This is a genomic window from Pseudorhodobacter sp. (assembly GCF_034675685.1).
Taxonomy (GTDB): domain Bacteria; phylum Pseudomonadota; class Alphaproteobacteria; order Rhodobacterales; family Rhodobacteraceae; genus Pseudorhodobacter.
In genome coordinates this window covers 1-230,686 of the sequence record NZ_JAUCDA010000018.1, presented here as the reverse complement: position 1 = coordinate 230,686, position 230,686 = coordinate 1, and the positions used below count along the sequence as shown (strand labels likewise).

Annotated in this window: 195 protein-coding genes, 5 tRNA genes, 8 pseudogenes and 6 CRISPR repeat arrays (1 of these 214 cut by a window edge); of the genes and pseudogenes, 130 read left to right on the top strand and 78 right to left on the bottom strand. The window is 58.9% G+C overall.

Features of this window, described 5'->3' with window-relative positions:
- From VDP61_RS16570 to VDP61_RS16550, 5 genes and pseudogenes are all read left to right on the top strand, one after another.
- Positions 1-600: the 3' portion of a riboflavin synthase gene (locus VDP61_RS16570; RefSeq protein WP_323007964.1), read on the top strand. The gene continues 3 nt to the left of window position 1, outside the view; 600 of the gene's 603 nt are visible here — the last part of the coding sequence; its start codon lies off the left edge, out of view; it ends in the stop codon at positions 598-600.
- 105 nt (positions 601-705) lie between these two features.
- Positions 706-1,805: pseudogene (ribB, locus tag VDP61_RS16565) on the top strand (3,4-dihydroxy-2-butanone-4-phosphate synthase).
- 3 nt (positions 1,806-1,808) lie between these two features.
- Positions 1,809-2,330, top strand: a complete 522-nt coding sequence (locus VDP61_RS16560) for a 6,7-dimethyl-8-ribityllumazine synthase (protein ID WP_323007963.1) — start codon at positions 1,809-1,811, stop codon at positions 2,328-2,330.
- Complete coding sequence (gene nusB / locus VDP61_RS16555) at positions 2,327-2,803, top strand: transcription antitermination factor NusB (RefSeq protein ID WP_323007962.1); 477 nt, start codon at positions 2,327-2,329, stop codon at positions 2,801-2,803. Before VDP61_RS16560 ends, nusB begins: the two co-directional genes overlap by 4 nt.
- A gap of 189 nt (positions 2,804-2,992) precedes the next feature.
- Positions 2,993-3,295, top strand: coding sequence for a hypothetical protein (locus VDP61_RS16550; protein WP_323007961.1), 303 nt, complete (start codon positions 2,993-2,995; stop codon positions 3,293-3,295).
- A 283-nt stretch (positions 3,296-3,578) separates the two neighbouring features.
- Here VDP61_RS16550 and VDP61_RS16545 read toward each other — a convergent pair whose 3' ends face one another.
- Together VDP61_RS16545 and tldD are read right to left on the bottom strand one after the other, a co-directional pair.
- A complete protein-coding gene (locus VDP61_RS16545; protein WP_323007960.1) occupies positions 3,579-3,998 on the bottom strand; it encodes a hypothetical protein in 420 nt (139 codons plus the stop codon).
- Complete coding sequence (tldD, locus tag VDP61_RS16540) at positions 3,995-5,416, bottom strand: metalloprotease TldD (RefSeq protein WP_323007959.1); 1,422 nt, start codon at positions 5,414-5,416, stop codon at positions 3,995-3,997. The genes VDP61_RS16545 and tldD overlap by 4 nt, the downstream gene beginning before the upstream one ends.
- A 171-nt stretch (positions 5,417-5,587) precedes the next feature.
- On the opposite strand from tldD, the gene coxB reads away from it, so the two are divergent.
- From coxB to VDP61_RS16490, 10 genes are all read left to right on the top strand, one after another.
- Positions 5,588-6,466 (top strand): cytochrome c oxidase subunit II, encoded by an 879-nt coding sequence (gene coxB / locus VDP61_RS16535; protein ID WP_323007958.1) that lies wholly within the window; start codon positions 5,588-5,590, stop codon positions 6,464-6,466.
- Positions 6,467-6,550: 84 nt separating this feature from the next.
- Complete coding sequence (gene cyoE / locus VDP61_RS16530; protein WP_323007957.1) at positions 6,551-7,495, top strand: heme o synthase; 945 nt, start codon at positions 6,551-6,553, stop codon at positions 7,493-7,495.
- Between the two features lies 1 nt (position 7,496).
- The gene (locus tag VDP61_RS16525; protein ID WP_323007956.1) at positions 7,497-7,724 is read left to right on the top strand and encodes a hypothetical protein; all 228 of its coding nucleotides are present in this window, start codon (positions 7,497-7,499) and stop codon (positions 7,722-7,724) included.
- Positions 7,721-8,305, top strand: a complete 585-nt coding sequence (locus VDP61_RS16520) for a cytochrome c oxidase assembly protein (RefSeq protein WP_323007955.1) — start codon at positions 7,721-7,723, stop codon at positions 8,303-8,305. Before VDP61_RS16525 ends, VDP61_RS16520 begins: the two co-directional genes overlap by 4 nt.
- Before the next feature lie 52 nt (positions 8,306-8,357).
- The gene (locus tag VDP61_RS16515) at positions 8,358-9,158 is read left to right on the top strand and encodes a cytochrome c oxidase subunit 3 (RefSeq protein WP_323007954.1); all 801 of its coding nucleotides are present in this window, start codon (positions 8,358-8,360) and stop codon (positions 9,156-9,158) included.
- A gap of 91 nt (positions 9,159-9,249) precedes the next feature.
- A complete protein-coding gene (locus VDP61_RS16510) occupies positions 9,250-9,921 on the top strand; it encodes an SURF1 family protein (RefSeq protein WP_323007953.1) in 672 nt (223 codons plus the stop codon).
- 12 nt (positions 9,922-9,933) lie between these two features.
- Positions 9,934-11,319: a threonine synthase gene (gene thrC, locus VDP61_RS16505; RefSeq protein ID WP_323007952.1), complete on the top strand. Its 1,386-nt coding sequence runs from the start codon at positions 9,934-9,936 to the stop codon at positions 11,317-11,319.
- On the top strand, positions 11,316-12,575 hold the full coding sequence (locus tag VDP61_RS16500) for a pitrilysin family protein (protein WP_323007951.1): 1,260 nt from the start codon (positions 11,316-11,318) through the stop codon (positions 12,573-12,575). The genes thrC and VDP61_RS16500 overlap by 4 nt, the downstream gene beginning before the upstream one ends.
- Positions 12,575-13,159 (top strand): GNAT family protein, encoded by a 585-nt coding sequence (locus VDP61_RS16495; RefSeq protein WP_323007950.1) that lies wholly within the window; start codon positions 12,575-12,577, stop codon positions 13,157-13,159. Before VDP61_RS16500 ends, VDP61_RS16495 begins: the two co-directional genes overlap by 1 nt.
- Before the next feature lie 74 nt (positions 13,160-13,233).
- The gene (locus VDP61_RS16490) at positions 13,234-14,667 is read left to right on the top strand and encodes an FAD-binding oxidoreductase (RefSeq protein WP_323007949.1); all 1,434 of its coding nucleotides are present in this window, start codon (positions 13,234-13,236) and stop codon (positions 14,665-14,667) included.
- Between the two features lie 126 nt (positions 14,668-14,793).
- Here VDP61_RS16490 and choV read toward each other — a convergent pair whose 3' ends face one another.
- Genes choV through choX form a run of 3 tightly spaced genes read right to left on the bottom strand, consistent with a single transcriptional unit; the run spans position 14,794 to position 17,666 of the window.
- A complete protein-coding gene (choV, locus tag VDP61_RS16485) occupies positions 14,794-15,831 on the bottom strand; it encodes a choline ABC transporter ATP-binding protein (protein ID WP_323007948.1) in 1,038 nt (345 codons plus the stop codon).
- Positions 15,828-16,682 carry a choline ABC transporter permease subunit gene (gene choW / locus VDP61_RS16480; protein ID WP_323007947.1) on the bottom strand — a complete coding sequence of 285 codons (855 nt, stop codon included), beginning with the start codon at positions 16,680-16,682 and terminating at the stop codon, positions 15,828-15,830. The genes choV and choW overlap by 4 nt, the downstream gene beginning before the upstream one ends.
- A 51-nt stretch (positions 16,683-16,733) precedes the next feature.
- Entirely contained in the window at positions 16,734-17,666 is a 933-nt protein-coding gene (gene choX / locus VDP61_RS16475) for a choline ABC transporter substrate-binding protein (RefSeq protein WP_323007946.1), read from the bottom strand.
- A gap of 93 nt (positions 17,667-17,759) precedes the next feature.
- Between choX and betI the strand changes: the two genes are divergently transcribed.
- The 5 genes from betI (at position 17,760) to VDP61_RS16450 (ending at position 22,710) form a co-directional block, all read left to right on the top strand.
- Positions 17,760-18,356, top strand: coding sequence for a choline-responsive transcriptional repressor BetI (betI, locus tag VDP61_RS16470; RefSeq protein ID WP_323007945.1), 597 nt, complete (start codon positions 17,760-17,762; stop codon positions 18,354-18,356).
- Positions 18,353-19,795, top strand: a complete 1,443-nt coding sequence (betB, locus tag VDP61_RS16465) for a betaine-aldehyde dehydrogenase (protein ID WP_323007944.1) — start codon at positions 18,353-18,355, stop codon at positions 19,793-19,795. Before betI ends, betB begins: the two co-directional genes overlap by 4 nt.
- A 107-nt stretch (positions 19,796-19,902) precedes the next feature.
- Entirely contained in the window at positions 19,903-21,549 is a 1,647-nt protein-coding gene (gene betA, locus VDP61_RS16460) for a choline dehydrogenase (RefSeq protein WP_323007991.1), read from the top strand.
- Positions 21,550-21,720: 171 nt separating this feature from the next.
- Positions 21,721-22,374, top strand: coding sequence for a thermonuclease family protein (locus tag VDP61_RS16455; protein WP_323007943.1), 654 nt, complete (start codon positions 21,721-21,723; stop codon positions 22,372-22,374).
- Positions 22,375-22,470: 96 nt separating this feature from the next.
- A complete protein-coding gene (locus VDP61_RS16450; RefSeq protein WP_323007942.1) occupies positions 22,471-22,710 on the top strand; it encodes a YdcH family protein in 240 nt (79 codons plus the stop codon).
- Here the strand turns inward: VDP61_RS16450 and VDP61_RS16445 are convergent.
- The 4 genes from VDP61_RS16445 to VDP61_RS16430 all read right to left on the bottom strand — a co-directional run bounded on the left by VDP61_RS16445 (position 22,686) and on the right by VDP61_RS16430 (position 26,204).
- The gene (locus VDP61_RS16445) at positions 22,686-24,116 is read right to left on the bottom strand and encodes a helix-turn-helix domain-containing protein (RefSeq protein WP_323007941.1); all 1,431 of its coding nucleotides are present in this window, start codon (positions 24,114-24,116) and stop codon (positions 22,686-22,688) included. The genes VDP61_RS16450 and VDP61_RS16445 overlap by 25 nt on opposite strands.
- 52 nt (positions 24,117-24,168) lie before the next feature.
- Complete coding sequence (locus VDP61_RS16440; RefSeq protein ID WP_323007940.1) at positions 24,169-25,386, bottom strand: multidrug effflux MFS transporter; 1,218 nt, start codon at positions 25,384-25,386, stop codon at positions 24,169-24,171.
- A 241-nt stretch (positions 25,387-25,627) separates the two neighbouring features.
- Positions 25,628-25,703, bottom strand: a tRNA-Thr gene (locus VDP61_RS16435).
- A gap of 18 nt (positions 25,704-25,721) precedes the next feature.
- Positions 25,722-26,204 carry a hypothetical protein gene (locus VDP61_RS16430; RefSeq protein WP_323007939.1) on the bottom strand — a complete coding sequence of 161 codons (483 nt, stop codon included), beginning with the start codon at positions 26,202-26,204 and terminating at the stop codon, positions 25,722-25,724.
- A gap of 112 nt (positions 26,205-26,316) precedes the next feature.
- Here VDP61_RS16430 and VDP61_RS16425 point away from each other — a divergent pair, with 112 nt between their 5' ends.
- Positions 26,317-27,051: a pseudouridine synthase gene (locus tag VDP61_RS16425; RefSeq protein ID WP_323007938.1), complete on the top strand. Its 735-nt coding sequence runs from the start codon at positions 26,317-26,319 to the stop codon at positions 27,049-27,051.
- A 252-nt stretch (positions 27,052-27,303) separates the two neighbouring features.
- Here the strand turns inward: VDP61_RS16425 and VDP61_RS16420 are convergent, their stop codons facing one another.
- Together VDP61_RS16420 and VDP61_RS16415 are read right to left on the bottom strand one after the other, a co-directional pair.
- On the bottom strand, positions 27,304-28,011 hold the full coding sequence (locus tag VDP61_RS16420) for a DedA family protein (RefSeq protein WP_323007937.1): 708 nt from the start codon (positions 28,009-28,011) through the stop codon (positions 27,304-27,306).
- Between the two features lie 439 nt (positions 28,012-28,450).
- On the bottom strand, positions 28,451-29,056 hold the full coding sequence (locus VDP61_RS16415; protein ID WP_323007936.1) for a 5-formyltetrahydrofolate cyclo-ligase: 606 nt from the start codon (positions 29,054-29,056) through the stop codon (positions 28,451-28,453).
- 272 nt (positions 29,057-29,328) lie between these two features.
- Here VDP61_RS16415 and nrdR point away from each other — a divergent pair, with 272 nt between their 5' ends.
- From nrdR to VDP61_RS16395, 4 genes are all read left to right on the top strand, one after another.
- Complete coding sequence (nrdR, locus tag VDP61_RS16410; protein ID WP_323007935.1) at positions 29,329-29,796, top strand: transcriptional regulator NrdR; 468 nt, start codon at positions 29,329-29,331, stop codon at positions 29,794-29,796.
- On the top strand, positions 29,793-30,875 hold the full coding sequence (gene ribD, locus VDP61_RS16405) for a bifunctional diaminohydroxyphosphoribosylaminopyrimidine deaminase/5-amino-6-(5-phosphoribosylamino)uracil reductase RibD (protein WP_323007934.1): 1,083 nt from the start codon (positions 29,793-29,795) through the stop codon (positions 30,873-30,875). Before nrdR ends, ribD begins: the two co-directional genes overlap by 4 nt.
- Positions 30,876-30,985: 110 nt before the next feature.
- Positions 30,986-32,320, top strand: a complete 1,335-nt coding sequence (locus VDP61_RS16400) for an 8-oxoguanine deaminase (RefSeq protein ID WP_323007933.1) — start codon at positions 30,986-30,988, stop codon at positions 32,318-32,320.
- A gap of 73 nt (positions 32,321-32,393) precedes the next feature.
- Entirely contained in the window at positions 32,394-32,714 is a 321-nt protein-coding gene (locus VDP61_RS16395; RefSeq protein ID WP_323007932.1) for a ribonuclease E inhibitor RraB, read from the top strand.
- Between the two features lie 55 nt (positions 32,715-32,769).
- Here VDP61_RS16395 and VDP61_RS16390 read toward each other — a convergent pair whose 3' ends face one another.
- The gene (locus VDP61_RS16390) at positions 32,770-33,315 is read right to left on the bottom strand and encodes a 5-formyltetrahydrofolate cyclo-ligase (protein ID WP_323007931.1); all 546 of its coding nucleotides are present in this window, start codon (positions 33,313-33,315) and stop codon (positions 32,770-32,772) included.
- Positions 33,300-34,649 (bottom strand): magnesium transporter, encoded by a 1,350-nt coding sequence (gene mgtE / locus VDP61_RS16385; RefSeq protein ID WP_415234632.1) that lies wholly within the window; start codon positions 34,647-34,649, stop codon positions 33,300-33,302. The genes VDP61_RS16390 and mgtE overlap by 16 nt, the downstream gene beginning before the upstream one ends.
- A gap of 153 nt (positions 34,650-34,802) precedes the next feature.
- On the opposite strand from mgtE, the gene guaD reads away from it, so the two are divergent.
- The 8 genes from guaD (at position 34,803) to VDP61_RS16350 (ending at position 44,111) form a co-directional block, all read left to right on the top strand.
- Positions 34,803-36,083, top strand: coding sequence for a guanine deaminase (guaD, locus tag VDP61_RS16380; RefSeq protein WP_323007929.1), 1,281 nt, complete (start codon positions 34,803-34,805; stop codon positions 36,081-36,083).
- Positions 36,084-36,477: 394 nt separating this feature from the next.
- Entirely contained in the window at positions 36,478-37,854 is a 1,377-nt protein-coding gene (locus VDP61_RS16375; protein WP_323007928.1) for an NAD(P)H-dependent flavin oxidoreductase, read from the top strand.
- A 511-nt stretch (positions 37,855-38,365) separates the two neighbouring features.
- Entirely contained in the window at positions 38,366-39,598 is a 1,233-nt protein-coding gene (locus tag VDP61_RS16370; RefSeq protein ID WP_323007927.1) for a metal-dependent hydrolase family protein, read from the top strand.
- 389 nt (positions 39,599-39,987) lie between these two features.
- Complete coding sequence (locus VDP61_RS16365) at positions 39,988-40,635, top strand: GntR family transcriptional regulator (protein ID WP_323007926.1); 648 nt, start codon at positions 39,988-39,990, stop codon at positions 40,633-40,635.
- Positions 40,636-40,699: 64 nt separating this feature from the next.
- On the top strand, positions 40,700-41,698 hold the full coding sequence (locus VDP61_RS16360) for a TRAP transporter substrate-binding protein (protein WP_323007925.1): 999 nt from the start codon (positions 40,700-40,702) through the stop codon (positions 41,696-41,698).
- Between the two features lie 65 nt (positions 41,699-41,763).
- On the top strand, positions 41,764-42,435 hold the full coding sequence (locus tag VDP61_RS17905) for a TRAP transporter small permease subunit (RefSeq protein WP_416236549.1): 672 nt from the start codon (positions 41,764-41,766) through the stop codon (positions 42,433-42,435).
- Positions 42,341-43,615, top strand: a complete 1,275-nt coding sequence (locus VDP61_RS16355; RefSeq protein ID WP_416236554.1) for a TRAP transporter large permease — start codon at positions 42,341-42,343, stop codon at positions 43,613-43,615. Before VDP61_RS17905 ends, VDP61_RS16355 begins: the two co-directional genes overlap by 95 nt.
- A gap of 4 nt (positions 43,616-43,619) precedes the next feature.
- On the top strand, positions 43,620-44,111 hold the full coding sequence (locus tag VDP61_RS16350; protein WP_323007923.1) for a GAF domain-containing protein: 492 nt from the start codon (positions 43,620-43,622) through the stop codon (positions 44,109-44,111).
- Between the two features lie 7 nt (positions 44,112-44,118).
- Here VDP61_RS16350 and VDP61_RS16345 read toward each other — a convergent pair whose 3' ends face one another.
- The gene (locus VDP61_RS16345) at positions 44,119-44,775 is read right to left on the bottom strand and encodes a GntR family transcriptional regulator (protein WP_323007922.1); all 657 of its coding nucleotides are present in this window, start codon (positions 44,773-44,775) and stop codon (positions 44,119-44,121) included.
- Between the two features lie 195 nt (positions 44,776-44,970).
- On the opposite strand from VDP61_RS16345, the gene VDP61_RS16340 reads away from it, so the two are divergent.
- The 8 genes from VDP61_RS16340 (at position 44,971) to proC (ending at position 53,950) form a co-directional block, all read left to right on the top strand.
- Complete coding sequence (locus tag VDP61_RS16340; RefSeq protein ID WP_323007921.1) at positions 44,971-46,572, top strand: ABC transporter substrate-binding protein; 1,602 nt, start codon at positions 44,971-44,973, stop codon at positions 46,570-46,572.
- 75 nt (positions 46,573-46,647) lie between these two features.
- On the top strand, positions 46,648-47,661 hold the full coding sequence (locus VDP61_RS16335; RefSeq protein ID WP_323007920.1) for a GTP-binding protein: 1,014 nt from the start codon (positions 46,648-46,650) through the stop codon (positions 47,659-47,661).
- A 120-nt stretch (positions 47,662-47,781) separates the two neighbouring features.
- Positions 47,782-48,756, top strand: a complete 975-nt coding sequence (locus VDP61_RS16330; RefSeq protein ID WP_323007919.1) for an ABC transporter permease — start codon at positions 47,782-47,784, stop codon at positions 48,754-48,756.
- Position 48,757: 1 nt separating this feature from the next.
- On the top strand, positions 48,758-49,678 hold the full coding sequence (locus VDP61_RS16325; protein WP_323007918.1) for an ABC transporter permease: 921 nt from the start codon (positions 48,758-48,760) through the stop codon (positions 49,676-49,678).
- Between the two features lie 3 nt (positions 49,679-49,681).
- A complete protein-coding gene (locus tag VDP61_RS16320) occupies positions 49,682-50,689 on the top strand; it encodes an ABC transporter ATP-binding protein (protein ID WP_323007917.1) in 1,008 nt (335 codons plus the stop codon).
- Positions 50,686-51,708 (top strand): oligopeptide/dipeptide ABC transporter ATP-binding protein, encoded by a 1,023-nt coding sequence (locus VDP61_RS16315; protein WP_323007916.1) that lies wholly within the window; start codon positions 50,686-50,688, stop codon positions 51,706-51,708. Before VDP61_RS16320 ends, VDP61_RS16315 begins: the two co-directional genes overlap by 4 nt.
- A gap of 56 nt (positions 51,709-51,764) precedes the next feature.
- Positions 51,765-53,126, top strand: coding sequence for an FAD-binding oxidoreductase (locus tag VDP61_RS16310; protein ID WP_323007915.1), 1,362 nt, complete (start codon positions 51,765-51,767; stop codon positions 53,124-53,126).
- Positions 53,126-53,950 (top strand): pyrroline-5-carboxylate reductase, encoded by an 825-nt coding sequence (gene proC, locus VDP61_RS16305; protein ID WP_323007914.1) that lies wholly within the window; start codon positions 53,126-53,128, stop codon positions 53,948-53,950. The genes VDP61_RS16310 and proC overlap by 1 nt, the downstream gene beginning before the upstream one ends.
- A gap of 30 nt (positions 53,951-53,980) precedes the next feature.
- Here proC and VDP61_RS16300 read toward each other — a convergent pair whose 3' ends face one another.
- The 3 genes from VDP61_RS16300 to fabA form a co-directional block, all read right to left on the bottom strand.
- A complete protein-coding gene (locus VDP61_RS16300; protein ID WP_323007913.1) occupies positions 53,981-54,772 on the bottom strand; it encodes an enoyl-ACP reductase FabI in 792 nt (263 codons plus the stop codon).
- A gap of 16 nt (positions 54,773-54,788) precedes the next feature.
- Positions 54,789-56,015 (bottom strand): beta-ketoacyl-ACP synthase I, encoded by a 1,227-nt coding sequence (fabB, locus tag VDP61_RS16295; protein WP_323007912.1) that lies wholly within the window; start codon positions 56,013-56,015, stop codon positions 54,789-54,791.
- Between the two features lie 65 nt (positions 56,016-56,080).
- Positions 56,081-56,590, bottom strand: a complete 510-nt coding sequence (gene fabA / locus VDP61_RS16290) for a bifunctional 3-hydroxydecanoyl-ACP dehydratase/trans-2-decenoyl-ACP isomerase (protein WP_323007911.1) — start codon at positions 56,588-56,590, stop codon at positions 56,081-56,083.
- Positions 56,591-56,791: 201 nt separating this feature from the next.
- Here fabA and irrA point away from each other — a divergent pair, with 201 nt between their 5' ends.
- The 3 genes from irrA to VDP61_RS16275 are packed head-to-tail and all read left to right on the top strand — an operon-like array spanning position 56,792 to position 57,891.
- Positions 56,792-57,214 carry an iron response transcriptional regulator IrrA gene (gene irrA, locus VDP61_RS16285; RefSeq protein ID WP_323007910.1) on the top strand — a complete coding sequence of 141 codons (423 nt, stop codon included), beginning with the start codon at positions 56,792-56,794 and terminating at the stop codon, positions 57,212-57,214.
- A gap of 9 nt (positions 57,215-57,223) precedes the next feature.
- Positions 57,224-57,649 (top strand): hypothetical protein, encoded by a 426-nt coding sequence (locus tag VDP61_RS16280; protein WP_323007909.1) that lies wholly within the window; start codon positions 57,224-57,226, stop codon positions 57,647-57,649.
- A complete protein-coding gene (locus tag VDP61_RS16275; RefSeq protein ID WP_323007908.1) occupies positions 57,646-57,891 on the top strand; it encodes a DUF2161 family putative PD-(D/E)XK-type phosphodiesterase in 246 nt (81 codons plus the stop codon). The genes VDP61_RS16280 and VDP61_RS16275 overlap by 4 nt, the downstream gene beginning before the upstream one ends.
- A gap of 134 nt (positions 57,892-58,025) precedes the next feature.
- Here VDP61_RS16275 and VDP61_RS16270 read toward each other — a convergent pair whose 3' ends face one another.
- A complete protein-coding gene (locus VDP61_RS16270; RefSeq protein ID WP_323007907.1) occupies positions 58,026-58,925 on the bottom strand; it encodes a hydrogen peroxide-inducible genes activator in 900 nt (299 codons plus the stop codon).
- Positions 58,926-59,080: 155 nt separating this feature from the next.
- On the opposite strand from VDP61_RS16270, the gene katG reads away from it, so the two are divergent.
- Positions 59,081-61,252, top strand: coding sequence for a catalase/peroxidase HPI (gene katG / locus VDP61_RS16265; RefSeq protein ID WP_323007906.1), 2,172 nt, complete (start codon positions 59,081-59,083; stop codon positions 61,250-61,252).
- A gap of 82 nt (positions 61,253-61,334) precedes the next feature.
- Here katG and VDP61_RS16260 read toward each other — a convergent pair whose 3' ends face one another.
- The 4 genes from VDP61_RS16260 to VDP61_RS16245 form a co-directional block, all read right to left on the bottom strand.
- A complete protein-coding gene (locus tag VDP61_RS16260) occupies positions 61,335-61,763 on the bottom strand; it encodes a TIGR01244 family sulfur transferase (RefSeq protein WP_323007905.1) in 429 nt (142 codons plus the stop codon).
- A gap of 9 nt (positions 61,764-61,772) precedes the next feature.
- A complete protein-coding gene (locus tag VDP61_RS16255) occupies positions 61,773-62,210 on the bottom strand; it encodes a DUF6691 family protein (protein WP_323007904.1) in 438 nt (145 codons plus the stop codon).
- Positions 62,210-62,635, bottom strand: a complete 426-nt coding sequence (locus tag VDP61_RS16250; RefSeq protein WP_323007990.1) for a YeeE/YedE family protein — start codon at positions 62,633-62,635, stop codon at positions 62,210-62,212. The genes VDP61_RS16255 and VDP61_RS16250 overlap by 1 nt, the downstream gene beginning before the upstream one ends.
- Before the next feature lie 137 nt (positions 62,636-62,772).
- On the bottom strand, positions 62,773-63,636 hold the full coding sequence (locus VDP61_RS16245; RefSeq protein ID WP_323007903.1) for an MBL fold metallo-hydrolase: 864 nt from the start codon (positions 63,634-63,636) through the stop codon (positions 62,773-62,775).
- 154 nt (positions 63,637-63,790) lie between these two features.
- Between VDP61_RS16245 and VDP61_RS16240 the strand changes: the two genes are divergently transcribed.
- From VDP61_RS16240 to VDP61_RS16230, 3 genes are all read left to right on the top strand, one after another.
- Complete coding sequence (locus VDP61_RS16240; protein WP_323007902.1) at positions 63,791-64,033, top strand: hypothetical protein; 243 nt, start codon at positions 63,791-63,793, stop codon at positions 64,031-64,033.
- Between the two features lie 88 nt (positions 64,034-64,121).
- Entirely contained in the window at positions 64,122-64,319 is a 198-nt protein-coding gene (locus VDP61_RS16235; RefSeq protein ID WP_323007901.1) for a hypothetical protein, read from the top strand.
- Positions 64,320-64,445: 126 nt separating this feature from the next.
- Positions 64,446-66,290: an enoyl-CoA hydratase-related protein gene (locus VDP61_RS16230; RefSeq protein ID WP_323007900.1), complete on the top strand. Its 1,845-nt coding sequence runs from the start codon at positions 64,446-64,448 to the stop codon at positions 66,288-66,290.
- Between the two features lie 8 nt (positions 66,291-66,298).
- Here VDP61_RS16230 and VDP61_RS16225 read toward each other — a convergent pair whose 3' ends face one another.
- Entirely contained in the window at positions 66,299-66,514 is a 216-nt protein-coding gene (locus VDP61_RS16225) for a hypothetical protein (protein ID WP_323007899.1), read from the bottom strand.
- Between the two features lie 221 nt (positions 66,515-66,735).
- Between VDP61_RS16225 and VDP61_RS16220 the strand changes: the two genes are divergently transcribed.
- Entirely contained in the window at positions 66,736-66,990 is a 255-nt protein-coding gene (locus VDP61_RS16220) for a DUF2312 domain-containing protein (RefSeq protein WP_323007898.1), read from the top strand.
- Positions 66,991-67,091: 101 nt separating this feature from the next.
- Here the strand turns inward: VDP61_RS16220 and VDP61_RS16215 are convergent, their stop codons facing one another.
- Positions 67,092-67,964, bottom strand: coding sequence for a hypothetical protein (locus VDP61_RS16215; RefSeq protein ID WP_323007897.1), 873 nt, complete (start codon positions 67,962-67,964; stop codon positions 67,092-67,094).
- Between the two features lie 109 nt (positions 67,965-68,073).
- Between VDP61_RS16215 and VDP61_RS16210 the strand changes: the two genes are divergently transcribed.
- Complete coding sequence (locus VDP61_RS16210; RefSeq protein ID WP_416236553.1) at positions 68,074-69,753, top strand: ABC transporter permease; 1,680 nt, start codon at positions 68,074-68,076, stop codon at positions 69,751-69,753.
- A 322-nt stretch (positions 69,754-70,075) separates the two neighbouring features.
- Here VDP61_RS16210 and VDP61_RS16205 read toward each other — a convergent pair whose 3' ends face one another.
- Complete coding sequence (locus VDP61_RS16205) at positions 70,076-70,483, bottom strand: GNAT family N-acetyltransferase (RefSeq protein WP_323007989.1); 408 nt, start codon at positions 70,481-70,483, stop codon at positions 70,076-70,078.
- A 273-nt stretch (positions 70,484-70,756) separates the two neighbouring features.
- Here VDP61_RS16205 and VDP61_RS16200 point away from each other — a divergent pair, with 273 nt between their 5' ends.
- Both VDP61_RS16200 and VDP61_RS16195 read left to right on the top strand, forming a co-directional pair.
- Entirely contained in the window at positions 70,757-70,894 is a 138-nt protein-coding gene (locus VDP61_RS16200; protein WP_323007895.1) for a hypothetical protein, read from the top strand.
- Between the two features lie 109 nt (positions 70,895-71,003).
- On the top strand, positions 71,004-71,369 hold the full coding sequence (locus tag VDP61_RS16195; RefSeq protein ID WP_323007894.1) for a hypothetical protein: 366 nt from the start codon (positions 71,004-71,006) through the stop codon (positions 71,367-71,369).
- A 145-nt stretch (positions 71,370-71,514) separates the two neighbouring features.
- On the opposite strand, the gene VDP61_RS16190 is transcribed toward VDP61_RS16195, so the two are convergent.
- The 6 genes from VDP61_RS16190 to VDP61_RS16165 all read right to left on the bottom strand — a co-directional run bounded on the left by VDP61_RS16190 (position 71,515) and on the right by VDP61_RS16165 (position 77,151).
- Positions 71,515-71,589 (bottom strand) — tRNA-Glu (locus tag VDP61_RS16190).
- Between the two features lie 77 nt (positions 71,590-71,666).
- Complete coding sequence (recJ, locus tag VDP61_RS16185) at positions 71,667-73,412, bottom strand: single-stranded-DNA-specific exonuclease RecJ (protein ID WP_323007893.1); 1,746 nt, start codon at positions 73,410-73,412, stop codon at positions 71,667-71,669.
- Between the two features lie 243 nt (positions 73,413-73,655).
- On the bottom strand, positions 73,656-74,621 hold the full coding sequence (gene glpX, locus VDP61_RS16180; RefSeq protein WP_323007892.1) for a class II fructose-bisphosphatase: 966 nt from the start codon (positions 74,619-74,621) through the stop codon (positions 73,656-73,658).
- A gap of 98 nt (positions 74,622-74,719) precedes the next feature.
- Complete coding sequence (locus VDP61_RS16175; RefSeq protein WP_323007891.1) at positions 74,720-75,439, bottom strand: ceramidase domain-containing protein; 720 nt, start codon at positions 75,437-75,439, stop codon at positions 74,720-74,722.
- Positions 75,440-76,726, bottom strand: coding sequence for a homoserine dehydrogenase (locus VDP61_RS16170; protein ID WP_323007890.1), 1,287 nt, complete (start codon positions 76,724-76,726; stop codon positions 75,440-75,442). It abuts the gene before it with no gap.
- A 107-nt stretch (positions 76,727-76,833) separates the two neighbouring features.
- Positions 76,834-77,151 carry a hypothetical protein gene (locus VDP61_RS16165; protein WP_323007889.1) on the bottom strand — a complete coding sequence of 106 codons (318 nt, stop codon included), beginning with the start codon at positions 77,149-77,151 and terminating at the stop codon, positions 76,834-76,836.
- Between the two features lie 229 nt (positions 77,152-77,380).
- Between VDP61_RS16165 and VDP61_RS16160 the strand changes: the two genes are divergently transcribed.
- The 3 genes from VDP61_RS16160 (at position 77,381) to VDP61_RS16150 (ending at position 79,232) form a co-directional block, all read left to right on the top strand.
- On the top strand, positions 77,381-77,977 hold the full coding sequence (locus tag VDP61_RS16160) for a TetR/AcrR family transcriptional regulator (RefSeq protein ID WP_323007988.1): 597 nt from the start codon (positions 77,381-77,383) through the stop codon (positions 77,975-77,977).
- A 312-nt stretch (positions 77,978-78,289) separates the two neighbouring features.
- Positions 78,290-78,700: a DUF2177 family protein gene (locus VDP61_RS16155; RefSeq protein ID WP_323007888.1), complete on the top strand. Its 411-nt coding sequence runs from the start codon at positions 78,290-78,292 to the stop codon at positions 78,698-78,700.
- 208 nt (positions 78,701-78,908) lie between these two features.
- The gene (locus tag VDP61_RS16150) at positions 78,909-79,232 is read left to right on the top strand and encodes an arsenate reductase family protein (RefSeq protein WP_323007887.1); all 324 of its coding nucleotides are present in this window, start codon (positions 78,909-78,911) and stop codon (positions 79,230-79,232) included.
- 47 nt (positions 79,233-79,279) lie between these two features.
- Here VDP61_RS16150 and VDP61_RS16145 read toward each other — a convergent pair whose 3' ends face one another.
- Positions 79,280-79,486: a cold-shock protein gene (locus VDP61_RS16145; RefSeq protein WP_323007886.1), complete on the bottom strand. Its 207-nt coding sequence runs from the start codon at positions 79,484-79,486 to the stop codon at positions 79,280-79,282.
- Between the two features lie 406 nt (positions 79,487-79,892).
- The gene (thrS, locus tag VDP61_RS16140; RefSeq protein WP_323007885.1) at positions 79,893-81,851 is read right to left on the bottom strand and encodes a threonine--tRNA ligase; all 1,959 of its coding nucleotides are present in this window, start codon (positions 81,849-81,851) and stop codon (positions 79,893-79,895) included.
- Positions 81,852-82,065: 214 nt separating this feature from the next.
- Here thrS and VDP61_RS16135 point away from each other — a divergent pair, with 214 nt between their 5' ends.
- A complete protein-coding gene (locus tag VDP61_RS16135) occupies positions 82,066-82,836 on the top strand; it encodes an alpha/beta hydrolase (protein ID WP_323007884.1) in 771 nt (256 codons plus the stop codon).
- A gap of 294 nt (positions 82,837-83,130) precedes the next feature.
- On the opposite strand, the gene phaZ is transcribed toward VDP61_RS16135, so the two are convergent.
- Positions 83,131-84,414 carry a polyhydroxyalkanoate depolymerase gene (gene phaZ / locus VDP61_RS16130; RefSeq protein ID WP_323007883.1) on the bottom strand — a complete coding sequence of 428 codons (1,284 nt, stop codon included), beginning with the start codon at positions 84,412-84,414 and terminating at the stop codon, positions 83,131-83,133.
- A gap of 106 nt (positions 84,415-84,520) precedes the next feature.
- Here phaZ and phaC point away from each other — a divergent pair, with 106 nt between their 5' ends.
- The 3 genes from phaC (at position 84,521) to phaR (ending at position 87,669) form a co-directional block, all read left to right on the top strand.
- Positions 84,521-86,338: a class I poly(R)-hydroxyalkanoic acid synthase gene (phaC, locus tag VDP61_RS16125; protein WP_323007882.1), complete on the top strand. Its 1,818-nt coding sequence runs from the start codon at positions 84,521-84,523 to the stop codon at positions 86,336-86,338.
- A 152-nt stretch (positions 86,339-86,490) separates the two neighbouring features.
- Positions 86,491-86,940 carry a Phasin gene (locus VDP61_RS16120; protein ID WP_323007881.1) on the top strand — a complete coding sequence of 150 codons (450 nt, stop codon included), beginning with the start codon at positions 86,491-86,493 and terminating at the stop codon, positions 86,938-86,940.
- A 168-nt stretch (positions 86,941-87,108) separates the two neighbouring features.
- Positions 87,109-87,669, top strand: coding sequence for a polyhydroxyalkanoate synthesis repressor PhaR (phaR, locus tag VDP61_RS16115; protein ID WP_323007880.1), 561 nt, complete (start codon positions 87,109-87,111; stop codon positions 87,667-87,669).
- Between the two features lie 52 nt (positions 87,670-87,721).
- Here phaR and VDP61_RS16110 read toward each other — a convergent pair whose 3' ends face one another.
- From VDP61_RS16110 to VDP61_RS16100, 3 genes are read right to left on the bottom strand one after another with little or no spacing between them, the layout of a single operon-like run.
- Positions 87,722-89,005 carry an FAD-binding oxidoreductase gene (locus VDP61_RS16110; RefSeq protein WP_323007879.1) on the bottom strand — a complete coding sequence of 428 codons (1,284 nt, stop codon included), beginning with the start codon at positions 89,003-89,005 and terminating at the stop codon, positions 87,722-87,724.
- A complete protein-coding gene (locus tag VDP61_RS16105; RefSeq protein ID WP_323007878.1) occupies positions 89,002-90,357 on the bottom strand; it encodes a glutamine synthetase family protein in 1,356 nt (451 codons plus the stop codon). The genes VDP61_RS16110 and VDP61_RS16105 overlap by 4 nt, the downstream gene beginning before the upstream one ends.
- Positions 90,358-90,381: 24 nt before the next feature.
- Positions 90,382-91,062 (bottom strand): type 1 glutamine amidotransferase, encoded by a 681-nt coding sequence (locus VDP61_RS16100; RefSeq protein ID WP_323007877.1) that lies wholly within the window; start codon positions 91,060-91,062, stop codon positions 90,382-90,384.
- Between the two features lie 146 nt (positions 91,063-91,208).
- On the opposite strand from VDP61_RS16100, the gene VDP61_RS16095 reads away from it, so the two are divergent.
- Positions 91,209-91,526 (top strand): DUF3775 domain-containing protein, encoded by a 318-nt coding sequence (locus VDP61_RS16095; RefSeq protein ID WP_323007876.1) that lies wholly within the window; start codon positions 91,209-91,211, stop codon positions 91,524-91,526.
- A 543-nt stretch (positions 91,527-92,069) separates the two neighbouring features.
- On the opposite strand, the gene VDP61_RS16090 is transcribed toward VDP61_RS16095, so the two are convergent.
- Positions 92,070-92,144 (bottom strand) — tRNA-Gly (locus VDP61_RS16090).
- Positions 92,145-92,386: 242 nt separating this feature from the next.
- On the opposite strand from VDP61_RS16090, the gene VDP61_RS16085 reads away from it, so the two are divergent.
- A complete protein-coding gene (locus VDP61_RS16085; protein ID WP_415233433.1) occupies positions 92,387-92,917 on the top strand; it encodes a PhnA domain-containing protein in 531 nt (176 codons plus the stop codon).
- Positions 92,918-93,078: 161 nt separating this feature from the next.
- Positions 93,079-93,315: an EF-hand domain-containing protein gene (locus tag VDP61_RS16080; RefSeq protein WP_323007874.1), complete on the top strand. Its 237-nt coding sequence runs from the start codon at positions 93,079-93,081 to the stop codon at positions 93,313-93,315.
- Between the two features lie 121 nt (positions 93,316-93,436).
- Here the strand turns inward: VDP61_RS16080 and VDP61_RS16075 are convergent.
- The 3 genes and pseudogenes from VDP61_RS16075 to VDP61_RS16065 form a co-directional block, all read right to left on the bottom strand.
- Positions 93,437-96,899 (bottom strand): annotated as a pseudogene (locus VDP61_RS16075) (pyruvate carboxylase).
- A 138-nt stretch (positions 96,900-97,037) separates the two neighbouring features.
- A complete protein-coding gene (locus tag VDP61_RS16070; protein WP_323007873.1) occupies positions 97,038-98,570 on the bottom strand; it encodes an MDR family MFS transporter in 1,533 nt (510 codons plus the stop codon).
- A gap of 168 nt (positions 98,571-98,738) precedes the next feature.
- The gene (locus VDP61_RS16065) at positions 98,739-99,176 is read right to left on the bottom strand and encodes a CHRD domain-containing protein (protein WP_323007872.1); all 438 of its coding nucleotides are present in this window, start codon (positions 99,174-99,176) and stop codon (positions 98,739-98,741) included.
- Positions 99,177-99,355: 179 nt separating this feature from the next.
- On the opposite strand from VDP61_RS16065, the gene VDP61_RS16060 reads away from it, so the two are divergent.
- A complete protein-coding gene (locus VDP61_RS16060; RefSeq protein ID WP_323007871.1) occupies positions 99,356-101,761 on the top strand; it encodes an ATP-dependent helicase in 2,406 nt (801 codons plus the stop codon).
- 47 nt (positions 101,762-101,808) lie between these two features.
- Here the strand turns inward: VDP61_RS16060 and VDP61_RS16055 are convergent, their stop codons facing one another.
- A complete protein-coding gene (locus VDP61_RS16055; RefSeq protein ID WP_323007870.1) occupies positions 101,809-102,957 on the bottom strand; it encodes a benzoate/H(+) symporter BenE family transporter in 1,149 nt (382 codons plus the stop codon).
- A gap of 635 nt (positions 102,958-103,592) precedes the next feature.
- Positions 103,593-103,811, bottom strand: a complete 219-nt coding sequence (locus VDP61_RS16050; RefSeq protein ID WP_416236548.1) for a DUF1127 domain-containing protein — start codon at positions 103,809-103,811, stop codon at positions 103,593-103,595.
- Between the two features lie 257 nt (positions 103,812-104,068).
- Between VDP61_RS16050 and VDP61_RS16045 the strand changes: the two genes are divergently transcribed.
- From VDP61_RS16045 to mraY, 8 genes and pseudogenes are all read left to right on the top strand, one after another.
- The gene (locus tag VDP61_RS16045; protein WP_323007869.1) at positions 104,069-105,142 is read left to right on the top strand and encodes an Mrp/NBP35 family ATP-binding protein; all 1,074 of its coding nucleotides are present in this window, start codon (positions 104,069-104,071) and stop codon (positions 105,140-105,142) included.
- A 769-nt stretch (positions 105,143-105,911) separates the two neighbouring features.
- Positions 105,912-106,421 carry a division/cell wall cluster transcriptional repressor MraZ gene (locus VDP61_RS16040; protein ID WP_323007868.1) on the top strand — a complete coding sequence of 170 codons (510 nt, stop codon included), beginning with the start codon at positions 105,912-105,914 and terminating at the stop codon, positions 106,419-106,421.
- Between the two features lie 24 nt (positions 106,422-106,445).
- On the top strand, positions 106,446-107,480 hold the full coding sequence (gene rsmH, locus VDP61_RS16035) for a 16S rRNA (cytosine(1402)-N(4))-methyltransferase RsmH (protein WP_323007986.1): 1,035 nt from the start codon (positions 106,446-106,448) through the stop codon (positions 107,478-107,480).
- Positions 107,480-107,887 carry a cell division protein FtsL gene (gene ftsL / locus VDP61_RS16030; protein WP_323007867.1) on the top strand — a complete coding sequence of 136 codons (408 nt, stop codon included), beginning with the start codon at positions 107,480-107,482 and terminating at the stop codon, positions 107,885-107,887. The genes rsmH and ftsL overlap by 1 nt, the downstream gene beginning before the upstream one ends.
- Entirely contained in the window at positions 107,884-109,671 is a 1,788-nt protein-coding gene (locus VDP61_RS16025; RefSeq protein WP_323007866.1) for a penicillin-binding protein 2, read from the top strand. The genes ftsL and VDP61_RS16025 overlap by 4 nt, the downstream gene beginning before the upstream one ends.
- A 19-nt stretch (positions 109,672-109,690) precedes the next feature.
- A pseudogene (locus VDP61_RS16020) lies at positions 109,691-111,176 on the top strand (UDP-N-acetylmuramoyl-L-alanyl-D-glutamate--2,6-diaminopimelate ligase).
- A gap of 130 nt (positions 111,177-111,306) precedes the next feature.
- Positions 111,307-112,761, top strand: coding sequence for a UDP-N-acetylmuramoyl-tripeptide--D-alanyl-D-alanine ligase (locus VDP61_RS16015; protein WP_323007865.1), 1,455 nt, complete (start codon positions 111,307-111,309; stop codon positions 112,759-112,761).
- On the top strand, positions 112,762-113,844 hold the full coding sequence (mraY, locus tag VDP61_RS16010; RefSeq protein WP_323007864.1) for a phospho-N-acetylmuramoyl-pentapeptide-transferase: 1,083 nt from the start codon (positions 112,762-112,764) through the stop codon (positions 113,842-113,844).
- Between the two features lie 86 nt (positions 113,845-113,930).
- Here the strand turns inward: mraY and VDP61_RS16005 are convergent, their stop codons facing one another.
- The gene (locus VDP61_RS16005) at positions 113,931-115,235 is read right to left on the bottom strand and encodes a DUF4365 domain-containing protein (RefSeq protein WP_323007863.1); all 1,305 of its coding nucleotides are present in this window, start codon (positions 115,233-115,235) and stop codon (positions 113,931-113,933) included.
- Between the two features lie 324 nt (positions 115,236-115,559).
- On the opposite strand from VDP61_RS16005, the pseudogene murD reads away from it, so the two are divergent.
- The 13 genes and pseudogenes from murD to recN all read left to right on the top strand — a co-directional run bounded on the left by murD (position 115,560) and on the right by recN (position 131,286).
- A pseudogene (gene murD / locus VDP61_RS16000) lies at positions 115,560-116,964 on the top strand (UDP-N-acetylmuramoyl-L-alanine--D-glutamate ligase).
- A gap of 300 nt (positions 116,965-117,264) precedes the next feature.
- Entirely contained in the window at positions 117,265-118,431 is a 1,167-nt protein-coding gene (locus VDP61_RS15995; RefSeq protein WP_323007862.1) for a putative peptidoglycan glycosyltransferase FtsW, read from the top strand.
- Positions 118,428-119,525 (top strand): UDP-N-acetylglucosamine--N-acetylmuramyl-(pentapeptide) pyrophosphoryl-undecaprenol N-acetylglucosamine transferase, encoded by a 1,098-nt coding sequence (locus VDP61_RS15990; RefSeq protein ID WP_323007985.1) that lies wholly within the window; start codon positions 118,428-118,430, stop codon positions 119,523-119,525. Before VDP61_RS15995 ends, VDP61_RS15990 begins: the two co-directional genes overlap by 4 nt.
- Positions 119,522-120,949, top strand: coding sequence for a UDP-N-acetylmuramate--L-alanine ligase (murC, locus tag VDP61_RS15985; RefSeq protein WP_323007861.1), 1,428 nt, complete (start codon positions 119,522-119,524; stop codon positions 120,947-120,949). Before VDP61_RS15990 ends, murC begins: the two co-directional genes overlap by 4 nt.
- The gene (locus VDP61_RS15980; protein WP_323007860.1) at positions 120,946-121,203 is read left to right on the top strand and encodes a DUF2484 family protein; all 258 of its coding nucleotides are present in this window, start codon (positions 120,946-120,948) and stop codon (positions 121,201-121,203) included. The genes murC and VDP61_RS15980 overlap by 4 nt, the downstream gene beginning before the upstream one ends.
- Positions 121,204-121,521: 318 nt before the next feature.
- Complete coding sequence (gene murB, locus VDP61_RS15975) at positions 121,522-122,457, top strand: UDP-N-acetylmuramate dehydrogenase (RefSeq protein WP_323007984.1); 936 nt, start codon at positions 121,522-121,524, stop codon at positions 122,455-122,457.
- A gap of 32 nt (positions 122,458-122,489) precedes the next feature.
- Positions 122,490-123,413, top strand: coding sequence for a D-alanine--D-alanine ligase (locus VDP61_RS15970; RefSeq protein WP_323007859.1), 924 nt, complete (start codon positions 122,490-122,492; stop codon positions 123,411-123,413).
- Positions 123,401-124,309, top strand: coding sequence for a cell division protein FtsQ/DivIB (locus VDP61_RS15965; protein ID WP_323007858.1), 909 nt, complete (start codon positions 123,401-123,403; stop codon positions 124,307-124,309). Before VDP61_RS15970 ends, VDP61_RS15965 begins: the two co-directional genes overlap by 13 nt.
- Positions 124,306-125,640, top strand: a complete 1,335-nt coding sequence (gene ftsA, locus VDP61_RS15960) for a cell division protein FtsA (protein WP_323007857.1) — start codon at positions 124,306-124,308, stop codon at positions 125,638-125,640. The genes VDP61_RS15965 and ftsA overlap by 4 nt, the downstream gene beginning before the upstream one ends.
- Before the next feature lie 180 nt (positions 125,641-125,820).
- Entirely contained in the window at positions 125,821-127,461 is a 1,641-nt protein-coding gene (ftsZ, locus tag VDP61_RS15955; protein WP_323007856.1) for a cell division protein FtsZ, read from the top strand.
- Positions 127,462-127,731: 270 nt separating this feature from the next.
- Positions 127,732-128,652 (top strand): UDP-3-O-acyl-N-acetylglucosamine deacetylase, encoded by a 921-nt coding sequence (gene lpxC / locus VDP61_RS15950; protein WP_323007855.1) that lies wholly within the window; start codon positions 127,732-127,734, stop codon positions 128,650-128,652.
- 111 nt (positions 128,653-128,763) lie between these two features.
- On the top strand, positions 128,764-129,606 hold the full coding sequence (locus VDP61_RS15945; protein ID WP_323007854.1) for an outer membrane protein assembly factor BamD: 843 nt from the start codon (positions 128,764-128,766) through the stop codon (positions 129,604-129,606).
- A gap of 36 nt (positions 129,607-129,642) precedes the next feature.
- On the top strand, positions 129,643-131,286 hold the full coding sequence (gene recN / locus VDP61_RS15940) for a DNA repair protein RecN (RefSeq protein WP_323007853.1): 1,644 nt from the start codon (positions 129,643-129,645) through the stop codon (positions 131,284-131,286).
- A 280-nt stretch (positions 131,287-131,566) separates the two neighbouring features.
- Here the strand turns inward: recN and tuf are convergent, their stop codons facing one another.
- Entirely contained in the window at positions 131,567-132,742 is a 1,176-nt protein-coding gene (gene tuf / locus VDP61_RS15935) for an elongation factor Tu (RefSeq protein WP_323007263.1), read from the bottom strand.
- An 88-nt stretch (positions 132,743-132,830) separates the two neighbouring features.
- Complete coding sequence (locus tag VDP61_RS15930) at positions 132,831-133,400, bottom strand: hypothetical protein (RefSeq protein WP_323007852.1); 570 nt, start codon at positions 133,398-133,400, stop codon at positions 132,831-132,833.
- A 127-nt stretch (positions 133,401-133,527) separates the two neighbouring features.
- Here VDP61_RS15930 and VDP61_RS15925 point away from each other — a divergent pair, with 127 nt between their 5' ends.
- A complete protein-coding gene (locus VDP61_RS15925) occupies positions 133,528-134,919 on the top strand; it encodes a cytochrome P450 (protein WP_323007851.1) in 1,392 nt (463 codons plus the stop codon).
- Between the two features lie 101 nt (positions 134,920-135,020).
- On the opposite strand, the gene VDP61_RS15920 is transcribed toward VDP61_RS15925, so the two are convergent.
- Entirely contained in the window at positions 135,021-137,438 is a 2,418-nt protein-coding gene (locus VDP61_RS15920; protein ID WP_323007850.1) for an FAD-dependent oxidoreductase, read from the bottom strand.
- A 125-nt stretch (positions 137,439-137,563) separates the two neighbouring features.
- Here VDP61_RS15920 and VDP61_RS15915 point away from each other — a divergent pair, with 125 nt between their 5' ends.
- The gene (locus VDP61_RS15915) at positions 137,564-138,319 is read left to right on the top strand and encodes a DeoR/GlpR family DNA-binding transcription regulator (RefSeq protein WP_323007849.1); all 756 of its coding nucleotides are present in this window, start codon (positions 137,564-137,566) and stop codon (positions 138,317-138,319) included.
- A 322-nt stretch (positions 138,320-138,641) separates the two neighbouring features.
- On the opposite strand, the gene VDP61_RS15910 is transcribed toward VDP61_RS15915, so the two are convergent.
- Positions 138,642-138,717: transfer RNA gene (locus VDP61_RS15910), tRNA-Trp, on the bottom strand.
- 438 nt (positions 138,718-139,155) lie between these two features.
- Here VDP61_RS15910 and VDP61_RS15905 point away from each other — a divergent pair.
- The 5 genes from VDP61_RS15905 to VDP61_RS15885 all read left to right on the top strand — a co-directional run bounded on the left by VDP61_RS15905 (position 139,156) and on the right by VDP61_RS15885 (position 144,986).
- On the top strand, positions 139,156-139,992 hold the full coding sequence (locus VDP61_RS15905) for a flagellar motor protein MotB (RefSeq protein ID WP_323007848.1): 837 nt from the start codon (positions 139,156-139,158) through the stop codon (positions 139,990-139,992).
- Positions 139,993-140,107: 115 nt separating this feature from the next.
- Positions 140,108-141,415 carry a flagellar hook-basal body complex protein gene (locus VDP61_RS15900; protein WP_323007847.1) on the top strand — a complete coding sequence of 436 codons (1,308 nt, stop codon included), beginning with the start codon at positions 140,108-140,110 and terminating at the stop codon, positions 141,413-141,415.
- Positions 141,416-141,427: 12 nt separating this feature from the next.
- On the top strand, positions 141,428-142,882 hold the full coding sequence (gene flgK / locus VDP61_RS15895; RefSeq protein WP_323007846.1) for a flagellar hook-associated protein FlgK: 1,455 nt from the start codon (positions 141,428-141,430) through the stop codon (positions 142,880-142,882).
- A 2-nt stretch (positions 142,883-142,884) separates the two neighbouring features.
- On the top strand, positions 142,885-143,895 hold the full coding sequence (locus VDP61_RS15890) for a flagellin (RefSeq protein WP_323007845.1): 1,011 nt from the start codon (positions 142,885-142,887) through the stop codon (positions 143,893-143,895).
- The gene (locus VDP61_RS15885; protein WP_323007844.1) at positions 143,892-144,986 is read left to right on the top strand and encodes a flagellar basal body P-ring protein FlgI; all 1,095 of its coding nucleotides are present in this window, start codon (positions 143,892-143,894) and stop codon (positions 144,984-144,986) included. Before VDP61_RS15890 ends, VDP61_RS15885 begins: the two co-directional genes overlap by 4 nt.
- 608 nt (positions 144,987-145,594) lie before the next feature.
- Here the strand turns inward: VDP61_RS15885 and VDP61_RS15880 are convergent.
- Complete coding sequence (locus tag VDP61_RS15880) at positions 145,595-146,731, bottom strand: MFS transporter (RefSeq protein WP_323007843.1); 1,137 nt, start codon at positions 146,729-146,731, stop codon at positions 145,595-145,597.
- 122 nt (positions 146,732-146,853) lie between these two features.
- Entirely contained in the window at positions 146,854-147,741 is an 888-nt protein-coding gene (locus VDP61_RS15875) for a LysR family transcriptional regulator ArgP (RefSeq protein ID WP_323007842.1), read from the bottom strand.
- 99 nt (positions 147,742-147,840) lie between these two features.
- Between VDP61_RS15875 and VDP61_RS15870 the strand changes: the two genes are divergently transcribed.
- Genes VDP61_RS15870 through VDP61_RS15860 form a run of 3 tightly spaced genes read left to right on the top strand, consistent with a single transcriptional unit; the run spans position 147,841 to position 149,602 of the window.
- Complete coding sequence (locus VDP61_RS15870) at positions 147,841-148,050, top strand: hypothetical protein (RefSeq protein ID WP_323007841.1); 210 nt, start codon at positions 147,841-147,843, stop codon at positions 148,048-148,050.
- Positions 148,043-148,645, top strand: coding sequence for a LysE/ArgO family amino acid transporter (locus VDP61_RS15865; protein ID WP_323007840.1), 603 nt, complete (start codon positions 148,043-148,045; stop codon positions 148,643-148,645). Before VDP61_RS15870 ends, VDP61_RS15865 begins: the two co-directional genes overlap by 8 nt.
- A gap of 45 nt (positions 148,646-148,690) precedes the next feature.
- A complete protein-coding gene (locus tag VDP61_RS15860; protein WP_323007839.1) occupies positions 148,691-149,602 on the top strand; it encodes a DMT family transporter in 912 nt (303 codons plus the stop codon).
- Between the two features lie 66 nt (positions 149,603-149,668).
- Here the strand turns inward: VDP61_RS15860 and VDP61_RS15855 are convergent, their stop codons facing one another.
- Together VDP61_RS15855 and VDP61_RS15850 are read right to left on the bottom strand one after the other, a co-directional pair.
- The gene (locus tag VDP61_RS15855; protein ID WP_323007838.1) at positions 149,669-150,451 is read right to left on the bottom strand and encodes a manno-octulosonate cytidylyltransferase; all 783 of its coding nucleotides are present in this window, start codon (positions 150,449-150,451) and stop codon (positions 149,669-149,671) included.
- A 9-nt stretch (positions 150,452-150,460) separates the two neighbouring features.
- Positions 150,461-151,423, bottom strand: coding sequence for a KpsF/GutQ family sugar-phosphate isomerase (locus VDP61_RS15850; protein ID WP_323007837.1), 963 nt, complete (start codon positions 151,421-151,423; stop codon positions 150,461-150,463).
- A 241-nt stretch (positions 151,424-151,664) separates the two neighbouring features.
- Here VDP61_RS15850 and galE point away from each other — a divergent pair, with 241 nt between their 5' ends.
- Positions 151,665-152,651 carry a UDP-glucose 4-epimerase GalE gene (gene galE, locus VDP61_RS15845; protein ID WP_323007836.1) on the top strand — a complete coding sequence of 329 codons (987 nt, stop codon included), beginning with the start codon at positions 151,665-151,667 and terminating at the stop codon, positions 152,649-152,651.
- 167 nt (positions 152,652-152,818) lie between these two features.
- Here galE and VDP61_RS15840 read toward each other — a convergent pair.
- Positions 152,819-153,350: pseudogene (locus VDP61_RS15840) on the bottom strand (transposase); the annotation flags it as partial.
- Positions 153,351-153,426: 76 nt separating this feature from the next.
- Between VDP61_RS15840 and VDP61_RS15835 the strand changes: the two are divergent.
- A complete protein-coding gene (locus tag VDP61_RS15835) occupies positions 153,427-153,819 on the top strand; it encodes a helix-turn-helix domain-containing protein (RefSeq protein ID WP_323007835.1) in 393 nt (130 codons plus the stop codon).
- A 107-nt stretch (positions 153,820-153,926) separates the two neighbouring features.
- Positions 153,927-154,963, top strand: a pseudogene (gene istA, locus VDP61_RS15830) (IS21 family transposase); the annotation flags it as partial.
- An 18-nt stretch (positions 154,964-154,981) separates the two neighbouring features.
- A CRISPR array of direct repeats spans positions 154,982-156,015; the repeat unit is 32 nt; unit sequence GTTTCGATCCACGCCCCCGCGAAGGGGGCGAC.
- Positions 156,016-156,186: 171 nt separating this feature from the next.
- Positions 156,187-158,076: a CRISPR direct-repeat array (repeat unit 32 nt; unit sequence GTTTCGATCCACGCCCCCGCGAAGGGGGCGAC).
- 16 nt (positions 158,077-158,092) lie between these two features.
- Here the strand turns inward: istA and VDP61_RS15825 are convergent.
- The 16 genes and pseudogenes from VDP61_RS15825 to VDP61_RS15750 all read right to left on the bottom strand — a co-directional run bounded on the left by VDP61_RS15825 (position 158,093) and on the right by VDP61_RS15750 (position 177,456).
- A pseudogene (locus VDP61_RS15825) lies at positions 158,093-158,805 on the bottom strand (IS5 family transposase).
- A 149-nt stretch (positions 158,806-158,954) separates the two neighbouring features.
- Positions 158,955-160,177: direct repeats of the CRISPR family, unit length 32 nt; unit sequence GTTTCGATCCACGCCCCCGCGAAGGGGGCGAC.
- Positions 160,178-160,258: 81 nt separating this feature from the next.
- Positions 160,259-160,558: a CRISPR direct-repeat array (repeat unit 32 nt; unit sequence GTTTCGATCCACGCCCCCGCGAAGGGGGCGAC).
- Positions 160,559-160,661: 103 nt separating this feature from the next.
- Positions 160,662-162,476: direct repeats of the CRISPR family, unit length 32 nt; unit sequence GTTTCGATCCACGCCCCCGCGAAGGGGGCGAC.
- A gap of 102 nt (positions 162,477-162,578) precedes the next feature.
- A CRISPR array of direct repeats spans positions 162,579-163,019; the repeat unit is 32 nt; unit sequence GTTTCGATCCACGCCCCCGCGAAGGGGGCGAC.
- 199 nt (positions 163,020-163,218) lie between these two features.
- Positions 163,219-163,509 (bottom strand): CRISPR-associated endonuclease Cas2, encoded by a 291-nt coding sequence (gene cas2, locus VDP61_RS15820; RefSeq protein WP_323007834.1) that lies wholly within the window; start codon positions 163,507-163,509, stop codon positions 163,219-163,221.
- A gap of 1 nt (position 163,510) precedes the next feature.
- On the bottom strand, positions 163,511-164,545 hold the full coding sequence (gene cas1c, locus VDP61_RS15815) for a type I-C CRISPR-associated endonuclease Cas1c (protein WP_323007833.1): 1,035 nt from the start codon (positions 164,543-164,545) through the stop codon (positions 163,511-163,513).
- Positions 164,542-165,168 carry a CRISPR-associated protein Cas4 gene (gene cas4, locus VDP61_RS15810; RefSeq protein ID WP_323007832.1) on the bottom strand — a complete coding sequence of 209 codons (627 nt, stop codon included), beginning with the start codon at positions 165,166-165,168 and terminating at the stop codon, positions 164,542-164,544. The genes cas1c and cas4 overlap by 4 nt, the downstream gene beginning before the upstream one ends.
- Complete coding sequence (cas7c, locus tag VDP61_RS15805; RefSeq protein ID WP_323007831.1) at positions 165,168-166,118, bottom strand: type I-C CRISPR-associated protein Cas7/Csd2; 951 nt, start codon at positions 166,116-166,118, stop codon at positions 165,168-165,170. Before cas7c ends, cas4 begins: the two co-directional genes overlap by 1 nt.
- Positions 166,115-167,005, bottom strand: coding sequence for a type I-C CRISPR-associated protein Cas8c/Csd1 (gene cas8c / locus VDP61_RS15800; protein WP_323007830.1), 891 nt, complete (start codon positions 167,003-167,005; stop codon positions 166,115-166,117). The genes cas7c and cas8c (VDP61_RS15800) overlap by 4 nt, the downstream gene beginning before the upstream one ends.
- On the bottom strand, positions 166,989-167,852 hold the full coding sequence (cas8c, locus tag VDP61_RS15795; protein ID WP_323007829.1) for a type I-C CRISPR-associated protein Cas8c/Csd1: 864 nt from the start codon (positions 167,850-167,852) through the stop codon (positions 166,989-166,991). Before cas8c (VDP61_RS15795) ends, cas8c (VDP61_RS15800) begins: the two co-directional genes overlap by 17 nt.
- Entirely contained in the window at positions 167,849-168,517 is a 669-nt protein-coding gene (gene cas5c, locus VDP61_RS15790; RefSeq protein WP_323007828.1) for a type I-C CRISPR-associated protein Cas5c, read from the bottom strand. The genes cas8c (VDP61_RS15795) and cas5c overlap by 4 nt, the downstream gene beginning before the upstream one ends.
- 65 nt (positions 168,518-168,582) lie before the next feature.
- Complete coding sequence (locus tag VDP61_RS15785; protein WP_323007827.1) at positions 168,583-170,808, bottom strand: CRISPR-associated endonuclease Cas3''; 2,226 nt, start codon at positions 170,806-170,808, stop codon at positions 168,583-168,585.
- Between the two features lie 284 nt (positions 170,809-171,092).
- Positions 171,093-171,584, bottom strand: coding sequence for a hypothetical protein (locus tag VDP61_RS15780; RefSeq protein WP_323007826.1), 492 nt, complete (start codon positions 171,582-171,584; stop codon positions 171,093-171,095).
- 332 nt (positions 171,585-171,916) lie between these two features.
- Positions 171,917-172,939 carry a site-specific integrase gene (locus VDP61_RS15775; protein WP_323007825.1) on the bottom strand — a complete coding sequence of 341 codons (1,023 nt, stop codon included), beginning with the start codon at positions 172,937-172,939 and terminating at the stop codon, positions 171,917-171,919.
- A 109-nt stretch (positions 172,940-173,048) separates the two neighbouring features.
- On the bottom strand, positions 173,049-173,474 hold the full coding sequence (locus tag VDP61_RS15770; protein ID WP_323007824.1) for a hypothetical protein: 426 nt from the start codon (positions 173,472-173,474) through the stop codon (positions 173,049-173,051).
- Positions 173,475-173,785: 311 nt separating this feature from the next.
- A pseudogene (locus VDP61_RS15765) lies at positions 173,786-174,498 on the bottom strand (IS5 family transposase).
- A 1,014-nt stretch (positions 174,499-175,512) separates the two neighbouring features.
- Positions 175,513-176,619 carry a tyrosine-type recombinase/integrase gene (locus VDP61_RS15760; protein ID WP_323007823.1) on the bottom strand — a complete coding sequence of 369 codons (1,107 nt, stop codon included), beginning with the start codon at positions 176,617-176,619 and terminating at the stop codon, positions 175,513-175,515.
- A 234-nt stretch (positions 176,620-176,853) separates the two neighbouring features.
- A tRNA-Ser gene (locus VDP61_RS15755) sits at positions 176,854-176,943 on the bottom strand.
- 63 nt (positions 176,944-177,006) lie between these two features.
- On the bottom strand, positions 177,007-177,456 hold the full coding sequence (locus tag VDP61_RS15750) for a YtoQ family protein (protein WP_323007822.1): 450 nt from the start codon (positions 177,454-177,456) through the stop codon (positions 177,007-177,009).
- Positions 177,457-177,877: 421 nt separating this feature from the next.
- On the opposite strand from VDP61_RS15750, the gene VDP61_RS15745 reads away from it, so the two are divergent.
- From VDP61_RS15745 to VDP61_RS15680, 14 genes are all read left to right on the top strand, one after another.
- Positions 177,878-178,921, top strand: a complete 1,044-nt coding sequence (locus tag VDP61_RS15745; protein WP_323007821.1) for a TRAP transporter substrate-binding protein — start codon at positions 177,878-177,880, stop codon at positions 178,919-178,921.
- A gap of 78 nt (positions 178,922-178,999) precedes the next feature.
- Positions 179,000-179,581, top strand: coding sequence for a TRAP transporter small permease (locus tag VDP61_RS15740; protein ID WP_323007820.1), 582 nt, complete (start codon positions 179,000-179,002; stop codon positions 179,579-179,581).
- The gene (locus tag VDP61_RS15735; protein ID WP_323007819.1) at positions 179,578-181,074 is read left to right on the top strand and encodes a TRAP transporter large permease; all 1,497 of its coding nucleotides are present in this window, start codon (positions 179,578-179,580) and stop codon (positions 181,072-181,074) included. The genes VDP61_RS15740 and VDP61_RS15735 overlap by 4 nt, the downstream gene beginning before the upstream one ends.
- Positions 181,075-181,252: 178 nt before the next feature.
- Positions 181,253-182,632, top strand: a complete 1,380-nt coding sequence (locus VDP61_RS15730) for an aspartate aminotransferase family protein (protein WP_323007818.1) — start codon at positions 181,253-181,255, stop codon at positions 182,630-182,632.
- A gap of 189 nt (positions 182,633-182,821) precedes the next feature.
- Positions 182,822-183,667 (top strand): LysM peptidoglycan-binding domain-containing protein, encoded by an 846-nt coding sequence (locus tag VDP61_RS15725; protein WP_323007817.1) that lies wholly within the window; start codon positions 182,822-182,824, stop codon positions 183,665-183,667.
- A gap of 97 nt (positions 183,668-183,764) precedes the next feature.
- Positions 183,765-185,237, top strand: a complete 1,473-nt coding sequence (locus VDP61_RS15720; protein ID WP_323007816.1) for a PLP-dependent aminotransferase family protein — start codon at positions 183,765-183,767, stop codon at positions 185,235-185,237.
- Between the two features lie 88 nt (positions 185,238-185,325).
- Positions 185,326-187,104, top strand: a complete 1,779-nt coding sequence (xsc, locus tag VDP61_RS15715; RefSeq protein ID WP_323007815.1) for a sulfoacetaldehyde acetyltransferase — start codon at positions 185,326-185,328, stop codon at positions 187,102-187,104.
- Entirely contained in the window at positions 187,101-187,877 is a 777-nt protein-coding gene (locus tag VDP61_RS15710; protein ID WP_323007814.1) for a sulfite exporter TauE/SafE family protein, read from the top strand. The genes xsc and VDP61_RS15710 overlap by 4 nt, the downstream gene beginning before the upstream one ends.
- Positions 187,859-188,992: an acetate/propionate family kinase gene (locus VDP61_RS15705; RefSeq protein ID WP_323007813.1), complete on the top strand. Its 1,134-nt coding sequence runs from the start codon at positions 187,859-187,861 to the stop codon at positions 188,990-188,992. Before VDP61_RS15710 ends, VDP61_RS15705 begins: the two co-directional genes overlap by 19 nt.
- A gap of 1 nt (position 188,993) precedes the next feature.
- The gene (locus VDP61_RS15700; protein WP_323007812.1) at positions 188,994-191,750 is read left to right on the top strand and encodes a molybdopterin oxidoreductase family protein; all 2,757 of its coding nucleotides are present in this window, start codon (positions 188,994-188,996) and stop codon (positions 191,748-191,750) included.
- Positions 191,747-192,484, top strand: coding sequence for a 4Fe-4S dicluster domain-containing protein (locus VDP61_RS15695; protein WP_323007811.1), 738 nt, complete (start codon positions 191,747-191,749; stop codon positions 192,482-192,484). The genes VDP61_RS15700 and VDP61_RS15695 overlap by 4 nt, the downstream gene beginning before the upstream one ends.
- Before the next feature lie 17 nt (positions 192,485-192,501).
- Positions 192,502-193,371: a dimethyl sulfoxide reductase anchor subunit family protein gene (locus VDP61_RS15690; protein ID WP_323007810.1), complete on the top strand. Its 870-nt coding sequence runs from the start codon at positions 192,502-192,504 to the stop codon at positions 193,369-193,371.
- A gap of 244 nt (positions 193,372-193,615) precedes the next feature.
- Positions 193,616-193,825 carry a CTP synthetase gene (locus VDP61_RS15685; RefSeq protein WP_323007809.1) on the top strand — a complete coding sequence of 70 codons (210 nt, stop codon included), beginning with the start codon at positions 193,616-193,618 and terminating at the stop codon, positions 193,823-193,825.
- A 60-nt stretch (positions 193,826-193,885) separates the two neighbouring features.
- Positions 193,886-194,335 (top strand): cytochrome b, encoded by a 450-nt coding sequence (locus VDP61_RS15680; protein WP_323007808.1) that lies wholly within the window; start codon positions 193,886-193,888, stop codon positions 194,333-194,335.
- Between the two features lie 83 nt (positions 194,336-194,418).
- Here VDP61_RS15680 and VDP61_RS15675 read toward each other — a convergent pair whose 3' ends face one another.
- A complete protein-coding gene (locus VDP61_RS15675; RefSeq protein ID WP_323007807.1) occupies positions 194,419-195,189 on the bottom strand; it encodes an alpha/beta fold hydrolase in 771 nt (256 codons plus the stop codon).
- A 96-nt stretch (positions 195,190-195,285) separates the two neighbouring features.
- On the opposite strand from VDP61_RS15675, the gene VDP61_RS15670 reads away from it, so the two are divergent.
- The gene (locus VDP61_RS15670; protein ID WP_323007806.1) at positions 195,286-195,657 is read left to right on the top strand and encodes a hypothetical protein; all 372 of its coding nucleotides are present in this window, start codon (positions 195,286-195,288) and stop codon (positions 195,655-195,657) included.
- 108 nt (positions 195,658-195,765) lie between these two features.
- Here the strand turns inward: VDP61_RS15670 and glyA are convergent, their stop codons facing one another.
- Positions 195,766-197,073, bottom strand: a complete 1,308-nt coding sequence (gene glyA, locus VDP61_RS15665) for a serine hydroxymethyltransferase (protein WP_323007805.1) — start codon at positions 197,071-197,073, stop codon at positions 195,766-195,768.
- Positions 197,074-197,304: 231 nt separating this feature from the next.
- Here glyA and VDP61_RS15660 point away from each other — a divergent pair, with 231 nt between their 5' ends.
- A complete protein-coding gene (locus VDP61_RS15660; RefSeq protein WP_323007983.1) occupies positions 197,305-198,069 on the top strand; it encodes an NAD kinase in 765 nt (254 codons plus the stop codon).
- Positions 198,070-198,226: 157 nt separating this feature from the next.
- Here VDP61_RS15660 and VDP61_RS15655 read toward each other — a convergent pair whose 3' ends face one another.
- The 4 genes from VDP61_RS15655 to VDP61_RS15640 form a co-directional block, all read right to left on the bottom strand.
- Positions 198,227-199,678: a sigma-54 dependent transcriptional regulator gene (locus tag VDP61_RS15655; protein ID WP_323007804.1), complete on the bottom strand. Its 1,452-nt coding sequence runs from the start codon at positions 199,676-199,678 to the stop codon at positions 198,227-198,229.
- Complete coding sequence (locus tag VDP61_RS15650; RefSeq protein WP_323007803.1) at positions 199,675-201,168, bottom strand: hybrid sensor histidine kinase/response regulator; 1,494 nt, start codon at positions 201,166-201,168, stop codon at positions 199,675-199,677. The genes VDP61_RS15655 and VDP61_RS15650 overlap by 4 nt, the downstream gene beginning before the upstream one ends.
- Before the next feature lie 164 nt (positions 201,169-201,332).
- Positions 201,333-203,228: a propionyl-CoA synthetase gene (locus VDP61_RS15645; RefSeq protein ID WP_323007802.1), complete on the bottom strand. Its 1,896-nt coding sequence runs from the start codon at positions 203,226-203,228 to the stop codon at positions 201,333-201,335.
- Between the two features lie 274 nt (positions 203,229-203,502).
- Complete coding sequence (locus VDP61_RS15640) at positions 203,503-205,782, bottom strand: NADP-dependent malic enzyme (protein WP_323007801.1); 2,280 nt, start codon at positions 205,780-205,782, stop codon at positions 203,503-203,505.
- Between the two features lie 173 nt (positions 205,783-205,955).
- Here VDP61_RS15640 and VDP61_RS15635 point away from each other — a divergent pair, with 173 nt between their 5' ends.
- The 9 genes from VDP61_RS15635 to VDP61_RS15595 all read left to right on the top strand — a co-directional run bounded on the left by VDP61_RS15635 (position 205,956) and on the right by VDP61_RS15595 (position 216,538).
- Complete coding sequence (locus VDP61_RS15635; RefSeq protein ID WP_323007800.1) at positions 205,956-207,032, top strand: cupin domain-containing protein; 1,077 nt, start codon at positions 205,956-205,958, stop codon at positions 207,030-207,032.
- Positions 207,033-207,162: 130 nt separating this feature from the next.
- Positions 207,163-207,564 (top strand): cytidine deaminase, encoded by a 402-nt coding sequence (locus VDP61_RS15630; RefSeq protein WP_323007799.1) that lies wholly within the window; start codon positions 207,163-207,165, stop codon positions 207,562-207,564.
- Positions 207,554-208,873 (top strand): thymidine phosphorylase, encoded by a 1,320-nt coding sequence (locus VDP61_RS15625; RefSeq protein WP_323007798.1) that lies wholly within the window; start codon positions 207,554-207,556, stop codon positions 208,871-208,873. The genes VDP61_RS15630 and VDP61_RS15625 overlap by 11 nt, the downstream gene beginning before the upstream one ends.
- Positions 208,870-210,105: a phosphopentomutase gene (locus VDP61_RS15620; RefSeq protein WP_323007797.1), complete on the top strand. Its 1,236-nt coding sequence runs from the start codon at positions 208,870-208,872 to the stop codon at positions 210,103-210,105. Before VDP61_RS15625 ends, VDP61_RS15620 begins: the two co-directional genes overlap by 4 nt.
- Complete coding sequence (locus VDP61_RS15615; protein ID WP_323007796.1) at positions 210,102-211,103, top strand: adenosine deaminase; 1,002 nt, start codon at positions 210,102-210,104, stop codon at positions 211,101-211,103. The genes VDP61_RS15620 and VDP61_RS15615 overlap by 4 nt, the downstream gene beginning before the upstream one ends.
- Positions 211,096-211,728 carry a uracil phosphoribosyltransferase gene (gene upp, locus VDP61_RS15610; RefSeq protein WP_323007795.1) on the top strand — a complete coding sequence of 211 codons (633 nt, stop codon included), beginning with the start codon at positions 211,096-211,098 and terminating at the stop codon, positions 211,726-211,728. Before VDP61_RS15615 ends, upp begins: the two co-directional genes overlap by 8 nt.
- A 522-nt stretch (positions 211,729-212,250) precedes the next feature.
- On the top strand, positions 212,251-213,069 hold the full coding sequence (locus VDP61_RS15605) for an SPOR domain-containing protein (protein WP_323007794.1): 819 nt from the start codon (positions 212,251-212,253) through the stop codon (positions 213,067-213,069).
- Between the two features lie 513 nt (positions 213,070-213,582).
- On the top strand, positions 213,583-215,382 hold the full coding sequence (gene lepA, locus VDP61_RS15600; RefSeq protein ID WP_323007793.1) for a translation elongation factor 4: 1,800 nt from the start codon (positions 213,583-213,585) through the stop codon (positions 215,380-215,382).
- Between the two features lie 418 nt (positions 215,383-215,800).
- The gene (locus tag VDP61_RS15595; RefSeq protein WP_323007792.1) at positions 215,801-216,538 is read left to right on the top strand and encodes an SDR family NAD(P)-dependent oxidoreductase; all 738 of its coding nucleotides are present in this window, start codon (positions 215,801-215,803) and stop codon (positions 216,536-216,538) included.
- 4 nt (positions 216,539-216,542) lie between these two features.
- Here the strand turns inward: VDP61_RS15595 and VDP61_RS15590 are convergent, their stop codons facing one another.
- Positions 216,543-217,598 (bottom strand): saccharopine dehydrogenase, encoded by a 1,056-nt coding sequence (locus tag VDP61_RS15590; RefSeq protein WP_323007791.1) that lies wholly within the window; start codon positions 217,596-217,598, stop codon positions 216,543-216,545.
- 9 nt (positions 217,599-217,607) lie between these two features.
- A complete protein-coding gene (locus tag VDP61_RS15585; protein WP_323007790.1) occupies positions 217,608-217,853 on the bottom strand; it encodes a WGR domain-containing protein in 246 nt (81 codons plus the stop codon).
- Between the two features lie 86 nt (positions 217,854-217,939).
- Between VDP61_RS15585 and VDP61_RS15580 the strand changes: the two genes are divergently transcribed.
- From VDP61_RS15580 to VDP61_RS15570, 3 genes are read left to right on the top strand one after another with little or no spacing between them, the layout of a single operon-like run.
- Positions 217,940-218,911 carry a hypothetical protein gene (locus VDP61_RS15580; protein WP_323007789.1) on the top strand — a complete coding sequence of 324 codons (972 nt, stop codon included), beginning with the start codon at positions 217,940-217,942 and terminating at the stop codon, positions 218,909-218,911.
- A 47-nt stretch (positions 218,912-218,958) separates the two neighbouring features.
- Positions 218,959-221,613: a hypothetical protein gene (locus tag VDP61_RS15575; RefSeq protein WP_323007788.1), complete on the top strand. Its 2,655-nt coding sequence runs from the start codon at positions 218,959-218,961 to the stop codon at positions 221,611-221,613.
- Positions 221,607-222,431, top strand: coding sequence for a glycosyltransferase family 2 protein (locus VDP61_RS15570; RefSeq protein ID WP_323007787.1), 825 nt, complete (start codon positions 221,607-221,609; stop codon positions 222,429-222,431). The genes VDP61_RS15575 and VDP61_RS15570 overlap by 7 nt, the downstream gene beginning before the upstream one ends.
- 161 nt (positions 222,432-222,592) lie before the next feature.
- Here the strand turns inward: VDP61_RS15570 and VDP61_RS15565 are convergent, their stop codons facing one another.
- The gene (locus VDP61_RS15565; protein WP_323007786.1) at positions 222,593-223,867 is read right to left on the bottom strand and encodes a glycosyltransferase; all 1,275 of its coding nucleotides are present in this window, start codon (positions 223,865-223,867) and stop codon (positions 222,593-222,595) included.
- A 274-nt stretch (positions 223,868-224,141) separates the two neighbouring features.
- Here VDP61_RS15565 and VDP61_RS15560 point away from each other — a divergent pair, with 274 nt between their 5' ends.
- The 5 genes from VDP61_RS15560 to phnY form a co-directional block, all read left to right on the top strand.
- The gene (locus VDP61_RS15560; RefSeq protein WP_323007785.1) at positions 224,142-224,423 is read left to right on the top strand and encodes a hypothetical protein; all 282 of its coding nucleotides are present in this window, start codon (positions 224,142-224,144) and stop codon (positions 224,421-224,423) included.
- A 465-nt stretch (positions 224,424-224,888) separates the two neighbouring features.
- Entirely contained in the window at positions 224,889-225,605 is a 717-nt protein-coding gene (locus VDP61_RS15555) for a sugar transferase (protein WP_323007784.1), read from the top strand.
- Positions 225,606-226,656: 1,051 nt separating this feature from the next.
- Positions 226,657-227,955, top strand: a complete 1,299-nt coding sequence (locus VDP61_RS15550; protein WP_323007783.1) for a 2-aminoethylphosphonate--pyruvate transaminase — start codon at positions 226,657-226,659, stop codon at positions 227,953-227,955.
- A 24-nt stretch (positions 227,956-227,979) separates the two neighbouring features.
- Positions 227,980-229,224, top strand: a complete 1,245-nt coding sequence (gene phnA / locus VDP61_RS15545; RefSeq protein ID WP_323007782.1) for a phosphonoacetate hydrolase — start codon at positions 227,980-227,982, stop codon at positions 229,222-229,224.
- Positions 229,221-230,686 (top strand): phosphonoacetaldehyde dehydrogenase (gene phnY / locus VDP61_RS15540; RefSeq protein WP_323007781.1); only part of this gene is annotated, 1,466 nt, incomplete at its 3' end. The genes phnA and phnY, both read left to right, overlap by 4 nt.

Genomic DNA, 230,686 nt, shown 5'->3' with positions numbered 1-230,686 from the left:
TTTACGGGCATTATCACAGATATCGGCACGGTGTTGGAGCTGGAGCAAAAGGGCGATCTGCGGGCGCGGATCGGCACCAACTATGATGTCGCGGGCATTGATCTCGGGGCCTCTATCGCCTGTGATGGGGTTTGTTTGACGGTGATCGCGCTGGGCAGCACCCCGCAAAACTGGTTTGACGTACAGATCAGCGCTGAATCCGTCAGCAAAACCAACATTGGCGGCTGGGCCACAGGCAAAGCGCTGAACCTTGAACGCGCGCTGAGGGTCGGGGATGAGTTGGGCGGGCATATCGTGTCTGGCCATGTGGATGGTGTGGCCGAAGTGGTGGCGATCCGCCGTGAGGGCGACAGTACCCGCGTCACCTTTCGCGCGCCACATGCTTTGGCGGGGTTCATTGCGCCAAAGGGGTCGGTTGCGCTGAACGGCACCTCACTGACGGTGAATGAAGTGGAGGGCGCAGAGTTTGGCATCAACTTCATTCCCCATACCCAGGCCGCGACCACATGGGGCAAAGTGGGGCTGGGCGACCGGGTGAACCTGGAAATTGATACGATGGCCCGCTATGTGGCCCGGCTACGCGATTGGGCCCGTGCCTAGATCAGCGGCCCTTGTCGTTTCAGGGAATCCGAGATTGGCGCTTCTGGCTCTGGCATTCAGGGCCAAGGCGCGATAAGGGCAGGGTAATGAGATGCGAGGCTTCTGATGACCGATACTGAATATTCCAAAGACATTTCCTCGATTGAGGAAATCATTGCTGATGCCCGGAATGGCCGCATGTTCATTCTGGTGGACCATGAGGATCGTGAGAACGAGGGCGATCTGGTGATTCCGGCGCAAAAATGCACGGCCCAACATGTGAATTTCATGGCGACCCATGGGCGCGGCCTGATCTGCCTTACGCTGACCGAACAGCGGATCGACGCGCTGGGCCTGACCTTGATGAGCCCGAAAAACTCCAGCCGGCATGAAACCGCCTTTACCACTTCGATCGAGGCGCGTGATGGGGTGTCTACCGGCATTTCGGCGGCCGACCGGGCCCTGACCGTGGCTGTCGCGATTGATGCGACCAAGGGACCGCAAGATATTGCAACGCCGGGGCATGTGTTTCCGCTGCGGGCGCGAAATGGCGGTGTTTTGGTGCGGGCCGGGCATACCGAGGCGGCGGTGGATGTATCGCGGCTGGCCGGTCTCGACCCGTCGGGCGTGATCTGTGAGATCATGAACGATGATGGCACCATGGCCCGGCTGCCCGATCTGATTGCCTTTTCCAAAAAGCATGGCCTGAAAATCGGAACGATTTCAGATTTGATCGCCTATCGCCGCCGCAATGACAATCTGGTACGCGCCAGCGCCGAGACCACGGTGACGTCGGAATTTGGCGGCGATTGGGTGATGCAGATTTACACCGATGATACCGAAGGCGCCGAGCATGTGGTGCTGATCAAGGGTGATATTTCAACGCCTGATCCGGTTTTGGTGCGGATGCACACAATGGACCCGCTGCTTGATGTCATAGGCCTTGGGCCTGCGGGGCGCACGGGCGAATTTGCCGATGCCATGCGCCTGATTGCCGCCGAGGGGCGGGGCGTTCTGGTGCTGTTGCGCGATTTGCACATGAAGATGGTGTCGCAAGCCGAGGCCAGCCCGCAAACCTTGCGGCAATATGGTTGGGGGCGCAGATATTGTCCAGCGTTGGGGTCAAAGATCTGATCTTGTTGACCAATTCGCCGCAGCCCAGGGTTGTCGGGCTTGATGCATATGGCTTGGCCATCATCGGCACCCGTGCCATTCCGAAAGGCTAGGCCATGGCGTCCTTTGAAACCCATTACACCTTGCCGCTGCCGGTTTTTGACAAGCCGGTGAAGCTGTTGCTCGTGGTCGCGCCCTATTACCGGGCGATTGCCGATCAATTGATCACAGGCGCCTCTGATACCGCCAAGGCTTGCGGTGCCACGTTTGAGGTAATCGAGGTGCCAGGCGCGCTTGAGGTGCCGACCGCGATTGCAATGGCCGAACGCCAGAGCGATTTTGATGGCTATGTGGCGCTTGGTTGCATCATCCGCGGCGAGACGACCCATTACGATACCGTTTGCAACGACAGCAGTCGTGCCTTGTCTTTGCTGGGGCTGCAAGGGGCCTGCATCGGCAACGGTATTTTGACGGTGGAAAATATGGAGCAGGCGCAGGTGCGCGCCGATCCTGACGACCAGAACAAAGGTGGCGGTGCCGCCGCTGCCGCCCTTCACCTGATTGCCTTGTCGCGTCGCTGGTCCAGCGCCCGCAAAGGCATCGGTTTTCGTCCGCCCGAGGATAGCTTTCGCGCATGATCAAGCCTGACCCCAAAAAAGAGCTGAAAAAGCAAATGAAATCCGCGGCCCGGCTCTATGCGGTGCAGGCGCTTTTTCAGATGGAAGCATCGGGCCAGACGGTCGAGGGCATTCAGCAAGAATTTGAGAACCACCGTTTTGGCGCCGTTTATGACGGTGATGAAATGGCCGAAGGCGATGCGACGCATTTCCGGGCGTTGCTGAACCATGCCGTGAACCGTCAGGCCCGGATTGACCAGATGACCGACCGGGCCTTGGTGGCGAAATGGCCGATAGACCGGATTGACCCGGTTTTGCGCGCCTTGTTCCGCGCGGCAGGGGCCGAGCTGGTTGAAATGGCAACGCCGCCCAAGGTGGTCATCAATGAATTCGTCGATGTCGCCAAAGCCTTTTTTCCCGACGGAAAAGAGCCTAAATTTGTCAATGCCGTGCTTGACTATATGGCGCGCGAGGCCAAGCCAGAGGCGTTTTAGCATTGGTTGCACAAGGCGGCTTTCAAAGGCCCAAAACCGTGGGTGCGTGATGTTGCGCACAGGCGGCGCGGGGGCCTTGGCTGAATGTGCGTCTCGGATGCGGCAGTGCGGGCCAGGCAGCGGCAAAAAGGCGTTTCATGACTCAGGGGTTCTGTGATAGGATCAGGCCAGCAGCATCTGGGGGCCACCATGCCAAAACTGATCCGTCTTTACATCATAAATGTCGCTATCGGCTTTGCGCTGGCGCTTGGCTTTGTTTCGGCGATCGTCTGGCTTGATGTCGCTGGGTTAAAGCATTTGGTGTTGGATACCGAAAAGGGCTGGCTTGCCTTTGTCATGATGGTTGTTTTCAATGGCATCGTTTTTGCCGGGGTTCAATTTGCCTATGCGGTGATGCGCCTTGCCGCGCCGGATGACGGGCCGAAAGGGGGCAAAAAACAACGGGTGACCGGTGAACTGGCCCCGATTTCGGTTGGTGCAAAACGTCGGTAAAAGGTGGCGGGAACCGCAGCAGCCGTGCCTGCGTAGATTTCCCGAGAGCCTGAGTGTTCAGGTGGTCGCCAGATACCAAGACCAGGATCTTGACAGAGCCAGCTCCCTCGGAGATGCTTATGGGCCACTGGAAATGTGCTGATCACAAACCGAGCAGAAACCCGCCTTCCCGAAAGATAGGGCTGCGGCGGGTAAAAAGCAAGGGGCAGGATGGCTGCGGCAGCGTTTCGGGGTGCATAGCGCGTTTTGCGCAGTGGCTGAATGGGGGTGTGGGTAACACAGGCTAGGCGTGACGGCCAAGCGGCAAGGTCCAACCCAGTGCGGCCCGTAATCCCAACAGCGCAAACAGCCCAAACGGCATCGCCGCGCTGGTGCCGATCAGGCTGCCGGCAACAGCGCCCACCACCAGGCCAACAAGCGCCGCACTGGCCCAGCCAAACCAGCCGTCCCGCAGCAAGAACCAGATCAAAGGGCTGGCCAAAAGCCAGCCAACCCATGAAAATACCGGGGAAAAGACCAGCAGATAGACCAAGCCGTAAAGGTATAGCTGCGCCTCGTTTGGCACGATGCCTTTGGTTGCCATAAGCGCCGCCGCCAGCATCCAGCCCAGCACGCAAGGCGCGCCCCACAGCGCAGCCATGCTGCCAAACAAGGCCGCTTTTGGCACGGGACGCTGTGGGGCTGACTGGAAAAGCGAAATCACGCGGCCGATCCACCTACGGTCAGGCCGCCGATCATCAGGGTGGGCTGGCCAACGCCGACAGGCACCCATTGGCCCGCCTTGCCGCAATTGCCGATACCGGGGTCCATCGCCAGATCATTACCGATGGCGCGGATCTGTTTCAGCGCCGTTGCGCCGTCACCAATCAGGGTGGCCCCCTTTACCGGCGCGCCGATCTTGCCGTTTTGCACACGATACGCCTCGGTGCAGGAAAACACGAATTTGCCATTGGTGATATCAACCTGCCCGCCGCCAAAGCCCACGGCATAGATGCCGTCGCGCAGTGAGGCGACGATTTCACCGGGGTCGGTGGTGCCGCCCAGCATATAGGTATTGGTCATCCGCGGCATCGGAATATGCGCGTGGCTTTCCCGCCGCCCATTGCCGGTGGGGGAAACGCCCATCAGCCGGGCATTTTGGCGGTCTTGCATATAGCCGACCAGCCTGCCGTCCTCGATCAGGATATTGCGGGCCGATGGCGTGCCTTCGTCGTCAAAAGACAGTGAGCCGCGACGGTCGGGCATGGTGCCATCATCCAGCACAGTGACGCCTTTGGCAGCGATTTGCTGGCCCATCAGCCCCGAAAAGGCCGATGTTTTCTTGCGGTTGAAGTCGCCTTCCAGCCCGTGACCGATTGCCTCATGCAGCAAAATACCGGGCCAACCAGCGCCAAGCACCACATCCATCACGCCAGCGGGGGCGGGAACGGCATCAAGATTTACCAGGGCGATTCGCAGCGCCTCAATGGCAAGGCCCTGCCAATGCGCGGGGTCGATCAACCGGGCAAGCCCATAGCGGCCACCGCCGCCCATACCCCCTGATTCGCGCCGCCCGTTCTGTTCGACGATGACCGAGATGTTCAGCCGCGCCATCGGCCGGATATCAGACAGGCGCAGACCTTCGGGGCGAAGAATTTCAACCTCTTGCAACCCGGCGGCTAGGGTGGCCGAAACCTGGATGATGCGCGGATCAAGCGCGCGGGTGAAGGCGTCGATTTCGCGCAAAACGTCAATTTTCCCAGCAAAACTGGCATCTGCCATCGGGTCGGCATCGGTATACAGCTTCTGGTTGGTGCCTTTGGGGGCATCGGCCATGGTGCCACCGCCATGCCCCACGGCAAGCCGGGCGGTATCCATCGCACGTTTCAGCGCAGCTTCAGATATCTCGGTCGAATGGGCGTAACCTGCCACCTCACCGCGAACCGCGCGCAGGCCAAAGCCCTCAGAGGCGTCATAGCTTGCGGTTTTCACCCGGCCATCATCCAGAACTATCGCCTCAGAGCGTTTTCGTTCCAGAAAAAGCTCGCCATCATCGGCGCCATGGGTGGCTTTTCGCAGCAAATCAAGGGCGCGTGCCGCGTCGAGATGCGAGTCAAACGGGCGGAAAGAGGCATCTGTCATCTGAAAGTCCTTGATTTAGATCAATCGGCGTCGCTATGATGCAATGGTTTCTCTTGTCGTTACGGGTTTAATATGGTTTCACCAAGGATAGAAACAACGGGATTCTGCCCAAGCCTCGGGTAAACCTAAAATGCAGGCTGAAAAGAGCCGCGTAACGAACGGGATATGCATATGCGCTTTATGACAGGTCTTTCCGGCATTGCCGCGAGTTTTGGAACGCTGTGGGGGGCCGGAATGGCCTTTGCACAAGACGGTGGTTTGATGGGCAGGCCCGTGAACGGGGCGACCGGCTTTCAGGTGGCCGCAACCGAAGTCGCGCGGGATGTGCACAGCCTGGATTTCTTTTTGCTGGTGATCATCACGGTTATCACGCTGTTGGTGACGTGTTTGCTGGCCTTTGTCTTGTTCCGTTTTCACGAGAAGCGCAACAAAGTGCCTGCGACCTTTACCCATAACAGCCCGCTGGAAGTGGCGTGGACGATTGTTCCGATTGTGGTTCTGGTGTTCATTGGCGCCTTTTCCTTGCCCGTTTTGTTCAAACAAGAAGAGATTCCTGCAGCCGATATTACGGTGAAAGTGACCGGAAACCAGTGGTATTGGAGCTATGAATACCCGGATGAGGGCATTGAGTTCGACAGCTTCCTGATCGGTGACGGCAAGGTGATGAGCCCAGAGGTAGAGGCTGAGTTGGTTGACGCCGGCTACACCAAGGAAGATTTCCTGCTCGCGACCGATACCGCGATGGTGGTTCCGGTGAACAAGACGATCGTGGTGCAACTGACCGGGGCAGATGTGATTTATGCCTGGATGGTGCCGGCGTTCGGCGTGCAGGCATCGGCCGTGCCGGGACGGCTGAGCAATCTGTGGTTCAAGGCCGAGCATGAAGGCACCTATTTTGGCCAATGCACCACGCTGTGTGGCAAGGACCACGCCTATATGCCGATCACGGTCAAGGTGGTGTCTGAGGCGGCCTATGCCGAGTGGCTGGCAAGCGAGAAGACCGCAGAGCTTTCGGGCGCTGCGGCTGTAAAAGTGGCTGCGGCCAACTGACAGATCGGGCGGGGGCCGACACCGGCCCCTGTTTTTCTCAAAGGCGGCACTTCCAAAGGCCGAGACTTCTGAAGGACCAAGGCGATGCAGGACGCGCGAACAATCGAACAGACGGGCGAACATACTGCAGAAGCAGGGTTCGGCGATTATGTCGCGCTGCTGAAGCCGCGTGTGATGTCTTTGGTGGTGTTCACCGCCTTGGTCGGCGTTCTGGTGGCACCGGGGCCGGTGCATCCGTTCATCGCCATGACCTCGATTCTGTTTATCGCGCTGGGGGCAGGGGCCTCGGGGGCGCTGAACATGTGGTGGGATGCCGATATTGATGTGATCATGAAGCGCACGGCCAAGCGGCCCATTCCCGCAGGCCGCGTGCAACCCGGTGAGGCACTGGGGTTTGGGCTGGCGCTGTCGGGGATCGCGGTTGTGATGCTGGCCCTGACGGCGAATATACTGGCGGCGGGGCTGTTGGCCTTTACGATTTTTTTCTATGCGGTGGTCTATTCGATGTGGCTTAAACGCTCGACCCCGCAGAATATCGTGATCGGTGGGGCTGCGGGGGCGTTTCCGCCCATGATCGGCTGGGTGGCGGTCACTGGCAGTGTTTCGCTGGAGGCGGTGCTGATGTTCATGTTGATTTTCATGTGGACACCGCCGCATTTCTGGGCGCTGGCGCTGTTCATGAATGAGGATTACAGCAAGGCCGGCGTGCCGATGCTGACCGTGACGCATGGCAAACCGGCCACGCGCAACCATATTCTGGTCTATACCATCGCGCTGGTGCCCTTTGCGCTTGCGGCTGGCTTCACTTCGATTGGCGGGCCGGTGTATCTGGTTGTTTCCGCCGTGCTGAACGCGGGCTTCTTGTGGGGCGCGTGGAAGATCTGGCAGCGCGATGAGGCGCAGGCCGAGGCGGATAAATATGCTGTTGAAAAGCAGGTTTTCAAATTCTCGCTGCTCTACCTGTTCTTGCATTTCGGTGCATTTCTTGCGGAAGCGGCGCTAAAGCCTTATGGGCTGGGAGGCTGGTAAGATGTCATTCGATGTTGAACATGAGTTGCACAAGCGCCGTTTTGGCCGCAATCTGGGCTTGGGGCTTGTGCTGCTGGCCTTTGTCGCGCTGGTTTTCGGGCTGACGGTGGTCAAGGTGACAGGGCTGGGGCAGTTGCAGGGGTTCGACCATGTGGTCCGGCCTGAATTGATCCCGGTAGAGGTGCCGCCAACCCAGACGGCCCCGGCTGAAACGGTGGCAAAGCCATGACACCGATTCAGAAAACCGCTGCCCAGCTTAGCCTTGTCGCCGTTGTCATGGTGTCTTTGTCCTTTGCTGCGGTGCCGTTTTATGACTGGTTTTGCCGCGTCACCGGCTTTGCGGGGACGACTTCGGTGGCTGAGCAAGGGTCGGATACCATTCTTGAACGCACCATGAAAATCCGGTTTGACGCGTCATTGGAACGCGGCATGCCGTGGGATTTCAAGCCGATGCAGCGCACGATGGATGTGCGGATCGGCGAAACGGGGTTGGCGTTTTATGAGGCCTATAACCCCGCAGATCACCCAGTCGCAGGGCAGGCAAGCTATAACGTGACGCCGGATACGGCGGGCGGCTATTTCACCAAGATCGCCTGTTTCTGTTTTACCATGCAGGTGCTGCAACCCGGTGAGCGCGTGCAAATGCCGGTGACGTTCTTTGTTGACCCGGAAATCGTAAAGGACCGTGAGGGCAAATTTGTCCGCGAAATCACGCTGTCCTATACTTTCCACGAGGCTGATCTGCCGCCCGAATTCAAAGCTGAGGAGCAGGCTTCGCTTGCCCCGGCCACCCCAGAGACCGTAAACTGAGAAAAATGGCCTGCACAAATCGCAGCGTAGCTAAACCGAGGGAATGACGAAAATGGCCCAAGCCAAGAACCACGACTACCATATCCTTCCGCCGTCCATCTGGCCATTCATGGGCGCGCTGGGTGGCTTTATCATGTTTTTCGGGGCGGTGCTCTGGATGCACGGGTCTGGCCCCTGGCTGGGGCTGATCGGCCTTGCAATGGTGCTTTATGTCATGTTCGCCTGGTGGTCGGATGTGGTCGCGGAAAGCCAGGTTGGCGACCATACGCCAGTGGTGCAAATCGGTTTGCGCTACGGCGTCATCATGTTCATCATGTCCGAAGTGATGTTCTTTGCGGCATGGTTCTGGTCGTTTTTCAAACATGCAATGTACCCGATGGGCCCGCTGTCGCCTGCCGTTGATGGCGTGTGGCCGCCCGCCGGGATTGAAACATTCGATCCTTGGCACCTGCCCTTGATCAACACGCTGATCTTGCTGTGTTCGGGTGCAGCGGCAACCTGGGCGCATCACGCATTGGTGCATGAGAACAACCGTAAAGACCTGAAAAATGGTCTGATCCTGGCGGTTGTTCTGGGCGCGTTCTTTACCGTGCTTCAGGCCTATGAATATAGTCACGCGGCCTTTGGCTTTGCCGGCAATATCTACGGTGCCAACTTCTTTATGGCGACCGGATTTCATGGGTTCCATGTGCTGATCGGGACGGTCTTTTTGCTGGTCTGTCTTGGCCGCGCTTACAAAGGCCATTTCACCCCCGAGCAGCATGTTGGATTTGAAGCCGCTGCGTGGTACTGGCATTTTGTGGATGTCGTGTGGCTGTTCTTGTTTGCCTCGATCTATGTCTGGGGCCAATAAACCCCGCTGATGGGGCGCTGCCCATGACGGAATAAGGGCGCGGGCCGCAAGGGCCGCGCCTTTGGTTTTCAGCCGGATGGAATGGAATTTGATGATACGGCGAATTATTGGCCCGGTGGTGTTCGGCGCCTTTGGGATTGCGGTTCTGGTCTCGCTCGGGGTGTGGCAGTTGCAGCGCATGGCGTGGAAGGAAACCGTTCTGGCGCAGATTGATGCGCGGATCGGGGCCGCCCCCGTGGCCTTGCCCGCAGCGCCCGACCCGGTGGCCGATCGGTTTTTGCCGGTAGTGGTCGCGGGGCAATTGACCGGCGACGAGCTGGACGTTTTGGTCAGCCGCAAAGAGGTCGGTCCAGGCTTTCGCGTGATTTCGGCGTTTGAAACCGATACGGGCCGCCGGGTGTTGGTGGATCGCGGCTTTTTGCGCGATGAAGCCAGGGGGCTGCCGCGCGAGGCGGTGGGGCTGGAAGTGACCGGCAATCTGGTTTGGCCGCAAGAGGTGGATGGGTTTACGCCGGCGCCGGATGCCGCAAAAGGCATCTGGTTTGCGCGTGATCTGCCCGCAATGGCCGAGGCGTTGAAGACCGAAGCTGTGTTGATTGTAGCGCGCTCGATGACCGGTGACGGAATAGACCCGATGCCGGTGGACAGTTCGGCGATTCCGAATGATCATTTGAACTATGCAATCACGTGGTTTTTGCTTGCACTCGTCTGGGCGGGGATGACAGGCCTGTTGCTGTGGCGTATGAGGCGCAAGGTAGAATAAGGGGGGCGTTTGATGCGCTATATCTCAACTCGGGGTCAGGCCCCATCCTTGAGCTTTTCGGAAGCGATGATGACGGGCCTTGCGCGCGATGGCGGTCTTTATGTGCCACAAAACGTGCCGGTTCTCAGTTCGGATGAAATTGCCGCCTTGGCGGGCTTGCCCTATGAGGAGGTGGCCTTTCGGGTGATGTGGCCGTTTTTGGGCGATACATTCACCAAAGAAGAGTTTCAGGGCCTGATTGCCAAGGCCTATGCCGGGTTTGGCCATGCGGCGCGCGCGCCCTTGGTGCAACTGGGGCCGAACCACTTTTTGCTGGAACTGTTTCACGGCCCGACATTGGCGTTCAAGGATTTCGCGATGCAGGTGATCGCGCAGATGATGCAGGCGGTTTTGGCAAAATCGGGCGAACGGATCACGATTGTCGGCGCAACCAGCGGCGATACCGGATCGGCCGCGATGGAGGCCTTTCGCGGGCTGTCGAATGTGGATGTATTCATCCTGTATCCACATGGCCGGGTGTCAGAGGTGCAGCGCCGCCAGATGACCACCGTTGCCGAATCGAATGTTCATGCCATCGCGATGGACGGCGATTTCGACGAGGCTCAGGGACGCCTGAAAGATATGTTCAACGATCTGGATTTCCGCGATGAGGTGCGGCTGGCGGGCGTGAACAGCATCAACTGGGCACGAGTGTTGGCGCAGGTTGTGTATTATTTTTCCGCGGCGGTCAGCCTGGGTGCGCCGCATCGGGCGGTCAGCTTTACGGTGCCGACCGGCAATTTCGGCGATGTCTTTGCGGGCTATATCGCGCGGGCGATGGGTTTGCCCATTGAAAAGCTGGTGATTGCGACCAACCAGAATGATATTCTGGACCGGGCGATGAAAACAGGCGCGTATAAGACCGACGGGGTAAAGCCCTCAATCAGCCCGTCGATGGATATTCAGGTATCATCGAATTTCGAGCGGGTGCTGTTTGATGCCTATGGGCGTGACGGGGCGGCGGTTTCGGCCTTGATGGGAGAGTTGAAGGCGGGCGGCTTTACAATAAGCCAAGGCGCGCTGGAGATGCTGCGCGAGACATTTGCCTCGGGGCGTTGCGATGAAGACCAGACCCGCGCCACAATCAAGGCGGCTTTTGCCGGGACGGGAGAGGTGCTTTGCCCCCATTCTGCGGTTGGCGTCTGGGTTGCCACCGATCATCTTGGGGCAACGCCGATGATCACGCTGGCAACCGCGCATCCGGCAAAATTTCCCGATGCGGTAGCGGCGGCGATGGGGGTACGGCCCAATCTTCCGCCGCGCATGGCTGACTTGTTTGACCGACCGGAACGTGTAACCCGGATGCCCAATGACCTTGCCGCGCTGCAAGCCCATATCCGTGAAAGGATTGCCAATTGACCAGCCGCCTGACGACGCTGCCCAACGGGTTTCGCATTGTGACCGAGGCGATGCCCGGCCTGAAATCGGCCTCGGTGGGAATTTGGATCACTGCGGGCGGGCGGCATGAGCGGGCCGAGCAAAACGGCATCGCCCACTTTCTGGAGCATATGGCCTTCAAAGGCACCGAAAAGCGCAGCAGCTTGCGGATTGCCGAAGAGATTGAGGATGTTGGCGGCTATATCAACGCCTATACCAGCCGCGAGATGACGGCCTATTACGCGCGTGTGCTGGAAGATGATGTGGCGCTGGCGCTGGATGTGATTGGCGATATCGTGTTGAATCCGGTATTCGACCCCAAAGAGATAGAGACCGAGCGCCATGTGATCTTGCAAGAGATCGGGCAGGCGCTGGACACGCCGGATGATATTATATTCGATTGGCTGCAAGAGGCTTGCTACCCAGACCAGCCCTTTGGCCGCACCATTCTTGGCCCTGCCGAGCGGGTCAGCGCGTTTTCCCGCGACGACCTGACGGGTTTTGTGGCCGAGCATTACAGCCCGAACCGGATGATCCTTTCGGCGGCCGGGGCTGTGGACCATGACGCGATTGTGGCGCAAGCCGAGGCGCTGTTCGGGGGCCGAAAATCTGTTGGCAGCGGGCTTATTCAGCCAGCGCAGTTCAAAGGGACTGAACGGCGCGAGGGGAAAGCGCTGGAGCAGGTGCATTTTGCGCTGGCCTTTGATGCGCCGGGGTATCGCGCGCCCGATGTCTATACCGCGCAGATTTACGCGATGGCCATGGGCGGCGGCATGTCAAGCCGGTTGTTCCAGAAGATCCGCGAAGAGCGCGGCCTGTGCTATACGATTTTTGCGCAATCGGCCGCCTATGAGGATGCCGGGCAGATCACGATCTATGCAGGCACCTCTGAGGAAGAGATCGGCGATCTGACGGCGATCACGCTGGACGAGTTGAAGCGCGCCAGCGACGATATGAGCGAGGCCGAAGTGGCGCGCGCCCGAGTGCAATTGAAGGCCGGAATGTTGATGGGGCTGGAAAGCCCATCAAGCCGTGCCGAACGGCTGGCACGCCTGTTGGCGATCTGGGGCCGCGTGCCAACGCCCGAGGAAGCCGTTGCCAAAATTGACGCGGTTACAACAGCAGATGTGCGGCGCTATGCCGGCGACATGATCGGGGCCGATGTGGCGCTGGCGCTTTACGGTCCGGTTGGTGATGCACCGGGGCTGGCCAGCATCAGGCAAGGGCTTGCCGCCTGATGCTGGGCTTTCGGCGCAAGTTTCGCGTTGAGACAGAGCGGATGACGCTTCGCCTGCCGATACATGGCGATTGGGGGGCCTGGTCGGGGTTGCGGGCCGATAGCGCCGCGTTTCTAACCCCGTGGGAACCGGCCTGGGCCGATGACCATCTGTCGCGGCGGGCCTTTACCAATCGGGTCTATTGGGCGGCGCGGGCGCAATCGCAAGGCACCGCCTTGCCGCTGCTGATGGTGCGGCGTGATGATGCGCAGCTGCTGGGCGCGATCACGTTGGACAATATTCGCCGGGGGCCGTCGCAGGCAGGGACGATGGGCTATTGGATCGGCCAACCCTTTGCACGGAATGGCTATATGCGTGAGGCCATTCTGGCGCTGGTGCACCATGCCTTTACTCAGTTGGATCTAAGCCGGGTAGAGGCGGCCTGTCTGCCGGAAAACGCCGCCTCACGCGGGGTTCTGGAAAAGACCGGGTTCAAATATGAAAGTGTGGCGCAAAGCTATCTGCAAATTGCGGGGCGTTGGCGCAACCATGTGCTTTATGCCCAGTTGCGCAGTGATCGGCGGGGCCGCACGACGGTTGGCTGACGGGGCCGCAGTGATCAGTTTGGCGTTTTCTTTTCTTCTGTGCCACGCTTGGAAAATTGCTTTAAGGACATCTTATGCTGAACCCTGCTACCCCTGCGTTTTTGCAAGCCCTTGCCACAGCATTGCCGGCCGGCACGATAGCCCCGATCGAGCCGCGCTATCTGTCAGACCCGCGTGGACGGCTTGGCGGTCAGGCGGCGGCCGTTGCGCGCCCCAGATGCGTTGATGAGGTGGCCAGCATCGTTTCGGCCTGCAATGCGGCAAAAATCGGGGTCATTCCCTTTGGTGGCGGCACCGGGCTGGTGCTGGGGCAGGTGATGGCCGAGGGGCCGCTGCCCCTGGTTTTGTCGCTGGAACGGATGCGGGCAGTGCGCGCGGTATATCCGGCGGAAAATGTGATGGTGGTTGAGGCGGGCGCGACCCTGGTCGAGGTGCAGGCGGCGGCCGAGGCAGTGGGGCGGTTGTTTCCGCTGTCGTTGGCCAGTCAGGGTACGGCGCGGATTGGTGGCAATCTTGCGACCAATGCCGGGGGCGTGAATGTGCTGCGCTATGGCAACACCCGCGATCTGTGCCTGGGGCTGGAGGTGGTTTTGCCAAGTGGGGCGATCTGGCACGGGTTGAAACGCTTGCGCAAAGACAACACCGGCTACGACCTGCGCAACCTGCTGATCGGCGCAGAGGGAACCTTGGGCGTCATTACCGCCGCCAGCCTGAAACTGGCCCCGATGCCAGCGGCGATGGGAACCGCCATGATGGTGGTGCCAAGCCCTGCGGCGGCGCTTGATTTGTTGGCGCTGGCGCAGATGCGGTTGGGGGGGCTGGTTTCGGCCTTTGAACTGATCGCCAGAATGGGGCTGGAGTTTTTGGCCGAAACCATGCCCGAGCAGCGCCAGCCCTTTGCACACGCCCCGGCTTGGATGGTATTGATTGACGTTGGGGTGCCCGATGGCCTGGACCCAGCCGAGGCGTTGGCCGCGCTGTTCGAGGCGGGGGCCGAGGCCGGTTTGGTGCTGGATGGGGTGATAGCGCAATCGCAGGCGCAACGGGCGGATTTTTGGGCAGTGCGTGAAAATATCCCCGAGGGCAACCGGCGTATCGGCGCGATTTCCAGCCATGACATCTCATTGCCACTGGGCGAGATCGCCGGGTTTATCGACGCCGCCGGTGCCGCCCTTGCAAAGCTGGGGGATTGGCGAATCAATTGCTTTGGGCATCTGGGCGATGGCAACCTGCATTACAACGTCTTTCCCATAGCCGGCGAGTCCCGCACACAGCACGAAAATCGCCGTCTGGCGATCAAGACCCTGATACATGATATGGTTCATGCCTGCGGGGGATCGGTCAGCGCGGAACATGGGATCGGGCGGCTAAAGGTGGATGATCTGGAGACTTATGGCGATCCGGTGAAACTGGCCGCAATGCGGGCCATCAAGGCGGCGCTGGACCCGAATGGCATCATGAACCCCGGCGTGATCTTGCGGCCGCAACAGGGCGGGCTTGCCCCCTGACGCGTTTCGCCTTGAAGCCTTCCTCATATATCGCTGCCTGAAATCATAGATTTCAACGTGTTATGCGACAGGCCTTGTTTCAAGTCAAAGGCGGAAGGCTTTTGGGGGCAAGTGCCGTAGCAGCCTTTACCCCCGCGGGTCCACAAGCCGCCCCATGACATGTGCCGCCGTCAGCGTGCCAATCCGCGCCCCGCTTTCGGTCACCGCGATTTCCTTGGCACCGTCGCGCATCGCCTCCATGATTTCAATGACGGGGGTTTCCGCGTCGAGTTCCGTCGTGGCGGTGCTGGCCCCCACTTGCATCACATCGCGCGCAGTCAGTACCGTAAGCGGGTTCATATGGGCGACAAAATCGGCAACATATTGGCTGGCCGGGTTGGCAATGATTTCGCGGGCGGTGCCGCATTGAACGATGCGCCCACCGTCCATCAAGGCGATTCGATTGCCAATCTTGAAGGCCTCATCCAGATCATGGCTGACGAAAACGATGGTCCGGCGCAGACGGGACTGCAGTTCCAGCAGCTCATCTTGCAGATGCGCGCGGATCAGCGGGTCCAGCGCGGAAAAGGGCTCATCCATCAATAAAATCGGCGCATCTGTGACAAAGGCGCGGGCAAGGCCGACCCGTTGCTGCATGCCGCCCGACAATTCGCCGACCTTGCGATCGGCCCATTGTGACAGGTTCACAAGCGCCAGTTGTGCCTCAACGGCGGCACGGCGTTGGGCCGCATTTTGCCCGGCAATTTCAAGGCCAAGCCCGACATTTTCCCGTACCGTGCGCCATGGCAGCAAGCCAAACTGCTGGAATACCATCGCGATAGTGGTCAGTCGAAGGCGGCGCAAAGTGGCCGCATCGGCATGGGTGACCGAGGTCATCTTGTCGCCATCCTTGACCCGCACCTCACCGCGCACCACCGGGTTCAAGCCGTTGACGCCGCGCAAAAGCGTGGATTTGCCCGAGCCGGACAGGCCCATGAGCACAAGAATCTCGCCCTCTGCCACGTTGAGGGTGCAGTCGTGAACGCCAAGAATCTGGCCAGTTGCAAGCTGGATTTCGGGGCGTGACCGGCCCGAATCCATCAGGGGCAGGGCGGTTTCGGGCCGGTCACCAAAGACGATAGAGACATTGTCGAACTCGACTGCATTTTTTGGGGTCCGGGTCATTTCTTGCGTACCTCCAACATCACGCGCAATACGGTGGCCAACGCCACGATGACAAGCCCGGCTTCAAAGCCGAGGTCGGGTTTCATGCGGTTGAGCCCGTTCAACACCGGTTGGCCAAGACCGCCCGCGCCGACCAGCGTGGCGATAACAACCATCGAAAGTGACAGCATGATGGTTTGGTTCAGGCCCACCATGATTTGCGGAAAGGCCGAGGGAAGCTCGACCTTGAGCAGCTTTTGCATCGGTGTGGCACCAAAGGCGGTTGCCGCCTCGGTCAGCGCTGTGGGCGTCGAGGCGATGCCAAGATGGGTAAGACGGATCGAGGCGGGTAGCGCAAAGATGACCGTGGCGATCAGCCCCGGCACCGCGCCCAGCCCGAAAAAGATAACGGCTGGAATAAGATAGACAAAAGTCGGCAGCGTTTGCATCAGGTCAAGGACGGGTTCCAGCAGCCCGTAGACCCATTTCTTGCGGGCGGCCAGGATGCCCATTGGCACGCCCACACCCATGCAGACGATGCAAGACACCAAGATAAGGGACAGGGTTTCAATCGTGCGGTCCCAATAGCCCTGGTTGAGGATGAACAGCATGCCAAGCGCGACGATCACGCATTTTTTGAGGCTGCGTTGCAGGGCATAGGTAAGGGCGACAAACACCAGCGTCATGCCGATCGGGCCAATGGTTTCTATTGACCATGTGACGCCGTCAATCACCCCATCAAGCATATCCGAGATAAAGTCGAACAGCCCAGAGGCGTTTTGTTTCAGCCAGTTGACGGCGCTTTGCGCCCAATCACCGACCGGGATTTTGGCAGTTGTAAGCGCGTCGATCAGGGGGGAGAGCAGGGCCATAGTGATCCTTTGGGTGGTTCAGGCCCCGGATTGCGCCGGGGCCTGCTTGGGTTACTTGGCGAGGGCTGCGGTGACGGCGGCCAGCGCGTCGCCGCCGTCCTTTGTCGTGACACCGTCCAGCCAAGCCGTCAGCGTTTCGGGATGGGCCGCAAGCCAGGCCTTGGCAGCGGCTTCCGGGCTTTGGCCATCATCAAGGATCGCCCCCATGATCTCATTCTCCAGCTTCAGGGAAAATTCAAGGTTTTGCAGCAGCTTGCCGGTGTTGGGGCATTCGGCCACATAGCCTGCGCGGGTGTTGGTGGCAACGGTTGCACCACCGAGGTCGGCGCCAAAGAAGTCATCACCGCCCGGAAGGTAGGTCATCTTGATATTGGCGTTCATCGGATGGGGTTCCCAGCCAAGGAAGACGATGGCCTCATTGCGTTCCTCGGAACGGGTCGCCTGTGCCAGCATGCCTTGCTCAGAACTTTCGACCACCTCAAATCCTTTAAGCCCAAAGGCGTCGCTGTCGACCATATCCATGATCAGGCGGTTGCCGTCATTGCCCGGCTCGATGCCGTAGATTTTGCCATCCAGCGCCTCTTTGGCCTGCGCGATCGAGGCGAAATCGGTGATGCCGGCGGCCACACCCGCAGCATTGGTGGCAAGCGTGTATTTCGCGCCGGTCAGGTTGGTGCGCACGGTATCTACAGTTTTCGCCTCGCGGTAGGGGGCGATATCAGCCTCCATCGTTGGCATCCAATTGCCAAGAAACACGTCGATATTGCCCTCGGCCATCGAGGCATAGGTGACAGGCACCGACAGGATTTTGGTTTCGGTTTCATAGCCCAAGGCTTGCAGAACCAGCGATGCGGTCGCGGTGGTCGCGGTTATATCGGTCCAGCCGACATCGGAAAAGGTGATTTTGTCGCAATTCGCAGCGGCAGGGCCAGCAAGGATAAGGGCGGCGGCGCTGGCCAGAAGGTTGCGTTTGATCGTGGACATAGGAGATCCCCTTGTTGATTGCGTTTTTTGTTGATTGACGAGTCAATAAACTTCACGATAGCCGGGATGGCAAGTAATTAATGGAATCCCGCTATGCCAAAGCTTGGAATGGAACCTATCCGAAAGACCGCCTTGGTCAAAGCCACGATTGTCGAGATCGGGCGCGCGGGGTCTTTGGATGTGACCGTTGGCCAGATTGCCAAGCGCGCAGGCATGTCTACCGCGCTGGCGCATCACTATTTCGGCGGAAAAGAGGCGATCTTTTTGGCGGCGATGCGCCATATCCTGTCGCTTTATGGTGCGGAAGTGCGCGGGGCTCTGGCCACTGCTGTCACGCCTGAAGAAAGGCTGGAGGCGATTTTGCTGGCCTCATTCAGCCCCGCGAACTTTCGGCGCGAAGTGGTAAGCGCCTGGCTGAATTTCTATGTATTGGCGCAGACGGTTCCGGGGGCGCGGCGATTGCTTTCGGTATATCAAAACCGCCTGCAATCCAATCTTGTCAATGCGTTGCGCCCTCTCGTCGATGGGCGGGCAGAAGCGCTTGCACAAACTTTGGGCGCGCTGATTGATGGGGTTTATTTGCGTGAGGCACTGAATGAGCGGCCTTCGGACGGAAAAGCTTCGGTTCGGGCGATACTGGCCTATCTGGCGGCGGAATTGAACTTGGAAAAGAAAGGGAATTGCCAATGATTGCACAACCCAAAGCAAGCCATTTTGTCAATGGCGACTGGATGGAAGACAGTGCTGGCGCGCTGATCGAAGTGATCAACCCGGCCACTGGGGACGTGATTGCGCGGTTGCATGAAGCGACGCCTGCGGTGCTGGATGCGGCCCTGGCCTCGGCTCAGGCGGCGCAAAGCGACTGGGCCGCGCGCAAGCCGGTAGAGCGCGGGCGGATTTTACGGCGCGCGGCAGATATGATTCGCGATCAGGGCGAGAGCCTCGCGCGGCTGGAGACATTGGATACAGGCAAACCTTTGCAAGAAACGCTGGTGGCAGATTGGCCCTCTGGTGCGGATGCGCTGGAGTATTTCGGCGGCCTTGTCCCGACGGTAACTGGCGAAACAATTCCCCTGGGCGGCGATTTCGCCTATACGCTGCGCGAACCGCTGGGGGTTTGCGTGGGCATTGGCGCGTGGAATTACCCGAGCCAGATTGCGTGCTGGAAATCGGCGCCTGCCTTGGCGATGGGGAATGCGATGGTGTTCAAACCCTCGGAAATCACCCCGCTGGGCGCGTTGCAACTGGCCGAAATTTTCATCGAGGCGGGGCTGCCGGCAGGCTTGTTCAATGTGGTGCAGGGGCGCGGTGCGGTTGGCGCCAGGCTGGTGACCGACCCCCGCGTGGCCAAGGTTTCGCTGACCGGGTCGGTGCCGACCGGGCGCAAGGTTTATGCCGCCGCCGCCGATGGCGTTCGCCATGTGACCATGGAATTGGGCGGTAAATCCCCGCTTATCATCTTTGAAGATGCGGATATGGAAAGCGCGGTTGGCGCTGCGATGATGGCGAATTTCTATTCCGCGGGGCAGATTTGCTCGAACGGAACGCGGGTGTTTGTGCAAAAGGGCATCAAGGCCGCGTTTCTGGAACGGTTGGCGGCGCGGACGCAAAAGATCGTATTGGGCGACCCCATGAAGATGGAAACGCAGATGGGGCCGCTTGTCTCGGCCGCGCAGGTTGACAAGGTGATGGGCTATGTCAACGGTGCTGTGGCGCAGGGGGCGCGCCTGATTTGCGGGGGCGCACAGACGGGGATGTTTGTAGAGCCGACGGTGTTTGCCGATGTAACCGATACCATGCTACTGGCCCAGGAAGAAGTGTTCGGCCCGGTCATGGCGGTGCTTGATTTCGACACTGAAGAAGAGGTTGTAAGCCGGTCTAACTCAACAGATTTCGGCCTTGCAGCGGGCGTGTTCACGGCCGATCTGAGCCGGGCGCATCGTGTGATAGCCGCGTTGCAGGCAGGGACTTGTTGGATCAATACCTATAATCTGACGCCGGTCGAAATGCCGTTTGGTGGTGTCAAGATGTCTGGCGTCGGGCGCGAGAATGGCAAGGCCGCGTTGGATTATTACAGCCAGATCAAGAGCGTTTATGTCGGTATGGGGCCGGTTGACGCGCCGTATTGACAGCAAAACCGGCTGATCTGCCAGTGTTTTGGCATGCCACCCACCCGCGCCGCACCGCCAAAACACTGGCAGCGGCCGCGCAAGAGACACAAGAGTTTAGGACGGATATGCAAGCGGATTATGTAATTGTGGGCGCAGGCTCGGCAGGCTGTGCAATGGCCTATCGTTTGGGTGCTGCCGGGGCTTCGGTAATCGTGATTGAATTTGGTGGCACGGATGCAGGGCCATTCATTCAGATGCCGGCTGCGCTGTCTTATCCGATGAACATGGGAATGTATGATTGGGGTATGGCGACCGAGCCAGAGCCACATCTGGGCGGTCGGTCGCTGGTGACGCCCCGTGGCAAGGTGATTGGCGGGTCCAGCAGCATCAACGGCATGGTCTATGTGCGCGGCCATGCACGGGATTTTGATCATTGGGCCGAAATGGGCGCAGAGGGCTGGAGTTATGCCGATGTGCTGCCGTATTTTCGGCGAATGGAGCATTGGCATGGCGGCAGCTCTGAATATCGCGGCACGGATGGGCCGCTGCATATTACACGAGGGCCGCGCGATAACCCATTGTTTGACGCCTTTATTTCCGCCGGCGAGCAGGCCGGCTACCCGGTCACGCCAGACTATAATGGCGCCGCGCAAGAAGGCTTTGGCCCGATGGAGGCCACGATCTTCAAGGGGCAGCGCTGGTCGGCGGCCAATGCCTATCTGAAACCTGCGATGAAAGCCGGAAATGTGCAAGTTGTGCGCGGGCTGGCCCGCAAGGTGGTGATTGAAAACGGACGCGCCGTTGGCGTAGAGATCGCGCGGCAAGGCGCGGTTGAGATCATCTCGGCAGGAAAAGAAGTGATTCTGGCGGCCAGCAGCCTGAACTCGCCCAAGTTGTTGATGCTGTCAGGCATCGGGCCCGCCGCGCATCTGAAAGACCATGGAATTGATGTGGTAGCGGATAGGCCGGGGGTTGGCAGCAATCTGCAAGACCATCTGGAAGTCTATATGCAGTTTGCAAGCAAGCTGCCGATCACGCTTTATAAACATTGGAACCTGTGGGGAAAGGCGCTGATCGGGGCGCAATGGCTGTTCACACGCAAGGGTTTGGGCGCGTCGAACCAGTTTGAGGCCTGCGGCTTCATTCGCAGCAAGGAAGGCGTGGAATACCCTGATATTCAATACCATTTTCTGCCGATAGCTGTGCGCTATGACGGTCAGGCAAGCGCCGAAGGGCATGGGTTTCAGGTTCATACCGGGCCGATGCGCAGCCCGTCGCGGGGCACGGTGCGCCTGCGGTCAGCCGATCCTGCGGCCCAGCCTGTGATCAAGTTCAACTATATGTCGGAGCCGCAGGACTGGGAGGATTTTCGTGCCTGCATTCGGCTGACCCGCGAAGTTTTCGCGCAAGAGGCGATGGCCCCTTTTGTGAAACATGAAATTCAGCCGGGGGCGGGCGTGCAGACGGATGCAGAGATTGATGATTTTATCCGTGAACATGCCGAAAGCGCCTATCATCCTTGCGGAACGGCCAGGATGGGGCGGCGCGATGACCCGATGGCGGTGGTTGATTCGGCGTGTCGAGTGATCGGGGTGGAGGCGTTGCGGCTGGCCGATAGTTCAATTTTTCCGCGGATTACCAATGGGAATTTGAACGGGCCTTCAATTATGGTTGGTGAAAAGGCAGCGGATCACATTCTTGGGCGTGTCCCGTTGGCGCGGATGAACCTGGCTCCGGTTGTGAATGAGGATTGGCAAAAAACGCAGCGCTGACTGTATGCGGGCGTTTCTGATGTTCCCGGAACAGCCGCGATATTGCTGCGCTTGTGGCAATGGCGGCAAACGTGTCTTGGGGGCGGCCGGCCATCAAGAAAGTTAACGAAGGTTAACCAATAGTTAACAAAGCGCTTGCCTTGCGCAAAGATTCTACCCCATATCTGGGGTATGTTAATCATTCGTTCTCTCTTTGTGCTTATTCTTGCTTTTACAGCCCCCGCTGGGGCTGTAACCCTTTCGGGTCAGGCGCGGGTGGTGGATGGCGATAGCCTTGTAATCGCGGGCGAGCGTATTCGCCTGTTTGGCATCGACGCGCCAGAGATGAAGCAGCGCTGTGATCCATCGGGGCGCAACTGGGCCTGCGGGGTTTGGGCCGCCGAGGTGATGGCTGGAATTGTCGGCAGTGGGGTGCTGCGATGCGAGGCGTTGGATCTTGACCGCTATGGCCGTACGGTGGCGCGCTGTACGGTTTCGGGGCGCGATGTGGCAGCGGAAATGGTGCGTGCGGGGGCTGCAACCGCCTATCTGCACTATTCGCACGACTATGCCGGGCAAGAGGCGGTGGCCAAGGCCGAGGCGCGCGGCTTGTGGTCTGGGGAGATGACCGCACCCGGCGAATATCGCAAGCTGGCCAAGCCCGCGGTGGCGCTGCCTTCGGGCTGCGTGATCAAGGGCAATATATCCGCCAAAGGCAGCAAGATTTACCACCTGCCGGGGCAACGGGATTATGAGGCGACACGGATTTCCACTGCCAAGGGTGAGGCGTTTTTCTGCTCGGAAGCTGACGCACGGGCGGCGGGATTTCGCGCTGCAAAACGCTGAAGCGCTGATTTTGTCAGTTCGGGTTGATCCCTGTCAAAGAAGGGCGGCGGGGCATCGGCTAGCGTCGGTATAACGCAGTCACAAAAGGAACATTCCATGTCGCACACCCCCCATGAACTGGCTGAAGAATTCCCAACGCATGTAGAAAAAATGCACACACTCAAGCTGGAAGATGCGCATTTCGCCAAGCTTTTCGACGAATACCACGAGGTAAACCGCGCCGTACACCTTGCCGAAACCGATCTGAAGCCGACCGATGATGCGCATGAAACCGAATTGCGCAAACAGCGCGCACGCCTGAAGGATAAGATTTACGCGATATTGACGGACGCCTGACCGGAAGGACTGTCGGGGCCGATGCCGTAGGGCACGACCCCGCGTTTATCCGGATCTACAGTTAGCTGTTTTTCCAAGGGGGGGACCGATCGCTGGTGGCAATCGGGGCGTTCACATATGCGGCAGGATATGCCGATGGGTTCAAACCGTCCGCGCAGGTCCAAGCCATCAGCATAGATCAGCTTGTCGGCATGGCCGACCTCACATCCAAGGCCTATGGCGTAGCGCCGCACAGGGGCACCAAAGCCGCCGCCAGATTTTGACACGTCGCGCGCTAGGCAGACATAGCGCACGCCATCGGGGGTTTCGGCCAATTGGCGCAAGAATCTTCCTGGCATCTCAAAGGCTTGATGCACGTTCCACAGGGGGCAGGCCCCGCCAAAGCGCGCGAACTGAAAGCGGGTTGCGGAATGGCGTTTTGTCACGGTTCCGGCCTGATCAACCCGAACAAAAAAGAACGGCACGCCTTTGGCACCGGGGCGTTGCAGGGTTGAAAGCCGGTGCGCGACCTGCTCGATTGAACTGTCAAACAGATCGGAAAGGCGCTCCAGGTCATGCCTCTCACGATCTGCGGCGGCCAGAAACGCGGTATAGGGCATTAGCGCGGCACCGGCGAAATAATTGGCCAGCCCGATTTTGGCGATGCCGCGCGCCTGCGGGCTGTGGAATTGTGCAAGGTCAAGCGTTGCCTCCAGCAGATCATTCTGCGTCAAAAGCGCTACTTGATGCAGCAATTGAAAGCGGCGCGTTGGCCCTGTGATGCGGCTGGACAGGGCCAGTTGCTTTGTTTTGGGATCAAAGCGGCGTATCTCGGCGGTGTTCGAAAGTGTTAAGCCAATGCCAAGGCTTTCCACGGTCGCCAAAGCCACGGTTTCGATAGCAATATCAGGGCCTTTTCTGGTGGCATAGCGTTCTGCCGCGTGGTCAATCGCGTCGATGTAATTGTCGCAATAGTGAAAGAAATCCCGCACCTCCTCCCACGGGGATGGCGCGAGAGAGGCCTCGCTTCGGCCCAATGCCTCATCCAGAGAGGCGAGACGTTCGTGGCTTTGACGATACGCGCGGTGCAGATCCAGAAAGGCGCGGGCCAGGGCCGGGGCATTAGAGGCGGCCAGCCGCAGATCGGCAAGCGGAGGCGGCGCGGTAAAGACCGGATCGGCCAGTGCCTCACGCATGTCGGTGACGATGCGTTCGCTGTCGCCGGTGGTCAGCTCTGTCACATCCAGCCCGAATTCCTGCGCCAAGCCCAGCACGACCCCTGCGGAAATGGGGCGGTGATTGTTTTCCATCTGGTTCAGATAGGGCAGCGAGACATCAAGTTTTTGTGCAAAGGCTTTCTGGGTCAGCCGTAGCCGATTTCGCAGCTCGCGCAGCTTGGCCCCGGCATATAGTTTCTGTGCGGCCATGACGCGTCCTTTGCTTTGCAAAACTGAAAGGTGGCTTTGCAAAGCGCTGACGTCAAGCGCCCTTTACCTGTTTTTCTCGGTACAAGACCCAGAAAATGCAGCCGATAGATGCGGCAGAGGTAAGCAGCATGAGCAAGATCAGCGGCATTGGCCCGGTTGTCGGCCCCAGTAAAAAACCCGCAAGCGCTGACAAGGCCGCACCCACCCCAATAAGAAATGCGCCGCCAAGACCGGCAGCCGAGCCTGCAAGGCTAGGGCGCACCGATAGCATACCCGCATTGGCACTGGGCGATAGCAACCCGTTGCCCAGGCCCACAAAGATCATCAGGCCGAAAAATGCGCTTGGCCCAGCAAGATCGAGCAGCGCCAGAAAGGTCAGTACCAGCATGCCCCCGGTCGCGCTAAGTGCGCCTGCCATGATCATTCGATTCACGCCAATGCGCACGGCATAGCGCCCCGAGATGAAGTTGCCGGCCATATAGCCCAAAGCGGGCGCACCAAAATAAAGCCCCAGGGTGGCGGCGTCCATCTTGTAAACCACGGTGGCAATATAGGGCGCGCCGCCGAGATAGGCAAAAAAGGCACCCGAGGCAAAGCCTGCTGCCAGACAATAGCCCCAAAAGCGTTGCGAGGTGAGCAGGGCAGGATATTGCCGCACCTGCGCCATGAAACTGCTGGCGCGGGTGGTCGCTGTTTCGCCCATATCGAACCAGATCACCACGAAAAGGGCCGCACCCGACAGCAACATCATCAGGAATGAGGCCTGCCAGCCAAACGCCTCATCAAGCATGCCGCCAACCACGGGCGCTATCATCGGGACCAGCGCCATACCCATGGACACATAGCCGATCATCGAGGCGGCCTGATCTTGTGGCACCATATCGCGCACAGAGGCGCGTGACAGCACAAAGCCGGTGGCAATCACGGCCTGCACCAGACGGCAGGCCAGAAAAACGCCGAAATTAGGGGCCAGAAGCGAGCCCGCACAGGCCAGCGTAAAGATTGCCGTCGCGGCCAGCATGACAGGGCGGCGCCCGAAACGGTCAGACACCGGGCCAACAAAAAGCTGTAGAAATGCTGTGGCCGCAAGGTAAAGCGACAATGAAAGCTGCATCACCGCATAATCAACATCAAAATACGTCGCCATCGACGGCAAGGACGGCAAGAATACATTCAACGACATCGCGGCGATGCCAGCGATCAAGACGAGTGTGGTAAGATGTGGGGCGGTTGTCCGATCAAAATAGCGGACGATAGGTCTCATGCTCATGTTTTGGACCTACGCGGTTTGGCAAGAGCTGTCCATCGGGCAATAATCAAAATGATAAAATAATGGTAGGTGTGGAAGGATCTGATCGGCAGGGCGGACTCGGCGGCTTGTCGCAACACAGGCGTTGACACGCGATGCAGATGTTTCGGCGGCGCGGGATGACATACCGCTATGACAGACCAAAGTGGGCGCAAACCCCAGAGGCTGACGCCGCACAATTATTTGCTTTTATTGTGAAAACTGGTGCCCCCACACGGACTCGAACCGCGGACCCTCTGATTACAAATCAGATGCTCTACCAGCTGAGCTATAGGGGCAACGCGGTCTGAATAGAGTCAAATTCGCCAAGTGTAAAGAGATAAAAACACCTCATCGCGACGTTGTTTTGCGGATTTTTTTCGCGACAGGCAGCCAAAGCGGCTTGAGGCAGGGCATAGCCAGCCTGCTTTGCTTTTCCGCCATACTGACACGGGCAGGCGGGCTGGTTTTTGAGCTTTGCGCGAAAGCCGGCGACGCTTGATCATGCGGGGTTTGAAGCAGGCGAATCCCTTCGCGGCTGAGGCGCTCTTGTCGCTGCAAGCCGTGATTACAGGGGGGGGGCAGCGCCGATCGGTTGAGCTGTTCAGATGTAACCGCAAACCTGTCTGGGCAGGCCGGAGCAAAAGCTGAAAAAGAATCTGCATGTGATTGATGCATTTGATGGGTTGGCGAAAATTGACGAAACGCGTATTCACAAACGTCTTGGCAATATGCAGCGCGCCAAGCCGCGTGATAATTTCAGACCACTTCCGCGCGTGGGATGAGCCTGCGGCAAGCACATTTGAAGGCTTCCCTCGGCCTGCATCCTTGGTAGAAAAACGATAACCAAGGGCCGTGGAATGTCAGTCTACATTTTCCGGCATCCGACCCCGAGTTTAGGAACCAAAAGCCATGGCCAAAAGCCCAACCTCTCGCGTCGACAAGCTCCTGTCCTCTATGGGCTATGGTTCGCGCAACGAAATCGCGCGAATGGCCAAGGCTGGCGGGATCACGCTGGACGGCGCCGCGATTATGGATGTCGCCAAGCGCATTCCTGTCACGCCCGATTTGCCGGCCCGCCTGAAGGTCAATGGCGAGGTGCTGGACCCCCTCGTGGGCCTGGTCATCCTTTTGAACAAGCCTTTGGGCATGACTTGTTCGCACAAGGAAGCGGGTGCGCTGGTCTATGACATCCTGCCCGATCGCTGGCGATGGCGTGATCCGGCAATCTCGACCATAGGCCGCCTCGACAAGCAGACATCCGGCCTTTTGTTGTTGACCGATGATGGCGGCCTGCTGCACCGGGTTATCAGCCCCAAGCGCCACGTCAAAAAGACCTATCGTGCCAAGCTGGCCCGCCCGCTTGATGGCACCGAAGGCGACCTGTTCGCTTCGGGCCTTTTGATGCTGGAGGGCGAAGACAAGCCGCTGGCGCCTGCCGAACTGGAAGTGGTAACGCAAACCGAGGCCCTGCTGAGCGTCACCGAGGGCCGATACCACCAGGTGCGGCGGATGTTCGCGGCCACCGGCAACCACGTCGAGGAACTGCACCGTGAACGGCTGGGCGGCCTTTTACTGCCTGATGGCTTGCGTTCGGGGCAGTGGAAAGTGCTGAGTGAAAATGAGATTGCCTTGATCCTTCAGTAAAGCGTTTCGCCTTGAACCTTGCCCACATACCCGCGCGCCCCGCTTTAGGTGTGGCGCCCAAGGTTCCGTAAATCGCCTTGTTTTTGGCCTGACGGCCTTTTGCATCGCGGGTTTTGGCGCGCAAAGCATCAAGGAAAACAATCGGATATAGTGGCGCCAAGGCGTGGTTTTGGCAACCCGACCCCGCCTTCCAAAACAGCAACGGTGACATGGCGAGGCAAATCGGCGGACATCTTCAGCCCATGGACAGCTTCAAGGTGGGTGCGGATATCCTGGGCCGTTCAGCGCCGCCAAACCAGCAGTTTTCTGGAAATCGTCATTGTCATCCTGCGCTTTCGTGGGTGGAACAGGGGCCAATTTAATTGGACACAGAAGATCGGACACTCTCGGTTCCAGCGCCCGCCGCCGCCATTTGCGCAGTGCAAAACCTGTGAGGATAAGCACAATCACGACCGGAACCCCAATCTCGACATATTCTGGTATATCGAAACCCTTGAACAACCGGCTGATGATATGGCCGGTCTGTTGGCCAACATGCACCAAGATGAATGACCATATAAACGCAGCGATACCTGTCAGCACCGTATACCGCAGCGTGGTGATGGGGGTTGCCGTGGCAAGGGCGACCGGGCCTGCGGTGCGGACACCGGGCATGAAGCGGATCGCCAGGGCAAGCAGCATCGGATAGGCCACGAACATATTGAAGAAACGCCATTTTCGCGCAGCCTCTACCCCGCGTATGGTGCGCGGATGGCTGCGAAACCGGCGGGCGAGGTGATAGATCAGCAGGTCCGAAATCCAGCCCCCCGCCATGCCCGCCAGAACCACTGGCCAAAACGGCAACAGGCCACGCTGCACCAGAACCCCGGCTGTAACGACGGCGGCGTCGCCTTCTATTGCTGCAGTGCCAAAGACCGCCAGCAGACCAAATTGAGAGATGAGAGCGGTCGGATCGAGCATATGGTTTTACCTTTGCGCAGATTGCCAGATATGCTCTTGGGGGGCGGCTGCAAGATGCTATTTGAGGGAAGAAGCGAAATTCTGCCGACGATCATGAAGCTTTGTTGCAATGGCAAGGTTGCAAGCCGTTGTGATTTCACGCCAGCGCTGGCGGATCGGGGGCGGTATGTGATGCGCTGCAAAGGGGGTGATGCGGTTTGCCCGCCGCATTCCGGGCTGCTTTCACGGGGTGTGCCGCTGACCTGTGGGCCTGCACTGCGCGACCTGATGCGGCCCGGCCTCATGCGCAGGCCCAAAGTAACGGCCCAATACAGCGTTTCAATGCTGGTTTGTAAACGGGCGTCATTTTTGGCCAAGCGACCCTTGGGCGTTAGCCAAAACCTGATGGATTGGCCTGTGTCCCAAGCTGTTGTCAGTGCCGTGTGGGTCTTTGGCTGCATTAGCCAAGGATCACCTTGTCCATTGCGATATCATGGGGCAGGGGAAAGATCGTGGGGATGGCCTGCATTGTGAAACCGACGCCGATCACCCTGGAGGCATGGCCACCGGCGCGGAGTGCGGCAAGTGTGCGGTCATAAAACCCGCCGCCATACCCAAGCCGAAACTGCCCCGGATCTACGCCGACAACCGGCGAGATGACGAGGTCAGGGATCAGCAGTGCCGCATCCGCATCCGGGATCGGAATGTTCCACACGCCCCGCGTCAAGGGGGCGTCGGGCAGCCATTCACGAAACACCAAAGGAGCGGCCTTTTCCACGACAACCGGCAGCGCAATGCGCGCGCCTTGCCCGCGCCGAAGCCCGGCCCAGGCACGCAAATCCGGCTCTCCCTTGAATGGCCAATAAATTCCGATGATTGTGCCGGGTTCTGCATCCAGCCCCTGGATGATGACCGCCTCGGCAGCGGCCCGCGCTGCCACCGGCATTGCTTGGCGCGCCGCAATCAGGCGGGCGCGCTCGGCCTTGCGCCAGCGCATCACATCACGCCGGGTCTCGGCATCTTCGGCCATCTGGCAGGGCGACGAGGCATAAGGGGCAGGGTCCATCTTCACAGCCTTTCGTTTTTTTTTTACTGTGGGTTTTCCTTGGGGATAAGGCCGCGCTGCAAACGACGGGATTCACGCCAAATTCGTCAGCGCACTGGCGCGTGCCACATTCGGGCATGAGTCCCACAGGCCACACCTGTCTTGCTATATCTGGCAGTCTCCAAAATATTCTACCCAAGACTTGGCAGGCTACCTATAGTCCTATGAATAAGCAGGGGGGCGAACCCCCGCATCTGAGGCAGTAAAAACAAGAAACGAGGGGGGATCAGCCCATGCGCTGCCCATTCTGCGGGAATATAGATACACAGGTCAAAGACAGCCGCCCGGCTGAAGATCACGTCTCCATTCGGCGCAGGCGGTTTTGCCCGGCCTGTGGCGGGCGTTTCACCACCTATGAGCGGGTGCAGTTGCGCGACCTGGTGGTCATCAAAACCAATGGCAAACGCGAAGATTTTGACCGGAGCAAGCTGGAACGCTCTATCCGGATGGCGATGCAAAAGCGGCCGATTGATCCCGAGCGGATTGACCAGATGATCAGCGGCATCGTGCGGCGGCTGGAAAGCCTGGGTGAGACGGACATCAATTCCAAGGTGATCGGTGAGATCGTCATGGAAAGCCTCGCGCGGATCGACACGGTTGCCTATGTGCGCTTTGCCAGTGTTTACAAGAATTTTCAGGCTGCGGATGATTTTGATAAATTCGTATCGGAATTGCGGCCCGGCGGCACAGCCGAGGAATGAACGACGACCACGCCCATATGCGCCACGCGCTGCAGCTTGCAGCGCGTGGCCTTGGCTGTGTCTGGCCCAACCCTGCCGTGGGCTGCGTGATTGTCAACACTGGCCGGATTGTCGGGCGCGGCTGGACGCAGCCGGGCGGGCGGCCGCATGCCGAGCGTATGGCACTGGATCAGGCAGGCAGGCTGGCGCAAGGTGCTACGGCCTATGTCACGCTGGAACCTTGCGCGCATCACGGCGCAACCCCGCCTTGCGCAGAAGGCTTGATTGATGCCGGAATTGCGCGGGTTGTCACTGCGTTGACCGACCCGGACCCGCGTGTGGCTGGCAAAGGCCACGCGATGCTGCGGGCGGCAGGCATCACCGTGACCGAAGGGCTTTGCACCGATGCGGCGCGCAGCCTGAACCATGGGTTTTTGAAACGCGTGACCCATGGCTTGCCGATGGTGACACTGAAACTTGCAACCACCGTGGATGGTCGTATCGCGACCCGCACAGGTGAAAGCCGGTGGATTACCGGGGCAGGGGCGCGGCGTGCGGTTCACCTGATGCGCATGACGCATGATGCGGTGATGGTCGGCTCTGGCACCGCCTTGGCCGATGATCCGGATTTGTCGGTGCGCGATATGGGGGCGGTGCCGCAACCGCTGCGCATCGTGGTTGATAGCGCGTTGCGGTTCTCGCCCAAAGGCCGCTTGGGGCAAACGGCGCGCAGGCATCCGGTTTTGCTGCTGCACGGGCCTTCGGCCGATACCTCGGGCTGGGTTGCCGCCGGTGCAGAGTGCCTTGAGGTGCCGGTTCTTGGCGCACAGCTTGATCTGCGAGCGGCCTTGCAAGCCTTGGCTGTGCGGGGCCTGACGCGGATTTTTTGCGAGGGTGGGGCGGGTCTGGCCGCGGCCCTTGTCGGTGCGGGGCTGGTGGATGATCTGATAACCTTTACCGCAGGTGCCATGATCGGCGAAGAGGGGCGGGCTGCGATGGGGCCGCTGGGCCTGAACGTGCTGGCGGATGCGCCGCGCCTGCGCTTGGTGTCGCAAGCGGCGGTGGGCGGCGATGTGCAAACCCACTGGCGGTTTGACTAGGCGCAATTCCGGGCTAAAATGACCGGGCAAGCGCGAGTCCTTTGCCCCCCTTCTGTCGCGCAGGTGCTTTCCGATCCACCGAAGGGGGTGGTGCAGATAGGGAAAGCCAAATGTCTGAGATATTGATCAAGAATGCCGATGTCATTGTCACTATGGATGGGGCGCGGCGCGAACTTGTCGGGGCTGACCTGCTGCTGCGCGGTGGGGTGATCGCGGCCATCGGGGCCGGCCTTGCGACCACTGGCGAGGTTATCAATGCAGCAGGTTGCGTGGTGACGCCGGGCTTGGTGAATACCCATCATCATCTGTACCAAACCCTGACCCGCGCGGTGCCGGGGGGGCAGGATGCGCTGCTGTTTGGGTGGTTGAAAACGCTGTACCCAATCTGGGCGCGCTTTGGCCCCGAAGAGATTTTCACCTCGGCACAGGTCGGTCTGGCCGAGCTGGCATTAAGCGGATGCAGCCTGACCTCGGATCATTTGTATATGTTTCCCAACGGTGCGCGGCTGGATGATACGATCGCCGCAGCGCAAGAGGTGGGGCTGCGCTTTCACCCCACGCGCGGCGCGATGAGCATTGGGGAAAGCGATGGCGGCTTGCCCCCCGATGCATTGGTAGAGCGGGAAGCCGCTATTCTGGAAGATTGTATCCGGGTGGTTGACCGGTTCCATGATGCCGCCGAGGGCGCGATGCTGCGGGTCGGAATCGCCCCATGTTCACCGTTTTCCGTCAGCCGCGATCTGATGCGCGAGGCGGCAGTGCTGGCGCGTGACAAGGGGGTGATGCTGCACGCCCATCTGGCCGAAAATGACGAAGATGTCGCCTATTCACTGGCAAAATTCGGCTGCCGCCCCGGCCAATATGCCGAAGACCTGGGCTGGGTTGGCCCGGATGTCTGGCATGCCCATTGTGTGAAACTGGACGGGCAAGAGATTGATCTGTTTGCACGAACCAAAACAGGTGTTGCGCATTGCCCCTGCTCGAACTGCCGCCTTGGGTCTGGCATTGCCCCCGTTCGGGCGATGCGGGATGCAGGCGTGACCGTAGGGCTGGGGGTTGACGGATCGGCCAGCAATGACGCGGGCAATCTGGTGGCCGAGGCCCGGCAAGCCATGCTGTTGCAGCGGGTCAGTCGGGGGGCCGATGCGATGAGCGCCCGCGAGGCGCTGGAAATTGCGACCCTTGGCGGTGCGCAGGTTTTGGGGCGCAGCGATTGCGGATCATTGGAGCCGGGCAAACGGGCCGACCTTGCGATTTGGGATATTTCGGGGATTGAGGCCGCAGGCTCTTGGGACCCGGTGGCGTTTTTGCTGGCGGGGCCGATGCGGGTGCGCGACTTGCTTGTGCAAGGGCGCCATGTGGTGCGCGGCGGCGCGATGGTTACGATTGATCTGGTTGCTGTGGTGGCGCGGCAAAACCAACTGGCGCGCGCGCTCCGGCAATAGGGACAGGAATAGGGCTTGCACAGCGCCCGCGCTTTGGGCAGGAACAAATCACCCAAAAGGGCAGGAGCAGATGATGACCCATGATTACAAGGCGCAGCAAGCCGAGACCTTTGAAACCTTTGTCGAGATTGGCAAAATAGAGGATTTGCCGAAACGGGCTGTGGTGAATTTCCTGTTTTTGGCCGAGGAGGTCGAGGCCCCCTTTGCCGCGGCGGAAAAGGCGCTGAAAGCTGCCGGGTTTGTGACACGTCAGGATGACGACGGCGAGACCCTGGAGGCGCGGACGGCCGAGATGGAAATTTCGGCGGCTGCGATTTGGGCAGAGGAAAAACGTGCGACCGAGATCGCGCTGAAGTTCGGGTTTGACCCGGACGGGTGGGAACTGGTGGAGTAAACGACCGGGCAGCACGCCCTTTGTCTTCACCGCGGAAAACCGGTCAAAAGGCCCGTTACAGGCGAAAGGCGCCCCGTTCGGTGACAATCACATCAAGCCGCTGATCGGTTGCCTCGATCGGCACCTCAGGCATTTCCTGTGCCGAGAATGCAAACCCCACCGCCAGAACCGGCCCGCGTGCGCGCAGCCCCTCTAGTGTTCGGTCGTAAAATCCGCCGCCATAGCCAAGCCGATAGCCGCGCCCATCGAACCCCACCAAAGGCACGATCAGCACCTCGGGTTCCACCCAGCCGCCTTCTGCAGGGATCAGCGCGCCAAATTCGCCCGGCACCATGACGCACCCCGGCGACCATTCCCGAAACCGCAGCGCCTGCCCTTGCCCCACAATCACCGGCACGCAGACCACGCCTTGATGGGCGGCCATCGCGGGCAATGGGTCAATCTCGGTTCGCATCGGCATATAGCCCGCCAGAACCTTGCCGCCGTGGGGGGCCAAAAAATCCGCCAAAATCTCGGCGGCCTGGCCCTGACCTGCTGCAAACGCACGCTTGCGCGCTGCAAATCCGGTGGCCCGCGCGGCTTTTTTTACAGCAATATCCATGAGGCCAATCCCAAAAATGCAAAGAAACCAACCACATCTGTTACTGTGGTTACAAATGGCCCCGAGGCCAGTGCCGGGTCGATGCCAAAGCGTTGCAAGCCCATCGGAATCAAAATCCCCCCGGCCGCTGCGGCGACCAGCGTCAGGACCATGGCCACGCCAATCACCAGCGCCAGCATCGGCAAGCCAAACCACCAGCCCGCGATCAGTGCCATCAACAGCCCGAAAACCATCCCGTTCAGCGCCCCCACCGCCGCCTCACGCCGGATCACGCGAAACGCATTTTGCGCCGTCAGGTCGCGGGTTGCAAGGGCACGCACCGCAACCGTCATCGTCTGCGTCCCGGCATTGCCGCCCATTGACGCAACGATCGGCATCAGCACCGCCAGCGCCACCATCTGACCAATGGTATCGGCAAAGGCCGAAATGACGGAAGAGGCCAAAATCGCCGTCAGCAGGTTCACAAACAACCAGACCGCCCGGCCTTTTGCCGCCTCCCAGACGGTATCAGACAGGCTGGCCTCATCGCCAACACCGGCCATGCGCAACATGTCCTCCTCATGCTCTTCGTCCAGCACGTTCATCGCGTCGTCAATTGTGATCACGCCGACCAGCCGGTCGTTTTCATCCACCACCGGGCAAGAAATCAGGTGATATTGGTTGAAGATATAGGCAACATCGGCCTCTGGCTCTGTCGCCTCGATGGTGCGAAAGCTGTCTTCCTCTATCTCCCTCAGCAACACATCCCGGCGCGATGAAAGCACCCGCCCCAGCGTCACATAGCCCTTTGGCTTCATCCGCGGATCCACAAGGATCACATGATAGAACTGGTCCGGCAGGCTCTCATTTGATCGCATGTAATCAATGGCCTGTCCAACATTCCAATGCTCTGGTGCGATGACAACCTCGCGCTGCATCAAGCGCCCGGCAGAATATTCCGGGTAGGACATCGCCCGCTCCACCGCCACCCGGTCAACGGCCGCAAGGGCGCCCAGAATACGGTCGTGATCTTCTTCCTCAAGGTCTTCGAGAATGTCGACGACATCATCGGTATCCAGCTCGCGCACAGCCTCGGCCAGTACCTGAGGCGACATCTGGTCGATAACCTCTTCGCGGATAGCTTCGTCAAGTTCCGACAGAATTTCACCGTCGATGCCATTGGGCCACAGCCGCAACAGGTCGCGCCGGTCGCTTGGGCCGATCTGTTCCAACAGGTCGGCGATGTCGGCGGCGTGCAGCGGGTCAAGCAATTCATCCAGCCGCGCGGCGTCTTGCGCCTCTACCGCGTCTTGAATGGCTTCAACCCGGCGGGCGTCCAACACATCTTCTTCCATATCGTCGATGTTGTCGGACATAGCACCCCCAAGGTTTTGATTACCGCGACCCTACGATAAGGTGCTTCAAAGAAACAGAGGTGACAGGTAAATTTACGCGAGAACCAAAACCGCATAAGGTTGGATGAACGCAAAAAATGACAGGCGCAAACAATGGCTGAACTGATCCTTGGGCAAGTCCTTTCTTATCATGGCGACCCGTTTGTTGAAGGGCCAGAGGTGGTGCGGCTGGAACGCAATGGCGGCATTGTCATGCTGGGCGGCCAGATCGTGGCGACAGGCACTGGCGATGCGATGCGCAAGGCCTATCCGGCGGCAACCGTGACCGATTACGGCAACCATTTGATTTCGCCGGGGTTTATCGACCCGCATGTGCATTATCCGCAAACCGCGATTATCGCAAGCTGGGGCAAGCGGCTGATTGATTGGCTGAATACCTACACCTTTCCCGAGGAAATGCGCTTTGCCGACCCCGAGTATGCCGCCGAGATCGCCGCGCGGTATTTTGACCTGACGCTGGCCAATGGCACCACGACGGTTTGTTCCTATGCCACGATTCACCCCGAAAGCGTCGATGCATTTTTCACGCAGGCCCAAAAGCGGGGCCTGCGCGCCTTTGCCGGCAAGACCTGCATGGACCGCAATGCGCCACCGGGCCTGCAAGATACCGCGAAAACCGCCTATGATGACAGCAAACGCCTGCTGGAGAAATGGCATGGGGTGGACCGGCTATCCTATGTCATCACGCCCCGATTTTCGCCAACCTCTACGCCTGAACAGCTTTCGGCCCTTGGCGCGCTTTGGGCCGAGAATCAAAGCTGTCTGATGCAAACCCACCTGTCAGAGCAAACGGATGAAATCGCCTGGGCCAAGGCCTTGTTCCCCAATGCGCGCGATTACCTTGATACCTATGAGGCGCACGGCCTGTTGGGCATGGGCGGGCTTTACGGCCACGCGATCCATCTGGAGCCGCGCGAAGTGGACCGGCTGGTCGAGGTGGGCGCCAGTTTGGTGCATTGCCCAACGTCAAACTCTTTTATCGGGTCGGGGTTGTTCGACATGCAAACCATGGTGGCGCGGGGGCTGCGGGTGGGGCTGGCCACGGATACCGGCGGCGGGTCTTCCTTTTCGATGCTGCGCACAATGGCGGCCGCCTATGAGGTGGCGCAGCTGCGCGGCGTCAGCCTGCATCCGGCGCAGCTGTGGTGGCTGGCCACGCAGGGGTCGGCGCGCGCGCTGCGGTCCGAGCATAAAATTGGCAATATCGCCAATGGGATGGACGCCGACCTTGTGGTGGTTGATCTGGCCTCGACCCTGGCGATCGAACAAGCGACACGGCGCGCCGACTTTATTTGGCAATCGGTTTTCCCGACGATCATGATGGGCGATGATCGCGCGATCAAAGCCGTTTACATTGGCGGCAACCTGGCCTGAGGCGGTCTGAAACGGCCTGGCGGCGAAACACCGGCTTGGCCAAAGCAGCCCCGATGATCAGCATCATTTGCAGCTTTGGGCGGGGGCAAGCCGACAGCATGACGTAGCGGCCGGTATCAACGATCCGCTTGGCGCAAGCGCCGTCCGGAGTTGACAAAATCCGATGCCTACCCCATAGAGTGCCGCCGCGCTAATTCCAGGTGGTTTCAGTTTCAACAATGAAACTGTGGCGTTGTTTGCCAAACCATCTCGGGGCCGAGATTGGTTGGCGAGCCTTTGAAATTGCCGCTGGTCCACTTAGGAGGACGGAAAGATTCTGAAAACACTTATAAATCCTGTCTTTATAGATGGGGCGTGGATCTTGCCGTTTATCCAGGGTGGTAAGGGCGTGGGGGTGACCAATGGCAAAAACGCGGGTGCCTGGGCTGCCGAAAACGCCGCAGGCACTTTTTCCGGCACCGGGGCGGCCATCGGCTATGGCAAAGATGGCCGAGAGGTTACTTACCCGCATGTTGGGCGCTTGCGGCAGGACCGGCATGAGGAACTTGTCGCATGGTCGATCGAGGGTGGCATCTTGCAAGCCACAATTGCCCATGAAGCCGCTGGCGGCAAGGGCCGTATCCGGGTGAACTTTCTCAAGATGGCCGGCGGAACCATGCGGACCATGCGCGGCCTGCTGGAAGGAACACGCGTGCCCGGTGGCGGCAACATGATCCATGCCGTGACAATGGGGGCTGGCTTGCCAGCCGAGGAAGACGCCGAAATCTGCGCCAATGAAGGGGTGTATCTGGACCCGATCATCTCCAGCGTTATGGCTTTGCAAGTGTTGCTGAAACGCACTTTCAAGAAATGGCAGGGCAGATACGCTGACCTGATCGGGGCTGTGGTGTATGAAGATCCGTGGTTGGCCGGTGGGCATAATGGCATCACCAGCAGAGAAGACCCCGAAACCCCAAAAGACCCGTATGAGCGCGTCAAGGAACTGCGCCGTTTCATGAACGCAAACGGCATGCAGGATGTTGCCATTATCATGGCTGGTGGCGTGTGGCATCTGCGCGATTGGGCGCATTGGCTGAACAACCCCGATATCGGCCCGGTCGCATTCCAGTTTGGCACCAGAGATTTGCTGACGCAGGAATCCCCGATTTCAGAGGAATGGAAACACCTGCTGCTGACGCTCAAGCAGGGTGATGTCGTGCTGAACAAATTCAGTCCGACTGGTTTTCATTCCTCGGCCTACAGGAATGGCATGATTGACGGCTTGTATGGGGGGATAGAAAGGCAAGTGGCCTTTGCGACGAAACGCAATGAGGCGATGACCGAATGTCTGGCGGGCCCCGGCGTTCCGGCCAACGGGTATTACGTTTCGCCTGAAGATTGCAAGAAGGTTGCTGGCTGGACAGCCGCAGGGTTTGGCATCCCTTTGCGTACACCTGATGACACCTTGATTTTCGTCAGCCGGGAGCGCGCATTGGAAATCCGCGAGCACAGGAATGAATGTGTGGGCTGCCTTGCGTCTTGCGCCCTCAGCTCTTGGTGTCAGGACCCGGAAAAGAAATATGTGACAGGCAAGCGGCCAGACCCCCGCGCCTATTGTATTCGCAAAGGGCTGGTCGGGGCAATTCAGGGGGATGATCTGGACAAGCAGCTTATTTTCACCGGCCATAATGCCTATATGGCCGCCGAGGACCCCTTGTATCGGGACGAAAACGGGGCTGTCTTCATTCCGACGGTAAAGCAGCTTGTCGAATGTCTGTTGACTGGGGATTGATCGCTGCATTTTGATTGCCGTCCGGGTTGTGTGGCACTGCAATCCGGTTGCGCTGCGATGCATGCCTGACGGCGCAGGCCATGGCACAGATGCACGCCAGTCTGGCCGCCATCCTTGGGGCCGTGCCCTGACAGCGGATGAAACCGCGCAGTTTGAAAAAGCGTCAGTCCTGTACAGGCTGCGCTTGACGTCAGCGTGATCACGCAACAGCATTGACCGGGTGGGCCGTTGCCTTGCCTGGCCAGCATCATCTTTGGATACTCACCGTCAGGGCCCCCCTTATGGTCGTCTGTGGCGCCATGCGTGCCGGGGGGCCGTCAGGTTGGCCCTTGGTGCATACACCCCATTTTGCGATACGGCGACTATTTTTTGTTGTATATCGAATACGAAGGTGTAAAAGCGTATACTATATGCGGCGCCAATTCTTCTGATCTGCCTCAAAGCCGCCTGTCTGGCATGAGGTGATATCGAAATGTAATTCTGCGCAGTTGTTAGGAGAGGGAGCTTTACGATGACTATGATGACGTTTCACGGCGGGAAATTACTTGATCCCCGGCAGCCAGACCTGCTTGATGGTGTTGAGGTTTTGATCGAGGACGGTCTCGTGAAAGAGGTCTCTGACGCGCCGATCAAAAGCGATGCATCCCATCGTATCGACCTGGGCGGGCGCACGCTGTGTCCGGGGTTGATTGACGCGCATGTCCATATGTTCATGAATGAAATGAACCTCGGGCTGGCCCGCACCGTTCCTATCACCTACGCCTCGGCCAAGGCTGCCTTTGTTTTGAAGGGCATGTTGAACCGTGGTTTTACCACGGTGCGTGATATGGGGGGCGGCGATTTTGGCATGCGCAATGCATCCGAGGCAGGCTATATCGACACCCCGCGCCTTTTCGTCTCAAACCGCTTTATCACCCAGACTGGCGGTCACGGTGATTTTCGCGAAGCCAGCGTGACGACCGAAGATTATGCCTGCTGTTCAGCCTCGGAATTGTTCACCATCGTTGCCGATGGCCTGCCAGAGGTGTTGAAAGCCGTGCGCAACGAGCTTCGCAAGGGGTCTGATCAGATCAAGGTCATGCTTAGCGGCGGGGTTGCATCGCCCAATGACCCGCTGGACAGCCTGCAATATCGAATGGATGAGCTGGAAGCGGTTGTCGAGGAAGCGCAGCGCTGGGGGGTTTACGTTGCGGGCCACGCCTATTCGGATGAGGCGATCCGGCGCGGGCTTGCTGCCGGTATCCGTACCATCGAACACGGCAACTTCATTCAGCCGGAAACGGCAAAATACATGGCCGGGCTTGATGCCTATCTGGTGCCGACGCTGATCACCTATGAAATCACCAAGCGGCTTGGCGCGGCGTCCGGCAAATCGGCGGATAGCCGCGCCAAGAATGATCGGGTTCACGCGGCGGGGCTTGAGTCGCTGGAAATCAGTCGCAATGCTGGGGTGCCCATTGGCTACGGCACCGATCTGTCGATGCATACGCAGCAATGGCAATGCGACGGGCTTGCCCTTCAGGCCGAGGTGCTGACGCCGCAGGGCGCGATTGAGGCCGCCACCATCGTAAACGCCCGGATTTTGCGCCAGGAAGGCAAGCTGGGCGAATTGGTGCCGGGGGCCCATGCCGATTTGCTGGTTGTGGATGGCAACCCCTACAAGGATCTGTCGGTCTTTGCCGATGGCGGCCCGCATTTGGCCGCGATCATGAAAGGAGGCGTGTTTTACAAAAACACCCTCTGATCTGCGGCACTTCACAGCCTTTCGGCTTTGACCTGACGCAAGGGTCATCACATGACGCGATGAACTCTTTTATTTAAGACAGCGATATGTCGTTCGGGTTTAGGGCGAAGCACCCTGGGCATAAGCAGACGCAGCGTCGTTTTGGCCTGCGTCTGTCGGTTTTGCGCCGATCGCGCGAACATAAAGCGTTTTCCGTTCTTGTTCAAACCACCTTGGCACACGTCAGCCCCAGAGCGGGCCTTGTTTGCCATGCGGTTCGGGGCTGGCTGATGCTTTAGCGCAAACCGGAAACGCGATGAACTGCGGTAATCACTCGATCAATAAAGTATACCTATTGACAGAAACGTATACGAAATATAGCTTAAGTCTAGAAGATTGGTAAGAATGGTATGACACGCAAACCCGCAGAACCCATCTATGATATATTGCGCGAGAAAATCATCTCGGGTGATTTTGTACCCGGCGCACCGCTGCGCCAGGATGAGATCGCCCGAAACCATGGGACCAGCAAGATCCCGGTGCGCGAGGCGCTTTTGAAGCTTGAGGTCGATGGGTTCGTTACGTTTCGCAAAAACCGGGGCGCGATTGTACGAGAGTTGAGCACAGCCGAAATCTTGCACCTGACGGATATTCGTGTGGCATTGGAGTGTCGCGCGATTGAATTGGCGATGCCAAATATGATCGAGGCCGATTTTGAAACCGCAGAACATATCCTGGAAGATTATGCGCGACAGAAGCAAACGGCAAGCTGGAGCGCCCTGAACATCCAGTTTCACCGCACGCTGTATGAGCCGTCAGGAAATGCTGTCCTGTTGCAATTGATCGCAGATATTCAGCAGCGTATCGGGCCGAATTTGCGCCAGTTCGTGACAGAAATAAGCGGGTTGGAGCGCCCACATTCTGAACACAGGCTTATTCTGGCTGCCTGCCGCGAGGGGGATATTCCGGCGGCGGTCGCGCTGCTGCGCGATCACATTCTGACCACCAAGAAAGAAATTGCAGCACGGCTACGGCGACACGAGGAGAGTGTTTCCTGATCTGGGCCCGCGCGCGAACCCGACTTGAAATCAATGACCTACATCAGACAAGGGAGAAGACCACATGACATTCACCGCTGGAAAACTGACCAAACAGGCTTCGGCCATCGCGTTAAGCGTATTTGCGTTGATCGGGCCTGCCTTTGCAGATGCCTGGGATATGAGCAATGAGTTCCCGCCCAACTCGCTTCATGGGCAGGTCGCGGATTTCTTTGCGGGCAAAGTGGCCGAGAACACCGGCGGCGACATTGCGATTACCGTTCATCATGGGGGCGCGCTTGGCTATAAAACCCTCGATCACTTTGATGCGGTTGGCGATGGGGCGATTCAGCTTGCCACCTCGCCGCTGTCGGCCTGGCTTGGGATCGACCCGATCTTCCAGCTTTCGGCGCTGCCTTTTCTTGCGCCGACAACCGAGGATGCGCGCAGGCTTTATGACCTGGCCAAGCCTGAATATGCCAAGGTCTTGGAGGACAACGGGCAGCTATTCTTGTTTGCAACCCCATGGCCGCCTTCGGGCTTTTGGGGCAAAAAGGGATTTGAAAGCGCCGCTGACCTTGAAGGCGTGAAGATCCGGACGTTTGACGTGACCGCAACCGAATTGCTGAAAGGTGTGGGCGCGTTTCCGATCAAGCTTGCCTGGTCGGATGTTCCGGCGCAGTTGTCGACCAACGCAATTGATGCGGTCCTGACCTCGGCAAACGGTGGGGTTGGGGTTCAGCTTTGGGAACTTCAGTCGCATTTCACCCAGATCAACTATTCATCCGGCCTGCAAGCGGTGCATATGAACCGCGATATCTGGGACGGGCTGACCCAAGAACGGCAAGCCGAAATCCTTGCGGCCGCCGCCGAGGCAGAAACGCTTGGCTGGCAGCTTGCAGCCGACAGCATCGCCAAGGATTTTGCCACGATGCGCGAGCACAAGATGACGGTGATCGAAAGCGTTCCTGCTGAATTCACGAAATTCCTCGATGATGCGGCAAGCCCGATCGTTGCGGAATGGTCTGCTAAGATCGGTGATCGTGCGGCCACGGTGCTGACAGCATACCGCGCAGGCAAGTAACCATACCAGCAAGAGAGCGGCCCCGGCCGCTCTCTTTTCGCTGAACCTTTGGAGGAGGGGGAAAAATGTCCCGGTTTTATTTGGCGGTATACCGCATATCGCAAGCGTCTGCCGTAATCGCGGCCGCTGCACTTGTTTTGATGGTTGGCTTTATCGCATTCGAAATCGTTCTGCGGTACTTTTTTTCGACATCCACCTTCGTTCAGGATGAATTTCTAGGCTATGGCCTGGCTTTGTGCATCATCTGGTCGCTTGGCTATACGCTTGAAAACGGCAGTATGATCGAGGTCAACCTGCTCAGCACGCGGCTTAGCGCAACGCATCAGCGCTGGCTGAAGGCGATTGGCACTTTTGCGACAATGGCCGTTATTCTTGGCCTTACATATATGTTCTGGATCCGTGCGGCGCGTGCCTGGGATCGCGGGTCTGTCTCGGCTACCTCGGCCGAGGTGCCGATGTGGATCCCTGAAATCCCTGATTTTGGTCGGCCTGTTGCTCTTTGCGTTGCAGCTTTTGGCGCATGCCTTGCGGCATGTCACGGGCCACGCCTCTCCCGCCCCTGCGGCACAATACGATCACCACGATCAATAAGGCATCAGTCACATGGAAGCACTTTTCGCAGCGATTACCGTTTTTGGCATCTTGCTTGTTTTTCTGGCTGCCGGGCTATGGGTTTTTGCCAGCATCGCGTTGGTTTCGGTCACATCACTTTGGTTTTTGGGGGGGATGGACCTTAACCGGATTGGTACAATTGCGGGCGCAATTGTGAACCGCTACTCCTCGGCCTGGGAATTGTCGGCCATCCCGATGTTTATCTGGATGGGCGAGATTATCTTTCGAACCGATATTTCGATGCGGCTGTTTCGCGGCTTGTCGCCCTTTGTCAGCATGATTCCGGGGCGGTTGCTGCATACCAACGTCATGGGCTGCACGATGTTTGCCGCGGTGTCCGGCTCCTCTACCGCCACCACGGCAACGGTTGGCAAGATTACAACGCGTGAATTGTTTGATCGTGGCTATGACAAGTCTTTGGCAATCGGTTCGCTGGCGGGGGCGGGCAGCCTTGGGTTGATGATTCCACCTTCGCTTGTGATGATCGTCTATGGCATTCTGGCCGAGGAATCTGTCGCGCGGTTGTTCGCTGCCGGGGTTTTTCCCGGCCTGATGATCAGCGGGCTTTTCACTGGCTATATCGTTGTGCGCTCATGGCTTAATCCGTCGCTGGTGCCGGTCGAGAACCACAAATACCGCCCGATGGATTTTCTGCGCGCCTTTGTCGATCTGTTTCCATTGCTGCTTTTGATGGTCGTGGTTCTGGGCTCGATTTATTCGGGAATTGCCACCCCGTCCGAGGCCGCCGCCGTTGGGGTCTGCATGAGTCTCGTGATCGTTTTGGTGACCGGGCAATTCTCCTTCACGATGATCTCGCAATCGTTGATGGGGGCTTTGCGCACCTCAACCATGATCTGTGCTTTGCTGATTGCGGCTGCCTTGCTGTCTACCGCGATGGGATTCCTGCATATTCCGGCAGATGTCGCCGCCGGGATTGCCGCGATGAATCTGTCGCCCTGGGGGTTGCTGCTGATCTTGTCGATCTTTTACCTTGGGCTTGGCTTCTTGCTGGACGGCAACTCCATCGTGGTGATGAGCTTGCCTATCGCGCTGCCCTTGATCGTTCAGGCGGGCTTTGATCCGATCTGGTTTGGCGTCTACCTTGTGCTGATGATCGAAATGGCGGCGGTCACACCGCCTATCGGGTTCAACCTGTTCGTGCTGCAAGGGGCGACGGGCTATCCAATCAGCAAGGTTGCACGGGCTGCCTTTCCGTTCTTTGTGCTGATGGTGGTTGGTGTGGTCTTGCTGGCGATCTTCCCGCAGATTGCCCTGTGGTTTCCCAACCTGATCTATGGGGTGTGAATTGATGGCAAAACCTATCGGAACCTCCGACTATGAACCGCTGGTCGCTGCTTGTGCAGGGGCGACCAGCCCCGGCCCGATCTATGATGCTGTTGGCGCGTTCTGTGCGGCCCATTTTGGCTATAAGCTGCTGACGATCCTGCGCTACCTTCCTGCCTCAAAAGAGATTGAGCGCGTCTATAGCACCAATCTGGATATCTACCCCCGAGGTGGGCGCAAACCAATGGGCGATACCCCTTGGGGCGATGTCGTTCTGAAGGCGGGCAAGTCGTGGTTGGGAAACGGCGAGGCGGATATGCGCTGGGCCTATCCGGATGCCGCCCTGTCGCTAAGCATGGGGCGTGAAGCCAGCTTCTGCACCCCGGTACGCTTTGCGGGGGCCACGATCGGCCTGCTGAATATCAGCGCCGAACGTGATCGTTACAGCTTTGATGATGCCCCCCATTTAAGGCTTGCCAGCGTCTTCCTCGTATCGGCGCTTTTGATGGAGCCGTAAGGCCCCGTCACCCTTCGTCCCGCCGCCGCAACCGTGCCGCTGTTTCCTTTTTTGAGGTTTCAATATGCGATTTCAGCAGGTCAACGCCCAGTTGCGTGTCTGTTGCCTTGCAGGCTTCCAGAATGGCGAGATGCTCTTGGGCGGGGCGGTCAAGGCCGCTGGTCTCGGTCATCAGCAGGCGCAGATAGGGGCCCATGCGCTGATGCAGGTCGTTGATCATCGCCAGAAGTTGCGGGTTTCCGCAGGGTTCATACAGCACTTTGTGGAACCGACGGTTCATCTTGCTCCAATGTTCAATCGATTCCAGACTGGCATATTCCCGTAAAACCTGCTCCGCCTCGTCCAGATCTGACTGGATCATATTTGGAATAGCCAGTTCAAGCGCTTTGCATTCCAGCGCGACCCGGATGTCCATCAGGTGCAAAAGCTCTGCCGCGCTCAGCTCTCGGACGACCGCGCCGCGATTCTTTCTGAAAAGGACAAAGCCGTCCACCTCAAGCCGCAGAAGCGCTTCGCGTACCGGAATTTTACTGACGCCGTGGGTGCGGGCAATCTCATCCTGGCGAAGGGGTTCTCCGGGCCTGAATTTGCCCGACATTATCGCCTCACGAAGGCTGTCATAGATCGGTTGAGCGGTTGTTTTTGCACCATCATTTTTGGTCATGGATACTTGCCAGTCCTATTCGTGCAGCCTTTTGCATCTGTATACAGTGGGTTCAGAAGATATACGAAATAGCAATCACCAAGAAGGTGCTTTGCCGATGAGTTGCAAAATTTTACCATCCTTTGCTTGATCGGAACCAGCGTTCGTGCTACGAAAATTTGTAATATGATACGAAAAACAGGGATGGTATACGAAATGAAGCATGGAAACGTTCGCTCACTAAAGCTGTCCGGCGCGGTGCTGGTTGCGGCAACGACCCTTGGGGCCATGTTGCCCACTTGGGCCTTGGCGCAAGAGGCGCATCTGGATATCGCGCTTGGCGGCGCAATCTTGTCGATGGACCCGCATTATTCGATTGTCACGTCCAACCAGATGGTTTCAGACAACTTCTTTGATGGGCTTACCGATCGCGACGCCAGTTTCCGGGCCGTTCCGGCGCTTGCGGTGTCTTGGGAAGCAACCGGCGAGGTGGAGTGGCTGTTCAAGCTGCGCGAAGGTGTGACATACAGCGATGGCACCGCCTTTGTTGCCAAGGATGTTGTGGCCTCTATTGATCGGGCGACGAATTTGCCCAACAGCCCTTCGTCGTTCAAAACCTACACCAATTCGATTGCCTCGGTTGAGGCCGTTGACGACTTGACTGTCAAAATCACCACCAGCCGACCCAATCCGCTTTTGCCCGTTGAACTGGCCAATGTGATGATCGTGCCCCATAGATTGCAGACCGCCGAAACCGGGGCCTTCAACTCTGGCGAGGCCATGGTCGGCACCGGCCCCTATGTGTTGGGCAGCTATACGCCGGGGGGCGATGTCACCATGTCGCGCAACGCGGGCTATTGGGGGGACGCGCCGGAATGGGACAGTGTAAAGCTGAGCGTGGTCAGCAATGACGCCAGCCGGACCGCTGGCCTGCTGTCGGGGGATTATGACCTGATCGACCAGGTTGCCGTGTCGGATCTGGAACGGTTGCAGGGGGCAAAGGGCCTGAAGGTGACGATGATCCCCAGCAATCGGGTGATTTTCATGATGCTTGATCATTTCAGCGAAACCAATCCCTACATCACAGGCCCGAACGGTGAGGTGTTGGATACCAACCCGCTGAAGGATCTGCGTGTGCGTCAGGCTTTGTCGATGGCGATCAACCGTGAAGGTATCACAGATCGTATCTTGCGGGGGCAGGGCACGCCTGCCGGGCAGTTCTTGCCTGCCAGTTATCCCGGTACATCCGACACGCTGCCCGTTCCGGCCTATGATCCCGATGCCGCCAAGGCGCTGTTGGCCGAAGCCGGGTATCCCGACGGCTTTCGGATGACGATCATTGGCCCAAATGACCGCTACACCAATGATTCCGAAGTGCTTCAGGCCATGGCGCAGATGTTTTCGCGGATTGGGGTTGTAACACAGGCTGACCCGTCGCCATGGGCCACCTTCCGGCCCAAAGTCACCAATTCGGATTTTGCGATGGCATTGTTCGGCTGGGCCTCGAACACCGGAGAAGCGGGGATGAGCATGCACGCGCTGATCGGCACCAAGGATGATGCCCTTGGCCGCGGCGGCCCGAATGGCGGCCGCTATTCAAACCCCAAGGTTGATGCGCTTATTCAGGCTGCCATTGTCACCATCAACAATGACCAGCGCGCCGCAGCCTTGGCCGAAGTGACTGAAATCGCGATGAAAGATGTCGCTATCCTGCCGCTGTACTATACGGCGATCACTTGGGCGATGCGCGATGATCTTGTGTTCGAAGGCAAAGCCGACGAATTTACAACGGCTCAGGCAACCGTCCGGGCCAAGTAAAGCCGCTATGGCACGGGTACCGCTTTTGGCACCCGTGCCGTATAAATGATGCCACTGCAACCAAAGGCCCCTTGAATGTTTGGAAATGACCGGATCCCGATTGTCCTTTTGACAGGCCATCTTGGCAGCGGCAAAACCACCTTGCTGAACGATTACCTTTCTGCCGCTGACGTTGAACCGGCCTTGGTCATCATCAATGAATTTGGCGAGGTTGGCCTTGATCATCAGCTTGTGCGCCAAACCAGCGAAAACATTATCTTGCTGGAAAACGGCTGTATCTGCTGCACCGTCCGGGGTGATCTTGTCGACACGTTGAAGGAATTGCACGATGATCTGCGCAGTGGCAAGCTGGCACCGTTCAAGCGGGTTGTGATCGAAACCACGGGCCTCGCTGATCCGGTGCCGGTGGTGCATGGCATGATGAATGATTTTCAGATCATGCTGGCCTATGAGCTGACATCCATCGTGGCGCTGGTGGATGCGGTCAACGGCTGTTCGGTTCTGGAACGCTATCCCGAGGCAAGCCGGCAGGTGGCGCTTGCGGATCGGGTTTGTATCACCAAAGGTGATCTTGCCGATGCGGGGGCCATTGACCGGGTGCAGCGTGCGGTTGCCCGGATCAACCCATCGGTAGACATGACCCGGCGCGAGCTTGGCCTGATGGATCGCAGCCTGTTCGAGCGGCGTTTTCACAGCACCACGGGGGTTTCGGATATCGAACATTGGCTGGGCCGCGCCGCCGGGTCTGCTGCATCCTTGCACGGGGCAGGGGGTGCGATACGGTCAACGGCGATCATTCGGGATAGGCCTGTCACATGGGATACGGTTTCGCATTGGGTTGATCGGCTTGTCGCGCGCTATGGCCCGAATCTGCTACGCGTCAAAGGGATTTTGAACATCGACGGCGCAGATCGCCCTTCGGTCCTTCACGGCATTCAGCATCTCTTTCACCCGCCCGAGGAGCTGCCCTGCTGGCCGTCAAGCGACCACCGGACCCGCATCGTGTGCATCGTGGACGGAATCGCGCCCGAAGAAATTCAAGCGCTGTTTGCCGAGGCCGAGGCGATGCCCAGCCCGATGGGCGTTTAGGCTGCATAAAAAAACGAACACCCGCTTTGGAGTCGTGAGAATTTTGTTGCAATGAATCGTATACGATAATAGATATTAGTATACCTAAAACGAAAACGGCATAAGAGGCGGAGCAAGCAGATGACCATGTGGTTCATAAAGCGACTGATTCAGGCCGGGTTTGTCATTCTTGCGATGACGGTTATTGTCTTTATCGGCGTCAGCGTTATCGGGGATCCGATGGAAATGCTGGTTGCCCCCGATGCCACCGCAAAAGAGCGGCTGGAAGTCACCATTGCCCTTGGCCTTGATCGGCCCTTGTGGGTGCAGTATTTCTCATTCCTCAAGGCGCTGACCGAGGGCGATTTTGGCCGCAGTTTCATTTACGGCGAACCCGCATTGAAGGTGATCCTGACCCGGCTGCCCGCGACCTTGGAACTGGCCTTTTGCGCCATTGGTATTTCGGTTCTGGTTGGGGTTCCGCTGGGGCTATATGCGGGGCTTTACCCCAATGCGCCATCGTCAAAGACCATCATGGCGGGGTCTATCCTGGGCTTTTCCTTGCCGACATTCTGGGTGGGGTTGATGCTGATCGTCGTGTTTTCGGTGGAACTGGGGTGGTTGCCTTCCAGCGGTCGCGGCGAAACGCGCAGCCTGTTCGGGTTGCAATGGTCGTTTCTGACGCTTGACGGATTAAGCCATCTGCTTTTGCCTGCGGTCAACCTTGCCCTGTTCAAAGTGTCGCTTATCTTGCGATTGGTTCGCGCCGGGGTGCGCGAGGTGTTGCCCGAAGATTACGTCAAATTCGCCCGCGCCAAAGGGCTTTCCGAAAGCCGCGTCATCTTTGTTCATGTGCTTAAAAACATAATGATCCCGGTCGTCACCATCATCGGGTTGGAGTTCGGGTCCGTCATCGCCTTTTCCGTTGTCACCGAAACCATCTTTTCATGGCCGGGCATGGGCAAGCTGATCATTGACAGCATCAACTTGCTCGACCGGCCTGTGATCGTTGCCTATCTGATGATCATCGTCTTGCTTTTCGTCGTCATCAACCTTGTCGTTGACGTGCTTTACACCCTTTTGGATCCGCGCGTTCGGATCAGGACCGGAGCCTGAGATGACCAGCATTGATCCCATACGCCTGAACAAGCCCAAAAAATCCGAGGTCGAAACGCCGATTCAGCGGATCATGCGCGAATATACGGCCTCTGGCATTGCGATTGTTGCTTTGGCGGCTTTGGTGGCGCTGATCTTGATTGCCGTTTTTGCACCGGCCCTGTCACCGCAAAACCCCTATGACCTGTCGCAGCTTGATTTCATGGATGGCCGCTTGCCACCCGGTTCCACGGCTGCTGACGGCAGCGTTTATCTGCTGGGCACCGACACCCAAGGCCGCGACATGCTGTCGGCGATCATGTACGGGCTGCGCATCTCGCTTGGGGTTGGCATTATCTCGGCGGTTTGTGCGGCGGTGTTTGGCACTTCGCTTGGCCTGATTGCCGCCTATGCCGGTGGTCGGCTAGAGGCGGTTATCATGCGGCTTGTCGATCTTCAGCTTTCCTTTCCGGCGATTCTTGTCGCGATGATGATCCTGGCAGTTCTGGGCAAGGGCATCGGGAATGTCATTCTGGCGCTGGTGATCGTTGAATGGGCAACCTATGCCCGCGCGGCCCGTGGGGCGGCGCTGGTGGAAAGTGAAAAAGAATATATGGAGGCGGCGCGCTGCCTCAATATCCCGCGCTACCGGATTTTGTTCGGCCATCTTTTGCCCAATTGCACCGCCCCGCTGATCGTGATTGCCACAGTGCAAATCGCGCGCGCCATTTCGTTGGAGGCTACCTTGTCCTTTCTGGGGCTGGGCGTCCCGGTGACAGAGCCGAGCCTGGGGATGCTGATTGCCAACGGTTATCAGTTCATCTTGTCGGGCGAACATTGGATCAGTTTCTTTCCCGGCCTTGCTCTTTTGGGAACGATTGTCGCCATCAATCTGGTCGGTGACCAACTGCGCGATGCGCTGAACCCACGGAAAGGTGCGTAGGCCATGAGTGTTCTTTCAGTCCGTGGTCTGCGTACCGAATACCCGACCCATGCCGGCGTTGTCACCGCGGTGCGTGATGTGTCCTTTGACATCGCCAAGGGCGAAGTTCTGGGGCTGGTGGGCGAGTTGGGGTCGGGCAAATCCGTGACCGGCTTTTCGATCATGGGCCTGCTGCAAAACCCCGGCCGCATCGCCCAGGGGGAAATCTTGTTTCAGGGTGAAGACCTGACCAAACGCAGCGAGCGCGAGATGCGCCACCTGCGCGGCAACAAGATTGCAATGATCTTTCAAGACCCGATGATGACGCTGAACCCGGTGCTGCGGATCGACACCCAGATCATCGAGACGATTCAGGCCCATACCCCGATGCCGCATAAAGCTGCCTGGGAAATGGCCCGCGCGGCCTTGGGCGAGGTGGGCATCCCCCAGCCCGAATCCCGGCTTTCGGCCTATCCGCACCAGTTTTCAGGCGGTATGCGCCAGCGCGTAGCCATCGCCATCGCCCTGTTGCACAAGCCCGAATTGCTGATCGCGGATGAGCCGACAACCGCTTTGGATGTGACAATTCAGGCCCAGATTCTGGCGATTGTGCAGCGTCTGGTCGCGCAAACCGGAACGGCGCTGATCTGGATCACGCATGATCTGTCGATCGTCTCGCAGCTCGCGGACCGTATCGCGGTGATGTATGCGGGCCGGTTCGTGGAGCTGGGATCGGCCGCGCATATCATCTCGCAGCCGCGCCACCCCTATACCGGCGGGCTGATCGGTTCTATCCCCAGTGCGAATAAGCGGGGTCAGCCGCTGGCGCAAATTCCCGGCACAACGCCGTCTTTGTTGAACCTGCCACCGGGATGCCCGTTCAGCGCACGTTGCCAATTTGCCGATGCGCTTTGCGCCACAGAGCCGGGGCTTGATCACGCCCCCGCCACGCCAGCGCATGGCTTTCGCTGTTGGCATCCCTTGCCCACAAAAGCCATAGCGCCGACCGCTGCCGCAAAGGGAACGCCATGATCGAAATACAAACAAGCGCGCCCGCGCCCCGCCTGGAGCTGCGCCATGTTTCGCGCCATTTTACCAAGCCGACCGATCTTCTGGGGCGGTTGGCCGTGCGTGCGGGTTTGGCCCAGCCAGAGCCCGTGCTGCGGGCTGTGGATGATGTCAGCCTGAGCATTGCGAAAGGCGAGGTGCTTGGGCTGGTGGGCGAGTCGGGTTGCGGCAAATCCACCTTGGGCCGTGTGATCGCGGGCCTGCTGACCCCAACTGCGGGTAAGGTGCTGTCAAATGGGCGGCTGGTGGCGGATATGTCCACGGCCGAGCGCGCGGCGGTTCGGCTTAAAACGCAGATGATTTTTCAAAACCCCTATGCCTCGCTGAACCCAAGGCACCCGGTTTCAAGAATTGTGGGGGAATCGCCGCGATTGAACGGTTTGGTCAATGGTGCCAAGGAAACCCGTGCCTATGTTGACAAACAATTGGCGCGCGCCGGGCTGGACCCGGAACTTTCGGGCCGCTATCCACATCAGCTTTCGGGCGGGCAACGCCAACGGATCGGCATTGCGCGCGCGCTTGCGGTTCAGCCCGACTTTCTGGTTTGCGACGAATCCGTTGCGGCATTGGATGTTTCCATTCAGGCGCAGATTATCAATCTTTTCATGGAATTGCGCGAACAATCCGATCTGACCTATCTTTTCATCAGCCATGATCTGGGCGTGGTCGAACATATCTCGGACCGGGTTGCGATCATGTATCTGGGGCGGATCGTTGAACAGGCCCCGGTTGACGCGATTTTTGGCAAGCCCAACCACCCCTATACCCAAGCCTTGCTAAAGGAAGTGCCGCGCATTTCCACCCAAAAGAAGGTCTTTCAACCATTGGAGGGCGAGTTGCCAAGCCCGCTTAACCCGCCAAAGGGCTGCCACTTCAACCCGCGCTGCCCGCTGGCGTTTGATCGCTGCCGGGTGGAGCGGCCACAGCTGAAACAAATCGCGGCGGGCCATCTTTCGGCCTGTCATTTGAACGAAACCCCCTAAGGGTTCCAGACCAGCCAAGTCTGCCACCCCTCTCAAAAGCCACAGGAGCATTACGGATGCCTGCGCCCAAAACACTGATCATCGGAACCGGAATCGTCGGGATTGCCACCGCCTATTACCTTGCACGGGCTGAAAAGAACGCCCGCATCACGCTTGTCGATCGTGACCAACCGATGAGCTATACCTCGGCCCAATCCGGCGAAAACTATCGCAACTGGTGGAGCGAACCGACGATGGTCAACTTTACCAACCGCAGCATCGCCCTGATGGAGGAGATCGCGCGCGCAAGCGGCAACCAGATCAACATGAACCGGCGCGGCTATGCGCTTGCGACGCGCCGAACCGATATTGATGATCTGGTGGAACAGGTTCGCAAAGGGTTTGGCGATGCCTCGGAACGCCTGCTTCGGTTTCATGACAAACCGCAGGCCGATGATTACCACAGCTTCAAAAGCCCGGATTGGGAAGGCGTGCCGGACGGGTTGGACATTGTGACCAATACCGACCTGATCCGCAGCCGCTTTCCCAGCTATGATCCGGAAATCCGGTCGATCTTGCATGTGCGCCGCGGTGGCGACATCAGCGGCCAGCAGCTTGGCATGTATATGCTGGAGCAAATGCGGGAAATCGGGGTGCGCCGCGTGGTGGGCGAGGTGAAGGACATCGCACATAACGCAGGCTTTGCGGTAACCATTGCCGGGGCCGATGGCACGCATACAGAAACCTATGACCGGGTTGTGAACGCGGCTGGCCCCTTTGCTGACAAGATCGCGCAGATGCTGGGTGTCGATCTGCCCGTCTACAATACGTTCCAGCAAAAGATTGCGTTTGAGGATCGTCTGGGCGTCATTCCGCGCGATGTTCCCTTTTCGATTGATCTGGATGGCCAATCCATTGATTGGACCGAGGAAGAGCGCACGCTGCTGAAGGGCGACCCGGAAATGGCCTGGCTGGCGGGTGACATGCCGGGGGCCATTCACTGCCGCCCTGACGGGGGCGATGGCGGGAAATGGGTCAAGCTTGGCTGGGCCTATAATGAAAAACCCGGCACCGCCACCTGGGAACAGCCAACCGATCCGAACTATCCCGAAATCGTCTTGCGCGGCGCGGCGCGGCTTCAGCCCGGTTTGAAGGCCTATTATGGTCAACTGCCGCGTAACATGCACCACTATGGCGGCTGGTATACGATGACCAAGGAAAACTGGCCCCTGATCGGGCGCATGGGGCCCGAGGGGGCCTTCATGAACTGTGCGCTGTCGGGCTATGGCACGATGGCGGCCTGTGCGGCCGGTGAGCTGTGCGCTGCCTGGATGACGGATGGGCCGCTGCCAGACTATGCGCATGGTTTTTCGGTGGACAGATATGGCGACGCTGAACTGATGGCGGCGCTCGCCACTGTGGACAGGGGCATCCTGTAGTGACCAAACTCTTGCTTGTTGGCGCCGGCAGAATGGGGGCAGCCTTGTTGAAAGGCTGGCTCCATGCGCTGGACGAGTCATTTTCCTTTGTCGTTCTGGACCCGAATGTCGCCAAGCTGCAGGCAGATCTTGCCGGCGAAAGCCGTTGCACATTCTGCGCCAGCGCCAGGGATTTGCCGGGTGGCGCAGCGGTTGATGGTGTGGTGTTGGCCACCAAGCCCCAAATGCTGTGCGACGCGCTTTTGCAGATCGCGCCCCAGATTGGCCCGCAGACCATCGTCATCTCTATTGCGGCGGGGGTTGAAACGGCACGCATCGCCCTGGCCGCACAGCCCGCGACAGCTATTGTACGCGCGATGCCCAATATCGGCGCGATGGTTGGCTGTTCTGTTACGGCCGCCTATGCTGCCGCGCCAACCAGCCTGCCACAGCAGGCCCTTGTGGAACATCTCTTTGCGGCGATCGGCATCTTTTCCTGGGTCGACGCCGAAGCAGATCTGCATGCGGTAACCGCTTTGTCCGGCTCGGGCCCGGCCTATTACTTTGCGCTGTGCGAGGCGATGACAGCCGCCGCAATTGACCTTGGGCTGAACACGATGGCCGCCCGGAAACTTGCTGCGGGCACGCTGGCAGCCGCCGGGCTGCTGATTGCCAAAACGCCAGACCCAGCCGCCCTGAGACAAATGGTGACCAGCCCCAACGGAACAACCGCCGCAGGGCTTGCGGCGCTGGGTGCTGATGATGGCCTGATGCGGCTATCTGCGCAGGCCCTTGCTGCGGCGGCGAAACGGTCTTGTGAATTGGCGCGGGTGTCTGACGGCTGAGCGGCGCAGGTGGGGCCAAGGGGGCATGCTTTAGCTGATATGTTCGGCCCGAGGCATGCCCATGACGTGATAACCGCCATCAACCCGCACAATCTCGCCGGTTGTATGCATGCCATAATCCGAGGCAAGATACACGGCGGTGCCGCCCACCGACTCGAGGCTGGCATTGGTCAACAGGGGGGCATTCGTTTCGGCATGGCGATAGGTGGTGCGCGCCCCGCCAATGGCTGCCCCGGCAAGGGTTTTCATCGGGCCGGGCGAAATGGCATTCACCCGGATTTTCTGGCTGCCAAGATCGGCAGCAAGGTAACGCACCGCCGATTCCAGCGCCGCTTTTGCGACCCCCATGACATTGTAATTGGGCGTCACCCGGTTTGACCCGCCATAGGTCATTGTCATCAGGCAGCCACCATCGGGCATCAGTTCGGCCGCGCGGCGCGACACGTCGATAAAGGAAAAGCAGCTGATATCCAAGGTGTTCTTGAAATTCTCGCGGCTGGTGTTGCTGATCCGGCCTGTCAGCTCGTTCTTGTCCGAAAACGCGATGGCGTGGATCAGAAAGTCGATACTGCCCCATTCATCGCGCAGCCGGCCAAAGGCTGCATCAAGAGAGGCATCATCTGTCACGTCCACATCAACCATCATGGTTGAGCCGATCGACGCGGCCAAAGGCGCCAAGCGTTTGCCAAAGGCGTCACCTTGATAGGTGAAGGCAAGTTCTGCGCCTTCGGCTGCCAGGGCGCGGGCGCACCCCCAGGCGATGGAGCGTTCATTCGCGACACCCATCACAAGGCCCCGCTTGCCCTTCATCAGATCGGCCATCGGTTGGTTCTCCAGATTATTTCGCGTATTTGCTCATCAGCAATGTGGCATTGGTGCCACCGAAGCCAAAAGAGTTGGACAAGATGCTGTCATGGTCCATCTCACGGTATTCGGTTGCAATCTCTTCGGGTTTCAATTCGGGGTCAAGCTGGGTGACGTTGGCCGAGGCGGTGATGAACCCCCCCTGCATCATCAGCAAGGAATAGATTGCCTCATGCACACCGGTCGCGCCAAGGCTGTGCCCGGTCAGCGATTTGGTCGAGGAAATCGGCGGTACAGACCCTTCACCGAACACGCGGCGGATGGCCTTTACCTCGGTTACATCGCCCGCCGGGGTCGAGGTGCCGTGGGCGTTGATATAGGTAACGCGGCGGCCTTGGGGCAGGGTAGACATCGCCAGTTTCATCGACCGCTCACCGCCCTCACCCGATGGGGCAACCATATCGGCCCCGTCCGATGTGGCGCCATAGCCGGTAACCTCGGCATAGATTTTGGCGCCGCGTGCAAGGGCATGTTCCAATTCCTCCAGCACCACCACACCGCCGCCACCCGCAATGACAAAACCGTCACGTGTGGCGTCAAAGGCGCGGGCAGCCAGTTCGGGCGTGTCGTTATATTTGCTGCTCATCGCGCCCATCGCGTCAAACAGGCACGACAGCGTCCAGTCCAACTCTTCGCCGCCGCCTGCGAAAACAATATCTTGCTTGCCCATCTGGATCAATTCGGTGCCATTGCCGATGCAATGCGCCGAGGTAGAGCAGGCCGAGGTGATCGAATAATTCACGCCTTTGATCTTGAACGGCGTCGCCAGACAGGCCGAGTTGGTCGAGGACATGCAGCGCGTCACCATGAACGGCCCCATCCGCTTGGGCGCACCTTTTTCAATCACGATATTATGTGCCTGGAAAAAGTTGGACGTCGACGGCCCGCCTGATCCCATGATCAGGCCAGAGCGTTCGTTCGACACGTCTGATGCTTGCAGCCCGGAATCCGCTATCGCCTGTTCCATCGCGATGAAGTTATAGGCGGCACCCGGCCCCATGAACCGCAGGTCGCGCTTGTCGATGTGATCTTCCAGCGTAATTTGCGGCATGCCGTGGACCTGGCTGCGAAAGCCGTGTTCGGCATAGTCCGGCGCGGCAACGATCCCGGATTTTCCGGCGCGCAGGCTGGCTTCTACCTCGGCGGCGTTGTTGCCGATAGAGGAAACGATACCGATACCAGTTATGACGACGCGGCGCATGGGCGCACTCCTTATTCCTATTCGTTAAGGGTCAGCTTTCAGCCAAAATCGGCTTTCAGCCAAAGTCAGCTTTCAGACAGGGCGACCTTCATATCCTTGACCAGATAAATAACTTCGCCATCCGCTTCAACCCGTCCATCGGCCACACCCATTGTCAGGCGGCGGGTCTGAATGGCCTTGGTGAAATCAACGTAATAACGCAGCAGCTTGCGATCGGGCCGGACCATGCCGGTCAGCTTTACCTCGCCCACGCCCAGCGCATAGCCACGCCCCTGCCAGCCACGCCAGCCAAGGTTGAAGCCGGTCAACTGCCACAAGCCATCAAGGCCAAGGCAGCCGGGCATGATCGGGTTGCCGGGAAAGTGGCAGTCAAAGAACCAAAGATCGGGGGTGATATCAAACTCGGCCACGATATGGCCTTTGCCGTGCAGGCCACCATCGCCTGACACTTCGGTAATCCGGTCCATCATCAGCATCGGCGGGGCGGGCAGTTGCGCGTTGCCGGGGCCGAACAGCTCGCCGCGCGCGCATTGCAGCAGGCCTTCTTTATCGAAACTGGTTGGATACTGCGCCATAAGGCAATGCCCCTTCTTTCACTGCGTGTTGTTTACCCATTAACACCCGGCTTTACGCACTGGCAAGTGCGGCTGTGGCCCCTGTGGGGGCAGGGCGTGCATTTGCATCCTGCGTTTGGGCTGCGATTGGGCTGCAATCGGGTTGAAAATCATCAGCACCTGGCCTTATATTGGGGCCTGTGGAAACAAGGCGGGTTTTGAATGCTTGATCAGGCTGTGCAACGTGGGACCGATTGGCTTGCCCAGGGCGGGTTGCGCCCGACCCGGCAGCGCGTGGCGCTGGCAAGTTTGTTGATCGGTGACGGGATTGATCGCCATGTCACCGCCGAAAGCCTGTTTGCCGCATCCTCTGAGACGGGCGAGGGCGTGAGCCTGGCCACGGTTTACAACACCCTGCGCGCATTTTGCGAGGCCGGCTTGATGCAAGAGGTGGTCGTCGATGGCTCTAAAAGCTATTTCGACACCCGGATGGATGATCACCCGCATTTCTATTGGGAAGATACGGCAGAATTAACCGATGCCCGCGCCGATCAACTGGAAATCGTGCGCTTGCCCGACCTGCCACCGGGAACCGAAATCTCGAAAGTGGATGTGGTGATCCGCCTGCGGCGCAGCAAGGCGTAGCCCGGGCCGATGCGCGAGGCTGATCTTTACGCCCCCCTCAAGGCCTATCTTGAAGGTCAGGGGTATGAGGTGAAAGCCGAAATCGGGGATTGCGATATCATGGCGCGGCGTGGTGACGAGCCACCGGTGATCGTGGAAATGAAGCTGACCTTCTCGCTGCAATTGGTGATGCAGGGGGTGGTGCGGCAAGGGGTGTTTGACCATGTCTATCTGGCGGTTCCCGCCAGCAAGGGATGGAAACAACGCTACCGTGATATTATTGCATTATGTCGCCGCCTGTCGCTGGGCCTGCTGGTCGTCGGGCCAAATGGCATCGAGGCGCATCTTGACCCGGCACCCTATGCGCCGCGCCTGAAAGCCAAACCTGCCGCCCGGTTGCTGCGCGAATTCGATCGCCGGGTGGGGACCCGAATACGGGGGGCATTTCCGGCATGAAAATGACTGCCTACCGCCAGGACGCGCTGCGCTGTGCGCTGCATTTGCAGGCGGGTCCGTGCAAGGCTGCCGTGGTGGCCAAGGCCGTGGGGGTGTCGCGGGCGGCGGTGCAGATGCGGGATGACCATTACGGTTGGTTTGAACGTGTGGCGCGTGGTATTTATCAGCTTACGCCCAAAGGGCAGGCGGCTTTGCTTGAACATGCCGAGATGGCGCAGGTTTTGACAAAGGCGCAGACCTGACAAGACAGCGCGGATCAATGCGCCACGCCTAAATCCTTGCGCGCCCCTAAGTCATTGTACAGCAAACATAAAAGACGCGCGTAAAATGCTTTTCAATGCGGGTGCGGCAATCGCATCCGGTGGGGTGCCAGTGCCTAACCGCCAATATCTTGCCGCGCTGCGCGGATGATGCTGCCGATATGGGTCAGCTGATCTGACAGCGGGTTGGTCTTGCGCCAGATCATGCCGATAGCGCGGGTGGGGCGGGGATGGCTGAGGCGCGCGATAGCGACGGCGGCAGAACGGGTTTCAATCGCGACTGCCATTTCAGGGATCAGGGTTACGCCGATGCCGGCCCCAACCATTTGCACCAGCGTTGACAGCGCGCTCCCCTCCATCACATCGCGGGGAAGCGCGCCGGAAATCTTGCAAAAAGACAGGGCCTGATCGCGGAAACAATGGCCTTCCTCTAGCAGCAGCAGGCGCATTTCACGCAGGGACGCGGGGTTGGGTACGGGCTTTTTTGCATCCGCACGCGGCCGAACCAAGACAAATTCCTCGGTGAACAGGGCCTCGTCATGCAAGGACGGGTCTGCGCTTGGCAGCGCCATTATCGCGGTGTCCAGCTTGCCATCTTTCAGGTCTTGCAGCAGCTTTTGGGTGACCGCCTCACGGGGGCGCAGGTCCAGGGCCGGGTAATGTGTGTTCAGGGTCTTGATGATACTGGGCAAAAGATAAGGGGCAATGGTGGGGATGATGCCGATGCGCAGCCTGCCTAAAAGCGGGCTATAGGCCGCGCGGGCCAGATCGCCCAATTCATCCACTGCGCGCAGGATTTCGCGCACGCGGCTGGCAAACACCTCGCCCAGGCTGGTAAGCCAAATCTGACGCGAACCGCGTTCGACCAACGGCGCGCCAAGGATAGTCTCCAGTTCCTTGATCTGAAGGGATAGCGCGGGTTGTGAGATGGCCGAAGCCGCCGCCGCGCGCCCGAAATGGCCATTCTGGGCCAGGGCCTCAAAATATCGCAGATGTTTCAGCGTGACAGTGTTCATAAGCCATGCATATCGCAGAGATTAGAAAATGCAAATTTTAATTATGAATGCGTCGTGATAGGGTGTCAGCGATCGGGGGAATAAAGGCTGACGGCGGCCTTTGCTGGCACAGCCCACCCCGCGCAGATTTGACGTAATAACGCGAGGAAATGACAATGGACGGCAATGATACCCCAACGGGCGGCAAATGCCCTGTAATGCATGGCTCCAAGACATCGGCAGCAAGCCCGCATTCCGAATGGTGGCCGAATGCATTGAACCTGGATATTTTGCATCAGCATGACAGCAAGACCAACCCGATGGGGGCGGATTTTGACTATCGCGAGGAAGTGAAAAAGCTGGACGTGGCTGCGCTGAAGGCCGATTTGGCAGCCCTTATGACCGACAGCCAGGATTGGTCGCCTGCCGATTGGGGGCATTACGGCGGCTTGATGATCCGCATGTCGTGGCACGCGGCCGGGACCTATCGGGCGGCCGATGGGCGCGGGGGGGGCAACACCGGCAACCAGCGCTTTGCGCCGCTGAACTCTTGGCCGGACAACGTGGGGCTTGACAAGGCGCGCCGCTTGCTGTGGCCGATCAAGAAGAAATACGGCAACGCGCTCAGCTGGGCGGATTTGATGATCCTTGCCGGAACGGTAGCCTATGAGACGATGGGGCTGAAGACGTTTGGCTTTGCCTTTGGTCGGGAAGATATCTGGGGCCCCGAGAAGGACGTTTACTGGGGGGCCGAAAAGGAATGGCTGGCGGCAAGTGATGGCCGCTACAGCGACCTTGCGGATGCCGCGACCATGGAAAACCCGCTTGCCGCTGTGCAGATGGGGCTGATCTATGTGAACCCCGAGGGCGTGAACGGGGTGCCTGACCCGCTGCGCACGGCCGCACATGTGCGCGAAACCTTTGCCCGTATGGCGATGAATGATGAGGAAACCGTGGCGCTGACGGCGGGCGGGCATACGGTGGGCAAGTGCCACGGCATGGGCGATGCGGCCTTGATTGGCGGCGCGCCGGAAGCAGCGGATTTGCACGATCAAGGCATGGGGTGGCGCAATAATACAACGGTAAACAATGGCTTGGGGCGTTACACCATGTCCAGCGGGCTGGAGGGTGCCTGGACAACGCATCCGACCAAATGGGACAATGGATTTTTCAAGATGTTGTTGGGCCATGAGTGGCAGTTGACCAAAAGCCCGGCGGGCGCCTCGCAATGGGAGCCGGTCAGCATCGCGCATGAGGATATGCCGGTGGATGTCGAAGACCCGAGCATCCGCCACAAGCCGATGATGACCGATGCCGATATGGCGCTGAAGATGGACCCGATCTATCGTGAAATCTCAGAGCGTTTCGCCGCCGATCAGGACTATTTTTCCGAGACCTTTGCGCGGGCCTGGTTCAAGTTGACCCACCGCGATATGGGGCCAAAGACGCGCTATATCGGGCCAGACGTGCCGACCGAGGACCTGATCTGGCAAGATCCGATCCCGGCTGGCCGGACCGATTATGACGTGGCTGTGGTAAAGGCCAAAATCGCCGAGGCGGGCCTGTCGGTGTCGGATATGGTGGCCACCGCCTGGGATTCCGCCCGCACCTATCGCCGGTCGGACATGCGCGGCGGGGCCAATGGCGCGCGTATTCGTCTTGCGCCGCAAAAGGATTGGGCGGGGAATGAACCTGCCCGTTTGGCGGCTGTTCTGTCCAAACTGGAACCGATTGCGGCTGCAACCGGGGCGAGCATTGCCGATGTGATCGTGCTTGCGGGCAATATGGGGGTCGAGGCGGCCGCCAAGGCCGCGGGGCATGAGCTGACTTTGCCCTTTACCAAGGGCCGGGGGGATGCCACTGACGCCATGACCGATGCCGCCAGCTTTGACGCGCTGGAACCGCTGCATGATGCCTATCGCAACTGGCTGAAACAGGATTTCTCGGTCAGCGCCGAGGAGCTGATGCTGGATCGTACCCAGCTTATGGGCCTGACCGCGCATGAGATGACGGTTCTGCTGGGCGGTATGCGGGTGATTGGCACCAACCATGGCGGCAGCCGGCACGGGGTGTTTACCGACCATGTGGGCGCATTGACGACTGACTTTTTCGTCAATCTGACCGATATGGGCAATGCGTGGCAGCCTGCGGGCGATGGGTTGTATGAGATTCAGGACCGAAAGTCTGGCGCGGTAAAATGGACAGCCACGCGGGTTGATCTGGTGTTCGGCTCCAACTCGGTTCTGCGTGCCTATGCGGAAGTTTACGCGCAAGACGATAATGCGGCGAAGTTTGTCAAGGATTTCGCAGCGGCCTGGACCAAGGTGATGACGGCCGATCTGGCCTGATCCTGCGCGCCCCTGTGCGCAGGGGCCATGAAATGCAAAATGCCGGGCCTGTGTGCCCGGCATTTTACGTTTGGGCAAGGTATCAGCCGGTCTTGGCCAGAGCGTTCAACTGATTGCGCAACGCTTCCAGTTGATAGCCATGACGGGCGGGAATATTGATCAGATCATCGGTCGCAATCTGCCCCGCATGCGCCAGGGCCCAAACCATCGAGCAGCGGTTGCCCGAGGCGCAATAGGCCAGAACCGGGCCGCCCGCTGCCTGAATCGCGGCGGCCTGTTCGGTGACATTTTCCATCGTCAGCATGCCGCCGATCACCGGGTTGGCAAAGAACGCAAGCCCGGCGGCCTCGGCTGCGCTGCGCATTGTGCTGCTGTGCAGGTTTGGCGGAATCTCTGCATCAGGGCGATTGTTGATCACGGCAACAAAGCCTGCGGCCTTGATCGCGGGTAAATCTGACGTTTCGATCTGGGGCGAGACAGCATAGGTTGGGGTCAGGGGGCGAATATCCATTATGGTTCCTTAAGCATGAGCGGAGTGGTGTTCGATTTTGCTGCGGATCGGCGGGGCAACATACATACCTGCGGCCATGGCAACAAGAAAAAGCGCGCCGCCCCAGCCGCCAAACGTCACCGAGGCAATGGCCGGGCCGGGGCAAAGCCCTGCCAGCCCCCAGCCCATGCCGAATAAAACCGAGCCAATGACGATATTGGCATCAATCGTTGCGGTGGGCGCGGGCGGAATCGCGCTTCCCAGCAGGGACTTGCGGTGCCGGGCGGCGATGCGCCAAGCTATTGCCATCGGCACAATTGCCCCGCCCAGCACGAAGGCCAGTGTTGGGTCCCAGGTGCCGAACACATCAAGCCAGCCCTGCACCTTTACCGTGTCGACCATACCAGACACCAGCAAACCCGCGCCAAACAAAGCGCCAGACAGAAAAGCAAATATGTTGCGCTGCATCAGATGATCCCCAGAACATGACGAAACAGGACCATCATCAACCCACCGCCAAGCAGGTAAAACACGGTCGCAACGATGCCGCGCAAGGACAGCCGTGAGATGCCGCAGACCCCATGACCAGAGGTGCAGCCATAGGCCAGACGTGTGCCGATGCCGACCAGAAGGCCCGCAACAATGATCACAACCAGATTGCTGCTGATGTGGGTATCCACCCCGCCCAGCACGGCCGCCAAAACGGCGGGTATGATGACCAGACCCGCGATAAACGCAATTCTTTCCGGGGCTGCGGCCTTGGCTGTACCATCGACAAGGCTGCCCAGAATACCCGAGGCCCCCATGACGCGGCCATTGATCAGCAGGTACATGGCCGCAGCCGTGCCAATCATCAGGCCACCAACAAGGCCCCAGATCCATTCGATTTCGATCATATCACTCTTATCCCATTGGTGCCGCGCACAGCTTTGTCAGGCAATTACCCTGTTCACGCCGGGTGCGAAATGCAAAGCAGCCCATTTGCGCCAGTGCCGCAGGGGCGGCGACAGAGCTATCTTTGGGCCAGCCATCAGATGCCGTTTACCGGAACCTTGAGGTAGCTTATGCCATTCTCCTCGGGTTCGGGCATTTTTCCGGCACGCATGTTGACTTGCAGCGATGGGATGATCAGGCGTGGCATCGCCAGCGTGGCATCGCGGGCATCGCGCATCGCCATGAAATCCGCTTTCGATTTGCCTGCGCCGATATGGATGTTCAGCGACTTTTGCGCGCCGACCGTGGTTTCCCAGGCATAGTCCTCGCGGCCTGGCGCCTTGTAATCATGGCCGACGAAAATCCGTGTCGCTTCGGGCAAGGCCAGAATTTTCTGCACGGAATCGAACAGGGTGGCGGAGGACCCGCCAGGAAAGTCACATCGTGCTGTGCCAAAATCGGGCATGAACAATGTATCGCCAACAAAGGCTGCATCATCAATGACATAGGTCAGGCAGGCGGGCGTGTGGCCGGGCGTGTGCAGCACGTCGCAGCGCATCTGGCCAATCTTGAAACTGTCGCCTTCCTCAAACAACCTGTCGAACTGCGAGCCGTCGCGCTGAAAGCGGGTGCCCTCATTGAACACTTTGCCAAAGGTGTCTTGCACAACCGTAATCCGCTGCCCGATCCCGATTTTGCCGCCAAGCCGTTCCTGAATATAGGGGGCGGCGGAAAGGTGGTCTGCATGGACATGGGTTTCCAGAATCCATTGCAGATCAAGGTCTTCTTTGCGCAAGAACTCAATCACGGCATCTGCCGACCGGGTATCGGTGCGCCCCGAGGCATAATCAAAGTCCAACACGGAATCGATGACGGCACAGGCCTTCCCCTCCGGCTCGCGGACGACATAGGTCAGGGTATTGGTGGCTTCGTCGAAAAAGGCATGGACAAGCGGTTTCATGCGGGCCTCTGATTTTGTGTTCACTCGCTTTGATATACGCAGTGTATCATGCATTTCAAGAATTGAATATATTCAGGATGTCGGTTTTGACTTGGGTCAAGGCCGTCGCTTGCCGGTTGATGATAGCTTGGCCATGCGCAGAGGAGGACCCAGGATGGCCGCGCCAGAGAGCAGAAAAATTCAGCTTGAGCCGCGGCTGGGACAGATTGAAACCGCGCGCGACAGCCGCCCGTTCAATGCTTGGAAAGGCCTTGCGATCAAGCGGAAAACCGATGAGGGGCTGGCAGGTCTTGGCCTTTCAGGACAACCGGAAATTCGGATGAACAAAGCGCCGCTGTCGTTTCAAGGAAGGGTAAGTTCGGGGCTTGTCCTGAATGTGCAAGACCATCAGCCCTAGGCGGGGTGATGCTGTTCCCTAGACACCGTTTTGCAGGGTTTGCGCCCTATAGGCCCAAAGACTGCAAAGAAACCCGAGGAAAAAAAAGATGACTGACAAATCCGGAACCGACGCCGAAAACCGAAATAAGGCGGTCACCGCATTCACCGATGTGACGCCTCTTTCGGGGCTTTTCCACGAAATGCAGGCGCTTATGGCGATCATGCCCGGGGCGGGCCGGTCCACGGATGCGCCGCTTTCGACCGAGGAAGAAACCGAAGCGATGTTCGACAATATGCCCGTTTGAATCGGCCGTAGTGGCGTTTGCGGTATTTTGACAGCATTTCCCGGCTCTTGGGATTGCAAAACAGGGCAATGGTCTTGTTAATAGGCTTAGCATCGGGCGTTGGGCCTGTTTCGTCTGGGCGGGCATATGCAAAGCAACACGGGTTCTTTTGTCACTTTGGAAATGCGTGGGCCGGTTTTGGTGTTGTGGATCGACAACCCGCCGGTAAATGCGCTGGGTTTCGGGTTGCGCGCGGCTCTTGCCCAGGGGCTTGAGGCTGCCAAAACCGATCCCAAGGTGCGTGCCGTGGTGCTGCTGGCACGCGGTCGTACCTTTCCTGCCGGCGCGGATATCTCTGAATTTGGCAAGCCACCCCAAGACCCGCTGCTGCCCGATCTGTGCAACATGATTGAAGCCAGCGCCAAGCCCGTGGTGGCAGGCCTGCACGGTACGGCCTTGGGCGGCGGGCTTGAACTTGCGCTGGCGGCGCATGGGCGGGTTGCGCTTGCCGATACGCGCCTGGGCTTGCCCGAGGTTGGCTTGGGAATTCTGCCCGGTGCGGGGGGGACACAGCGCCTGCCGCGTCTGATCGGGGCACAGGAATCGTTGCGCCTGATGATCAGCGGCAAGCCGATTGCCGCGCCCGAGGCGCTGGCCCTGGGCATATTGGACAAGGTGGTAGAACATGGGGTGGCGGAAGCCGCGATAGCCATGGCCCTGCATATGGCCCCCATCGCGCCGATCCCCACGCGCGATCGGCGCGATGGATTTCGGGCCCCAAAAGCCTATTTTGCTGCGATTTCCGACGCCCGCCGCGTGCAGGCAAATGCCCCGATCCCCGGTCCGGGCCGGATTATTGATTGCGTCGAGGCCGCCCAGCTTTTGCCCTTTGAACAAGGGCTTGCCTTTGAACGCGCGGCCTTTGCCGACCTTGTTGCCACGCCCGAGGCCGAAGCGTTGCGGCATGTGTTCTTTGCCGAACGGCGTGCGGGCCGCATGGTCGGGGCCAAGGCCAGGCCGCTTGCCGTTGCGCAGGTCACGGTGTTGGGGGCGGCTGCGGACGGGGTGCAATTGGTGCGCGGGCTTTTGGCGGCGGGCTATGATGTGACCCTGGTTGACAGCCAGACGGCCGCCTTGACGCAAGGGTTAGAGGCGATTGCAACCGCCCTTGCGGCAGAACGGACGGCCAAAAAGCTGTCTCCGGCTGAGCATGATGCGCGCTGGGCCCGGCTGATGCCAGCGCTTGCCGGGGTGGATGGGGGCGACGGAGAGGCGGCGGATATGCTGTTTCTGACGGGTGCCTATCGCTTGCCGGGCGCTGCGGTGCCGGTGGTTTCGGCCAAGGTCGGCGCGCCGATTGTGACGCTGGGGCGGGTTGGCGAGGGCGGTCAGCGCGGGCTGGGCCTGACGCTGCTGCCTGCCACGCAAAATGGCCGGCTGTCCGAGATTTTGATTTCCGAACAGACCGCAGCCGAAGCCATTGCCACCGTGTTGGCCGTGTTGAAACGGCTGGGCTACCAGGTGGTTCAGGGGCAGGGCACCGGGATCAGCCCCGGCTTGGCACTTGCGCTGCATGCAAGCCTTGAAGCGCTGGAGGCCAAGCATGGGCCCGAGCCGGTGCTTGACCTGTTGGGCCGCTGGGGGGTGCTGCGCGACAATGATCGTGCTGCCCCCAAACTGCTGGGGCGGGTCAATCTTTGGGCGGGGCTTGCGGCCCCTGTAATGGGGGCTTTGGCCAATGCGGGGCTGCGGATGATCGGCGATGAAAAGGCGCTGCGCCCGTCTGATATTGATCTGGCGATGATCATTGGCCAAGGGTTTCCGCGCTGGGGGGGCGGGCCGATGCTCTGGGCTGCGCGGCGCGGCCTGCTGGTTTTGCGTGATGATCTGAACCGTTGGGCCGATGACGCGCCCGATATCTGGAGCCCGGCACCGCTGCTGGATGACCTGATCCGTCAAGGGATTTCACTGGCCGATCTGAATGAAGCGTAACAAGGCGCTTAGCTGAGGAAGATTCCGAACACCACAAGCATCAGGCCAAGCGCCGAAATGCCAAGTGCGCCCATGTTGTAAATAACGACCTTTTGCAAAGAGGCGCGGATTTCATCATCGGGCAGGCCCGAATTGCGGGCGCGCAATGCCAGAACAACGCACCAGCCCAGCCCAAAGACGCCGACCAGCGACACGGCTGCACCGAACCAAATCATAGTCTCCATGTTGCCCCTTTCGTGACCACCCCTTGTGGTATGAATTTTGCCTATCGGACCAAAGCCGGGCTGACAAGGGCCGCGATCAGGTTGGCTGCGGGTTTTTCGCGGCCGTCCCGCGCCCTCGGGGTAAAGCGTTTTGTCGGCTTTGCTGCCGTTCGTGCAAAGCTGTACTTGAACCGCCCCCCATGGCCGCGCTAGGGAAAGGCTTTCCCATGTATGAGGCAATCATGAGCGATCCACTCGACCAATACTCCGTCACCGCAGATGAGCTGCGCTCTTTCATAGAGCGTTTTGAGCAGTTGGACGCCGAAAAGAAAGACCTTGCAGAGCAGCAAAAAGAGCTGATGGCCGAGGCCAAGGGCCGGGGCTATGATACCAAGGTTCTGCGCAAGGTCGTGGCCCTGCGCAAGCGCACGCCCGATGATGTTGCCGAAGAAGAAGCAATTCTGGAACTGTATAAAACCGCGCTGGGCATGCAGTAAACCTTGCCGGGCACGGCTGAAGCCAGGGCGGTTTACACGATCTCAGGCGCGGGTTGCGTGGTTGCGTTTGGTCTGGATCACCAGATCAAACGCAACATGCGTCAGGGTGCGAGGAATGTTACCCCGTCCATCGCCATGATCCGAGACACATCCTGGTCATAAGAGTCGCTCATGCGGGCGATCAAATCTTGCGACCAGCCTTCCATTTCAATCTCGCACTCGATCTGTTCGGGCAGCGCAAACTTATCCAGAAACGCCGAAACGACGCGCCTGCGCTGGGCGACGTTCTGCGGTGGATGGGTTTGCATGTAAGAGGTCATGCGTTGCATACCATCCGCCGACATGATTGAGGCGATCAGATCATCTGTATCCGTCAATTCGAGGCCGTCGCTATGGCCCGATACGGCCTGCAAGACCTCGGGCCAAAGCAAAGGGGTATCTTCGTCACACCAGACGGTGACCGGCACATCCGGGTTGGCTTCGCGCAGTGACGCGATCAGGCTGGACCAGCGCAGACTGTCCACATCAACCCCATCCATGAAGTCTTCATAACTGCGGCCACTTTGCTTTTTGTACACCGCCGGAACAAAGGTTGCAGGGTTGCGGATGGCCAGATGAAACTCGGCCTCTACCCCCGGAAAAAGCTGACAAAACGCAAACATGCGCTCGGCCCCCGAGGCATAGGGCCCGCGCCGCAATGCCCCTTGGGCATAGCCAAGAAAATTGTCCCACGACAGGATAAGCCGCGAAGCATCGCTTTCTGTCATGATCTGATCCAGCACAAGTGCCTGTGTGTCTTCTGGCGCGGCCTGCCCTTTCAACGTCATTGCCGTATCGCGCAGAATCGTCCGATACTTTGCAGGCCCCGGAACGATAATGCCCTCAGCGGCCAAAGCGCCCCGATTTTTCAGCAGGCAACGCAGCAGTCGCTCTTCGTCCGTACAATGGGCACCAAGGTGATAAACTATCCGCATCAAGGCCTTCCGGTTGATCTTTGCCAAAGACGCCAACAAGGGGGCGCCACAATGTCGCGACTATACGAGCTTTTCTGGACAGTTAAACCGCTTTCCTGTAACGCTGCCGATTATGACCAAGCAAAACACTCAACATCCATTTTTGACCGCGGGCGGGGCGCTGTGGCGCCGCCTGCCTGATACCTGGTCAGTCGGGGCGGCGCTGATAGCGTTTGTCGTGGTTGCCCCTGTGATGTCAGTGGTCTGGCTGGCCTTTCATCCGGTTGAAAACATCTGGCCGCATCTTATCTCGACCGTCCTTCCGCGCTATCTGGGCAATACGTTGTTCTTGATGGGCAGCGTGGGCCTGATGACGGCGATGGTCGGAACCGGGGCGGCGTGGCTGGTGGCGATGTACCGCTTTCCGGGCAGTCGCTGGCTTGATTACGCCTTGCTGTTTCCTTTGGCGATTCCGGGCTATGTCGGGGCCTATGCACTGGTTGATTTCTTTGATTATTCCGGCGTGGTGCAAACGGCGCTACGGGCCGGGTTTGGTTGGGAAACCGCGCGGGATTACTGGTTTCCGGCGGTGCGAACCCGGACGATGGCGGCTGTCGTGTTGTCGGCGGCGCTGTACCCTTATGTGTATCTGCTGGCGCGGGCCGCTTTCCGTGAACAATCCAATTGCACCTATGAGGTGGCGCGCGCGCTTGGCACTGGCCCGCTGGGCCTGTTTTGGCGGGTTGGCCTGCCGCTTGCCCGCCCCGCGATAGCAATGGGGGTGGCGCTGGCGCTGATGGAAACCGTTGCCGATTTTGGCACGGTGGATCATTTCGGTGTGCAAACACTGACCACCGGGATTTTCTCGGTCTGGCTCAGTGGCGGCAATGCGGGGGGGGCGGCGCAAATATCGCTGGTCATTCTGATGCTGGTTGTCGCTTTGCTTGGCCTCGAACGCCTGAGCCGCCGCAACGCCCGGTTTTACCGGATGTCCCGCGCCACCCGCCCTTTGGAGCCGCAGCGGCTAACCGGTGCAGGGGCCTGGATAGCGACGCTTGTATGCCTTGTTCCGTTTGGGATGGGCTTTGTGTTGCCCGTGTCGGTGATGCTGTCACATGCGCTGAAAAAGCCCGAGGCCTGGGTCTCCAAGGGGCTGCTGCAAGCGCTTGGCAATACAATTGTGGTCGGTGGTATCGCGGCCGTGCTGACAGTCGCCGGCGCGTTGTTTTTGGTCTATGGTGTGCGTATGGTGCGCCGGGGTCTGCCGCGTTTGGTGCTGCCGATTACGTCGGTGGGCTATGCTGCGCCGGGTACGGTTTTGGCTGTGGGGCTGCTTATTCCGCTTGCGGCGATGGATCATCGGTTGGCCGACGCCATGTTGGCCCTGACCGGGTTTGATCCGGGGTTGCTGCTTACCGGCACTGCCGCCGCGCTGGTTCTTGCCTATTTCGTGCGCTTCTTCGGCATCGCGCAGGGGGCTGTTGACTCGGCTTTTGGCCGGGTGTCGCCGTCGCTGCCATTGGCTGCGCGGTCGCTTGGGCGCGGGGCAGGCGGCACGCTGACGGATGTTTACTTGCCGTTGATGCGCGGGTCTGTGGCCACTGCGTTGCTTGTCGTCTTTGTCGATTGCGTCAAGGAATTGCCCGCAACGCTTTTGCTGCGCCCGTTCAATTACAACACCCTTGCTACCCGGGTTTATGAACAAGCCAGCCTTGAGCGTTTGGGCGACGCAGCGCCTGCTGCGCTTTTGGTCATGGCGGTTGGCCTTGTCGCTGTCTGGGTAATGGCCCACACGAATCGCGCTCACTAGCCAAACCGCTTCGGGTCTGTGGGGTGAAAGGGCTTATGCGCCGCGAAAGCCTGTTTGATTTGGGAAAAAGACAATCGGCGCGGTGCCCCCGGTTCGATTGCCCCCTGATTCGATAGTGCCAAGCTGTGAAAAACCGCTTTTCACAGCCAGTTGCCCCGCTTACCCTTGATCACCCGGTTCCGCTGGCTGGCAGGTGTTTTCTTGGAAACGCCGAGATACATTCGCTTGTCGGCCCGCTCACTAAAGCCGGGCTGGCCAAATTGGTAACTATCTGTGCCGCAGCAAAACGATCTTTCCCCATGGCGTCTGCGCCTTCAGGGCCCTAAAGGGCCTTTGTCATGAAGATACTATTGGGATCTGGCGCATAGCCCTCGAAGGGGGGGCATTCTTCAAAGCCAGCCTTGGCGTAGAGCGCCCGCGCGGCCAAAAAGGTAGGTTGTACGCCTGTCTCAAGGCTCAATCGGCGAAACCCCATGGCGCGCGCCTCATCTATCAAATGCGTCAGCATGCGTTTGGAAAGCCCGCGGCCTCGGACCTCGGTCAGTACATGCATGGATTTGATTTCGGCATGGCCCGCATCAATCTGTTTGAACGCGCCCATACCCACGGCAACGCCCACATCCCGCATAACAAAAAAAGAGATCCCCGGCGCCGCCAATTGCCCGGCATCCATCATGTGAATGCTTTCAGGCGGTGTGTCGGCATGCATATCGGCGGTATGGCGCTGCATCAGCAAGGATAAATCTGTGCCCAAGGGGCTTTCTGTGGCGATTGTTATCAAGTTGTAAATCCTTATCAAACGGCTGCTTTGGCTGCGGCTCTGTGATGTTTTGCCAATGAACGGGGGTGCGGCCCGCGGGGCGCAAATCACACCCGATATGTTGTTTTCAGGCCCAGGGGGGCGGTGCTTGAGGGTGGAAACGATCAGAGAACCTGTGCCAATTTTTTTGAATTCATGCCGCAGTATGCAAGGCAGGGTCAAGCGTTTTCAGGGCGGGGGAGCATGGCAAGGCTGGCCCATGCTGGCGCACTGCCGTTGGCCGACGGGCAGACCTTGCGCCAAGCGGCTGTTGCAGAGGGTTTTGACCCGGACGCCGACCGCTTGCTTGTGGGCATCCCTGCCGAAGCGTTCGCCGAATAAGTTCCCGAAGTGAAGATCGGAACAACTGCCGTCCCTTCGGAGGCGGTTTTTTTATTGTTATTTCCCGCACTTCGTCCGACAGTCAGGAAAAATGCTATTGGAGGCATACTTGGACAACTACGTGGTTTTCTTTGCACCTTACATTGTCGTCGGCTTCGGCGTGATGTTTATTCCGTTCATGTCCTATCGTTGGCCAAGTTGGCTGATACAATTTGTTGAGTTCTGCGGGCAAATGGCAATGGGAAGCTGGGTTGGTGGAACGGCGTTTGTGCTTCTTTTTTCGCTTGGCGTAACCGTTCCCATTGCTGCGGTGCTATCTTGGCCTGCCATGTTCTTCGCCGGACGTTTCTTTATGGGCGTAAGTGACCGATGGGACAAAGGGGTTCAGGACATCAAACGTCGCGCTTGGGACGAACATCGCAAAAAGGAAGGCGAAGTTCGAAAGGCGAGGGAAAAAGCTGAAGAGCAAAAATAACACAGATCACAAAATCGTGAATGTTTAGGCCTGTAGCAGCGCCAGAAGGGCTGTTTTGCGGCGTCATTTTTAGTGGGTAGATTGTGGGTAGAGATTTTCAGATCTATAGATTGTCTAGGAAAATCAATACTTTAAGTGGGTACAGTGGCAGTCCGTAGGGGAATCGAACCCCTCTTCCCAGGTTGAAAACCTGGTGTCCTAACCGATAGACGAACGGACCGCGCTTTCTGTGAGGCGGTGTTTAGTCAGAGCCGCGCTAACTCGCAAGGGGTAAAATTCATCTTTTGCCGAAAAAGTTCATGCCCGTGCCGCATCTTCCAAACGCAGTTGTACCTTGCTGCGCCCGCCAAAACTGTTGATCTCCAGTCGCCCGGCCAAATGAAACCGCTGCGCACCAGGATTTTCGAGCATTGGCCCCATTGCCCCGTCAAAAGCCCCAAAGGCGATGCCGTCAATTTTCACGCCCATGCCATCGCCAAAACTGATTCGTAAATGGTTTTCGCCCACGCGCCGACCGCTAACCTGCTGATCGGCAAAGGCAAAGCGTGGTGCGGGCGACCCTGCGCCAAATGGCCCGGCCGCTTCGATCTGTTCGATGAAACCGGGTGTCGCCGCCGAGGGCATCAGCAACCCTTCCAGTCGCAGATCGGCAGGTCCGGCAAGGCCCGCACCCTGACGTGCCAGCAGCTCGGCCAAACGTGCCATTGCGACCGGAATTTGGTCTTCGGCTACGGTTAGCCCCGCAGCCATTTTATGCCCCCCACCGCGCAGCAGCAGCCCTTCGGCGGCAACCCGGTGAATCGCAGCACCCAGATCAATACCGGCGACCGAACGGCCCGACCCTTTGCCAATGCCACCTTCCACCCCGATCACCACAGCAGGCCGCCCGGTCGCTTCTTTCAGCCTGGCCGCCACGATGCCCACGACGCCAGGGTGCCAGCCAGCCCCTGCGGCCCAAACCAGCGGCCCGTCCATACCCCGCGCCTCTATCTGCGCAAAGGCTGCCGCCCGTACGGCCGCTTCAATATCGCGCCGCTCGGTGTTCAGCATGTCCAGACGCTCGGCCATCGCGGCCGCCTCGGCTGGGTTATCCGAGGCCAGCAAGCGGGCGCCCAGATCGGCCGCGCCAATCCGCCCACCGGCATTTACCCGCGGCCCCAGCAAAAAACCCAGCGCATAGGTGTTGGGGGCCTGATCCATGCGCGCCACATCGGCCAGCGCGCGCAGCCCGACCCGGTCACGCCGCGCCATCACCGTCAGCCCTTGCCGTACCAAGGCCCGGTTGACCCCGACCAGCGGGGCCACATCGGCCACCGTCGCCAGCGCCACAAGGTCCAGCATCGCCATCAGGTCTGGCCCGGTCACGCCGTCGCTGCGCAGTTGCCGGTTTGCCTCGACCAGCATCAAAAACACCACTGACGCCGCACAAAGATGCGCCAGATCGCCGCTTTCATCCTGTCGGTTCGGATTGACAACCGCCAAAGCGGGGGGAAGATTTTCGCCGCCAAGGTGATGGTCCAGCACCACAACATCCGCGCCCACTGCGGCGGCAATCGGCTCATGGCTCAGCGTGCCGCAATCGACGCAGATGATCAGATCATGCGCGCGTGCCAGCGCTTGCATCGCGGGCACGTTCGGCCCATAGCCTTCATCAATCCGGTCGGGAATATAGAGCGTGGCCATATGCCCCATCGCCCGCAGCCATACGATCAACAGCGCCGCCGACGCCCCGCCATCAACATCGTAATCGGCAAAAATCGCAATCCGTTGCCGTGCTTTCAGTGCCGCCAAAAACCGCTTTGTCGCCTTGTCCATATCCTTCAACACCAAAGGGTCCGGCAGTAAATCGCGCAGGGCAGGGGCCATATAGCGCGCGACATCCTCGGGCTGCACACCGCGCCGTACCAGCGTCACACAGAGCGCTTGCGGCAAATGCGTGACCTGCGCCATCGCCTCGGCCAAACGATGTTCTTCAACATCCGGCCCAACCCATCGCCGCCCGGTGACTGAAACCTCCACCCCCAAAAACGCGCGCTCGCCCATGCCAACCCCCAGGTTATTGCCAAAACCTCGGGCCAATTCGTGCAGGCCTGCGGTTTCATCTTGGTCTATAGTGTTTTGCCTTTGATTTGAACCAAGGCCTATCACATAACGCGTTGAAATCTTTGATTTCAGGCAGTGATATGTGTGGACGGCTTCAAGGCAAAACGCTTTTAATACCCAAAAACCCACGCCATCAACAGGCGCAGGTTTTCAGGACATCTTCAACTGCGTAATCAGCCGCGCTTACTTTACCGGGCTGCGATAGCTCATCCGCCGCACCGAGCCGGTCTTTGACCGCATCAGCAGGGTTTCGGTGGTGACCCATCCCGGTTCAGACTTTATGCCGGCCAGAATCGAACCCGAGGTCACACCCGTTGCGGCAAAAATCACATCGGCCGTCACCATCTCGTCGCGGGTATAGATGCGGTTCAGATCGGTAATCCCGGCCTTGGCGGCCCGGCCCCGCTCATCATCATTGCGAAACAGCAGACGGCCATAAATCTGCCCGCCCATGCATTTCAGGGCCGAGGCGGCAAGCACGCCTTCGGGCGCGCCACCCGATCCCATATACATGTCAATCCCGGTAATCTCGGCTTCGGCACAATGGATAACCCCGGCCACATCGCCATCGGTGATAAGCCGGATTGCTGCCCCGGTGCCGCGAATTTCTGCGATAATCTCCTCATGGCGCGGACGTTCCAGCACGCAAACGGTGATGTCGGCGGTGGTGCAGCCCTTGGCCTTTGCCAGCGCGTGCACCCGTTCTGAAGGTGACATATCCAGCGTCACGGTATCGACCGGATAGCCCGGCCCAATCGCCAGCTTGTCCATATAGACATCGGGCGCGTGCAATAGCGTGCCGCGCGGGGCCATTGCGATTACGGTCAGCGCGTTGGGCATATCCTTGGCTGTCAGGGTCGTGCCTTCCAAAGGGTCCAGCGCAATATCCACCGCCGGCCCGGCGCCGGTGCCAACCTCTTCGCCGATAAACAGCATCGGGGCTTCATCGCGCTCGCCTTCACCGATCACCACGACACCGGCGATATCAAGCAGGTTCAGCTGGTCGCGCATCGCGTTTACCGCCGCTTGGTCAGCGGCCTTTTCATCGCCACGCCCGATCAGCTTGGCCGATGCCAAGGCTGCTGCCTCGGACACGCGGGCCAGGCCCAGCGACAACATGCGATCTTGAAAATCCTTTGCGTCGGACATGCGAAAACCCCTCTCAAATAGTATTAAACTTTGCCGTCTCGTAGCGCGTTCCATGGGGGCAGGACAAGCGTGTTAGCGCCAGACATCACCCAAGCGGCCTATTTTTCCCTGTGTGGATGCACAGAACGGCCCCGGCCTATGGGCGCGGGGGCCCGCAGCAACATCTGCAACAGCAGCGCGATCATAGCCCCATTAAGCAAGTGCCAAACAAAATGGCTTCCAACCGGGAAGATTGGACAGACCGCCATATCCACCGTGCGAAACACCAGCGACAGGCTAAATACCGCTGTTGCAGCCCAGATCCACGGCCACATCGGGTGCTTGCGCCGCCAGCTCAGCACTGAAAACACCAACAGCGCAATCCATGCTGGCGCATATTGCGCGGACCCGTTCAAAAACTCCGGCTCGTTCAGCGTGCCGGGCGCAGGCGCCACCCCTTCGCCGCTTGCCAATGTTATCACCACAACCACCGCCGCCACGCCAAGCGCAATTGCACCAATCCGGCCCGGCCTTACCCCACCGACCCGTGCCATTGCGATAAACACGAACATGGCCACAAATGACCAGATCGGAATCGTATCGGCATATTCCGACCAAGTCTTCGCAAAGGTATGGAAGGTGAACGACCCCACCCCGATCAGCCCCGCCATTCCGATCAACAGCCAAATAGCGCCGTCTGCGCCGCGCTTGCGCGCCTCAATCGCCGCCCAAAGTGCCGCGATGATAAAGGACAGGTTGCTGAGCGCATTGAACGGCTCGGCCCAAAACCCAAGGCCAACCCGCTCACAATAAATATCAACCGAAGCGAGCCAATCCACTCAGACCTCTTCGATGCGCAATGCCACTGGTGCGCCCAGCACAACAGCCGTCGCCGCCAGACGCGCCAAGGCATCATTCACATCGTCGCGCGTTGCCTTGTGGGTCACAATCAGCACCCTGGCCTGCGCGTCCGAATGGCCATATTGCCGCATCCGGTCAATCGAAACCCCGGCCTCGCCCAGGGCGGCGGCGACCTTGGCAAGTGCCCCCGGCTTATCAATCAGCGTCATGCGCACATACCAGGCCGAGGCCGCTGCAACCGCCGCAGCCACAGGTACAGCCAGGTCAGCCGCCGCAATGCCAAACACCGGCACCCGAACGCCGCGCGCAATATCCATGACATCACCCATCACCGCACTTGCCGTTGGTCCCATACCGGCCCCGGCCCCGCGCAAGACAATCTGGCCAACAGAATCGCCTTCGAGAACGACCATATTGGTTCCGCCTGAAAGCTGGCCCAGCGGGCTGCCCATTGGCACCAGGCACGGTGTCATCCGTTGCTCCAAGCCCCGGCCCGTCATGCGGGCAACCCCCAACAGCTTGATCCGATAATCCATATCGGCGGCATGGCGAATATCGTCGATCGAGATCGCGCCGATCCCTTCCAGTTCCACCGCATCAAAAGAAACCTGGCAACCAAAGGCAATCGCTGCCAGCAAGGCCAGCTTGTGCCCGGCATCAATCCCGCCCACGTCCAGATTCGGGTCGGCCTCCAGATAGCCAAGCTGCCGCGCCTCCTCAAAAACCTGCGCATAGGGCAGGCCCGCATCCTCCATCCGGGTCAGGATATAGTTGCAGGTGCCGTTCATCACGCCCATCACGCGGTTCATGCGATTGGCGGCCAGACCTTCGGTCAGCGCCTTGATCACCGGAATACCGCCCGCGACTGCCGCCTCGAACCGGATCACCCGGCCCGCCGCTTCTGCCGACAAGGCCAGCGCATGGCCGTGATGCGCCAGCAGCGCCTTGTTGGCGGTCACCACATCCTTGCCCGCGGCAATCGCCGCCTCGGTTGCCGCTTTTGCGGGCCCGTCATGCCCCCCCATCACTTCGATAAACACATCGACATCGTCGCGCTGCGCCAGGGCCACCGGGTCGGCCTCCCACGCATAGCCCGACAGATCTGCAGCGCGGTTCCTGGTTTGGTCGCGGGCCGAGACAGCGGTAATCACGATCTCGCGGCCTGCGCGGGCGGCAAGCATCGCTGCGTGTTTTTGCACAATCTGCACAACACCGATTCCCACGGTGCCAAGACCGGCCAGACCTAAACGCAAAGGGGCTGCCATAAACTCTCCATCAAAAAGGCGCGCATAACTGCCGGAACAGTTAGCCTGTCACGCCAGCGCATGCAACGCGGCACAGGTACAATTCCGCTTCAAAGGCGAAAGGCCTGTCAGTTGATTTTTGCAGGATGCGCCGCGATTGCTGCCGCCAGCCGGGCCCGCGTGACCGGGCTGTGCACCGGGCCTTGCATCGCGCGTGCGCGTGCGCGTAAGCCAGCCGCCCGTGCCGCCAGCGCTTTTGTCGCCGCCTCACCCGCGCGGCCCTGACCGGCCTGTGCAATCAGCCCTTCAATCGGCACAAGTTGCGGCGTGGTTGAGGTGACACCTGTCGTTTGCGCAAACCGCGCCTGCGCGGCATCCACCTCTGGAAAACTGGCGCAGGCCCCGAGCATGGCCAGCAAAGCAAGAGCAGGTAGAGCAGGGTTCATCGCAAGCTTTCACGAAACTGGGGGCTGCCCAACCTTACCCCCCGGTTGCAGCCCCGGCAAGCACCTGCGAAGCCCAAGCCTTATTTTGGCAAACATTCCCAAAGCGCTGCCCATTTGATTTGCTTTGGCGACTTGGCCCCAGAGGTTTTGGGGGCGTGGCGCCGACTTGACCCTGACAAGACGCAAGCCAGCGCTTGAATTGAACACCCATTCAGATAAATACACGGGCATGGCACGCAAGATTGGCTCTCATTCCGAAATTACCGGCCCACGCATCCGTGGCGCGGCGCTGCGGCTGTTTGCGCGCCATGGGTATGCTGCCGTCTCAATGCGTAAAATCGCGGCCGAGGTGGGCGTGCAAGCCGGTGCGCTTTACCTCTATACCACTGATAAACAAGCGCTTCTGTTTGATTTGATGCAAGATCACATGACCGATCTGCTGGCGGCGTTGCACGCGCTGCCGCCACAACCCGACCCCGCCTCAAAGCTGGAGCAGTTCGCGCGATTCCACATCGGCTATCACGTTGAACGCCCAGAGGCGGTTTTTATCGCCTATATGGAATTGCGCAATCTGACGCCTGAGAACTTTGCCACGATCGAATCCCTGCGCCGAAAATATGAGGATCGCTTGCAGGCCATTCTTATCGAAGGTGTCGCTTGCGGTGTTTTTACCTCGCCCGACACCAAAATGGCCACATTGGCGCTGATTTCCATGCTGACCGGGGTCACGAGTTGGTACCGCGAAGGTGGCCGCCTTGCCCGCGCCGATGTGCAAACGCTCTACGCCGACATGGCGCTTCGCGCGGTTGCCAAAATGCAAGGCTGATCAATCGCGCGGCTCGCCGATTCTTGCGGTTTGGTGGCCTGTTGCAGCGTTTCGGCAAAAAAATGAAGTGCCACGACCCTGCCACATTACGCGCTTTCGGGGCAGTGGTGATCAACGATGTATCACGCGCTTCGCCTTGAACCCGCCTCACATATCGCTGTCTGAAATTAAGTATTTCAACGCGTTATCTGATAAGCCACGTTTCAAGTTAAAGGCGTAAGGCTATAGATGCACGGCGCGACTGAAAACAGCGCGGGCAAGTCTGGCCTTTTGCTTTCGGCGATCTAGGTTCAGCCAACAAAGGAGATAGCCATGACTTTGATTGCCGTTTTTCTATTCTTTGCCGCCACCTCTATCGTGTTTCTTGTTGCTGACGCGCTGATGTTGGGCCTTGTCCTTGGCCCGATCTTTCGCAACCATCTTGGAGAGACATTGCTTGATGGCCTGCGCCTTGGGCCTGCAATCGCGTTTTACCTGCTTTACATGGCGGGCCTTACATATTTCGCAGGCCTTCCCGCCCTGCGTGACGGCGCAGCCCTGTCTGCGCTTTACAACGGGGCGGCACTGGGGCTGATTGCCTACGGCACCTATGAGCTGACATCATGGGCCGTGATGCGCGATTGGCACCCGCAAATGGTGTTCATGGATCTGACATGGGGGGCTGTGGTCAGCGGAATTTCCGCCTATATCGGCGCCCGCGCAGCCCTGGCGCTGGCGGGATAAAAGGGCAGGTATCAAGCTGAAACAGTCGAAAGATACATGCTCGCCTTGGAAATAAGGCAGGCACCCGAAAAGGCAGCGTGCAATTGCGCAGTATAAAAGCTGACATGCCCTGACTTTTCGTTAACAAAAATGGCGAAACCTGATAGTCAAACGATCAAACAAACACGCCGAGTCGACCGACAGGCACGCCCAGCCACAGGAAATTATCATGATTCTTTACGGCATCTCTACCTGCGATACCTGCAAGAAAGCCCTCAAGGCGCTGAATGCGGCAGGCCATACGCCCCAATTCCGTGACATTCGCGCCGACCCGCTGACGGAAAGTGAAGTTCTTGAATTTGTTACCGAATTTGGCGGCACGATCATAAATCAAAAGTCGACCACATGGCGCGGCGCTTCGGATTGGCTGAAAGCCTCTGAGCCAGAAGAGCAGTTGAAGCAGCAGCCCACGTTGATGAAACGTCCGGTCATCCGTAGTGATCAAGGCCTGACTTTGGGCTGGGATGAGGCAGTTCAGGCAAAATATCTATAGCTGGCAATCGGCCCGCAAAGGCGGGCCGCTGCACTTTTGTTGAAATATCAAAGCAACCGCAGATCTCCGGCTGATTCTTTGCCATCCCGGCCCGATTGCAATTCAAAACCGATCTTTTGATTGTCGCTCAAACCCGTCAGCCCGGCGCGTTCGACGGCTGAAATATGGACGAAAACGTCCTTGCCGCCATTATCTGGCGCGATGAAACCATAGCCTTTGGTGCTGTTGAACCATTTTACGGTGCCGGTAGGCATGCCGTTTCTCCTCCATCAATCCACCCCCCGGCGACATGCCGTGAGAGCGTGCCGTCAGGTCTTCCATTGCGATCGGCTGCCGTGGGGTCAGGATCAGGTTAGAAACTCTGCGTCACAATTAAAATCATGCCGCATCGTGTGAAAAAATCAAGAACCTTGTAAGGGTGCGGCAAAGCGTTGCCTCAATCGCCGGCCTGAAAAAGCACAGCGCTGCCTTTCACGCCAACCCAGCCGCACAAATATCCACATCCCAAAGCGTTTCGCCTTGCCCTGTCACGATGGCAACAAGGGCATAGCCGCCGCGTGTTCCATGCTGGCGTTAGGCTGTGTAACATAAATGCGAGGGTAGGGCAGGGGCGCCTGAAATGGAAAAAGCGCCGATCTCTCGGCGCTTTTTCCATTCGTGTCAGGGCTTTGTTGGCCGCAAATCCGGCGGTGTCGCTTCATCCGCCAAAATCTGCGTGATTGCCGCAAAGGTTTGCATTTCAGTCTTGGTTTCACCCAGGCGGCGGACGGAAACGGTTCTGTCTTCCACCTCGCGCATGCCAACGGCCAAGATGACAGGAACTTTTCCGACCGAATGCTCTCTTACCTTGTAGTTGATCTTTTCATTGCGCAGATCAACCTCGGCCCGCACGCCGACCGCTGTCAAAGCTGCCGCAACCTCTCTGGCGTAGTCATCGGCGTCTGAGACAATCGCCGCAACAACCACCTGACGGGGCGCGATCCAGAACGGCAGTTTGCCAGCATGTTCTTCAATCAAAATCCCTATGAACCGCTCAAATGACCCAAGACAGGCGCGGTGCAGCATGATGGGGCGGTGTTTGGCGCCGTCTTGCCCGATGTAACTGGCATCCAGCCGTTCGGGCAGATTCGGGTCTACCTGCAACGTGCCGCATTGCCAGTCGCGGCCAATGGCATCGGTCAGTACAAACTCCAGCTTTGGTCCGTAAAACGCCCCTTCACCGGGGTTCATCTCATATTCATAGCCAGCGGCTTGGCAGGCATTGGCAAGTGCTGCTTCGGCCAAATCCCAGCTTTCATCGGTCCCGATCCGTTTTTCAGGACGGTCCGAAAACTTGATCCGCCATTTGTGAAAGCCAAGCTCGGCATAGATGCCGGACAGAAATTCGATGAACTTCCTGGTTTCCGCTTCGATCTGGTCGACAGTGCAGAAGATATGCGCGTCATCCTGGGTAAAGCCGCGCACCCGCATGATACCATGCAACGCCCCCGATGGCTCATATCGGTTGCAAGACCCAAATTCCGCCATCCGCAACGGCAGATCGCGGTAGGATTTCAGGCCAACATTGAATACTTGCACATGGCAGGGGCAGTTCATTGGTTTCAGCGCGTTCACCGTCTTTTCGCGGGCGTGGTCTTCATCCACCTCCACGATAAACATATGTTCTTGATAGCTTTCCCAATGGCCGCTCGCGTCCCACAGCTTGCGGCTTACCACTTGCGGCGTGTTCACCTCGACATACCCATCGGCGCGCTGACGGCGGCGCATGTAGTCTTGCAGCGTGGTGTAGATCATCCAGCCATTCGGATGCCAGAAAATCTGCCCCGGCGCTTCTTCCTGCATATGATACAGGTTCATTTCGCGCCCCAGCTTGCGGTGGTCACGCTTGGCGGCTTCTTCCAGCATGGTCAGATGCGCGCGCAGGTCTTCGCGGTTCTTGAAGGCCACGCCGTAAATCCGCTGTAACATCTGCCGCGAGCTGTCGCCGCGCCAATAGGCCCCGGCAAGCGACATCAGCTTGAAACTATCCGCCGGAAGCTGCCCTGTGTGCTGCAGATGCGGGCCACGGCAGAGATCTTGCCAATCGCCGTGCCAATACATCCGCAGCGGTTCATCGCCGGGGATGCCTTCTATCAGCTCGACCTTGTATGGCTCATTCTTTTGTTCGTAATGTGCAATCGCGCGGGGACGATCCCAGACTTCGGTACGAATTGGGTCGCGCAAGTTGATGATTTGCTTCATCTTCGCTTCAATCGCACCAAGGTCCTCAGGCGTGAAAGGTTCGATTCTGTCAAAGTCGTAATACCAGCCGTCCTTGATCACGGGCCCGATCGTGACCTTTACATCTGGCCAAAGCTCCTGCACGGCCCGCGCCATCACATGCGCAAAATCATGACGGATCAATTCCAGCGCCGGGGTCTCATCAGCCAGCGTGTTCAGGGCAATGCTGGCATCGGCCATGATCGGCCATTGCAAGTCAAAATGTGCGCCGTCCACGGTGGCACTGATTGCCTTTTTAGCAAGGCTTACGGCGATCGAGGCCGCAACTTCGGCGGGGGTGATACCTGCCTCATACTGTCGGATATTGCCATCGGGAAAGGTCAGAGAAATTTGGGCCATCTGGGCCACCTCCTCGGTTTGGCGCCCACGATGCGCCCGGTTGCGGGTTATAGCGCGGTTGATATGCGAGCTTGTGGCCAAAATGTCAACTGATCCCGAATTTCCCCAACAGCGAATTTTCGTCGAAAATTCAGATTTTTCGACGAAAAATCGTGGGCGGCTTGGCCTGCGGGCAGGGCTGGTCTACAATTTGGAAAAGAGTATCGAGGACCGTATGCCAAACCCTATGTTTCTGACCACAGCCCAAAACCGCCACATCGCCTATCACCAAATTCCACCATCCAGGGATGGGCAGGGGCCGGGTGTGGTGTTTTTGGGTGGATTCAAATCGGATATGGAGGGCACCAAGGCGCTGTATCTGGAGGATTGGGCCAGGGCGCAGGGCCGCGCCTTCCTGCGGTTCGACTATTCCGGTCACGGCCAATCTTCGGGCAGATTCCTTGATGGCGCGATAGGCGATTGGTTCGAAGATGCTTTGGCCGTGATTACCGTGCTGACGACAGGGCCGCAAATCCTCGTCGGCTCTTCCATGGGGGGGTGGATTTCCTTGCTGGTTGCCCGCACGATACCCGACCGCATTGCGGGCCTTGTCGGTATTGCTGCAGCGCCGGATTTCACCGAAGACAGTATGTGGGCCAGCTTTACCGACGCGCAAAAGGCAGAGCTGACTGCGGGGCAGGTTGCTTTGTCATCCGAATATGCCACAGAGCCTTATGTGATCACCAAACGTCTGATTGAGGAGGCGCGCGCGCGGCTTGTTCTGCGCGCGCCGCTTGCGCTGCCATTCCCCGTCCGGCTGTTGCAGGGCACCGCGGATACGGATGTCCCGCCCGCCGTGGCGCTTCGTCTGATGGAGCATGCGCAAAGCCCTGATCTTCATCTTACCTTGGTCAAAGGTGCGGATCACCGCTTTTCGACGCCCGCTTGCCTTGAGTTGATCACCACCGCCCTTTTGGATATTCTTGCAAAGGCCCCCGGCGCGTAATTCGGCAAATGTCTTGGGTGGCTTTTGTTTGGGCTGCCCGTGATCAACAGCCACGCTTTTGCGCCCAAAGAGCGCGTTACCCTAGGCGCAGGCTTTGTCCGTCAGCCTTGGGTGGCGGCCTGGGGGGCGATTTTGCTGCTGAACAAAGGCACCTCGGGGCAAAAAAAAACGACGCGGTGGACGTCTTTGTTCAACAGCCTACAAAATAGTTTTGTGACGCTCCGGCCCCAAAACGCAAAAGGCCCCCGACAGATCAGCCGAGGGCCCAAAGACAACACTGGTTCGCTGTGTTAGTTACGAGGCCGCCTGTGCCGCAGAAGGTTTCTCGGCCTTGACGGGCACAGCATCACCTGAATTGGCGTCGATAAAGGCCAATACCAAGGGACGAATGTTCAGGCGCCAGCTTTTACCCGCAAAAATCCCGTAATGGCCGGCACCCGGTTCAACATGGCTGGTTTTCTTGCTGTCGGGCAGGCCGGTACACAGGTTCAGCGCCGCAATGCACTGGCCTGGTGCCGAAATATCGTCATTCGCACCTTCAACTGTCATTACCGCAACCTTTGTGATCGCGCTGATATCCACCAGCTTGCCGGCAACGCTGAATTCATTCTTGGCGATTTCACGGTTCTTGAACACCCGCTCAACCGTGGACAGGTAGAATTCGGCGGTCATATCCATCACGGCCAGGTATTCATCATAAAAGCGGTTATGCGCGTCAAAGTCGGATGCCTCATCCCGCGCCACCCGCATGATTTGTTCCTGAAAGGCCTTTTTATGGCGTTCCGAGTTCATCGAAATGAAGCTCTGCAACTGCAAAAGGCCCGGATAAACCTTTCTTCCTGCGCCTTTATACTTGAACCCGACCCGTTGAATGGCAGTCTGTTCCAACTGCCCCATTGTCACGCGGCGGCCAAAATCCGTCACCTCGGTTGCGGCCGCGTCGGGGTCTACCGGCCCCCCGATCAGGGTCAGGCTGCGCGGCTGCGCGTCGGGGTCTTCGGCGGCCAGATAGGCGGTTGCGGCCAAGGCCAAAGGCACCGGCTGGCAGACGGCGATCACATGCGTATCGGGGCCCAGCTCGCGCATGAAATCAACCAGATAGAGCGTGTAATCCTCAACATCGAATTTGCCCGCCGATACCGGAATATCCCGCGCATTATGCCAATCGGTGATGTAAACCTCACAGTCGATCAGCAAGCTTTTCAAGGTAGAGCGCAGCAAGGTCGCATAATGGCCCGACATCGGCGCAACCAACAAGACCTTGCGCTTCATCGGCGCCCGGCGGCGCACCGAAAAATGCAACAAATCGCCAAAGGGCCGTTCAACAACCTTTTCAATATCTACCAGATGGTCTTGGCCGCCGGTTCCTACGATTGTGCGCACGGCCCAATCGGGCTTGTCCACCATCCGGGCGAATGTGCGTTCGGTCACCTCACCCCAAGCGGCGGTCATTTGGAACATGGGGTTCATGGAAAGCGCGAACATGGGGTAAGAGGCCATAGCTTTCGCTGTGGCGCCGATCCACTCATTCGTGTTGCGCGCACTTTCCATTAGGTCGTAGGTCATCATATACTTCATGTCAGCTCCAAGGCCTCAAGGGTTGCGGCGCTCCGTTCGCGGCCTTTTTTTTATGGCGCACGATCATTATGCTGCGATGCAGCGAATATAGGGGGAAAAGATTAAAATGGCAACAACTCAGAATGATGCAGACGAGCGTATGGCACGGCTGAATGCAAATCTGCAAAAGGTTGAAGATCTGTCCAAGCGTTTGACCGCAGCATTGGCTGGCCGTAAAAATGCCGACCCCGCGCTTACCGGGCCGGGCCAGGATGTCTATATGAAGGCCGCCACCGCCTACGTTGCCGAAATGATGCAAAATCCCTCCAAGATCATCGAGACTCAGGTCAGTTATTGGGGCAAGACCCTGAAGCATTACGTTGACGCCCAGCAAGCCTTGCTGAAAGGCGACATCAAAGCCCCGGTTGATTCAACCCCAAAAGATCGTCGTTTTTCAAACCCGATGTGGGAAGATCATCCCTTTTTCAATTACCTCAAGCAACAGTATTTGCTGAATTCTGAAATGATTTCCAACAGTGTGGATGGTTTGGAACACATGGCGCCCGGCGACAAGAAGCGAGTGGAGTATTTCACCCGCCAAATCGTTGACATGCTGTCGCCGACGAATTTCCTTGGCACCAACCCCGATGCGCTGGAAAAGGCGATGGCCACCGATGGCGAAAGCCTTGTTGCCGGGCTTGAAAACCTGGTGCGGGATATTGAAAGCAATCAGGGTGATCTGCTGGTTACCTTGGCCGATAAGCAGGCGTTCACGGTCGGTGAAAACATTGCCACCAGCCCCGGTGCCGTGGTCTATCGCAACAAGATGATGGAGTTGATCCAATACAGCCCCACCACTGAAAAAGTGCATGAAACGCCGCTGGTGATCTTTCCGCCTTGGATCAACAAGTTCTATATTCTGGATCTCAAGCCGCAAAACAGCCTGATCAAATGGATTGTCGATCAGGGCTTTACGCTGTTCATCGTGTCATGGGTCAACCCCGATGCCAGCTACGCCGATGTTGGTCTGGATGACTATATCCGCGATGGCTATCTGCGCGCGATGGCCGAGGCGCGGCGCATCTGTGGCACCAAACAGATCAATGCTGTGGGCTATTGCATCGCCGGCACCACGCTGTCGCTGACCCTTGGGCATATGGCCAAAACCGGGGATAAAACCATCAAATCGGCGACTTTCTTCACCACGCTTACCGATTTTTCGGATCAAGGCGAGGTGGGCGTATTCCTTACCGATGATTTTGTGGATGGGATTGAACGGCAGGTGCAAGCCGATGGCATCCTTGATAAAACCTTCATGTCGCGTACGTTTTCGTTCCTGCGTTCGAATGACCTGATTTATTCCCCCGCCATCAAAAGCTATATGATGGGCGAGGCCCCCCCCGCTTTTGATTTGTTGTTCTGGAATGGCGATGGCACCAATCTTCCGGCCAAGATGTCGATGGAGTATTTGCGGGGCCTTTGCCAGGAAGATGGCCTTGCGCGTGGGGTCTTTCCGGTCTTTGGCGATCCGGTCAGCCTGTCCGACATCAAAATCCCGATCTGCGCCATAGCCTGCGAAACCGACCACATCGCCGCGTGGAAAAGCAGCTATGCGGGCATCAAGCAATTCGGGTCATCGGACAAAACCTTTATCATGGCGCAATCGGGCCATATTGCGGGCGTCGTCAACCCGCCCAGCAAGAAAAAATACGGCCATTACACCAACCCCGCCCCGATGACGACACCTGAGGACTTTATGGAAGGGGCCACTTTTACCCAGGAAAGCTGGTGGCCGCGCTGGGGAGAATGGCTGGCGGCGCAATCGGGCAAGAAAATCCCGGCGCGTGCGCCGGGCGGGCCTGATAACCCGGTCCTTTGCCCGGCCCCCGGCACCTATGTCAGCGCCCTGCCGCTGAAATCGCCCGAAGCCGAGCAACAGGGCTGACCTAGGGTCAACCCATGCATTCCTTGCAGTGCAGCATTGCAAACCTGCGATGCTGCACTGCAGAAAAAAGACTTGCAATGCCGCGCTGCAGCATCTATATCTCTCTCATCAAGGAAACGCGGAGCTGCTTCCGCCGATTTGGAGAATAGAAAATGACAAAGACCCCAGACATGACAAAAATGTTTCAAGACATGATGGCTTCCTTCCCGGTTGACAATTCCGCGTTCCAGAACGCCTTCAAAAATCAGGCTGCTATGGCCGAGAAAATGTCGAAAGTGGCTCTGGAAGCTGCTGAAAAGTCCAACGAGATTTCCTCGAAATGGGCAAAAGACACGATCGCAAAAGTTTCCGGCGTCACCACCGCCAAGGCTGATCCGGCAGATTACTCCAAAGCGGCAAGCGATTTTGCATCGGCTGCTTCTGAAATGGCTGCTGAAAACCTGGCTGCTTTCGCCGAAATCGCGAAAAAAGTGCAGATGGAAACTGTCGAATTGATGATGGCTGCTGGCAAAGACCTGACCGAAGAAACTTCGGCTGCTGTCAAAAAAGCAACCGCTGACGTACAGACCGCTGCGAAAAAAGCAAGCTCGGCTGCAAAGTAAGCCAAACGGCTTTGGGCGCGTCGCGGCACCCTCCCTGTTGTTGACACGCCAAGAGCGGGCTTCATTCAAGCCCGCTCTTTCCTTTTTTGCTGCACTGCCGTATAGTTTTCCGCAGTGCAACATTTCTGCGCATCATGGCAGCACAAGAAAACCGACAGGGGGGGCAAAATGGCCGAAACCGACAAGCCACTGCTGATTAAACGCTACGCCAGCCGCCGCCTCTATAATACCGAAACCTCGGATTATGTGACGCTGGAGGATATCTCGGGTTTTATTCGGGCTGGCCGTGAGGTGCAGATCATTGATCTGAAATCCGGGGATGACCTGACGCGCCAATATCTTTTGCAAATCGTTGCCGAGAACGAAAGCAAAGGCCAAAGCGTTCTGCCAACGAATGTGCTGAATGATCTGGTGCGCAGCTACACCACCGGCGTCAGCTCGGTCGTGCCGCAGTTTTTGGCCGCATCTTTTGATATGTTGCGCGACAGCCAGTCCAAGATGGTGGAAAATCTGACCAAAGTGCCCAGCCCTTTGGCTGGTGTTCCGGGGTTTGACGCCATGCGCAAACAGCAAGACGCATTTTTGAAAACCATTATGGGTGGCGTTCCGGGGTGGAGCGGTGCAGGCGCTGCAGCTGATGATGCCGGTGAAGCAACGCCCGAATCAGACGAGCTGCGAGAGATCAAGGCGCAATTGGCTGAACTGCAAAAGAAGCTGTCCAAGCTCTGACCACTCTCGGTTTCAGGGCTTGGTGCGGCGCCTTCAAAGGCCGTGACTGCCCCTAAAACCCTAATCTGTCGCGCATCCCATACCAAGTCATCGCTGCTGCCAGTAGCGGCCAGCGCAAAGCCGGGCCGCCTGGGAATCGTGGTTGCGGCAACGCGGCCAGAACGTCAAACCCGCCTGCCTGCCCTTGTACCGCCTGCGCCATCAGCTTGCCCGCCAGAGTTGCCATCGCCACGCCATGCCCTGAATAGCCCGAGGCGGAAAAGACGCGGGCGTGGCTGCGTACAAAGCAGGGCATCCGGTTCATCGTGATCGCGAGGGTGCCCCCCCAAGCATAGTCAATTTTGACATCTTCAAGCTGTGGATAGACCTGAAGCATGGGTTTGCGCACGGTTTTGAGGATGTCGGGAAATTTGTAGCCATAGCTTTCGCCGCCGCCAAACAAAAGCCGCTTGTCATCCGACAACCGCCAGTAATTCACCACAAATTTGCTATCCGCCACCGCGACGTTTTCGGCCAGAAGCCCCGCAGCGCGATCCCCCAAAGGCTCGGTTGCCAAGATGAAATTGTTGATTGGCATGACCCGTGCCGCGACTTTGCGGTCCAACCCGCTTAGATACCCATTCCCGGCCAATATCACATGATTGCAACTGACCCGCCCGGCGCTGGTCAGTACCTCACTGCGCAGGTTGTGCTGAATGTGATGGACCTCTGACCGCTCATAAATCCGTGCCCCCGCAGCCACCGCTGCCGATGCCAGACCGATCGCAAAATTCAACGGGTGTAAATGCCCCGCACCCCGATCCAGATCGCCGCCTTTGAATGCGCCCGAGCCAATCAGCCCCTCGGGAAGCGGCTCAATCTGGGTATAGCCATAGTCCTGCGCCAGTTTGTCAGCGTAGCGCCGGGCATGGCCAACCTCGGCATCCGTATAGCAGGCATGGGCCACGCCGGGATGGAACGGCAAACCCATTTCGGCGGCCAAATCGCGGACCAGCGCCTTGGCTTCCTCTGACATATTCCACAGCTTATGCGCCGTTTCGCGCCCGGCCAGCTTTTCCAGCGCGTCTTGCTCCAACCGCTGACCAGATCCAACCTGCCCACCATTGCGCCCCGATGCGCCAAAGCCAACGCGATGCGCCTCAACCACCACCACATCCAAGCCTGCCCGTGCAAGATGCAGCGCTGCCGACAAGCCGGTAAACCCCGCGCCGACGATACACACATCTGCGCTGGTTTGCCCCTTCAACGGTGCAAAACCCGCAAGTGGTGTCGCCGTCGCGGCGTAGTAAGAGGCGGGATATTGCCCCGCCTTATCATTCACATGCAAAAGGTTCATACGTTAAGCAACAGATGCTCCCGTTCCCACGGGCTGATAACCTGTTGAAACTCTTTATACTCATTCCGTTTTACCGAATCGTAAATATTACAGAATTCTGGCGTCAGCACCTCGCGCAGCGCTGCATCTTCTTCCAATAAATCCAACGCATCACCCAAAGTATAGGGTAGGTCGGTTTCAATATTATAGGCGTCGCCGGTACATTCATCACGCGGCATCTTGCCCTCGATCAGCCCCAGATAGCCACAGGCAAGGCTGGCGGCCAAGCCCAGATAGGGGTTGCAATCCATCCCCGCCAAACGGTTTTCCACCCGCCGTGCCGCTGGCCCGGAAATCGGCACCCGAAGCCCGGTGGTGCGGTTATCGCGCCCCCATTCAAGGTTGATCGGTGCGGCAAAATCCGGCACATAACGGCGGTAGCTGTTCACATAGGGCGCAAGTAGCGCCACCGCCCCCGGCAAATGGTTCTGCATGCCCGCGATAAAGTGAAAGAACTCGGGCGTTTCACTGCCATCTTTGGCCGAAAAGATATTTTCACCCGTTACAATATCCACGACCGAATGGTGAATATGCATCGCCGATCCCGGCTCTCCCTCTATCGGTTTGGCCATGAAGGTCGCAAAGCAATCATGCCGCAGCGCAGCTTCGCGAATCAGCCGCTTGAAGAAGAAAATCTCATCGGCCAGCCGCACCGGGTCGCCATGTGCCAGGTTGATCTCTACCTGGCCGGCCCCGCCTTCTTGCAAAATGCCATCAATTTCCATGCCCTGCGCCTCGGCGAAGTCATAGATATCGTCGATCACCTTACCATATTCATCAACGGCGCTCATGGAATAGGCTTGCTTGCCCGCGGCCCTGCGCCCCGAGCGCCCCATCGGCGGCAGCACCGGCATATTGGGGTCAAGGTTGCGCGCGGTCAGAAAAAATTCCATTTCCGGGGCCACCACCGGCGCCCAGCCGCGCGCATTGTAAAGCTGGACAACGCGGCGCAACACATTGCGCGGTGCCGTTGCAATCGGGTTGCCCTGCTGGTCTTGCGCATCATGGATCACCTGAACCGTCACATCGGCCGTCCAGGGGGCGGCCGTGGTGGTCGAGTAATCCGGCACCAAAACCATATCGGGTTCGGTAAACAGCCCCGAAGGGTTATCGGCCCATTCGCCGGTGATCGTTTGCAAAAAGATCGAGTTTGGCAGGTAATAATTCGCCTGCGTTGCGAATTTTGAGGCCGGCATCGCCTTGCCTCGGGCCACACCGGCAATATCGGCGATAATACACTCCACCTCATCCAGGCGCCGCCCGGCAATATAGTCACGGGCAGCATCGGGTAGCTTGTCGGTCCAGTTTGTCATCGGAAAGCTCCGGTCCTTGAAAGTTCAGCCCCTTGGCTGTTTGAAAAACGCTGCAATTTGGTCAGCAACCGATTTATCATCCAAAGGCGTGCCCAATCGCGCGCTGCTGGCTTGCAAAACCGGGTCCGGCACAATGCCGGGGCCACGCACCCGCATAAGGCCGTCCATATAGTCGTTGCGAATCTCAGGATGGGCCTGCACTGTGAAAATCTGGTCGCCATAGATCAGCGCGGCATTTTCACAAAAGGCATTGGTGCCAACCACTTTTGCGCTTTCGGGCACCTTAACCACCTGATCTTGATGCCAGGCATTTAACCGCACAGGCTTGCCCTGGAAATCATAGTCGGTCGCCCCAACTGCCCAGCCTTCAGGGTATTTCTCAACTCGGCCGCCCAAGGCCTGCGCGATGATCTGATGGCCAAAGCAAATGCCGACCATAGGCACCTTTTCGGCATAGGACGCGCGGATGAAATCTTCCAACGGTTTGATGAACGGATGATCTTCATAGGCCCCATGTTTGGAACCGGTGATCAGCCAGCCGTCAGCCTCATCTACCGCTGTGGGAAATTCCATATCAACCACGCGCCATGTTGCGAAGTCAAAGCCATAGCCAGCCAGAAGCTGTTCAAACATCTCAGGATAGTCACCATAGGTCCCGACAAGATCGTCGTGAACATGGCCAGTTTGCAGAATGCCGATCAGCATGACGTCCCTTTTTCGTTGATGTCTGAACCCTACCCTTACCAACGGGGGGGCGGCAAGAGGGTAAAACTGCTTGGCAACCCGACGCAGGCCCCTTGCTCTGGCCTGCATCCTGCGCCACGATACGGCAATGACGAAAAGGAAATCCCATGATCGAAATCAGCGCCAGCAAAGTTGTCCAAGTCATCTTTCAGGCCCGAGAAGGCCATGTGGCCGCAGCCGAGCTTTCGGCCTTCATCGAGAATCTCAATGAAGATGAGCAGGCCCATCTGACAGCGATCGCCTGGGTCGGGCGCGGCAGTTTTGAGCCAGAAGAATACGCCGAGGCGCTGATGACCGCGCGCACCGAAAAGACCACGCCTACCTATGATTACCTGATGGGCATGCCGCATCTGGCTGAAAACCTCGAGGCCGGGCTTGATGCCTTGGGCGTTGATGTCGATGCCGAGGAGGAAGACCTGCTGTAACCCGCGCGTTCCCGGCACGCCTTCTTGCCCGGAATGGCTGTTGGGCGTTGTACCCTTATATCGCAGGCAGCCTTATGCAGTATAGCGCCGCCATGGCGCTGGTAGAACCCTGCAGGGTTTTGGCCGGTGGCGTGATTTGAAAAGCGGCTTGGTATGGCGGGCGTCAAGGCCTGCCGGACGCCTGTGCTGAATTGCTTTCACCAGCAGACAGCAGCATCCGTGGAGCCGGACCCGGGCGGTATGCAGCATGCCGGGGCGGGTTGAGAAAGCCGTCCGCCTTAAGGTGACGCGTTCTGACCGGCGGTCGGGCGCAAGGGGTTCACCTTCTGCCAATGGGTTCGGGGCATACCGCTGGAACTGATACGCAGGATAGTCGGGCCTTTACCCAATTCGCGGGTGACAGAGAAAAACCACCTGCATCTGCCTGCTGAATCGCTGCGCTTGATCTCGATGTTTTGGCGGGAGAAGCGAAATGAAAATGGCAACAACAAAAAAGCCGCCCGAAGGCGGCCTCTTGTAAGTCTTTGGCAAGACCAACCAAATTGGAGCGGGCGATGAGATTCGAACTCACGACCCTAACCTTGGCAAGGTTATGCTCTACCCCTGAGCTACGCCCGCACTCCGTTTCGGTAGGCACGATCTATAAAGAGCGGGCGTCGGCTGCAAGAGGGAAAATGCGTCCTTTGCAAATTATTCGTGATTTTTGTCAGAATAGTCTGATCGCCTCTCTGCGCGCGGTCGTTCAGGCGGGCGGAGGCCCGACAAAATCCGTTATTTGGCGGGGGCAGACGGGCATTGCCATTGCTGCGGCTGCTGCCTATGCCGGGATCAGGCAAATAACATGGCCGGCCAGAAAAAGGATGGACCGAGTGACGCTTGATGATCTTTTGACCCGCAGTGGCGGGGTCTGCGAATTTTGCGGCGCTGATGAGCGTCTGGGCGGGGTGGAGGTGGCACCACTGGGGCCGATTGTGTTGTGTGCGGTGTGTCGGGGGGATCGCCCTGATAATGCCGGACATTGGCGCTGCCTTGAGGGGGCTGCGTGGTCACAAGAGCCGGCGGTGCAATATGCGGTCTGGCGGCGCTTGCAGTCGCTGGATGAGGCATGGGCGACCGAGACGCGCGATGCCATGATGTTGCTGCCCGAGGTGCAGGCCGTTGTTGATATGCCAGCCGCGGTTGAGCATCGCGACAGCAACGGGGTGCGCCTTGCGCAGGGCGATACGGTGGTGCTGATCAAAGATCTTCCGGTGAAAGGTGCGGGCTTTACCGCCAAGCGCGGCACCGCTGTGCGCAGCATTACACTGGTCGCGGATAACGCCGCGCATATTGAAGGCCGGGTCGATGGCCAGCGCATCGTGATCTTGACCGAGTTCGTGAAAAAGAAATAGCCGCCGGGATTGGAACGACGGGATCGCAAAGCTGCGCGTGTGGAAATGATTTCCGTCAGGCCATCGCCTATAAGGAACTCGAAACGCGGCAACACTATGTTACACTGGGCGGGTTGCCCCCCGTGTCGTTTCCCCACAAACCCGGTTGATGGAGATCACCTATGAAAGTGTTCGCTCTGGCCCTTGGTGCATTTCTGGCTGTGATGATGGCACCGATAAGCGCGCAGGTCCTGATCGCCGATACCGATGGGGACGGTGTGTATTCCATGCAAGAATTGCGTGCCGCGTTCCCGGCGCTGACGGAAAGAGACTTTATTGCTGCTGACAGCAATGCTGATGGCGCGGTTGACATCGAAGAACTGGCCGCTGCGGTGGAAGCTGGCTACATCCGCGCATAACGGCAACAGGGGGTGCGGGCCGCCCCCAAACCAGTTTGCGTTTGGTCCGCGACGCCAGGCAAGGTGCCAACCATGGCATCAGGCCGGGCGTCAGGCAAAACGCAAAACGGTTTGGGGCAGCTTACTCCAATTCCACCAGCAGATCCTTGGCGTCGATTTGTGTGCCGGGGGTGACGTGGACAGCTTTGACCACAGCGGCGCGGTCGGCGTGCAGGCCGGTTTCCATTTTCATGGCTTCAATCGTCAGTAACAGATCACCCGCATTCACTTTTTGCCCCACGGTCACACCCACGCTTGCAATCGAGCCGGGCATCGGTGCGCCAACGTGGTTGGCATCGCCATCGACAGCCTTGGGCTTGGCAGCGGATTTGGCCTTGATCGCCCGGTTTGGCACGCGGATCACACGAGGCTGGCCGTTCAATTCAAAGAACACTTTCACATTGCCATCGTCGCTGGTCTCGCTGACGGTTTGCAGGCGGATTTCAAGGGTTTTACCCGATCCCATTTCGGCCGAGATTTCTTCACCTTCCTCCATTCCATAGAAGAAAGTGCGGGTGGGCAAGATGCGCACCGGGCCATAAAGGCGGTGGCGTGCCCGATATTCCATAAAGACTTTGGGATACATCAAGTAGCCGTTAAGATCTTCATCATCCACGGCTTCGTCATCCGGTTCTTCGGCACCTTTGGCCAGATCGGCGGCAAGTTTGATCCGGGTGGCTTCCAGATCCACTGGGGGCAGGGTTGCGCCGGGCCGATCGGTGCTTGGGGCCTCACCCTTCAGCACCTTTTGCTGAATGGCTTTGGGCCAGCCGCCATGCGGTTGCCCAAGATTGCCGCGCAACATATCGACCACGGAATTGGGAAAAACCACCTCGACGGCAGGGTCTTCGACCTGCGCCCGGTTCAGCCCCTGGGCGACCATCATCAAGGCCATGTCGCCCACGACCTTGGAGGAGGGGGTGACCTTGACGATATCTCCGAACATCTGGTTCACATCCGCATAGGTCTGCGCAACTTCGTGCCAGCGTTCTTCCAGCCCCAACGAGCGCGCCTGCGCTTTCAGGTTGGTGAACTGGCCGCCGGGCATTTCGTGCAGATAAACCTCAGAGGCAGGCGCTTGCAGGCCGGATTTAAACGCGGCGTAATGCGCCCGCACGCCTTCCCAATAGTTTGAAATTTCGCGTATCGCGCCGATATCAAGGCCGGTGTCGCGGTCGGTATGGGCCAGCGCCTCAACAATCGTACCCAATGTCGCCTGAGAGGTATTTCCTGAAAGGGCATCCATCGCGCAATCCACCGCGTCCACGCCCGCCTCGGCTGCCGCCAGAATGGTGGCGCAGGCAATACCGGCGGTGTCATGGGTGTGGAAATGGATCGGCAAGCCGACCTCTTCTTTCAGGGCCTTGACCAGAACGCGGGCAGCGGCGGGCTTCAAAAGCCCCGCCATATCCTTGAGTTCCCAGCACATGCGCGCCAGCGGCCTTCAGGTCGTGGCCCATGGCGACATAGTATTTCAGGTCGTATTTGGCCCGATCCGGGTTCAGCAAATCGCCGGTATAGCAGATCGTGCCTTCACAGACCTTGTTTGCCGCTACCACGGCATCCATCGCCACGCGCATGTTTTCGACCCAGTTCAGGCTGTCAAACACCCGGAACACATCGACGCCCGTTTCCGCCGCCTGATGTACAAAAGCCTGCACCACATTGTCGGGGTAGTTGGTATAGCCGACCCCGTTTGAGGCGCGCAGCAGCATTTGCGTCATGACATTCGGCAGGGCTGCGCGAATATCGCGAAGGCGCTGCCACGGGCATTCTTGCAAAAAGCGATAGGCCACATCGAATGTCGCCCCGCCCCAGCATTCCACGCTGAACAACCCGCCAAGATTTGCCGCATAGGCCGGCGTCACGCGGATCATGTCAACCGACCGCATCCGCGTCGCCAAAAGTGACTGGTGGCCATCGCGCATGGTGGTGTCTGTGATCAGCAGTCTGGTTTGCGCCTGCATCCAGTCGGCCACCGCTTGCGGGCCTTTTTGTTCCAGCAGGTTGCGCGTCCCCATTTGTGGATCGGCCCGCAGGGCAGGGGGCTTGGGCTGGCGGATGCCCGAGGCAGGCAGGGGGCGGCCCGCGGTTTCAGGATGCCCGTTGACGGTAATATCCGCGATATAGGTCAGGATTTTTGTCGCCCGGTCGCGGCGTTTCTTGAAGTCCATCAGTTCGGGCGTGGTGTCGATAAACTTGGTGGTATAGGTATTGTTCAAGAATGTCGGATGTTTCAGCAGGTTTTCGACAAAGGCGATATTGGTTGACACCCCGCGGATGCGAAATTCGCGCAGCGCCCGATCCATGCGCGCGATCGCCTTTTCCGGGGTTTGTGCCCAGGCCGTGACCTTGACCAGCAGACTGTCATAATAGCGTGTGATTACGCCGCCCGCATAGGCGGTGCCGCCATCCAGCCGGATACCCATACCCGTGGCGCTGCGATATGCCGTCAGACGGCCATAATCGGGGATGAAGTTGTTTTGCGGGTCTTCGGTCGTCACCCGGCATTGCAGCGCGTGGCCCGAAAGCGTGACATCGGCCTGGCTGGCGGCCCCCGTTGCCTCGGCCAGCGTCTTGCCCTCGGCAATCCGGATTTGCGCCTGTACGATGTCGATGCCGGTGACCTCCTCGGTCACCGTATGTTCCACCTGTACGCGCGGGTTTACCTCGATGAAATAGAATTTGTCGTCGTTCATATCCATCAGAAATTCGACCGTGCCCGCGCATTCATAGCCGACATGGGCGCAAATCTTGCGGCCCAATTCGCAAACCTCGGCACGTTGGGCATCGGTCAGGTAGGGCGCTGGCGCGCGTTCCACCACCTTTTGGTTGCGCCGCTGGACCGAGCAATCCCGCTCATACAAATGGTAAATCGCACCGTGTTTATCGCCGAGTATCTGCACCTCGACGTGACGCGCACGGGTAATCATCTTTTCCAGAAAACCCTCGCCATTGCCAAAGGCGGCCTCGGCTTCGCGCCGCCCTTCATGCACCTTGTCGGCCAGCTCGCTTTCGGCCAGAATCGGTCGCATCCCCCGGCCCCCACCGCCCCATGACGCCTTAAGCATCAGCGGATAGCCGACCTCGGCCGCCTGCCGCTTGATCAGCGCCATGTCATTGCCCAGCACCTCTGTCGCGGGAATAACCGGAACCCCGGCCTCCATGGCGACGCGCCGGGCCGATGCCTTGTCGCCCAGGGCCCGCATGGTTTCGGCCTTGGGGCCGATAAAGGTGATGCCTGCCGCATCGCAGGCCTCGACAAAATCCGGGTTTTCCGACAGCAATCCATAACCGGGATGAATGGCATCCGCGCCCGACATCTTGGCCACGCGAATAATTTCGGGGATGCTTAAATACGCCCCCACCGGCGACAGCCCTTCGCCGATCCGATAGGCCTCATCGGCCTTGAACCGGTGCAGGCCCAGCTTGTCTTCCTCGGCGTAAACCGCAACCGTCTTTTTGCCCATCTCATTGGCGGCACGCATGACGCGGATGGCAATCTCGCCCCGGTTCGCTATCAGGATTTTGTGGAATTCGGCCATGTCGGTCCCCTCCAAGGAATGCAATTGCGCGCACTTTATGCACGCTGCATTGCGGCGCAATACATTCTTCGCATTTTCTTGAAACATTTGTGCAAGAATCAGGGGGCTGGCCCGTGTCGGGCACCGCCGCCCGCCAGGCTATTCGCCTTTCGAAACCACCCGATTGTGCAGCGGCACCTCACGCAGCAACAGGGAAAAGCCCAGCCCGATCAGCGCCAACACTGCCGTTACCCAAAAAATCGGGTGAATCGCTGTGACAATTGACGTTGCAACCAGATCTTGCAGCGCAGGGGGCAGCGTTTCCACGATCTGGGGGCCTATCTCTCCGCCCAGTTCTGCGGCCTTGTCGCCCAGAACATCGGCCATCCGGCCTGCAAACATTGCACCAAAAACCGCCACCGCCAGCGACCCGCCGATTTGGCGGAACATTACCCCCGCAGCCGTCGCCGTACCAAGCTGCGCGCGGGGCACTGCGTTTTGCACTGCCGTTGTCACAACGGGAAAGATACAGCCCAACCCCATGCCCAGCACGGCAAGCGACAGGCCAAACGTCACAACGCCTGTTTCACGATCAATCCGCGTCAGCAGCAAAGTTCCGGCCAGGATGAACCCCATCCCGATCGTCGGCAAAATCCGGTAACGCCCGGTGCGCCCCATGAATTGCCCCGCACTGGTTGAGGCGATCAGAATCCCCGCCGTCATCGGCACCAGCATCAGCCCCGACATGGTGGGCGTGATCCCTTTTGCGATCTGCAAATAAAGCGGCAGAAAGGTGATTGCGCCAAACAGCACCGCACCGGTGATAAAGCCTAGAATACTGGTGAACACAAAAACGTTTTGCGTAAACAATGACATCGGCAAAATCGGCTCTGCCGCGCGGCGCTCGATCACGACAAAGGAAACCGTGCTGGCCATGCAAAGCGCAATCAACCCCAGCGCCGTGGGTGAACCCCAGGCGATTGACTGGCCGCCAAGGCTGGTTACCAGCGTCAGGCTGCCAAGGGCCAGTGTCAAGGCAATAGCGCCTGCCCAGTCAATCTGATGGCTGGTGCGCTTGCCGGTCGCCGAAAACCCGGCGGCAAAGCCGGCAACAGCCAGCGCGCCCAAAGGCAGATTGATAAAGAATATCCAATGCCAACTGAACGCATCGACAAACCAGCCGCCCAGCAGCGGCCCCATCACAGACGACAAGGAAAAGACGCCGGCAAACACCCCCTGAATCTTGCCACGGTCGCGGGGCGGGATCACATCGCCGATCACCGACAGCGCCAGCACAAACAACCCGCCACCGCCAAGCCCCTGCAAGGCCCGCGCGCCGATCAGAAATTCCATGGATTGCGCCAGGCCACATAAGGTCGAGCCAAGCAAGAATAGCCCGACCGATACAAACACCATCCTGCGCCGGCCGTATAAATCGCCCAGCTTGCCATAAAGCGGTGCTGCGATGGTTGACGCCAGAATATAGGCAGTGACCACCCAGGACAGATGCGCAAGCCCGCCCAAATCGGCTACAATCGTCGGCAAAGCGGTTGATACGATAGTTTGATCCAGCGAGGCCAGCAACAACAGCACCGCCACCGACCCGATCACCAGCCGGGTGGATTGTGCGGGCGGTGCCGTTGGTCCTGCGCCCCCGGTTTGCTGTGGGTTTGAAACGGGCGGTGTTGCCATCGTGATCTTCCTTTATCCTGGCTTGTTGCCCTGACCGACACGCCGCACCCCAAGGATCGGGCGTCTACGGCCAAGACAAACAAAGGCGGCCCCCGCAGGTGCCGCCGCTGTCTTTGGTTCCGCATACGCCAAATGTGCAGCGGTATGGGACACATTATCGTGTTGTGCCTATTGAGTAGCCGCGACCTGACCGCGAATCTCGCCGGCCGGGTTGGCTTCTGTGTGCAGGTTGATGTACCATTTTCCGGCCTTGACCTCTTCGATCTGGGCGGGCGTAATTGTTGCAAACCCAACGATAGGAGAGCCCAAACCGCCGTCACCATTCAGATCGACGACCGGGCTGGCATCCATCCCGACATCTGCGGGGCCGTGAAAATGGGCCCCCACAACATCCCCGGACAGGCCTGTGAAGGTGATGTTGAAGTTGAGACGTCCGGTTTCAGTATCCAGCGTTCCTTCCGCGTTGCCGCCGGCAAGCTCGACTTTTGTCTTGCTGTCTACCTCTTGCGCCTGATCCAGTGCCGCGATCCAATTGATCGTTTCAGCCGAGGCTACCCCCGACATTGCCAGGATCAGAGCCGAAGAAAGTGCCAATTTACCAAGCATATCATAGTTCCTTTGTTTCATGCGCGCAGAAGATACCTGCGCTGGGTCATGCAAAAGAAACCCCCGCCAGCAAGGATCGGTTCCAAGGCAAGGCGCATAAAAAAACACGGGCAAAAGACGGGCGGAACATTAGAAGAACAGCCCTTTTCCTGCGGCTGGAAAGCGGTTAGGATACCGGGATGAACGGTTATGATGAAAATGATGCCTTTGAGGCAGCCGCAGCCCCGCAAGGCGCACCCCAGGTCGAGGCTCAGGCTCAGGCGCCTGTACCTTTGTCGCAACGTGCCATGGCCGCGCGGCCCGCGCCCTATCTGGATGACCTGAACCCCGCACAGCGCGCGGCCGTAGAGGCGATGGATGGCCCGGTCTTGATGCTTGCGGGTGCAGGTACGGGCAAGACCAAGGCCCTGACGACCCGCATTGTGCATCTGCTCAACACCGGCCGCGCCCGCCCGAATGAGGTTCTGGCCGTAACATTCACCAATAAGGCCGCGCGGGAAATGAAGCTGCGGGTGGGGCACCTGATGGGTGGCACGGATGCCGGGCTGGCGTGGATGGGCACATTCCATTCGATTTCCGTGAAAATCCTGCGCCGTCATGCGGAACTGGTCGGCCTCAAGTCCAACTTCACAATTCTGGATACTGACGATCAACTCCGCCTGCTGAAACAATTGATCACAGCCAGCCATATTGACGAAAAGCGCTGGCCCGCGCGGATGTTGGCCGGAATTATCAACTCGTGGAAAAACCGTGCCTGGACGCCAGGAAAAGTGCCTGCCGCAGAGGCTGCTGCCTATAACAACCGTGGGATAGAGCTGTATCAGCAGTATCAAGACCGTTTGCGCAGCCTGAACGCCACTGATTTCGGCGATCTTCTGCTCCACACGGTCACGCTGTTTCAGGCCTACCCGGATATTTTGCAGCAATATCAACGCTGGTTCAAATATATCCTTGTAGATGAGTATCAAGATACCAATGTCGCCCAATACCTCTGGCTGCGGCTGTTGGCGCAATCGCATAAGAATATTTGCTGCGTGGGCGATGATGACCAGTCTATCTATGGCTGGCGCGGGGCCGAGGTTGGCAATATCTTGCGGTTTGAAAAGGATTTTCCCGGCGCGCATGTCGTCCGGCTGGAACAAAACTACCGCTCCACTCCGCATATCCTGGCTGCTGCCTCGGGCGTGATCGCGGGCAATGCGGGGCGGCTTGGCAAAACCTTGTGGACCGAGCAGGAAGACGGCGAGAAGGTTCGTCTGATCGGCCATTGGGATGGCGAGGAAGAGGCGCGCTGGATTGGCGATGAGCTTGAAACCCTGCAACGCGGCACCCGCGCAATGGCCCCCCATAGCCTTGACGATATGGCGATTCTGGTCCGGGCCAGCCATCAGATGCGGGCGTTTGAGGACCAATTCCTGACCATCGGCCTGCCCTACCGCGTCATCGGCGGCCCGCGTTTCTATGAACGGCAAGAGATTCGCGATGCGATGGCCTATTTCCGTCTTGCCGTGTCGCCGGATGATGATCTGGCCTTTGAACGCGTGGTGAATACCCCAAAGCGTGGGCTTGGCGACAAGGCGCAGCAAAACATCCAGCGCGTGGCCCGCGCTGGTGGCCTGTCTTTGCTGGATGGGGCGCGTGCATTGCTGGCCGAAGGCGGCATTGGCGGCAAAGGTGCCGGGCAGTTGCGCGTCTTTACCGAAGGGATGGCACGCTGGCATCTGGCGACGCTTGCGCCAAACTATAACCATGTCGAACTGGCCGAGGTGATACTGGAAGAAAGCGGCTACACCGCCATGTGGCAAAACGACAAGACGCCAGAGGCACCGGGGCGGCTGGAAAACCTGAAAGAACTGGTCAAGGCGCTGGATAATTTCGAGAATCTGCAAGGCTTTCTTGAACATGTCAGCCTGATCATGGAGAACGAGACCGAGGAACAGGGCGCCAAGGTCAGCATCATGACGCTGCACGCCGCCAAGGGGCTTGAATTTCCCGTCGTCTTCTTGCCGGGCTGGGAAGATGGCCTGTTTCCCAGTCAGCGCAGCATGGACGAATCCGGCACCAAAGGGTTGGAGGAAGAGCGCCGCCTGGCCTATGTTGGCATTACCCGGGCCGAGGAATTATGCACCATCTCTTTTGCCGCAAACCGTCGCGTGTATGGGCAATGGCAAAGCCAACTGCCCAGCCGCTTTATTGACGAGCTGCCCGCCGCCCATGTCGCTATCCTTACCCCCCCCGGCCTTTATGGGGGCGGATTTGGCGCAGCAGCCCCAGCCCCTAGACTGGAGGAGCGCGTTGCCAGTGCCGATGTCTATAACTCTCCGGGATGGCGACGGATGCAGGAACGGTCGGCGCAACGCCCGACAGCGCAACCGCGTGCGGCAAAAACCAGCATAATCGACATGGCTGCGGTGTCTTCGTTCACAAAAGGCGATCGGGTGTTTCATCAGAAATTCGGCTATGGCCGGATTGACGGCATCGAGGGCGACAAGCTGGACGTTGCCTTTGAGAAAGCCGGGTCAAAAAAGGTGGTTGCGGGATTTGTCGTGTTGGTCGATGACGCGCATGACGACGTGCCGTTCTAAAGCGGTTTGCCCTTGATCTGGTGGTTTTGTGCAGTCCGCAGGCGTTTTCAGGGTGTTTTCTTCAACCTCTCAAGGCCGAAAACCACCAGACCCGCCAAAAGCCCCCAAAACGCCGCCCCTATGCCAAAGAAAGACACGGATGAGGCGGTGGTGACAAGGGTGACCAACCCGGCAAAGCGCTGTTCGGTATGGGCAAAGGCCCCCGTGGCCGCGCCCATCAACGGCCCGAGCAGCGCCAATCCGACCAAAGCGGCGATCAGCGCCGGGGGCAGGGCGGCAATGATCGGAATTATCAATGGGCTGAAACACCCCAGAATCAGCCAAACCCCGGCATAGGCGATGCCTACCTTCCAGCGCTGTGCCTTGTCAGGGTGGGTGTCATCGCCCAGGCAAATCGCCGCCGTAATCGCGGCCATGCTGATCGTATGCGCCCCGGCAAACGCCGACAGCAAAGAGGCGCCGCCCGTGGCCAGCAGCGCAGGCCGCACCGCTGGCGTATATCCCGCCGCGCGCAGCACCGTAAAACCCGGCAGGTTTTGCGACGCCATCGTCACCAGATAAAGCGGCACGCCAAGCCCCAGTAGAATCGACGCCTGAAACTCTGGCAAGATAAAGGTCAGTTGCGGCAGGCTGAGCGTCAGCGCGGGCAGGGCCGCCTCGCCCATCAAAAATGCCAATCCAATGCCCATAGCCAGGGCAGCCAGCACGGCAAAGGCCGGATTTCTTAACCGCACCAGTGTGAACACCGCAACCATTGGCAATACCAGCAGCGGCAGGGTTTTTAGGGCCTGTGTCAGCGGCAGGCAAAACGGCAACAACACCCCTGCAAGCATCCCAGCCGCAATTCCGTCAGGAATACGCTGTACCAACCGCCCCAACGGCCCCCAGGCCCCCGTCAGCACAATCAAACCGGCTGCCAGCAAAAATGCCCCCACGGCTTCGGGCATTGTAACACCTTCACTGGCTGCAAGCAGCGCAAGCCCCGGCGTTGACCATGCCAGCACCATCGGCACTTTTGTATAAATGCTTAGAAAACCGCTGGTCAGCCCCTTGGCCAAGCAGATTGCAAGCACCCAGGAGGCGCTTTGCGCCGGCGTGGCGCCAAGTGCTGCCGCGGCCGCCAACAGCAGCGCAATCGTGCTTCCATACCCCACCAACGAGGCCACAATCGCTGAGGAAATCAAAGACACCCGCATATTTCCGCCCCTGTCCAATCGCGCGGACTATCTCTGCCAAGGGGCAGCGCTTCAAGCGAAAAGCGGGAGGAAAGAAGGAAAGAGGACGCGGCGGCACTCAGGGAGGAGGAGCGCCGCCGGTCAGGTAACCCGGCCCAGGGAGGAGGAGAGAGCCGGGCGTCTGAGATGGGGTGATCACAAAGACCAGCACCCGAAACTTTGTCCAGCGACCCCCGGGAGGAGGTAGGGGCCGCTGCGACTGCCACCCGGCCCAGGGAGGAGGAGAGAGCCGGGCGTCTGAGATGGGGTGATCACAAAGACCAGCACCCGAAACTTTTGCGGTGACCCCCGGGAGGAGGTAGGGGCCACCGCGACTGCCACCCGGCCCAGGGAGGAGGAGAGAGCCGGGCGTCTGAGATGGGGTGATCACAAAGACCAGCACCCGAAACTTTTTGCGGTGACCCCCGGGAGGAGGTAGGGGCCACCGCGTATCCCGCCCGGCTCAGGGAGGAGGAGAGAGCCGTTTGGTATGTCTGGAAGCTGCAGGTTTTGCACAGCAGCTTCCGTATAAGAGACGGCGACACCAGAAGAGGGAAAAACTGTGTCGCCGTTGTCGCATCCGGCCCAGGGAGGAGAGAGCCGCTGCAATTGAAATGTTAGTTGCCGTAGGCCGCTTCAAGGGCAATGCGGGTAATCATCGAGCGAGACAGGCCAAGATCCGCCAATTCACGGGTCGACAGCGCGCGCAATTCCGATACGGTCTGGTTGTAAACGCGACGGCGACGCATCGCCTCACCTGCCGATTTGAACATACCGGCAACACGGCCCATCAAGCCAAGCCCCGCAGAGGAACCAACAGTGGAAGAAGTGTTCATATATGCCATCACTAGCCTCGTCTTTCTTTATGCAAAGCGCTTCGTGTTGCGCTGTTAGGGGTAACATGGGCTAAATGCTGCGGTTGCACAATCTGCAATGCTGCAATGCAGCTATGCGGTTATGTCATGGCATAGGGGCTTGAATTCCCTAGGGTAAACAGCAGCTTCACCTTGTTCTTGAACATTTGGTCAAGATTCCCTTGCGCTTTGCCTGCAAAGCGACAAGCTAGGCCAAGCAGATAAACGGAGTAGGAAGAATGGCTTTGGACAAAGACGGCGTCATGGCGGCCCTGGCGGGGGTTTCCTTGCCCGATGGCGGCACTCTTGTGTCGCGAGATCTGATACGGGCGCTGGTGGTGGAGGGTGGCAATATCCGCTTTGTGATAGAGGCCGCGACGCCTGATCAGGCCCGCGCGCTTGCCCCGGTGCAGGCGCAGGCGGAAACAGTTCTGCGCGCATTGGCTGGGGTTACGGGCGTTCAGGTGGTGATGACAGCCCATGGTCCCACCGCAAAACCTGCCCCGCCGAGCCTGAAAATCGGCCAACACCCCACAGCCCAGCAAGGTGGCCCTGCGCCGATCAACGGCATCGACCGTATTATTGCTGTGGGGTCTGGCAAGGGCGGTGTTGGTAAATCCACCGTCTCGTCCAACTTGGCTGTGGCCTTGGCCAAACAGGGCCGCCGTGTGGGCCTGCTTGATGCCGATATCTATGGCCCCTCGCAGCCGCGGATGATGGGCGTCTCCAAGCGGCCCGCCTCACCCGATGGCAAAACCATCATCCCGCTGCAGGCGCATGGCGTGACGGTGATGTCGATAGGGTTGATGCTGAAAGAGGATGAGGCGGTGGTCTGGCGTGGCCCGATGATCATGGGGGCTTTGCAGCAGCTTTTGACCCAGGTTGAATGGGGCAAGCTGGATATCCTGATTATCGACCTGCCACCGGGAACGGGCGATATTCAACTGACCCTGTGTCAGCGCACGCAGCTTACCGGGGCGATTGTCGTATCTACCCCGCAAGACGTGGCGATGCTTGATGCCCGCCGGGCCTTGGACATGTTTGCCAAGCTGAAAACCCCGGTTCTGGGCCTGATCGAAAACATGTCCACCTATCACTGCCCGAATTGTGGGCATGAGGCGCATTTGTTCGGTCATGGTGGCGTTGCCGCCGAGGCTGCCAGAATCGGCGTGCCGTTTCTGGGTGAGTTGCCGCTTGAGCTGGAGACACGGATTGCGGGCGATGCCGGCACCCCGATCGCCCTGGGCGACGGGCCTGCAGCACAGGCCTATGCCACGCTTGCAGCGCGTCTGGTGGCGGGTGGCATGGCCTGAACCATCCAGGCCATCGCGTGTAACGGTCAAGGCCGTGCCCCAGATAAACGGGCACGGCCTTTTCTGTTGATCCGGGGCTACGCCTGCAATGGAAAGGGGGGGGGGCATGCAATGGAAAGGGGAGGGCATGGGATTTTTTGGGATTGGCCACAAGTTTTCGCCACATCTCCGAATCACTTCGCCGTGACTCGCCATGCCTCGCCCCTGAATTACGTTGTTTTTGCTGTATCAAACGCATGGGTCTGCTATCTTTGGGCTGTGCGGTAAAATAAATTGGGCTTTTCTGGGATTGCTTGGAAGTGAGGGTGTTCTCACTATATCTAGTGGGTGTGCCCAGTATGTGTAGTACAATTAGACCGGCCCTGTCGGCAATCACCACTAAATACAGTTTTTCAGCACGCCCGTTAACTTTATATAGTCTATTTCAGGCAAAGATTTTTATTGCGTCCCATGATTTCCCATGCCATCCATGTTTTACGGAAGCGAGAGACGGGCAAGATAAACAGGGGCTACCAAAGACCCCGAAAAGGCGAAAATAGCAGGCTCATACAGGCAACCGCTTTTTTGCTTCCGACGAACATAGAATCCGGCGCGTGAGCGAGCAGACATCCCCCCAGGTGGCGCGCGCAGTCGGTAACCCCGGAGACGGGACAGGGCGGCGGATTGGGCAGTGGCAGCAGCTCAATCCGCCGTTGTCCGTTTATGGGGTAGCCAAAACAGGTTTGTCACGGATCGGACAAGACAAAGGGACGAAAGAGGCGAATATACCGTGTCGGAAGACTTCAGAGGCGAATACTACCAAAAGGTAGATAGCAAGGCGCGGGTATCCATCCCTGCGGTCTTTCGCCGAGTCCTCGATGCCGGCGATCCGCCCAGCACAGATTTTCCACGGACCCGCATTGTGATGGTTTATGGCGGCAAAACCCGCCAATTCGTCGAATGCTACACCGTGCGCGATGCCGATCTTCTGGCCGCGCGGGTGCGCAAGCTTCCGCTTGGTTCCAAAGAGCGGCAGATTGCGGAACGTGACCTGATCACCCGTTCGCTTACCATTGAAATTGACGAAAACGGCCGCATTGTGTTGCCGCAAAAGGTGCGTGACAAGATCGCCTATGAAGAGGGCGATGAGACTGCTTTTGCAGGTACCCTGAACCGGTTTCAAATCTGGAAACGCCAGACCTATGATGAGGTGAACGGCAGTCTTGATGATGAAGACGATGACCTTCTTGAAGGTATGGATGTGCTGTCGCTGCTCGGCGACATTGATCCGGGGGTATAGGCCTTGGAACCCCGCGATCCTGCCATCGGTCGCCCCAATCCGTCGGATGTTCAGCCCCATATCCCGGTCCTTATCGGCCCGTTGATTGCGGCGGTTTCCCCGGTCAGCGGTCATTGGCTGGATGGCACCTTCGGGGCGGGCGGCTATAGCCGTGCCTTGCTGGATGCAGGCGCACAAAGCGTGACGGGCGTTGATCGTGACCCTTCGGCGCTGGAAATGGCCGCCGCCTGGGCCGCTGACTATGGGGACCGCCTGCGCCTTGTTGCGGGAAATTTCTCGGAATTGGACCACTATGCGGGCCAACCGCTTGACGGGGTGGTCTTGGATCTTGGCGTGTCCTCGATGCAGCTTGATCAGGCTGCGCGCGGCTTTTCCTTTGCCAAGGATGGGCCGTTGGATATGCGCATGGCCCAAAGCGGTGACAGTGCCGCCGATCTGGTCAATACCGCGTCCGAGGCGATGCTGGCCGATATTCTGTACCATTACGGCGAAGAACGCGCCTCGCGCCGGATCGCGCGCGCGATTGTCGCGGCGCGGGATGCGGCCCCGTTGACCTCAACGCTGCAATTGGCCGGCATCGTGGCAGGCTGCCTGCCACGCCCGAAACCGGGGCAAAGCCACCCGGCCACCCGCAGCTTTCAGGCCATACGCATTGCGGTGAATACCGAGTTCAATGAGCTTGTACAGGGCCTTATGGCCGCCGAGCGTGCCTTGAAACCCGGCGGCATGTTGGCTGTCGTTACGTTTCACTCGCTTGAAGACCGTATCGTCAAGCGGTTCTTTCAAAACCGTTCTGGCAATGCGGCGCAAACCAACCGCTATGCGCCGGCGCGCGCCGAGGATGCCACCCGTTTTACCCTGATTACCAAAGGTGCCGTTGCCCCCGATGCGGCGGAACTGGCGCAAAACCCAAGGTCGCGCTCGTCCAAGCTGCGCATCGGCCAACGCACAGAGGCCGCGGCGGGCCCGGTTGATCCGGCCTCTCTTGGTGTCCCGGTGCTGCCAGACACTCCGCGCCATGCCACCCGGCCCCGATCTGACAAAAAAGGACATCGTTAATGCGCCCCTTTCTGTTTATCTTGTCCGCCATGGTTCTGATGTCGCTTGCCTTTTGGGCTTACCGCGAAAACTATGCCACCCAGCGGGCGCTGAAGGATGTCTCCAACCTGAACCGCGAAATCGCGGGTTTGCGTGAATCCTTGTCGCAACAGCGGGCAGAATGGGCCTATCTTAACCGCCCCGCACGGCTGCGCGATCTTGTGGCGCTGAATTTTGACAGTCTTGGCTTGTTGCCGATGGAATCGGGGCAATTCAGCCGTATTGATCAGGTTGCCTTTCCTTTGCCCCCCATCGCCGCGCCCGAACTGGGCAGCCCGATAGAGACCATGGGCGACGTTGAAAGCGGTGCCGGCGCGTTTGAAACCCCAGCCGATGCCCCGGCAAAAGGGTCGGAGGAACCGCTATGATCCGCACCCCCCTGCGCCCGCTTGCCCGTGTTCTGTCGGCCCGTGAAAAAGGCGAAAACCCGGATCACATCGAGCGTGAGAACATTCGTCTGCGCGTCGAAGCCACGCGTGCGCGTGCGCAAAACCGCGCCGAAGGGCGGCTGCTGCTGCTTGGGCTGGCATTCTTTGCTGCCTTTATCCTTGTGGGGGCCCGCATGGGTCTGTTGGCGGCATCGGTCCCGCAAGAGCCGCGCTCTGCCGCCTCGGGTGCCGAGATCAGCGGTCGGCGTGCCGATATCACAGACCGCAATGGCCGCATTCTGGCGACCAATTTTTCGACCTTTTCGCTTTATGCACAGCCCAAACAAATGGTTGATCCGGCGCATGTCGCCAAGGGGCTGGTTGACATATTTCCAGACATGAATGTTGATGATCTTCAGCGCCGCTTCACGGATGGCCGCTCTTTCATGTGGCTGCGCAAGAAGCTTTCCCCAGAACAGATGCAGGCCGTGCATGATATCGGCGACCCTGGCTTGCTGTTTGGCCCCCGCGACATGCGGCTTTATCCCAATGGAAAACTGGCGGCCCATATTCTTGGCGGCGCATCCTTTGGCGCCGAGGGCGTACATTCTGCCGAGGTGATTGGTGTCGCGGGCGTCGAGCGTGCCATGGATGCGCGATTGCGCGACCCGGCCCAGGCCGCCACGCCGCTGGCGCTGTCGATTGACCTTACGGTGCAATCGACCATGGCCGAGGTGCTGGATGCCGGCATGACCATGATGAACGCCAAGGGCGCGGCAGGGGTATTGATGGATGTCCATACCGGCGAGGTCATCGCGATGGTGTCGCTGCCAGATTTCGACCCCAACGACCGCCCGCAACCGCTGCTCAGCGGCGATCCCGGCGACAGCCCGCTGTTCAACCGTGCATTGCAAGGGGTTTATGAACTTGGCTCTACCTTCAAGATTTTCGCAGCCGCGCAAGCGATCGAACTTGGCCTTGTGAACGCCGACACATTGGTCGATGCCAACGCGCCCATGCGTTGGGGCAAGCATAAGATCGGCGAATTTGAGGGCAAGAATTACGGGCCTTTACTGTCAGTCACCGATATCATCGTCAAATCCTCCAACGTCGGTACGGCCAATCTTGCCTTGAAAATCGGAGGGATGCGCCAGCAAGCCTTTCTTAAATCGCTGGGCCTGTTTGATGCCACCCCATTGGAGCTGATCGAGGCCCCCGGCGCGATTCCACTGATCCCCAAACGCTGGCCTGATATCGTGACCATCACCGCATCTTACGGCCACGGCATGTCAGCCAGCCCGATGCATTTGGCCGCTGCCTATGCCGCCATAGCCAATGATGGCGTGATGCTGCCGCCAACCTTGTTGAAACGCGACAAGATCCCACAAGGCACCCGTGTCCTTTCGGCCAATACCGCCGCCATTGCCGCGTCGATGCTGCGTCAGGTTGTGACGCGCGGCACTGCCAGCATGGGTGAAGTTGAAGGCTATGATGTGGGGGGCAAAACTGGCACGGCCGATAAGGTAAAGCGGGGCGGCGGCTATGATAAAGGCAAGAATATCAATACGTTTGCCGCAATGTTCCCGGCCTCTGACCCGCAATATGTGTTGGTCGTCACACTTGATGAGGCCTCGGAGAATACCGGCCCCAAACCCCGCCGCACGGCTGGCTGGACCGCCGTTCCGGTCGCCGCCGAGGTGATCCGCCGCACAGCGCCGCTCTTGGGGCTCAGACCACAGATTGAATATACCCCCCTGAACACGGTATCAGCAGCCAGACAGTAATCTGAATCCGGGGGCGCATGTGACACAGGCCAAACATTTATCCGACCTGGGCCTGACGGCGCGTGGCGGCGATAACCCTGTTATCACAGGGCTTTGCGTGGACAGCCGGGCGGTGCGGCCGGGCAATCTTTTTTGCGGCAATGCCGGGTTCGGTGATTCACGGCGCACATTATATCCGGGCGGCCGTGACCCGCGGTGCCAGCGCCATCCTGACCGATGCCGAGGGTGCCGCGATTGCCCGGGAAGAAATCGCGCCTGACGATCTGACAGCCGCGCTTATCGTGGCACAAGACCCCCGTCAGGCGCTGGCCTATGCCGCAGCACTGTGGTTCGGGGCACAGCCCGAAACCATGGTTGCCGTAACCGGCACCAATGGCAAAACCTCTGTCGCCACCTTTACCCGCCAGATATGGATGGCGCTGGACCACGCCGCCATCAATATCGGCACCACCGGGGTCGAAGGCGCATGGCATGCCCCATGCCCCCACACCACGCCCGAACCGATCACCCTTCACCACATGCTGGCCGAGGCAGAGGCCGCAGGCGTTACCCATGCGGCGATGGAGGCGTCTTCGCATGGCCTTGACCAGCGCCGCCTTGATGGGGTGCGGCTGGTCGCTGCAGGCTTCACCAATTTCACCCAGGACCATCTTGATTATCATCATACGTTTGACGCGTATTTTGATGCCAAAGCCGGTCTTTTCACCCGCATCCTGCCCGAGGATGGCGTGGCAGTCATCAATATTGATGACCCGCGCGGCACCGCCATGGCGAACCTGGCCGAAGACCGCGAACAAGATGTGTTGCGGGTCGGCCGGGATCCGATAGCCGATCTGCGTATCCTTGGCCAACGCTTTGATGGCAGTGGGCAGGATGTGCGGTTGGAATGGCTGGGCGAGGCGCATCAAATCCGACTGTCGCTGATCGGCGGGTTCCAGGCCGATAATGTGGCGCTTGCGGCGGGGCTGTGCATCGGCGCGGGCGATGATCCGAAGCAGGTTTTTGATACGCTGTCCCAACTCACCGGGGTTCGTGGCCGGATGCAACGCGTCGCCACCCGGAAAAATGGTGCTTCGGTGTTCGTCGATTACGCCCATACCCCCGACGCGCTGGAAACCGCGCTGACGGCGCTGCGCCCGCATGTCATGGGCCGCATCGTTGTGGTTTTCGGGGCAGGGGGCGACCGCGACACCATCAAACGCCCGCTGATGGGCCGTGCCGCCGCCGCGCATGCCGATGTCCTTTTCGTCACCGATGATAATCCCCGGTCCGAAGACCCTGCAAGCATTCGCGCCGCCATTCTGGCCGCCTGCCCCGAAGCAACCGAGGTCGGCGACCGCGCCGAGGCGATCTTGCGCGGCGTTGATGCCCTTGGCCCCGGTGACGCGCTTTTGATCGCCGGAAAAGGCCATGAGAGTGGGCAAACCATCAAAGGCCAAACCTACCCTTTTGATGACGCTGAACAGGCCTCCATCGCCGTGGCCGCATTGGATGGCCTGATTTAGGGCCGCCAACACAAACATTCTCTATCTTCCTGCGTTCTTTCCGGTCAAATATCCCACAGGGGGACCGGGGGACGTGAAGTCCCCCGGCGCTTGCCCAAGACCGTCGCCCGCACCAAAAAAGGACCATCCGATGACCCCGCTCTGGACAGCCCAAGATGCAATCACCGCCACCAGGGGCACCATGGCGGGCACATCTTCTGCCGATTGGCAGGCGACCGGCGTGTCCATTGACAGCCGCACGCTTGAAAGAGGCGATCTTTTTGTGGCGCTTACCGATGTCCGCGACGGCCATGATTTTATTGCGGCCGCCTTGGCAAAAGGGGCCGCCGCCGTGCTGGCCTCGTACATCCCCAAAGATGTTGCCCCCGATGCGCCGCTCGTCATTGTCCCGGATGTGCTTGAAGCGCTTGCAGATCTTGGCACTGCCGCGCGAGCCCGCACGCAGGCCCGCGTGATTGGCGTCACCGGGTCAGTCGGCAAAACATCGACAAAGGAAATGCTCCGCGCGGCTTTTGGCGGTCAGGCAAAGGTCCATGCCGCCGAGGCCAGCTATAACAACCATTGGGGCGTGCCGCTTACCCTGGCCCGCATGCCTGCGGATACCGACCTTGCGGTTCTGGAAATCGGAATGAACCACCCCAATGAGATCGCACCGCTTGCCCGTATGGCCCGCCCGCATATCGCCATCATCACCACCATTGCTGCGGCCCATCTGGAGGCGTTCGAAAACCTTGCAGGGATCGCCGCCGAGAAAGCCGCCATCCTCGACGGGTTGGAGCAGGGCGGAACCGCCATTCTTCCCGCCGATCTTGAAGTCACCCCGATCCTCACCGCCAAAGCCTCGCTTGCGGGTGTGCGAACAGTGCTTTTTGGCAACCATGCCCAGGCCGATTACCGCCTGACCGATGTGCAGGTTACGGAATTTGCCACGATCGCCCGCGCCCGCCACGCCGGGCAAGATATGCTTTTCAAACTGGCCACCCCCGGCAAACATTTCGCAGCCAACGCGCTGGCTGTGCTGGCGGCATCAGATGCGCTTGGCCTCGACCGTGCGATCACGACGACGGATCTTGGTCGCTGGGCCCCGCCTGCGGGCCGTGGCACCCGCGAAACCGTTTTGCTCGATGCGATCGAGGGCCACAGCTTTGGCCTGATTGATGATGCCTTCAACGCCAACCCCACCTCTACCGCAGCCGCGCTGGACCTGCTGGCAGCCTGCGAGCCCACGCACCGCGTTGGCCGCATCAGCACAGGCCGCCGTATCGCAATTCTGGGTGACATGCTGGAACTTGGCCCGACCGAGACGGCGCTTCACGCGGCCCTCGCCTCGCATCCGGCGCTGGCCCAGATCACCCTTGTCCATTGTGTCGGCCCGCGGATGCAGGCGCTGCATGCCGCCCTGCCGAAATCCAAGCGCGGCCATTGGGTTGCCACCGCCGCCGAGCTGCTGCCAAAGGCGCCGCATCTGGTCGACGCTGGCGATATCGTGCTGGTCAAGGGCTCCAAGGGCATCATGGTCAGCCTTGTGGTTGACGTTTTGCGCAAATTGGGGCAACCGTCCCCCTCACATCAAGGGACCGAATGAATGCTTTACTGGCTTACGGAATTTTCAGATGGCGGCGATGTCTTCAACCTGTTTCGCTACATCACCTTCCGGGCGGGCATGGCGTTTTTTACGGCTTTGGTGTTTGGCTTCATCTTTGGCCTGCCGCTGATCAACCTGCTGCGCCGCCGTCAGGGCAAGGGCCAACCCATCCGCGACGATGGCCCGCAAACCCATTTTGCCAAGGCCGGCACGCCGACAATGGGCGGTCTGCTGATCCTCTCGGCGTTGCTGTTTTCCACGCTGTTGTGGGCGCGGCTTGATAATCCCTATGTCTGGATTGTGCTGGGCGTCACCTTTTCCTTTGGCCTGATCGGCTTTGCCGATGATTACGCCAAAGTCTCGAAACAAAACACCAAAGGCGTCAGTTCCAAACTCCGCTTCGCGCTTGGGCTTGTCATTGCCGCCGTCGCCTGCACGGCTGCGGCCTGGTCGCACCCGGCTGACCTGTCGTACAATCTGGCGCTGCCGGTGTTCAAAAATACCCTGATTCATTTAGGCTGGTTTTTCGTACCCTTTGGCATGGTCGTGATTGTTGGGTCCGCGAATGCGGTCAATCTGACCGATGGGCTTGACGGGCTTGCCATCATGCCTGTGATGATCGCGGCCGGAACGCTGGGTGTTATCTCGTATGTCGTTGGTAACTATAATTATACTGAATATCTTGGCGTCCATTTTGTACCCGGCACCGGCGAGCTGCTTATCTTTACCGCAGCCTTGTTCGGGGGCGGTCTTGGGTTTTTATGGTACAACGCGCCGCCTGCTGCGGTTTTCATGGGCGACACGGGGTCACTTGCCTTGGGTGGCGCGCTGGGCGCAATCGCTGTCTGCACCAAGCACGAAATCGTTCTCGCCATCGTCGGCGGGCTGTTTGTGGTCGAGGCGCTGTCGGTCATCATTCAGGTTCTCTACTTCAAGCGCACCGGCCGCCGCGTGTTTCTGATGGCCCCGATCCACCATCATTTTGAGAAAAAAGGCTGGGCCGAGCCGCAAATCGTCATCCGCTTCTGGATCATCTCGCTGATCCTCGCGCTGATTGGCCTTGCCACGCTGAAGCTGCGGTAGGGGCATCCACCCCAGGAAAACGAACGCTGGCCGGGGTTGCCTCCGGCCTGTGCATCAAGCCAGCCTTTATGTCTCCAGACCGGTGTTCAAGTCGTCCTGCCGCTCAACTGCGCCTCAACCGGCGCAAATGCTTTGTATAGCCCAATAGCGATGTCTATGTCCCGCCGCAACCATCGCTGACGTTTTGATTCTGAGATGTCGTCCATGTCCGCTAGCCACTTCATGACCGCGTCCAAACGGCTTGCATAGCTTTGCAATAGTTCGTCCAGAAGGGCGTATTGTGGTGAGGGCGATCCCAGTTCTTCCACCTGCACAAACCTCAAATCTTCAAAGGTTTCCTTACAAGTTTGCAAAACCGTTTTGTCCAGCCTTCCCACATCGCTCAAGTTTTCACGAATGGTTTCAGAAAGGCTGTCCAACGCGGCCCAAATGCGCCCGGCCTCTTCCAAAAAGAGGCTATCGTCCATTTGTGGAAATTGATGATCTGCAACGTCAAGCGATGAAGAGGCCGTATTGAACCTGAACCGCGCCCAGTTTTTCGGCTTGGGAAAGCGCGTAATTTCTTTGATCGTATCAGTTTCCGGGTGCCTTTCTTCTACCCATTTCATATGCGCCACAGCATTGTTATCGACCATATCCCTATAGCTGCGATAGACATGAAAATTTGCTGTGAACGGCTTTGTCTGCCCCGCCTCTGTGGTCTGTAGGTGATCTGCCAAATGATTCAGGCTTGCCCAAAAATGCGCGGGTCGCCACGGGCCTTTCCACAAGATACGAAACGAGGCAGATCGGATTTTGGCAGTAACTGGGTAATTATCATCCTCTCGCGAAAGAATCTCATAGTGGTTTCGTTCAATTGCCGACTGTTCCAATCTATCGAGTTGAAAGGCGTTCTTTGCGTAGAACCCTTTCACCTCTTGCCGAACGAAACCTGCCAAATCGTCTCTCCGGGGCAAGGTAATCGTTATGCTTTTCTGTGAAAGTTCGGCAAGGCCGTTAGGGGCATAGCGCAAGATGATACTGTCCAAAACGTCAGCATGAAACGTTGGCGTGGTATCAATCAAGTCAACAGCGATCAGGATGACAGGGGCAGGGTGGGCGGCCCATCGGCGTAGCTTGTCCACGTCGTCAACAACGCGTTTTGCGCAATCAGGGTCAATCTGATCGACGGTCTCTGCGCGGTGCCCTTTGACTTGCAGCATGCCGATTTGGGGCTCGACCCGTTCCCCGCGATCGTTGCTATACGCGCCCAATTCGACAAGGAAGTCTTCGCCGTTGTCTTTCGACATCTTGGCGCACCATATTTTCGCATCGTTCAAGACGTCCTCAACTTTGATTTCGGCTTGATCGCCCGTAAGCTGCGCCTTGTATCCAGTTGGCCTTTTTGACAATTCGGCAGCTCCTCTCGCTCAAGTCATTCGACTCCAATGCCTGAATGTTAAGGGCATGCCTTGCAAACTTGCAACCAACCATCCTCATCTGTTTACAAAGATCCAAATCCCACCGCCGGCCGCAAGACCCCATGCCAGCGGTAACCGCCCCCGTGCCGGCAGTAAAATTAGGTTAACAAAATATACATTATATAATAATATCAATACTATAAAAACATGTTCGCACGCGGGCGCTCGCGTCGAAACATTACCCCCTCATTCCCACCCTTGCAGCCCGCTCCACCCGGCCCCATTCTGTGCCGCACATCCAAGAAAGGCCGCGCCATGATTCCTGTCACTTGTTTTGAAGGCCAAAAGGTCGCGGTTCTGGGGCTGGGCCGCTCGGGGCTTGCCACAGCCAGGGCTTTGCAGGCGGGGGGGGGCCGTGCCGATCTTGTGGGATGACAGCCTTGAGGCCCGCGCCAAGGCCGAGGCGGCGGGTTTTATCTGCACCGACCTGACCAGAAACGGGGCATTTGAGGGCGTGGCCGCCCTGATCGTCTCGCCCGGTATTGCGCATCTTTACCCCGAACCGAACCGCGCAATCGCCAATGCCATGGCCGCAGGCGTGCCCGTGGATAATGATATCGGTCTGTTTTTCCGCAGCTATGCGACCAAGGATTGGGATGGGTTTGATACTTTGCCCCGCGTGATCGCCGTGACGGGATCAAATGGCAAATCGACCACCACGGCACTGATCCATCATATTCTTGAGGTGGCGGGACGGCCGACGCAAATGGCCGGCAATATCGGGCGGGGGGTGTTGGATATGGATCCCGGCATCGACGGCGAAATTGTGGTCCTGGAACTGTCGAGCTATCAGACCGACCTTGCCCGTGCCTTGACGCCTGATATCGCGGTTTTCACCAATCTTAGCCCCGACCATCTGGATCGGCATGGCGGCATGGGCGGCTATTTTGCCGCCAAACGCCGGCTTTTCGCCGAGGGTGGGCCAGACCGCGCGGTGATTGGGGTCGATGAAGCCGAGGGGCGGTATCTGGCAAATCAGATGGCAGAAGGGCCGCAGGATGACCGGGTTATCCGCATTTCATCGGGGCAAAAGCTGGAAGGGTTCGGCTGGTCGGTATTTGCGCGCAAGGGGTTCTTGTCTGAGTGGCGCAAGGGGCGGCAGGTGGCCTCGATTGATTTGCGCAGCGTTTCTGGCCTGCCGGGGGCGCATAACCATCAAAACGCCTGTGCCGCCTATGCGGCGATACGGGGCCTTGGCATCGGCCCGCGGGTGATCGAACAGGCGTTTCACAGCTTTGCGGGCCTGCCGCATCGCAGCCAACTGGTCGGTGAAAAAGCCGGGGTGCGCTTTGTCAATGACAGCAAAGCCACCAATGTTGATAGTGCCGCCAAGGCGTTGCAGGCTTTTGCTGCTATCCGCTGGATTGCCGGGGGCTTGGGCAAAGAGGGCGGTATCAAGGGGCTGTTGCCGCATTTGGGGGCTGTGCGCAAAGCCTATCTGATTGGCCAATCCGCCCGCGATTTCGCGCTGGAGCTGGGCGATACACCGCATGAGATCTGTGAAACCATGGCGCAGGCCGTAGCGCGGGCCGCGGCCGAGGCAGAGCCGGGCGATGTGGTGCTTTTGGCACCGGCGGCGGCCTCTTTTGACCAATATCCGAATTTTGAAATACGTGGTGACGATTTCACCGCAAGGGTCCAGGCATTGCTGGCGGAGTGACGGCGTAAAACCGGCTATGGCGTCCCTTTTTTTGCGTCCTGGGCGCGGGCCCCTTGCAAAAGGCGGCGCATGTCTGGTTGAGGCAGGTTGAAGACAACCCCAAGCCAAGTGCAGCCTTGCTGGTTGCACAGATTGGATATTTTTACCGAAAAGAAAGCGGGTCGGGATGAAAATTCCGGAATTGACGCAGAGCGGCGGCTTGCCCCTAGCCATGGCGCCCGATCGTTGCTAAGCTTTGCAGCAGATCCGGGGGAACATCCGGGCAAGAAGGCAGTATACAGGCAAATCAGGCGGTACCCCATGACTGAGATGGTCTATGGCTCTATGCCCGGCAGGGTGATGGAGCCGATTCTTCCCCGCTGGTGGCGCAGTATTGATCGGTGGTCTTTGGCCGCTGTCTTTGCGCTGTTTGGTATCGGGATTTTATTGGGGCTTGCGGCCTCGGTGCCCTTGGCGCAACGCAACGGGCTGGATGCGTTTTACTATGTCAAACGCCAGGCGTTTTTCGGTGGCCTTGGTCTGGCTGTAATGCTGGGTATTTCGATGATGCCGCCTGCGATGGTGCGCCGCTTGGGTGTGCTTGGGTTCTTGGCGGCCTTTGCGGCGATGGCGCTTTTGCCTTTTATCGGCACGGATTTTGGCAAGGGCGCTGTGCGATGGATCAGTTTTGGCTTTGCAAGTGTGCAGCCGTCCGAGTTTCTGAAGCCCGGTTTCATCGTTTTGACCGCCTGGCTGATGGCCGCGGCACAAGAAGTCAACGGGCCGCGTGGTAAATCCATGTCGTTCCTGGTCACATTCATCATCGTATTGCTTTTGGCGTTGCAGCCTGATTTCGGGCAGGCGGCACTGATAATTTTTGGCTGGTCGGTGGTGTATTTCATCGCCGGTGCGCCAATGACCCTTATCGCTCTGGTCTTGGGGTTGGTTGGCAGCGGCGCGATGTTTGCCTATAATACGTCCGAGCATTTTGCCCGCCGGATCAACGGCTTTCTGTCAACCGAGATCGACCCGCGCACCCAGATCGGCTATGCCACCAATGCCATTCAGGAAGGCGGGTTCTTTGGCGTGGGCGTGGGTGAGGGGCAGGTGAAATGGTCGCTTCCCGATGCCCATACCGATTTCATCATAGCTGTCGCAGCCGAGGAATACGGGCTGCTGTTGGTGCTGTGCATCATCGCGCTTTACGCGACCATCGTTGTGCGCTCCTTGTTTCGGCTGATGCGGGAACGCGATCCGTTTATCCGGTTGGCGGGCGCGGGGCTTGCCTGTATTTTCGCCGTGCAGGCCATGGTGAATATGGGCGTCGCGGTGCGCTTGCTGCCCGCCAAGGGCATGACCCTGCCGTTTGTCAGCTACGGCGGGTCGTCGGTGATCGCGGCGGGCATCACCTTGGGTATGCTGTTGGCCCTGACCCGCACGCGCCCACAGGGGCAAATCGGTGAAATCTTGTTCCGGCGGGGGCGCTGATGGCACCTTTGCTTTTAATCGCGGCGGGTGGCACTGGCGGGCATATGTTTCCGGCGCAGGCCTTGGCCGAGGCGATGGTGGCGCGCGGCTGGCGCGTCAAGCTGTCTACGGATGCGCGCGGTGCGCGCTATGCCGGGGGCTTTCCGCGTGAGGTGGTGATCGAGGAAGTGGCCTCGGCGACCTTTGCGCGCGGAGGTATCTGGGCCAAGATGCTGGTGCCGTTTCGCATCGCGGCCGGGGTAATCGGTGCCGCTTGGGGGATGGTGCGCGACCGCCCTGCGGTTGTCATCGGCTTTGGCGGCTATCCTTCCATCCCGGCGCTGACGGCGGCCACTTTGCTGCGCAGACCCCGGATGATCCACGAACAAAACGGCGTATTGGGCCGGGTGAATCAGGTTTTCGCGCCGCGCGTCATGGCTGTGGCCTGTGGAACCTGGCCTACTGTTTTGCCCGCTGGTGTGGCCGGCAGCTACACCGGCAACCCGGTGCGGGGCGCGATTTTGGAACGTGCGGGCGCGGGTTATATACCGCCCGGCGATTACCCGATGAGCCTTGTCGTGATCGGCGGCTCGCAAGGCGCGCGGATCTTGTCGGATGTGGTACCAACGGCTGTTGCCGCCTTGCCAGAGGGCCTGCGTGCCAATCTGCGGGTGGCCCATCAGGCGCGGATTGAGGACCTTGATCGCGTGGCTGCCGCCTATGCAGAGGCAGGCATAAACGCCGATGTTCAGCCGTTCTTTACCGATATTCCGCGCCGCTTGTCCGAGGCACAGCTTGTGATTTCACGCTCTGGCGCGTCTTCGGTCGCGGATATCTCGATTATCGGACGGCCCGCGATTCTGATCCCCTATGCCGCCGCGACCGGTGACCACCAAACCGCCAACGCGCGGGGGTTGGTTGATGCCGAAGCGGCGATTCTTATCCCGGAATCCGCACTTGACGCGGATACTCTGGCCGCGCAAATGGCGGCAGTCTTTGAAAACCCGCAGGCGGCGCTGGCCATGTCGCGAAACGCATTGGCCCATGCCCGCGCCGATGCAACTGATCGTCTTGTTGAACTTGTCGAAAGCCTGACAGAAAGAGCCTCGCTATGAATGCCGCAACCAAACTTCCCGTCGCACTTGGGCCGATTCATTTTGTCGGCATCGGGGGTATTGGCATGTCGGGCATCGCCGAGGTGCTGCTGACCCTGGGCTACCGCGTGCAAGGCTCGGATATGAAAACCTCAAAAATCACCGACCGGCTGGAAGCATTGGGCGCGCAGATATTTGAAGGCCAGCGGGCCGAAAATATCGGGGATGCGGCGGTGGTGGTCATTTCTACAGCGATCAAAAAAGGCAACCCAGAGCTGGAGGAGGCCCGCCGTATGGGCCTGCCCGTGGTGCGCCGGGCCGAGATGCTGGCGGAACTGATGCGGATGCGGTCCAATATCGCGATTGCGGGCACGCATGGCAAAACCACCACAACGACCATGGTGGCAACCTTGATGGACAAGGGCGGGTTTGACCCGACGGTAATCAATGGCGGCGTCATTCACGCCTACGGCTCTAACGCGCGCGCGGGCGCGGGTGAGTGGATGGTGGTCGAGGCGGATGAGAGCGACGGCTCGTTCAACCGCCTGCCCGCGACCATCGCCATCGTCACAAACATTGACCCCGAGCATATGGAGCATTGGGGCAGCTTTGACGCGCTGCGCAAAGGCTTCCTCGATTTCGTTTCCAACATCCCGTTTTACGGCCTTGCGGTGTGCTGTACCGACCACCCCGAGGTGCAAACCCTGGTCGGCAAGATCACCGATCGGCGTGTCATCACCTTTGGGTTCAACGCGCAGGCCGATGTGCGGGCGATCAACCTGACCTATGTGGACGGCGTTGCGCATTTTGATATTGCGCTGCAAGGCGAAAGCCCTGATGCCGATGGCAACCCCGTGGTGATAAAGGGCTGCACCCTGCCGATGCCCGGCGATCACAACGTCTCCAACGCTTTGTCGGCGGTGGCGGTGTGCCGTTTTCTGGGGATGAAAAAATCTGAAATCCGCGAGGCACTGGCCGGGTTTGCCGGCGTCAACCGCCGCTTTACCCGTGTGGGTGAGGTGGGGGGCGTAACTATCATCGACGATTACGGCCATCACCCGGTTGAAATCGCCGCCGTTTTGCGCGCCGCGCGTCAGGCCACCAAAGGCCGCGTGATTGCAGTGCATCAGCCGCATCGCTATTCGCGGCTCTCGACCCTGTTTGACGATTTCTGTACCTGTTTCAATGAAGCCGATGTTGTGGCGATTGCCGAGGTTTATGGGGCTGGCGAAGACCCGATCCCCGGCGCGTCACGCGATGATCTGGTTGCGGGGCTTATTGCCCACGGTCACCGCCATGCCCGCGCGATTCTGGATGAGCATGACCTTGCACGGCTGGTCCGTGAACAGGCCCGGCCGGGGGATATGGTCGTTTGCCTTGGCGCCGGTACCATTTCGGCCTGGGCCAATGGTTTGCCCGCCCAGTTGCAAGGGGCAGCCGCATGAGTTCGGCGCTGACCGCCGCGCTGATCTGGCTGGTTGTGGCCAATGTAACCGGCTTTTTGCCAAGCAAGGATTACCACTGGCGCGCGGCCTATGTTCTGATCGGCGTGGGCATCCCTATTCTTGGTTGGGTGACATGGGTAAACGGCCCCATTGTGGGGTTGGTCATCTTTGCCATGGGGGCGTCTGTTTTGCGCTGGCCGGTGATTTACCTGTGGCGCTGGGTGAAGTCGAAAACCGTGCATCCGGCGGAATAGGCTTGACCTGAAGCGTGTCGCCTTTGGCTTGAAACAAGGCCGATCACATATCGCGTTGAAATCTTTGATTTCGGGCAGCGATATGTGGTCAAGGCCAGGATGAACCGCTTCAAAGCGCTTGGCAGGCCTTGTTGAAACCACCTTGGCATCTGTCAGCCCAAGGCCGGCATTGCTTGCAATGCGGTTCGGGGCTGGCGGCGGCTTTGGCGCTTGAACAGCCGTCGGGTTTTTCAAATCCGGCGCAATCTTGCCACCCGGTTCAACGCCGCGCTTGCCGAAATCAAGCGCTGGCGTTACCAAGCGGCCATGATCCAAAATATGCTGCATACCATGCCCGATGTTCGAGGTACCCTGACCCCGAACCGCCCCTTGGCTGATTTGACCTGGCTGCGGGTTGGCGGCCCGGCCGATTGGCTGTTTCAGCCCGCCGATGTCGAGGATCTGGCGGCGTTTCTGGCCGCATTGCCGCCAGAGGTTGCGGTGTTTCCGATGGGCGTTGGTTCTAACCTTATCGTGCGTGACGGGGGGGTGCGGGCGGTTGTGATCCGGTTGGGGCGGGGGTTCAACGCGATCACCATTCAGGCGAACGGCATCACCGCAGGGGCGGCGGCCCTTGATGCCCATGTTGCCCGCAAGGCGGCGGATGCGGGGCTTGATTTGACCTTTCTGCGCACGATCCCCGGTTCTATCGGTGGCGCGGTGCGGATGAATGCGGGCTGCTATGGCCAGTATATTGCCGACGTTCTTGTCGAAATTCAGGTTGTTACGCGCCAAGGCCAGCAAATGACCCTGCCCGCAGCGGCGCTTGATCTGCAATACCGTCAATCGGCCTTGCCGGAAGGGGCTGTGATTGTTGCGGCCAGTTTCCGCGCGCCGCAGGGCAACCCGCAGGATTTGCACGATAAAATGACCGAACAACTGACCAGACGCGATGCCAGCCAACCGATGAAAGAGCGTAGCGCAGGCTCTACCTTTCGCAATCCGGCGGGGTTTTCCTCAACCGGGCGGGCCGATGACAGCCAGGCGTTGAAGGCGTGGAAAGTGATCGAGGATGCCGGGATGCGCGGCGCAACCCGTGGTGGCGCACAGATGAGCGAGATGCATTCCAATTTCATGATCAACAAAGGTGGCGCAACCGCCGCAGATCTGGAAGAATTGGGTGAAGAGGTACGAAATAGGGTTTTCCAACACAGCGGATTGTCGTTAGAGTGGGAAATCAGGCGGGTCGGTGAAAGGCTTGCTGAAAAACAATAATATGGGCCGCAAAAGGTCTTGAGGCAGTAAATATGGTTGGCATGTCGAGCGGGGCAGCCTCCAAGGTGGTCGTAGTGATGGGTGGGCCTTCCGCAGAGCGGGAGGTATCCTTGTCATCTGGGCGCGAATGCGCAGCGGCGCTGACGGAGGCGGGATATCAGGTGGTGACGGTGGATGCCGGGGCCGACCTTTGCGCACGTTTGACGGAAATCAAGCCTGATGTGGTGTTCAATGCCCTGCATGGCCGCTGGGGCGAGGATGGCTGCGTTCAGGGCTTGCTGGAATGGATGCGCATTCCCTACACCCATTCCGGCGTTCTGGCCTCGGCCTTGGCGATGGACAAGGATAAATCAAAAGCGGCGTTTCGCGCGGCTGGCTTGCCGGTCGTCGCCAGTGTGCTTGCGCCGAAAGCTGACGTCTGCGCGCGCCATGTTTTGCCGCCGCCCTATGTGGTGAAACCCAATAACGAAGGCTCTTCGGTCGGGGTTTATATCGTGCATGAGGCCGCCAATTCCCCACCGCAACTGTCGGATGATATGCCGGCTGTGGTGATGGTGGAAACCTATGCGCCGGGACGAGAGCTGACGGTAGCGGTGTTGGAGGATCGGGCGCTGGCCGTCACGGATATCATCGTTGATGGCTGGTATGATTACCATGCGAAGTATTCCGTTGGTGGGTCGCGCCATGAGGTGCCTGCCAATGTTCCGCATGATATTTCAGAGGCTTGCAGGGAATACGCCCTGCGTGCCCACCGCGCGCTTGGCTGTCGTGGCCTGTCGCGTACCGATTTTCGCTGGGATGAAACGCGCGGGCTGGCGGGGTTGATCTTGCTTGAAACCAACACCCAGCCGGGCATGACGCCAACCTCGCTTGCGCCCGAACAGGCGGCGCAGGCCGGTATGTCTTTTGCTGCGCTTTGCCGCTGGATTGTAGAGGATGCCTCATGCGACCGATGACCGCGCCAAAGCGTGACCTTAACCGCCGTAATACGCAGCGCCGTGACCCGGCCCCCAGCCGGATTTCCTATCGTTTGCAACGGCTTTGGCTGACGCCCTTTGTGCGCGCTGCGCTGCGCGTGGGCCTGCCCGCCTTTGTCGTTACCTTTGGGCTGGGCCTGTATTTGGCAGATGAGGGGCGCCGCGAAAACCTGAGTTCGATCTATACCGACCTGCGCGAAAAGGTGAAGAACCGGCCCGAGTTTATGGTCAAGCTGCTGGCGGTTGATGGGGCATCGCCCGATCTGGCCGAGGCGGTTCGGGTCGCGCTTGCGCTGCCGCTGCCGCAAAGCTCGCTTGATCTTGATCTGGAGGCGGCGCGGGCCAGAATTGCGCAGTTGAACGCGGTGGCCGAGGTCAATGTCCGGGTGCAATCAGGCGGGATTTTGCAGGTCAGCGTCAAAGAGCGAGAGCCGGCCTTTGTCTGGCGTGATGCGGCAGGGATTTGGCTGGTGGATGAAACCGGCACCCGGATTGCCGAAATCGAAGATCGCAATGATCGTGCCGAACTGCCGCTGATTGTCGGTGAGGGGGCGGATAAGGCGATGGCCGAGGCCCGCCAGATCCTGGCGTCGGCTGGCCCGATTTTGCCGCGTTTGCGCGGCTTGGTGCGTATGGGGGATCGGCGCTGGGATATTGTGCTTGATCGCGGTCAGCGCATCCTTTTGCCGGTCAAGCAACCGTCCTTTGCGCTGGAACGTCTTATTGCGCTGGATCAGGCCCAAGACCTGCTGGGCCGCGATGTTCAGGCGGTTGACCTTCGTTTGCAAAGCCGCCCGACCCTGCGACTTGCGCCTTATGCGCTGGCCGAAATGCGCCGCTTGCGCGGCATCATTCCTGCGGAGAAGGACCTATGACCGATCTCTATCAAGCCCAACGCGCCATGCGAAACATTCGCCGCGCAGCTATGCAACGCGGCGTCATTGCGATCCTGGACATCGGGTCCAGTAAGGTTGGGTGTTTGATCTTACGGTTGGAAAATGCCAGCACCACGCGCGAGTCCGAGGGGGTCGGCTCCATGGCCGGGCAATCCTCATTCCGGGTGATCGGAGCGGCGACAACCCGGTCACGCGGGGTGCGTCTTGGCGAAATCTCGGTGATGAATGAAACCGAGCGCGCCATTCGTACCGCCGTGCAATCGGCGCAAAAGATGGCAGGGGTGCGGGTTGACCACGTCATCGCCTGCTTTTCTGGCGCCGAGCCGCGCAGCTATGGCCTTGCTGGTGAATGGGAATTGCAAGATTCCGTGGTCAGTGATCAAGACGTGGCGCAGGTTCTTGCGGCCTGTGATGTGCCCGATATTGGCGAAGGGCGCGAGGTGCTGCATGCCCATCCCGTGAACTTTGCCTTGGACCATCGCTCTGGTCTTGGTGATCCGCGGGGCCAGATCGGCAACCGCCTGTCCTGCGATCTGCACATGATGACCGTCGAGGCGAGCGTGGTGCAAAACCTGATCTATTGCCTGAAGCGCTGTGACCTTGAACTGGCCGGTATGGCCTCATCGGCCTATGTTTCGGGTGTGTCGTCGCTGGTCGAGGATGAACAGGAATTGGGGGCTGCCTGCATTGACATGGGCGGCGGGTCGACCGGCATTTCGGTGTTCATGAAAAAGCATATGATCTATGCGGATTCCGTGCGGATGGGCGGTGATCACGTCACCTCTGACATTTCCAAGGGGTTGCAGGTGCCGCTGACCACGGCAGAGCGGATCAAGACCAAATTCGGCGGGGTGCATGCAACCGGGATGGATGACCGCGAGATGATCGAGATTGGCGGCGACAGTGGCGATTGGGAAAAAGACCGCCGCCAGGTCAGCCGGACCGAGGTTATCGGCATCATGCGCCCGCGGGTTGAGGAAATTCTGGAAGAGGCGCGCGCGCGTCTGGATGCCGCAGGCTTTGACCATCTGCCCAGTCAGCAGGTCGTCTTGACCGGGGGCGCAAGCCAAATTCCGGGGCTTGATGGCCTGGCCGCGCGTATTCTTGGCCAGCGTGTTCGGCTTGGCCGGCCGCTGCGGGTTCAGGGCTTGCCACAGGCTGCAACCGGGCCTGCGTTTTCGTCGGCGGTGGGGCTGTGCCTGTTCGCGGCGCATCCCCAGGACGAATGGTGGGATTTCGATATTCCGACCGAACGCTACCCGGCAAGATCACTCAGGCGTGCTTTGAAATGGTTCAAAGACAACTGGTAACCACAATACACAGCTTTACCGTCGATATCGCGTAAAAACGGCATGTTTTCGCCCATATTTTGTGGTGAAGACATGTTTTTTTCGTGACCTTTGGGTTGGTTACGAGTAACAATTGTGAAATATCGGGACTGAAAGCGCCACCTTAAGGCGCAGGCACACTCTTAGGCAGGCGGACTGGCAATGACATTAAATCTGATTATGACTTCACAGCGCGAAGAATTGAAGCCGCGGATCACCGTGTTCGGTGTCGGTGGGGCAGGCGGCAACGCTGTCAACAACATGATTGACAAGCAGCTTGAAGGTGTTGAATTCGTGGTTGCCAACACGGATGCGCAGGCATTGCAGCAAAGCCGCGCAACCTCGACCATTCAGATGGGCCTCAAGGTTACCGAAGGGTTGGGGGCCGGGGCGCGCCCATCGGTCGGTGCTGCCGCCGCCGAAGAAACTATTGAAGAGATTGTCGACCATCTGGCGGGTGCGCATATGTGCTTTATCACCGCCGGGATGGGGGGCGGCACGGGCACAGGTGCGGCCCCGATTATCGCGCAGGCCGCGCGAGAATTGGGTGTGCTGACCGTGGGCGTTGTCACCAAGCCGTTCCAGTTCGAAGGCAACAAGCGCATGAAGCAAGCCGAGGATGGCATCGAGGCGCTGCAAAAGGTTGTCGATACGCTGATCATTATTCCAAACCAGAACCTGTTCCGCCTTGCGAATGAACGCACTACCTTTACCGAAGCCTTTGCGCTGGCCGATGACGTGCTGTATCAGGGCGTCAAAGGGGTAACCGACCTGATGGTACGCCCCGGCCTGATCAACCTCGACTTTGCCGATGTCCGCGCCGTTATGGACGAAATGGGCAAGGCGATGATGGGCACCGGCGAGGCGGAAGGCGACAACCGTGCCGTTGAAGCCGCTGAAAAGGCGATCGCAAACCCACTGCTGGATGAAATCAGCCTGCATGGCGCCAAGGGTGTGTTGATCAACATCACCGGCGGCTATGATCTGACCTTGTTTGAGCTGGACGAGGCGGCGAATATCATCCGGGAAAAAGTAGACCAGGATGCCAATATCATCGTCGGTTCGACGCTTGATACGTCAATGGAAGGCCGTCTGCGGGTTTCTGTTGTCGCAACCGGCATTGATGCCAACGTCTTGCAGCGGGAAACACCTGTGGCGCGCCGGTCGATGGCTGTTCCGCTGACCAGCCCGAACTTTGTGGCCCCCAACGCCGAACCTGTTGCCGAGGCCCCGCGGGCTGCTTCAAAACCGGCCCCGCAGCCGCGCCCGGCCCCTGTCCAAGAAGAAACGCTGACCCTGTTTGACCGTCAAACCCCTGCCACCTTCGACGCAGATGAGGATGAGTTCGCTGGCGTGTCGGATGATCTGCCGCCGCCCGCTTATCGCCCGACACCTGCGCCTGCACCAAAGCCGCGTGCCTTGACTGCGTCGCTGGATGCGGATGCATCGCAATTCGTGGCACCACGTCCGCGCCCGACAGGCAGCCCGTCGCCCGAGGCGTTGGCCCGCTTGCAGGCTGCGGTTTCCAAATCGCCGGCGCAGCGCCCGGCAGCGGCTTCACATTCGGCACCGCCCCCGGTATCACGCCCGGCCGCAGCCGAGGCGCCGCGCCCACGGTTCGGTATCGGCTCTCTCATCAATCGGATGGCCGGCCATGGCGAAGCCCCTGTTGATCGCCCGGTGGTACAGCCGCAAACCAGACGCCACCAGCCGCCCGTATCCACCTATGATGACGAGCCCGAGATGAATGCCGATCAAGAGCGGATCGAGATTCCAGCCTTTCTGCGTCGTCAGGCGAACTGACCTGTTCAAATCAGATCAGGAAAAGGCCCGCTTTGGTGGGCCTTTTCCATTTTTATATCAAGGTGTTAGCAAGGGATAGGCGGGGTTCTGTAACCGGAATGGGGGTTTGTAACAGAAGGTCACAAAGAGTGAGTTGTTGCGCGCCGCCCAACCGATTATCTAAAATTCACTGAAAGCATGTTATTGATCTTGCTGTTAAAGGCTTGGGCGAAGCGTGCAATCGGTAACGCGTAAGTGAGACGAAAAATGAAATGGCCGGAAGGTTACACCTTGCAACATACACTCAAATCCAATGCGGTTTTTGTCGGGACCGGGCTGCATAGCGGCCTGCCGGTTCGTATGGTCGTAAAGCCCGCCTCTGCCGATTATGGCATTTGGTTCTTGCGCACGGATATTGTTGCCGGTGATCCAATGATCGCGGCCCGTTGGGATGCGGTCGTGCCGTCGCGCCTGTGCACATTGGTAGAGAACGACGCCGGGCATAGCGTCTCAACGATTGAACATATCATGGCGGCCCTTGCGGGCTGCGGTATTCACAATGCGTTGATCGAGATTGATGGCCCCGAGGTTCCGATCCTTGATGGTTCTGCACGGCCTTTCGTCACGGGGTTGCTTGCCAAAGGTATCCGGAGCCAAAGCGTGCCGGTTCGTGCAATCCGCATCTTGGAAACGGTTGAGGTGCGCGAGGGCGCTGCAGTGGCGCGGCTGGAGCCGTCGGATATGCTGGAAATAGATTTTTGCATTGACTTTGAGGATGCAGCCATCGGGCATCAGGCAAAAACACTGAACATGTCAAACGGCGCCTTTGTGCGTGAGCTGTGCGACAGCCGCACGTTCTGCCGTCAGGCAGATGTGGATGCGATGCGTGCCAACGGGTTGGCCTTGGGCGGGAATTTGGAAAACGCGGTGGTGTTTCAAGGTGATCAAGTGCTGTCGCCGGGGGGGCTGCGCTATGCTGATGAGCCGGTGCGCCACAAGATGCTGGATGCTTTGGGCGATCTTGCGCTTGCCGGGGGGCCGATTCTTGGTCGCTATATTGGCCAACGTGCCGGTCATGCGATGACCAACCGCCTGCTGCGCGCGCTTTTTGCACGCCCGGATGCCTGGGAATTCGTGGAATGTGGTATTCCGACCGGCAGAAAGCTTCCTGGCGTGGGTGTTTTGCGCTCTGATATCCCGGTTCATTGCTAAGCAGCCTAAAAAGAGTGAAAGGCGTTTTGCGCACCGGATTTTTCTGTGCTAGGACAGTTCAAACCCGGCCTACAACGGTCGGTTCTTGCAGGATTATGGGGTAGGCGGAAGATGGCAGGCGTGAAGTCAGGCGCGGTGTTGATATGGGCGGCGCTTATCGTTACGGGCCTTTCTGGCTGTGGTGGCGGTAGCCAGGATCAGGTTCCTTTGGAAAGCCTGACGGCAGAGCAGATTTACAAACAGGGAGAGCTGGCGCTGGAAACTGGCGCCAAGCCTGAAAAAGCGATTCGCTACTTTTCAGAGGTAGAGCGGCTTTACCCCTATTCGGAATGGGCAAAGCGGTCGCTTATCATGCAGGCGTTCAGCCAGCACAAGGCCCAGAACTACGAAGACGCGCGCAGCTCGGCGCAACGCTACCTTGATCTTTACCCCGGCGAAGAAGATGCCGCCTATGCGAAGTATCTTTTGGCGCTTTCCTATTATGATCAGATTGATGAGGTAGGCCGCGATCAGGGCCTGACCTTCCAGGCGCTGCAAGGTATGCGCGATGTGATCGAGACCTACCCGGATAGCGATTATGCGCGCTCGGCGATTTTGAAGTTTGAACTGGCGTTTGACCATTTGGCCGCCAAGGAAATGGAAATCGGGCGCTATTACCTGAAAAAGCAACAGTATACAGCGGCGATAAACCGTTTCCGCGTTGTGGTGCAGGATTTCCAGACCACGACCCACACCGCCGAGGCGTTGCATCGGTTGGTTGAGGCCTATTTGGCGCTTGGCCTGACGGATGAGGCACAAACGGCGGGGGCTATTCTGGGCCATAACTACCAGTCTAGCCCGTTCTATGATGACAGTCACCGTTTGCTGACCGGGCGCGGCCTGTCAATGGAGGCCAAGGGCCAAAGCTGGTTGCGCAATGTCTATGCCCAAATGATTCAGGGCAAGTGGTTGTAAGGTGCGTTTACCTTTGCGACCGGCCGGGGGCTTTTGATGCTGCGCTCGTTGGAAATCCGCGATCTGCTGATTATTGATCGGCTGGACCTTGCGTTTCAACCGGGCTTGAACGTGTTGACGGGCGAAACCGGGGCGGGCAAGTCGATTTTGCTGGATGCCCTGGGGTTTGTTCTGGGCTGGCGCGGCCGCGCCGAATTGGTGCGGGCGGGGGCTGATCAGGGCGAAGTGACGGCGGTGTTTGATCTGTTGCCGGGGCATGCGGCGCGGACCGTTCTGGCCGATGCGGGAATTGTGGCCGAGGATGAGCTGATTCTGCGCCGTATCAATACTGCAGATGGCCGCAAAACCGCTTGGGTCAATGACCGCCGCGCCAGTGGCGAGGTGTTGCGCGCCTTGTCGGATACGCTTGTGGAATTGCATGGCCAGCATGACGACCGTGGCTTGTTGAATCCGCGCGGGCATCGGCAGATATTGGATGCCTTTGCCGGGGTTGATGTGGCCCCGGTTCGCACCGCCTGGACGGCGCTTGCCACAGCGCGTCGCGCCAAAATCCGCGCGCAAGAGGCGCTGGAGGCCGCAAAGGTAGAGGAAGACTATCTGCGCCATGCGGTCGAAGAGTTGGACAAGCTAAGCCCGGAACCCGGCGAGGAAGCAGCACTTGATGCCCGCCGCCGTGCGATGCAGGCTGCCCAGAAAATCCGTACAGATATTGCCCGCGCGCATACTGCCTTGTCGGATCAAGGCGCCGAGGCGGCGCTGGTCGACGCCTTGCGCTGGCTTGAGGGGGCCGCGGGCCGGGCTGACGGGCGGTTGGAGGGCGCGATTGCCGCGTTGGGCCGCGTGCTGGTGGAACTCGATGAAGCACAATCTGGTGTTGAAGACTGCCTGTCGGCGTTGGATTTCAACCCGGTAGAGCTGGAACAGTTGGAAGAGCGCCTGTTTGCCATTCGCGCACTAGCCCGCAAGCATAACGTATTGGCGGATGCGCTGGATGGTTTTGCCGAGACTTTGCGCAAGCGCCTTGCTGTTATTGACGACGGGGCGGGGAACCTTGCCGGGTTGGATGCCACCTTGCATGCGGCTGAAACCACCTACCGCCGCCAAGCCGAGGCCCTGAGCAGCGCCCGCAAAGCTGCGGCCAAACGGCTGGATGCAGCAATGGGGGCCGAGCTGGCCCCGCTCAAGATGGAGCGGGCGGTTTTCTCAACCGCAATCAGCGCCAGTGACGCAGGGCCAGAGGGCGCGGATGAGGTCAGCTTTACCGTTGCCACCAACCCCGGTGCACCCGCCGGGCCGCTGAACAAAATCGCCTCTGGCGGTGAACTATCGCGCTTTTTGCTGGCGCTGAAAGTCTGTCTGTCGGGCAATACCCCCGGACTGACCATGATATTTGATGAGATTGACCGGGGGGTCGGCGGGGCCACCGCCGATGCTGTGGGCCGCCGCCTTGCCGCTTTGGCGGAAACTGCGCAGGTCTTGGTTGTTACCCATTCGCCACAGGTTGCGGCGCTTGGCGCGCATCACTGGCGGGTAGAAAAGAAGGTCGCCAAGGGCATGACCACCTCAACCGTGACCCCCTTGACCCCCGATCACCGGATTGAGGAAATCGCCCGCATGCTGGCTGGCGACACCATCACCCCGGCCGCACGCGATGCCGCAAGGGCCTTGCTTGGCGCTTGAAGCGGTTCGCCTTGAACCTGGCCCACAAAACGCCAACGATCACGGATAGAAACTGATGCCCTGGACGACTGATAAAATATATCACCGTCTTAAGGCGTTTCGCCATGCATCTGGCTTGCATGGGGCTGCTTGAAGTCAAATATTTCAATGCGTTATGTGACCGGCTGGGTTTCAAGTGAAAATTGAAACGCTATAAATAGGCCTGCGCAGGGGGCCATATTGCATGAAAAAAGGCGCGCAGGGATTGCCCTGCGCGCCCTTTGTTGGATCCGGCCTGATCTTAGGCGATAATTTTCGAAACGACGCCGGCGCCGACGGTACGGCCGCCTTCACGGATGGCGAAGCGCAGTTTTTCTTCCATGGCGATCGGGGCGATCAGTTCTACGTTGAACTTCAGGTTGTCGCCCGGCATCACCATTTCGGTGCCTTCCGGCAGCTCTACAGTACCCGTCACGTCGGTTGTGCGGAAGTAGAACTGTGGACGGTAGTTCGCAAAGAATGGCGTGTGACGGCCACCCTCTTCTTTGGTCAGAATATAGGCTTCTGCCTCAAACTTGGTGTGCGGCTTGACCGAACCCGGCTTGCACAGAACCTGACCACGCTCGATGCCCTCACGGTCAACACCGCGCAGCAGCAGGCCCACGTTGTCGCCAGCCTGACCCTGATCCAGCAGCTTGCGGAACATTTCAACGCCGGTACAAACGGTTTTCTTGGTGTCGCGGATGCCCACGATTTCCATTTCTTCGCCGACCTTGATGATCCCGCGCTCAATCCGGCCGGTCGCAACAGTGCCACGGCCCGAGATCGAGAACACGTCTTCAACCGGCATCAGGAACGGCTGGTCAACAGCGCGCGCCGGAGTCGGGATATAGGAGTCAACAGCCGCAAGCAGCGCCTTGATCGACTCTTCGCCGATTTCCGGGCGGGTGCCGTTCAGCGCATGCAAAGCCGACCCACGGATGATCGGAATGTCGTCGCCGGGGTAGTCGTAATTGGACAGCAACTCGCGGATTTCCATTTCCACCAGTTCCAGCAGCTCTTCGTCGTCGACCTGGTCAACCTTGTTCATGTAGACGACCATGTAGGGAATACCCACCTGGCGGCCCAAAAGAATATGCTCGCGCGTTTGCGGCATCGGGCCGTCAGCGGCGTTCACAACCAGGATAGCGCCGTCCATCTGCGCCGCACCGGTGATCATGTTCTTCACATAGTCGGCGTGGCCGGGGCAATCGACATGCGCATAGTGACGCTCTGCCGACTCATATTCCACATGGGTGGTCGAGATCGTGATCCCGCGGGCCTTTTCTTCGGGCGCGTTGTCGATCTGATCATAGCCCTTGAAATCGCCAAAATACTTCGTGATCGCCGCTGTCAACGTCGTCTTGCCGTGGTCAACGTGACCAATCGTGCCAATGTTTACGTGCGGTTTGTTACGTTCAAACTTTGCCTTAGCCATCGCGGAGAGCCTCAAAATTTGGGGGGCCCGATGCCGAACCCGTTCTATGTCGGGCGCGAGATAGCCTTGATAGACAGAAAAATCAAGATCACTTTGTGGAAATGAACGCCTCTTTCGGCTTGGGGGGCAGGCCAAACCACTCTGGATGGTCAGAAAGCCAGCGTTCAATGCGTTTGGCCGCGTTAAAGCTCAGCTTTTCCATCTGTTGTTCTGCCGTGCGGGTCAAGCCCGAGCCAACCATGGTTTCGCCATCAACGCCCTCAAAAATGGTGAATTGCTCGCCTTTTTCGTTCAGTTGTTTGCCGGCGGCATCATCCCAGACCCGTGCTGTAACAACCAGCGCCGATTTTGGCGACAGCACCAGTGGGATACCCGGAGGGGCCAAGGCATAGGCATCGACCGACACGCCAAGGTTATAGAACTTGTCGCCATCATAGCGGCCAAGCCGTTTTTGCAGCGCGGCCGTCAGGCTATCGTCCCAGTCTTGCGGGTCGGCATCGCGCGAAATCGGCACTTTTTGCGGATTATCCGCCTTGACGATATTCAGGCCCAGCTTGAAGTCACCAAGGGCAACCGGAGCTTCAACGACTTGCGGACCAGCGCAGGCTGACAGCAGGGCGGCGGCAAGCACCAAGGCAGAAAGACGCGCGATCATCATGCAAGATCCTCTGGGCAAACAAGCCTCTATCCATAGCCGTTGCCAAGAGGCTGCGCAACCATGCAGCTTTCCCTGGCGCGATTTGCGCCTATAGTCAAACATACCATCTGAAGGATCGGAGCAGACCATGCCAACCCAGCTTGCGGCTGACGCCCCCGCACCACAAAATCTGCCGGCCCGCGTGCCGCTGCACAATAGGCCGCTGGGTATTCTGGCCTCGGCGCGGGCAGGGCAAAAGAACGTCTTGGCGTTGATCCCGGAAATTGCGACGCGCCAGCCGATGCTGTCGGGGCGGACCGGCAAGCGCTGGCATATGGTCATGGACCCCGGCGCGCTGAAACGGGTGTTGCGGGACAAGGTCGAGGATTATCCGAAATCGACCGTGACCAAACTGATCCTGGAGCAGGCTATCGGTGACAGCTTGTTTGTGGCCGAAGGGGCGGAATGGTTGTGGCAACGCCGGACAGCGGCACCGGTGTTCAGCCACCGCAATGTCGCTGCCCTTGCCCCGGTTATGACGGCAGCAGCCGAACGATCCAGCGCGCGGATTGCGGCCTCGACAGGGCGCGCTGCGGATCTGTTTGCCGAGATGGTCGCCGCGACGTTTGACGTGATTTCAGACGTGACCTTTTCGGGCGGTGAGGGGTTTGATCGGGCTGCGGTGCATCGGGCGATCGAGGGGTACATCGGCCACGCCGCCAAGGTTTCGGTGCTTGATTTGCTGGGCCTGCCGGGCTGGGTCCCGCGCCCCGGGCGGGTGATGGCCGGGAAGGCGATGCGGGAAATGAAACGGATCGCGGATGACGCCATCGAAGCCCGGCGCAAAGCCGGTCGGCGCAACGTGCCAGACCTGCTTGACCTGCTGTTGGAAGGCGAAGACCCCAAGAGCGGGCGAAAGATGACGACCTCGGAGCTGCGGGATAATTTGCTGACGTTTATCGTGGCGGGGCACGAAACGACAGCCCTGACCCTATCCTGGGCGTTGTATTTATGCGCCTTTGATCCAGCCATTCAGGCGCAAGCCCATGACGAGGCGCGGCGGGTTTTGGGGGGCAGGGCGGCGACGCAGGCCGATATTGCAAGGCTTCCCCTGATCCGGCAGATCATTGACGAGACGCTGCGCCTGTACCCGCCAGCGGCATTCCTGTCACGCACAGCGCAGGTCGCGGATGCGTTGTGCGGGCGAGAGATTCACCGTGGCGATACGGTAATCTTGCCGATTTATGCGCTTCATCGCCATCATATGCTGTGGGAAAACCCCGATCAATTCAACCCCGCCCGCTTTGTCGACGCTAAGGCGATTGACCGGTTTTCCTATCTTCCGTTTGGCGATGGGCCAAGGGTTTGCATCGGTGCCAATTTCGCCCTGCAAGAGGCGGTGATCATACTGGCGACCCTGCTGGCACGGCATCGGTTTTCGTTGGTGGAAGGCAAAGCGCCAAAGCCGGTGATGATTTTGACCTTGCGGCCTGAAGGGGGCGTCTGGTTGCAGGTGGAAGCGGCGCAGGCCGGTATGTAATGGCCGATAGCGCCTTGGTGGCAATCGCACAAGATCACGCAAATGACAGGCCGAACAATGGGGGCCGCCCCTACCTATCGGCCCCGCGCCCTGCCGGCCTGCTAAATGGGCGGCTTTGCGTGCCATGTCGCGGCAAACCTGGCCCCTGCAAGGTCAATCTCGAACGCGCCTTCGGCCAGATAGGCCCGGTCGATGCTGCGCGCGGGTTCTTCAATCCGGCACAGGGTTATAGGCCGTCCGATGCTATGGCCATGGGCCGCCGACATTACTTTGCCCACCGGCACGCCGTCACGCAGCAACAGCTCTCCCCCCCAAAGTTGGGGGGCGGGGTCATCAACGCTGAACTGTGCAATGCGCTGATGCAGCGGTTGTCCCCTCAGCGCCAATAATGCGTCACGCCCGATAAAGCCGCCGGGTTTGGTGAAATCGACGGCAAAGCCAAGCCCCGCCTCGAAGGGCGTGATGTCGGGGGTCAGTTCCCGGCCCCAGGCCCGAAACCCCTTTTCTATCCGCAAACTGTCCAGCGCGTAATAGCCCGCATGCGCCAGTGCCCCCGCCCCAACCAGGGCCTCATGGACGCCAAGGGTGAATTCCACCGGGACAAACAGCTCAAACCCTGCCTCGCCGACATAGCTCATCCGGTTCGCCAAAACCGTGGCATAGCCCAGATCAATCTCGCGGACGGTGGCAAAGGGATGCGCCGCATCGGATAAATCGCTGCGCGAAAGGCTTTGCAGCAGCGCGGGCGCGTCAGGGCCCATTACCGCCAGCACCGACCACGCGTTGGTAACATCCGACACCCAGACATGCGCGTCCTCGGGGGTGTTCTGCCGGATCCAGTCAGCATCATGCACCGCCTGCGCCGACCCGGTCACCACCATGAATCGCGCCTCGGCCAACCGGAATACCGTCAGGTCGCTTTCATAGCCGCCACGGGTGTTCAACATGCCGGTATAGACCGAAGCCCCGACCGGGCGGTCAAGATTTGCCGCACAGATCCGGTTCAGCACGGCCAAGGCATCGCGCCCCTCGACCATCAGCTTTGAGAAAGATGTCAGATCAAACAGCGCAGCGCCGGTTCGGGTTGCGATATGTTCCGCCGCCGCCGCATCGTGCCAGTTCTGCCGACCAAAGGCATATTCGATGGCGGATTCGGCCGTGTTGCGGGCAAAATAATTCACCCGCTCCCACCCCATCTTGCTGCCCCAAACGGCACCCTTGGCGTTGAAACGATTGTAAAGCGCGGAACGGCGGAACGGCCGCGCGCTGTCTTGTTCAAGGTTCGGCCAGGGCATGGTGTAATGCATACCCAAGGTTTCCTTTACCCGGTCATGCAGCCATGTCGGGTTGTTGTTGAACCCGGCAAAACGACGAATATCGACCGGCCACAGATCCATCGTCGGCGCACCTTCGACAATCCATTCCGCCAGCGCGCGCCCTGCGCCACCGGCGCTGGCAATCCCCATTGAATTGAAGCCAGCACCGACGAAAAACCCCTTCAACTCTGGCGCTTCGCCCAGCAAAAAGTTGTTGTCGGGGGTAAAGCTTTCTGGCCCGTTGTAGAATTTCTTGACCTCGGCCGCCTCCAGCCCCGGCACCCGGATCAGGGCATTTTCCATCAGAATTTCGAACTGGTCCCAGTCATCCTCCAGCAATTGAAAGGCGAAATCATCGGGGATTCCGTTCATCCCCCAAGGCTTTGCGACCGGCTCAAACCCGCCCATGCACAGACCGCCGACTTCTTCCTTGAAGTAGATATAGCCATCCGGGTCACGCATCACCGGCAAGTCGGGGTGAACGCCGGGCACCGCCCCTGTGACGATATACATATGCTCGGCCGAGTGCATCGGCACCGAAACCCCGCACATCAGCCCCAGTTTGCGCGCCCATTGGCCCGCGCAATTGACCACAATGTCGGCCGTGATAGGGCCCTGTTCGGTTTGCACCCCCGTCACCCGGCCCTTGGATTGGGAAATTCCGGTCACCCGCACGCCTTCAAATATCCGGGTCCCGCCCATCCGCGCGCCCTTTGCCAGCGATTGCGTCAGATCGGTCGGGTTCGCCTTGCCATCACCGGGCAGCCAGATCGCACCTTTCAGATCATCCACCCGCATCGGCGGCCATTTCTCGCCCGCCTCATCCGCCGTCAATTCCTGCACATCCACCCCTTGGGCGCGCGCGCTGGCTATGGTGCGGTGCAGCAGGGTCATCCGCTGATCCGTGCGCGCCACCGACAGTGACCCGCATTGCTTCCACCCGGTTTGCAGCCCCGTTTCGGCATGCAACCCCGCGTAAAGCTGGGTGGAATACTGGATCAACCTGGTCATCACTGAATGGCCGCGCAACTGCCCCACCAGCCCGGCCGCATGCCATGTTGTCCCCGATGAAAGCTGCCCTTGTTCCAGCAGCACAATATCAGAAATTCCCAATTTTGTCAGATGATAGGCGGTTGAGGCGCCAATAACGCCCCCCCCGACGATCACAACGCGGGCATGGCTTGGCAGGTCGGTGCTGGTCATCGGAATACCTCTTTCTGACTGTCTCAGACAGGGCTAGCGCGACTTGGCATAATTTGGAAGTTTTTTTAACTTATTGGCATATCGAAAATTCTGTGGCACCTATAAGCAAAAAACAGCAGGTGAATATGAGCGATCTTCCAATCCAACGCCATCGCGCCATCCTTGATCATTTGGAACGCGTGGAAACGGCCCGCACGGTAGAGCTTGCAGCCCTGCTTGCGGTGACCCGCGAAACGATCCGCAATGACATCGCTTATCTGGCGGGGCGGGGGGTGCTGCGGCAAGTCTATGGCGGTGCGGTACGCCTGGGCCTGCAAGAGCCAGATTTGCAGGCCCGGCTTGCCACCAATATCGAGGGCAAGACCCGCATCGCAAAATTGGCTGCATCGCTTGTGCCAGACGGCTCACGCGTGGCTTTGGATTGCGGCTCCACCACGCTTGCCCTGGCAAAAGAGCTGCGGGCGCGTGTTGGGCTGAAGGTCTGGACCAATGACATTGCCATCGCGCAAGAGCTGGGCAATGGTGCCGAGGTGGTGCTGCTTGGGGGGCGCCTTGCGCTGGCGCAAAACATAACGACCGGACCCGACGCAACAGAAATGATGGCGGGTTACAATGTTGACCAAGCCTTCATCAGCCTTGGGGGCCTTAGCGCCGCGCAAGGCCTGACCGATTTCGACCGTGAAGGGTTTTCGCTGCGAAACACCATGCGATCCGCAGCGTCGGAATGCTTTTTTCTGGCAGATCACGGTAAATTTGGCCGTCCTGCCCCGCTGCGCTGGAAATCTCCGCAAACCGCCAGCGCATTGATCTGCGACCGCGCACCGGGCGCAGAAGAGCAAGCCATGCTCAACCATATAGGGCTGCGGCTTCTGCTCGCCTGATTGTATCGGCCCCGCCTCGTCTGCTTTCCCAAATCGGCCGCATCCTGAACACGGCAGTGCTGGTTTGGCCCCGCGCGCCGCTCAGGGTTGTCCAATACCCCTGCGGCGCAGGTACGCGACGATCCTCTGCGTTCTCAAAAAGCTCGGCATTGCAAGCTTTACGGGCCACAGCCTCAAAGACATCGAACGTATCCTCGATGCGCATTATTTGCACCGTGATCCACGCCTTGCAGAATCGGCTTTGAAGACGCGGGAAACGCATGAAGCGAGAACAAAACTCCCAACTGCGGGGGCTAGTTTCTATCTAAGTGATTGAATAGGCTGGCAGGAGTTGGGGGACTCGAACCCACGACCCTCGGTTTTGGAGACCGATGCTCTACCAACTGAGCTAAACTCCTGTGCCTAGGCAGGGGGATAGGCCAACTGCCAGGTGAAATCAAGGGCCATTTGACCAAAGCGCTTCAGGTATTTGCCAAAGCCCATCCCTGGCAAATTATGGCAACCCGCAGCCCATGACCCGGTTTCGAAAGGCAGAGGGCCACCAAAACAGGCTTGGCCTGTGCAATGATCCTGCCGTCATAACCGGCTTTCGTTACGGTCTTTCGTTACGGTGCGATGTTTTGCAAAACCACCCCAGGGCGCCGAAGCGCGGTGATGCAGGCGGGTGCTGCCGTCGCGGCATGATGGCATTGCAGGTGGCGGCGATGACTTATCTTGGGCGTTTGGTGGGCAGCCCCTCACATAGGCGGCCTGAAATCAGGAAAATTCTACAGGTTAAGTCCTCTTTCACCGCTTTCCCTTATATCTGAGCTTGGGTGAATAAATTGGGTGGTGTGATGGACGGGCAATCAAATGCCAGGCCAGTCATCATTAAGCGGAAGAAGATCATAAAGGCCAGTGGGCACCACGGTGGGGCGTGGAAAGTTGCCTATGCTGACTTTGTTACGGCCATGATGGCCTTCTTCATGCTGATGTGGCTGCTGAATGCGACAACAGAGAAACAACGCAAAGGGCTGGCTGATTACTTCAGCCCGACAATTCCGGTCAATCGAATTTCGGGGGGCGGCGACGGCGCCTTTGGTGGCGATAGCGTAACAGCAGATGGCGACCAGCCTGAAAGTGGCTCTGGTGTGGTGCATTTATATTCAGTGGCCGATGGCGCTGGCGGCAACGAAGCAAAGGATGCGCAATTCAAGCAAGAGATGGCTGCGCAAGCCGCAGAGATTGACGCAATCCTTACGGCCCGCAGTGGCGAAAGCATGACAATGGAACGTGCGTTACGGCATGTGATCACTAAAGTTACCGACGAAGGGCTGACTATTGAGATATTTGATCTGGAAGATGTCCCGCTGTTCGAAGGCCTGACGGCAAAGCCTGAACCCATTACCAAAGACATCGCGGCGCTTTTGGTGGATGTTCTTGGCATTACCACAAACAAGCTGGCCGTGAACGGGTTTGTTCGATCCTTTCCCATAACGCTGATCGACAATCCGGCCTGGGCAATGTCAGCAGCACGCGCCCAGTCGCTGCGCGAACTCATGCAAGAGTTCGCGGACGATTCGGCACGGTTTGCAAGGGTCAGTGGGTTTGCTGATCGCAAACCCGTTACATCGAACCCTATGGCCGTGCGGAACAACCGACTGGAAGTTGTTTTGCTGCGCAAAGACCGATGAAGCCCCGCAAAGACATGAGAAGGTAGATCAAGTTTTACCTATTAGCCTGATCTTAAGGCGCAGGATGCAATTTGGACTCTGACCAAGGGTCGAAGCAGCAGAAAGGCGCTAACACATGACGATTTCCTCCTCGCTCAATGCCGGGGTGGCCGGGCTCAATGCCAATGCCACTCGCCTCGCGACAATTTCCGACAATATCGCGAACTCTGGCACCTATGGATACAAACGGGCGAATGCTGATTTTCAAAGCATGGTGATCACGCAATCGCAAAATGCAGGCCTTTATTCGGCCGGTGGTGTCCGCACGTCCACGACCCGCATGATTGACGAACGCGGCGCATTGGTCGGCACATCAAATGCCTTGGATATTGCAGTTTCCGGGCGCGGCATGCTGCCGGTTGCGCCGGCGGTAAGCATCTCCAACGGCGTACAAAGCGGAACAATGATGATGACGACGACCGGTTCTTTCCGGCCAGATTCGAATGGAACGCTTCGGACGGATTCAGGGCTTGTGCTCTTGGGCTGGCCAGCAAACGCGGATGGCACAATTCCGGTTTTGCCGCGCGATACCATTTCGGGGCTGAAGCCTGTTACAATCAACGCAAACCAGCAGGCGGGCGACCCCACAACGGCCCTGAAACTTGGGGTCAACCTGCCTGCAACCAATACCGAGGCAGGCGCTGCCGGCGACACGCTGCCTCTTTCGGTCGAATATTTTGGCAACCTTGGCACATCTGAGGCTTTGAACATTTCCTTCACACCGACGGTACCGGGCAGCGGGTCGTCGAACGAATGGACGATGGTCATCAAGGATTCTGCGCAAGGCGGCGCTACCATTGGGGAATATACCCTGACATTTGACGATTCCCGTGGTGCAGGCGGCACGCTATTATCCGTGGCAACGGTATCTGGCGGGGCCTACACACCTGCGGATGGAACATTGGATATGACGGTGGCTGGCGGCCCGCTCCTGATGACAATAGGGCGGTTGGGTGACCCGAATGGACTGACGCAGCTTTCTGACAGCTTCGCGCCAACCTCTATAACCAAAAACGGGTCCCCGGTTGGCAATTTGACTGCGGTTGAGGTCGACGAGAAAGGCTACATCAACGCGACCTATGATACTGGCTTCACACGGCGGCTTTTTCAAATTCCGATGGTTGACGTGCCCAATCTTAACGGTCTTGTGGCCCTCAACAACCAAACCTATCAGATTTCGCCAGAATCAGGCTCTTTTTTCCTTTGGGATGCGGGTGATGGCCCAACCGGCGCCGTCGTGGGTTACGCGCGCGAAGGCTCCACCACCGATGTGGCAGCAGAACTGACCGCGTTGATCCAAACGCAGCGCGCCTACTCTTCCAACGCCAAAGTTATCCAGACCGTTGATGAGATGCTGCAAGAAACCACCAATATCAAACGATAGAGGGCCTAGCGGATGAGTATTTCAGGATCCATGTCGAGCGCACTCTCGGGGCTTACGGCTGCCGCCCGGTCCGCAGAGTTGATCTCTTCCAACATTGCGAACGCGCTAACCGAGGGCTACGGTCGGCGCGAGCTTGAAGTCACTGCGCGGCGCCTCGGAAATACCGGGCAAGGCGTTAAGATCGTTGGTGTTTCAAGGGAGATAAACCAAGCCCTTGTGGCAGATCGCCGGATCGCGGATGCCAATGCCGCCAGCACGGCTCAGCAATCGAATTTCTTTACCCGGCTTGAGACTGTACTTGGCAGCCCAACGGAAAGCTCTTCGCTCAGCGGGAAATTCGCAAATTTCGACTCCGCGTTGATTGCGGCATCAGCGGAGCCCGAAAGCAGTGTGCGCCAAAGCAATGTTGTCGAGGCAGCGCGTGGCCTCGCCTCTCATTTTCGTACGGCCTCAAAAGAGGTTCAAACGATGCGGGAAGAGGCAGATAAACGCATTGCCACACAGGTGAGCGTTGTCAATCGGGCATTGGCTGCGATCGCCGATCTGAATCAAAATATCTCATCTTCTGCGGGCGCGGGCCGGGACCCTTCGGCGCTGCTGGATCAACGACAACAGTTGATCGACCAAATATCCAGCATTATTCCCATTCGCGAAATTCCAAGAGAAAACGGCAGGATTGCGCTCTATTCAGCGGGTGGGGCGTCGCTGCTTGAGGGTAAGCCTGCTATCCTGGGTTTCTCGGCTGTCGGGGTCATTGCACCAGATATGACGCTTGGATCAGGGGCTCTTTCTGGCCTTACCCTCAACGGTCACCCAGTCAGCACGGGCGCAACAGGCCCCCTGGCAGGTGGAGCACTCATTGCCGATTTTACGATTCGCGATCAATTGGCCCCAAGGGCGCAATCTGAACTGGATTCCCTTGCGCGCGATCTGATCTTTCGCTTTCAAGATCCTGCGCTGGACCCGACCTTGACTGCCGCCGATGCGGGGCTTTTCACCGATTCCAGCTCTGCCTTTCTGACTGCAAATGAAGACGGAATCGCCATCCGTATCGGGCTTAACACGGCTGTTGACCCTAGCGCAGCCGGACAACTCTGGCGTATCCGAGACGGTCTTGGGGCGGTCACGGCTGGCCCCGCAGGCCAATCTGCCCTGTTTTCAGCGATGCAATCCGCCTTGAATGATCCGCGCCCAATCGCATCGGGGCAGTTTGCCGGTGATGATCGAGACGTACTGTCATTGTCGTCAAATCTTGTTTCCGTTGTGACAAACAACAGGGTTCAGTTGGAAGTCGAGGCAGGCTTTTCAGCCGCGCGCGCGACAGCGCTGCAAAGCTTGGAACTGCAAGGCGGCGTTGATACCGATCGAGAGCTTCAAGACCTGCTGCTGGTGGAGCAGGCCTATGCTGCGAATGCAAAAGTGATTCAAACCGCGGATGATATGCTTAAAATCTTGTTGGGAATGTAGAAATGGCAGTGAATAGCATTGGTGACATGGCACAAACCTTTATGTTGCGCCGCCAGACAACCCGTATGAAACAAGAGGCAAGCGTTGCGGCCCAGGAATTGACGACGGGGTATACTGCCAATGTTGGCCGAAAACTCGGGGGCGATCTTACGCGTGTGGCAGGGCTGGAGGTGACGCTTTCGCGCTTGAAGGGCTATCGTCATGTAACCGATATGGCAGCGATGACCAGCAATGCGATGCAATCGGTCCTTGGCCAAATCGATGCGCTGACAGAAAATATGGGCCCATCGGTGTTGAATGCGAGCAATATGGAAAGCCCGCGTATTCTAGACACATTTTTAAAAGAAGGCACTGCCAATTTCAAGGCGGTGCTGGCCTCGCTCAACTCCAAGGTTGGCGACAGAACACTTTTTGCGGGGATAGCAACCAACGGGCCCGCAGTCGCAAGTTCAGATGTCATACTTGCAGCCTTAGAAGCGGCCATTTCAGGCGCCGGTGCTGTGACGGCAGAAGATATGCAAACGGCCGTGACCGCCTGGTTCGATGACCCTGCGGGCTTTGCCAGCATTGGCTATCTGGGTGGCGCGGCTTCAGCCCCGATTGCTGTCTCGGCAGAAGACAGGGCTGATCTTGGCGTGACCGCGATGGACCCTGCGATAAAGGGTGCGGTCAAATCCCTGGCAATGATCGCATTGGCTGATCGGGGAACTGTGATTCCAAATCCTGAAACCGGCTTGAAATTCACAAGGCTGGCTGGCTCTGCCTTGATGCAAAACCAATCTGATCGAACTTACCTTGCCGGGCAGATCGGTCTTTCACAGGCGCGGATCGAGCAGGCGCAAACCCGAAATGAGGCAGAGGGAGCGGCGCTGCGCCTGGCACGCTCGGATCTTCTTGCCGTGGACCCTTATGAAGCCGCGACGCGCATGGAAGCCGCACAGACCCAACTGGAAACGCTATATTCCGTCACCGCGCGGCTTTCACGCCTTAGATTAGTGGATTTTTTAAGATGATAAAATTGTTGATTCTTCTTCTTTTCGTTCCAACCTTTGCATTTTCGGCACCTATCCGAATTAAAGATCTGGTCGAGTTCGACGGTGTTCGTGGGAATGATCTGGTCGGCTATGGGCTTGTCGTTGGCCTGAACGGAACCGGTGACGGTATGCGCAATGCCCCGTTCACCGAAGAGATCATGACCAACCTGCTGGAACGTTTGGGGGTAAATGTGAATGGCGAACAATTTCGCCCCAAGAACGTTGCTGCGGTGTTTGTGACAGCCGCCTTGCCGCCATTCGCGCGGATGGGTGGACGAATTGATGTGACCGTCTCCGCAATTGGAGATGCGAAAAGCCTATTGGGGGGAACATTGATCATGACACCCTTGAATGGCGCGGACGGGCAGGTCTATGCCGTCGCCCAAGGCACGATCATTGCTGGCGGAATTGCCGCAGAAGGTGCCGCTGCCCGTGTTGTTCAGGGGGTGCCGACGGCTGGGGTGATTCCCTCGGGGGCACGTGTTGAACAGGAAATTGATTTCGATTTCGCAGGGCTCAATACAATCCGGCTCGCGTTGCGGACTCCGGATTTCACCACGGCAGGGCGAATTGAAGCCGCTATCAACACAAATTTTGGCCGGGGCGTGGCCGTGATGATGGATGCAGGCACTGTTGCGTTTGACATGGGGACGTCTCGCATGCCCTCACCAGCGCATGCTATCGGTCGGATTGAGAATATTCTGGTTGAGCCGGAAACCCGGGCAAGGGTTGTCGTCGATCAGCGCTCTGGCACAATTGTCATGGGGGCAGATGTCCGGATAAGCCGCGTGGCTGTAGCCCAAGGAAGCCTGACATTGCGCGTTGAGGAAATGCCAATGGTCGTGCAACCCAATCCCTTCAGCGACGGCCAGACAATTGTCGTTCCACGAACAAACGCAAGCATCACGCCCGCCCCCGGCACCGGAATGGCAGAGGTTGAGGGCTCGACCAACCTATCAGAAGTTGTCGCCGGGCTGAATGCTTTGGGGGTTGCCCCTCATGATATGATCGACATTTTGAAAAGCATCAATGCTGCCGGCGCACTTCATGCCGAGTTCTTGGTGCATTAGGGTCCAGATTCAATCAAGTCCACCAGATGACGATCGCTGCGATTGCGACGGCTGAAGCGAAGGAGATGGCGAGTTTGTCATATCGTGTTGCAATGCGTCTTCAGTCCTTGAGGCGACACAAGGCGCGTTCGATCATGTTCTGGTTGATGTATGCGGTTTCATCGTAGGGGATGGGGGGGGGCCGCGATCTGGTTGCGGGGATCACGGCTTTGGTTTCTGCTGCCGCAAGACGGTCGCGCAAGCTGTTCGCGTCATAGCCCTTGTCGGCCATAAGCCGGGGCGGCGGCTGGGCGTTTGTCCAAGATCGCAGGTGCTTCGGTTCCGCCATGTGCGGAGCGGTGGGCGCGCCCGGCAGTTCCGCCGGGGCCGCAAGGGCGGCGAAGATGCGCCCCCAAAGGCCGCGATGGCTCCACCGGTTGAACCGATTGTAATTTTGTCGTCGCTGGGCCGTAGTCGGACGGGCAATCCTCCCACCGGTACCCCACTCGCAGCGTAAGCGTCCGACCTCATTGCTCTGCCGCGCATAGAGTGTGATTGATAGTGTCCGCTTAGCATAGGGGCGGCCAGACCGGACGCTTACGATATTTTTACCGAAAAGAAAGCGGGGGTCAGGGTTGTGGTTTGCGCAGGTGGGGCGCAAAGGCGATGATCAAAAGCGCCAGCGCCGCGAGGGTAAGCAGCGCGAAGCGCAGCGATGCTGCTTGCGCGACAAAGCCGATCACCGGGGGGCCAAGCAGCAGCCCGCCATAGCCCAAGGTGGCGACCGAGGCGATGGCGCGGCCGGGGCTGGTGTTCGGGTCGGCGGCCGCGCGTGAGAAGGCAAGCGGAAACAGCACCGCATAGCCAAGCCCCATGAGAGCAAAACCCAGAAGGGCGACTGCCAGGCCTTGGGCGCCGACCACGGTCAGGACGCCAATCAGGGCGACACTGCCCGAGGCCCGTGCGGTTTTCTGCGCGCCGAAACGGTGGATCACACGATCTCCAAGCAGGCGCATCGCAAAGATCGCGATGGAGAATGCCGTGTAGCCCAAGGTGGCCTGCGCCTCGGTGGTGCCGATGCTACCGTTTAAAAACACAGCACCCCAATCGGCAACCGCCCCTTCGCCCATTGCGGCAGCAAAGGCCGTCAGCCCAACAAAGACCAGCGTGCCTTTTGGAAAGGCGAACAGGCTGGCGTTGCTGTGGGCGCTGCGGGGCGAGACCCATGGGATGGACGCAATCGCCAGTGCGCTTGTCCCCACCAAAAGGCTGGCGCTGGCGAAATGCAGGGGCACGTCGATCCCGGCCTTGATGGCTGCATAGCCAAGGGCTGCGGCAAGGCCAGCGCCAAGGCTGAACATGGCGTGAAAGGAGGTCATGATTGGTTTGCCAGCGGCTTTTTCCACCTCGGCCGCCCAGGTGTTCATCGCGACATCCATGGAGCCGTGCGCCATGCCGAACAGAAACAGGAAAAGGGCCAGAAGGGGCAGGTTCGGGGCGGCCCCAAGCGCGATGAGGGCGGCGCAATAGGCCACGGCAATGCCGCGCGTAACCCGTGCCGCGCCGAATCTGTCAACCATGTGCCCGGCCAGCGGAAAAGATATGATCGCCCCTGCCGCAAGACATAAAAGCAGCAGCCCCAAGAGGTTTGGCGTAAGGCTGTGGTTTGCTGCGATGGCCGGAATGCGTGAGGCCCAGATGCCCAATAGCGCCCCGTTGAGCGTGAACATGGCGACAACGGCGAGTCTTGGGGTGCGACAGTACATTCCGGTCCTTTTGGGGCTGTGACGGGCGTGTGAAAGGCCCGGATATTGCGTCAAACAACAATCACGGTTTGTGACCGGGGCGCAACCTTGGAATATCGGGGGCAGGCGGGGTAATGCCGGGCCTATAACAGATGCTTTGCGCTGGCGCGCAAGATTGCCTGCGTCACCGAGGAAATGGCGCCGGCGGTGATCCGGGCAAATTGCCAGTAGAGCGCTACGTCAAGCGGTGTATCGGCGGCAATCTCAACCAGCGTTCCGGCCGCGAGATGTGGGCGGATCAGCGGTTCGGGATTCATGCCCCAACCCAGCCCCAGCACGGCGGCATCGACAAACCCCTGCGTGGACGCGATGCGATGGGTTGGAAAGACAAAAGCGCTGGCCTTGCCTGGGGCGGTGCCAAGCCGATTGGCGATCCAGTCGCGTTGCAGACGGTCTTTGTCAGAAAATGTCAGCGCGGGGGCACGCGCCAGCGCGGTCTGGGTGACCCCTTCGGGCAACCAACGCGCGACAAACTCGGGTGAGGCCGTGGCCCGGTAACGCAGCGCGCCAAGGGGCAGGGTATCGCAGCCTTGCAACGGGCCGGGGTGGCCGGTGATCGCGGCAGATACCTCACCCCGCCGCAGCCAGTCCTGGCTGTGGTCCTGATCGTCGATGACCAGATCAAACAGCATGCCTTTGGTTGCGGCCAATGCGGGCAAAACCCATGTGGCAAGGCTGTCGGCGTTCACGGCAAGGCGGATGACCGCGGGCTCTGGCCCCTCTGGCAGATCGGCTGCAAGGCTGGATTCCAGCAACATCACCTCTTCAAAGTGATGGATCAGGCGCAGACCGGTCGGGGTTGCCAGGCAGGGCTGGCCACGGCGGAGCAAAAGCGTTCCCATCCGTTCTTCAAGTGCCTTGAGGCGCTGCGAGATGGCAGAGGGCGTAACCGACAGCGCCGCCGCTGCGTGATCAAACGAGCCACGGCGATGAATGGCAGCAAGGGCGGCAAGCTGGTTATAGTCAAACATTAGAATTTCTTATCTACACTAAAGAAGTTTAATTTGATTGGGGCGCTTTCGCTGCGGTAAGTCAAGCGCAAACCATGAGGTTAAAACCATGAGGAGCCTATGACAGAACGTAAGAATTGGGTTGAGGTGTTGCGCGGCATGGGGGCTGCCTGCGGCCTGATGATCAGTGGTTTTGATCTGAAAACAATTGCCGTGGCGCTGGCTGTCACCGAAATAAGCGTCTTTGCGTTCGTGGGGCATCGCGGCGCATTTGGCCTTGGGCCATGCAACCGGCGAACCTGCACGTTGTCTGGGCTGCGCCATGATTGAGGCATTGGTTGCAGGGTATTTGGTATCCATCAGCCTGATTGCCGCAATTGGCGCACAAAACGCCTTTGTGCTGCGGCAGGGGATTCGGCGCGAGCATGTTGGCTGGGTGGTATTGGTTTGTGCTGTTTCTGACGCAGCCCTGATTTCGGCGGGCGTGGCCGGGTTTGGTGCGGTGTCGCAAAGCGTGCCATGGCTGGGGGATGCGATGCTATGGGCGGGTGTCATGTTCTTGCTGGTGTATGGGGCACTGCGGTTTCGGGCGGCGTGGCAGGGAGGGGGGGCGCTGGTTCCGGCGGGCCGTGCCCCTGTGGCCTTGCGGCGGGTCATCGCAACCTGTCTGGTGCTGACATGGGCGAACCCGCATGTTTATTTGGATACGCTGGTATTGATCGGGGCAATTTCGGCGCAATATGCACCGCATGGTCTGGCCTTTGGTTTTGGTGCGGTTGCGGCCTCGGTCAGTTTTTTTACGGCTTTGGGCTATGGTGCGCGGCTGTTGGCGCCGGTGATGGCACGGCCCCGCTCTTGGGTGGTGTTGGAGGTGATCGTGGGGGCGACGATGTGGGCGATTGCTGCGGCGCTGGTCTTTGGCTAGCGACGCGGGGTTGCACCCCGATCTTGTCTGGGGCCTTGTGAGCGAATGAGCGAATCATCTTCTCCTATCGCGGCCCCTGCCATTGGTATTGCCTGGATGCTTGCCTCGGGGCTGTCTTTTGTCGTGGTCACGGGCATTGTGCGCTATTTGGGAACGGATTTGCCAGCCGCGCAATCAGCTTTTCTGCGCTTTGGCTGGGGAGTGGTGTTTCTGGCACCCGCATTGCTGAAATTGTGGCATGTGGGGGTGCCGACAGGGCTTGGACAAGTGATTGTATTGCGCGGAGCCGTACATACGCTGGCCGTAACGCTGTGGTTTTACGCGATGGCGCGGATACCCGTGGCCGAGGTGACGGCGATTGGCTATCTGAACCCGGTTTGTGTGACCCTTGGTGCGGCGCTGCTGTTTGGTGAAAAGCTGGCCGCGCGACGGCTGATCGCGATCGGGGTGGCGCTGATTGGCGCGCTGATCGTTTTGCGCCCTGGCTTGCGGGCGATAGAGCCGGGGCATTGGGCGCAACTAGGGGCGGCCTTTTGTTTTGCCGGCTCGTATCTGTTTGCGAAAGCCCTGAGCGGCAAGATGCCAGCGGGCGCGATTGTCGGAATTTTATCGGTAACGGTGACGCTGGGGCTGTTGCCTTTTGCGATTTGGGTTTGGGTGCCGATGGGCGTGGGGCAGGTGGGGTGGCTTGCCGTGGTGGCACTGGCCGCGACCGCAGGGCATTATTGCATGACGCGGGCCTTTGCCGTGGCACCGCTTTCAGTCACACAGCCGGTGACGTTTTTGCAGCTTGTCTGGGCGACAATGCTCGGCGCTTTGGCATTTGGCGAAGGGGTGGACCCGTTTGTGCTGCTGGGCGGTGCTGTGATCATCGGGGCGGTCAGCTATATCACATGGCGCGAGGCGCAGCAGAAACGGCGCGCGGTGACACCGGGGATGGGCGCGGGCAAGCTGTAGATTGCGATTTTTCGCCGAAAAATCAGAATTTTCGACGAAAATTCGCGCTGCCGTTTCAGAGGTGTTTCAGCCCTTGGCCAGCACGCTTTCGATACGCGCTACGTCAACCGGGTTGTTCAATTCCCAAAACACTCGGCCGCGACCGTCCACTTCGACACAGGCCATCTCCATGCCGTTTTCGAGGAAACGCAGCTGTTCCAACCCTTCCATCCGTTCCAGAACACCCATTTTCCAGCCCTGATAGGCGGCAAGGGCGGCGGGGCGATAGGCATAGATGCCGACATGATGAAACACCGGAATCGGGTCGTGGTTGCCGTCGGGCGTATAGGGGATCACTTCCTTGGAAAAGTAGAGCGCTCGCATGTTCACATCAAATACTGCCGTGGTGCCGCCGACGCGGCCATTTCGGCGATCTTCGCGAAAATGGCTGACGGTTTCGGCGTCGCAGCGCACGACGGGGGTGGCGCATTGTGCGGGACTGGTTATCATCGCCTCGGCCAGCGCCTCGACGAACCAGTTTGGTGTCAGCGGGCTGTCGCCTTGCAGGTTGATCACCAGATCTGCTGTGATCTTGGCATTTACCATGGCTTCAGCGCAGCGCATGGTGCCGTTTTCAGCCTCGGGCGAGGTCATGATGACTGATGCGCCAAAGCCGCGCGCGGCATCGGCAATGCGATCATCATCTGTTGCAACATGGACCTCGGCGATGCCCTTGGCGGCCATCGCCGCCTCCCAGCTGCGCTGGATCAGGGGTTTGGTCACCCCATCCGCGCCGCGCAAGCCGACCAGGGGCTTGCCGGGATAGCGGGTAGAGGCATAGCGGGCGGGGATGATGATAACGGTTTTCATAGCGGCCCTTTATTGAACGCCCGCGCGCAGGCAGTCGTGGATATGCAAAATGCCAAGCGGTCGCGCCTGTGCATCAGTGACGAAAAGCATGGTGATTTTTCGTTGGTTCATCACGGCGACCGCCTCGGCTGCCAACATTTCCGGCGGTGCGGTCAGGGGCGTGCGGGTGGCCACATCAAAGGCGGCTTTGTCCATTAACCCCTTCATATTACGTCGCAAATCACCATCGGTAATGACTCCGACAAGGCGCGGGCCATCCATGACCCCGGCGGTGCCAAAGCCCTTTTGCGTCATCACCAGCAAAGTTTCAGCCATCGGCGTATCGGTGGCGACCAGTGGCAAATCATTGGCCCCGCGCATCAATTGGCCAACGCGGGCAAGGCGCGCGCCGAGGCGGCCTCCGGGGTGGAAGGTTCGAAAATGCTCTGGCTCGAATCCGCGGCGTTCCATCAGGGCTACGGCCAAGGCATCCCCCAGGGCCAGCGCCATCGTGGTCGAAGTGGTGGGGGCAAGGCCCAGGGGGCAGGCCTCGGGGGCGGCGGGTAAGGTCAGGTTCAGGTCTGCAGCCAAGGCAAGCGTGCTGCTGGCCCGCGACGAAATCGCAATCAACGGGATGGTAAAGCGACGGGTATGGGCGATCACATCGCCCAGTTCGGTCGTCTCACCCGAGTTTGACAGGGCGATAACCACGTCCGCAGGGGTAATGGTGCCTAGGTCGCCGTGGCTCGCCTCGGCTGGGTGTACGAAATAGGCCGGCGTTCCAGTAGAGGACAGGGTGGCGGCAATTTTGCGGGCGATATGGCCAGATTTACCGATACCCGACAGGATCACCCGGCCTTTGCACGATATCAACTGCTCTACCACGGCGGCAAAATCGGCTGGCAATGCCTTGGACAGGGCCAGCAGCGCCTCGCCTTCAATGCGCAAAACACGGGCCGCAGCGATCAGGGGCGAGAGGGGAGCGTTGGTCATGTAATCCTCTGGCGGCAATGGTTGGTCGTGTTCATACAGCGGAATGCCAGGGCGCGAAAGCCACTAGCGCCGCTGCGCCCCAAATGCCAGAAAAATCTTGACCAGAATATGGGGTGCGCTAAGACGGAGTGCGCTTGACTTTCAGCGGGCAAAAAGATGATCAACCTGAAGTTGCCCCAACGGCAGTCGGGGCGGGTGAACCTTCTCGCACCCATGAAACACGGAATTGAGAGCAGAATAAATGAGTAAGATTGTATTGGTAACAGGTGGGGCAGGTTATATCGGCTCGCACGCGTGCAAGGCTTTGAAAAAAGCCGGTTATATTCCGGTAACTTTTGATAATCTGGAAACCGGTTGGGAAGATGCTGTAAAGTTTGGTCCGTTTGAGCACGGCGATCTTTTGGATCGTGCGCGGTTGGATGAGGTCTTTGCCAAATGGCAACCTTTCGCAGTCATGCATTTCGCAGCCCTGAGCCAAGTGGGCGAGGCAGTGATGGAACCGGGGCGCTATTGGCGGGTGAATGTGGGGGGGTCGCTGAACCTGATAGAGGCGGCGGTGGCGGCGGGATGCCTGGATTTCGTTTTCTCATCAACCTGTGCGACCTATGGCGACCAGGATGGCGTCGTCTTGGATGAGACGACAAAGCAAACCCCAAGCAACCCTTACGGATCGTCGAAACGTGCGATTGAGGAAATACTCCGTGATTTTGGTGTGGCACATGGGCTGCGCCATGTGATTTATCGTTACTTCAACGTGGCCGGCGCTGACCCAGATGGCGAAGTGGGGGAATTTCACCAGCCTGAGACCCATCTTATCCCGCTGATGCTGGACGCCATCAGTGGCAAACGAAGCGCCTTGACCTTGCACGGAACAGATTACCCCACCCATGACGGCACTTGCATTCGGGATTATGTTCATGTCTCAGACTTGGTGGACGCCCATGTCCTTGGGCTGCACTGGCTGGAGTTTGGCAAGGGCAGCCGGGTGTTTTGCCTGGGCACAGGCTCGGGCTTTTCAGTGCGGCAGGTGGTGAAAGAGGCGCGTGTTGTCACCAACAAGGAAGTGGTGATGCAGGTCGGCCCGCGCCGCGCGGGCGATGCGGTTTGTCTTGTGTCCGGCTCGGCCCGCGCGGTCGAGGAATTGGGCTGGTCGCCCGAACGATCGACGCTGCAACAAATGGTTGCGGATGCATGGCGCTGGCATGGAAGCGGGCATTACAACAAATAGCAGACCGCGTTTTTGGCCCAGATGACAGGCACAGCAAGGTTCAGCGTTCCCTCTACGGTTTTGCGGTCATTCCACGCGCGGCCGGAACCGTCGGATTTGCCTGTCTGGGTTTTGGGCAAATCGCTGACTGAGCTGCTCCCCGATTCTTGGACAGATTTCCGGGGGATTTAAGCTACTGCCTGCACCTGCTGATCAGTTTGGGTTGCATTGAAGTAAACCACGGCGGGCGGTTGTCCGCCATGGGCTGCGTGGGGGCACTGGTGGTTGTAGAAGGCGATCCTGCGCCCGACGCCAGCCCGGGCCTGTGATCCGGTCTCCCAAGCGTGCAGCCTCTCACACATGCTTTGCATGTGTTGCCGGCCAACGGATAGACGCATTCATATTTCAGCGGCCTCCAGAGACGTTCAATGAAGATGTTGTCCAGATAACGGGATTTCCATCCATCGAGATTTTTATCCTGGCCTGTTTCAGCCGGTCGGTCCAGTCGCACGACGTGACCTGACTGCCCTGATCCGTGTTCATGATCTCTGGCGGGCCGAACTTATGGATCGCCTCGCTCAGCGCCTCGAGGCAGAACTCCACCTCCAGCGTGTTCGAGATGCGCCAGGCCAGCATTTTGCGGCTGAACCAGTCCATGATTGCCACCAGGTAGAGGAACCCTTTGCGCATTGGAATGTAGGTGCTGTCGCTGCACCAGACCTAAGCAGATTGATCTTGGCTGGCCAACGCTTGGCTGGTGTGATTCTGTTGCCCTATCTGGTTTGGAGGGCGGGATATGGTGGGCAAATCACCATTGCGGGTGACGGGTTCGGAAAGATTGGCGCTTGAGGCATTGGCCGGCAGCGGTGCGCGAGGCGAAGCTGATCGGGCTCGGGCCATTTTGCTGACACTTGCCGGGTGGACGAGCAACCGCATCTCGCAGGCATTCGGTGTGCGCGAGGATACGGTTCGGCTGTGGCGCGGCGACTTCATGCGCGGCGGGGGCGTTGCCCTCAGGGCGCGTGTTGCGGCGGGGCCCGCGCCGGTCAAGGCAGAGGCGGCTCTGCGGGTGGTCGCTCCGCTTCTATCTGCGCCCGTCGCAGACCGGACAAACTGGACGCTGGCCCGCCTTGCCGCCGAAATCGCAAGGAGCGAGGGTGTGACGATCTCCTTGTCGCAGTTATGTTGATTGTCATTGAGAACTGACCCGGCACCAGCAGAAATTGTCATTGAGAATTGACCCATGTGTAACCTTGCCCCGGCTTAAATCAGCTGGGGGCGCATGGAGTGATAGACATGGGATTTTTGAGGGTAATTCGGAAATGGGCACTGCGGGATAAGATGCCTATTCGCGAGATCGCGCGGCGGACGGGCGTATCTCGCAACACGATCAAGAAGTATCTGCGGGAGGGGATTGTTGAACCTGCATTTCAGGTGCCAGATCGCCCCAGCAAGCTGGACCCTTATGCTAAGCATCTTACTGCGTGGCTGACGACTGATCAGCGCAAATCACGCAAGGAACGCCGAACGGCGAAGCTGATGCATGCCGATCTTGTAAAGCTTGGATATGACGGTTCCTACGAACGTGTTGCGGCCTTTGTGCGGGAATGGAAGGGTGACCGGCAGCGTGCGCATCACACGACAGATCGTGGGACTTTCGTGCCGCTGGTGTTCGCGCCGGGCGAGGCTTTCCAGTTCGATTGGAGCGAGGACTGGGCCTATGTCGGCGGCGAGCGTATCAAGCTTCAGGTCGCCCATATCAAGCTGTCACACAGCCGGGCATTTTTGGTGCGGGCCTATCTGTTGCAAACGCATGACCCTCTCGTGACATTTCCTGCAGAAATGCACTGCCGGGCAATGGATGCTGTTTGATGCCCACTGGCATGCATTCCGCGTCTTCGAAGGCGTCCGCGGGCGTGGCATCTATGATAACATGAAGACCGCGGTCGACCGGGTTGGCGTCGGCAAACAGCGTGATGTGAATGCGCGGTTCCTGGCCATGCATTGCCCGGCAGGCGCATGCACAGCATGCTGCCGGGAGGGACCAGCCACTACGTCTTCGATCCCGAGTTCTGCAATCCGGCGGCGGGCTGGGGCAAGCCATTGGTGCGCCATTGGTTCAAGCCCAATGGCGGCGGTCAGGTTGAGAAGAGCGTGCGTGATGCCCGACATCGCCTATGGCAGGTCGCTCCTGTCTTCCCAGACCTTGGCTCGCACTGAATGAATGGCTGGAAGATCGTTGCAAGCTGCTGTGGGCGGAGACGGCACATGGCGCACTGCCTGGCAGCATTGCTGACGTTTGGGAGGCCGAGAGGTCTGCCCTGATGCCCCTGCCCACGATGTTGATGGCTTTGTCGATCCACGCCCCCGCGAAGGGGGCGACGGCGGAAATGCGACAAACAAGGCTATCGTTGCTTGGTTTCGATCCACGCCCCCGCGAAGGGGGCGACGGTTTGGCCTGTTTAACACGTCACCTGATAATAGGTTTCGATCCACGCCCCCGCGAAGGGGGCGACCTGGCTTGGTTTAAGTCTAATCTATACCTAATTGTTTCGATCCACGCCCCCGCGAAGGGGGCGACGAACGTCGCAGAAGTCGTTCATGCTTTCGATTTGACTGTTTCGATCCACGCCCCCGCGAAGGGGGCGACCTCGCGTATTTACGAAAAGATGTTTAACGATTCACTGTTTCGATCCACGCCCCCGCGAAGGGGGCGACCCAGACAGGCTTTCCATTTTTGAGGGTGCGGCATTGTTTCGATCCACGCCCCCGCGAAGGGGGCGACCATGTGCAGCCTTCAAACCCGCACAGAGCCTTTGTTTCGATCCACGCCCCCGCGAAGGGGGCGACGGTTTCACAAACACACGATGGAATTTGGAGGGAAGTTTCGATCCACGCCCCCGCGAAGGGGGCGACCATCATCCATTTTTAGCATATTGCCGGACGCAAGGTTTCGATCCACGCCCCCGCGAAGGGGGCGACTAAAGCTAACACCGATAAGGAGTGGATCGGAAAATGTTTCGATCCACGCCCCCGCGAAGGGGGCGACATGCGCAGTTGTGTGGCATCGCGCTTTGCATCAATGTTTCGATCCACGCCCCCGCGAAGGGGGCGACGATTACACCGTCGCGCACACGGCGCCGCTCTGAGCTGTTTCGATCCACGCCCCCGCGAAGGGGGCGACCTGAGGGGTTCGCGGCGGCTGTCAACATCGGGGCCGGTTTCGATCCACGCCCCCGCGAAGGGGGCGACAAGATTTCAGACTTCTCAGCACCTTGGATTACAGGGTTTCGATCCACGCCCCCGCGAAGGGGGCGACGCACGTGCAGCCTTCAAACCCGCACAGAGCCTTTGTTTCGATCCACGCCCCCGCGAAGGGGGCGACCTGTCAGAAAGGGTAAGTGAATCTTGATTGTAACAGTTTCGATCCTTACGCCCCCGCGAAGGGGGCGACATGATTTCCCGCACAACTGCAACTTTCATAATCAGGTTTCGATCCACGCCCCCCGCGAAGGGGGCGACCGTGATGCAAATCGATAGAGTGGTTTCTTTTACTTGTTTCGATCCACGCCCCCGCGAAGGGGGCGACTCCCGCATCACGGAAAGCCTGCGTTACCATCTGTGTTTCGATCCACGCCCCCGCGAAGGGGGCGACTAACCAACTTATTAAACCGCCGATCCCATCCCTTGTTTCGATCCACGCCCCCGCGAAGGGGACGACTCTGCGGCATTTGGCGCATTGCTCGCTGGCATGATGTTTCGATCCACGCCCCCGCGAAGGGGGCGACATTCCGCCTCATATTCCGCGCTTGCAATCTGCGGTTTCGATCCACGCCCCCGCGAAGGGGGCGACTCTTTCCGTAGCACCATTTACGGTTGCAACAAGTGTTTCGATCCACGCCCCCGCGAAGGGGGCGACCTAGTTCGTCATAGAAATCAAGCGCACCATTCTGGTTTCGATCCACGCCCCCGCGAAGGGGGCGACGCGGTGGTGCATGTGTATATGACCCTGCAACTGGTGTTTCGATCCACGCCCCCGCGAAGGGGGCGACTTGATGTTGCAGTTGATGCTATCAGCCAGTCAATTGTTTCGATCCACGCCCCCGCGAAGGGGGCGACGCACCGCTGCGGAACGTGCTATCGTTAGGATTTGTTTCGATCCACGCCCCCGCGAAGGGGGCGACTTTTACCGCTCCTGTATTAATCCCATTTGCGACCAGTTTCGATCCCACGCCCCCGCGAAGGGGGCGACAGCTAGATCAATCAGAACGCGCGGTGAAAACACATGTTTCGATCCACGCCCCCGCGAAGGGGGCGACCGCCGACACTAAAATCAGTCGCCTTTATGTCTGGTTTCGATCCACGCCCCCGCGAAGGGGGCGACTCCAAGGTGCCGAGAAGTCTGAAATCTTTTGGATGTTTCGATCCACGCCCCCGCGAAGGGGGCGACGGCTTGTTCGGGGCATACGTTATCTCCCACCATAAGTTTCGATCCACGCCCCCGCGAAGGGGGCGACTAAACAATCTTTTCCACCACACGATCCACATATTGTTTCGATCCACGCCCCCGCGAAGGGGGCGACGATGAATACAATTTCAGTCGCGCCCGTGATTACGTTTCGATCCACGCCCCCGCGAAGGGGGCGACTTTGGTGATGCCGATGCGTGTTTAGGCTTGACACGTTTCGATCCACGCCCCCGCGAAGGGGGCGACAAGAAAATGGAGGTTGATATGTCACGCACTGAGGGTTTCGATCCACGCCCCCGCGAAGGGGGCGACCTCGATAAATGCTTCCGATCCTGCCGTAATGGTGTTTCGATCCACGCCCCCGCGAAGGGGGCGACATAATAACGGGTTTCTTCTGTTGACATTGCAAATGTTTCGATCCACGCCCCCGCGAAGGGGGCGACGTGTGTATCCACTCCTTAATAACCGCATATTCAGGTTTCGATCCACGCCCCCGCGAAGGGGGGGCGACTGCTGTTGATGTTGAGGCTACAGGTCAGGCAGGCTCAGGTTTCGATCCACGCCCCCGCGAAGGGGGCGACTTATGGATCGGATGGATTTATTGAGTGGCAAAAGGTTTCGATCCACGCCCCCGCGAAGGGGGCGACTCGGGCTGATACGGTGATCTATCAGCTATTGACTGTTTCGATCCACGCCCCCGCGAAGGGGGCGACTTGAACGCATCAACATCGCGGGTGTTCCAATCGAGGTTTCGATCCACGCCCCCGCGAAGGGGGCGACATACGGCTTTACACTTTCTGGGGCATCACCGTAAGTTTCGATCCACGCCCCCGCGAAGGGGGCGACCAAAAATCGCGGTATTTTATCCTTGCACTGTATTGTTTCGATCCACGCCCCCGCGAAGGGGGCGACCCAGCTTCATACGCGGCATGTTCAACGCGCGTTGGTTTCGATCCACGCCCCCGCGAAGGGGGCGACTAGGGCCTGTTGAGATTCATCGAGAGTTGATGATAGCGGCGGCCAGATAGATTATTGAAGCGAAGCTCTGGTCTGTTTTACAGGCCCGCAGGGCTATACGTTTGAATTCCTTCAGTTTTTGAAAGTAGTTCTCAATCAGATGCCGCCATTTGTAACTATGGTTGTCGAACTCTGGCGGGAATTTTCGGTTGGATTTTGGTGGGATGACCGGAATAATTCCTGAAACACTCAGGGTTTCGCGCAGCCAGTTGGCGTCAAATGCGCGATCCGCAAGGAACATTTTGCAGGAAATACCCTCAATGATCTCTGCCGTTTCGCGCAGATCATGGACTTGCCCCGGCATCAGACGAAATGAAACCAGATTGCCGAGCGCATCAGTCAGGCCCAGAATTTTTGTGGTAATTCCACCGCGAGATCGCCCTATAGCCTGGCTTTGAGTCCCCCTTTTGCGCCCTGTCCGTGGCGGTGAACCTTGCAGATTGTGCCATCAATCATGACGCATTCCATGTCTGGATCACCCGACACGGCGTCAAATATCCGTTTGAAAACATCGGCTTTGACCCAATGTCGGAAGCGTTTGAAAATGGTGTTCCAGTTGCCAAATTCAGCTGGAAGATCACGCCACGGGGCACCGGTTCGGGCAATCCACAAAACCGCCTCCATGAAAACGCGACTGTCCCCGCCCGTGCGACCGGGGTCACCTTTTTTGCCAAAACAATGCGGCTCCATCAAAGCCCACTGGGTATCGTTGATAACAAAACGCTCGCTCAACATCCAAACCTCCTTTTTTGAAGGAGTGAATCAGAAGTCAGCCAAATTGTGAATCCTGAAATCTCAACAAGCCCTAGTATCCGCAGCAAGAATTCCCACAACAAACTGGTTTCGATCCACGCCCCCGCGAAGGGGGCGACCGCGCAAATTTGGGATATGAAGTACCGACTAAAAGTTTCGATCCACGCCCCCGCGAAGGGGGCGACACGGCTAGGCGTCACAGTCCACAGATCACGCGGGTTTCGATCCACGCCCCCGCGAAGGGGGCGACAAGATGGTGTTTGATAAGAAACGCGGATTAACAGGTTTCGATCCACGCCCCCGCGAAGGGGGCGACGCCAACTTGTTCAATCCAGAATCGGCCAGCTTGTGTTTCGATCCACGCCCCCGCGAAGGGGGCGACCATCATCCATTTTTAGCATATTGCCGGACGCAAGGTTTCGATCCACGCCCCCGCGAAGGGGGCGACCTGATTGTAGACTCGGCCAATAGCATCTGCACCTGTGTTTCGATCCACGCCCCCGCGAAGGGGGCGACGTGTGCCACCACTCCTTAATAACCGCATAGTCAGGTTTCGATCCACGCCCCCGCGAAGGGGGCGACTAATCGCGGCAATGGATTGTGATGCACCGCTGCGGTTTCGATCCACGCCCCCGCGAAGGGGGCGACAACAGGGTCAGTTTCCAACGAACGGCGCATACTAGTTTCGATCCACGCCCCCGCGAAGGGGGCGACGGGCCTGATAAGTCTGGCAACGTGGTTATAGTGGCGTTTCGATCCACGCCCCCGCGAAGGGGGCGACTTATAAGCTACGTTCAAATCCTGACACACAAAAGGTTTCGATCCACGCCCCCGCGAAGGGGGCGACGACGTAAAGATTGCGCACTTGCCCCACTTCATCCAGTTTCGATCCACGCCCCCGCGAAGGGGGCGACAGCCTTTGCCTCTGCCATCGCTAAAGCCAAGGGTGTTTCGATCCACGCCCCCGCGAAGGGGGCGACAAGGTCGATAGCAGACCGCACAAGCCCCAGATGTTTCGATCCACGCCCCCGCGAAGGGGGCGACTTACAGGTTCGATCCCTGTTGCCGCACTCAACATGTTTCGATCCACGCCCCCGCGAAGGGGGCGACACGGAAACATTCCGACTTCTTATATTACGTTCTCGGTTTCGATCCACGCCCCCGCGAAGGGGGCGACCCGGATGCTTTTAGCAGCACGTTGGCAAGGATAGGTTTCGATCCACGCCCCCGCGAAGGGGGCGACGCCGCATTGTCTCTACAACTTCAGGCAATGTGGAGTTTCGATCCACGCCCCCGCGAAGGGGGCGACGTGTGCTTGTCTGGCACGATCCTGTTATAGCTGCCCCGCCCCCCAAGGGCACATCAATCGCCACGGATAGATGGTATGCGTAGTTTCGATCCACGCCCCCGCGAAGGGGGCGACAGCCTAAGTAAGGGCAAGCCTAAGTCGGACGAGTGGTTTCGATCCACGCCCCCGCGAAGGGGGCGACTTGAAACATTTGACGCTTTGATGGAGGCGCTTTACGTTTCGATCCACGCCCCCGCGAAGGGGGCGACATACCAATTCGACGGTCGTTTTGGCATAATTGCAGTTTCGATCCACGCCCCCGCGAAGGGGGCGACGTTCAAGGTGCTGACAAGTCGGAAATATTCTGGATGTTTCGATCCACGCCCCCGCGAAGGGGGCGACAAGCATGGTATTCTCAGTATTGCGTGTTGATTGGTGTTTCGATCCACGCCCCCCCCGCGAAGGGGGCGACGTGTGCTTGTCTGGCACGATCCGGTTATAGTCTGGTTTCGATCCACGCCCCCGCGAAGGGGGCGACCTAACGCGCTGGTCATACAACCAACGCGGAAGGATAGTTTCGATCCACGCCCCCGCGAAGGGGGCGACGATCATGCCAGACCTCCCCCAGCAGTCTCGGGATGTTTCGATCCACGCCCCCGCGAAGGGGGCGACTGTAATCGCCCTCGTTTGCCTTACGCATGGCGGTTGTTTCGATCCACGCCCCCGCGAAGGGGGCGACGCCGCAGTGTTCGTGGCTTGGTTTATTTGATGGAGTTTCGATCCACGCCCCCGCGAAGGGGGCGACGAGGTATCTTCCGGTTTCCACGTCTTGAAAATTGTGTTTCGATCCACGCCCCCGCGAAGGGGGCGACCCAGTACAACATGGTTTGGTGGCCCGGTTTGGTCGGGTTTCGATCCACGCCCCCGCGAAGGGGGCGACTGACTAGCTTGTTAAACCGCGCTATCCCATCCCTTGGTTTCGATCCACGCCCCCGCGAAGGGGGCGACCCAGTTCACATCGTCTCCAATATTGATCGTCTTGTGTTTCGATCCACGCCCCCGCGAAGGGGGCGACATCTTTACATTGCGGTGTGGCGCGCCTATTCCGCAACGTTTCGATCCACGCCCCCGCGAAGGGGGCGACCACAAGGCCCATGACTTCCTTTTGCCACTCGATGGGTTTCGATCCACGCCCCCGCGAAGGGGGCGACGCACAAGGCCCATGACTTCCTTTTGCCACTCGATGTTTCGATCCACGCCCCCGCGAAGGGGGCGACCACATCGTCACCATCCAGATTACCGCATCGCCGACACCTCCTGTTTCGATCCACGCCCCCGCGAAGGGGGCGACATGTTTCCAGACGTTATTACACCTTCAGCAACAATGTTTCGATCCACGCCCCCGCGAAGGGGGCGACAGGGTTATTCTTGCGGGTTGATCTTGTCAATAAACAGTTTCGATCCACGCCCCCGCGAAGGGGGCGACCGGGCCAGCCTCGCTCAACCCGTTCAACATGGCGCTGTTTCGATCCACGCCCCCGCGAAGGGGGCGACTGTGTGCTTGTAAATGGGACGATCCTGGTATAGTCTGGGTTTCGATCCACGCCCCCGCGAAGGGGGCGACCCGTATGCTTTTAGCAGCACATTGGCAAGAATAGGTTTCGATCCACGCCCCCGCGAAGGGGGCGACGCGGCTGCACTGGTTCATCGGTTTTTGAAGCCGGGGTTTCGATCCACGCCCCCGCGAAGGGGGCGACGACTACCAATTCGACGGACGTTTTGGCCTAATTGCAGTTTCGATCCACGCCCCCGCGAAGGGGGCGACCCTGATGCTTTTAGCAGCACGTTGTCAAGGGGATAGGTTTCGATCCACGCCCCCGCGAAGGGGGCGACAGGAGCAGGCCCCTCACCCTGCGCTTCCCCAAAACCCGCGGGGTTTCGATCCACGCCCCCGCGAAGGGGGCGACGGTGCGGGCAAAGGCGGCGCGCGCTTTGGATAAGTTGTGTTTCGATCCACGCCCCCGCGAAGGGGGCGACTGACTCTGCAATGAGCGGTTTGCAATTCGACAATAGTTTCGATCCACGCCCCCGCGAAGGGGGCGACGACGCCGGAGCTGGCGCGGTATCGGCATACCTCTGGGCGGGTTTCGATCCACGCCCCCGCGAAGGGGGCGACAGTACCGCACCGTCCCGGTGCCAGGCGCGCCGAGGAGCGTTTCGATCCACGCCCCCGCGAAGGGGGCGACGACCAATCTGTTCAAAGCTTTCCAACCGCGACAGGTCTGGGGGTTTCGATCCACGCCCCCGCGAAGGGGGCGACCTGACGGATTACAATGACGGTAAATGGCATCTATGGGTTTCGATCCACGCCCCCCGCGAAGGGGGCGACCGGACCGCGTTGCAACTGGGTTGGACCGGGCGAGTTTCGATCCCACGCCCCCGCGAAGGGGGCGACGTACGGATTGATGGCGAGGGCGAGTCCCGAGTCAAGGTTTCGATCCACGCCCCCGCGAAGGGGGCGACCCAAGCGGCCAGCGTCAATAACGCTGGTTATTAGTTTCGATCCACGCCCCCGCGAAGGGGGCGACGTTGCGGTGGTCAATCGGCGGTCTGACGGACGCAGAGTTTCGATCCACGCCCCCGCGAAGGGGGCGACCGGCGGCGTTAGCAGCCATTTCGCCGGATATGGCATGGTTTCGATCCACGCCCCCGCGAAGGGGGCGACTGATGAGTCGACGCGACGTTGACGCATGACCCTGCTGCCGTTTCGATCCACGCCCCCGCGAAGGGGGCGACCCCATGGCTGGTCTGTGTCCTGCGCCCATCGCGCGGTTTCGATCCACGCCCCCGCGAAGGGGGCGACTCCTAACCAACTAAAGCATTGCATCGCCAGAGAAAAGAAGCGTTGTGGCGCGAACCCAATGGCGAGCAGGTCAGGTTAACTCCATGAAAAACGTAAGCTCTATAAAATGCAAAAGTAATACAAGGGGTTGAATGCGGTGCGAAAAAAGAGCCGATCTCAACGCACGAATGCTGTTCGCACCGAGGCCCGAACAGTATGTTCATATGATCAGGGTGCCCCCGAAGTCTGTTGCAGGCTTGGCCCCCACATGTTCGATTTTACGCTGCCAGTTCGAGCCAAGGTAATAATAGCGCAAACTGTCAAACTCGGGCCGGATGATCGCTTCCAATCTCGTTTTAAGCTTAGTCCATTGGGCGGGTTCGACCTCAATCTCGAACACTGAATATTGCACGCGTTGGCCAAAATCCTGACAGGCGCGCGCAACATGACGCAGGCGCCTCTTGCCGCCATCTTCCAGAGTATTCACATCATATGTCACAAGAACCAACATGTCATTTCCAAAACCATGGTGGATATCCATCAAGATCACCACGTAAATGGCGGGCAAGCATTTGGGCTTGAACAAAGGGAACCAGGCCAAAGGGGATTTTTTCGGCCAGAAACGGGTGCAACCGTTCTTCCTTTTTACGGGTTTGCCACGCGGTCAGAACTGTCTTGCGTGCGTCATCACTCATCATCACGGCCCCGCCGTCGCGGGTTTCAAAATCCGTAGCACGCAACTGGCGGCGGTTCACCAACGACAGGGCGAGGCGATCGACAAGAACGGGACGCAATTCTTCCATCAGATCCAGCGCAAGGCTGGGCCTGCCCGGGCGGTCACGGTGCAAGAACCCGACGGCGGGGTCAAGACCCACGGCCTCAGCCGCGCTACGGCAATCATGGGTCAACAAGGTGTAGAGAAACGACAATAGCGCATTCATCGGGTCAAGTGGTGGTCGGCGGGACCGGCTGGCCCAGCGAAAGGCAGGGTCAGGGCTTCGGATAAGGTGGTCGAAGACACTGAAGTATAGCGCTGCGGCTTCCCCTTCCATCCCGCGCAGTTCGTCTGCATCGGCTGGGGCGCATTCAATGTTGCGCAGAATTTGCGCCATGCGGTCACAGGCTGCAGTCAGGGCGCCGTGGGCGGCTGGCCCAAACTCGCTGCCGTAATCGCGCAAGGATCGCATCAGAACCGCGCGTTGATTGGCAACCTTTCCAAGTAGTAGCGCGCGAATTATATCTTTTGGCGCGTCGCTGGCGCGGTATTGCGCGCGGCGCAGCAGCACATTGCCGGTCACGGGGCCCTCGATCCGTGCGGCGAACCGGCCATTGCGCCCTAGCAGAACGATGGTGATCCCCGCCCCGGCACAGGCGCCGATCAGGGACGGAGACAGCAAGATCGGCCCGAACACCACGACCGAGGCCAGCATGTGCAACGGCACACGGGCTTTCACCTCACCCTCCACCTCGGCCACCAGATTTTCTCCATCCTTGCGCAAGGCACTGCCTTCGGTGGTGACATAAACGGTGTTCAACAGCTTTTTCATGGGGCGTCTGCCAGCATCGCGCGCAACTGGCTGGCGCGCCATGACAGGACCGGGCGACCGTAAAGCGCGGGTCTGCACAACTCGAGCAGCGAGCAGGCACGGCATCGGCTTTTTTGCGTGGTGGGCGGCGGGGTTATCCCAGAGGCAAGCACAGTGCGCAAATCTGCGATCACCGATAGTGTGAGCGCGCGTAAATCAGCATCAAAGGGGACTGTCACGCGGCGATGGGTTTCGGCATAATAAAGGGCACCTTGGGGCACGGTCTGGCCGGTCATCTCCTCCAAGCATAAGCTTTGTGCGCAAAGCTGCACCTCATCGGCGCGGTGCAGTTTAGGTTTGCCTCGCTTGTATTCCACCGGAAAGGGGATTTCCGCCACAAACTCCACCATATCACAGATGCCCGCAATCCCGAGCCGCTCGGAGGCCACGGCCAGCGCCATCACGCGCCGTACGCCACGCGCCTGACGCTTGCCGCCCTTGTCCGCCACGGCGTGCAACACATCGCCCTCTGCGGTAAAGCGGTTATCAGCCCAAAGCCGCTCCAGATGGATCAGCGCCGCTTGACGCAAGCAATAAGTCGCGTGTTGCAGCGCCGAGATCGGGATCGGTTCGGCGCTTTGCATCACACGATTTCTATAACCTCCACCCCGGCAGGCAGGGCATCACGGTCGATCTGCACCGAATAGTCACTGAAGCGGCGAGCGGGGGCAAGGTTGTCCAGCCGTGCATCAATGTTGCGGAACTCGCCGTCCACCGACCGGCCGATTTTTACAATGTCAAAGAGCTGGTGCGCCGGGGCGTTGCCCAGCGCAGAGTCGTGCCGAAACAGAATCAACTTGCGGGTAGACATCTGCCCCCGCGCCGCCGAATGGTCATGCTCAAACATCGACGACAAAGCCTCGGTCAGCAAGCCCAGATCAGCCTCGGAAAATCCGGTGCGCTCGGCAAATTTGGCCGAAATGAAGCCGTAAGCCACATAGACGCCATAAGGCACGATATGCTTGCGGCCCATGGTACGGTTTTCCTTGCGGTCGTCACTGTCGTCGCCCTCGGCCTTTTGCTTTTTCTCGGCCTCATTGGTGGCGGCCATCCGGGTGATCGAAATCTCGGCAGGCATGATCGGCTCTACCGAGGTTGCAAAGGTGATCTGCACCGGCCCCTTGACCTGTCCGCAATTCACGCCTGTTGACATGACCGCGCCAAAGCTGCGCACGTCAAAGAAATTGGCGCACATCCAGTCGCGCAGTTCGATCGCCTCCGCATCGTTCTTAGGGTTCAACTTGGCATCCTTGTCGACCTTTGGGTCGTCCGGGCGCAGGGCGCGGTAGGCTTTGCGATGCTGATCATTCAGGATTGAGCTTTCCTGAACATAGATATGATGCCCGTCCTGCCCCGTGCGGGCGAGGTCGACATAATTGCGGATCTTGCGTTTCAGGCTGACGTCCGAGACGAGGCCGTGGCCCGTCTCCGGGTCCATCCTTGGCATGTTGCCGGAATCGGGATCACCATTCGGATTGCCATTCGTCACGTCAAAAATCAGCACAAAGTCATGGCGTTGGGTCAGGGCGGTCATTTGGACATCTCCACTGTATCGGTTTGCGTCTCGCGCTTGCGAAAGGCCTCGGCGCGCTGATGGTAATAGCCAATGCCGAACATCGCCTGCTCTGCGCTGGTCAGGGCGACGGGGATCGGGTCTTGGCCCGGTTCCATCAGATCGGTGATGGAGGTCAGCAATTTTTCAAGATTCACCCCCCAGCCGGGGCTTTGTTTGCGCAGCTTGGCGAAATGATTGGCCGAACCGCGATCCAGCACTGCGAACACCTTTTGCGGGGTCGCCGAGGCTGACCCGTAGAATTTGTCCTTGATGGTCGCATTGACCTTGCCACCAAGGGCCGCGCGCTGCACCTCTTCATAGACAGCAAACAGCCGCCCGAGGATATAGCCCTTGTTTTGGGATGTGGGATCAAGCGCCACGGGAACCTCCACGTTCAGATTACGGATCAAGACGGATTTCAGAATACCTGCGCGCAGCGCGTTTACATCGCCATCGCCGCGCAGGCGCATCAGGGTGGTGGACAAAAGTGTGATAGGGTATTTCTGCCCTGTCAGGATGGCGCGCATCCAGTCACCCGCCAGATTGGGCGGTACGTTCTCGCGTTTGCCCAAAACTGCCAGTTCCTGCAAATACCTCCACAGCGGCGGAAAGTCGCCGCGCGGGGCTGGGTCCACAGACAAATTGGCGATGTGGTTCTGATAGTTGGCGATCAACGTGCCGAAGTCATCCTCATAATGAAACCGCACCGACAAGCGCGCGGCATTGGGGGCAAGGCCCAGAACGTGGAACCGTACGCCCTTGGCAAGGTCAGGCGCAACCTGCGCCAATGCGGTGCCCTTTTGGATCATCTCAAGCCGCAATTTGATTTCCCGAGTGGCGATTTCGTCCTCAGCTTCCGACCTCACCACCGCCAAAAGCACCAAAAAACAGCTCCTCGGCTTCCACCGCCGACCCATCGGCCCAGAACACCGTCGAGGCATCGCCGATCTGAATGCGGTGGCCGCTGTCTTTGGTCAGGAAATGATTGAGCGCGGTGGTATAGGCAAAGGCGGCGGCCTCTGACACCGGAGCATTGTCGCCTTGCTCGTGCCCATAAGAGGTAAACGCATCAAGGTTGAACGACACCAGTGCTGCCCCCGAGGATTGCGCGCCCCAAACCCCCTTAATGGAGGGATGCAACCGCGCGACTGGCGCCATTTCACCGTTCACCAGACACATCTGCGCGCCCGCCGCCGCGTCACCCGCCTTTTTGCGCCAAATTTCGTGCGCGGCTGGACGGTCATGCAACCACAGGCCTGACAAGCGGTCAGGTTCATAGGTGAAAACGGCATTCTGGTCGCGCAGATCATCTGTCATGCCTGGCAACGGCTGATCGGGCGTCCAGACCTCCAAAAACCGCAAGAACGCCAGTAAGCCCGCATCTTGCGTACCCTCCAGCCATTCCGCGTGGCGCTCCTTAAAGGCTTGATGTTCAGCCCCAGTGCGCTTGCCCTCGGCTGCAGTCAGGCCAAGCACATAGGCCGTCTTATCCCATAAGAAATTCGGCGCAATACCAGCCGTGCGCTTCACAGCTTGCGGTACTTGCAGCATCCATGGGCTTCGCTTTTTATCGTCGCCGCGCTTGTCGATCACGATGGCTGATCCATCATCACGCACCGAAACCAGCATCCCGATTTTTTCGATCGAAAACCCATATGGCGGCGCATCGGGCAGACGGTCATAGGCAGCGGCTAATGAGGCAAGCACGCTCATCGCAATACCCCTTGGCTTTCAGGGGCAGGCACCTGCATCACGCCATTTTCCAACCTGGCGCGGAAAAACATTGACGGACGGCTGGCGTGCGTATGGTCGATATCCCACAGCATCAGGCCCAGATCACGGGTCTCGGTAATCGGTTCGGGCAGGGGGGCGTCCTGCGCAAGCCATTCGAAATACGCGGTGAATTCGCGGGTGCCAAGGCAGGGCTGGTGGAAACACTGCCCCCTTTGCGCACGGCGCTTGAAGATATCCAGATGCTTGCCCGCATTATCCTCTGCCCCCGCTTTGTCGGTCATCTCGAAATGCGCTTCGATCAGATAGGCAGGCTTGACCAGAACTGTGGAGGCACGTTGCTGGCGGTCCTCATCGACCAAAATCCCCAACCCCTCCAGATCGCCGCGGTTCATCGCGCGCTTGATGCTGCCCGCCGGGGCTTTGTGCCCCACTTCGTTGCGCCGAATGGATTGATGGCGGATCGGGGCCAGCACATGAATGGCGTCAATCACCCAGCGGATCGCGGGCTTCCAATGCACCGCCTCCAGAATGCCGCGCGCCGCCGAAGGGGTCATCACATCATAGGTCAGCCGCTCAACTTTCAACTCAGGGCGGGTAAACAACCCATAATCGCCCCAGACCTTCAACCGCACACCGTATGACATTGAACCTCCACGTTTCAGCCGAGTTTGCCCGTAAGTACAATTAAATCAAGCCGAAAGAAGCGCAGCTAGAAAATGCTTTGGCCAATCGCCAGATAATCCGCATCCTCCCAGTGCAGACCTGTTTCCTCAGCATAAAGCCCCTGTTCCATATCCAGCACAAAAAATTGATCTGCCCGCAAATCCGGTCGCACAAACGCGCCCTTGCCACAGGCAAGCAATCTGGCGCGTGCTTTTGGCGGCACCGTTACCAGATGCGTTTGCAATGCGCGGGCGATTTTGCCCGATGGGATATTTGGCACCTCAAGCTGTTTTACTGCCTCAATTGCGGCCTCATCGCGGGGGATGATGACTGGCACCATCCCACTTTCGATAATCCGGAATTGCTCGGCCACGGTGCGAAAGTTGAAGTTGGTGCGGTTACGCTCCAGTTTGAAACCGGCAAGAATTTTCTTTGCATCAAGCCGGGCATCCAACCGCCAATAGACTTCCGAGAAATAGCTCTGGATTGCTTCGGGCGATTGCAGATCCTCAAACAGATCACGCATCCGTGCCATATCGCCGATCAGCCCGGCAATTTCTACCGGGGTGGAATAGCCATCAGGCGTGAACACCGTCACTTGCCCCAATGCAGGCAGCAATTCACCATTGCGGTTCACGCGGCCCGCCACCTGAACGATCTGGTCCAACCCCGCCTCGGCCCGCCATGCGCAGGGAAACGATACGTCCACCCCCGCCTCAATCAGGCTGGTCGAGATTACACGGCAGGGCAGACCATCGGCCAACCGTTGCCTGATACGGGCCAGAATTCGCCGTCGATGCGCCGCATATTGACGGGTCGACAGATGGAACAGCCCCTCCATCCCAGCCGCCTCGCGCCACAGATCCAACGCGTGCGCCCGACTGTTGACCACCACAAGCCCCTGATCAACGTTGCGCAAAGCTGAAATAAGGGCCGCGTTGTCCATTGTGCCCCCATGGATGATCTGAACCCGCCTCAGACGCTTGACCAGATCGGTCGGGTCTGGTGCCAATTCGCGTCCAGCAAGCGCAAGGCCGCCTTTCAAAGTCTCACCCACGGCGGGCTGCGTTGCGGTACACAGCACGATTGAGCAGCCAAACAGCCGTGCAAGGCTATCGAGCATCGCAAGACAGGGTAGCAGCAAGGGACGAGGAATGGTCTGCGCCTCATCCAGAATGATCACGCTGCCTGCAATATTGTGAACCTTGCGCGCACGGCCCGGTCGCGCGGCAAACAGGCTTTCAAAAAGCTGAACATTTGTTGTAACGACAACCGGCGCGGCCCAATCCTCCATCGCCAACCGCAACTTGTCGCGGCCCTCACGCATTTTGTCATCCTCGATGGCAGAGTGATGCTCCAGCACAGTCTCGGCGCCCAGAACCTCGCGAAAAATCGCTGCCGTCTGGTCGATGATTGAGGTGAACGGGATCGCGTATATGATCCGCCGATGACCGTGCTGGCGCGCATGGTCCAAGGCAAACCCCAAGGATGCCAATGTCTTGCCCCCACCTGTCGGCACAGTCAGGGTAAACAACCCCGGTCCCATCGCGGCTTTGGCACGCACATGGACAAGGATATCTTTGCGCAATGCGTTGATGTCGCCGCAGCTTGAAAATTGTGCCATATGCGCGTCAAACCGCGCTGTCATTTCGGGCAAAACCGTTGCCAAAGATGGCCAGTCCCGGTCTTTGGCTCCCTCAACGGCTGCATAGAAATTTTCAGTGTCGCGGTAATCGGCATCAACAAGACATGAAAACAGCATCCGTGTGGCCACAGATATGTCGAAGCCATCTCGGCTTCTATCTGTGCGGTGTTTTCCCAACAGATTATTAAGCTGCGTAAACAGCCCCGATGGGGGCGGTTCGACCTCGGTTTTCCAGACCGGAGCAAGCGCGTTCTTATGCGCTTCCAATCGGCGATCCATGCTTGACAGCGAGTCTGTATTTCGGTCCGGCAAGCCAGCGTGATGCCCAAGGATCGCATAGGCGATCATCTCTCGTGGAATTTGGTCTTTCGGCGGCGCATCCTTCAGCAGAACCGCCGCACCTGCGGTAGAGTGATCCACACGATTAACCTCACCCGCCAGCTTACGCTGGAATGCAGGGTCATATTTGCCCAGATCGTGGTACAATCCGGATGTGAAAGCCGCTCCCTCCAGCCCAAGAGGTGCTGCACGTTCAGAGGCTTGGCTGGCCACCTGTCGCAGATGGTCCGCCAGTGTTTGCCATGTCTGACAGGCCTCTGATGTTGAGTGCGCATAATTTTGAGTCATTCGACCGACCAATCTTGTCAAACCGGATCACTAATATCCGCTAAGATGAACACAGCACAAAGCGGCGTGTTTTAGCAATCAGCAAAGAACTGGTCCCGCAGCAAATGCAAACTGACCTCGTGCCGCCATCCCTTTCCTCTTGGCGCACCATATCGCGGGTAAACTCCTATCGCCTTTTGGGTGAAAAAGGCGCCTAGAATTTGATTTTTGCTGCCCATTCCTATGTCATAAATATCACCGATATGCTTTGAGTGCCGCCCGGACCTTGGCACAGTCTTTCCAATCTACCTGTTCCGCATAAATTCAACCACCATATTACCAAGCGCGAATATATCTCTTTCAGTGAACCCCAAAAGTGCACCGCCAACATTCGTGCCGATGTGTTCAAGGACTTTGAAGCGTCTTTCATCTGCCAGCTTGCCATAATGACGCTCGGTGATCTGTTCATTCTCATGTCCCATGTTCTCCGACCATGCCTTGCGCTCGAGCTGGGTCAGTGGACGTTCATCGCGTTCGGTGCCAATGCAGCGCTTTGCGGAATGTGGGGTGTACTTGACGCCGCTCTCGCGGCAGGCGATGCCAAAGGCTTCGCTAACAGCATGTTTCGTTGACATTACGGGGACCGGCTTGCGGTTTAAGCTAGAAACCTTTGGTCGATGCTTGAGCCAAATATTGTCTGGAAAAAACGCGTCTTCCTCTATAAGCTCCAAATCCTTTAGCGCCTGGATCCACTCGATGACAGCCGCCTCGAATCGCTTGGGAAGTGGAAACCACAAGATATCAATGCTTTTGCCCGAACTGGTCCAGCGTCCTGTAAAATCAGCCGCTGACCCCAAGTTTCGCTGGACCTCACCTGCCAAATTTACCGCGCCAATTGGGCCAACTATGCGCGCACGCAACCTCTGCTTGCGAACAGGCCAGTTGGGCTTTTTGACCGCTCACCCATTGATGCAGTCCAGTTTGAAGGCCGGAAATTGCTTGAACAGCTTTCCGCATCTGGTGAGAATGTGGACGAATTGGATTTGTAGGCATTAGAGGCGTTGATGGAGAAGGCCAAGGCAACATCGCTTGGCATTCAGGCCCTTGCTGGCAAACTTCAATCCCCGCCCTACGCCCCCATATTGCGGATCAATTCCATTTGCCGCTCATGCGTGACGGGCAGGTAAGAGTTGATCGTGGTGGCCATATTCTCATGCCCCAGGTTCATCGACCACGCCTTGCGCTGCTCCATCGTTGTGCTGATCTCATCGCCGTATTTGGTCAGCGTCTTGCGGAAGGCATGGGGCGTATATTGCGGCATCTGCACAGCGGCAAACGCGGCCTTGATGATCGTGTTCAGCTTGGACGCATTGGCAAAGCCTGTCCGCGCAAGGCCCAGATTGGCAAAGCCCTTGCCCTCCACCACGCCTACCCACGCTTTGGGAAACAGCGCATCTTCTGGCCCGAACAGTTTGACCGCACGCAGATACGTCACCCAAGCGATGAAACAATCCCGATAAGCGGCATCGACCGGAAAGAACTGGCAATGGATCGTCTTGGCGGCCTTGGTGTTCACCTCACGCGCATCTTGGAAAACATGGCCAAGATCAGCATTCACATGCTTGAGCTTAAGCGATGCCACCGCCCCATCCCGCGCGCCTGTCAGCATGAAAAACGCAAACAGCGCCTTATCGCGTTTCTGGAACTCAGTCTCAGACGGCATCGCCTGAAACGCATGGGCGGCCTGTTGCATTGACGGGTATGGGATTGCGCGCTGGGTATGCGCCACCCGTGCCGCTTTGCGCGTGTTGTTGAAGTATTCAACATCGGCATAGGTCAGCACCCGCCTGAACCCTTGCTGACTGACCAGCCAGTGAAAGAACCCTTTGACCAAACGCAGCGTTGCATCGACGGTTGAAAAGCTAAGGGGCTTCTTAGTGCGTTCGTTGCGTTGCTTGCCCAGATAGTCCTTGAAATCCGCCGCCTGCTGGCGATGGAATTTGGTAAAAGGCTTGAATTTTGTGCTGGCCTCAAACTGCCGGATTGCCGCCCGCGCCTTGTCAATCGACGTATCGTCCTGACCTTTCGCGTTGCGCAAATAGGTGGCGTAGTCGCGTTTGATCCGTTCGTTCGCCTCAAGGTATCGCTTCATCGTATTATTCCTTGTACTGCTTGGGTTTTGGCCTGTTCTTGATCATCATTTCCGCCTGACTCAGCGGGGGACCGGAAGTTATGGTTCACGCTAGGTTTGCAAGGTTCCTTTAGGGCCGATTCCTGTTGCGTGTGGCGATGGTCAGAATTGGGGCCAATTCAGCGCAATGCCTTGGGCTGGCAAACTTGCCACATAGCCCTTGGCATTCCTCACACAGCGCCTCCAGCCTGCCGCGCGTGGCGGTGTAGGGGGTGTAGTCTGCCATCCCGCCATACGCCCGCCTTGGCGCATTGCAGGTCATGCATAGGAACTGATCGCGCGCCAAACGGCGTTCCGGTTTGCTTGACCGTTTCTTGAGGAAGTCTTTAAGCGCAAAACCCAAAATCAAATGCGGCTTTTGGCTGTCCAAGACCATAAGCCCGGCTGGCCGCCACGACCGCACCGTTTGCACCGAAACGCCCAGCGCATCCGCCAATTGCTCATAGGTGTATTGGTCGTGGATTTTGATTTTGCGCGCCGATACGCGCTTGGCCATTAGGCGCGCTCACCCTTGCCGGGATCAACCCGGCTGGCTTCGGCCCAAGCGTTCAAATCTGCCCCGCGATAGATGATCTTGCGGCCAAGGCGGTAAAAGGCTGGCCCCATGTGCTTGTGACGCCATTGCGCGAGTTTGTCGTGATCCCCGATGAGATCAAGTTCGGAATCACCAAGGACCTAGTTTCGGTTTTGTTCAAACAAATCGGTTATGTTTCAATCTCCTGTGCTTGCTTTCAGGAGTGCGTTCAATTCAAAGATTATGGAAGTCGGACAAAAGCGACAAAACATCAGATTAGGGCCTGTTGAGATTCATCGAGAGTTGATGATAGCGGCGGCCAGATAGATTATTGAAGCGAAGCTCTGGTCTGTTTTACAGGCCCGCAGGGCTATACGTTTGAATTCCTTCAGTTTTTGAAAGTAGTTCTCAATCAGATGCCGCCATTTGTAACTATGGTTGTCGAACTCTGGCGGGAATTTTCGGTTGGATTTTGGCGGGATGACCGGAATAATTCCTGAAACACTCAGGGTTTCGCGCAGCCAGTTGGCGTCAAATGCGCGATCCGCAAGGAACATTTTGCAGGAAATACCCTCAATGATCTCCGCCGTTTCGCGCAGATCATGGACTTGCCCCGGCATCAGACGAAATGAAACCAGATTGCCGAGCGCATCAGTCAGGCCCAGAATTTTTGTGGTAATTCCACCGCGAGATCGCCCTATAGCCTGGCTTTGAGTCCCCCTTTTGCGCCCTGTCCGTGGCGGTGAACCTTGCAGATTGTGCCATCAATCATGACGCATTCCATGTCTGGATCACCCGACACGGCGTCAAATATCCGTTTGAAAACATCGGCTTTGACCCAATGTCGGAAGCGTTTGAAAATGGTGTTCCAGTTGCCAAATTCAGCTGGAAGATCACGCCACGGGGCACCGGTTCGGGCAATCCACAAAACCGCCTCCATGAAAACGCGACTGTCCCCACCCGTGCGACCGGGGTCACCTTTTTTGCCAAAACAATGCGGCTCCATCAAAGCCCACTGGGTATCGTTGATAACAAAACGCTCGCTCAACATCCAAACCTCCTTTTTTGAAGGAGTGAATCAGAAGTCAGCCAAATTGTGAATCCTAAATCTCAACAAGCCCTAGTTTTGTCCGCTATTTTGTCCTCATTATTTACGAGGTTTTGTCTTCTCCATATCTGCGGCCTTAATGGCTCGACCTAGGGTCTTGGTTGCTACGATGAGGCCGAATTGCTGTTTGATTTCACGACATGCCTTGGTTAAGGTGCTGTGCTGACCACTCGGGTGGAGTTGGAGGTAGTGGTGCAAAGCTTGGCTTTGTTTCCCCCTGTAGTCCAACTTGCGTGGCGGCGGCTGGCGAAACTTCCAAGGGTGTCAAAAAACGAGATTTGACGATGTGTCTGCCCCGCCATCGCTTCGCCTGCTCGGCACTCAGACACAAAGCACACCCCGCGAAAGCCTGAATGACCCTCGGCAGGAAATGTTCCATCAATCACGTCACCACTCCAGGGAGGGGGCTGGTCGGGGATGATGAAGCGCGTCCGTTCGAACGTGATAGGTAAAGTATGAAACACTGCCAGTTCCGAAGCCTGTCCAACCCCAAATGGGTATCTTTGGCGCCAGGTGGTGCTTCCGCATTCAAGGTCAGTCCATGCTTCGAAAGAACGTGAACCCATCTTGTAAAGCCAATAGTTGTCTGGCCCGGCTTCCTGCGGATCACTTGCAACCAAGGCGCTTTCAAAGACTGACAGTTTCGAGAAAAGGCGTGACCTACCACCGTCTAATACGGTTTGAAGCGAGTCAGCCTACCGTCGTCGGCTGCTGCAGAAAACATCCATATCATTGATCAGGCTTAGAAAAACATCTTCGCTAAAATCCAGGGGTGACCCGAACTCATCCGGAAGTATATCTGCCTGCACGCAGTATTTTTGCCGGGCAATTGCGGATAGTCTGACATAATGCTTATCAATGAACTCTTTCCAAAGCTCAGCGACAGAAACATATTCAGGCGGACAAAACATTTTAACCTTCCTCTGGTAACTTATTCCCTTCGGACACAAACCCCGACCACTGCCCCATTAACGCCCGCCGCTTGTCCAGCAAATCAGACCGCGCATAGGCCCTCTCAACATCGTTACCCACCTTATGCGCCAAACTCATTTCCGCAACCTCTCGCGGTGCGTTTGCCGCCTCAGAGGCCCAATCGCGGAAGGTGGACCTGAACCCATGCACCGTGACGCCTTCGACCTGCATCCGGCGCAACAGCATCAGCATGGCCATGTTCGACAAAGGCTTATGCCGCTTCTGGCCTTCAAACACATAATCTGACTGCATAGCGCGCAAAGGCTCGATGATTGCCAACATTTCATCGGTCAGCGGCACCCGATGCACCACGCCGCCCTTCATCCTTTCGGCAGGGCAGGTCCATAGCCGCGCGTCAAAATCAACCTCGCCCCACTGCATCCCCAAAACCTCGCCCGTGCGTGATCCGGTTAGGCAGGTGAACATCAGCGCCTTGGCCGCCATTGCATCGCGGGTTTTCAGATCAGCATAGAAAGCCGGCACGTCTTGCCAGCGCATCGCGCTATGGTGTTTGGGCTTGGCCTTCACCTTGGGCAATACTTGCGCTTCATGGATCGCGGTCACGGGGTTTTCACCCGACCGGAACCCCTTTGACTTGGCGACATCCAGCACGATCTTGATGCGCTGCGCCAAACGTCGCGCGGTTTCATGCTTTTCAGTCCAGATTGGCGACAGGCACATCAGCACCTCCGGCTGACCAATGCTGCCAATCGGCATCCGCCCGATCTTGGGGAAGGCATAGTCACGCAAGGTGTTGATCCATTGCGCACCATGCTTGGCATTCTTCCACGTTGGCATCCGGTCAATGTGAACCTGCCCCGCGATTTCCTCAAAGCTGGGTATCTCGCGCGCGACATTAAATCGGGGGTTCAAGCCTTGCTTGGCCATCCGCCGATATTCCAACGCCCGTTCCCGCGCATGGTTCAGCGTTACCACATCTGCCCCACCCAAACCGAAGTCCGTGCGCAGCGGCGCGCCCTTGGCGTTGCGCTGACCTTTGACCACCACCCGCACGATCCAGCGCCGCGCGCCCGAAGGATCAACCACCAGATACAACCCGCCGCCATCGCCATGCCGCCCAGCGCCAAGATTCTCCCACCAGCTTCTTTGTCAGCTTACCTGTAAGGGCCATTATTCATACCACATTCCATACCACCCAAAAAAAGAATGGAGACGCAATCGAAAGAAAGCCAGAACAATCTAAACCGGCAAGAAACCCCAATGAAATAAAGGAAAAAGGTCGCCCAAGGCGACCCGTTCAAATCAATAAAAATAGGATGGTGGCGGAGGCGGTGGGATTCGAACCCACGGTACGGTTCCCCGTACGCTCAGTTAGCAACCGAGTGCTTTCGGCCTCTCAGCCACGCCTCCGACGGGCATCATTTAACAACGCACAGGCGCGTGGGCAAGGGTGAAAACACGGGTGGGGCAGATTTAGCGGGGTATTGCGCCGGTAAGGGTATAGCGCAGGATCTGCGCGACCTGTTCGGCGCTCTCAACCACCGCAAGGGCGGCGGCGTCGACCTCTTTCAGGGCATGCTGATGATCTGGGCCATGCATCACGATCAGGGACTTGCCCAAAGCGGCGGCTTGGCCGGCATCAAAGGCGGCATTCCATTGCTTGTACTTCTCGCCAAATCGCACCACGACCACATCGGCGGCCCCAATAGCGTGGCGGGTGCGGATGGCGTTAAGTTTGGCACCTTTGTGATCATGCCAGAAGTTGGAGGTTTCGGCCCCCAGAATAGTGGCGCCGCAATCATCCGACGCATCGTGATCGGTGACGGGGGCGCTGAAAGTTACATCAAGATCAGCGCATCCGGCGATAACCTCGGCCCGCCAGTTGCTGTGAATTTCTCCGGCAAGATATACGTTCAATGTCATAGCGACCTCCTGTTATCGGCAGCCTAGCGGTTCAGGTTCAGGGCGGCAACGGCTGATGGGGCGCCATGGGCTGCACCGACATCCAAGGGGGGGGGCGTCGCAGATATGAAAGGTTTTATGGAACTGGCCGCAATACCTGACTTTATTTTGGCCAAGCTCGGGGAGGTCCGCGACAGGAAAGCCTTTGTGCCCGTTGCAACAGGCTAATCGCCAACCGCCTTGGCACTTCTGATATGCATTCCATAGAGGCTTTGAACTGTGGCTGATATATGCGATGTGTCGGGCTGAATGCCGCAAAAGCGCAAGCGGGAGTGGGCGGTTCAGGACTGGCCAATAAACTGGACTGGTCAATAACTTGGATTGGCATTTGAAGTCACAGGGGAAGACCCTGATGGGCGAATCGTTTTGGAGTGAAGAACATATGACCAAGCGCAGACAGTTTCTGACGAGTTTTGGCGGTGTGGCCATTGCCACGCTGATGGCAACCGGGGTGATGGCCCAAGAGGTAACGTTGCGGCTGCATCAATTCCTGCCCGCGCAGGCCAATGTGCCAAAGCTGATTTTGGATGTTTGGGCTGATAATATCGAAACAGACAGCGCTGGCCGCATCAAGGTAGACCGCTTTCCCTCGATGCAATTGGGCGGTACGCCGCCGGAGCTTATAGATCAGGCGATTGACGGTGTGGCCGATGTGATCTGGACTGTGGTCGGCTATACCCCCGGCCGTTTCCCATCGACCGAGGTGTTGGAACTGCCGTTCATGGTCAGTGATGCGCGCGCTGCGTCTTATGCCTATTGGAAAATCTCTGAAGCGCATATGAAAGATACCGAGTTCAAGGACCTGCATGTGCTTGGCACCTGGGTCCACGGCCCTGGCATTTTTCACACCGCCGATCCGGTGGAAAAGCCCGCCGACTTGCAGGGTATGAAGATTCGCGGCGCTTCACGCATGGTGAATATCATGCTGGAAAAATTGGGGGCCGAGCCGGTGGGCATGCCGGTGCCGCTGATCCCCGAGGCCCTGTCAAAAGGCGTGATTGATGGGGCGACAATTCCGTGGGAAGTGACCGGGTCGCTGAAAGTGCCGGAATTGGTAGAAAACCACACCGAGTTTGAAGGCGCAGCCCTTTACAACATCACCTTTGTTCTGGCGATGAACAAGGCGGTTTATGAGGGGTTGCCCGAAGATCTGAAGGCCGTGGTTGACCAGAACTCGGGCCTGGATTTCTCGGTGTTCGCGGGGGCTACACAGGCGGATAGTGACGGGCCGGCGCGCCAATTTGCGGTGGACCGTGGCAATACCATCATTACCATCAGCCAAGCAGATGCCGAGGCGAACTGGCTGCCGCTTGTTGCACCGATCTATGCCTCTTGGGTGGCTGATATGCAGAGCAAAGGTATTGATGGCCAGGCCCTGATTGATGAAACGCGCCGCCTGATGGCTGAATATCTGGCCGCGCACTGATTTATAGGGTGCCTTGGTAGCCCGTTGCAGTAAAGGCTGCAGCGGGCCGCTTTTTGCGCCGCGTCAAAAAGGCAGAGAATGCACCGCTTTTTTCTGAATATATCGCAGGGTCTTGCCTATTTGGGCGGGGTGATGCTGTCGGCGCTGGTGCTGCTGACCGTCGTTTCCATTGCTGGCCGTAAACTGAATGATACGTTGCATAAAATGGTTTCGGCGGATTACTTTACGGGGGCCGCGCAATGGTTGCTGGATGCCGGTATCGGCCCGGTCAGCGGTGACTTTGAGTTGATCGAGGCCGGAGTGGCTTTTGCCATCTTTGCGTTTTTGCCGCTGTGCCAGATCACCGGGGGCCATGCCGCTGTAGATGTCTTTACGGCCGGGTTGCCGCCCCGGATTGCCAGGGTCTTGCGGGCCGTGATCGAGGTGGTTTTCGCCGCCGTTCTGGTGCTGATCGCGGTGCAGCTTGGGGCGGGGATGGTCAGTAAACAGCGGTCGGGGCAGACGACGTTCTTGCTGCAATTTCCGCTGTGGTGGGCCTATGCGTTGTGCCTGACCGGGGCCGTTACCGCTGCGGTTGTTGCGGTTTACATCGCGCTGTTGCGCAGTGTCGAGGCTTGGTGCAACCGGGCTGTTCTTGCCGATGAGAGGGCAGAGCCATGAGCGATCTGGCAGTCGGGCTGTGGTCTTTTCCGGCGCTGTTGGCGCTGATATTTCTGCGCGTGCCGATCGGTTTGGCGATGTTCATCGCGGGCCTTGCCGGGATGAGCATCATAGGCGGCGGGCCGTCGGTGGCCCTTGCGCGGTTGAAATCGGAAACCTTTACCACGTTTTCCAGCTATTCCCTGTCAATCGTGCCAATGTTCTTGCTGATGGGGCAGTTCGCCACGCTGGGGGGCATGTCGCAGGCCCTGTTCGGCGCGGCAGAAAGCTGGCTGGGGCATCGCCGTGGCGGGGTGGCGATGGCGGCCGTGGGGGCCTGTGCGGGGTTCGGGTCAATTTGCGGGTCATCGCTGGCCACGGCGGCCACAATGGGCCGGGTCGCTTTGCCGGAATTGCGGGCCTATGGCTATGCTGGCGGGTTTTCAACTGCGGTTTTGGCGGCAGGGGGAACATTGGGGATATTAATTCCGCCCTCAATTGTGCTGGTGATCTATGCGATTTTGACAGAACAAAACATCGCCAAATTGTTTCTGGCAGCATTCATTCCAGGGGTTCTGGCGGCGCTGGGCTATATGCTGGTCATCGCGCTTTATGTGCGGCTGTATCCGGGTGCGGCAGGGGTGCGGGCGCGGGTGCCCTATGGCCAGCGGATGGCGGCACTGGTCAGGGTTTGGCCGGTTTTTCTGGTATTTGTCACTGTTGTAGGCGGAATTTACGGGGGCATTTTCACGCCAACGGAAGGGGCTGCGGTGGGGGCGTTCGGCACTGGGCTGCTTGCCTGGCTGAACGGCGGGCTTACCCGCGCGACACTGGCCGACAGCTTTTTCACCACAGCCAAATCCACCGCGATGATCTTTTTCATCGTGCTGGGGGCGGCGTTTTACAACGGGTTTCTGGCGCTGTCCCAAGTTCCACAAGAAGTTGCGGCATGGGTGGTGGATCAGGGGTTCAGCCCATGGATCGTGTTGGTTCTGATCTTGGTGTTTTATCTGCTTTTGGGCTGTTTGATGGACAGTCTTTCGATGATCTTGCTGACGATCCCGATTTTTTGGCCCGTGATCCAAGGGCTTGATTTTGGCATGGTCAGCATGGCCGAGCTACATGCCGCCCGCGCGCTGGAGGCACTTGCCAAGGGGGCGGCCCTCGCGCCTGATGTGCTGGACAGCATCCATACGGCGCTGGCGCAAGGGGCAGAATTGACGCGTGACCAGATCAAGGCGTTGGGCTTGCGCGGGGTGAATGCGGGGGCATTGGCGCGGATCAACACCGAGCAAACAGCGATCTGGTTCGGGATTTTGGTGCTGATCGTGGTGGAAGTGGGGCTTATCACCCCTCCGGTTGGAATGAATCTGTTTATCATCAACACGATGGATCGCAAAACGCCGATGATTGAAACCTATCGGGCCGTTGTGTTCTTTGTTGCCTCGGATATCGTCCGTGTGGCGATTTTGGTGGGCTTTCCGGCAATCACCCTGTTTTTGGTCGGCTGGTAGGGAAAGGCGGCGTCGCGCCCTGCACAGTCGAGGTTTTTCCAGAAATCTGGCCTTAAGCACGTACACGGTTTGGCCCTACGTTCGGGCTTGGCAAATCGCTTGTGTTGGGCTGATACTGCGGCATCAACATTCTTGCCGGATGGCGCTGCCATGCCTGCATATCGCAAAAGGTGACAATATGGAAACGATGACCCATAGCAATGACTTGTCTGGCGTGATTGAGGCCGATCGCGCCAATATCTGGCACCATCTGGTGCAGCATAAACCCTTTGAAACCGTTGATCCCCGGATCATGGTGGAAGGCAAGGGCCTGCGGGTTTGGGATGCCAAGGGCAAAGAGCATATCGACGCGGTTTCAGGCGGTGTCTGGACGGTGAACGTCGGCTATGGCCGTGAAAGCATTGCGCGCGCGATCTATGATCAAGTGCTGAAAATGAACTTTTACGGTGGTTCTGTCGGCTCGGTTCCGGGGGCTTTGTTCGCCGAACGGCTGATTGAAAAGATGCCGGGCATGAGCCGGGTTTACTATGCCACCTCGGGGTCCGAGGCGAATGAAAAGGCGTTCAAGATGGTGCGCCAGATCTCGGCCCGGCATCATGGCGGCAAGAAATACAAGATCCTGTACCGCAACCGCGATTATCACGGCTCTACCATCGGGACGATGTCGGCCGGCGGGCAGTATGAGCGCAACGCCCAATACGGACCCTTTGCGCCGGGTTTTGTTGAGGTGCCGCATTGCCTGGAATACCGCAAACAATGGGATGTCGAAAATTATGGAGAGCGGGCCGCAGACGCGATCGAAGAGGTAATTCTGCGCGAAGGCCCCGATACTGTCGGCGCGCTGTGCCTGGAGCCGATCACGGCTGGTGGCGGGGTGATTGTGCCGCCCGCAGGCTATTGGGACCGGGTGCAGGAAATTTGTCGGAAATACAATATTTTGCTGCATATTGACGAGGTCGTTTGCGGCATGGGGCGCACGGGAACCTGGTTCGGCTATCAGCATTATGGCATCAAACCCGATTTTGTGAGCTTGGCCAAGGGCGTTGCCTCTGGCTATGCTGCGATTTCGTGTATGGTGACGACCGAGGCGGTGTTTGAGCAGTTCAAGGATGACCCGAGCGACAACCTGTCCTATTTCCGCGATATTTCAACCTATGGCGGCTGCACGGCGGGGCCTGCCGCCGCCTTGGAGAATATGCGGATATTGGAAGACGAAGACCTGCTCGGCAATACGTTGCGGATGGAAAAACGGCTGATGGGGAATCTGCACAACCTGATGGACAAGCATCGGGTGATCGGTGATGTTCGCGGCAAGGGCTTGTTTTGTGGGGCGGAATTGGTTGCAGACCGTGACAGCAAGGAACCGGCCGAAGAAAAGAAGGTTGCCGCCGTGGTGGCCGATTGCGCGGCGCAGGGCATCTTGATCGGGATGACAAACCGCAGCATGACTGGCCTGAACAATACGCTGTGTTTGTCGCCTGCTTTGATCGCGACAGCGGATGATATCGACCAGATCACCCATGCGATTGACAAGGCGTTGACGAAGGTCTTCTCCTGATACACCAATGGAAAGCCGCCTTGTCTGAAAGGGCTGGGCGGCCTTTCCGTGCCGCTTGGCTACGGTAGTTGGCCGAGCAAAGCCCAAGCTTTCCCCGCCGCCCTGCAAAATCTTTGACAACCGTTCAGACACGATTAACCTGCCATCATTTGAACTTGACGGTTTTGAATTGTTTTTAAAGGGGGCGCTATGCCGACCATTGTACACACTGTAAAAAAGGGCGAAAATCTGGATAAGATTGCGAAGTCTTATGGGATCGCAAACTTCAACAAGATCTACAGTGATCCAGTCAATGCGAAATTCCGCAAAACCCGGCCAGACCCAAACAAGATAGAGCCGGGTGACAAGGTAATCATACCCGATTACGCACTGACCCCAAGCAAGCGCCGGGATCTCAAATCTCTGATCCAAACGGTTGAGGCCCGGATCAAGTCGTTACAAGCCCTGAAAGCCGATCAGATCAAAACCACAGCAGAGTTGGTCGGTGAAATCACTGGTGCCCAACGTGGATTCAAGAAAACTTCCAGCGCCGTAGACGCCGCCTCTACCTTGATTTCGCTTTTGGGATCATTGGGAAAGATCACCGCCATTGGCATGAAAAACACTGGAAATGTAGCTTCTGAAATCGCAAAGTCGAACAAGGCGGTTCTGGATGAGGTGGCTGGCATGCGCCTGACGGCCCTGTCTCCCGCTTTGCAATCTGTCGCGCAATCAATGGGCAAGTCGTCGAAAAAAGCCGTGGTGGTGGTGGGCATTACGGCGGATTCCTTCTTCAAGATGCAGAGCCCCTCATTTTGGGGAAAAACCCTTCTCAAAGCCAAGAATGAAGGCATGATCAAGCTGCTTGTGGCCGGAAAATTCGGGGACAGTTGGAGCGCCTGGTCCAAGTCTGTGAATTGGGACCCGGAAAAAGAGTTTGAGGCAATGAAATCAGCCATGCAAAAGCAATCCAGCGAGATTGAAAAGCAACTGGCCGTGCTGATCGAGGATCAGAAAAAGTTGCTGGCATCGCTGAAGGCTGTCGAAGGGCTGTAGCCAAAACAGGCAGGCTGGGCTGCGGCCATCTGGTTCTTGACATCAATGGCGGAAACATGCGCACTGGGGCCAGTTTCTTTTGTCTGATAAGGCCAGAATGACGATCCCGCCCGAAGCATTTTTTCTGCATGGCAATCTGCGCGGCACGCTGCAGCAGCGTATTCGGCAATTGGTGGCCGAGGGCATTGTGGCGGGTCGGTTTCGCGCGGGCGAAAAGATGCCATCCAGTCGGGGGCTGGCCGCGCATCTGGGGGTAAGCCGGATAACCGTAACACTGGCCTATACTGATCTGGTCGCCTCGGATTATCTGACCTCGCAGGGGCGATCGGGGTATTACGTTTCAGAAAATGCGCCTTTGCAGCCGATGTTTGAAACCGGGCCAAAACCGGCTGTCGATCACGTGGATTACGCCGCGCTGACGGGGCGGCGGTTTTCATCGACCGAGCATTTGCAGCGGCCTGCCGATTGGGCGCAGTTTCGCTATCCCTTCATTTACGGGCAAGCGGATGTGACCTTGTTTGATCATCAAAACTGGCGGCAATGTGCGCTGCGTGCCTTGGGAAAGCGGGATTTCGAGGCGCTGACCAGCGATTACTATGACCGCGATGACCCGTTGCTGATCGAATATATCTTGCGCAATATCCTGCCACGGCGCGGAATCGAGGCGGGCCCCGGAGAGGTTTTGTTGACCATGGGGGCGCAAAATGCGCTGTGGCTGGCCGCGCAGGTCCTGACCGGGCCAGGCAAGCGGGCGGTGGTAGAGAACCCCAGCTATCCCAGCGTGCGGGCAATTTTGCAGCAAACCGGCTGTTCGGTGGATTGGGTGGATGTCGACGCCGATGGCCTGCCACCCGAGGCGCTGCCAGCGGCGGTGGATGTGGTGTTTACCACGGCAAGCCATCATTGCCCGACCAACGCCACCATGCCGATGCCGCGGCGGCGGGCGTTGATAGAGGCTGCCTCGGAAAAGAACTTTGTGATTGTCGAGGATGATTACGAGTTTGAAATGTCTTTCCTGAAAGCGGTATCGCCCGCGTTGAAGAGTTTTGACAGTGAGGGGCGGGTGATCTATGTCGGCTCGTTCTCCAAATCTATTTTTCCCGGCGTGCGGCTGGGTTATCTGGTCGCCCCCGAGGGGTTTATTCGGGAGGCGCGGGCATTGCGGGCGCTGTCCTTGCGCCACCCGCCGGGGCATATTCAGCGGACGGCCGCGTATTTTCTTAGCCTCGGCCATTATGATGCGCTGGTGAACCGGATGAAGCAGGCGTTCAAGCGCCGCCGTTTGGCGATGGGTGAGGCGATTGAGGCGGTCGGGCTGCACGTGGCGGGGCAGAGTGGCGTCGGCGGGTCGAGCTTTTGGATGAGGGCCCCAGAGGGCGTCGATACCGAAGTTTTGGCCAGAAAATTGCATTGTGAGGGGGTGTTGATTGAGCCGGGCCGCGTGTTCTTTGACCCTGCGCGCGCGCCGCGCAATTACTACCGATTGGCCTATTCGACCATCGCTGTGGGGCGTATTGCCGAGGGGATTGGGCTGATCGGCGATGCGATTGCGCGGGCTGGACCTAAGTAGGCGGCAAAACTGGCCCTACTACGCGGTTTGGAGGGTAGAGTATCTTGGCGGCAACGCGGCGCCTGTGCCGCCAAGCGGAGTTTGCGCCATGAAAATGACCACCGAAGAAGCCTTTGTCAAAGTTTTGCAAATGCATGGAATTGAGGATGCGTTTGGCATTATCGGCTCGGCCATGATGCCGATTTCCGATTTGTTTCCGGCTGCGGGTATCAATTTTTGGGATTGCGCGCATGAATATACCGCCGGGATGATGGCCGATGGCTATGCCCGCGCCACCGGCAAGATGAGCATGATGGTCGCGCAGAATGGCCCCGGAATCACCAATTTCGTAACCCCGGTAAAGACGGCCTATTGGAATCACACGCCGCTGTTGCTGGTCACGCCGCAGGCCGCAAACAAGACCATCGGTATGGGCGGGTTTCAGGAAGTTGAACAGATGGCGCTGTTCAAGGACATGGTGGCCTATCAAGAGGAGGTGCGTGACCCCAGCCGGATTGCCGAGGTGCTGAACCGGGTGATCTTGAAGGCCAAGCGGGCGAGTGCGCCGGCCCAGATCAACATTCCGCGCGATTTCTGGACGCAGGTCATTGATATTGATCTTCCCAAGATCGTTGAATTTGAACGGCCCGCGGGCGGTGAGGATGCAATTGCACGGGCTGCTGACTTGCTGTCAAATGCCAGGTTTCCAGTGATTTTGAACGGCGCAGGCGTGGTGCTGGCAGGGGCCATTCCGGCCTCGATCGCGCTGGCCGAGCGGTTGGATGCGCCGGTGTGCTGTGGCTATCAGCACAATGATGCCTTTCCCGGCAGTCACCCTTTGTTCGCCGGGCCGCTGGGCTATAACGGATCCAAAGCGGGGATGGAGCTGATCTCACGCGCTGATGTGGTGCTGTGCCTTGGCACGCGGTTGAACCCGTTCTCGACGCTGCCGGGCTATGGAATCGACTATTGGCCCAAATCGGCCGCGATTATTCAGGTTGACCTGAACCCTGACCGGATCGGGCTGACGAAACCTGTGACGGTGGGGATTGTGGGCGATGCAAAAAAGGTGGCAGTCTCAATTTTGGCGAAGCTGGCAGCGGGGGCGGGTGACGCCGACCGCGATGCCCGCAAGGCGATGATTGCGCAGACCAAATCAGCCTGGGCACAGCAGCTTTCCAGTATGGACCATGAGGAGGATGACCCCGGCACCACTTGGAATGCGCGGGCGCGCACTGCCAAGCCGGATTGGTTGAGCCCACGAAAAGCGTGGCGGGCGATTCAGCAGGCGCTGCCGAAAGAGGCGATCATTTCAAGCGATATCGGCAATAACTGCGCGATTGGCAATGCCTACCCGACGTTTGAGGAGGGACGGAAATACCTTGCGCCGGGCCTGTTTGGGCCTTGTGGCTATGGCTTTCCGTCCATAATGGGGGCAAAAATAGGGCGGCCTGATTTGCCCGTCGTGGGGTTTGCCGGGGATGGAGCCTTTGGCATTTCGATGAATGACATGACTGCGATTGGCCGTGATGGGTGGCCCGCCATTACCATGGTGATTTTCCGCAACTACCAATGGGGGGCCGAAAAGCGGAATACGACCTTGTGGTATTCGGACAATTTTGTCGGCACCGAACTGGATACCAAAGTCTCTTATGCAGGCATCGCGCAGGCCTGCGGGTTGGCGGGGGTCGTTGTGCGCACGATGGACGATCTGACTGCCACTTTGCACAAGGCCATCGCTGACCAGAAGGCGGGCAAGACCACGTTCATCGAAGTGATGATCAACCAGGAATTGGGCGAGCCGTTCCGACGCGATGCGATGAAGGCCCCGGTGGCTGTGGCTGGCATTTCCAAGGATGATATGCAGCACCAACCGCTTGCCACTTGACGCTGCCTTTTGATCTGAGCCTGGCTGCCGCCGCTTATATGGCGGTGGTCTTGTTCGGGGCGGCGTTTGTGCGCGGCTATTCCGGCTTTGGCTTTTCGGCGCTGACGGTGACAGGGGCGGCGCTGGCCACCAATCCGCTGCATTTTGTCGGCGTGGTGTTGATGCTGGAATTCCTGATTACATTCCAGCAGTGGAATGGCGTTTGGCGTGATGTTGATTGGCGACGGGTGGCTGCGCTCATGGTCGGCTCATCGGTGGGGGTGCCGTTGGGGCTGTGGGCGATCACCCAAATCCCGCCAGATGCGGCGCGGGCAGTGATCGCGGTTTATGTGCTTGGCATGTGTGCCGTGCTGATGCGGGGCTGGGTGCTGACGCGCCCGCAAACCTTGCCCGCGCATGCTGCGGTTGGCGGTGTTGCCGGGCTGGCCAATGCCGTCGGCATGGGGGGGGCTGCCAGTGGCGACCTATTTCACGGCGCAAGCGCTGGGCTCGCGGGTTTTTCGGGCCACATTGATTGCCTATTTCGCGTTGCTGGATGGGCTTACCGTGCCTTTGATGTGGTGGCACGGCCTGATTACTGCGGATACGCTGATCGCAATGCTGGCCGCGCTGCCCGTGGTGGCTGGCGGCGTCTGGCTGGGTGGGCGGCACTTTCTGAACACCGACCCGCAAGACTTTCGACGCTTTGCGATTGTGCTTCTGGCGGTTTTGGCGATGCTGGGGTTGGTAAAGGCCGTGATGTAAAGGGGCAGGCATGCGCAAGGTTCTGGTGATTAACGCGGGGTCATCCTCGATCAAATTCGCGGTTTTTCTGGGGGCGGATCAGGTGATTTCCGGTATCGCCGCCGAGATTGGCGGGGCCTCGTCGCTAAAGGTCGCGGGCCATCGGCAGCCAATGGATCTGCCCGATCACCAGTCGGCCATAGCGGCCTGCCTTGCTGCGCTGGAACAGGCGGGGCATGGCCCGGCGGGGCTGACAGCGGCGGCGCATCGGGTGGTGCATGGCGGCGCGGATTTTGCCGCACCTTGCCGGATAGATGCGACGGTTCTGGCCGGGATAGAGGCCTGCGTGCCGCTGGCCCCGCTGCACAACCCCGGCAATCTGGCGGCGATCAGGGCGCTGGCGGTGCTGGCCCCCGACTTGCCGCAATTTGCCAGTTTTGATACCTCGTTTCATGTCGGGCAGCCCGAGGTTGCAACCCGCTATGCGGTTCCGGGGCATGTCGAGGCGCTGGGCATTCGGCGCTATGGGTTTCACGGCATTTCCTATGCCAGTCTGGTGCAGGCGATGGCTTTGCGCGGGCCGTTGCCCCGGCGGTTGCTGGCGCTGCACTTGGGCAATGGGGCCTCGCTTTGTGCGATCCTGGACGGGCGCTCTGTGGCGACAACGATGGGCTACTCGCCGCTGGAAGGGCTTACCATGGGGACGCGCAGCGGCGGCATAGACGGCAATGCGGTGCTGCGGCTGGCCGAATTGCACGGCGTTGACGGCGCGGGCCGGATCTTGAACCATGAAAGCGGCTTGCTTGGGCTGGGGGGGGCTTCGGATATGCAAGCGCTGGGGCAGGCGGGCACGGCGCAGGCGGCGTTTGCGCGCGCGCATTTTACCTATTGGGCCGTAAGGCATGCCGGGTCGATGATTGCTGCGATGGGGGGAATTGATGCACTGGTCTTCACGGCGGGGATCGGTGAAAATGATGCCGGAATTCGGTTGGAGATTATGGCGGGGCTGGCGTTTACCGGCCTGGTTATGGATGCGGCAGCCAATGCGGCTGGCCGGGAAAAGCTACATGATCCCAAGTCGTTGGTTGCGGCCTGGGTCGTTCCGGCAGCCGAGGAGGCATGGATCGCCGCTGAGGCGCTGGCGGTGATGGATAAAGGGATTTAAGATGGCACAGCCGCAGATTGATACATCGCCGAAAATCTCGGATGAGGTGCGGCAAACCACTTGTTACATGTGCGCCTGCCGCTGCGGCATCAATGTGCATCTGAAATCTGGCAAGGTTTCCTATATTGAGGGCAATCGCGCGCATCCGGTGAATAAAGGCGTGCTCTGTGCCAAGGGGGCAAGCGGGATAAGGCAGGTTTTTGCGCCGTCCCGTCTGAAGGCGCCAATGCGCCGCGTGGGGCCGCGCGGGTCCGGCGCGTTTGAGCAGATTTCCTGGGAAGAAGCGCTGGGTTTGGCGGTGGAATGGTTGCAGCCGTTGCGCGACAAGGCCCCGGAAAAGCTGGCGTTTTTCACCGGACGCGATCAAAGCCAAAGCCTGACCAGCTTTTGGGCGCAAAGCTATGGCACGCCCAACTATGCGGCCCATGGCGGGTTTTGTTCCGTGAACATGGCCGCGGGCGGGATTTACACCGTTGGCGGCGCATTTTGGGAATTTGGCCAGCCCGATTGGGAGCGCACAAAGCTGTTTATCCTGTTTGGTGTGGCCGAGGACCATGACAGCAACCCGATCAAGATGGGGCTGGGCCGCCTGAAGGAACGCGGGGTCAAGGTGATGGGGGTGAACCCCATTCGCAGCGGTTACAATGCGATTGCGGATGATTGGTTCGGCATCACGCCGGGCGCGGATGGTTTGCTGATCTTGTCGCTGATCCATTGCCTGCTGGAGGCGGGCAAGATTGATCTGGATTACCTTGCACGCTTTACCAACGCCCCGCTTTTGGTGCGGTCGGATGACGGCGCGGAAAAGGGGCTGTTCTTGCGCGATGCCGACGGCAAGCCTTTGGTTGTCGATGCAGGCAAGCTGGTGCCTTTCGATACACCGGGCCTGCACCCTGATCTGGGCGCGACATATGAGGGGCACCGCACCGTTTTTCAGCACATGGCCGAGCGCTATCTGTCGCCCGACTATGCACCGGAAAAGGTTGCGGGGCGGGTCGGAATTGAGCCAGCACGCATTCGTGCGCTGGCTGCTGATCTGGCGCGGGTAGCGTTTGACGAAGCCATTGAAATTGCGCAGGAATGGACAGATTTTCGTGGTGACCGCCACGAAAAGATGATCGGGCGGCCTGTCAGTTTTCACGCCATGCGCGGGATTTCGGCGCATTCAAACGGGTTTCAGACCGCACGCGCCTTGCATCTGTTGCAGGTGGTTTTGGGCACGGTAGAGACCCCCGGCGGCTATCGCTTCAAGCCGCCCTATCCAAAACCCGCCGAGGCGCATCCCGTGCCGCATTGCAAGGTGACGCCGGGCAAGCCGCTGGACGGCCCGCATCTGGGCTATCCGCGCGGGCCAGAACATCTGTGCCTGGATGCACAGGGTAATCCGGCGCGGATTGACAAGGCGTTTTCATGGGAAAACCCGCTGTCAGCGCATGGGGTGATGCATATGGTGATCGCCAATGCCCATGCCGGCGACCCCTATAAAATAGACACGCTGTTTTTGTATATGGCGAATATGGCGTGGAATTCGTCGATGAACACCACCGCCGTTATGAAGATGTTGACCGACAAGGGCGAGGATGGTGAATATGTGATCCCGCGGATTATCTATTCCGATGCTTATGCAAGTGAAATGGTCGCCTATGCCGACCTGATTTTGCCCGATACCACCTATCTGGAACGGCATGATTGTATTTCCCTGCTGGACCGCCCGATTTCCGAACCGGATGCGGCGGGGGATTCAATTCGCTGGCCAGTGGTGGACCCTGACCGCGAGGTGAGGGGCTTTCAATCGGTCCTGATTGATCTGGGCGCAAGGCTTGGCTTGCCGGGGTTTGTGGATGCACAGGGGGCGGCGCTTTACAAAGATTATGCCGATTACATCACCAATCACCAACGCCGCCCCGGAATTGGCCCGCTGATGGGGTTTCGCGGCGATGGAGCCGAGGAAGGGCGCGGCGCGCCGAACCCCGAGCAATTGCAGCGCTATATCGACAATGGGGCGTTCTATCAGGCGCATGTGCCGAAAGGGGCAGAGTTTTATAAGCCGTGGAACAAGGCCTATCAGGATTGGGCTGTGAAAATCGGGCTTTATGATGCGCCGCAACCGTATCTGTTTGCGATCTATTCGGAACCCATGCGAAAATTTCAGCTTGCTGCCGAAGGTTTTGGCGCACGGCAACCACCTGAAGGCGCGCGCGCGCGGTTGAAGCAGGCTATGGACCCGCTGCCGCTTTGGTACGCGCCCTTTGGGGATGATGTGGCCGGGTTTCCCCTGCATGCGCTGACGCAAAGACCAATGGCGATGTATCATTCCTGGGGGTCGCAAAACGCTTGGCTGCGGCAGATCCACGGCTATAACCCACTTTATGTGCCGACCAGGATATGGGCCGAAAACGGGTTCTCTGAGGGGGACTGGGCGAAAGTGACGTCTCCGAATGGTGAGATTGTCGTGCCTGTCGCCCATATGGCCGCGCTGAATGACCAGACGGTCTGGACGTGGAATGCGATTGGCAAACGCAAGGGGACATGGGGCTTGGATCGTGCTGCGCCCGAGGCGACCAAGGGCTTTTTGCTGAACCATCTGATTTCAGACCTGTTGCCGGAAAAAGGTGACGGTATGCGATGGAGCAATTCGGACCCGGTGACGGGGCAGGCGGCGTGGTTTGATCTGCGTGTACGGATAGAAAAGGTGGCCGCCCCGCCCGAGGCGCAACCGCAATTTCCGGTGGTGAATGTGAAAGAGGTGCAGGTATGACATGCCTTCCGGGACATACCGAAAAAAAGCTGGGGCTGGCGATTGATCTGGATACCTGTGTGGGCTGCCATGCGTGCGTGACGGCTTGCAAGGGGTGGAACGATCAGGGCTATGGTGTGCCATTGTCCGATCAGGATGCTTACGGTGCCGCACCTTCGGGTACCTTCCTGAACCGCGTGCATTCGTACCAAGTGCAACCCAATGACGGTGCCGCGCAGGTGATCAACTTTCCCCGATCGTGTCTGCATTGCGAGGATGCGCCTTGCGTCACTGTTTGCCCGACGGGGGCAAGTTACAAGCGGGTGGAAGATGGCATCGTTCTGGTGAACGAGTCTGATTGTATCGGTTGCGGGCTATGCGCCTGGGCCTGCCCATATGGCGCGCGGGAAATGGACGGAGATGCGGGCGTGATGAAGAAATGCACGCTCTGTGTCGACCGGATTTACAATGAAAACCTGCCCGAGGAGGACCGTGAACCTGCTTGCGTGCGCACCTGCCCGACAGGCGCGCGCCATTTTGGCGATTTCGCGGACCCGCAGAGCAAGGTCAGCCAACTTGTTGCCGCGCGCGGGGGCTTCGATCTGATGCCGGAAATGGGAACGAAACCGGTGAATAAATATCTGCCGCCGCGCCCAAAGGACCGGCGGAATGAGGCGTCGCTGCTTGCGCCGCTTTTGGATATTGAGGCCAAAGGCTTTGCCGGCTGGCTTGACCGCATTCTTGGCAAGATCTGATTTTTAAGGAAAAGCTGATGCATCCGGCACCGTCCGTTATTATCTTCTCGGTTCTTTCCGGCCTTGGTTTTGGGTTTATGGCCTTCATGGCGCTGGGCTTTTTGCCACTGACGGGCGTTTGGGCGTTTTGGGCCTGGGGCGTTGGCTATGCACTGGCGGTAGGGGGGCTGATCGCCTCGACCGCCCATCTGGGCAACCCGCAGCGGGCGCTGAAAGCATTCAGCCAGTGGCGCAGCAGTTGGTTAAGCCGCGAAGGCTGGGCAGCGGTGTTGGCGTTATTTGCGCTGGCCCCGATTGCGCTGGGCGATTGGTTGGGCTTTGCCGTGCCATTCACGGTGCGGGGGCTGGCGGCGGCGCTGGCACTGGTGACGGTGGTCTGTACGGCGATGATTTATACGCAGATCAAGGCTGTGCCACGCTGGCACCATTGGCTGACCCCGGTGATGTTTGTGGGGTTTGCGCTGGCGGGCGGGGCGCTGCTGGCGCTGCAGGCCACGCTGGCCTTTGTGTTGTTGCTGGGGCTGGCTGTGGTGATGCTGGCGCTGTTTTACTTGGGCGATCGACAGTTTGCGCGGGCAGGGGCCACGATGGGCACTGCCACGGGGCTGGGTGGCATTGGTGAGGTTTCGGTGTTCGAGCACCCCCATACCGGCGGCAATTACCTGCTGCGTGAGATGATTTTTGTGGTGGGGCGCCGGCACGCGCTGAAGCTGCGGGTGATTGCGGTGCTTTGTGCCGCCGTATTGCCGGCGCTGATGGCTGCGGTGGGCGGTGTTGGGCTGATGCTGGTGGCGGTGCTGGTACATTTGGTGGGGGCATTCGCTGCGCGCTGGCTGTTCTTTGCCGAGGCCGAGCATGTGGTCGGGCTGTATTACGGCAAACGCTAGCGCCTGTTACGCTCTGTCAGATATATGTCTTCAGGCAATGTTCCGAGACAGCGTTTGCGATGCGTAACAAACAGGTTCGGGGTCTTGCCTGAAAGCGATTTTGCGCAACACCGCCCTAGCATTTGGCTGTGGCGAACCTCTGTCGCCCCGCAATGCCCCAAAAGACTATAGTTTGCGCTGGATCAAAGCCGGGGGTTAGCATACATGCCAAACGATGCATGTAACGCTTTGACAGGAGGCCGCGATGACCCGCCTAACGATGATATTGTTTTCGGTTATTTCACCCACGCTGATGGGGGTGGGCATGATTTTCGCTTTGGTAAGCGGGTATGATACGCTTAATCCGCTTCTTGTGGCAATTGCGATTGGTTTTGTGGTCTCTATTCCGGCAAGCTGGATTATCGCAAAACAAGTCTTTTCGCAAAACGACGGAAAGCGCCAGCCGCAGCGTTGAACAGCAAGAAATCATAAAGCGGAGGCAGCGATGCGCCCATATTCCAAGACTTAGATCATATTGCATTGGGCCGTTGCCCTGCTTGTCGTGGCTCAATTCGTGTTCCACGAAAGCATCGCGGCGGCGTGGGATGGGTTTTTAGAGGGAAAGCCCGGCGGGTTTGACCCGTTGGTTTTCAGCCATGTAGTGGGTGGGGGGCTTATTCTTGCGCTGGTGGTCTGGCGGATGGTGATGCGGCGGCGTCAAGGGGCCGTTGCCCCGGTGGCTGGGACCAGCCCATTCATGGCACGGGTGACGCATTGGGGGCATCTGGCGCTCTACGGTGTTTTGGTGCTGGCGGCATTTTCGGGGATGGCCGCGTGGTTTGGCGGGGTTCATCAAGCCGCCGAGGTGCATGAGCTGCTGAAAATCGTGATTCTGGTGCTGGTGGGGGGGCATTTTGCTGCGGCTTTGTTTCACCAGTTTTACCTGAAAGACAAGCTGCTGCAGCGGATGTCGTTACATAAGTAGGCCTGTGGTTTGGCAAGGGCCCACGAATTTTCGCCGAAAATTCTGATTTTTCGACGAAAAATCGTGGGTCCTGTTGCCCGGTCTTAGCGGGCCAAAAACACCCGCATCGTGTCTTCAAATGCCCGGGGCTTGTCGGCGTGAAGCCAATGGCCTGCACCGGGGATTTTCGCAAAACGCGCGGATGCAAACAGGCTGCGGATACCAGCACGATAGTCCGGTTGAATATAAGGGCTGTCGGCACCGGCCAAAAACAGGGTCGGCCTGCCAAACTGCCCTTTCGTTCCCGGCCAGCCAACGATTTTGGGCATCTCTGCTTCCAACACATCAAGGTTCAGCCGCCAGCGCGGCGGCGTTGCCTTGAGATCGAGCGATTGCAAAAAGAACGCTCGCAAGGCGGGGTCATCCATCTGCGTCGCCAGCCGCGTATCCGCCTCGGACCGCGTGGTAAGCCCGGCCAAGTCAAGCCCGCGCATGGCCTTGATATGGTGGCTTTGGTCGTGGGAATAGGCGACGGGCGCGATATCGGCCACGAGCAAGCGATCCACCATATCACCATGGGTCAGCGCCAGTTGCATCGCAGCCTTGCCCCCCATCGAATGGCCCATCACATCCATTCGCCCGCCATGTGTCTCGATCACCTCGGCCAGATCGGCGGCCATATCAGGGTAGGATTGGCTTGGCAGCATCGGGCTTTGACCATGGTTGCGCATATCGACCGCGATCACATCGCGGTCAGCAGCCATCCGCCGCGCGATCACGCCCCAATTGCGCGCGGAACCAAACAACCCATGCACGATGAGCAGGGGCGGAAGCGCGGAAGGCGAGGATGCGGGGTGTAAAACTGTGTTCAGCATGCCCCAACCCATACCCCAGACACGAGTTTAGTTCCAGAGCAGTTGAACAGGCCTTGCCCCAAGCGTAAGCTGTGGCAAATAATAAGGAAGCGGCAAATGGGCGCGGTTTCTATTCAGCAAATGGCGGAACGGGTTTCAGCGCTGCTGACCGAGCGGATGCATGTCAAGGGCGGCGATCTGGAGGCCAAGCTGCGCCGTGCCGGTCGCCGTTTGCCGCGCAAGATACGCCACGCAGCCCAAGAGGTGGCAACTGCGATGGCGCATTCCTATAACCCCAAGCTGTTGATTCAGATCAACGAAGAGACGGTTGCCGAAAATTACGATATCTGCGTCAAATATCTGACCGCACTGAACAAGGGCGATAAGCTGCGCGGTGTGTTGCTTGGGCTTGCAACCTCTGTCCTGTTCAGCCTTTTGGCGGTGGCAGCCATGGTTATCGGCGTGCTGGTCTGGCGTGGGTTTCTGTAGCCATGACCTGATTTGGAAAGGGGCCAACAAACGGCCATCTGTCCGGCGCCTTGCCGGGGGTAGGGGGGGCGGCGCAGTAAATCCAGATACTGCGCCGGGCTTTGATGTTTACAGTCCCGGATAGATCGGGAAGCGGGCGCAGAGGGATTCTACCTTGGCTTTTACCGCGTCTTCAACGGCCCCATTTCCGTCTTCGCCGTTGGTCGCCAAGCCGTCGATAACCTCGACAATCCAGTCACCGATCTGGCGGAACTCTGCCTCGCCAAAGCCGCGGGTCGTGCCTGCGGGGGTGCCAAGGCGGATGCCCGAGGTGATCGTTGGTTTTTCGGTATCAAACGGGATACCGTTTTTGTTGCAGGTGATATGGGCGCGGCCCAACGCCTTTTCGGTGGCATTGCCCTTGACCCCTTTGGGGCGCAGATCGACCAGCATCAGATGTGTGTCAGTACCGCCTGTCACCGTGCCAAGCCCGCCTTTCATCAACTGATCGGCCAGTGCTTGCGCGTTTTTGATGACCTGCGCCTGATAGGCTTTGAACTCTGGGCGCAGGGCCTCGCCAAAGGCGACCGCTTTGGCGGCGATCACATGCATCAAGGGGCCGCCCTGAATACCGGGGAAAATGGCCGAGTTGACCTTTTTCGAGATTGCCTCGTCATTGGTCAGAATCATGCCGCCCCGCGGGCCGCGCAGGGTTTTATGCGTGGTTGTCGTGGCCACATGCGCATGCGGGAAGGGGCTGGGGTAATGACCCGAGGCCACCATACCCGCGAAATGTGCCATATCGACGAGGAAATACGCCCCGACCTTATCGGCAATCGCGCGGAACCGCGCGAAATCGAGGATTCGCGGAATCGCGGAGCCGCCGGCAATGATCAATGTGGGTTTATGTTCCAGTGCCAAGGCTTCAATCTGATCATAATCGGGCAGCAGGCTGTCTTGCAGCACGCCATATTGCACCGCATTGAACCATTTGCCGGATTGGTTGGGGGCCGCGCCATGGGTCAGGTGACCGCCCGCATCAAGCGACATGCCAAGAATGGTATCGCCGGGCTTTATCAGGGCCTGAAACACCCCCTGATTGGCCTGCGAGCCGGAATTGGGTTGCACATTGGCAAAATCACAGCCGAAAAGCTGCTTGGCGCGGTCAATTGCCAGATTTTCTGCGATATCCACAAATTGGCAGCCGCCGTAATAGCGCCGCCCCGGATAGCCCTCGGCGTATTTATTGGTCAGAACCGAACCCTGCGCCTCCATCACCGCGCGGGACACGATGTTTTCGGACGCGATCAGTTCAATCTCATCGCGCTGACGGCCAAGTTCTTGCGTCATTGCGCCGAACAATTCGGCATCACGGCTGGCAAGACTTTCGGTAAAGAAACCGGGGTCGCGATGTGCGGCATTAACAGGGGCGTTCATATGCGTCTCCTTAACTGGCGGCAGGTGCGTAGGGTTGGCGATATGTAGTCCAGCTTGGCGGTTTGAGAAAGGTTGAAATCCGCCACCCTGCCCGGTTTGGGCGACATTGCGGCATCTGATGGATAAGTTTTTGCCGAAATGGGACAGGAAAGCGTGAGGACCTGTGGTGAGGGGTTGAGTTTGGGCGGGCCGACCGCCAAGACTGGGCACCAAGGACAAAGGGTAGGGGGGATCGTGGCGCAACGGATCGCATTTTTGGCAAGTGGCGCAGATACCGCGCAAGACGCGCTGGTCAGCCTGACGGCCCTGTATGGCAATCACGCGCCAGAGGTGGCCAGCCATATTGTTGCGCTTGGGGGGGATGGCTTTATGCTACAAACGCTGCATCAGACGCAAAGCCTTGATATTCCCGTTTATGGCATGAATTGCGGCACCATTGGCTTTTTGATGAACGCCTATGGCAAGGATGATTTGCCCAAACGTCTGGCCGAGGCCAGCGAAGAGGTGTTGAATCCTTTGGCGATGAAGGTTGAAACCGTGGCGGGGCCGCCGGTTTTCGGGCTTGCGATCAACGAGGTCAGTTTGCTGCGGGCGGGGCCACAGGCGGCCAAGTTGCGGATCTCGGTGGATGGGCGGGTGCGGATGGAGGAGCTGGTATGTGACGGGGCATTGGTCGCCACACCGGCGGGATCAACCGCCTATAATTATTCGGCGCATGGGCCGATTGTGCCGATCGGGTCGGATGTGCTGACGCTGACGGCGATTGCGGCGTTTCGCCCCCGGCGCTGGCGGGGCGCGCTGTTGCCAAAGGCGGCGGTGGTGCGTTTTGATGTGCTGGAACCCGACAAGCGCCCGGTGCGTGCCGATGCCGATAGCCTGTCGGTGCCGGGGGTGCTGTCGGTTGAAATACGAAGCGAACCGGGTATTCGCCACCGGATTTTGTTTGATGAAGGTCACGGGTTGGAAGAACGGCTGCTGCGCGAGCAATTCGCCTGAGGGCCTATAGCGTTTCGCCTTGAACCTGCCTCACATATCGCTGCCTGAAATCAAAGATTTCAACGCGTTATGTGAGGGGCTGTGTTTCAGGTTGAAGGTAAAACGCTTTAGCTCTTTGACCAAGACGGCAGCAACCAGACCAAGGCCCTGCGGGGGGTCAGGAACCGGAGTTTTTGGCCCAGAGGTCAAGTTTGCGGTAGATCGTCGAAGGCGAGACATCAAGCACCCGCGCCGCACGCGGCACTGAACCTGCATGCATCTCGATTGTGGCCTCGATAATCTGGCGTTCCACCTCGGCCAGCGGGCGGCCCAAAAGGCCGTCGAGTGTGACTGCGGCGGGGGCTGGCATGGGGTCAGAGGGTTGCGGCCCGGTCGGGGATGTCTGGTTGGCGATGTCTTCGGGCAGCATGTGGCGTTGAACTTCGGTGCCATCATAAAGCACAGCGACATTGCGGATGACATTCAAAACCTGACGCACATTTCCCGGCCAGTGCAGATCGCGGAACAATCTGCGCACCTCGGGTGAAAGAGTGCTGAACGCGCGGCCTTCTTCTTGGGCAAAGCGGTGCAGGGCGGTTTCGGCGATTTCGATCACATCATCATGGCGGTCGCGTAAAGGCGGCATATGAATGGGAACAACATACAGCCGATAATAAAGGTCTTCACGAAACTGGCCGCGCCGCACGGCCTCGGCGGGGTCGCGGTTGGTGGCGCAAACGATGCGAACATTGACCTTGCGCGGCCGGGTCGCGCCAACGGGCTGCACGGTGGATGTTTGCAAAAACCGCAGCAATTTGGTTTGCAAAGCGGGCAGCATTTCGCAGACCTCATCCAGAAACAGCGTACCGCCATCGGCGGCGGCGGCGGCCCCCAGCTTGTCGGAAATGGCCCCGGTGAACGAGCCTTTGACATGGCCGAACACTTCGGATTCCAGCAGTTCCGCCGGAATCGCCCCGCAGTTCAGGGCGATGAACGGCCCGGCGTGGCGTGGCGATTGCTGATGTACGGCCAGCGCGCACAGCTCTTTGCCCGTTCCACTTTCACCGGTGATAAAGACGGTCGCCATGCTTTGCGCGACTGATCTGATTTTTTCCTGCACGCGCATCATTGGCGGGGAAGAGCCGATGAAGGCGCCGTCTGGCAGGCTGGGTGGTTGACGAATGGCGCTGCGGGGCTGGGCGGCCGGGGGGGTGCTGCCGTGCAACGCGTTGTCGATGCAAGACAAGAAACGCGTTTCATCAAAAGGCTTGACCAAAAATTCATGCGCACCCGCCCGCATCGCCTCGACCGCTTTGTTGATAGAGCCGTTGGCCGTGATGACAATCACGCAGGTTTCAGGGTGGCGGGCCAGCATGTCTTGCATCAAGTCAAGGCCATCCCGGTCGGGCAAGGTCAGATCCAGCAAGACGATCCGTGGCGGGGATTTGCAAAACAGCGCCAGACCCTCGGCGGCGGTTCCGGCTGTGTTGACCTTGTGGCCAGCGTTGATCAAAGTTGCGCGATACACCATTTGCAGCGAGACCGTGTCTTCAATCAGCAAAATTGCCGGGGAATCGCTGGCCTTGGCTTTGGCTTTACTGCGCGCCGGGTTGGGTGGAGGAGGTGTCATGAAAGGTCTTGCCGCTCCAGTGCGGTTCGCTTTACGAAGCTGAGCAGGTCAGCAAGCCCGTTCAGCATTGCGTCCCTGTGTTTCGCCATGGATACACTGTCGGCATCATTCGCCGCAAGGTTGAATTCTCGGCAGGCCTGCTCCAGGTCGCCCATCCCGGCGGTGCCTGCCAGCGCAATCAACACATGAGACGCCGCGCTCAGGTTTTTCCAGTCATTGGCTGCAAGCCCCGCCACCAATCTGGCCTGCACCGATGTCAGATCTTCTTGATACCGGGCCAGCAGTTCGGCGGCCATATCGGGGCCGGCAATATCAAGCAGGCGCATAAAGGCGGTGGCGTCAAGGGCTGGCCGCGGTTCGGCGGCGGGTGGCAGATCGCCGCACAGGGCGGCGGCAAGGGCGCTGGCCGAGGTGAAGGGTTTGACCAAAACGCGACTTGCCCCCGCAGCAAGGGCCTTTTGGTGTATTGAAGGCAGCTGATGGGCTGTCAGAATGACGATAGAGGTCGGCTTGTCTGTTTTTGCGGGGTGGTTGCGCAGGGCCGCGCAGATCTCCAGGCCGCTGCGTCCGGGCATTTCAAGATCAATCAAGGCCAGATCGAATTGGCCCACAATCAGCGCAGCTTCGGCAGCGGCACCATCGCGCAACGCGGTCACCCGCGCCCCACATTCGGCCAGATAATGCTTTAGCAGCAGCAATTGCGGTGCGCTGTCATCCGCTATCAGAACCGTTTTCCCCATGAGGCAACTGGTGTCTGCTGGCGGTACTGGAAGGTCGGCGGCGATGGAAATCGGTAAAAGCAATTCGGCCACCGCGCCGCCGCCGGCTTGATTATGCAGGCGCAGCACGGCCCCCATGCGCTGCGCCAGGGTTTGTGCGATGTTCAGGCCAAGGCCGTGGCCCTGGCCCTCATGCCCTTCCCATGCGGGTAGCGCGCTGTTGCCCGCGCTGCCATGGCCGGGCCTGTCAGCGATATTTTCGGGAAAGCCGGGGCCCTTGTCTGCAATGATAAAGTGTAATTTATCTGGTGCCGGGTGGCTGACCGTCAGGCTGACAGGTTGGCCGTCAGAATGGGTAATCGCATTGCTGATCAGGTTGGACAGGATACGATTGAGGGCGTTGCGATTGCACAGAACCACATCGGGCAAACCGGAGGAGGTGATGATGACCGCGTTGGTTTTCCGGTCTGCCGAATAGGACCAGCGACGGGACAGATCGCCCAAAAATCTGGAAAGATTGGTGCGAACCGGCTGCACCTCCCTTGGGGCCTGCGCCAGCAATGTCGCCATGCCGTCTTCAAGATAGCCGGCAAGCGTTTCTGTCGTGGCTTTGGTTCGGTCAAGCTGTTGGCGGTCGCTCAGATCAAGCCGGGAATCATCAATCAGGGCCAGCCCGGCCAGAATATCCGAAATCGCTGACCGGATGTCATGCCCCAGAAGGGCCAGTTCTTCTGACAAAGGGTCACCACTGGGACGCGCATTTTTTTTCATGTGCTGCGCACCTGCTTACGACTGTAACATATAAAAACCATCAAGAACCCTGAACCAACACAATGGCCACAGGTTACGCGCCACACCGGTAAAGTCTAGCGCTGAAGATGGTTAACAACGGCTCTGGGTTGCGTAAAATGCCGCCTTGCTCTTTTTGGGCGTTTTTATGCCTGCTGTGCCAGACCCAAGGTTTGCAAGGCGGTGCGAATCTCATCCAGTACGGCAGGGTCTTCGATCGTGGCCGGGGCTTTGAAAGGCTCGCTGTCGGCGATCTTGACCATTGTGGCGCGCAAGATCTTGCCTGACCGGGTTTTAGGAAGACGGCTGATGATCAGCGCACGCTTGAAATCCGCAACCGGGCCGATTTTGTCGCGCATCAGCTTGACACATTCCGCAATCACATCGGCGTCATCACGGGTCACCCCGGCATTGAGGCACAAGAAACCCAGCGGCGATTGGCCTTTCAGCGCATCGGCGACCCCGATCACGGCACATTCGGCGACATCGGGGTGATTGGCCAACACCTCTTCCATAGCCCCCGTCGACAGGCGGTGGCCTGCGACGTTGATCACGTCATCGGTGCGGGCCATGATGTAAAGATAGCCGTCTTCATCAATATAACCTGCATCGCCGGTTTCATAAAAACCGGGATAGGTCGTGAGATAGGATTTCTTGAACCGGTCATCCGCATTCCACAGGGTTGGCAAGGTGCCGGGGGGCAAGGGCAGCTTGACCGCTATCGCGCCCAGCGTGCCGGGGGCAACCGGGTGGCCGCCCTCATCCAACACATGCACATCATAGCCGGGCATCGGCACCGAGGGCGAGCCAACCTTGACCGGAAGCGCCTCTATACCCATCGGGTTGGCGGCGATTGCCCAGCCGGTTTCTGTCTGCCACCAATGGTCGATGACCGGAATTTTCAGCGCTGCTGCGGCCCAGTTGATCGTATCGGGGTCAGCGCGTTCCCCTGCCAGATACAGGGTTTTGAAGGCGCTGAGGTCATGGTTTCCTACCAGTTCCGCTTTGGGATCGACGCGCTTTATGGCACGAAGGGCTGTCGGGGCGGTGAAAAAGCTTTTGACCTTGTGTTCAGCGATCACGCGCCAGAAGGTGCCAGCATCGGGGGTGCCGACGGGTTTACCCTCAAACACCACGGTCGTACAGCCAGCGATCAACGGGCCGTAGCAGATGTAGGAATGGCCGACGACCCAGCCAACATCGGACGCGGCCCAGAACACATCGCCGGGGCCGACGTTATAGATATTTTTCATGGTCCAGTTGAGTGCCACCAGATGGCCGCCGGTGGGGCGCACAACACCTTTGGGCGCGCCTGTGGTGCCAGACGTATAGAGGATATAGGCGGGGTGGTTGCCCGCCACCGGGACGCAATCGGCGGGTTCGGTGCCATATTGAAAGCCGTGCCAGTTGACATCGCGGCCCTCGACCAGTTTGGCCACTTCTTGCGGGCGTTGGAAGATCACGCAGAAATCGGGCTTGTGGCTGGCCATGTCGATGGCGCCGTCCAGCAGGGGTTTGTAATGGATCACGCGCTGCGGCTCTACCCCACATGAGGCGGCGATGATGGCGCGTGGTTTGCAGTCATCAATCCGCACGGCAAGTTCGCTGGAGGCAAAGCCGCCAAAGACCACGGAATGCACGGCACCAAGCCGGGCACAGGCAAGCATCGCCTCCAGCGCCTCGGGGACCATGGGCATATAGATCAATACGCGGTCACCTTTTTCCACGCCCTTGGCGCGCAAGGCACCGGCAAGCGACGCGACGCGGTTGCGCAGTTCGGCATAGGTGATGGATTGTTTGGTGCGGGTGACGGGGCTGTCATAGATAATGGCAAGTTGATCGCCCCGACCGGCCTCGACATGGCGATCCACTGCATTCCAGCAGGTGTTGACCATACCATCGGAAAACCATTCGTAGAGCGGGGCCTTGTTGGCATTGAGCGCATGGCTGGGGGCTTTTTTCCAGTCGATTTCTTGCGCGGCTTTCATCCAGAATGCTTCGGGATCGGCTTTCCACCCTGCGTAGACCTCTGCGTATGCCATTGTATACTCTCCTCTGCTTTGCCATTGATTACGCTTGGTCAGCCGATCTGGCAAGATTGTTGCGCCCCTGATGTAAGGTCGCCGATGCGCTTATTGGTCACATTTAGCGCAAACGGATGAGGGTTGTACGAATTTTCTTCGAAAATTCAGGGGGCGCTCGCGCCCCCTCGGTGCGAAGCACCTCACCCCCTGAGGATATTTGTGCCGAACAGAAAAGCGGATCAGGGATTTAGGGGGGGCCGGCCGGCACTGCGCCGACCCCGGGCCGAAAACCCTAGCCGTAATGCGCGACCGGGGTGCCTGCCAGTGCCGACATGTTCAGCAAGCCGCGTGCGGTGATGGACGGTGTGACGATATGGGCCTTGTTGCCCATGCCCATCAGAATTGGCCCGACCTCCAGCCCGCCTGCGCGCATTTTCAGGATGTTGCGCACCCCACCGGCGGCATCGGTATTGGCAAAGATCAGCACATTTGCCGCGCCGTCATAGCGCCCATTGGGAAACAGGCGATCACGCAAGGATTGGTCCAGGGCGGCATCCGTGTGCATTTCGCCTTCGTAGAGGAAGTCGCGGGGGGCAGAATCAAGGATTTTCAAGGCTGCGCGCATCCGCCGCCCGGTGTCGGTGTTGAGATTGCCGAATTGCGAGGCAGAACAAAGCGCGACTTTTGGTGCCAGACCAAAGCGTTTGACGTGTCGCGCCGCGCCGATTGCCGCCTCTGCGATCTGTTCGGGGGTGGGTTCGGAATGGATATGCGTATCGGCGATGAACAATGGGCCGTCTTCGAGGATCATCAGCGAGAGCGCGCCCACCGGGCGGCGGCCATCATGGGCCAACAGGTCGCGGACATAGTTCAGATGCCAAAGATATTGCCCGAAGGTGCCGCAGATCATGCTGTCGGCCTCATCGCGTTGCACCATCACGGCGGCAATCGCGGTTGTGTTGGTGCGCATCACGGCGCGGGCGATATCGGGGGAAACGCCTTTGCGGGCCATCAGATTGTGGTAGGTTTCCCAGTAATCGCGGTAGCGCGGATCGTTTTCCGGGTTCACCAGATCGAAATCCTTGCCGGGGCGGATGGGCAGGCCGGCGCGTTCGCAGCGGCTTTCGACCACCTCGGGGCGGCCGATCAGGATAGGTTTGTCAGTGGTTTCTTCAATCATGGCGTTGGCGGCGCGCAGCACACGTTCATCCTCGCCTTCGGAAAACACGATGCGGCGGGTGACGGTGGCGGCGACCTGAAACACCGGCCGCATGATCAGAGCCGAGCGGAATACCGAGCCATCCAGCTTGCGCTTATAGGCGTCGAAGTCGTCGATTTGCTTGGTCGCAACGCCGGTTTCGATCGCAGCCTTGGCCACGGCGCTGGCAACCACGCCAATCAGGCGCGGGTCAAACGGTTTCGGGATCAGGTAATCGGGGCCAAAGGTCAGTTGCTCGCCCTTGTAGGCTGCGGCGGCCTCGGCGCTGGTGGTGGCGCGGGCGAGGGCGGCGATGCCCTCGATACAGGCCAGTTCCATTTCATCATTGATACTGGTGGCGCCCACATCCAATGCGCCACGGAAAATGAAGGGGAAGCACAGCACGTTATTGACCTGATTTGGATAATCCGAGCGGCCCGTGGCGATGATCACATCGGGGGCAACGCTGCGTGCCTCGTCGGGGGTGATTTCAGGCGTGGGGTTGGCAAGGGCGAAGACGATGGGCTTTTTGGCCATCCGCGCGACCATTTCGGGTTTCAGCACGCCTGGGCCGGACAGGCCGAGAAACAGGTCGGCCCCGTCGATCACCTCGCCCAGCATGCGCAGGTCGGATGCCTGAGCAAAGGCGGCCTTTTGTGGGTTCATATCCTCGGCCCGGCCTGCGTAAACCAGCCCGTGAATATCACAAAGCCAGATGTTTTCGCGCTTTACCCCCAGTTTCAGCAGCATGTTCAGGCAGGCAATCCCGGCCGCGCCGCCGCCGGTGGAAACGACCTTGATATTTTCAAATGTCTTGCCCGCGACATAGAGGGCATTGGTCGCTGCCGCACCGACGACAATCGCGGTGCCGTGCTGATCATCGTGAAATACCGGGATATTCATCCGCTCGCGGCAGAGGGCCTCGACGATGAAACAATCGGGGGCTTTTATATCCTCAAGGTTGATCGCGCCAAAGGTTGGCTCCAGCGCGCAGACGATATCGGCCAGCTTATAGGGGTCGGATTCGTTCACCTCGATGTCAAAACAGTCGATATTCGCGAATTTCTTGAACAGAACCGCCTTGCCTTCCATCACCGGTTTCGACGCCAGCGCGCCGATATTGCCAAGGCCCAGAACCGCCGTGCCGTTGGTGACAACCGCAACCAGATTGCCCTTGGAGGTGTAGCGCGTTGCGCTGGAAGGATCGGCCTTGATCTCCAGGCAGGCCTCGGCCACGCCGGGGGAATAGGCCAGCGACAGGTCTCGGCCATTGGCGAGCGGTTTTGTGGCCCTGATCTCCAGTTTTCCGGGTTTCGGAAATTCGTGGTAATTAAGTGCCGCTTGCCGCGTGTTATCCTGCCGTGTTTCGTCCATGATGCCCTCCCGATAGGTAGTTGAGTGTTAAACTATTCTGCGTTTGCCGCAAGCCCGCGACAATGAGTGGCATATTCCGGATAAAATTGAAAATAGAGGGTGCGTTTCAGGCTTGAAATCAGGCGGCAGGGTTTGCATGCTGCGCTATTTGCTGCAACCGATCCGAGGACAGGATGCCAGAAACCCGTGCCGAGTTCCGCCTGCCCACGCAAGAGTTGCGCGATGATTTGCCGTTTTTCACCAAGGTTCTGGGGATGCGGCTTGATATGATTTATCCCGCCGATGACCCGGAAGTGGCTGTTTTTTCTGGCCACGGCCTGCGCATTCGTCTTGAAAAGGGCGCGCCCGAGGCACCGGGCACCATCCGCCTGCTGACGGATACGCCCAATGCCTTTCCAGCCCGCAGCTTGTGCGCCCCAAATGGCACCCGTATCGAGATTGAAGATCTTAACCCGCCTTTGATGTTGCCCGCCACGCAGCACGCCTTTGTCGTGCGCCGTCTTGCCGATCAGGCCCCTTGGGTGATCGGACGCGCCGGCATGCAGTATCGTGATCTTGTGCCGTCCCGGCTTGGGGGCGCGATTATTGCCAGCCATATCCGTATCCCTGATGGCGGCCCGGTGCCGGATATGGTGCATTTCCACAAGGTCGGCTTTCAGTTGATTTTTTGCGTCAAAGGGTGGGTGGATGTTGTCTATGAAGATCAGGGCGAAAAAATTCGGCTGACTGCAGGAGATTGTTTTATCCAACCGCCTGAAATCCGCCACCGGGTGCTGGAGGCGTCAGATGGTATCGAAGTCATCGAAATCGGCGTGCCAGCCGATCATGTAACCGAAATTGACCATGACATGGTGCTTCCCACCCCGCATCTGCGCCCCGAGCGAGAGTGGCAGGGCCAGCGTTTTGTGCATAATGTCGGGGCGAAGTCGCCGTTCAAACCCTTTCGCATTCCGGGGTTCGAGGCGCGCGATACCACGATCAATGCGGGCACCAAGGGCGTGGCAAGCGTGATGGTCGCGCGCCCCACAGGCCCCGCGCCCGCCACCAAGCATGATGGTGATATCCTGTTCACCTATGTGATGTCTGGTGAAATGACGCTGCGGGGCCAGGGCAAAGCCCCCTTCCGCCTGACTATGGGCGATGCTTTTGTCATCCCGCCCGGCTTTCAAACCCAATACGCCGACACAACCAATGACCTGCAACTTCTTGAAGTCACTTTGCCGGCCATATTCACCACCACATTCGTCTGACCTTTTCCGGTTCAAAAACACCCCACAGTGGGGGGGGCGTGGCGCCGCCCGGTGCGTGCCGTGCGCACCAAGGCTTGCAAGTTTTGTCCCCCGGTTCCACACTTGGCCAAATCCAACCCCGGAGCCCCTGATGTCCTTGCTCAAAGCTGCCACCGCCGTTCGCGAAAACGCCTATGCCCCTTATTCCCGCTTCAAGGTTGGCGCGGCCCTGCGCAGTACGGCGGGCAATATCTATGTCGGTGCGAATGTTGAAAATGTCGCCTATCCCGAAGGCACCTGCGCCGAGGCGGGCGCGATTGCGGCCATGTGCGCAGGCGGTGAATATCAGATAGCCGAGTTGCTGGTGATTTCAGACAGCCCGATGCCTGTCACCCCCTGTGGCGGCTGTCGCCAGAAGATCGCTGAATTTGCCGGGCCGGATGTGGTTGTGACCATGATCAATCTTGAGGGCAAGACCAGCGTTGTCACCGTGGCCGATCTTTTGCCCGGCTCGTTCAGCGCGGCCCATATGGCCAATGTCAATGACGCCTGAACAGGACGCCAGGGCGATTATCGCAGGGCTTCGGGCCGGCTTGCCGCCCGAACCCGGCGCCTTGGACTGGTTTGCAAAAGGGCTTGCCTCGGGTGAGGTTTCGGACGCGCAGGCCGGGGCCTTTGCGATGGCAATCTGCCTGAATGGGCTGGGCGAGACGGGGCGCATAGCCCTTACACGCGCCATGCAAAACAGTGGCACGCAATTGGCATGGGATATGCCCGGCCCGGTTCTGGATAAACATTCGACCGGCGGGATCGGCGATTGCGTGTCCTTGCTGCTGGCCCCGGCGCTGGCGGCCTGTGGTGCCTATGTGCCGATGATCTCGGGGCGCGGCCTTGGCCATACCGGCGGCACGCTTGACAAGCTGGACGCCATTCCCGGCCTGCGAACAGACCTGACCAATGACCAGCTACGCGATCAGCTTGGCCAGACCCGCTGTGCCATCATCGCCGCCTCGCCGCAAATCGCGCCTGCCGACCGCCGCCTTTATGCAATCCGTGATGTGACGGCGACGGTGGATAGCCTTGATCTGATCACGGCCTCGATTTTGTCTAAAAAGCTGGCGGCGGGGCTGGAGGGGCTGGTGCTTGATGTCAAGCTTGGCTCTGGCGCATTCATGAAAACCGAAGCCGACGCCCGCGCGCTGGCGCAAGCGCTGGTGTCTGCGGCCCAAGGGGCGGGCTGCCGGACCACGGCGCTGATTACCGATATGTCGCAACCGCTTGCAGATGCGGCGGGCAACGCGCTGGAGGTGATTGCTGCCATGGAAACCCTGACGGGCACCTCGGTCAATGATGCGCTGTGGGGGCTGACGACGGCGCTGGGCGGCGAGGCGCTGGCGCTGGGTGGTTTGGCAACCAACGCGGCCGAGGGGGCCGCGCGGATTGGACAGGCGCTGCAAACCGGGGCCGCAGCCGAGTATTTCGGCCGGATGGTCGCAGCCCAGGGTGGCCCGGTTGATTTTATTGATCGCTGGCCCGACCGTTTGCCTGCGGCACCTGTGGTGATTGACTTTGTCAGCCCGCTGCCGGGGTTTGTGGCTGCGATCGACACCGAGGCCCTTGGCCATATCGTTGTTCATCTTGGCGGTGGCCGATTGCGTGACGGGGCCCGTATCAACCCCTCGGTCGGCTTGTCGGGCCTTGCAAACCTTGGCATGGCGGTAGAGCCGGGCCAGCCCCTTGCGCGGGTTCATGCCGCATCCTTGCCCGAGGCCGAAGCTGCGTTGAAACGTCTTGCAGCGGCTTATAGTATTAGCGACATCGCGCCCGACGCGCCGCCCCTTATCCACGGAAGAGTTACATGACTGATACCCGCGCCTTTTTGATCGTGATGGATTCAGTAGGCTGCGGCGGCGCCCCGGATGCTGCCGATTTTGGCGATGAGGGGGCCAATACCCTGGGTCACATCGCTGCCGAATGTGCGGCGGGCTGCGCAGAGGTCGGGCGAACAGGCCCGCTGCGCCTGCCGAACCTGATGCAACTGGGGCTGGGTCAGGCCATGACGCTTGCCGATCCTGCCGCAGCCCTGCCGCAGTTTGATGCCTTGGCGCCCGGCGCTGCTGGGCAGCCGTTGCGCCTTGCCGGGCGCTGGGGGGCCGCGACCGAGGTGTCGCGCGGCAAAGACACGCCCTCGGGGCATTGGGAACTGGCGGGTGTGCCGGTGCCGTGGGATTGGTCGTATTTTCCTGACACCATCCCGGCCTTTCCCGATGATCTGGTGGCCGAAGTGTGCCGCCTTGCAAATACCGACGGCATTTTGGGCAATTGCCATGCCTCGGGGGTGCCGATCATCAACGCCCATTGCGAGGAACATCTGCGCACCGGCTGGCCGATTTGTTACACCTCGGCCGATAGCGTTTTCCAGATTGCGGCGCATGAAGAAATGTTCGGCCTTGACCGGCTGTTGAAGCTTTGCGCCGATCTTGCGCCCTACCTGCATGCCCGCAAGGTGGGCCGCGTCATCGCCCGGCCCTTTACCGGCACCTGCGACAGCTTCAAACGCAGCCCGAACCGGCGTGATTACGCGATAGCCCCGCCAAGCCCAACCCTGCTGGATTGGGTGCAAGATGCGGGCCGCGCAACCCATGCTGTCGGCAAGATCGGCGATATTTTTTCCCATCGTGGGATCGGCACGCTGCATAAGGGGAAATCAGATTCTGACCTTTTCGAACATCTTCTGGCTTTGCAAACCAGCGCCGAGCCGGGATCCTTGACCTTTGCGAACTTTGTCGAATTTGACAGCCTTTATGGCCATCCCCGCGATGTGGCGGGCTATGCCCGCGCGTTGGAATGGTTTGACGCGCGGGCCGGGGCCTTTTTGGCGGCGATGCGCCCCGGCGATTTGGCGATATTCACGGCTGACCATGGCAATGACCCCACATGGCGCGGTACCGAACATACCCGCGAACGGGTGCCGGTGCTCTGTGCTGGTGTCGGGGCGGGTGAAATAGGGCTTTGCGCCTTTACCGATGTTGCCGCTTCGGTGGCGCGTCATCTCAGCGTTACAAACCAAGGGCCCGGAGCCAGTTTTTTATGACCCGTATTTCCAGCACCAACCCTGCGAAAATCGAACTTCATCTGCATCTGGAAGGGGCTGCGCCGCCTGCCTTCATTCGCGGATTAGCCAAGGAAAAACATATAGATATCGGCGGTATCTTTGATGAGGATGGGAATTACAAATTTACAGATTTCTGGGATTTTCTGCGGGTCTATGAGGCAGCAACCCTACCGCTGAAATCGCCGCAGGATTTTCATCGGCTAACATTGGCTGTGCTGGAAGAAAGCGCCAGAAATGGGGTGGTCTATACCGAAGCCTTTATCAGCCCCGATTTTTGTGGCGGGCGCGATATCGGCGCGTGGAAGGAATATCTGCATGCGATCCGCGAAGCGGCGGATATCGCGCAGGCCCAAATGGGGATCACCCTGCGCGGAATCGTTACACCGATCCGGCATTTCGGTGCGGCCAAGGCGCGTGAAACCGCCCGCTGCGCGGCAGAGACGGCGGGCGACTGGGTTGTCGGGTTTGGTATCGGTGGCGATGAAAAATCGGGCCATTTGTCTGATTTCAAATGGTCGTTTGAATGCGCCCGTGAGGCAGGGCTGCGCCTTACCGCGCATGCAGGGGAATGGGGCGGGCCGGAAAGCGTGCGTTCGGCCATTAACGACCTGAACGTCGAACGCCTTGGCCACGGTGTTCGTGCGATTGAAGACCTGGCACTGGTTGATGAAATCGTCGAAAAAGGCATCGTGCTAGAGGTTTGCCCCGGCTCCAACGTCGCCCTCGGTCTTTACCCCGGCATCCGTCAGCACCCCATCAATGCCCTGCATGAAAGGGGGGTGAAGGTGACCGTCTCGACCGATGATCCGCCATTCTTTCATACAACCATGCAAAAGGAATATGAAAACCTGGCAGATGCGTTTGACTGGGATGACGGCTTTTTTGCCCAACTGGCCAAGGCATCGCTTGACGCGGCCTTTTGTGACGCCGATACCAAGGCGCGACTGCAAAAAACATTGGAGCAAGCCCATGCGTGACCATCTGACAATCGTTACCCACCCATTGGTGCAGCATAAACTTTCTCTGATGCGCGATAAAAATACGTCGACCGCCAGTTTCCGCCGCCTGCTGCGCGAGATCAGCCTGCTGCTGGCCTATGAGATCACGCGCAATCTGGATATGACGACCAAGCGGATTGAAACCCCGGTCGAGGCGATGGATGCGCCGGTGCTGGAAGGCAAGAAGCTGGCACTTATTTCCATTCTGCGGGCAGGTAACGGGCTGATGGATGGTATTTTAGAGTTGATCCCGGCGGCGCGCGTGGGCTTTATCGGGCTGTACCGTGACCCGCAAACCCTCAAACCTGTCCAATACTATTGCAAAGTGCCCGACGCGCTGGAGAGTCGGATGTCGATCGTGGTCGATCCGATGCTGGCGACGGGCAATTCTTCGGTGGCAGCGGTTGATCTGTTGAAGGCGCAAGGGGCCACGAACATTCGGTTTCTGTGCCTGCTGGCGGCCCCCGAAGGCGTCGCCCGCATGAAAGAGGCGCATCCCGATGTTCCCGTGGTGACTGCTGCGCTGGATAGCCATCTGAATGAACATGGCTATATCGTGCCGGGGCTAGGGGATGCGGGTGATCGCATGTTTGGTACAAAATAGCGGGTTTTTGGACTTTACTCGGAAAGAATGATGACTCATTATCAGCCTACGCTTCAGGGGGGCCGTAATGTTGTTCAAAGTGCTCGCGGTTGCCGGATGGGCGGCTGTTTTTGCGATATCTGCGGCCCAGGCCCAATCCTTGGCCGGACCTGCTGAAACGCCCCCGGCCAGCTTCAAGGGCGCGCAATATGTTGACAGCCGGGGTTGCGTGTTTTTACGCGCAGGAATTGGCGGGCGTGTAACCTGGGTTCCGCGTATTTCGCGTGACAGGCGTGCGCTTTGTGGCCAGTCACCAGCCGCCGCCGCGCGAGAGGTTGCTGCAACACCCGCACCCGTGCCATTGCCTGCGCCAAGCGCGCGCGCACCGCAACATTCCAAAGCCATCGGCAACAAGCCGATGGAAACCATTGCCAGCCTGCCGCGTGCAGCCGTTCCGCGCGCCGTTGCCAAGCCTGCACCTGTTGCTGTTGCTGCGCCAATCCCGCAGCCCGCCCCCCCCCCCGCATGGGGCCAACGGTCAGCTTGCATAACGGCTGCCCGGCTTCGTCGCCTTATGGCGCACGGGTAACGCTGCGCGATGGCCGCCGGTCGCTGCTTTGCTCGTCTGATCCCGGTTTTGATGTGGTTTCTGCGACCGCGCGCGCGCAGCTTTCCGGGGCGCTGCCGTCGGCCACCCCCCGCCCCGTGCCGCATAATCAAACGCCGCCAGCGCCCGCATATGTGCCAAAATCAGGCCCGACAGATATGGGCGTCGCTGCTGGCCGGGGCTATCAATGCCCGGCAGCAGCCCCGGTGGCGCGGCGTTACGCGGTTCGGGGGGGCGGTTCTACGGTCATGTGCACGACGGCAGCGGGCGGATTGGAAAGCGCCACGCCACCGCTGACTTTGGGCGCGGAGCGTGAAATCGAGGTGCCGAAAGGTTACCGCAAGGCGTGGAAGGATGATCGGTTGAACCCCGATCGTGGCAAGGGCACGGCATATGGGCAGGCCCAACAAGATCAGGTTTGGACACGCGATCTTCCGGCTGAACTGGTGGCCGGGGCAAAGGTGCAAAAGGCCGTGAAACGCCAGTCCTACACTACCTCATCCAGCAACGCCCCGCGCAAGGCCGCAACCGGGCGCTATTATGTTCAGGTTGGCACTTTTGGCGAGGCGGCCAATGCCACACGCACCGCATCGCGGTTGCAGGGGCTTGGCCTGCCGGTCGCAAAAACACGCATCACCAGCAAGGGGCGCCAATTGCAGATCGTTATGGCAGGGCCGTTTGGCGATGCTGGAACCGCCAAGGCGGCCCTGTCAGCGGCCCGCCGCTCGGGCTTTGGTGATGCGTTTATCCGTTAGGTTCGGGCATCTGCGCCCTGAACGGGCGCGGCAAGAAGTCGGGCAGAATAAACCTTACCCCCTTTCCGGAGCAATCTGGAAAGGGTTTTTTTATATATGGTGCCACCATAAGCCGCTCTGTACAGCCGGGCGGTTTCACCCTACCGTCCCCGCATCCCGCGAAGCCTGTCGCGCCAAACCGAAAAAAGGAACTTGTTATGGCCAAGAAAGTCAAAGATCTGAAAAAAGAAATCAAACTGCGCAAAACCAAAATCGAGAAACATCTTGCCAAGATGAAAAAGGCCATGAAGGCGCTGAAAAAAGCGGATTGAGGGTTTGTCACTTTGGCTTGCGGGGCTGGCCGGATGGCTGGCCCTTTTTGCGTTTCGGGGCCTATGGCAAGGCGCAAGCGTTCTGGTGGTGTGGCCCCGCTTTTCCTGCGCCAAGCCAATCTCGATTTATTTGTAGAATGTCTTTCACGTTGTGCAATTAAGGCCCTTCCCCAGCCTTTGCAGACAGGCTATATGCCCGGGTATGACCGATCTAGATCTCATCCGCAATTTCTCCATCGTGGCGCATATCGACCACGGCAAATCCACCCTTGCGGATCGTTTGATCCAGTTGACAGGGACGGTGGCCGAACGCGATATGAAGGCACAGATGCTCGACTCAATGGATATTGAGCGCGAGCGTGGTATCACGATCAAAGCCAACTCGGTTCGTATCGAATACCCGGCCAAGGATGGCAAACGCTATATCCTGAACCTGATCGACACCCCCGGCCACGTCGATTTCGCCTATGAGGTCAGCCGTTCCATGCGCGCCGTCGAAGGCTCCTTGCTGGTCGTCGACGCCTCGCAAGGGGTAGAGGCGCAGACGCTGGCCAATGTTTATCACGCGCTGGATGCGGGCCACGAAATCGTGCCCGTTTTGAACAAGATCGACCTGCCTGCGGCCGATCCTGCCCGTGTCAAGCAGCAGATCGAAGATGTGATTGGCCTCGATGCCTCGGACGCGGTAGAGATTTCTGCCAAATCCGGCCTTGGCATCCCCGATGTGCTTGAGGCGATCGTTACCCGTCTGCCCGCCCCCAAAGGCGACCGCAATGCACCGCTAAAGGCGATGTTGGTGGACAGTTGGTATGACAGCTACCTTGGCGTGGTCGTGATGATCCGCGTGATTGATGGCGTGATTCGCAAGGGCGACCGCATCAAGATGATGCAAACCAACGCGGTTTACGGCGTGGATAAGCTGGCGGTTCTGAAACCCCAGATGGTTGATATCCCGGAACTCGGCCCCGGTGAAATCGGCATCTGGACCGGCTCTATCAAGCAGGTGCGTGATACCCGCGTGGGCGACACGATTACATCCGAGAAAAAGGGCTGCGACACCCCACTTCCGGGCTTCAAGCCTGCGCAACCCGTGGTGTTCTGCGGGTTGTTCCCGGTTGATGCCAATGATTTTGACGCCCTGCGCGACGCGATTGAAAAGCTGCAACTGAATGACGCCTCATTCAGTTCTGAAATGGAAACCTCTGCCGCGCTTGGCTTTGGGTTTCGCTGTGGCTTTCTCGGCCTTCTTCACCTTGAAGTTATCCGCGACCGGCTAGAGCGTGAATATGATCTTGACCTGATTACCACGGCGCCTTCGGTGGTTTTCCACCTGCACATGCGCGACGGAGAGGTGCGCGACCTGCACAACCCCGCCGACATGCCCGACCTGACATTGGTGGACCACATCGACGAGCCGCGAATCAAAGCCACGATCCTGGTCCCGGATGAGTATCTGGGTGATGTGTTGAAACTTTGCCAGGACCGTCGCGGCATTCAGATGGATCTGTCTTATGCCGGTCCGCGCGCGATGGTGGTTTATGACCTGCCGCTGGCCGAGGTGGTGTTCGACTTTTACGACCGCCTCAAATCGGTTTCCAAAGGCTACGCCAGCTTTGACTATGTGATTTCTGAATACCGCGAAGATCATCTGGTCAAAATGTCGATCCTTGTAAACGATGAACCCGTTGACGCGCTGTCGATGATGGTGCACCGCGACCGGGCCGAGGCACGCGGCCGCGCGATGGTGGAAAAGCTGAAAGATCTGATCCCGCGGCATATGTTCAAAATTCCGATTCAGGCGGCAATCGGCGGGCGCGTGATTGCCCGTGAGACCCTGTCGGCCATGCGCAAGGACGTAACTGCCAAATGCTATGGCGGCGATGCCAGCCGCAAGAAGAAGCTGCTGGAAAAGCAGAAAGCCGGTAAAAAGCGGATGCGCCAGTTTGGCAAAGTAGAGATTCCGCAAGAGGCATTTATCAGCGCTTTGAAAATGGATAGCTAAGCAGATCAGTCGCAAAACAGAGAGAGGGGGCAGCCAGCGCCCTCGCTTTTGCCTTGTGATTTCACGATGCCCCCTATGCGACAGGGGCCAAAGCATAGCCCATATGTCGCTGTGCGTTTCGGGGCCGATCGCCCCCCCCTTTGCTCATTTGGCAGCATGCATGCGCAAAACCCGTTGCCCGGTAAGGATGTGTTTGCAAGGGTTGCAAGGCACCCGCATTGCTTTCAACCGGCCTTTTGGCGGTGCGCACGGCGGCTGTCGCAGGGGCGCAGCGGGTGGACATGACCAAGCCAATGTCCGATACAATCTGGAATCATGAAGGACGGCAGTCCTTTTTCAAGGGGGGCGGCAAGGTTGCCCCAGGGCCTGCCATGCTGCGGCCCCGACTGAAAGACCCGGACTGAAAAGGTGAGGCGATATGAGAGATTGGCAAGGGAAACGATACTGGCTTATCGGTGCAAGCGAAGGCTTGGGCCTGGCACTTGCCCGCCAGATCAGCGCGGCAGGGGCCGAGGTGGTTCTGTCGGCGCGCTCTGCGGCGGGGCTGGAAAGGGCGGTCGCGCAAATGTCGGGCAAGGCGACGGCGGTGGTGCTGGATGTGGCCGATAGCGCGTCGGTGCGCCGCGCGGCTGAAACAGTGGGCGCGGTGGACGGTGTTGTCATGTTGGCCGGGGCCTATTGGCCGATGCGGGCACAAGACTGGAACGCCGATCAGGTTGAGGCGATGTGTGATGTGAACTTTACCGGCTGCGCGCGGGTAATCGGCGCGGTGCTGCCCGCAATGGTGGCGCGCAACCACGGGCATCTGGTGATTACCGGATCGCTTTCGGGGTTTCGCGGCTTGCCGGGGGCCACTGGCTATGCTGCATCAAAGGCGGGCGTGATGGTGATGGCCGAATGTCTTTACGCCGATCTGCGCGGCAGCGGCATCACGGTGCAGCTTGCCAACCCCGGCTTTATCCGCACACGACTGACCGAGAAAAACGATTTCTCAATGCCATTCCTGATGGAGCCGGAAGCGGCTGCGCGCGAAATCTTCGAGCATATGCAGACGGACCGTTTCAAGACCAGTTTCCCCACGGTGTTTTCATGGCTGTTTCGTCTGTCGCAGTTCTTGCCCGATTGGGCCTATTATCGGCTGTTCGCGCCCAAATGACGCGTCAAGCCAAGGCGCTATGCCTATCGAACAGCGCCTTGGCCCGCCCCCAGACGCCGCCTGCCAGATCATCCAGCCCAAGAAGCGAGGGCAGCAGCAACCCGGCAAAATCCTTGCTGCTCTCGACCGGCAAAAGCGACGGCAGATTGTCAATTGCGGTGACATCCAGCACCGGGTTTTCTGCCACGCGCAGCGCAGGTGCGGCCCAATCGGTCGCGTGGTCGTAAACCTTGATCGGTGAAAATTCAGATGTCGGATCGCAGGCAATATCGCCGATAACCGACAGCGTGCGCGGGGCGGTCAGCGCCGATTTGGGCACGAAAACCGGGCAACCGGGCCGCGCCAGAATACAGTTCAGAAAAATCTCATGCGCCAGAACTTCGGGGAAGGGGCCAGCATGTGCTGTCTCGGCCATGTCCCATTTGGTCACACCAACCCCCATCGCTTCGCACAGGTCAGCGGCCCCGGTGCCCACCCGCCCCAAAGCGCCAATGACAATCGCGCGGGGCCGGGCCGGGCCAATCGCTGCAAGCTCGGCCCCCAGATCCGCCAGCAACGCCTGTTTGCCGGGGTATTTCGCCACTGGCCCGGCGATGCCGCCGCGCGTCTGGGCCGCCCAGCATTTCAGCGCCACCGCCGCCCCGGCATAGCCCGCCCAATAGCCAAACGCAGCCACGCGCCGCCCGGCCTCATCCACCAGATACTCTATATCATAAAGTGTGCCGCCCCCGGCCTTGAACCTTTTCAGCAGCGTTTGCCCGGCAGGCTGGCCCTTGTAGGCATGACCAAACAAGATATGCCGATGCGGCAGGGGGGTGCCATCTTCGGGCAGCTCCTTCAGGCCAAAGATGATCGCATTGCGCGGCGCGTCTGGCCAGCTATTTTCCGGGGCAATGGCGCAGCCTGTGGCGCGATAGCCCGCAATCGGGATCGCACGAACCGCGCTGTCTTCAACCGTTACCTGAAAACCGGCAGCCAGCAGGGCTGACACGCCATCTGGTGTAATGCCAACGCGTTCCTCATTCGGGCGCTGTTCGGCGCGGACCCAGATATGTGTCATGTGATGTCCTTACTCGCTGAGAAAGCGGTTGTACCCGCGCCGGATCGCCCGTTTTTGCCAATGCTCGGCGGCAAGGCAGGCGTCGCGCAGGTTGGAAAACCATGTAATTTGATGATTGCCAGACCCGGCCCCCGGCCTGCCACGCTGCCCCCATTCACGCAGCACAGAGTATTCGCCAAACAGGTTATAGGCCACGTCAACGCGGTAATAGCGGGCATCACCCTTGCGATTGCGCAGCAAATGGAAACCGATCATTTCTGCCCCCCGGCTTGGCTTTTGCCGCTGAAGATACCAGATTTGAAGTGGAGCAACAGAGAAAACTGGCAGGTGATGGGCAGCAAATGAAACGACGCGCGATATTTGGGGCGGGTTTGGCGTCCCTCTTTGCAGGCTTTGCCCTGTCAAGGGCCTTGCGGCCCAAACCGCTGAACCCGGCGCAATTCGCGGCGCGTTACGCTGTTCCTTTGCCGGGGCCGGGCAGGGGGCTTTCAGTCTTTCATCTTGGGCACAGCCTTGTCGGGCGCGATATGCCTGCGATGCTGGAGCAACTTGCGGTTGCGGCTGGTTTTGCCGGGCATCGACATGCCAGCCAGTTGGGCTGGGGCGCCAGCCTGGATCAGCATCGCATCGGCCCCGCTGCGGTGCCGGGTTTTGCGCAGGAAAACGCCCACCCCAACCACGCCCCCGCCGAGTTGGTGGCCCGGCCCGGTTATGACGCCGTGGTGCTGACCGAAATGGTTGAAATCGCTGATGCCATCCGCCATCACGACAGCGCCGCAGCCCTGGCCTATTGGGCGCGGGCCGCGCGTGCGGGCAACCCCGAGGTGCGGCTTTACCTGTATGAAACCTGGCACCGGCTGGATGATGCCGAAGGCTGGCTGACCCGCCTTGACGCCGATTTCACGCGGGCGTGGCAAGACGCGCTGTTGCGTGTGGCGATGGCTGACCCGGATGTCGGGACAATTCATCTTGTTCCCGGCGGTCAGGTTCTGGCTGCCGCAACGCGGGCAATAGAGGCGGGGCAGGTGCCGGGGCTTGCCAGCCGTGACGCATTGTTTTCGCGTGATGCCTCGGGCGCGCTGGACCCGATCCATCTGGGCGATGCCGGCGCATATCTGATCGCCTTGACCCATTTTGCTGTGCTGTATCATCAAAGCCCGGAAGGGCTGCCGGGGGCCTTGCGAAAGGCCGATGGGCAGGCTGCAACCCCTCTGGCGATGGCGGCCGTGGCCCCCCTTCAAAGGCTGGTCTGGCAGGTGGTCACAGGTTATGCTTTGACTGGGGTGGACAGGGCCAAGGTGGATGGCGGCTGACCCTTTGGGCGCGCAGGCCGTTGGATTGCAAAGCGAAGGGTGAGGGCATGTCGGTATTGGCGCTGTTGATGGATATTCTGTATGTCGGCCACAGCCTTGTCGGCCCCTCATTGCCGCCGATGGTCGAGGCGGGGCTGGGCAGGCAGGGCGCCCCGGCAGAGGTTTTTGCGCAGGTGATCAACGGCGCACCGCTGCGCTATAGCTGGGACAACAGCGCCGAGGGGGAGCGGGGGGATGCCCGTGTGATCCTGCCCAAGGGCGAAACCTCGGTGCTGGTATTGACCGAGGCCATACCGATTGCAGCGCAGGTGGAATGGAATGACACTGCGGGCTATGTGGCCAGGTTCGCAGGGCTGGCGTGGCAGGCGCGGCCTGATACCCAAGTCTATATCTATGAAACATGGCCAAGCCTCAAAAGTGGGGCCGGGGTTGAAATTGCCGGCGATCCCGGCGCGGGCACCCCTTGGCGCGAACGGCTGACCGCAGATTTGGCGCTTTGGGAGGCGGCTACAGCAGCGGCCAACGCCACCCGCCCCAAAGCTGCGCCCTTGGTGCGGATTATCCCTGCCGGGCAGGCGATGGGGCAGCTGGCCGATGCGATCGAGGCGGGCCAGGTGCCGGGGATTGACCGGATAGATGCGCTGTTTGAGGATGACATCCACCCCGATGACCGTGCGGTCTATTTTCTGGCGCTGGTGCATCTGGCGGTGATCACGGGCAAAGACCCCACGGGGCTGCCAGCCAAATTGACACGCCATTGGCCCAGCCGCGCGGGCGTCATCACGGATGCGCAGGCCGCCGCGTTTCAGCGCATTGCCTGGGCTGCGGTGACGGATTACCAAACGGGCGATGTGCCAAGGCTGAAGATTTTGGCCGATGCCGAAAGGGAGGCGCGGGCCAGGCCGGATGCCGCGGCCGTGCCGGTTGCGGCCCCTGTGCCGGACGTGGCCGCAGCAGCGCCGGCTGGCTTTCCCAAAGCCGTGCTTGCAAACGCCATACCCGCCGAACCGGGTGACACACCCGAAATCAAGGTGAAACCCACCGCTTCCTCTGATTTTGCGGTGGTGAACATGCCGCGCGCCATTACCAACCCGCGCCTGTCTTTGGGGCTGGCCGAGGTGGTGGATTGGTCGGTGCAGCAGCCCTTTATTGACGTGATGAAAACCGCGCGTGCCTGGATCGGTCATCGCCAAGGCGGTTGGGGTGGGGTCGAATATGAGGCGCTGCGCGATGGCGGATATCTTGATGCCAACGGTTGGCCGATTGCGCTGCCGCCCGATGTTACCGGGCTTTCAACCCTTATCCTGACCGATTTGCCGCCAGAGGCGGGCAAGGTTGCGGGGCGCTATGTGTTGCGCTATGCGGGCAAGGGCCGCGTGACGCTGACAGGCCGGGCCGAGGGGGTTGCGGCCATGCCGGGGCAAGTGTCGTTTGATTATGTGCCGGGGCCGGGCAGTGTGATCATAACGCTGTCTGCACCCGATCCCGCCGACCCGATCCGGGAAATCTCGGTGGTGCGCGCTGATCGGTTGGCGGCCCATGAGGCGGGCGCGCTGTTCAATCCTGATTGGCTGGGCCGTATTCGCGGGGTCAAGGGGCTGCGCTTTATGGATTGGATGGCAACCAATAATTCCAAACTTGCTGGGCTGCATGATCGCCCGAAACCGCAAGATTTCTCTTGGGCAATCAACGGCGTCCCGATTGAGGTGATGATTGCGCTGGCCAATGAACTGCGCGCTGATGCCTGGTTCACCCTTCCACATCTGGCCGAAGATGCGCTGGTGCGGGCCTATGCCGAGGCGGTGCACAAAGATCTGGCACCGGGGCTAAGGGCGCAGGTGGAATATTCGAATGAAATGTGGAACTGGCAGTTCGGGCAAGCCGCCTGGGCCGCAGACCAGTGCCGCGCGCGCTGGAATACCACCGACTGTTGGGTGCAGTATTACGGCCTGCGCGCCGCCGAGGTGGCAGATATCTGGGCCGAAGTGTTTGGTGCGGCGGGCAAGCACCGGCTAACCCGTGTGATCGCCACACAAACCGGCTGGATGGGGCTGGAGGAACAGATATTGACGGCGCCTTTGGCTGTGGCCGAAGGGCGCGCGCCCCCCGTCGCCAGCTTTGATGCCTATGCCGTTACCGGCTATTTCGCCGCCGGTCTGGGCAGCGCCGAAAAGGCGGATCTGCTGCGCGACTGGATCACCGACAGCCGTCACCTTGCCCTTGCCCAAGCCGATCAGCAAGGGCTGACAGCCAAAGCCAAAGACGCGTTTGTCGCCGCCCATCGCTTTGACATGGTCACAGACCGCGCGGCGACCGAGTTGGAGAACGGCTTTGTCACCGGGCAATCTGCTGACACGTTGGACGCCTTGCTGACCGAGGTGCTGCCCTATCACGCAAACCGCGCCAAGCAGCACGGGCTGACGTTGATGATGTATGAAGGGGGCAGCCATGTCGTTGGCAGCGGCGCGCTTTTGAACGAGGATGAGGTGACGGCGTTTTTTCAGCATCTCAATTATACGCCGCAAATGGGCGCGCTTTATGCGCGGCTGCTGGAAGGTTGGGCCAGATTGACGCCGGCACCGTTCAACGCCTTTGTCGATGTTTCCAGCCCGAGCAAATGGGGCAGTTGGGGCGGCCTGCGGCATCTGGGGGATGACAACCCGCGCTGGCAGGCTTTGGCGACCGGGTGTAAAACATGCTGAGCGTGATTTTGCCCGCCAGTAATGAGGCGGGCTATATCGGCCCCTGTCTTGCCGCGCTGCTGGCCTCGGACCCGGTGCCGGGCGGGGCAGAGGTGATTGTGGTTGCCAATGGGTGTCGGGATGATACCGCCGCCCACGCCCGCAGCTATGCGGCGGCCGCGCAGGCGGCAGGGTGGCGGCTTACGGTGATCGAGCGGCCTGTGGGCGACAAGATCGGCGCGCTGAACGCGGGCGATGCGGTGGCGCGTGGCGCCATGCGGGCCTATCTGGATGCGGATGTTATCGTCAGCCCTGCCTTGATCGCGCAGCTTGTGCAGGCGCTGGCGGTTGCGGCCCCCCGCTATGCATCTGGCCGTGTAGAAATTCCTGCGGCAAAATCCGCGATCACCCGCGCCTATGCCCGGTTTTGGCTTTCCCTGCCCTTTGCCAAAAGCGTTGCCCCCGGCTATGGGCTGTTTGCGGTAAATGCTGCAGGGCGGGCGCGTTGGGGCGAATTTCCTGCGATCATTTCAGATGATACCTTTGTGCGGCTGCAATTCAGCCCTGCCGAACGGATCGGCTGCACCGCCATCTATCGCTGGCCGATGATCGAAGGGTTTTCTGCCCTGGTGCGCGTGCGCCGAAGGCAAAATGCAGGCGTTGCCCAGATTGCGGCTCTTTTTCCCGGTATCCTCGCGCGTGAGGGCAAGCCCCGTCTTGGATTTTCCGGCCTTTTGCGCTGCGCGCGGGCAGAGCCCATGGGCTTTGCTGCCTATGCGGCGGTGTCGCTGGCCGTGAGGGCGCGGCGCGGCGGCGAAGACTGGACACGCGGGCGCTAGGGTGTTTCTGGTGAATGTTTTTGGGCGCTACAGCGTTTCGGCAACAAATCTGAATCGTCAACACCCTGCTGCGCTCTTGGGATATTGGGGCAACGATGTATCAGGTGTTTCCCCCAACCGCTTTCGCCACTGAATCGCCGCAAACGCAAACGCGGGCGATGTCAGATACGCCTGCACATGCGCTGCGTGGTCGGGTCGGGCGCTGAAAGAAGGGCCGCCAGCTTTGCCGCCTCGACATCTATATCATGGCGTTCAAAAACGCGGGCTCTGGCGGCTTTGCCCATGGTAGCCAGCCTGTCTGGTGGGGTGCTGGCCAGTGCTGCAATCGCCTCGGCCAGGGCCAGTGCATCACCCGCGGGAACGATCCAGCCGGTGAGCCCCGGAACAACCAATTCCGGCACGCCTGCAATAGCGGTGGCGATGACTGGCCGGCCTGCGGCCATCGCCTCCATCACCACCACGGGTAAACCTTCGGCAAAAGATGGCACGATCAGCGCTTGTGCGGCGGCCAGGGCGCGCTGCACACCGACCTCATCTTGCCAGCCTGTCAGGGTGACGTTGTCCAGCAGGCCGTTTGCCGCGATCTGCGATTCAATCTCGGGGCGCAGCGGGCCATCGCCAACCAGCGTTAGCCTGAGGCCGGGGTGGGAGGGGGCGGCCAGCGATATCGCCTCTATCAAAAGCGAAAAGCCTTTCTGTTCGGTCAGCCGCCCAATGGCCACCAGATGGGGGGCACCCGTTGGGCGTATCTGCCCCGAAGATTGTGCGGGCAAAGGCGAGCGAGAGAATTTTTCCGGCTCTACCCCGCAATGCACGATATGCAGTTTGTTCCAGTCATCCAATGCGGCCCAGCGATACAATTGGCTGCGGCCAAAACTGCTGATGGCGACCGTAAACATGGCATGATGCATCTTTTCGTCCAAGGCCAAGGCGGCCGGGGCGTCAAACTCTTCTGGCCCATGCACGGTGAAACTATAGCGTGGCCCGCCCAACAAACAGGACAGCATCGCAACGCTGGCCGAATTGGTGCCGAAATGCGCATGCAAGTGCGTGATACCCAACGCGGCACAGCGCTGCGCGACATAGGCCGCTTCGGCCAGATAGATCAGATGGCGCAACCGCCCCCCTGTGCCGGGGCTGCCGCCCGCGCCGCGCTTGCCACAGCGCAAGGCCACGGCGAAGGCCTTGGCCGCTTTTGCCGGGCTGGCAAACATCCGGCGCAGGCTGGCCGCGACCAGCAGGGCTTTGTTTTGGTGCAAGACATGCTCGGTGCGGTCATCCTCGGCCAGATCAGCGGGGTCGCGCAGGTTGGCCCTTTCCGAACGCATGGCAAAACGGTGAATTTCAAACCCGCGCCGTTCCAACGCCTGAATTTCGCGCCGGATAAACGTATGCGATGCACGCGGATAAGTGTTGATCAGATACGCGATTTTCACAACGGCACTTTCTTGCTGGATGGGTCAGGTCTAAAGCGCCATGCAGCCGTTGCAACCCTTCCTTTGGGTTTTGGCACTGCGGGCCAAAAGCCTGGGGCCGCTGGGTGTGTTGCCCAGCAACACCAAAGACCCGTCTGCCTGCATTTTGTGCGCGCGCTGCTGCGGCAGTATTGGCGCTACGGCATCTGTCTTGCGATGGCACCAATCTTGTCAGACTCTCGACATAATTTGACGTCAACCTTCTATAAACTAAATCAGTATAGGCAGGTGTGTGATGGATCAAGAAATACAGAGTCAATACGAACTGGGTCAATACGAACTGGGTCAACACGCACTGGCAGGAGAAAATAAAATGGTTATCGGCATCTTGTTCTCGGGAATTATCTCTGGTCTTTTGGCGGTGCTGGCAGGTTTGTTGTTTGGCTTTCCAATCTGGTTTTCGGTTTTGCTCTACCCGGTCGTGGCAATCTGCGGGGCCGCTGGCTTTATCAGCTTGGCTCTATCGTTGCAAAACGGGCCCGCAGGTAGCAGCAATCACGGATTTGCGGCTGAATAAAACGGCTTAGCGCCGCCTTATTGTTCGCTTGACGGAAACAGCCACATTGCGGGGGGCGGCCCCAGATTTCAAACCCATTGTCCCTGCCCAAGCCCGACATAGGGGGCGGCCGGGCCCATACTCACCGAATCAGCCGATACGCTAATTCGGCTATTCTTACCACTCAAATCTGCTTCAGGTTGTTTTCCGTTGAGCGAAGGCAAAACCTGGCGAAATAGTGTTCAGAATTTTTCAAGAATTTGAGGTAAACATGGTTGCGTCGTAACGTCATACCTCGCCAATCTATCATAAAATAAGATAAAATAGCAGATGGGGGCGTAACTGCCGAGTGTACGTGATGATCTGCTTTGATATTGTTTTTTGCGGCGTAACTGCCAAGATTGGCGCGACCAATCTCATTGGCTGCGCAAGTACTGTCACTGATCGGACTGTCTTGCACTCCTTATTATGTTCGGGGACGCAACAATGACAATGAGTTACTCTGACATGATTGTCGGTGGGGCTGGCGCAATTGAACACCCTGTGCGTGGCGCAGAGGGTGCTGCGGTCGGTCAGTGTCTGGCGCCGCCGTCGCGTGGGGTTTATCGCAGGCTCTTCAAACGTGCGCTTGATGTGGCTGCGGTGGTGATTTCTGCGCCGATCATCGTGCCACTTTTGTTTGGCCTTGCGTTGGGGGTGCGCCGCGATGGCGGTGGCGCGTTTTACAGCCAGTTGCGCGTCGGTATGGATGGGCGGCATTTCCGCATGTGGAAGTTGCGCAGCATGGTCAGCGATGCTGATGATCGCATGGCTGATTACCTTGCCGCCAACCCGCAGGCCCGCGCTGAGTGGGAGCGAACCCAAAAGCTTCAATCCGACCCGCGGATCACGACATTCGGGCAGTTCTTGCGCAGTTCCTCGCTGGATGAGTTGCCGCAGCTTTGGAATGTGCTATGCGGCGAGATGAGCCTCGTGGGGCCGCGCCCGATGATGTTGAACCAACAGGCACTGTATCCCGGAACGGCCTATTATCGCCTGCGGCCGGGTATTACGGGGTTTTGGCAGGTAGGGGGGCGCAATGGCACAACATTTGAGGCCCGCGCAGTCTTTGACGAGGCCTATGATGCCCAGTTGTCCCTTGCCACAGACCTTGGGGTCTTAACCCGTACCATTGGTGTTGTGATGAAATGCACAGGGTATTAGCGCGTTTTGTGCCCCGTCAGCGCCGTCTGTTCAGGCAGTGCGAATGGCTGACTATGAAAGCTGATCGTGGAGTTTCGGGCCAGTAGTCAAGGGGCATCGGCTTGCAAGAGCGACGATTCAAACTGATGAAATGAAAGAACCATTCGTCCGACTTCAAAGCCGGGGTTGCGTTTGAAGCGATCCGCAAGGGGCCAAGAAGGCCCGGCTAACCGAAATATCGAAAGCAACCGCTCCATTGGCGCTGCCTGCCTGACTTTGGTTGGATGGGCCAAAACACCTGCGTAGCGGTGTTTGTCACAGTAGCTGCCCGCCGATTTCATACAGTGCCCCTGATTTCAAAGGCGTTTTCATCACGTTCTAGGGGGGAGCCAGACCGGCCCCGCGGCTTGCCAGTTGCGGATCTTTCCTGACCAGCGCTCCGGCTTGTTCAAGCGAGGAGTTGCATAGAGCAAGGCCCGTTTTCAAGGGGGGCGTGGCGCGCTGTGCCGATGCGCCCCATTGTACCAGCTTGCAATGGATTTTGCTCAGGTCTGAGCATCTGCTTTTGTGGCAACCCCCTTTGTCGGCCAGTCCGGGCGATATTTGCAAGCCCGGAACAACGCCCAGAGAAAGGGGGGGTCATTGCAGGCACGCAGCCGACTGTAGGGCGTGGTGATGCCCAGGTTTTCCATCGTTGATTTCATCGGGCTGCCGTTGTCGGCGTGTAGAACAAGCGGGTGAGCGATACAGGTCGGCATCACAGGTTTGATCGCTGACCGGCAACCCGGAACAGGTCTTTCGCTATTGTCCTGTGCGGGTTGCGGGCTGCGGAAGGGGGGCGGCAGAAATGAGGACTGCGAATGTTGCCAGTTGCTTTTATGATTTATCTTGCCGGGGCTGTGCTGCTGCTTTGCGCTGGGCTTATCATCGTCAAATCTTATATATGGATACGAAATAACGATTTTACATATATTGTTTGGCGTGAAAGATCTGTGTGGCATACCGCCTGCTTTTTCCCGCCGATACTGCGCCAGATTTCCCTTTCCTGCACTTCCAAAGATGAGGCCCCAGCATGTCGTCCCCTCTTTCCCCCCGGCTGAATGATGCTTTTCCTGACCCGGCAAAAGGCGAGCCGTTCTTGTTGACCCCCGGCCCGCTGACCACCGCGCTGTCGGTGAAAGAGGCGATGTTGCGCGATTGGGGGTCTTGGGATGGTGATTTTCGCGCCATGACGCAATCGGTCTGCGACCAGTTGCTTGCGCTGGCCGGTGCTACGGGTGCCGATAGGGGTTCTGCTACGGGTGCCGATAGGGGTTCTGCTACGGGTGCCGATAGGGGTTCTGCTACGGGTTCCGATACGGGTTCCGATACGGGGGGCGCGTTTGTTTGTGTGCCGTTGCAAGGGTCGGGCAGCTATTGCGTTGAGGCGATGCTGGGCACTTTCGTGCCGCGTGATGGCAAGGTTCTGGTGCTGGCCAATGGGGCCTACGGGTTGCGGGCGGCGGAAACCATGCGCTATCTGGGCCGCGCCTATACGCTGATTGACAAGGGTGATTATATGCCGCCGCGCGGCGCGGAAGTGGCGGCGGCACTGGCCGCAGACCCTGCGATCACCCATGTGATCATCTGCCATTGCGAAACCTCGTCCGGGATCTTGAATCCGGTCGAGGAAATTTCCGAGGCGACCTATGCCGCGGGGCGCAAGCTGTTGATCGACAGCATGTCGGCCTTTGGCGCGGTTGATCTGGATGTAAGCCGCCTTCGCTATGAGGCGATGGTCAGTTCCGCCAATAAATGTATCGAAGGCGTGCCGGGTTTTGGTTTTGTGATTGCCCGGCGGGCCGAGCTGGCGGCCTGCCGCGGCAATTCGCATTCGCTTGTGCTTGATCTTTACGCGCAATGGGTGAATTTCGAGAAATCGGGCCAGTGGCGCTATACCCCGCCGACCCATGTCGTCGCCGCCTTTCTGGAGGCGCTGCGCCTGCATGCGGCGGAAGGCGGGGTGGCCGGGCGCGGGGCGCGCTATTGCAAGAACCGGGATGTGATGGTGGCGGGGATGCGCGGGCTTGGGTTTGAAACCTTGCTGAAAGATCGCTGGCTGTCGCCGATCATCGTGACCTTCTTTTGCCCGGCCGACCCCAAATTTGTCTTTGCCGCGTTTTATGACCGGATGAAGGACAAGGGGTTCATCATTTATCCCGGCAAGCTGACGGTTGTCGACAGTTTCCGCATCGGCTGCATTGGCCGGATGGATGATGCGGTCATGACCAGGGTGGTCAAGGCCGCGGCCGACACCCTGGCCGAGATGGGCGTTGCCTCGGCGGCCCCGCCCGCTGCCGCCCTTGCAGAACGCGCCAGATTGGCGGCCTGAATGTTAATGAGATAAGGACTGACCATGACCCAACGCCCGCCCGTCATTGTGAATGACCGCAGCTATCCCTGGCCCAAAGTGACCGCGATTGCGATTTGCCTGGATGGCTGTGAACCCGAGTATCTGACCCAGGCGATTGCCAAGGGCCTGATGCCGACCTTGCAGCGGATGCGCGAGACGGGGACCGACCGTTTGGCGCATTCGGTGATCCCGTCTTTTACCAACCCCAACAACCTGTCCATCGCCACCGGGCGGCCGCCCTCGGTGCATGGCATCTGCGGCAACTACCTGTACGAACCGGAGACGGGGCAAGAGGTGATGATGAACGACGTGCGGTTCTTGCGCGCGCCAACGGTGTTTTCCAAATTCCATGACGCCGGCGCGCGGGTGGCGATTGTGACCGCCAAGGACAAGCTGCGGGCCTTGCTGGGGGCAGGGCTGCGCTTTGAGGACGGGCGCGCGAAATGTTTTTCGGCCGAGCGGTCTGCCACCTCGACGCAGGCCGAGCATGGCCAGGACAATGCCGCGGCGTGGTTGGGTTTTGGCCAGCCCGAGGTGTATTCGGCGGAGCTGTCGGAATTTGTCTTTGCCGCGGGCGTCAAGCTGCTGGCCGAGTGGAAGCCCGATGTGATGTATCTGACCACCACCGATTATGTGCAGCATAAATACGCCCCGCATCAGCCCGAGGCGCAGGCTTTTTACGCGATGTTCGACAGCTATCTTGCGCAGCTTGATGCGATGGGGGCGGCGATTGTGGTGACCGCCGATCATGGCATGAAGCCGAAACATGATGCCAAAGGCGAGCCGCAGGTGATCTATGTGCAGGATTTGCTGGATGAATGGCTGGGCAAGGCTGCGGCCCGCGTGATCTTGCCGATCACCGACCCCTATGTCGTGCATCACGGCGCTTTGGGTGGGTTTGGCACGGCCTATCTGCCCAAAGGCGCGGATCAGGCCGATATTATCGCGCGTCTGGCTGCGCGCCCCGAACTTTTAGAGGTGATGGACCGGGCCGAGGCGGTGACGCGCTTTGATTTGCCCGCTGACCGGATCGGCGATATCGTCATGATCTCGACCGAGAACATGACCATCGGCACGTCGGCGCATCGCCATGATCTGGCGGCACTGAATGAACCTTTGCGCAGTCATGGCGGGCTGACCGAACAAGAGGTGCCGTTCATCGTGAACCGGGTGATGGATTTGGGCAATGGCGCAGATCTGCGCAATTTCGATGCGTTTTTCGTGGCGACCACGGCGGCGGCACTATGAGCTTTGACCCCAGAACCCGCAAGATTGTGCCAAAGCATGAGGCCATGCGCATTGGCGGCGAAAAGGTGTTTACCGATGAGGTGGTCGAGGTTCGCTATCCCTATACCGATGCGGTGATCGGCAGCGTGCCTGCGGGCCGCGCCGAACATGCGGCCCGCGCGTTCGAGATTGCCGCGGCCTACAAGCCGGCCCTCAGCCGCTATGAACGCCAGCAGATTCTGTTCCGCGCCGGGGCCCTGATCAAGGAACGGCGCGAGGAACTGGCCTATTGGCTGGTGCTGGAACTGGGCATTTGCTGGCAGCATGCGCTGTATGAAACCGGGCGCGCCTATGACGTGTTCACGCTGGCCGGGCAGATGGCGATTCTGGATGATGGCCAGATTTTTTCCTGTGATCTGACGCCGCAGGGCAAGGAACGCAAGATTTTCACGCTGCGCGAACCGGTGCGGGCGATCTCGGCGATCACGCCGTTCAACCACCCTTTGAACATGGTTTCCCATAAAATCGCCCCGGCGATTGCAACGAATAACTGCGTGGTGTGCAAACCAACCGAGCTGACACCGCTGACCGCGATTGCGCTGGCGGATATCTTATATGAGGCGGGGCTGCCGCCGCAGATGTTCCAGATCGTGACCGGCTGGCCGAAAGATATCGGCGATGAGATGATCACCAATCCCAATATCGACATCATCACCTTTACCGGCGGGGTGCCGGTGGGCAAGCTGATCGCGTCCAAGGCGGGCTACAAGCGGATGGCGCTGGAACTGGGCGGCAATGACCCGCTGATCATCTGCAATGACCTGTCGGATGCCGATCTGGACCGCGCGGCGACGATCGCGGTGGCCGGGGCCACGGGCAATTCGGGGCAGCGCTGCACGGCGGTAAAACGGATTTTGGTGCAGGGCGCCGTGGCTGACAGATTTGTGCCGATGGTGCTGGAAAAGGCCCAAAAGCTGCGCTTTGGCGACCCGATGGACCCCGCAACCCAGCTGGGCTGCGTCGTCCATGCCCAGGCCGCCGCGCTGTTCGAGCGCCGCTGCTTTGAGGCCGAAAACCAGGGGGCCAAGATTCTCTATCACCCTGGCCGTCAGGGGGCGCTGCTGCCGCCGATTGTCATTGACCATGTGCCGCATGGGTCGGAATTGGTGATGGAGGAAACCTTTGGCCCCATCGTGCCCATCGTGCGCGTGCCCGATGACGACGCGGCGGTGATGGCGATTTCGAATTCCACCCAGTTCGGCCTGTCATCGGGGGTTTGCACCAATGACCTGCACCGCGCAATCGCCTATGTGAACGGGCTGGAGGTGGGCACGGTGAACATCTGGGAACAACCCGGCTATCGCATTGAAATGTCACCCTTTGGGGGCATCAAAGACAGCGGCAACGCAGTCAAGGAAGGCGTGCTGGAGGCGATGAAATTCTTTACCAACGTCAAAACATACTCCCTGCCATGGCCACGCTA

Excerpts from the sequence above, each read along its gene's own strand:
- VDP61_RS16560 (WP_323007963.1), top strand. The coding sequence starts at position 1,809 with ATGGCGTCCTTTGAAACCCATTACACCTTGCCGCTGCCGGTTTTTGAC.
- nusB (WP_323007962.1), top strand. The coding sequence starts at position 2,327 with ATGATCAAGCCTGACCCCAAAAAAGAGCTGAAAAAGCAAATGAAATCC.
- VDP61_RS16550 (WP_323007961.1), top strand. The coding sequence starts at position 2,993 with ATGCCAAAACTGATCCGTCTTTACATCATAAATGTCGCTATCGGCTTT.
- tldD (WP_323007959.1), bottom strand. The coding sequence starts at position 5,416 with ATGACAGATGCCTCTTTCCGCCCGTTTGACTCGCATCTCGACGCGGCA.
- coxB (WP_323007958.1), top strand. The coding sequence starts at position 5,588 with ATGCGCTTTATGACAGGTCTTTCCGGCATTGCCGCGAGTTTTGGAACG.
- cyoE (WP_323007957.1), top strand. The coding sequence starts at position 6,551 with ATGCAGGACGCGCGAACAATCGAACAGACGGGCGAACATACTGCAGAA.
- VDP61_RS16525 (WP_323007956.1), top strand. The coding sequence starts at position 7,497 with ATGTCATTCGATGTTGAACATGAGTTGCACAAGCGCCGTTTTGGCCGC.
- VDP61_RS16520 (WP_323007955.1), top strand. The coding sequence starts at position 7,721 with ATGACACCGATTCAGAAAACCGCTGCCCAGCTTAGCCTTGTCGCCGTT.
- VDP61_RS16515 (WP_323007954.1), top strand. The coding sequence starts at position 8,358 with ATGGCCCAAGCCAAGAACCACGACTACCATATCCTTCCGCCGTCCATC.
- VDP61_RS16510 (WP_323007953.1), top strand. The coding sequence starts at position 9,250 with ATGATACGGCGAATTATTGGCCCGGTGGTGTTCGGCGCCTTTGGGATT.
- thrC (WP_323007952.1), top strand. The coding sequence starts at position 9,934 with ATGCGCTATATCTCAACTCGGGGTCAGGCCCCATCCTTGAGCTTTTCG.
- VDP61_RS16495 (WP_323007950.1), top strand. The coding sequence starts at position 12,575 with ATGCTGGGCTTTCGGCGCAAGTTTCGCGTTGAGACAGAGCGGATGACG.
- VDP61_RS16490 (WP_323007949.1), top strand. The coding sequence starts at position 13,234 with ATGCTGAACCCTGCTACCCCTGCGTTTTTGCAAGCCCTTGCCACAGCA.
- choV (WP_323007948.1), bottom strand. The coding sequence starts at position 15,831 with ATGACCCGGACCCCAAAAAATGCAGTCGAGTTCGACAATGTCTCTATC.
- choW (WP_323007947.1), bottom strand. The coding sequence starts at position 16,682 with ATGGCCCTGCTCTCCCCCCTGATCGACGCGCTTACAACTGCCAAAATC.
- choX (WP_323007946.1), bottom strand. The coding sequence starts at position 17,666 with ATGTCCACGATCAAACGCAACCTTCTGGCCAGCGCCGCCGCCCTTATC.
- betI (WP_323007945.1), top strand. The coding sequence starts at position 17,760 with ATGCCAAAGCTTGGAATGGAACCTATCCGAAAGACCGCCTTGGTCAAA.
- betB (WP_323007944.1), top strand. The coding sequence starts at position 18,353 with ATGATTGCACAACCCAAAGCAAGCCATTTTGTCAATGGCGACTGGATG.
- betA (WP_323007991.1), top strand. The coding sequence starts at position 19,903 with ATGCAAGCGGATTATGTAATTGTGGGCGCAGGCTCGGCAGGCTGTGCA.
- VDP61_RS16455 (WP_323007943.1), top strand. The coding sequence starts at position 21,721 with ATGTTAATCATTCGTTCTCTCTTTGTGCTTATTCTTGCTTTTACAGCC.
- VDP61_RS16450 (WP_323007942.1), top strand. The coding sequence starts at position 22,471 with ATGTCGCACACCCCCCATGAACTGGCTGAAGAATTCCCAACGCATGTA.
- VDP61_RS16445 (WP_323007941.1), bottom strand. The coding sequence starts at position 24,116 with ATGGCCGCACAGAAACTATATGCCGGGGCCAAGCTGCGCGAGCTGCGA.
- VDP61_RS16440 (WP_323007940.1), bottom strand. The coding sequence starts at position 25,386 with ATGAGCATGAGACCTATCGTCCGCTATTTTGATCGGACAACCGCCCCA.
- VDP61_RS16425 (WP_323007938.1), top strand. The coding sequence starts at position 26,317 with ATGGCCAAAAGCCCAACCTCTCGCGTCGACAAGCTCCTGTCCTCTATG.
- VDP61_RS16420 (WP_323007937.1), bottom strand. The coding sequence starts at position 28,011 with ATGCTCGATCCGACCGCTCTCATCTCTCAATTTGGTCTGCTGGCGGTC.
- VDP61_RS16415 (WP_323007936.1), bottom strand. The coding sequence starts at position 29,056 with ATGGACCCTGCCCCTTATGCCTCGTCGCCCTGCCAGATGGCCGAAGAT.
- nrdR (WP_323007935.1), top strand. The coding sequence starts at position 29,329 with ATGCGCTGCCCATTCTGCGGGAATATAGATACACAGGTCAAAGACAGC.
- ribD (WP_323007934.1), top strand. The coding sequence starts at position 29,793 with ATGAACGACGACCACGCCCATATGCGCCACGCGCTGCAGCTTGCAGCG.
- VDP61_RS16400 (WP_323007933.1), top strand. The coding sequence starts at position 30,986 with ATGTCTGAGATATTGATCAAGAATGCCGATGTCATTGTCACTATGGAT.
- VDP61_RS16395 (WP_323007932.1), top strand. The coding sequence starts at position 32,394 with ATGACCCATGATTACAAGGCGCAGCAAGCCGAGACCTTTGAAACCTTT.
- VDP61_RS16390 (WP_323007931.1), bottom strand. The coding sequence starts at position 33,315 with ATGGATATTGCTGTAAAAAAAGCCGCGCGGGCCACCGGATTTGCAGCG.
- mgtE (WP_415234632.1), bottom strand. The coding sequence starts at position 34,649 with ATGGAAGAAGATGTGTTGGACGCCCGCCGGGTTGAAGCCATTCAAGAC.
- guaD (WP_323007929.1), top strand. The coding sequence starts at position 34,803 with ATGGCTGAACTGATCCTTGGGCAAGTCCTTTCTTATCATGGCGACCCG.
- VDP61_RS16370 (WP_323007927.1), top strand. The coding sequence starts at position 38,366 with ATGACTATGATGACGTTTCACGGCGGGAAATTACTTGATCCCCGGCAG.
- VDP61_RS16365 (WP_323007926.1), top strand. The coding sequence starts at position 39,988 with ATGACACGCAAACCCGCAGAACCCATCTATGATATATTGCGCGAGAAA.
- VDP61_RS16360 (WP_323007925.1), top strand. The coding sequence starts at position 40,700 with ATGACATTCACCGCTGGAAAACTGACCAAACAGGCTTCGGCCATCGCG.
- VDP61_RS17905 (WP_416236549.1), top strand. The coding sequence starts at position 41,764 with ATGTCCCGGTTTTATTTGGCGGTATACCGCATATCGCAAGCGTCTGCC.
- VDP61_RS16350 (WP_323007923.1), top strand. The coding sequence starts at position 43,620 with ATGGCAAAACCTATCGGAACCTCCGACTATGAACCGCTGGTCGCTGCT.
- VDP61_RS16345 (WP_323007922.1), bottom strand. The coding sequence starts at position 44,775 with ATGACCAAAAATGATGGTGCAAAAACAACCGCTCAACCGATCTATGAC.
- VDP61_RS16340 (WP_323007921.1), top strand. The coding sequence starts at position 44,971 with ATGAAGCATGGAAACGTTCGCTCACTAAAGCTGTCCGGCGCGGTGCTG.
- VDP61_RS16335 (WP_323007920.1), top strand. The coding sequence starts at position 46,648 with ATGTTTGGAAATGACCGGATCCCGATTGTCCTTTTGACAGGCCATCTT.
- VDP61_RS16330 (WP_323007919.1), top strand. The coding sequence starts at position 47,782 with ATGACCATGTGGTTCATAAAGCGACTGATTCAGGCCGGGTTTGTCATT.
- VDP61_RS16325 (WP_323007918.1), top strand. The coding sequence starts at position 48,758 with ATGACCAGCATTGATCCCATACGCCTGAACAAGCCCAAAAAATCCGAG.
- VDP61_RS16320 (WP_323007917.1), top strand. The coding sequence starts at position 49,682 with ATGAGTGTTCTTTCAGTCCGTGGTCTGCGTACCGAATACCCGACCCAT.
- VDP61_RS16315 (WP_323007916.1), top strand. The coding sequence starts at position 50,686 with ATGATCGAAATACAAACAAGCGCGCCCGCGCCCCGCCTGGAGCTGCGC.
- VDP61_RS16310 (WP_323007915.1), top strand. The coding sequence starts at position 51,765 with ATGCCTGCGCCCAAAACACTGATCATCGGAACCGGAATCGTCGGGATT.
- VDP61_RS16300 (WP_323007913.1), bottom strand. The coding sequence starts at position 54,772 with ATGGCCGATCTGATGAAGGGCAAGCGGGGCCTTGTGATGGGTGTCGCG.
- fabB (WP_323007912.1), bottom strand. The coding sequence starts at position 56,015 with ATGCGCCGCGTCGTCATAACTGGTATCGGTATCGTTTCCTCTATCGGC.
- fabA (WP_323007911.1), bottom strand. The coding sequence starts at position 56,590 with ATGGCGCAGTATCCAACCAGTTTCGATAAAGAAGGCCTGCTGCAATGC.
- irrA (WP_323007910.1), top strand. The coding sequence starts at position 56,792 with ATGCTTGATCAGGCTGTGCAACGTGGGACCGATTGGCTTGCCCAGGGC.
- VDP61_RS16280 (WP_323007909.1), top strand. The coding sequence starts at position 57,224 with ATGCGCGAGGCTGATCTTTACGCCCCCCTCAAGGCCTATCTTGAAGGT.
- VDP61_RS16275 (WP_323007908.1), top strand. The coding sequence starts at position 57,646 with ATGAAAATGACTGCCTACCGCCAGGACGCGCTGCGCTGTGCGCTGCAT.
- VDP61_RS16270 (WP_323007907.1), bottom strand. The coding sequence starts at position 58,925 with ATGAACACTGTCACGCTGAAACATCTGCGATATTTTGAGGCCCTGGCC.
- katG (WP_323007906.1), top strand. The coding sequence starts at position 59,081 with ATGGACGGCAATGATACCCCAACGGGCGGCAAATGCCCTGTAATGCAT.
- VDP61_RS16260 (WP_323007905.1), bottom strand. The coding sequence starts at position 61,763 with ATGGATATTCGCCCCCTGACCCCAACCTATGCTGTCTCGCCCCAGATC.
- VDP61_RS16255 (WP_323007904.1), bottom strand. The coding sequence starts at position 62,210 with ATGCAGCGCAACATATTTGCTTTTCTGTCTGGCGCTTTGTTTGGCGCG.
- VDP61_RS16245 (WP_323007903.1), bottom strand. The coding sequence starts at position 63,636 with ATGAAACCGCTTGTCCATGCCTTTTTCGACGAAGCCACCAATACCCTG.
- VDP61_RS16240 (WP_323007902.1), top strand. The coding sequence starts at position 63,791 with ATGGCCGCGCCAGAGAGCAGAAAAATTCAGCTTGAGCCGCGGCTGGGA.
- VDP61_RS16235 (WP_323007901.1), top strand. The coding sequence starts at position 64,122 with ATGACTGACAAATCCGGAACCGACGCCGAAAACCGAAATAAGGCGGTC.
- VDP61_RS16230 (WP_323007900.1), top strand. The coding sequence starts at position 64,446 with ATGCAAAGCAACACGGGTTCTTTTGTCACTTTGGAAATGCGTGGGCCG.
- VDP61_RS16225 (WP_323007899.1), bottom strand. The coding sequence starts at position 66,514 with ATGGAGACTATGATTTGGTTCGGTGCAGCCGTGTCGCTGGTCGGCGTC.
- VDP61_RS16220 (WP_323007898.1), top strand. The coding sequence starts at position 66,736 with ATGAGCGATCCACTCGACCAATACTCCGTCACCGCAGATGAGCTGCGC.
- VDP61_RS16215 (WP_323007897.1), bottom strand. The coding sequence starts at position 67,964 with ATGCGGATAGTTTATCACCTTGGTGCCCATTGTACGGACGAAGAGCGA.
- VDP61_RS16205 (WP_323007989.1), bottom strand. The coding sequence starts at position 70,483 with ATGCAGCGCCATACCGCCGATATGCATGCCGACACACCGCCTGAAAGC.
- VDP61_RS16200 (WP_323007895.1), top strand. The coding sequence starts at position 70,757 with ATGGCAAGGCTGGCCCATGCTGGCGCACTGCCGTTGGCCGACGGGCAG.
- recJ (WP_323007893.1), bottom strand. The coding sequence starts at position 73,412 with ATGGGCGAGCGCGCGTTTTTGGGGGTGGAGGTTTCAGTCACCGGGCGG.
- glpX (WP_323007892.1), bottom strand. The coding sequence starts at position 74,621 with ATGTCCGACGCAAAGGATTTTCAAGATCGCATGTTGTCGCTGGGCCTG.
- VDP61_RS16170 (WP_323007890.1), bottom strand. The coding sequence starts at position 76,726 with ATGGCAGCCCCTTTGCGTTTAGGTCTGGCCGGTCTTGGCACCGTGGGA.
- VDP61_RS16165 (WP_323007889.1), bottom strand. The coding sequence starts at position 77,151 with ATGAACCCTGCTCTACCTGCTCTTGCTTTGCTGGCCATGCTCGGGGCC.
- VDP61_RS16160 (WP_323007988.1), top strand. The coding sequence starts at position 77,381 with ATGGCACGCAAGATTGGCTCTCATTCCGAAATTACCGGCCCACGCATC.
- VDP61_RS16155 (WP_323007888.1), top strand. The coding sequence starts at position 78,290 with ATGACTTTGATTGCCGTTTTTCTATTCTTTGCCGCCACCTCTATCGTG.
- VDP61_RS16150 (WP_323007887.1), top strand. The coding sequence starts at position 78,909 with ATGATTCTTTACGGCATCTCTACCTGCGATACCTGCAAGAAAGCCCTC.
- VDP61_RS16145 (WP_323007886.1), bottom strand. The coding sequence starts at position 79,486 with ATGCCTACCGGCACCGTAAAATGGTTCAACAGCACCAAAGGCTATGGT.
- thrS (WP_323007885.1), bottom strand. The coding sequence starts at position 81,851 with ATGGCCCAAATTTCTCTGACCTTTCCCGATGGCAATATCCGACAGTAT.
- VDP61_RS16135 (WP_323007884.1), top strand. The coding sequence starts at position 82,066 with ATGCCAAACCCTATGTTTCTGACCACAGCCCAAAACCGCCACATCGCC.
- phaZ (WP_323007883.1), bottom strand. The coding sequence starts at position 84,414 with ATGAAGTATATGATGACCTACGACCTAATGGAAAGTGCGCGCAACACG.
- phaC (WP_323007882.1), top strand. The coding sequence starts at position 84,521 with ATGGCAACAACTCAGAATGATGCAGACGAGCGTATGGCACGGCTGAAT.
- VDP61_RS16120 (WP_323007881.1), top strand. The coding sequence starts at position 86,491 with ATGACAAAGACCCCAGACATGACAAAAATGTTTCAAGACATGATGGCT.
- phaR (WP_323007880.1), top strand. The coding sequence starts at position 87,109 with ATGGCCGAAACCGACAAGCCACTGCTGATTAAACGCTACGCCAGCCGC.
- VDP61_RS16110 (WP_323007879.1), bottom strand. The coding sequence starts at position 89,005 with ATGAACCTTTTGCATGTGAATGATAAGGCGGGGCAATATCCCGCCTCT.
- VDP61_RS16105 (WP_323007878.1), bottom strand. The coding sequence starts at position 90,357 with ATGACAAACTGGACCGACAAGCTACCCGATGCTGCCCGTGACTATATT.
- VDP61_RS16100 (WP_323007877.1), bottom strand. The coding sequence starts at position 91,062 with ATGCTGATCGGCATTCTGCAAACTGGCCATGTTCACGACGATCTTGTC.
- VDP61_RS16095 (WP_323007876.1), top strand. The coding sequence starts at position 91,209 with ATGATCGAAATCAGCGCCAGCAAAGTTGTCCAAGTCATCTTTCAGGCC.
- VDP61_RS16085 (WP_415233433.1), top strand. The coding sequence starts at position 92,387 with ATGGACCGAGTGACGCTTGATGATCTTTTGACCCGCAGTGGCGGGGTC.
- VDP61_RS16080 (WP_323007874.1), top strand. The coding sequence starts at position 93,079 with ATGAAAGTGTTCGCTCTGGCCCTTGGTGCATTTCTGGCTGTGATGATG.
- VDP61_RS16070 (WP_323007873.1), bottom strand. The coding sequence starts at position 98,570 with ATGGCAACACCGCCCGTTTCAAACCCACAGCAAACCGGGGGCGCAGGA.
- VDP61_RS16065 (WP_323007872.1), bottom strand. The coding sequence starts at position 99,176 with ATGCTTGGTAAATTGGCACTTTCTTCGGCTCTGATCCTGGCAATGTCG.
- VDP61_RS16060 (WP_323007871.1), top strand. The coding sequence starts at position 99,356 with ATGAACGGTTATGATGAAAATGATGCCTTTGAGGCAGCCGCAGCCCCG.
- VDP61_RS16055 (WP_323007870.1), bottom strand. The coding sequence starts at position 102,957 with ATGCGGGTGTCTTTGATTTCCTCAGCGATTGTGGCCTCGTTGGTGGGG.
- VDP61_RS16050 (WP_416236548.1), bottom strand. The coding sequence starts at position 103,811 with ATGAACACTTCTTCCACTGTTGGTTCCTCTGCGGGGCTTGGCTTGATG.
- VDP61_RS16045 (WP_323007869.1), top strand. The coding sequence starts at position 104,069 with ATGGCTTTGGACAAAGACGGCGTCATGGCGGCCCTGGCGGGGGTTTCC.
- ftsL (WP_323007867.1), top strand. The coding sequence starts at position 107,480 with ATGCGCCCCTTTCTGTTTATCTTGTCCGCCATGGTTCTGATGTCGCTT.
- VDP61_RS16025 (WP_323007866.1), top strand. The coding sequence starts at position 107,884 with ATGATCCGCACCCCCCTGCGCCCGCTTGCCCGTGTTCTGTCGGCCCGT.
- VDP61_RS16015 (WP_323007865.1), top strand. The coding sequence starts at position 111,307 with ATGACCCCGCTCTGGACAGCCCAAGATGCAATCACCGCCACCAGGGGC.
- mraY (WP_323007864.1), top strand. The coding sequence starts at position 112,762 with ATGCTTTACTGGCTTACGGAATTTTCAGATGGCGGCGATGTCTTCAAC.
- VDP61_RS15995 (WP_323007862.1), top strand. The coding sequence starts at position 117,265 with ATGACTGAGATGGTCTATGGCTCTATGCCCGGCAGGGTGATGGAGCCG.
- murC (WP_323007861.1), top strand. The coding sequence starts at position 119,522 with ATGAATGCCGCAACCAAACTTCCCGTCGCACTTGGGCCGATTCATTTT.
- VDP61_RS15980 (WP_323007860.1), top strand. The coding sequence starts at position 120,946 with ATGAGTTCGGCGCTGACCGCCGCGCTGATCTGGCTGGTTGTGGCCAAT.
- murB (WP_323007984.1), top strand. The coding sequence starts at position 121,522 with ATGCTGCATACCATGCCCGATGTTCGAGGTACCCTGACCCCGAACCGC.
- VDP61_RS15970 (WP_323007859.1), top strand. The coding sequence starts at position 122,490 with ATGGTTGGCATGTCGAGCGGGGCAGCCTCCAAGGTGGTCGTAGTGATG.
- VDP61_RS15965 (WP_323007858.1), top strand. The coding sequence starts at position 123,401 with ATGCGACCGATGACCGCGCCAAAGCGTGACCTTAACCGCCGTAATACG.
- ftsA (WP_323007857.1), top strand. The coding sequence starts at position 124,306 with ATGACCGATCTCTATCAAGCCCAACGCGCCATGCGAAACATTCGCCGC.
- ftsZ (WP_323007856.1), top strand. The coding sequence starts at position 125,821 with ATGACATTAAATCTGATTATGACTTCACAGCGCGAAGAATTGAAGCCG.
- VDP61_RS15945 (WP_323007854.1), top strand. The coding sequence starts at position 128,764 with ATGGCAGGCGTGAAGTCAGGCGCGGTGTTGATATGGGCGGCGCTTATC.
- recN (WP_323007853.1), top strand. The coding sequence starts at position 129,643 with ATGCTGCGCTCGTTGGAAATCCGCGATCTGCTGATTATTGATCGGCTG.
- tuf (WP_323007263.1), bottom strand. The coding sequence starts at position 132,742 with ATGGCTAAGGCAAAGTTTGAACGTAACAAACCGCACGTAAACATTGGC.
- VDP61_RS15930 (WP_323007852.1), bottom strand. The coding sequence starts at position 133,400 with ATGATGATCGCGCGTCTTTCTGCCTTGGTGCTTGCCGCCGCCCTGCTG.
- VDP61_RS15925 (WP_323007851.1), top strand. The coding sequence starts at position 133,528 with ATGCCAACCCAGCTTGCGGCTGACGCCCCCGCACCACAAAATCTGCCG.
- VDP61_RS15920 (WP_323007850.1), bottom strand. The coding sequence starts at position 137,438 with ATGACCAGCACCGACCTGCCAAGCCATGCCCGCGTTGTGATCGTCGGG.
- VDP61_RS15915 (WP_323007849.1), top strand. The coding sequence starts at position 137,564 with ATGAGCGATCTTCCAATCCAACGCCATCGCGCCATCCTTGATCATTTG.
- VDP61_RS15905 (WP_323007848.1), top strand. The coding sequence starts at position 139,156 with ATGGACGGGCAATCAAATGCCAGGCCAGTCATCATTAAGCGGAAGAAG.
- VDP61_RS15900 (WP_323007847.1), top strand. The coding sequence starts at position 140,108 with ATGACGATTTCCTCCTCGCTCAATGCCGGGGTGGCCGGGCTCAATGCC.
- flgK (WP_323007846.1), top strand. The coding sequence starts at position 141,428 with ATGAGTATTTCAGGATCCATGTCGAGCGCACTCTCGGGGCTTACGGCT.
- VDP61_RS15890 (WP_323007845.1), top strand. The coding sequence starts at position 142,885 with ATGGCAGTGAATAGCATTGGTGACATGGCACAAACCTTTATGTTGCGC.
- VDP61_RS15885 (WP_323007844.1), top strand. The coding sequence starts at position 143,892 with ATGATAAAATTGTTGATTCTTCTTCTTTTCGTTCCAACCTTTGCATTT.
- VDP61_RS15880 (WP_323007843.1), bottom strand. The coding sequence starts at position 146,731 with ATGTACTGTCGCACCCCAAGACTCGCCGTTGTCGCCATGTTCACGCTC.
- VDP61_RS15875 (WP_323007842.1), bottom strand. The coding sequence starts at position 147,741 with ATGTTTGACTATAACCAGCTTGCCGCCCTTGCTGCCATTCATCGCCGT.
- VDP61_RS15870 (WP_323007841.1), top strand. The coding sequence starts at position 147,841 with ATGACAGAACGTAAGAATTGGGTTGAGGTGTTGCGCGGCATGGGGGCT.
- VDP61_RS15865 (WP_323007840.1), top strand. The coding sequence starts at position 148,043 with ATGATTGAGGCATTGGTTGCAGGGTATTTGGTATCCATCAGCCTGATT.
- VDP61_RS15860 (WP_323007839.1), top strand. The coding sequence starts at position 148,691 with ATGAGCGAATCATCTTCTCCTATCGCGGCCCCTGCCATTGGTATTGCC.
- VDP61_RS15855 (WP_323007838.1), bottom strand. The coding sequence starts at position 150,451 with ATGAAAACCGTTATCATCATCCCCGCCCGCTATGCCTCTACCCGCTAT.
- VDP61_RS15850 (WP_323007837.1), bottom strand. The coding sequence starts at position 151,423 with ATGACCAACGCTCCCCTCTCGCCCCTGATCGCTGCGGCCCGTGTTTTG.
- galE (WP_323007836.1), top strand. The coding sequence starts at position 151,665 with ATGAGTAAGATTGTATTGGTAACAGGTGGGGCAGGTTATATCGGCTCG.
- VDP61_RS15835 (WP_323007835.1), top strand. The coding sequence starts at position 153,427 with ATGGTGGGCAAATCACCATTGCGGGTGACGGGTTCGGAAAGATTGGCG.
- cas2 (WP_323007834.1), bottom strand. The coding sequence starts at position 163,509 with ATGTTGGTTCTTGTGACATATGATGTGAATACTCTGGAAGATGGCGGC.
- cas1c (WP_323007833.1), bottom strand. The coding sequence starts at position 164,545 with ATGAAAAAGCTGTTGAACACCGTTTATGTCACCACCGAAGGCAGTGCC.
- cas4 (WP_323007832.1), bottom strand. The coding sequence starts at position 165,168 with ATGCAAAGCGCCGAACCGATCCCGATCTCGGCGCTGCAACACGCGACT.
- cas7c (WP_323007831.1), bottom strand. The coding sequence starts at position 166,118 with ATGACCGCCCTGACCCAACGCCATGACTTTGTGCTGATTTTTGACGTG.
- cas8c (WP_323007829.1), bottom strand. The coding sequence starts at position 167,852 with ATGAGCGTGCTTGCCTCATTAGCCGCTGCCTATGACCGTCTGCCCGAT.
- cas5c (WP_323007828.1), bottom strand. The coding sequence starts at position 168,517 with ATGTCATACGGTGTGCGGTTGAAGGTCTGGGGCGATTATGGGTTGTTT.
- VDP61_RS15785 (WP_323007827.1), bottom strand. The coding sequence starts at position 170,808 with ATGACTCAAAATTATGCGCACTCAACATCAGAGGCCTGTCAGACATGG.
- VDP61_RS15775 (WP_323007825.1), bottom strand. The coding sequence starts at position 172,939 with ATGAAGCGATACCTTGAGGCGAACGAACGGATCAAACGCGACTACGCC.
- VDP61_RS15770 (WP_323007824.1), bottom strand. The coding sequence starts at position 173,474 with ATGGCCAAGCGCGTATCGGCGCGCAAAATCAAAATCCACGACCAATAC.
- VDP61_RS15750 (WP_323007822.1), bottom strand. The coding sequence starts at position 177,456 with ATGACATTGAACGTATATCTTGCCGGAGAAATTCACAGCAACTGGCGG.
- VDP61_RS15745 (WP_323007821.1), top strand. The coding sequence starts at position 177,878 with ATGACCAAGCGCAGACAGTTTCTGACGAGTTTTGGCGGTGTGGCCATT.
- VDP61_RS15740 (WP_323007820.1), top strand. The coding sequence starts at position 179,000 with ATGCACCGCTTTTTTCTGAATATATCGCAGGGTCTTGCCTATTTGGGC.
- VDP61_RS15735 (WP_323007819.1), top strand. The coding sequence starts at position 179,578 with ATGAGCGATCTGGCAGTCGGGCTGTGGTCTTTTCCGGCGCTGTTGGCG.
- VDP61_RS15730 (WP_323007818.1), top strand. The coding sequence starts at position 181,253 with ATGGAAACGATGACCCATAGCAATGACTTGTCTGGCGTGATTGAGGCC.
- VDP61_RS15725 (WP_323007817.1), top strand. The coding sequence starts at position 182,822 with ATGCCGACCATTGTACACACTGTAAAAAAGGGCGAAAATCTGGATAAG.
- VDP61_RS15720 (WP_323007816.1), top strand. The coding sequence starts at position 183,765 with ATGACGATCCCGCCCGAAGCATTTTTTCTGCATGGCAATCTGCGCGGC.
- xsc (WP_323007815.1), top strand. The coding sequence starts at position 185,326 with ATGAAAATGACCACCGAAGAAGCCTTTGTCAAAGTTTTGCAAATGCAT.
- VDP61_RS15705 (WP_323007813.1), top strand. The coding sequence starts at position 187,859 with ATGCGCAAGGTTCTGGTGATTAACGCGGGGTCATCCTCGATCAAATTC.
- VDP61_RS15700 (WP_323007812.1), top strand. The coding sequence starts at position 188,994 with ATGGCACAGCCGCAGATTGATACATCGCCGAAAATCTCGGATGAGGTG.
- VDP61_RS15695 (WP_323007811.1), top strand. The coding sequence starts at position 191,747 with ATGACATGCCTTCCGGGACATACCGAAAAAAAGCTGGGGCTGGCGATT.
- VDP61_RS15690 (WP_323007810.1), top strand. The coding sequence starts at position 192,502 with ATGCATCCGGCACCGTCCGTTATTATCTTCTCGGTTCTTTCCGGCCTT.
- VDP61_RS15685 (WP_323007809.1), top strand. The coding sequence starts at position 193,616 with ATGACCCGCCTAACGATGATATTGTTTTCGGTTATTTCACCCACGCTG.
- VDP61_RS15675 (WP_323007807.1), bottom strand. The coding sequence starts at position 195,189 with ATGCTGAACACAGTTTTACACCCCGCATCCTCGCCTTCCGCGCTTCCG.
- VDP61_RS15670 (WP_323007806.1), top strand. The coding sequence starts at position 195,286 with ATGGGCGCGGTTTCTATTCAGCAAATGGCGGAACGGGTTTCAGCGCTG.
- glyA (WP_323007805.1), bottom strand. The coding sequence starts at position 197,073 with ATGAACGCCCCTGTTAATGCCGCACATCGCGACCCCGGTTTCTTTACC.
- VDP61_RS15655 (WP_323007804.1), bottom strand. The coding sequence starts at position 199,678 with ATGACACCTCCTCCACCCAACCCGGCGCGCAGTAAAGCCAAAGCCAAG.
- VDP61_RS15650 (WP_323007803.1), bottom strand. The coding sequence starts at position 201,168 with ATGAAAAAAAATGCGCGTCCCAGTGGTGACCCTTTGTCAGAAGAACTG.
- VDP61_RS15645 (WP_323007802.1), bottom strand. The coding sequence starts at position 203,228 with ATGGCATACGCAGAGGTCTACGCAGGGTGGAAAGCCGATCCCGAAGCA.
- VDP61_RS15640 (WP_323007801.1), bottom strand. The coding sequence starts at position 205,782 with ATGGACGAAACACGGCAGGATAACACGCGGCAAGCGGCACTTAATTAC.
- VDP61_RS15635 (WP_323007800.1), top strand. The coding sequence starts at position 205,956 with ATGCCAGAAACCCGTGCCGAGTTCCGCCTGCCCACGCAAGAGTTGCGC.
- VDP61_RS15630 (WP_323007799.1), top strand. The coding sequence starts at position 207,163 with ATGTCCTTGCTCAAAGCTGCCACCGCCGTTCGCGAAAACGCCTATGCC.
- VDP61_RS15625 (WP_323007798.1), top strand. The coding sequence starts at position 207,554 with ATGACGCCTGAACAGGACGCCAGGGCGATTATCGCAGGGCTTCGGGCC.
- VDP61_RS15620 (WP_323007797.1), top strand. The coding sequence starts at position 208,870 with ATGACTGATACCCGCGCCTTTTTGATCGTGATGGATTCAGTAGGCTGC.
- VDP61_RS15615 (WP_323007796.1), top strand. The coding sequence starts at position 210,102 with ATGACCCGTATTTCCAGCACCAACCCTGCGAAAATCGAACTTCATCTG.
- upp (WP_323007795.1), top strand. The coding sequence starts at position 211,096 with ATGCGTGACCATCTGACAATCGTTACCCACCCATTGGTGCAGCATAAA.
- lepA (WP_323007793.1), top strand. The coding sequence starts at position 213,583 with ATGACCGATCTAGATCTCATCCGCAATTTCTCCATCGTGGCGCATATC.
- VDP61_RS15595 (WP_323007792.1), top strand. The coding sequence starts at position 215,801 with ATGAGAGATTGGCAAGGGAAACGATACTGGCTTATCGGTGCAAGCGAA.
- VDP61_RS15590 (WP_323007791.1), bottom strand. The coding sequence starts at position 217,598 with ATGACACATATCTGGGTCCGCGCCGAACAGCGCCCGAATGAGGAACGC.
- VDP61_RS15585 (WP_323007790.1), bottom strand. The coding sequence starts at position 217,853 with ATGATCGGTTTCCATTTGCTGCGCAATCGCAAGGGTGATGCCCGCTAT.
- VDP61_RS15580 (WP_323007789.1), top strand. The coding sequence starts at position 217,940 with ATGAAACGACGCGCGATATTTGGGGCGGGTTTGGCGTCCCTCTTTGCA.
- VDP61_RS15575 (WP_323007788.1), top strand. The coding sequence starts at position 218,959 with ATGTCGGTATTGGCGCTGTTGATGGATATTCTGTATGTCGGCCACAGC.
- VDP61_RS15570 (WP_323007787.1), top strand. The coding sequence starts at position 221,607 with ATGCTGAGCGTGATTTTGCCCGCCAGTAATGAGGCGGGCTATATCGGC.
- VDP61_RS15560 (WP_323007785.1), top strand. The coding sequence starts at position 224,142 with ATGGATCAAGAAATACAGAGTCAATACGAACTGGGTCAATACGAACTG.
- VDP61_RS15555 (WP_323007784.1), top strand. The coding sequence starts at position 224,889 with ATGACAATGAGTTACTCTGACATGATTGTCGGTGGGGCTGGCGCAATT.
- VDP61_RS15550 (WP_323007783.1), top strand. The coding sequence starts at position 226,657 with ATGTCGTCCCCTCTTTCCCCCCGGCTGAATGATGCTTTTCCTGACCCG.
- phnA (WP_323007782.1), top strand. The coding sequence starts at position 227,980 with ATGACCCAACGCCCGCCCGTCATTGTGAATGACCGCAGCTATCCCTGG.